Below are 230686 nucleotides of genomic sequence, written 5' to 3'. Positions count from 1 at the left end.
GCTCTCCCGAGACGGTGAAGGAGCGTTACAAGCTGCAGCTTGACTTGTACGCGAAAGCGGTCCAGCACATATGGAGAAAACCGGTCGTTCATAAATATTTATTTTTGTTTGACGGGGCTCATGTAGTGGAAGTGTAGCCGGTTTTCTAGCGAGAGATGAGCTTTTCTGCATCTAAATTTGGGTAAGGCACAAGAATCGGCAAGCAATGCGCACCCGACTCCACTCGGGACAGCGCGCTGACGAAGCGTGAACGGCGGCAGTCGATGGCTGCCGCTGAGTTCGATGAAAGAAACAATCCGATGATAAACAAATAGGCGCAATTTGTTGGCTTATTCACCACGATTACCATCAGCCGGAACGGATAATCCCAAAAAGTTGGATTATATTCGGACTGTTTTCGGAAAAACACTTTTGCCGCCATTTTAAAACAAGTAATTTGTATTATTATGGCTGAATGGGAGCTTTTTGCCGGTGATAAGCCAACCATTTGGGATTATTTCGACGCCTGGGGCGCATACAGGTACATACGGGTCCTCGGGGCAATGGCGAACCTCTTTGTTCCGTTTCGGATATAAGAGATGTCACTTTGTGCCGCCAAAACGGCTAATTTCAACAATTGCAGATAAAGCGAAAGGAGCTTGAGCCGATGCGCATTTTACATACGGCCGACTGGCATTTCGGCCGCACGCTCGAGGGGCGGAGCCGGCTTCCGGAGCAGGAGGCGTTCGTGGACGAGCTCGTCGCGATCGTCAGGGAACGGAAGGTCGATCTCGTGCTGATCGCCGGAGACGTCTATGACTCCGTCAATCCGCCGGCGTCGGCGGAGCAGCTCTTTTACGACAGCCTTGCGAGGCTTGCCGACTACGGGACGCGTCCGGTCGTCGTGATCGCTGGCAACCACGACCATCCGGACCGGCTTGCGGCGGCGGCACCGCTGGCGGCCCGGCACGGGGTGACGCTGGTCGGCCTGCCGGTAGCGCAGCTGCAGGAAGTCCGCGTGAAGCGGACGGACGAGCTGGCGCGCATCTTCGCGCTGCCGTATCCTTCGGAAGCGAGGCTGCGCGAGCTGCTGTCTCTGAGCTCGGACGAAGAGGCGCTGCGCAGCGCCTATTCCGACCGGGTGAAGCATATTGTCGCGCAGCAGGCGAAATATTTCGCTCCGGATTCGGTCAACTTGATTATGAGCCATCTGTACGTGCTGGGCGGTGCGGAAACCGATTCGGAGAGACCGATTCAAGTCGGCGGAGCGTACACGGTCGACACGACGGCTTTATGCGCGGGGGCGCAGTATGTGGCGCTCGGGCACCTGCACAGGCCGCAGACGATGAAAGCGGAGGTGCCGATCCGCTACAGCGGCTCGCCGCTCGCGTACAGCTTCTCCGAAGCGGGTCAGGCGAAGTCGGTTACGCTGCTTGAGGCGGAGCCGGGTAAACCTCCCGTGCTGGAGGAAATCTTTTTAGCGAGCGGAAGGCCGGTTGTCAAATGGACGGCGAAGCAGGGGCTCGCGGAAGTGCACCGCTGGCTTGACGAGGGGCGCGATAAACAGGCGTGGATCGATCTCGAGCTGCACGTGACGGAAGCGCTCGGCATGGAGCAAATACAGCGGCTGCGCACGGCGCACGACGGGCTCCTGAACATCCGGCCGGTGTATCCGGATATGGAGGTGGCGGCGACGGAGGCGGCTGCGGCCGGCAGCCTGCCGATCGACGAGCTGTTCCGGCGCTTTTACCGGCGTCAGACCGGCGGAGCGGAGCCTGAGCCTGAGCTCGTACAGCTGTTTTTGGAGCTGCTCGGTCAGGATGAGGCCGCCGGCGGGGAGGAGGATCGCCATTGAAACCGATATCGCTTCAAATCGCCGGGCTGCAAAGCTACAGGGAGCCGCAGGAGATCGATTTTACGAAGCTGTGCGAGGCCGGGGTGTTCGGCATTTTCGGACCGACGGGCAGCGGCAAGTCGTCGATTTTGGACGCGATGACGCTGGCTTTGTTCGGTGTGGTGGAAAGGGCCGCCGGGGGCACTCAGGGCATCATGAACCAGGCGGAAAATACGCTGTCCGTCTCGTTTTCATTTCAGCTCCAAAATGCTTCGGGCATAGATACATACCGGGTAGACCGCCAGTTTAAACGAACCGGAGAAGTATCCGTTACGGGTACGGTCAGCCGGCTCGTGCGTATGAAGGACGGCGAAACCGTCGTGCTGGCCGACAAAGCCAAGGACGTAACGGCTCAAATTCAAGATATACTGGGCTTGTCCATGCAGGATTTTACCCGCGCGGTCGTGCTGCCGCAAGGGAAGTTTGCGGAGTTTTTGACGTTGACCGGAAAAGACCGGCGGCTAATGCTGCAGCGGCTCTTTCATCTCGAAAGCTACGGGGACCAGCTGAGTGCCAAGGTCAGCGGCAAATTCAAGGAAACCGACGTGGCGATCAAGGAAATCGCCGCAACCCAGACAGGTCTCGGCGAAGCCTCCGATGAGGCTTTGCAGGCGGCGCAGGAACGGCTTCGCGAAGCCGAACTCCGTGCGAAGGAAATACGAGGCCAATTGGCCGCCCACGAGCAAAAGGTGGAAGAGATCAAGCAGCTGAAAACATGGCAAACGGATCGTGAGCTTACTACGGAGGCGCTGGAGCGATTGGAGGCGCGAACACCTCAGATTGAAGCGCTGAAGCGCCGTCTGGCCGAAGCGGAGCAGGCGGAACGGCTGCGCCCGTACCTGGAGCAGGCGGAATACGGCGAACGCCAGGTCGCTGCAGCGGAGCGAGAGGAGCAGCTCGCGACGCGGGATCATGCCGCGGCGGCGGAGCAGTACGCGCATGCGGAGACGGCTCACGTCAGTGCAGAGCAGCTGCTTCAAGCAAGCGAAGCGCCGCTGTCCGTGCGAATCAGCCAGCTGGAGCAGGCTTTGCAGGACGAGCGGGACATCGCTTCGCTGGAGGCGGCGATGCGTGAGCTGACGGTTCAAGCCGCGGCGGCGGACACGGAGCTGCAGCAGGCGAAAGAGCAGCTGCGCAAGGAATCGGAGCTGCGGGAAAAGGCGCTGAAGCGGCAGGCCGAGCTTAAGGAGGAGCTGAAGCTGGCCGAGGTGGGCGCCGAAACCCGGCTGCGGCTGCAGCAGGCGGCGCAGCAGCTGCAGGAGCTCGAGCGGCTGCAAACGCAGCTCGCCGAGCAGGACGCCGAGCTGGCGAAGCTCCGCAAGCAGCAAAGCGACGCTTCGCTGGCGGAGCGGGAGCTTGCCGCCGAAGCGGAGCGCGCAGCCCGCGGCAAGAGCGAGTGGCTAGGTGCGGCGCTTGCTGCGCATGCGCAAGCGGCTGCAGCGGCGGCGGGCTTGGAGCGGCTCGTGCAGGCGATGCCGCAGCTTGGCCGGCAGCTGCGCGAAGCGGGCCGCGAAGCCGAGCTGCGGCGCATGGCGGCCGAGCTCGCGGAGCGGCTGCGCCCGGGCGAGCCCTGCCCGGTATGCGGCTCGCGCGAGCACGCGATGCCGGCGGGGCCGCATGACGAGGGCGAGCCGGACGCGGCGCTGGACGCGCAGCGCGAGCTCGAGGCGAAGCAGCACGAAGTGCGCGAGCGGCTGACGGCGGCGCAGCAGCTGAGCTTTCGGCTGCGCGGTTTGCTGGGGCAGGCGGATGCCGCCGCCTCCGCCACCGATGCTGCCGTCGCGGGTGCGGCGGGAAGCGCATACTTGGAAGTCGCAGCGGCAGCGTCGCCGTCCGTTACCGCAGCGCTGGAAAACATCCTTCAGCAGCTCGTCGGTATTAGCCGGGAGCTTGCGGCGGCAGCGGAATGGGAAAAGAACGCCGCTTCGGAGGCGGCCTCGCTGGAACAGCGGCTTAAGGAGCTGCAGCGCGAGGAAGCCGCGCTGGACGGGCGCCTGCGCGAAGCGCGTGCGGCGCAGCAGCAGCTCGATGTATTTCTCGGCGGCCTCGCCGAGAAACGGAGCGCCGCCGAGCGGACTTATCAAGACAAGCTTCGCTCGTGGGAGATCAGCTTTCCCGGACTGAAGCGGGAGCAGCTCGAGCAGGATGTCGCCGGGCTGCAGCGCAAGGACGAGGCGGCGGAGGAGCTGAAGCAGCGCATCGAGAAAAGCGTGCCGTTCCTCGAGGAGCGCGAAGCCGCCATCCAGCGGCTGCAGCAGCAAAGCGCGGCGCTTGAGCTGGCGCTGGTCGAGCGTCGCACCAAGCTCGCCGCCGACGACGCGCGGCTGCGCGAGAAAGAGCGGCAGCTCGCCGCCCTCACCGGCGGCGAGCGCGCCGAAGCGCTGGTCGCGGCGGCGACCCGGCAGCTCGCCGAGCTGCGCGCCTCCGCCGCGGCGGCCAAAACCGCGCTCGAGCAGGCGCGCGAGCGGCTGCAGGCGGCCGCGCACCGCAAGGCGGCGGCGCAGCAGGCCCTCGCCTCGGCAGCGGAGCACGCCGCGAAGGCGCAGGGCGAGTGGCGGCAGGCGCTCGCCGCCACCGCCTTCGCGGACGGGCAGCAGGTGCGCAGCGCCCTGCTGCCCGCCGCGGACAAAGCCGCGTGGGCCCGCGAGGCGGAGGCCCACGACAGCGAGCTCGCGCAGCTGCGCGGAAAGCTGCGCGAGCTCGAAGCGAAGCTGCAGGGCCGCGTCGTCGCGGACGACGAATGGGCGGCCCTGCAGGAGCGGCTGGCGCAGCTGAAGCAGGCCGACGAGGAGGCGCTGCAAAGCCGCGCGAAGGCCGAGCGCGACCATGAGGAGCTGCTGGTGAAGCATGAGCAGTGGAAGCGGCTGGAGGAGGCAAGGCTAGGGCTGCAGACGCTGCTGGACCGGCTTTCCAAGCTGCAGTCGGTGCTGCGCGGCAACGCCTTCGTCGAATTCGTCGCCGAGGAGCAGCTGATGCAGGTGAGCCGCGCCGCCTCGGAACGGCTCGGCTCGCTGACGCGGGGCAAATACGCGATCGAGGTCGATTCGGGCGGCGGCTTCGTCATCCGCGACAACGCCGGGGGCGGCGTGCGCCGCCCGGTCACGACGCTGTCCGGCGGCGAGACGTTTTTGACCTCGCTCGCTTTGGCGCTGGCGCTTTCGGCGCAAATCCAACTGAAGGGCCAATATCCGCTCGAATTTTTCTTTCTCGACGAAGGATTCGGCACGCTCGATCAGGAGCTGCTCGAGACGGTGATCGCCGCGCTGGAGAAGCTGCATGTCGACCGGCTGACCGTCGGCGTCATCAGCCACGTGCCGGAGCTGAAAAACCGGCTGCCGCGCCGGCTTACGGTCGAACCGGCGGAGCCCGGCGGACGGGGCAGCAGGGTTAAAATCGAGACGTTCTAGCAGGCCGCGCCGCACGGCGCCGAAAACCAGAGGAGGGAAGCCGATGCAGCTGGAGCTGTTTCCGCTCGGCGACGTCCGGTTCATTCGCAAACGGAACACCGGCAAAGCGCGCTGCGAGCCGGGCTGGAACTGGTATCCGAAGCCTTTGCCGGATTATGATTTGTGGTATGCGGTGTCCGGCAAGGGCCGGATGATCGTCGCCGGGCAAACGTATCCGATCCGCAAAGGAAGCTGCTTTCTCGTTCGCCCCGGCGACCGGCCGGAGGCGGAGCAGGACCCGGACGACAGGTTGACCGTCATTTTCGCGCATTTTGACGCCGTTGATCGGAAGACGGGGGAGCCTATCGATCCGCAGCGGATGCCGGGCCGGTTTACGCAGGTGGAGGATACGTTTTTATTCGAGATGCTGCTGAACCGGATGCTGCAAATCGTCCATACCGGGGACGCGTGGCACGGCGAAGAATACGATTTGATCCTGAAGCAGGCGATGCTTCATTTGTTCCGTTTCCAGCACGAATCGCAGGCTGCTCCGGCGGGCAAACACAAGCTGCTGATAGACAGGGCGATCGGCAAAATCCGTGAGAATCCCGGCCGGCGCATCTCCCACCGGGAGCTTGCCGACGAGGTGCAGCTGTCGCCGGAGTATCTCAGCTTGCTTTTCAAAAAATATACCGGTACTTCGATCAAGGAGTATATTACGGACGTGCGCCTCGAACGGGCGGTGACGCTGCTCTCCGAAACGACGATGAACGTATCCCAGGTCGCGGAGGCTCTCGGTTACGGCAACATTTACTTGTTCAGCAAGCAGTTCAAAGGCCGCTACGGGGCGCCGCCCTCCGCATACAAAGGCAATGTGCCGCCATCCCTTCCGCACAAAGGGTAACGTTGCTCCCTCTTGCAGCAGCTGGCCGACATAACTGTCCGTTATCGGCTTAAGTATAAATAATATAAGATTGCCGCCATTGGATGAAAATCGCTTCCCGGCTACAATAAGCTTAGAAAAGCAAACTCATAAGCTTAAGAGCCGAAGGAGGCGCGATATGGGGAAAGTATATCAAAATCGCACGCTGCATTCGTACGATACCCCGGATGAAGTTCAGCTGGCGCAGACGATTGCGGACACCTTATACCGATACGATGCGATCGCGGAGGAGCGGATTTCCCGCATCGGGGATTTGAACGAAGAGCATGTAAAACAGTTTTGGGAACGCGGCTACTTGGTTGTCGACGAGGTGCTCGGCGAACAGGAGATCCGAACGTCCATCGAAGCGCTGATGGATATTTTATTCGACCGTTCGCTCGGCTCGAAGGTGCAGTTTGTGAAGCCGAAAGCCGAGCTCCATACCGATGAGGAAAAGGAGCTTGCCGCCCGCAAAATCTACGAATACGTCGACCACGAGCCCCGCCTGCGGGATATTGCGTATCATCCGTCCATTCTGAATGCGATGGAAAAACTGTTCGGAGAAAAGCCGAAGCTGGCCCAGGATCAGGCGATACTGAAGCCCCCCTCGGGCGGAGCGGAAAAACCTTGGCATCAGGACATGGCTTACGGAAATTTGGCCTACGACAAGTCGGTGATCGGCATTTGGATTGCGCTCGACCCGGCCGAGCTCGATAACGGCTGCATGCACGTCATTCCTTACTCTCACCGGGAAGGGGCGACTCCGCATTATGCGGTGCGGGACTGGCAGCTGTGCGATGTCAGCGTGAAGGTTGAGCACGACGTCGCCGTGCCGCTGAAGCCGGGCGGGGCGCTCATCTTCTCCGGGCTCTTGCATCACGGAACGCCGCCGAATTTCTCGACCAAACGCCGTCGTTCGCTGCAAATCCATTATGCGCCGGAATCGGCGTCCAAGCTGACTCCGCAAGCATACAAGCAAATGTTTACAAATGAAATGACCGGGGCAGAATGCTAATAGATAAGCTCCGTTCATGCAGGCCGGCAGGCGTACAATCGCTTGCCGGCTTTTTCTCGCGAGTCGGGGTCCCCTGGTCGGGGCCGTCGGCGTACAGTCAGGCAAACAACGCATTATCCCGCAGGCAGAAAAACGGAAGTTTCCCGGCTTGCCGATCCTTTACATCCCACCCCGCATGCTTTACTATCGGAGACAAGGCACTTATTTTACGAACGAAACGAGGAAACAACATGAGTCGCGAACCTAGGAAAAAATGGACGAAGCCGGCAATCAGCCTGCTGCTGACGCTGGCGCTCTGCGCAGGTTTATCCGAGCCGCAAACCGTGCGGGCGGATGCGATATGGGACCGCTGGCAGGCGGCCGATGCCGCCGTCAAATCGGGCAAACCGGCCGATGCGGTGCCGCATTGGAAGTTTTTGGTCGACTTTTATGCGTCAAAGGGCGATTGGGAAAACGCTGCGCTCTTTTGCGGACGTCTGGACGAATACTTTGACAGCATCAAGCAATATGACGAGGCGATCCGTTACTACGAGCTGGAAAATACATATTGGCTGAAAGCGGGCAAAGACTGGGGCGCTGTCAAAATGCAGCGAGCGGAGCAAATCCGCACGACGATCGAAGCTTATATGTCGGTCGCAGACGAGGATACGCTGCGGCGGGAAGCGGCTCCGGCCGGCGGCAAGCTGGCCAAATTCGAGCCCGAATACGGGCTGTACATCGGCATGTATTCCGAACAGGACCCGGAGATGCTGAACTATTTTACCCGCGCGGAAAAGGTGTACGGCAAGCCGCATGCGATTTTTTTGGCGTATTCGCAGGTCGGCAAAGAGTTTCCGAAGCAGCACGCGATGCGGGCCAAGGAGGCCGGCGCCGCTTTGCAGATCGGCTGGGAGCCGACGGGCGGCCTTGACACGGTCGCCGATAACGATTACCTGCGCAGGTGGGCGCGCGACGCGAAGGCGTCCGGCATTCCGATCTTTCTCCGCTACGCCAGCGAGATGAACGGAGACTGGGTTCCGTGGCACGGGGATCCGCAAAAATATATCGAAAAATTCCGTCTCGTCCACGACGTGATGGCCGAGGAAGCGCCAAACGTGGCGATGGTGTGGAGCCCGGGCGACGTTCCCGCTTATTCGATGCATGCGTATTATCCCGGGGACGATTACGTCGATTGGGTCGGCGTCAGCTTGTATACCGAGCCGTACGAGAACGGCGATCCGCAGCAGGCCAACATGCAGGGTACGAGCCCCGTGGAACGGTTGGATGAGCTGTACAGAACGTATGCCGACCGCAAGCCGCTGATGATTAGCGAAACGGCGGTTTCGCATTATGCGCACATTCCTGAGGAATCGTTTACGGATTGGGCGCTGATGAACATGGACCGCCTGTATAATGTGATGCCGCACAAATATCCGCGACTGAAAGCGATCACGTGGTATAACGTCGACTTGAAAGACAGGGAGTCGCGCAACAATTATTTGCTCAGCGCGAACCCGGAGCTGAAGGCGGCTTATGCGAAGCTCATCTCCAGCCCGTTTTATTTAAGCAAGGTGGAAAACGGGGCCAAACCGGCGGACGGCGTCGGCTTCGTCAAGCTGGGCGGGACCGCGGCGTTTGCCAAAAAAACGACGATCCACCCATTCGTCAAAATTCCCGACATTTACATCGGCAAGCTGGAATATTCGCTGAACGGAAAGGTGATCGCGACCCGGACGGAGGCGCCGTACGGCATCGAGCTGGAGGCCGGACAAGTGCCTGACGGCTCCGTATTCGAGATTGCGGTCTATAATAAAAACGGCGAGAAGGCGGGGAGCAGCACGTTCCCGATCCGCTCGCAGGTGTCCGTCGCCATCAACGGCGCCGATCAGAAGTACGAGCAGCCGCCGGTCATTATTTCGGGCAGCACGATGGCGCCGCTGCGGGCGATTTTCGAATCGTTCGGCGCCGCGATTACATGGGACGCGGCGACGCAAACCGCGACCGCGCGGAAGGGCGATGCGACCGTCGTGCTGAAAATCGGCGACAAACGGGCGACTGTCGGGGGCAAGACAGTCGAACTCGAGACGCCGGCGCAGCTCGTGAACGGCTTTACGATGGCGCCCGCCCGCTTCGTCGGCGAGGCGTTCGGCGGCACGGTGAGCTGGGACGGGGCGTCCCGCACCGTGCAAATCAAAGCGGCGGGCCTTTCGGCTGCCGCCGGCCAAAGCGGTGTCGCCCCGTCCCCGGGCGACAAGCTGAGCGCCGCCGCTCCGCAGGGCGGCGGCTCAACCGCTGCCGGGGCAGGCGGCCCCGCCTCCGCGGCTGCCGCGGTGGATGCGGCGCAGCCCGCCTCACCCGCCTCATCCGCCACAGCCGGCGCCCCCGGCGCAGAGCGAGCGCCCGGCATCAGCGTTCCGGGCCTGATCACCGGCCTCGCGAAGCTTGCGGCCGCCCTTTTCAAAACCGTACAAGCGCTCGTCACGCTATTGACATAAAAAGCTGCCGCGATGACATCAGCATCGCGGCAGCTTCGGGTAACCGGAGTGTTGTTCCTATACGTTCGAAAAAAGATATTTCACCATATCCCGCTGAGATTGTGTGATCGATGCAATGACCGCAAGTGTATACTGCTGAATGAGTTTATTTTGATCCAATTGCGCCGACACCTGAACCAAATCGACGTGCTGATATTTTTCGACGAGCGCGTTCAGTTCCGTCTGCTTGCTCTCCATGATGCTGGAACGTGAAGACAAAATAAACCCGTCGGTGCCGAAACCGGTTTGCGCATTCGTAAGCATGACGATCGCGTTTTGAATATTGGCGGCTGCGGTCGTGGCGGCATTTTTCGAGGAGATCGATCCGCTTGTGGATAACCCTAATCCTGATGCGGTCGTATTGGCTATTTTTAATTCGTAGGTTTGACCGGGTCCGGTTGCGATCATGAGTCCTGTTGCCGCATAGGTGCCGTCCAGCAGCTTTTGCGAGTTGAACGTCGCGTTATTTACGATTGGATCGAGTTCGGAGTAAAGCTTCTGATATTCCGTATTGTAGGTGTCCCTGTCGTTTTGATTCGAATTGGAGGCATTTTGCGCAAGCTCGAGCATTTTCTGCAAAAACGACAGCTGCCGGGATGCGGCGTCCGTGACGATCGACATGACTGTGTTGCCTTCGTCGATATTGCTTATATACGCACTATAGCCGGAAGCCTCGCGCTGAAACCGGGAAATGCGGGTGAACAGGGAAGGATTGTCGGCGGGGGAGGAAAACTTTTTCCCGGTCGTCAGTTGGCGCTGTAACACCTCGTTGGCCTTTTCCATCTGATTGTAATTGAAAGCGGCCCGCAAAATCGAACTGAACTGTAAACTCATCCTCTGCAGCCTCCTCTGAAAAACGCTATGGTTTCCGCAGCAATCCCTTCATAAGCTCGATCGCCTTCCGGTCGTTGCCTGCCGACAAATGAATCGAGCAGGCGAGGTAGATCATGATCAAATAATCGCAAATCTCCTCATCGGCTCCTTCCCTCAACTTCTCTTCCCTCATGCCCAGCGTCAAGTCATCTAATATGCGCAGCGCTTTCGTCTCCCAAGCGAACTTCTTCAATCCCTCCTGCTGCAAGGAAGCTTGATGGGCAAAATAAATCACTCTTTCGTGAAGTTTGACGGCGATGGTTTTCCAATCCATGGAGGAGCAATAAGCCTTCTGAAATTGCATTAACCTGTGTTGATATTCGGCAGGTTGCATCATATCCGTCACCTCTCGTACAGATCGCGGAATGCAGGATTCCTAATCTATCTGTATGAGGGTCGGGATAGCAACATGAACAAGCCGGATAAAAAGATTCGTAAGAAAAATTGATATTTTCCCCAAACAAGACAGGTTCTGTCTTGTTCTCCTGTTATTCTTATCTTCGAAGACAAATGGGAGAGGAGAAAAGGAATATGCGGAAAAACGAGGCTTTTTTAGCTTTTCGCCGGGCAATTGAAGAAGGGGAGGTTGCGGATTTTCTTTCCCTCGTATCCGAGGATTTTTATTTTACCGTTCCGCTACCGCTTGCGGAATGGAAGGGAGAACAGCGGGGCACGAGGCGCTTCGAAGAGTTGATCCGGTTCGAGCGCGAACATTTGGCGGTTCGGCTGACCCCGGTTATCGAATTGGAGGATGACCGCTGCGGGATCGTGGTGTTCCGTGCGGAAGGGACTTTGGATGGCGCACCCTACGGCAATGAACTGGCAATACTGTTTGAATTCGAAAAAGACCGGATTCGATCGTTCCGCGAATACGTAGGCTCAACCCAATATATGGCGGATAACAAAGGGAAGTCCGTTTCCTAGCCGCCTTCAATAACGAAGAAGACCTTGACGGATCTCCTGTCGAAAAAAGGAGACTTTCAAGGTCATCTCTACATTTGCCCTTTTTTTGAAAAGATGGGGTTACCTGGAGGCGATCGGCTGCCGCAGCTCCTCCAAAATCAGCTTCGCCGCCTGCCGGGCGCTGGAAAATGCGCGCTCCGCCAGCTCGCCTTTGCCTTCGCAGCCGTCGCCGCAGAAAACGAACGGCACGCTTTCTATACGAACCGGCAGCAGCTTGTTGTCCACGGTGTTTTTTACGCTGGAAACCATCGCTTTCTTCGAAACCCGTTTTACGGCTACATGGTCCCGCCAGCCCGGATAATAATGATCGAACAATTGTTCCATTTGCTCCGTCTTGCTGTCCAGATATGTTTTCCGCTCCGTTTCATCATCGAAGCTGTCCTTTAAATAGGCGATTCCTTGCAGCAGCTGCCCGCCTTCCGGCACAAGCGTATGGTCGGTCGCCGACACGTCGCTGATGAACAGCTTGTTGTCCATATCGCTGATGTAGCTGAACGGACGGGCGACGACTTTGGAGAGGCCGACATCGTACACCATAACCTCGGTTGCCGTGTTGTTTTCGTAAGGCGCTACGAACGGCTCCCACGCCGTGCCCTTGAGCAGCTTGACGACCTGCTGAACCGGCATGGCGAAAATGACTCGGTCGAAAGCGAGCTCGCGGTTTTTCGTCTTAAGGTAATACTGCCGGTCGGCATAGCGGATACCGTCCACGCCTTCCTGCAATGCGATCTCCCACCGATCCGACAATTCGATTTTTTGCCGCAGCTGGTTCGTGATGACGGCCCAGCTGCCGAGAATGTAATTGACGGGGCGGCTCGACAGAAACAGGTTCTGATAATATTCGCTGATGACCGGACCGGGCACTTTGCGCGCTTCCTCCGGAGTGATGAAGAAGTTCGAGCATACGAGATGCTCCCAAAGCTCCTTGACATCCTCGTCTGCATCCGATTCAGCCAAATAGTCGCCCAACGTCGCGTAATTTTTGACGTTATGGATGTGGGCGATGATCGCCGTGATCTCCCCGACAAAACGCACCTTTTGCATCGTGCTGAGCAATTCCGTTCGCATCAGATTGACGAAATCGAGCGGAGCGGGAGTGAGCTGCCCGTGTTTCGCATACATGACCTTGCGTTTATCGACTTGTTTGGAGCTGAAGGAAAGTCCGAGCTCCCGCTCCATGCCGGCGATGCTGTGGCGGTCGATGCCGTAGATGGCATGCGCTCCGTAGTTGAGCGTAAAGCCGGATTTTTCATAGGTAAAGGCACGGCCCCCCAACTGAGGACTGCGTTCGAACAAAACACCTTCTACGCCCGAATGCTCGGACAAATATGCGGCCGCGGTCAACCCGGCGAGACCGCCTCCAATGATCGCTACTCTCATGGTCGTTTCCTCCTTCGTTTTCGGTTCGAGCTGAATCGGCGCCACCGGCTGATCCGTGCGTATGCCGGACCACACTCTGGCGAGCCGTTCGCGAACCATTTCAACCAAATTTCCTTGTTCATCCGTACACCAGGTTAACAGCGTTCCCCAATAAACGGAAACTAACAGCTCCACTTTGCTTTGATCCGGAAGCCAATGCAGCAAACTGTTGTAGAGCAGCTGCTGATGGTCTTTTTCCGGATTCGCCAGCGGGCCGTTTTGCAGCGACATCGACAACAGGCTGCGGATCAGCTTCGGATGTTTGCGAATATTGTACGCCAAGTCTAAAAACAACCGGTTTATATGCGTTTCCAGGGACGGCACCTTGGATGTCGGTTCTTTCATCCATTTGCGGATGATGTCGTCCTGACGTTTGGGAACTTCGCGGATAATTTCGTCCTTGCTTTTGAAATAGTGGTAAAACGTCCCTTTGGACGTATTGGTGGCGGCGATAATATCGTCGACAGACACGTTTTCGAAGCCTTTTTCGATAAACATGCGGAGCGCGACGTCGATCATGTACTGCTTTTTTTTGCGCGTCGCGGCTCTCATCAAATCGGACAACGGAATCACCTCCCACGTTCGAAATTCCGGTTGTTTTAAGTATATGCCAAAAAACGTCGCCAGTCTACCGGATTATAGACTATCGGTCTAATTTTGCGCAGGAACCTATTCGATGTGGGCGAATATCCTGATTTTAAGTGATTGCCGATAGGGAGGGGCTTTGAAATTATGGATAAAACGGAAGTGGTCGCCTTTTGCAGGAGACATATGCACAAGTATGTAGTCATTAGCATGACGGATGGGAGCATGTACGACGGGATTGTAGAGCATGTGGACGAAGAACGCTTGTATTTGGCGGTACCGATCGGCGATATCGCCGAGATAGAGGCAAGAGCCTTTGATCCGTTCGGGTTTCCGCCGGCGTTTCCGTATACTTCCCCGTATTCGCACCCATACTCATATCCATTCCCATACACATATCCTTATATGTTCGGCTATCATCCGGATCCGCGCTTCCGCCGCTTGGTACTGCCGATTGCCGGTGTATTCTCTTTGTCCGTTTGGTCAACTTTTCAGAGATAACGACAAACCTTTAAACCCTGGCGCCTTAGGCGGGGGTTTTTGTTTTTGCCGGCTGCACCGTGGGAATTTGCTTGTTGTGACTTGGAGGCAGTCTGGATAAAGCGGACCGGATATGGAATATCCGCTGCTTATGGTAAGATAAGTTAAACGGAAATAATCCTTGATGGCATGCGCGTCATGTATACGGCAGGTTAACGGTCGCTGCCGAGCTTATTTGGCTCAAAAACGTCATTTTTAAACGGTAACGGTTGTGGAGGGTTTATTCATCAACTTATTTCCCTCCATACGATGAAAGTTCACAAATTGCCACTCCGGCAACCGTTTACCGTTCCGAAATCGCCCGTTCGGCCCCTAAAACGGAGGTTAAAATGCTGAGGTTGATTGCATTTCTTTTGGAGTTTTTAAGGTTCATATTTATTTTAATGATTCTCATTTACGTTTTGGGGACCGCTGAAATTTATATGTTGAATCAAACTATAGGTTGGAACCGCGATTTATCCTGGTGTTTTGCCGTTTCGAACCTGATCGTAGGGTTTGTTCTGTATCGGAATTATTTTCAATTCAAAGGCTGGTTCAAGTCGCCGAATAATAAAAGGTTAAATCATAAAACAATATACATACTGCTTGTTTTTTCTTTGGCGTTTTTGATGGCGCCCGTTATTTTTAAATAAACTTGCGTGCCCGAAACCCTTTTAAACGTGAAACTGCTGGCTTCGTTGTTCGTAATACTTATTGACGACTGGGCTTCATATTTATCATGCCCGGACAGAATTCATGAATTTAAAATTTAGCAGGAGGAAACGATGGACCCCGAACCGGAACGAGAAAATTGGATTGAACTGATCAAGAAAGGGAACAAGTCGTCCGCTTTGGCGATGGTCGGCAATGCCTTTATTGCCGCTGCCAAGGGGATAGGCGCCGCCATGAGCGGCAGCGGAGCGATGTTTGCTTCCGCGATGCATTCTTTGGCGGACAGCATTAACCAAGGGTTTGTGTTTGCAGGCAGCGTCCTGGCGGAGAAAAAGCCTACCCGCCAATTTCCCACAGGCTTCGGACGCGTAATTAACATCTTCTGTATGGTTGCCGTCATTGTCGTAAGCATCATGGCTTATGAAACTATTCGTGAAGGATGGCATCTGGTTCAACATCCGGTTCAGGCCGGCGGCGGATTTTGGCTAAACGTCGGCGCATTGCTGCTTAACCTTGTCGTCGATGGCGCGATCTTGGTCAAAGTCATGAAGGAGATCACAAAAGAGGCCAGAGTTCAGACCGCCGGATTAGGATTTATTTGGGCGTCTTTTAAACATGTGGGCCGTTCAGCGCCGCCTACCCGGCTGGTGTTTTACGAAGACCTGGTTGCCGTTACGGGCGCATTATTAGCCATGATAGCGGTTTTGATTACATCCCTGACAACGTTCGAAGCTCTTGACGGAGTCGTGACCATCGTCATAGGTTTGTTGATGATCGGGGTTGCGTTCCGGGTGGGCTATGATAATATGGTTGGCCTGATCGGCGTAGCCGCCCCGCGAGATGTGGCGGAAAAAGTTGCGATGATCATCCTTTCGGATAAGGATGTTACGGACATCAACCATTTCCGGATTATCCAGGAAGGGCGATATTATCACGTCGATGCCATGATTGAGCTGCGTAAAGGATTGACTTTAGCCGATGCGGACGATATCAAATTCCGCGTTCAAGATAAATTGATTTCCGATCCGGATATAACGGACGTTGTCATCGGCATCATTGAGGACAACGGCGTGAAAGACTGGACACCCGAATCGCTGAACGAGCTTGCCAAATAAACAAAGGCGGCGTATGCATAAATTGCGTACGTCGCCTTTTTGATTTATGTAGGCGGGGCGGGCAATCAAATAAGTAGAGCGTGTCCGCGGCAGGTTTTGCGGCAGCAAACCCACGGCGGGACAAACGCGGGCCTGAGGCACACGGTCACTCATCCGTCCCGCACCAGACGTAAAGCGTGTCCGCGGCAGGTTTTGCAGCAGCAAAACCACGGCAGGACAAACGCGGGCCTGAGGCACACGGTCACTCATCCGGCCCCGCACCAAACGTAAAGCGTGTCGATGGCAGTTTTGCGGAGCAAAACCATGGCAGGACAAACGCGGGAGCGAGGCACGCGGTCACTCATCCGGCCCCGCACCAAACGTAAAGCGTGTCCATGGCAGGTTTTGCGGAGCAAAACCACGGCAGGACAAACGCGGGCCCGAGGCACACGGTCACTCATCCGGCCCCGCACCAAACGTAAAGCGTGTCCATGGCAGGTTTGCGGAGCAAAACCATGGCAGGACAAACGCGGGAGCGAGGCACGCGGTCACTCATCCGGCCCCGCACCAAACGTAAAGCGTGTCCATGGCAGGTTTTGCGGCAGCAAAACCACGGCAGGACAAACGCGGGCCCGAGGCACACGGTCACTCATCCGGCCCCGCACCAAACGTAAAGCGTGTCGATGGCAGGTTTTGCGGAGCAAAACCATGGCAGGACAAACGCGGGCCTGAGGCACACGGTCACTCATCCGGCCCCGCACCAAATGTAAAGCGTGTCCGGCATCGGATTTTTTGCCTGAAAGCAAAAAAATCCATGCCGGACAAAACGCGAACTAGAAGCGAGCGGTTGCGCAAACCAGGCGGGTCCAGGGCGCCCGAGCGCCTGGGGTCCCCCCGGTGGGGGGATTTAGGGGGGCGGCACGGGGCATTCTCTCTTGACGTTTCCCCAAAAACTATTTATATTTTCATGTAAGAAAACATAACAAATTATAGCTCTTTAACTCTTTATGTGTAATAATATCTTACATATATAAAAAGGGTGGGGTGTCTATGAAACCATTATTTATCGTATTTTCGCAAAAGAAAGTGACGGATTTGCTCGGCCGGATGGCATCGGGGGATTTCAGCTCGGGAAGTCCGGCGGCGGAACGTTACAAACATCCGCTTGTTTTTATGGTGAAAAAAGCGATGGAAGGTCTTAAGGCGCTCATCCGCATCGTGGAAGGAAGTTCCCAGAAACTCCATAAGCATGTGGAAACGATGAGTGCCAAATCCCAGCTTGTCGCCGAGCAGGTCGACGGAGTTACGACGACGATCAAGGAAATCGCGGAAGGGATTCAGGATTCGGCCGAAAATACGCAGCAGGTCGCTGAGCAGATGAGCCGCATGCACTCGCTGCTGCAGGATGTGAACAAGATGAATGGGGCTGTAGTTGCGGACGCGGCAGCTTTTGTGGCGAAGATGCAGGAAGGCAAGCAGGAAATCTCCTCCGCCGCCCGGCAGATGGGCACCATTACGGAAGAGAGCCGGCGTGTCGGCGAGCGGATGGCGAGCCTGGAAGCGGCGCTGGAGATGATCTCCGAGACGACGAGACTGATCTCGGACATTTCCACGCAAACGCAGCTTCTCGCGCTGAATGCGAATATCGAAGCCGCGCGTGCGGGCGAGCATGGCAAAGGGTTTGCCGTCGTCGCGCAGGAAATCACGAAGCTTGCGGGCCAAACGAAGCAGGCGACCGAAGGTATTGCAGAGCATCTGGAGGCGCTGTCCTCACAAGCGGAGGAGCTGCGCGGCTCCATCGGACAAATGCAGGGAACCGTCGTCTCCGGCATGGGGATCATGCAAAAAGCATATACGAAATACGAAGATATGGAACGTTTTCTGGACGGTCTTGCCGGAAATATGAAGCAGGTGGAGACCAGTCTCGAAGGGGTGACCGGGAGTACCTCGGCCATCGCCGATTCGATCAATCACATCTCTTCCATGATACAGCAGGTGGCGGCGGGCAGCGAGGAAGTACTTGCCTCGGCAGAAGTGCAGCAAGGCCATATCGTCCAGATGAACGACGTTATACAGGAGGCGAGGCGCGCCAGCATGTCGCTTCGTTCGGCGGTTTCGCAATTCAAGCTGCCTGACAGCGGTCATATGCACCCGCTTCAAGCCGTCATGGACTCTTGGGTGGAGACGGCGCTTCATATTCGGCTGATCATGGTGAATCTGATCGAAGCGACGGAGGAGTCGAAAATCGCTTTTTGGAAGCAGGAGCTCGCGATGTGCGATGAGCGGATCGAGCGGTATTTTAATCGGCTTGAGTCAGGGCTGCGATCGGATCGCGACCGGGAGTGCTGCAGCCGGCTTGTGGCGAGCTGGAATCATTATAAGGAAGCGCGCGATCAAAATGTGACGTGGATGGAGCAAAAAGAATACGAACGAGCCAAGCAGGGGGTGCGTGAAACGGCTCGTTTACGATTCAAGCAGGCGGTCGATTTCGCATATGAATGGATGGAGCGCGCAGATTAACCCTTTTTGAAATCCGTTTTTTTTAAGGCAACGCTGTATAAAAAGCGATGCCGTTTTCTTTTTGCGGAAAAATTAGGTATGATAGAAGAAAAGCTTTTTAGTAAAGGAATAGTTACGGGAGGCGGCAAGCGAGGATGGACTGTATTTTTTGCAAAATCGTAGAGGGAACGATCCCTTCCAAGAAGGTGCTCGAAAACGAACATGTCGTTGCATTTCACGACATTCAGCCGGCCGCTCCGGTGCACGTGCTGGTCATTCCCAAGAAGCATATCGCTTCGATGAATGATGTAGGTCAGGACGATTGGGGACTGATGGGCGAGGTGCTCCGTGCCGCGCAGCAGGTCGCCCAAGAAACCGGAATCGCAGAATCGGGCTACCGCCTCGTCAACAACTGCGGCGCCGAAGGCGGGCAAGTCGTGTACCACCTGCATGTTCATGTCATGGGCGGCGAAAAATTAGGGCCGCTTAACAGTAAGTAAATGCACAGGTTGACACCCGGTTTCATTTTCACATATAATGAAATTTGAGTGATTTGTTTTTTTCGTCTTGGACGGTCTGTCGGAGGGAGGGAAAACTGGTGTCAGAAACTCGAGTTCGCAAGAATGAAACAATAGATGCTGCACTTCGTCGCTTTAAGCGCTCCATCGCCAAGGACGGCGTTCTAGCGGAAGTTAAAAAGCGCAAGCATTATGAGAAGCCTAGCGTAAAGCGCAAGAAAAAATCCGAGGCTGCTCGTAAGAGAAAGTTCTAGGAGGCTTTTGATCGATGAGCTTAAGCGAGAGATTGAACGAAGACATGAAGCAAGCGATGAAGAGTCAAGACAAGTTTAAACTCTCCGTAATCCGTATGGTTCGAGCCGCTATCAAAAACATTGAGATAGATCAGCGTAAAACCTTAGATGACAATGAAGTGCTTGACGTTCTGAATCGTGAGATCAAACAGCGAAGAGATTCCCTCCAAGAATTTGAGAAAGCCGGGCGTGCCGACTTGGCCGAGAATTTGCAGGCGGAACTCGCCATATTGTCCGAATACATGCCGCAGCAGTTAACTGACGAAGAAGTAAAAGCCATTGTAGAGCAGACCATCCAAGAAGTGGGAGCTTCTTCGAAAGCGGACATGGGCAAGGTCATGGGCGCACTGATGCCTAAGGTCAAGGGACGTGCTGACGGCAAGTTGGTTAACCAGCTTGTTCAGCAAAGCCTATCATAATGTGAATGAAAAAACACTCTCTATCCGGGAGTGTTTTTTTGCCGTTTAAGGCTGCAGTGCGAGGCGGATGCTGCGCACATTGCCGGGGCGTTTCCGGCATATTTGAAACAGTTGGCGGTTTGCTGCGTATTACACATTGCTGAGGTCAAATAGGATTCGACGAAAAGAGGCGAACCATGTGAATCCATCGGTAAAAAAGGTCGGCGTTATGCTGCTTATGTGGCTTCTGGCGCTGTCCGTCATCGGAGGGGCGGCGGTTGCGGCGGAGCCGCGGGCCGTTCCGCCGCCGGTTCATTCGGCAGCTTCCGCTCCTGTTGTTGTCGTTCCGGTACACCAAACGATCGAAACGGGGCTGGAAAAATTTTTGCAGCGGGCGTTTCGGGAGGCGGAGTTGTCGCGGGCGATGTATATCGTGCTCGACATCGATACGCTCGGCGGACGAGTCGATTCAGCCGAGGAAATCGGAGAGGCGGTCCGGTCGAGCCGGATTCCCGTCATCGCCTACGTTCATGGAAAGGCGGTATCCGCGGGGAGTTATATCGCGCTGAATGCCCATGCGATCGTGATGGAGCCGGGCAGTTCGATCGGGGCAGCCGCGGTTGTTGACGGAGCCGGCAAGGAGGTGGAGAGCGCCAAAGTCGTCGCACACTGGGCCAGCGAGATGCGCGCTGCGGCGGAACTGAGAGGGCGGGACCCGCGCATTGCCGAAGCGATGGTCGACAAAAACGCGGGCGTGGAGATGGCCGCGATTCACCGCACGGTGCAGAAAGGCGAGCTGGTCAGCCTAACGGCCGAAGAGGCGGTCGCCGTCGGTTACGCCGAAAAGATCGTCAAAGACTTGAACGAGGTGCTGCAGTACCTGAATGCGGCAGACCACCCGGTACAGACGATCGAACCGACGCCGGCCGAGAAGCTGGCGCGCTTTTTGACGAGTCCGTACGTGGCGGCACTGCTGCTGGTTATCGGGCTTGCCGGCATTGCGATCGAGCTGTTCGTACCCGGGTTCGGATTGCCCGGTATACTGGGATTGCTTGGTTTCGGGCTTTATTTTTTCGGCCACTATATGGCCGGTTTCGCCGGGATCGAGGACGTGGTGCTGTTTGCGATCGGTGCCGTTCTGCTTGTTATCGAAATTTTTGTGCCCAGCTTCGGCATACTCGGGATTATCGGCATTGCTTGTCTGTTCGGAAGCGTCGTCATGGCCGCATATAATACGAAGCAGGCGGCCATATCGCTGGGGATTGCGTTTCTGATCGCCGCAGTCGTCGTGGCTGTCGTCGTCAAGATTTTCAAACACCGCGGAATTTGGAACAGGTTTATTTTGCGGGAACGTTTGGACACCGACCAGGGGTTCGTAGCGAGCCCGCCGAAAACGCAATTGCTCGGGTCGTCCGGTGTGGCGGTTACTCCGCTTCGGCCGTCCGGAATCGCCGAAATCGGAGGGCGGCGCGTCGATGTCGTGACGAGCGGCGAGTTTATTCCGGTTCATACGGAGGTTGTGGTCATAGCAGTCGAAGGCCCCCGCGTCGTCGTTTCCGCCGTCAAACATTCGTAATGCGGCAGCTGCCGGATAAAAAAATATCAGGAGGTTACCTATGGATTCTCTCGTTTATATGCTTCTTCTCGGAGTGCTGGCGATTATCGCGTTATCCGTCTTTTTCAGCTTCGTTCCGGTAATGCTGTGGATTTCCGCGCTCGCTTCCGGAGTGTATGTGGGCATTTTTACGCTGGTGGCGATGAGACTGCGCCGCGTCGTTCCGAGTCGGATCGTCAATCCGCTCATTAAGGCGACGAAAGCCGGAATTACCCTGTCGATCAACCAGTTGGAAAGCCACTTTTTGGCGGGCGGCAATGTCGATCGCGTCGTCAACGCGCTGATTGCGGCCCACCGGGCCAATATCGAGCTGCCGTTCGAGCGCGCAGCCGCCATCGATCTCGCGGGACGCGACGTTTTGCAGGCGGTGCAGATGAGCGTCAACCCGCGCGTCATCGAGACGCCTACCGTTTCCGCCGTTGCCAAGGACGGCATCGAAGTGAAGGTCATTGCGCGCGTCACGGTACGCGCCAACATCGACCGTCTCGTCGGCGGTGCCGGCGAGGAAACGATCATTGCCCGCGTCGGGGAAGGGATTGTCACGACGGTAGGTTCTTCGGGATCGCATAAGGAAGTGCTGGAAAATCCGGATAAGATTTCGCGTACCGTGTTAGATAAAGGGCTCGATGCGGGGACGGCGTTCGAAATTTTGTCCATCGATATTGCCGATGTCGATGTCGGCAAAAACATCGGCGCCCACCTGCAGACGGAGCAGGCGGAGGCGGATAAACGCATCGCGCAGGCGAAAGCGGAGGAACGCCGGGCTATGGCGGTCGCGCAGGAGCAGGAAATGAACGCGCGCGTCGTCGAGATGAGGGCGAAGGTGGTCGAAGCCGAATCGCAGCTGCCGCTGGCGATGGCCGAAGCGCTTCGCGAAGGTAAAATGGGGGTCATGGACTACATGAATCTGAAAAACATCGACGCGGATACGCAAATGCGCGCTTCGCTCGGCAAAGCGGCCGATCCGAACAAAAATGAGAAGGAATGAGGCGGATGACCGCAAGCGGAAGCCGGTTTTCTTCAGCTAGGGGAGGGCGCCGATGAACCTGATTGAACTGCTGTTTAAACATTGGTATTTGCTGTTCATTGCCTATATCGTCTATACGATGATCCGCGCCAAACGCCAGGCGGCATCCGGCGGCGAGCCGAAGCCGCCGCGCGGGGCGATGCCGCCGTTTGGCGGCGGTGCGCCGCTTGGCCGGCCGGCGAAGCCCGCCGCCGCCAAGCCGCCGGCGCAGAGCGGCCGCGCGGCAGGACCGGCGGCTGCGCCCGGCACCGCTGCGCGCCCGGCCGCGAGCGCGCCCGCGCCGGCAGCCGCAACGGCAGAGCCGCGCGGCGCGGCGATGCCCCCGGTGCCGGCTTCGGCGCCGGAGCGGCGGCCGCCCGCTGCGGCGCCGAAAACTCGCGGCAGCGAGGCGGGCGAAGCTCTGCCGCCGCTGCTCGCGGAAGACGGCAGCGCCAAGCGGCAGCTGCTGCAGGGCGTGCTGTGGGCGGAAGTGCTCGGTCCGCCGCGCGCCAAAAAGCCTTTTAAACAACGAAATACCTAATCTTTAATAAGTGTGCCCCCGAAATTTCCGGGGGCGCACTTTTTTTACATAGGAAATTATGCATGGCTGATTTTTGCGGACAACCGTGGGCTCCCCAAAAGTACCAGGAATAGGCGGCAAGGTTCACTCTTGCTTTTGGGGGATTTGTTCTCGTTTAAAATGATCATCCTGGGATGTTTGACCCTCCCGGCTGCTCTTTTGCATAATATATTTATTTCCGCCCGGCAGTATGCTTGGCCAACGACAGCGCATGTTTGATCGCGGTCATCTTCGCCCGCCTTTTCCGTTCCGCCTCGCAGCCCGTGAGGAAGAAGGGCGTTTGCGCCAGCTCGAGCAGCGTATTTTCCGCCGCCGCGATCGCACTGCTTTCTTTCTGCAGCAAATAATGTGCGATTCGGTATATATAGACCTCATACTCTTTCAATACGGCTGCCACTTTGTGCGGGTCCATAGCGGAATCTCCTCGCGGCTTATTGGAAGGTCAAACCATAAACGTTCAGGTTGTTGACAATTTCCGCCGAATGCCGGTCGTTTTCCCGCAAACCGACGATTCCCTGATATACCGTGTTTCCCGAGGCGAGATCGACGACCGTCAAGAGGGGCGCGGAGTCGCCTTTTGGCTTGGAGCCGGTTACCACATACATAAAATGATCTTTCACGGCAATGGTCCACGGGTTGGTTACCGGAGAAAAAAGCTGCCCGGAGGATTGTCCGCTTTTGATGTTGTATCGGACCGTCCGGATTCCTTCATCCGTTCTCTTGACAAGAGTGAGCCATTCGCCCGCGAGCATCATGTCCATATAATTGCTGCGGCCGCCGCTTAGCAAATCGTCGATTTCTTTCGAGTTTATTTTCACTTCCTGTCCGTTCGTTATATTAAAGACAAGCAATCGTCCTCCCGTTTCTTCCGAGACGTAGCTGCCGCCCGATTTAACCGTCTTCGACAGCGAGACGTAGAGCAGAGAGTAGGGGGAAGGCTTTACGTCGTCGGACATATAATTCGTTTGCAAGGACGCTTCGCTCTCCGAAGGAACCGGAACATCGTACGTCAGCAGTTGGTCCGTCGGTTCTTTTCCGCTTTGCAAACCGAGCGTGTAAAGATGAAGCTCCGGCTCGCCGTGTGCAGCGTAATTGGCGGTCAGCACCTTCAGGTTCTCGTCCGCTGCCTGTACATCGTGAACAATGAGGACTCGGTATTGTTTACCGCCAGGCACGGCAGTTTTGTAAGTGACCGTTTGCTTCGTTGATTTATCCAATACGGAGACATCGAACGTATAGTCCGGAGAGTCCGCGGGACCTTCGCTATTCACGTCGACATAAGCGAGCCGTTTCTCATCCTCATAAAGAGAGCGAACGTTCAGCTTGCCCCGCATGAACCCGGGATAATCTTTGACCAGTTTACGCATTTCCGGGACGTACCAGCTGCGGGTCAGCTTTCCAAATAAAGTCGTATCTCTGCGATACTCACTCCCTTGGGCATCAATCGAGACACTTTCGGTGAACTCGGGGTTATTTCCGAAGTTGCCCTGCAGGACTACGTTCGAGGTTATGCCGCTGTCGCCCGATTGCCGCTGCAGCACGAACTCGGGCAAAGGATTCGCCGCCGCCTGAATATAATAGGAGCCGACCCCTGCCAAGATTAAAGGAACAAACAAGAAGGAAAACCAATATCGCTTCATTTCGGAAGCCTCCTAGACCGTTACTTTATTTTTAAGCAAATAAGCGCTTAGCGCGAGCGAACCACAGGCAATTAAGGTGCCGAGCGCCGCTTCCATCCAAACTATTTCCTGCGGGTAAAAGTGAGCCGGAAACAGTTCCTCCGCCATAAACACCGGCAAAATAAAGACGACTACCGCGATGGCGCCGTACGCGATGGCGCCGACCGCTCCTTTGATCCGAAAACATCGTTCGATAAGTATTGCCGTAAAAATGATAACAACGCCGGCGGCTCCCGCCGCATAATACACGATAAAGTCCACAAACCGGACCGGCATCACTATTTGCAAATAGGTATGCGAGGCCACGATGTCGGCCACCGTATTCGAATATCTGAGTTCGGAAGGAACGAGTGCGTTGAACGCGGCATTTTGCACCGGAACAACCAGCAGCTCGAACGCCACGAGCCCCAAAACCATAAGCAAAATCGCGCTCAGTTTGGCTAAGTACACGCTCATTCGGGATGCCGGGATCATGAGCAGCCGATAAATGAACATATTTTTGCCGAGCCAGTCCCGGTACCAGATCAGAAACACGTAAATGAGCAGTACCGAGGCCGCGAGCGCAATCGCTCCCGAAAACAAAGCGCTGTTCACCGTATAGCTGTAGAAGCTCGTCGGTCTGTATTTGGCGATGTACTGAGCCGCGCTGAGCGACTCTGCACGCATCGTTTCGCCGGCCATGGATAAATAAGAATGGGCATACAAATACATTCCCGCAAGCTGTAAAATCAAAATGACGGCGAACAAAGCGAGATAAATTTTCCGGACGCGAAACAACTCATAATGGAGCAGCTTGAAATAACGGCTCATCCCATATACACCTCTCTCATGACGTCTACGACGGATTTTCCTTCGGACAGGCGAAGGTCCTCCGTCTGGAATTCCTTCAGCACGCTTCCTTGATCCAACAGCACCGCCTTGTCGATCAAATGCTCGATATCCTGGATCTCGTGGGTCGTGATCAGCACGCCGCGGTCTTCGATGAGATGGCTTGTGAACACCTTGGCGATCTGCTCGCGGCTGAACATGTCAATGCCCGAGAACGGTTCGTCCATCAGCAAATAATCCACATCCATGGCGAGCCCGAGCAGCATGTTCGCTTTGGCGGCGTTCCCCTTCGACAGCTCCGAGATCCGATCGGTGCGGTTCAGCTTGAAAAAGGCGAGAAGCTCCTCGGCCCGTTTTTCGTTCCATTTGTCGTAAAAATCGCTCATAAAAAGAAGCGCTTCGCCTACCGTCATCTGCGGCGGCATCGTAATCGTATCCGGAATAAAGGCCACCTTTTCGTAAATGCGTTTGTCGACCGGTTGACCGTCGATCGAAATTTGACCGCCTTGTATCGGGGTAAGCCCCATGATCGCCTTCATGATCGTCGATTTGCCGACGCCGTTAATGCCGATCAGGCATGTTATTTGCCCTTTCTCCGCGGTAAAGCTGACGCCGTTCAGCACTTTTTTCCGCCCGTATTTTTTCGTCAATCCCGTTACTTGAATCATCATGGTTCCCCCTGTTCCTTGGCCCGCTCTGCCGTATAAGTTTCTTTCACTATTTGCAGCAGCTCGTCCAAAGGGACATCGATAGTTTTAACCTGCGAAACGAACGTATGGACCGCCTCCAAAATGAGCTCCTCACGGATCGAACTGAGCACGCTCCGGTCCGTCGTAATGCGGCTTGGGGAATTGCCTTCCGTACGAATCAATCCTTGTTCCTCCATTTCCTTGTAAGCCTTCTGCGCGGTATTCGGGTTAATTTCGAGAAGTCCCGCCAGCTCGCGCCGCGACGGGATCTCTTGGCCTGCCTGCAGCCTGCCGGTGGCGATTTCCTGCTTGAAATACCGGACCACCTGCAAATAAACCGGATCCCGGTTATTGAATATCACCTTCATCAGCCCATCTCCTAGGTCGCTGGATTGGCAAGTGTATGTACTACGTGGTTCATACACCTCATGGTGTGTACTATACGATTAGTACACTTCGATTGTCAACTCTTTTTTTGGAAAAAATGGCGCTTTGCTCGCTTGAGAAGCACAGTCTTCATAATTGCAGCCGCCGCCGCATATGGTGTAAATAGCCGGTATAGCAGGTATTTGACCGCCTTCAGGCCGCCGTTTTGCCCTATGTCAAAACGGCACGCCGTCAAATCCGTTCACTCAGGAGGGTTTACAGTTCATGCGCAGCTTGTCGAAGAAAATCAACAACTTTACCGCAAAACTGCTAGACCTGCCTCAGGACGTGGTCATGGATCTGCCGCGCATCACGATGGTAGGCAATGTGCAGGTATACATCGAAAACCATCGCGGCGTCCTTCATTTTTCCAGCGAGCATTTGAAGCTGGCGTTGTCCAAGGGTCAGCTCGAGGTGTTCGGGAAACAGCTTGCCATCCGGGCCATTTTAAGCGAGGAAGTGTTCATCGAGGGCGTCATCCACGATATTAAATATCATCCGTAAGAAGCGGGGGAGAAGCCGTGAAATCGTCGTTTTTTGCCAAGTGGAGAGGTTATGTGCTGGTTGAAATCAAGGGACGCCAGCTGGAGAGGCTCATCAATTTGATGGTGCAGAAAGGGTTTCAGCTTTGGGATATCCGATTTTCGGACGAGACCGCCGTGCGGCTGTACATCGGGCTGAAAGATTTTTTCCGGCTGCGCCCGCTGCTGAAGGAGACAGGCTCCCGCATCCGCACCAAGGAGCGGCACGGGTTTCCTTTCATGATGGACAAACTGTGGAAACGTAAATTTTTCGCCGCCGGGCTGATCGGTTTCGTCATCGGCATTTATGTGCTTTCTTCGATCATTTGGCGCGTTCAGGTGGAGGGCAACGATACGATCGAGACAAGCCGCATTCTCGAAGCGGCGAAGCAGCAAGGAATTTACGAGCTGCAGTGGAAATTCCGCCTGAAGGACCCGGAAATGCTGGCTCGCCAGCTGCAAACGGCTTTGCCCGGCACCGCCTGGGTCGGAGTCGAAGTCCGCGGCACGCACGTGGTCATCAAGGTGGTGGAGTCGAAGCTGCCGGAGCAAAAGCCGCTCAGCAGCCCGAGGCATATGGTGGCGAGCAAAAACGCGCTGGTGACGAGCATTTTCGCGGAGAAGGGGAAACCTCTCGTGAAAGCCAATACGTATGTCCGCAAAGGGGACATCCTTATTTCCGGCATTATTGGGGACGAGCAGCATCAGCAGACGGTGGTGGCGAGCGGGAAAGTGAAAGGAATCGTTTGGTATACGCCGAAGGTGGAGGTCCCTTTGACGCAGGAGTATAAAGTGTACACCGGGGACGTGAAGAAGCGGTTTTATCTCGTTTTCGGCTCCCGCGGCTTGCAGGTGACGGGCTACGGCAAAGTGCCCTTCGAGCGGTTCGAAACGGTACCCGAGCTTCACCAGCTGCAGTGGCGCAGCTGGACGCTGCCTATCGGCTGGATGAACGAACGCGTAATGGAAGTGAATATGATAGAGCAGCCGATCGATCCGCAGGAGGCGAAAAAAATCGGACTGGAGCAGGCCAGGTCGGAAATTGTCGCCGCCGCCGGGCCGGATGCGAAGGTCGTCAGCGAAAAAATTTTGCATGAAAAGGCGGAGAATGGTAAAGTTTATATGGAAGTACATCTGGAAGTCGAAGAGTACATCATGGAAGAGCTGCCTATCGTCCCGTGACCAGTGAGTGCGGCGAAAATTAGCGAAGTGGACGGAATCGTGCCGGAGTAGCCTAAGCAAAAGATAAGGAGAATGAGGCCTGTTGATCGACAATGCAAACATCGTGAAAATTGCGCTGAAAAATACGGCGGAAGGGCTCGCTTTGTTCGGGCCGCAGGATAAATTTCTTCATTTGATCGAAAATGAAATCAAGGCGCAAATCTTTACCCGCGAAGAGGAAATTGTCATTCAGGGCGATGCGGAGCAAGTATCCGCGCTGCAGCAATTATTCGAGGTTCTCCTTCAATTGATCCGAAACAATTATACCTTAAACGAACGGGACGTCCATTATGCGGTCGAATTGGCCAAGCAAATGAAGGCGGACCAGCTCCTCGACTTGTTCAAAGGGGAAATTACGACCACGTACAAAGGCAAGCCGATTCGCGTCAAAACGATCGGCCAGAAGCAATATATTACCGCTATCCGGAAAAAAGACATCGTGTTCGGGATCGGGCCGGCCGGCACCGGCAAGACGTATTTGGCCGTCGTTCTCGCCGTTGCGGCGCTTAAGGAAGGCAAGGTTAAGCGGATCGTGCTGACCCGGCCGGCCGTCGAAGCGGGCGAAAGCCTCGGATTTTTGCCCGGCGATTTGCAGGAGAAGGTTGACCCGTATTTGCGGCCGTTGTATGATGCACTTAATGATGTGCTCGGTCCCGAACATGTCGTCAAGTCTCTCGAGCGAGGCCTTATTGAAATAGCGCCGCTCGCCTATATGAGGGGCCGCACGCTTGACGACTCGTTCATTATTTTGGACGAGGCGCAAAATACGACGCCGGAGCAGATGAAGATGTTTTTGACGCGGCTCGGTTTCGGTTCGAAGATGGTTATTACCGGGGACGTGACGCAAATCGATTTGCCCCGGGGCAAATCGTCCGGCCTTGTGGAGGCCCGGCGCATTTTGCGCAATATCGAGGAGATCGGTTTCATTACATTTGCCGAGGAAGACGTCGTCAGACATTCGTTGGTTCAAAAGATCATTGTCGCTTATAATGAGGATAAGGAAAAATAGCTCGACAGGTTCCGTGGAAAGGGCTGGAAAGGGCTGAGTTTCATGATCAAGAACCAGGTTTCCATCCAAGGAAAATTTCAATACAGGCTAATTGGTTGGAAATACAGTGCAGGCATCCGTTTTCTGCTCTTTTTTGCGCTTACTCTGCTTTTATATTTCGCGTTGATGCATAAGGTCGTTCCGGAAACTTACGATATCCGGCTCGGCTCGATCAACGAAAAGGATATTTTGGCTCCGGGGCCGATTCCGGACGCGGTGGCGACCGAGAAGGCGAAGGAGGAAGCGGCCCAGAAGGTGCAGCCGGTGTACCAGATCGTGTCCTTGAAAAACGAAGGGCTGATCGAAGCGATATTCGAAAAGCTGACGCAGCTGAACGGGGACGCGGAAGTGACTCCTGCGGACAAGGTCAACATTTACCGCACCATTCTGCCGACGATCAAGACCGATTTTGAGGAAAAGCAGCTGAGATCGCTTGCCGGCAGCGGTCAGTATGCGGACGCACTGCTGCAGGAAATCCGCAAGAAGCTGCGGGAGCAGGAGTACCGCATTCCCGAGGAGGCTTTTTACAAGCTGCCCCGGCTTACCGCAGAGGATTTGGCGACGATGGAGCCGGTAGCCATCGACATTGTCAGACGGCTGATGAACGATCAACTGCTGGACGCACAAACGGCTTGGGCCAAAACGGCCGAGCTCGTCAACGCCTCGACGCTGACCAAAAGCGTGAACCGCGAGCTGGTGCAGGAAATCATCCGCTTTTCGATTACGCCGAACAAGTTTTTCGATCAGAAAGGAACGGACGAAGCGAAGGGACACGCCCGGGATAACGTCAAGCCTGTCATGATCGATAAAAACGAAGTGCTCGTCAAAAAAGGCGAGCCGATCACCGAAGAGCTGTACCAGAAGCTGAAATCTCTCGATTTGCTGAAGGAAGATTCCAATTACGCCCCTCAGATAGGGCTTTTGCTGCTTGTTTCGTTGTTTTCCGGCGCGCTGTACATGTTCGTCAGACAGAGTCGGCTGCCGATCAATCATAACAATTCGCAGTTGATCATGCTGCTGCTCATTTTTATTATCAACATCGCCGGAATGCGCATCATTACGCTCGGACAAAGCCTTGATTACCCGTACATCGGTTTTCTTGCACCGACGGCGCTCGGGGCGATGTTGATTACGATTTTGCTGGAAGAGAACATCGCTTTTATCTCTTCGGTCATTTTTAGCGCGCTTGCCAGCGTCATTTACAACGTCGACCACTCGCAGCTGTTCGATTACCGGTATGGGCTTGTGACGCTCGTCACTTCCTTGGCCGCGATGTTTTCGATCCAAAGAGCGAGCCAGCGGCTCACAATCCTGCGCGCCGGGATGATGGTTTCCTTGTTCGGGCTGCTGGCGATTGCCTCCTTGCTGCTGCTGGACGATCATTTTACGAAAAAAGACGCGATATTCGCGCTTTCCTTCGCGGTTGCCGGCGGAATCATCACCTCCGTATTCGTGATCGGACTGCTGCCGTTTTTCGAAATCGCCTTCGGCATCTTGTCGCCGCTCAAGCTCGTCGAGCTGTCGAATCCGAACCATCCGCTGCTGCGCAAGCTGCTGACCGAAACGCCGGGAACGTACCATCACAGCGTGATGGTGGGCAATCTGGCGGAAGCGGCGGCCGAGGCGATCGGCGCGGACGGGCTGCTGTGCCGCGTCGGCTCGTATTATCACGACATCGGCAAGACGAAGCGGCCGAACTATTTTATCGAAAATCAGACGAACATCGAAAATCCGCACGATCGGATCGACCCGGCGCTCAGCAAGTCGATTATCATCGCGCATGCCCGTGACGGCGTCGAGATGCTCAAGGAATACAACATGCCGAAATCGCTGCGGGACATTGCCGAGCAGCATCACGGAACGACGCTGCTGCAGTATTTTTATCATAAGGCGAAAAAGCAGGCGGAGGAAGCCGGAGAGGGCAAGGAAGTGCTGGAAGAGGATTTCCGCTATCCCGGCCCGAAGGCGCAGTCGAAGGAAGCCGCCATCGTCGGCATTGCCGACTGCATAGAAGCGGCCGTCCGCTCGCTGCGCAACCCGACGGTCGAGCAGATCGACTCGATGGTGCGCAAAATCATCAAAAACCGGCTGGATGACGGCCAGTTCAACGAATGCGACCTGACGCTCAAGGAGCTTGACCAGATCGCGAAAACGCTGAATGAAACGCTGCTCGGCATCTTCCACTCGCGGATCGAATACCCGAGCGAAGTGCCGCAGCAAAAAACAACCGCCAAGGGAGAACTTACATGAGCTTAACTTTGGAGTGGAACAATGAGCAGGACGCTCATGAAATCCCGGACACCCTGATCGTCCGGCTGAAGCAGCTGCTGCAGCTGGCGGGAGAAGCGGAAGGGATAGAGGATGGCGAGGTTGCTCTGACGCTTGTCGACGACGAGACGATTCACCAGTTGAACAAGGAATACCGCGGGATCGACAAGCCGACCGACGTGCTGTCGTTTGCGATGCAGGAGAAAGGAGAGGACGAGCTCGAAATCCTGTACGAAGAAGCGGAAGCTTTCGGCGGCGATGAGGGCGATGAGTCGGAAGCGCTTGAAGAGTTCGTCGAGCCGCTCGGAGATATTATCATTTCCGTACCCCGGGCGATCGCGCAAGCCGAAGAATACGGACACTCCTTCGAGAGAGAGCTCGGTTTTCTGTTCGTGCACGGGTTTCTCCATCTGATCGGGTACGACCATCAGGACGAGGAGCAGGAGAAAGAGATGTTCGGCAAGCAGGAAGCAATATTGGAAAAGGCGGGGCTGACGCGTTGAAACATCCGGAAAAATGGCGGCGAAGCTTTCGTTATGCGTACGAGGGGATCAAATACGCGCTTTCGACTCAGCGCAATTTGAAGTTTCACTTTTTCGCAGCGTTTGTCGTCCTTTTATCGGCATTATATTTTCGTCTCAGCAAGGTCGAGGTGCTGTTTATCCTGCTCGCCGTCACGATGATGATCGTCACGGAGCTTATCAACACGGCCATCGAGAAGGCGGTCGATCTGGCGATGCCGGACCGCCATCCGCTTGCCAAAATAGCAAAAGACGTCGCCGCAGCTTCCGTATTGGTTTCTGCGGTTTTTGCCGCTGTAGCGGGGATGATCGTATTTTACGAGCCGATAGACGGCTTGTTTCGGCAAGCCAAGCAGCTGCAGCATCAGCCCGTGACGGCGGGGACGATCTGGGTGCTGCTGTCGCTGGTCGCTTTGACCGTGATCGTCATTGAGACGCGGTTTTCGGACAAAGGGCGGCTCGTTCAGCCTAGCCTGCTGACTGCCGTGGCGTTTGCGGTATCGACCGTGATCGGCTTCATGTCGACGATCGCCTATGTCGTACTGCTTGCCTACAGTTTGTCGTTTTTGGTTATGCTTATTTTATATGATAAAAAAAGCCGATCTTTCCCGTCCCTTTTGCTTGGCGCCGTCATCGGCTCGGGGATTTCGCTGCTCGCCGGATTGCTGCTTCAATAGAGGGAGAGGGAAATTGTGGTGAAATTGACGCTGCGCTTCGGATCGTGCCTCCAATCGCTCTTGTTCGCAGATTTCTTGATTTAAACCACCTTCGGCGGTAGAAATCTGCTCACAAAGGCGACCGCTAACGCTTCTCCAGCACGATTCCGTCGACTCCGCTTTCTCACCACAATTCCAGGAAAGGGGAGTAAAAATGATTAAAGAAGAACTGATCGAAAAAGCGAAGGAAGCAAGGGAGAGGGCCTACGTGCCTTATTCCCGTTTTAAAGTCGGCGCGGCGCTGCTGGACCGGCACGGACGCATACATATGGGCTGCAATGTGGAAAATGCAGCTTACGGGCCGACCAACTGCGCGGAGCGTACCGCACTGTTCCGGGCGATTGCCGACGGGGAGCCGCGGCGGACGTTCCAGGCGATCGCCGTGGTCGGCGATACGAAGCGCCCGATCACCCCGTGCGGCGTATGCCGCCAAGTGCTGGTGGAGCTTTGTGCGCCCGATATGCCGGTGCTGCTGTCCAATCTGAACGGCAATGTGGAAGAAACGACCGTCGCCGCATTGCTGCCGGGCGCTTTTACCGAAAACGATTTGTAACGGGTGCAGGCCACCCGCCAATATGGAGGATATTGCATGACCAACAAAACCGCATTCAAATCGGGGTTCGTCGCCATCATCGGCAGACCGAACGTCGGCAAATCGACGCTGATGAATCAGGTGATCGGACAAAAAATCGCGATCATGTCGGACAAGCCGCAGACGACCCGCAATAAAATTCACGGCGTTTATACGACCGAAGGCGCACAGATCGTATTCCTCGATACGCCCGGCATCCATAAACCGACGTCGAAGCTGGGCGAGCATATGATGAAGGTCGCGCACAGCTCCTTAAACGAAGTTGACGTGATCATGTTTCTCGTCGATGTAGCGGAGGGGCTCGGCGGCGGCGACCGTTTTATTATCGAGCAGCTTAAAAAAGTAACAACGCCGGTTATTTTGGTGCTGAATAAAATCGACCAGGTACAGCCGGAGCAGCTTCTTCCGATCATTGTGCAGTATAAGGAGCTGTACGAGTTTGCGGAAATCGTGCCGATTTCTTCCAAGCTGGGCAACAATGTGAATACTTTGCTGGACCAGGTGATCAAATATTTAAGCGAAGGTCCGCAGTATTACCCGGCCGACCAGGTGACGGACCATCCGGAGCAGTTTGTTTGCGCCGAGCTGATCCGCGAGAAAATTTTGCATCTGACCCGGGAGGAGATCCCGCATTCCATTGCGGTTGCCATCGAGGACATGAAGGTTGCGGAAAACGGTGTTGTCCATATTTCCGCGGTCATTTATGTAGAGCGTGACTCCCAGAAAGGGATCATCATCGGCAAACAAGGCGCGCTGCTTAAGGAAGTGGGCAAAAGAGCACGTCACGATATCGAGGCGCTGCTCGGCTCCAAAACGTTTCTCGAGCTTTGGGTCAAGGTCAAAAAAGACTGGCGCAACCAGGAACGCGTCCTCAAGGATCTCGGCTTCCGCGAGGAATAACCGTCGTACCCGGAATAGGCGGCGAAGGTTCCCGTCACTTTTGGGGGTCTTATCCAGTTATTGCTTCGAATACTTCTCTCCTGCCCGTACATCCTAATAACTGTCACAGAAACAGTCATTATTCCCAGAGAGGATGATACTCATGAGAGATTTTTCGTGGAAGTATTTTACAATGACTGGAGATGTCGATGCGTACCTTTTGTACAGGCAAATCGCAGACGTGCGCTTGGAGGACGAGGAGCAGGAGGAAGAACCGGGGGAAGATTCCAGCGAACTCGTCATATAATTTTTAGTTGTCATACTTGAGGGAGTCTATAGGATGATTTATCGGGTAGAGGGGATTGTAATCCGCAGCATGGATTACGGCGAGGGGAACAAGATCATCACGCTTTTCAGCAAAGAGGTCGGCAAGGTGAGCGTGATGGCCCGCGGCGCCAAAAAGGTAAAGAGCCGCCATGCTGCGGCGGTTCAGCCTTTTACGCACGGCTATTATACGTTTTTCAAAGGCGGGTCGATGGGGACGCTGAACGATGCGGAAATCATCGATTCTTTCCATACGCTCCGGGAGGAGCTGAAGCTTGCGGCTTATTGCTCCTATTTGACGGAATTGACCGACCGGATGCTGGAGGATCAGGAGGCTCACGGCTTTTTGTTCGAGCAGCTGAAGGCGGCTTTCCAGTCGATGGCGGAAGGCAAGGACGCCGATATTCTCGTACATATTTATGAAATGAAAATGCTTGCGTTTGCCGGCTACTCGCCGGAGCTGATGCAATGCGTATCGTGCGGCGAACCATCCGGAGAGATGGTTTTTAGCGTTTCCATGGGCGGAATTTTATGCGGGCGCTGCAAAGCGAAAGATGCGAGAGCACATGTGCTTTCCGGGGGACTTCTCAAGCTGCTTCGTCTTTTTGAAAAGCTGGATATACGCCGGCTCGGGCAAACCGATGTCAAGGAGCAAACGAAGCTGCAGTTGAAAACGTTAATCCGCGCTTATTTGGATACCCATATCGGGCTTCAGCTCAAATCGCGAAACTTTCTGGAGCAAATGGAAAAGTACGGCATCTGAACCGGGGATTTCAAACATATACTACAGTATAGTCAACGAAGGGTGGTTAAACCGAAATTGACCAAGCGCAAGCTCGTTATTTTCGTAGCCTCCGATTCCGCAGGGGAAACGGGGGAAGCGGTCGTCAAGGCGGCCGCCATCCAGTTTTATCCAAACACGGTCGATATGCGCCGGATGGCTTACATCCACGACCGCAGCACGGTCGACCATCTGCTTAAATCTGCAGCCAGGGAAAACGGCATCGTCGTTTTCACGCTTGTCGTTCCCGATCTGCGCGACTATTTGATCGCTCAAGCAAGGCAGCTGCAAATCAAGACGATCGACCTGATGGGTCCGCTGCTGCAAACGCTGGAAGGAGCGTTCGGGCAGGAAGCGCGCCACCAGCCGGGCATGATTCATCCTCTGGACGAGGATTACTTCAAAAAGGTCGAAGCCGTCGAGTTTGCCGTCAAATATGACGATGGCCGCGATTTTACCGGCATTTTACAGGCGGACATCGTGCTGGTCGGCGTTTCCCGGACGTCCAAAACCCCGCTGTCGATGTACCTCGCCCACAAAAAATTCAAGGTCGCGAACGTCCCTCTTGTGCCGGAAATCCAGCCTCCGGACCAGCTGTTCACCGTAAGCAAAGACAAAATTATCGGCCTCACGATCAACCCCGTTAAGCTGAATATGATCCGGACCGAACGGCTGAAAATGCTCGGTCTTCCCGGCAATGCCAGCTATGCCAACGTCGATCGGATCTCTTACGAGCTCGAATTCGCCGGCAAAGTAATGTCCCGCATCGGCTGCACGATTATCGACGTATCGAATAAAGCCGTGGAGGAAACGGCGAGTCTTATTTTGGACCGTTTTCGCAGCAAATAACCGCACTTCTCCGCGTTCCTTCGTTTTTTCGTAACAGCAAGCAGGATTTTTTATTTCTCCAGCGTATATAATATTACGGTAGAACTGACTTCGTGGATCGGTGGGAAGTGATGAACCCGAAAATTATTGTCGATGCCGATGCCTGTCCCGTAAAAGCCGAAATTGTGCAAGCAGCCGCCATGTTTCATGTTCGCGTGATGATGGTGGCTTCTTTTGATCATCGGCTGACCGTGCCGGAAGAGGTGGAGGTTGTGCAGGTGGACCGCTCCGATCAGGCGGTGGACTTGTACATATCCAATCGAATCGCCGCAGGGGATATTCTTGTGACGCAGGATTTCGGCCTGGCGGCTATCGGGCTCGGGAAGAAGGCGACGGTGCTCTCTCCCAGAGGGCAAATTTTTTCCGATCGGACCATCGATTTTTTGCTGGACCGCCGGCACGAGCAGGCGAAGCGCCGCAGGGCCGGAAAGCATTCCAAAGGGCCGAAACCTTTTACTTCCGAGGATCGGGAGCGATTTCTACAAAGTTTGACAAAAGTTTTGTCGGACTTGCAGGAGAATGTAGGTCTTAAGGCGAATATGTAGTATGTGTGAAACGGAATGAAGGTGGATAGGATGAGTAACGGACGCATTCCTAACGAAGTGATCGAAGCTGTCCTCAAACACCATGACATCGTTGATGTGGTTGGTCGATATGTCCATCTTACGAAGCAAGGACATTACCTGAAAGGCCTTTGCCCGTTCCATTCGGAAAAGACGCCCTCGTTTACGGTTACGCCCGAGAAGCAAATTTTTCACTGCTTCGGCTGCGGTGCGGGAGGCAGCGCCATTCATTTTCTGATGGGCGTGGAAGGCTACAGCTTCGGTGAAGCGGTGCGCGAAATGGCCAAGGAAGCGGGCATCGTTCTCGGTATCGAGACGGAAACAACCGAGGAAGGCGTCAGGCAAAACAAAGAAAAAACGGCGCTGCTCCAAGCTTACGAGTTTACCGCCAAGCTGTATCAGTATATTTTGAAAAATACCGACGAAGGCAAGGCGGCGATGAACTACCTGAAGTCCCGCGGCATGACGGATAAGCTGATCGATACGTTTCAAATCGGCTACGCTCCTCCCAAGTGGGATACGCTCGCCCAGCTGCTGCAAAAACGCGAATACGATCTCGTTTTGATGGAGCGAGGTGGGCTGCTCAGCGCCAAACAGGACGGCAGCGGGTATGTCGACAAATTTCGCGACCGCATCATGTTTCCGATTTGCGACGCCAAAGGGCATGTGATCGCCTTCGGCGGGCGCGCGATGGGAGATGCGCAGCCGAAATATTTGAACAGCCCGGAGACGATGCTTTTTAACAAAAGCCGGAATTTGTACAATTTTCACATGGCCCGCCCACACATCCGCAAAGCTCAGCAGCTTGTCCTGCTGGAAGGATACATGGACGTGATCAAATCGTGGGAGGCCGGTATTGAAAACGGCGTCGCCACCATGGGGACGGCACTCACCGACGAGCATGCGAAGATCATCCGCAACAACGCCGAGCATGTGGTCGTCGCCTACGACGGGGACAGCGCAGGACAAAACGCCGCTTACAAAAGCATCGCGATTTTGGAAAAAGCCGGATGCCACGTCAAGGTAGCTCTGCTGCCGGATGGTCTGGACCCGGACGAATACGTCAAATTGCATGGTTCTGAACGATTTGCGCGGGAGATCATCGATGCTGCCGTGCCGTCGATCAAATATAAACTTCTTTATTTTCGCAAAAATTACAAGCTGCAGGAGGATGGGGAAAAGCTACGCTATATCCAGCATGCACTGAAGATCATCGCCGGCGTCGCATCGCCCGTTGATCGGGAGCATTATGTGAAGGAATTATCCTCGGAATTTCATTATACGTACGAAGCTCTTTGGCAGAACTTAAATGAAATCCGGCTTCAGATGGAAAAAAACAAAAATCATGGGGATAATAACGACAAACCGTGGAATAATGTTATGAATAATGGACCCGTGACGCAGCGGGCTCAAGCTTTATTCCCCGCTTACCATAATGCGGAGCAAAAATTGCTGGCCGTGATGATGCACGACCGGGAAGTGGCGCATTATGTGGAGCGGCATTTAGGCGGACAATTTCACGTGGAAGCTCATGCAGCGTTGGCTGCTTACTTATACTCGTATTATGCACAGGGTAACGAGCCGAATGTCAGCGCGTATATTTCTATGCTGCAGGATGACGGACTGGTAAGCACAGCGAGCTACATTGCCGATATCGGTGTAAGCCATGCCACCAGCGAAAAAGTCATCGACGATTACATCCGGCAAGTGAAAAACCACTATCTCCAGGAAGAAATGAAGCGAAAGAAAGAAGAGCAGATCCGGGCGGAACGTTCAGGAGATGTATTATTGGCCGCAAGAATTGGTTTAGAGATTATAACCCTAGGAAAACAGCTGAAATCGTCGTAAGACCAGGCCGCTTACGTAACTTTCTAGGGAGGAGGGAGCTAGGAAATGGCGAACGATCAGCGCACAGAAATAGAGACGGAATTGACCCTGGAGCAGGTCAAGGAGCAACTGATCGAGCAAGGAAAGAAGCGCTCGTCCCTGACATACAAAGACATCATGGAGAAATTGGCGCCGTTCGATCAGGATCCCGAACAAATTGATGAATTTTTCGAGCAGCTCTCGGAGCTCGGCATCGATGTGGGGAACGAATCCGATGACGAGGATCCTGTGCTCGGAGGCGATCAGGAGCACGACGAATTCAACTTCGACGATGATCTGTCGCTCCCGCCCGGCATTAAAATCAACGATCCTGTCCGCATGTATTTAAAGGAAATCGGCCGGGTTCCGCTGCTCTCCGCGGATGAGGAAATCGATTTGGCGAAGCGAATCGAAAAGGGGGACGAAGAGGCCAAACGCCGGCTGGCGGAGGCAAATCTTCGTTTGGTTGTCAGCATTGCAAAGAGATACGTAGGCCGGGGAATGCTGTTCCTCGATCTGATCCAGGAAGGTAACATGGGTCTGATCAAGGCGGTCGAGAAATTCGACCATATGAAGGGCTTCAAATTCAGTACGTACGCCACATGGTGGATTCGTCAGGCCATAACCCGCGCGATTGCCGACCAGGCAAGAACGATCCGGATTCCGGTACATATGGTGGAAACGATCAATAAGCTTATTCGCGTCTCCCGCCAGCTGCTGCAGGAGCTTGGACGCGAGCCGACGCCGGAAGAGATCGCCAAGGAAATGGACCTGAGCACGGACAAAGTCAGAGAGATCATGAAGATCGCGCAGGAGCCGGTTTCGCTCGAAACGCCGATCGGAGAAGAAGACGATTCGCATTTGGGGGATTTTATCGAGGACCAGGAGGCGCTCGCCCCTGCCGATGCGGCTGCCTATGAGCTGCTCAAGGAGCAGCTGGAGGATGTGCTCGATACGCTTACCGAACGTGAGGAAAACGTGCTGCGGCTTCGTTTTGGCCTTGATGACGGCCGTACGCGAACGCTGGAGGAAGTAGGCAAAGTGTTCGGGGTTACGCGCGAGCGGATTCGCCAGATCGAAGCGAAGGCGCTTCGAAAGCTTAGACATCCGAGCCGGAGCAAACGGCTGAAAGACTTTTTAGAATAAAAAAGCTTGTACTTCCGTGACCTTTCTGCGTTAATCTGCAGATAGGTCTAATTTTTTGTTTCACCGGGGCCGATAAACCTTATAAACTGGAAAATATATTTGCATTTCGACCTTGAGGTGAACCATAGAATGGATGAGAAAAGGAAAATTTTAATCCGGGAAATCGAGCACTGGCGAAGAAGCAAGCTGCTCCCCGAGCATTATTGCGATTTTTTGCTGAATTTGTATTTGGAGGACCGTTCGGAAAAGCCGATCGACGGCGGCATGTTCGGCATATCCCCAGCCTCCATCAAAAACAGTAACTGGAAAATATGGATGATTATTTTTGGATTAATGGCTGTTATTTCCTTTACTGCTCTCAATTTTAACTCTTTTGATTTTCCATTGCAAATGGGGATATCGATCGTTTTTCTTGTCGTATGTTATATTATAGGTGCGTTAAACCGCGAGAAAACACCGCTTATCGCATATGCGATGTTCGGCGTCGCCTCTTTGTTTCTGCTGTTTATCGGGTTATTTTTGCTTAAAGAACGAGGTTTGAACACTCCAACGATGACGGTTTTATATGTAACGTTTTGCAGCATCGTTTGGGTTGCTTCCGGTCTTGCCGCAAGACTTGCCATCTTCCAGCTTTGCGGCTGGGTCGGCCTTGTCTTCGCTTACGGCTGGCTGCTGCATCATCGGCTGGACGGGGCGGGCTGGGGCGCGCTCCAGCTGAGTTGGGTTCCGCTGAGCTTCCTCTTTGCGTGGATCGGCTGGCTCATTCAGCAAAAAAGCAAGCAGACGGGCATCGTATTTCTGCTCTTGAGCTGTATCGTCTGGTTCATGCCGGAATTATACGGTTTGATGTACCCGGCGGCTTTGGGGCAAGAATTGATACAGCTGTCGCTCATGGGTAAAATAATACTTGCGGGCATCTTATTGTTCTCGTTACGAAAAAAATGGACTGAGTGGGTTGTTTAATGATCAAATTGTCAAAGCGGCTGCAAACGATCGCCGATCTCGTCCCGCCGGGAAGCCGGATCGCGGATATCGGGTCGGATCATGCGCTGCTGCCAACTTATTTGGCCGAGCGGGGGATCATCGCGTTCGGCATAGCCGGCGAAGTAAACGAAGGCCCGTTTCATGCGGCAGACAAGCAAATCCATGAAGCGGGCGTAAGGCATGTTGTGGAGGCGCGCCTCGGCAACGGGCTGCAGGTCGTTAGCGAGGGCGAGGTCGGTGTGGTGACGATCGCCGGGATGGGCGGGAGCTTGATCGCCTCCATATTGGAAGCGGGCCGTTCCAAGTTATTTTCCGTTAATAGGCTGATTTTGCAGCCGAACGTTGGTGAGGATCAAGTCAGAGAATGGCTTATCGCCAACCATTGGTCCTTGACGGAAGAGCACATTCTGGAGGAAGACGGGAAAATTTACGAGATTTTATGCGCCGTTCCGGAAAAAGCCGCAGTCGTTTCGAACGATCGATTGTATGAGCCGAGAATGATTGGAGGCGTACGTTTGTCGCGGCGCAGGCTCGTGAAAATGGGGCCTTATCTGGTGGAACGCCCCGTGGACGTTTGGTTTAAAAAATGGGAGCTGGAACTGGACAAAATGGAGATGATTTGCCGGCAGCTCGGCAAATCGAATTTGCCGGCATCCCGCGAAAAAGAACATGAGCTGAGAGAAGAGATGAACGAAATCAGGGAGGTGCTCCGTTGTTTGCAAAAGGACAAACCGTTATTCAAATAATGGAGCGGCTCGCTCCGAAACATTATGCGGTACCGGACGATAAAATCGGGCTTCAGCTCGGTACGCTGCAAAAGGATATCAATAAGGTGCTGGTCGCCCTCGACGTGACGGAGGAAGTTGTGGACGAAGCGATTCGCGAGCAGGCGGGCCTGATCATCGCCCACCATGCGATCATCTTCCGGCCGCTTGCGCATCTGCAAACGGATACTCCCGCCGGCAAGCTGTACGAGAAGCTGATCAAACACGATATCGCGGTATACATCGCCCATACGAATCTGGACGTTGCGGACGGCGGAATCAATGACTTAATGGCCGAAGCTTTAGGTTTAAAAGGACTAACCCACCTCGAAGCCGTACATACGGAGAAGCTGAAAAAGCTGGTTGTGTTCGTTCCGGAGGATCATCACGAAAAGCTGCAGCAAGCTTTGTTTGCGTCCGGAGCCGGATGGATCGGACATTACAGCCACTGCAGTTTCAACATTGAAGGGACAGGAACGTTTTTGCCGCAGGAAGGAACGGATCCGTATATCGGCAAGCCGGGCAAGCTGGAAAAAGTGAACGAAGTCCGTTTGGAAACGGTCGTACCGTCCGGCATCGAGCGCAAAGTGGTTCAAGCGATGCTGAAGGCGCATCCGTATGAAGAAGTCGCCTACGACTTGTACCCCATGGACCTGAACGGCCGTACTTTCGGTCTGGGCCGCGTCGGCAAGCTGGGTGAGCCGGTCACTTTGCGCGAGCTGACGGAACGCGTCAAAGCCGCATTTGACGTCCCTGCCGCCCGAGTGGTCGGAGATTTGAACCGTCCGGTGAAAAAAGTCGCCGTATTGGGCGGTTCCGGCAGCCGCTATGTGCGGCATGCGCTGTTTGCCGGCGCTGATGTGCTTGTCACAGGCGATATCGATTATCATACCGCACACGATGCACTTGCTGCGGGACTTGCGCTGATCGATCCCGGCCACAATATTGAAAAAATCATGAAAGCCAGCGTTGCCGATTATTTACAGAAACAGCTCGCCGAGCAAAAGTACAAAACAGCGGTTATCCCGTCGCAGGTAAATACGGAACCGTTCCAGTTCTTGTAAAGGCAAGCGAGGAAGCATTTGCTGTTGTGTTTTGCCGCCAGTCCTGATATACTGGCTTTTGCGAATGAGAAGTTTGACAGACAATCGCTGGCGGGTGACACCGCGAGAGGAAAGTCCGGGCTCCATAGGGCAGGATGCTGGATAACGTCCAGTCAGCGCGAGCTGAAGGATAGTGCCACAGAAATGGACCGCCGATGGCGCTGCATGGCGTACAGGCAAGGGTGGAACCGTGGTGTAAGAGACCACGAGGAGGTATGGTGACATATGTCCTGGTAAACCCCATCTGGAGCAAGACCTAATGGAACGCAGCCGCATCAAGCGGCAGCCTCTGCCCGGGGCGCGTTCGGGTTGGTCGCTTGAGCGGATCAGCAATGGTTCGCCTAGATAGATGATTGTCGCTTCAACGGTGGGAGGGTGGTACCCGTTATGACCACTGGAAGTACAGAACCCGGCTTACGGCAAACTTCTCACAACCAAGCACTTTGTGCGTGTTTTAGAACACGCACCGAAAAAAGCCAACAACCTCTAATCGGTTGTTGGCTTTTTTCGGTGGTACCTCTTCCTCAAAGAGGAAGAGGTTAAGAGTGTCAAAGCCAAAGCTTCGAAAGAAACGAGGCCCCCGATAGACGCGAGCAAGAGGCATAGAGGAGCTCAACAAGCCATCGCACAAAGTTAAGCGTAGAGGAGCCGATGCTTCAATAGAAGCAAGGCTCCGACAGACGCGAGCAAGAGGCACACAGGAGCTCACTAGACCATGCAGAAAAGTTAAGCGTAGAGGAGCCAAAGCTTCGAAAGAAGCGAGGCCCCGACAAACGCGGACTAGAAGCGAGCGCTCCCTCCTGCGGGCGGGTCCAGGGCGCCCGAGCGCCTGGGGTCCCCCCGGTGGGGGAATTTAGGGGGAGCCCGCCGATTTAGGGGGTCCCCCCCGTATACCGGCCGATGATTTTCTCCAACAAACGCTGCGTTTGCTGCGGCCAGTTCGCCAGCGACGAGTTGTTCTGGCTCGCGCTTTCCAGCGCCTTAACGACATCGATCAGCCCATAACCGTAATACGTATCTTTGCCCTGCGGCCCGAGATCCTGGGCGGTTTGGCGCATAATGTCCATTACTTCCGTGTTTTTCAGCTGCGGATTCGCCGAACGGATCAGTGCCGCCAAGGCGGTCACGTGCGGACTTGCCATCGATGTACCGGACAGCGCGGCATATTGATTATGCGGGAACGTGCTGGCGATGCTGACGCCGGGTGCAGCGACATCGATGTAGTCTCCATAGTTGGAAAAGCTGGCTTTATTTTTTTGCGAATCGGTGGCGGCTACGGCAAATACTTCCGGATAAGCCGCCGGGTAACCCGGCCTGTCCGTATTATCGTTGCCGCTTGCCGCGATCAGCACCACATCGCGGTCAAACGCATAGCGGATCGCATCGTGCAGGAACTGTGCGTCGGCATAGTTGCCCAGGCTCATGTTGATCACCTTGGCTCCGTGGTCCGTTGCCCAAATGATGCCTTGTGCGACGGAATAGGTGCTTCCCGCGCCGCTGGAATCAAGCACTTTAACCGGCATAATGCGGTTGTACCAGCTCATGCCGGCTACGCCGAGATTGTTGTTAACAAGCGCCGAGATGACACCGGAAACGTGGGTTCCATGGCCTACGTCATCCTGCGGCGGCGAATCGGGAGAGACGACGTTGAGTCCCGATACAAGCTGGTCTTTCAAATCCGGGTGGTTCAAATCCACTCCGGTGTCCACCACGGCCACGACGACGTCCTGGGAACCCTTGGTCAAGGACCAGCCTTTTTCCGTTTCAATTAAAGGCAAATTCCATTGGTACCTGCTGTACAAAACATCGTTGGGCACAAAAACCGAATCGTCCGTATTGGCGGACGTCTGCGGCAAATCGTTGGTCAAATAAAGGAAATGCGGTTCGGCATAAACGACATCCCATTTGCGGAAATAGTCCATAAGCTGCTTCGCTTCCATATGGGCCGAATCGAAAACATACGTGTAGCCGAGCTTGCGGTGACCGCTCGCCCGGATTTCCGTCTGAATTTTCGTCAAATCCGCTTCCGATGGGGTATTTCGGAAACGGACGACGATTTCGTTCGCGTGGTAATGGCTAGCTCCTTCGTTGTCCTCCGGATGATCGACCTTAAGGTCGCGAAGCGTATCGGCATCCACCGATTTGACATTGAACCTGTTTTCCGATGGATAGGGGATGAGGCGCAAGTTTTTACGCTGATGTTCGGTTACTTCCTTCAAAATCGTCTGCTGCACAACCCCGACGATCGACGAGCCGTCACCGGTCGGTTCGCCGATGACAAAATAGGTGTGATCCAGCACGTTAACCGGCGGTGATTTGAAGCCCGTGCCTACATCGGCATTGTATTTGGCAGAGTCCATATACGGGCGCACCTTGGCGCTGACCGCTTCGTCCAGCTTTCCGACCGATATGCCTTTGTCCAGCGTCTGCCCGGCACGGGAATAAATCAGCTGCTGCATATGAGGATGCTCCTGCTGAAGCTGCTGCAGTGCGGACTTCACGTCCGCGTTCGCCTTGATATGCGACAGCGTATTTTGGAAGCTGAGGCTGCATTGGTTGCGGCACAATTCATCGGTTAAAGCCACGTCCTGCGATAATGTCGCTTCTTTCATCTTTAACTCCGCCGCAGGGGTTACGGTTTCGGGTTTCATCTGCTGCTCCCCCCGCGGAAAAAGAAGCACCCCTCCGGCAAGGACGGCAAGGAAAGTCCAAACATATTTGCTTTTATTCACAGGCTGAAGCCTCCTTCGGCAAAGCCGTAAATCGTTTACGGATAGAATCCCCTTTTTCGGCTGATGTTTATCGCCACACTTTTTTCCATGCATGTGTTTTACATGAAGGTCAAATGAATTCGTCGAAACATTCACAATCGTCTAATCTTTTTTACGGAGTTACTTTTGCTAATAATTTGTGGTAGGATGAAGGTAATAAAAAAAGTTTTTCAAGAGGCAGAGGAGGTCTTACCGACATGGCTGTGCATAACGTGAAAAACGTCTGCGAAACGACGAGAGCCAAGCTGAAAGAAGCCATTTCGAAAATGGAGCAGTTTTTGAACCAGCATTCGCTGCAAGAGTTGAACTCGGAAAACGATGGAGCGATGGAAGAATTTTATAAGGGTTATCTTTCGGATACGCGGCATTTGCTCGTATTCAGCGAGGTCGCTTATGAGAAACTGGGCGTCAGCCTGCGCCGCCCGACTTTCAATGTCGAGTATGCGGAAAAGGTGCTGTATGAGGTGTACCACAGCTGTGTGAACAATTTCTTTTATCCGAAAAACGAATGTTATTCCGAAGACGGCCGTTACGCTTATACCGGGCAGGATGCGATCCGCTTCCGCAAGAAGCCGGCCCGCGATGTGCGCAACCTGACTGTAGAACTTTCGAAAATTTTCGAAGAGCTTCGCGAAGACCTCTCTTATTATGAAACGGACTACATCACGCAAAAAAGAATGCAGGGCGAGAAAGTATAATCCTCTGTGCCCATGCCAACAATGATTAAAAAAGAGATGCTAAGCATAGGCGTCTCTTTTCATTTTTACGGGGTTATATTGAGGGGGCGGAATCATGAATCGTTTGCGGCAGTTGGTGGAGCGCAGCATTCAAATCATTAAGCTGAACCAGCATCCGAGCGGAAGTTATGTCGCGTGCCCGATGTTTTTGCACTATGGCTACTCCTGGCTGCGGGACGGCACGTTTATCGCTTATGCGATGGATTGCTCCGGTGAACACGACAGCGCCTTAAAGTTTTACGAATGGGTGGACCGGGTAGTCGGCGGGAAAAAGGAGCAAATCCGCACGCTTTTGCAAAGACACCGCGAACATCAGTTCATTCCGCAAAACGATTATTTGAACGCGAGGTATCATTTGGGCGGAGGAGAGGATTATTCCGAATGGGGCCATTTTCAGCTTGACGGTTACGGCACATGGCTTTGGGGGTTATCCGAACATGTCGGGCGTACCGGAAACGACCGATTGATTGAAAAATTCCGCGAAACGATCGAAGCGACGGCCGATTATTTGCAGGCTTTTTGGATGATGCCGAATTTCGACTGCTGGGAAGAACACGGCGACAGCCTGCATCCGTCAACGCTTGCTTGCATTTACGGAGGGCTTAAGGCAGCTGAAAAATGGCTCGGCCGGCCCGATCTCGGGCAAACATGCGAGGACATCAGGAAGCTGCTGCTCGCGCACGCGGTTCACGACGGGCATTTTGTGAAAAATTTTCGCCACGACGGGCAGGGCGGCTTCATGCAAGGCAATACCGGCGTCGATGCCAGCTTGCTTTGGCTTGCCGTGCCCTTTTCCATATTTGGTCCGGAAGAACCGGCGATGAAACGAACGATAGAAATGATAAAAGCGGAGCTGCAAGGGCCGGGAGGCGGCATCCGCAGGTACGCCGGAGATACCTATTACGGCGGCGGGGAGTGGCTGCTGCTCACCGCTTGGCACGGCTGGGTGCAGCTGAAAACCGGCAATACGGACGAAGCGGATAAGGCGCTCCACTGGATTGTGGACCAATCTGACGAACTGGGCCGACTGCCGGAGCAGGCTTCGCAATATGCCGATCAAGCAGCGTATGAGGGTTGGATGAAACGTTGGGGGCATCCGGCGATTCCGCTGCTGTGGTCCCATGCGATGTTTCTGGTGCTTTATCGCCAGCAGGTGGCAGAATAATCGCCCCCCTGATACGGGAACATTGTTAATGGGGTGATGAAGCATGGATAAGCCATTGGTGAAATGCAGTGTGGCCAACTGCGAATATTGGGCGCAGGGGAACCGCTGCGGCGCAGACCAGATCATGATCGAGATCGACCAGCATGCGGGATTTACAGAAGAATTCGCCGGGGAAGACTTTAACGATGTGCATCAGGATACGGCTTCCAGCTCTCGCGTTACCTGCTGCAAAACGTTTGAGCCGAAAAAACGCAAATGAGCCAAAACTTTTTGGACGAGCGTGATCCGGATCGGGAGAAAAGCGGGCCGCCGGCTTACCAAAGGGACCAAATCCGCAGGGAAGCGGGACTTGAACGGGAAGAGGATGCCGAATTTGCAGCTGAAGCGGCTCCGCCTCTTATCGTAAACCGCGTTCCGGTAACGACACAGGAAAACGTCGAACAGTCTTATGTTAGACCTGGCGGACGGGCGATGGGGTATTTCGCGCTTGTGCTCGCGCTGCTCTCATTGTTTTTCGCGCCGGCTTTACTCGGTTCCGCCGCAACGCTGCTCGGATTTTTCAGCTTCGTGCAGGGGAGCCGGGCGCTTGGCGTTTGGTCGATCGTGATCGGACTTATATCATTGGCAGGTTATTTTTTGCTTGTACCGCTATATGCTTAAAAAGAAAAGACCGTCGTCAAAATCGTGTTGACGGCGGTTTTTGCGTTATTTGCAAAGATAGGACTGGTTCTGTGCGGAAATAGAGTGTACAATAGCCATATACATACTTCTTGACTTAGGAGAACGATTCATGAACGTCGATCCAAGGATCATGAAAGAATTGCTGCAGCTCGAGCTGCTCGGTAAATCGAGTCTGTTGTCGGGCGGCGCCGCGGCGGGAGAGGAAGCGGAAACCTCCGATTTTGCCGGGATGCTGCAGGAGTTGATGGGAACTACGTCCACTTCCGGAGCGACCGGCGATACGGCTAAGGCTTCGTCCGCAGCAGCAAGAACCGCGTTTAAGCCGGGCATAAGTCCTTTTATGTTTGATGCGCAGGACGGTGCACAGGATGCCGGCAAATACGCGTCAGGCAAACGGGTGGATTACGAAGCGTATATTCAGCAAGCCAGCCGGCAGTACGGCGTCCCTTCCAGCCTCGTGAAAGCAGTGATCGAAGCGGAGTCGTCATTTAATCCGCGGGCCGTATCGCGAGCCGGCGCTAAAGGGCTGATGCAGCTGATGGACGGAACCGCGCAAGGATTCGGAGTGACCGATTCCTTCGACCCGCAGCAAAACATCAATGCCGGAACGCAATATTTGGCTAATTTGCTGGTGAAATATAACGGGAACGAAGGCATGGCGCTCGCTGCATACAACGCCGGTTCGGGCCGCGTTAACCGGCTTGGCGTCAGCAGCGATCGCGAGATGATGGACAAGCTTCACATGCTGCCGGAGGAGACGCGGCATTATGTTCGGCGGGTGCTCGGTTTGAAGCAAAACTACACAGCGGGCTTGTCTTGAGACCGTTTTTAAGCTTTAATGAAAAGAGGCTTATAACAGGTCTCTTTTCTTTTTGCAATTTACAGGCATTGTATCAGGGGGGAATCGCCGTTGATTTATTTCGATTATGCGGCCACGACGCCGCCCTATGAGGAAGTGGCCGATACGGTAGCGGAAGTGATGAAGCGGCATTACGGAAACCCTTCGTCGCTGCACCGGCTCGGCGTGGAAGCTGAAGCGCTGGTGGCCAGAGCCCGGGAGACGATAGCGCAGACGCTGGAGGTCAGCCCGCAGGAAATCGTTTTTACCGGAAGCGGCACGGAAAGCAATACGCTGGCTATTTTAGGAGCGGTACGGCGCTTTAAGCAGCGCGGCAACCATATCATTACGACGCAGATCGAGCATGCTTCCGTGTACGAAACCTATCGGAAGCTCGAGTCGGAAGGTTTTCGCGTCACGTATTTGCCGGTCGACGAAACGGGGCAGGTTCGTTTGGAAGAGCTGGAAAACAGCTTGACCCCGGAGACGATTTTGGTCAGCGTCATGTTCGTAAATAACGAGATGGGGCGGATCCAGCCGATCGAGCGGATCGGCAGGCTGCTGCAGCGTTATCCGAAAGCGCTTTTTCATGTGGACGGTGTGCAGGCCTACGGGAAGCTGGATGTAAAGCCGAAGCAGCTCGGCATCGACCTGATGGCCTGCTCGGCCCATAAATTTCGCGGTCCCAAAGGAGTCGGCTTCCTGTACTGCCGCTCGGGACTCGAGCTTGAACCGCTGCTGCTCGGAGGCGGACAGGAGCAGGGGCTGCGCTCGGGCACCGAAAATGTGCCCGCTCTTGTCGGCATGGCCAAGGCTGCCCGCTTATCGCACGAGAGGAGGCCGGCATTCTACGCAAACACGCGAGAGCTTAGAAGGCTTCTCGTGCAAGGGATAAAAGACATCCCCGAACTGGTCGTTAACGGTTCGGAAGAGGAAGAAGATATGGCTCCGCATATCGTTCATTTCTCATACCCGGGTATGAAGTCGGAAGTTGTGGTACATGCTTTAGAACAGCATGATATTTACATATCGACGCGGTCGGCATGCTCTTCGGGCGAGGCGGAACCAAGCCGTGTCCTTGTAGCGATGGACTGCCCGCGCGAGCGTTCGATCAGCGGGCTGCGCATCAGCTACGGCTTGGAGCATACGAAAAGCGATGCGGAAACGTTTTTGCGGGCGCTCCGGCAAGTCGTGAAGCAGCTTGCGCCAACAGCCACAAAACCGGGGCGGAGGTAGTCATGAAACCGGATCTTATTGTTGTGCGGTTGGGGGAGCTTACTTTAAAGGGGCGCAACCGCCACCGTTTTGAAAAAAAAGTAATCAGCCATATTCGGCGGGTGCTGAAGCCGTATCGAACCGTCAAACTCGAGTTGGAGTTCGGCCGCATATATATCGCGTTAAACGGGCAAACCTACGAGCCGGTGGCCGAAGAGCTGCGCAAAGTGTTCGGCCTCGGCTCGTTCAGCCCGGCTTTCAGTGTAGAACCGGAGATCGAAGAGATCCGTCAACTCGCGCTCGCCTTGTTCCGGCAGCAAACCCCGCCTCCGCAAACGTTCAAGGTAACGACGCGGCGGGCGGATAAATCGTTCCCTTACGACTCGCAGGAAATGAACAGGCTTGTCGGCGGGTACATATTGCAGTCGGTGCCGGGGCTCAGCGTCGATGTGCATCGTCCGGAAGCCGACATCCGCGTGGAAATTCGCGAGGGCCGGGCTTTCGTGTACTCACAGGTGACGCAGGGAACGGGCGGGTTTCCGCTCGGCTCGAACGGCAAGGCAATGCTGATGATTTCCGGCGGCATCGATAGCCCTGTGGCCGGCTGGCTCGCGATGAAGCAGGGGCTTGAAATCGAGGCGGTTCATTTTCACAGCTTTCCGTATACGAGCGAGCGGTCCCAGCAAAAAGTGCAGGATCTCGTCCGCAGGTTGGCCGACTACGGAGGCACGATCAAGCTGCACATGGTTCCTTTTACCGATATACAAACCCGGCTCGTCCAAGATTATAACGAAAACTTGCTGATTACGATCATGCGCAGAACGATGTTCAGGATCGCGGAGCAGCTTGCGGGTCTAAGCGGGGCGGACGCGCTTGTAACCGGTGAGAGCTTGGGGCAGGTTGCGAGCCAGACGATGGCCAGCCTTAAAGCGATCGGACAAGCGGTGGCGATCCCTGTGCTTCAGCCGCTGATTTTTCAAGATAAGCAGGATATTATCGATATTGCACAGCGAATCGGGACGTATCCGATTTCGATCTTGCCGCACGAAGACTGCTGTACGATCTTTCTCCCGCCGTCGCCGAGCACGAATCCGAGCCTGCGCGTCGTGGAAGGCATTGAGCGAAATTTGCCTTGGCTGCCGGAAATGATCGCCGAGACGGTGCGCAAAACCGAAGTAATTACGATCGGGGCAGAACTACCCGATCCTTATGAAAAATTATTTTAGTGAATTATGAAACCTTTGCCGCTTGTCCGCGTAGAAATGAGAATGAGCCTTTGGCAGCGTAAGGACACTTTTATAATTGAAGCTTTCGGGAGGAAGAGGATCACATGTTGGATTGGTTTTTGCTTTTTTTGCAAATCATGCTTATTAACATTGTGCTCAGCGGCGATAATGCCGTCGTCATCGCACTGGCAAGCAAAAATTTGCCCGCGCATCAGCGTACCAAGGCAGTATGGTGGGGGGCTTTCGGAGCGATCGCGCTTCGCCTGGTGCTGACGGTCATCGCGGTGTATATACTTAAGGTGCCGTTCATTCAGGCCGCAGGATCGCTGCTTCTCATTTGGATCGCGATCAAGCTGCTGATTGACGATGAAGGTCACGCAAACGTAAAGGAAGCGTCTACACTCGGCAAAGCGATCGGCACGATCATCATGGCCGACTTTGTGATGAGTCTGGACAACGTTCTCGCGATCGCCGCCAAGGCGAACAACAACTTGGCCGTCATTATTTTGGGTATAGGTCTCAGCATCCCGATCATTATTTGGGGCAGCACGATGGTGATGAAACTGCTGAACAAGTTCCCGATCCTCGTTTACATCGGAGCAGGGATCCTCGGTTATACCGCGGGAGAGATGTTTGTCAAGGATACGCCGGTCATGGACTTCCTCTTCCACAATTCCCATACCGTGCATTGGGTACTGCCGGTCATCACAACCGTCATCGTCATCGCTGCCGGACTGATCAAAAAATTCGCCTTCGGCAAACCTCCGAAGCATGCTTGAACGTAAACGACGCCTGTCCCGCTGAGGGACAGGCGTTTTTGATTGGCGTATCATCGACTGCCCTGCAAAAGTATAGCGTGTCGGGGCATAGGCTTTTTACCCGGAGGTAAAAAAGCCATGCTACTGCGGGCGGGTCCGGGGCTCTTGGGGCTTCACTCGAGGGCCCTCTCTGGCAATTTTTCGCATATTCGGATAAACTACTTGAAAAGGCCGTTGAAATTTCATTTTGTCCGAAAAGGGTGAGGAATGATGTCTAATAATCGGTATTCGCTCGGCATCGTGCTCGTCGCAATCGCCGTCATTTTACTGTTAGGAAAGCTCGGGGTCTTTCATTTTTTGGGCTGGCTGCTGTGGCCGCTGCTGATTTTTGCCGCGGGGGCGGCGCTGCATATGCTTTTTTTCGGCAAGGTGCTCCCGGCGCCCGTACTGATCCCGGGAGGCATCCTGGTCACTTATTCGGTTATCTTTTTTGTCTGCAATTTGTTCAGTTGGCATTTGATGGCATACTTGTGGCCCGGTTTTATTTTCGGCGTGGCCGTCGGTCTGTACGAGCTGCATTTGTATGACCGTTACGCTCCCCGGGGAGTACTGACCGCAGCGATGGTGCTGGCGATCGTTTCCGCCGCTTTGTTCTGCATGACCCTGCTGCTCAAGCTTGGCGTTTACTTTATCGCAATAGGGCTGCTGGCGGCCGGGATCGTACTGATCATGCGCCGTTCGGGCACGTGGTGACGTGTAAAATCGGCGTTAAATTTGGCTAAATTCCTTGCTTTTTGCGAAAAATGCACGTATAGTACGAAGGTGGAGTTAAATCATACAAAGGGGATACATCTGCAATGCATTCGAGAGATCATATACGAAATATCGCGATTATCGCGCACGTCGACCACGGGAAAACAACACTCGTGGATAAATTGCTTCAACAATCCGGCGCTTTCCGTGAAAACGAAGCGGTACAGGAGCGGGCTATGGACTCCAACGATTTGGAGCGGGAGCGCGGCATTACGATTTTGGCCAAAAATACGGCGATTCGATATAAAGATTATTTGATCAATATAGTCGATACGCCGGGGCACGCCGACTTCGGCGGCGAGGTCGAACGGATCATGAAAATGGTGGACGGCGTTTTGCTCGTCGTCGACGCGTTCGAAGGCACGATGCCGCAGACGAAGTTCGTACTGCGCAAAGCGCTCGAGCAAAACTTGACTCCGGTCGTCGTCGTAAATAAAATCGACCGCCCGAACGCTCGACCGGCGGAAGTGGTGGACGAGGTGCTCGACCTATTCATCGAGCTCGGCGCGAACGACGACCAGCTTGATTTTCCGGTCGTTTACGCATCGGCTCTCATGGGCACCTCCAGCCTTGATCCGGAGAAGCAGGATGCCAACATGGAGGCGATCTACGAAACGATCATCAGCCATATTCCGTCTCCGAAAGAAGATATGGAGCAGCCGCTGCAGTTCTTGGTGACTTTGATGGACTACAACGAATATTTGGGCCGCATCGGCATCGGCCGCGTGAATCGCGGCAAAATCCGTCAAGGCCAGCCTGTTGCCGTCATGACCCGAGAAGGCGGCATGAAGCAGGCGCGCATCGAGAAGCTGTTCGGCTTCCAGGGGCTGAAGCGCATCGAGATCGAAGAAGCCGGAGCGGGCGACATCATAGCGATTGCCGGCATTAAAGAAATCAACATCGGCGAAACGGTTGCTGATCCCGCGAATCCGGAAGCTCTGCCGGTGCTGAAAATCGACGAGCCGACGCTGCAGATGACGTTCCTTGTCAACAACAGCCCGTTTGCCGGCCGCGAGGGCAAATGGGTGACGTCGCGGAAGCTGCGCGAGCGACTTTACAAGGAGCTCGAAACCGACGTGTCTCTGCGCGTCGAAGATACCGACAGCCCGGATGCGTTTATCGTATCGGGCCGCGGCGAGCTGCATCTCGGCATCCTGATCGAAAATATGCGCCGGGAAGGCTTCGAGCTGCAAGTATCGAAGCCGGAGGTTATTATCCGCGTAATCGACGGGCAGAAGATGGAGCCGATCGAGCGGCTTATTATCGACGTCCCCGAAGACAGCATGGGCGCGGTGATGGAGAGCCTCGGTACGCGCAAAGCGGAAATGGTCAACATGATCAACAACGGGTCCGGCAACGTTCGCTTGGAGTTTTTGATTCCGGCGCGCGGCCTGATCGGCTACCGCACGCATTTCCTGACCTTGACCCGCGGCTACGGCGTCATGAACCACGCGTTCGACAGCTACGGCCCTTATGCGGGCAGCGGCGTAGGCGGACGCCACGAAGGCGTGCTCGTTTCCAGCGAAAACGGCACCTCCACGCTGTACGGCATTTTGTCGATCGAAGACCGCGGCATTCTGTTCTTGGAGCCGGGTACGGAAGTGTACGAAGGCATGATCGTCGGCGAACATAACCGCGATACCGACATCATCGTCAACATTTGCAAGGAAAAGCAGCTCACGAACATTCGCTCGGCGACCAAAGACGAGACGGTGCGCATGAAAACGCCGCGTATATTCTCTTTGGAGCAAGCGCTCGAATATTTGAACGACGACGAGTATTGCGAAATTACGCCAAAATCGGTCCGCTTGCGCAAGAAAATTTTGAACAAAAGCGAGCGGGAACGTGCGGAGAAGCACCGCAAGATGGCGGAAGCGAACGCATAATCGTTGGAATACATGCCCGTGCAAACGGACAATTTGACGCAAAATCGATAGATGAGGTGCCGGTTCGTGCCGGCGCTTCTTTTTTTTGCCCCTCGTTTGGTGTAAGATGAAAGCTGTATATGAAAAGAGAGGATGAATGGCGGTGTACGATTGGTTCGGAGAACATCCGTGGATTACGTTTATTCTTATTTATGTGCTGGTTACTTACGTGTACAATAAAGTGTTTCGCACGCGCAAGCTGCCGCTGCTCAAAGATTTGATCGTTTACATCATGCTCGGCGTCGGTTCGCTGCTGCTGCTCGTATTTCAAATCGACGCCAGGCTGCCGATCATTCCGAGCCTCGCCGTCGCCGTCGCGATGATGCTGATCGTCCGCATCCGCTACTGGATCGCAGGCCGTACGAATAAGCAGTAGGAGGGACGCGGCATGCCGGCATACTGGCTCACTCCGGTTCGAGCGACGTCCGCCGGGGTTTTATTCGGAAAAGAACGGACGGTGCTGGAGCCTTCCCGCGAGGCCGAGCTTTTTCGGCAGAAGCTGCATGAGGTTCACCCTCGGCTTCTCCCCATGTTTAAAGCGAATTTGCTGCTCAGCGACGAAGCCATCCTGCAATGTGGCGTCGATGAGCTGCCTTTCGAGCTGGGGAACGGCGAGGATATTTGTTTTGCCGAAGTGGAAGCGGCGCTTAAGCTGTCCCACTGTGCAGAAGCGTTTATGGACCGGCTGCTAGCCGCTTCGGAAGGGGAGATGTTATGCCGCCGGGCACTGGAACCGGACACTTGGGTAAACCCGCTTGGGGAATGGCTCGGTTTGATGCTCGGCTGGTTTGAAGCGGGGTTTCAGGTGATTTTGCTCAGAGAGGATGGGGGCTGAAAAATGAATTTGCAGGATGCGCTGTTTAACTGGCTGCAGATCAAGGTCGTTTCGGATGCACGCAAGGACGATAACGCAGCCAAGGAAACGCTCGATTTCTTCGAAACGATTTTGCGGGAGGACCATCATCTGAGCGAATTTGGCGTAGAGCGCGTGGACGAGACGATGTACCATGTGCGCTACGAGGCGGACGGCAAGCGCAAAACGCAGTTTTTCGACAGGGAGCTGGTGGACCAACTGCTCGCGGATATTAATTCAAATCCGAAATACAATGATTGACATAACTCGTTTCACCTGGCGATAAAATATAGATATATCAGGTGAAGGGAGTGTTCCTGCTTTTACAAGCCCAATTTACCGAGGTGTACATATTCGTCGGTAGCTGCTTGGCAGCATATGTGGTATACTTTAAGTAAGAACCGCCTATTTTCAAAACAACATGATGCAGCACACCGACTGCTTTGCGAAGCCGGTTTTCAGGAGGAGATTCAATGGCTGAAACAGTCACAGCTCTTTCGGAGCAATTATTTTCCGCGCTGCAAAAGGAACCTTTTGCGCTGCTCAGCACCATCGATCATGAAAGCGGAGCGCCCAGCGTGAACGCGATTTCCTGGCTGTTTGCCAAGGATCCGGGAACGGTTCGCTTTGCCATCGACCAGCGTTCCCGCATTGTGACGAATATTGCGCAAAATCGGCTTGTCACGCTGACGTTCATCGGCGAAGGCTCGGTTCATGCCATTTACGGCAATGCCCGGCAGGTTGCCGAAGCGCTGGAAGGCGTGCCATTCAAGCTGGCATGCTTCGACATCGATATCACCGCGGTACGCGATGCGATGTTTTACGGCTCGCGGATTTCCGTTGCGCCTGAATATGAAAAAACGTACGACAAGCGTGCGGCTGAAAAGCTCGACACGCAGGTGTTCGACGCGATGAAAAAAGCCTAGACTTTGCAGTCATAGGCTTTTTTTGTCACTTTTTGGTGTTTGGCGCGTCTCTTTTATAAACCCGGATCACCCATTTTCGGGTTTTGCGGGGCGTTTGGCACATCGCTTGGAACTTGCGGGACGATTCGGCCGATGATGACTCCGAGCTCTTGGGTGAACCCGCTGACGGGCTGTCCGTTCATCACCTTATCCCGTATATTTTTGATGCGCTGCCCGAGGTCCATATCTGCTGTTACGATTGCGTTTGCACCGTAAGGATCTTTGCGAAGCGCTTCCGCCACCGAATATTTGATCGTGCCTATTTGCGCACGGTCGACATCCGGAGCCACATTGATTCCGACGATGGCGGTATTGCCGAACACCACACAATTGGCGCTCTCCACTCTCGGCACATTCGTTGCAAGCTGCTCCAGATGATTTGCAACGGCCGTAGGGTCTGAAATTTGCTTCTTTTCGGGAGAGGTTTGCTGCACCTGAACCTGATTATTGTTCGGAGAGGGGGAAGCGCCCTGTTTCGCTGCTTGATTGCACCCCGCGAGTAATGCCAAAAGCAGAATAACGCACAAGATCATCCTCAACGCACATCGTTCCTTTCTATTCCTGAATTGCTTTGGTTAGTTTGTCCTGGGATATTGCAACATATGCAAGCACATAACCAAAACACTGGAAGGCCTATCTTACCGGAAAAGCGCGGCAGAAGCTTACGAGGCAAGCTTTCCTGTCCGGAAAGCTCATAGGAGGGGACTCATATGAAAAAAATTTATGTTCTGGATACCAATGTGCTTTTACAAGATCCGAACTCGATTTTTGCCTTTGAGGATAATGAAGTGATCATTCCTGCCATCGTGCTGGAGGAGATCGATTCGAAAAAAAGAAACGCCGACGAGCTCGGCCGCAACGCCAGGCAAATTTCCCGGACGCTCGACAGCCTGCGCGAGAGAGGGCGGCTTCATGACGGAATCCCGCTCGATAACGGCGGAACGCTCAAAATCGAATTGAACCACCGGAGCTTTACGAAGCTGCAGGATGTATTTGGGGAAATCACAAGCGATAACCGCATTTTGGCGGTTGCTTTAAATTATCATCTGGAGGAAAAGGAAAAACAGGAGCCGAAACCGGTCATCATCGTCAGCAAAGACACGCTCGTCCGCATCAAGGCCGACGTTCTCGGGCTTCCTGCACAGGATTATTTGACCGACCGCATTGTCAGCGGTACGGATATATATATGGGGTACTTGACTTTGCATGTGCACCCGTCGGTGATCGACGAGTTTTACACATACCGCTTTTTAGGTATCCATTCGTTAAATTTGGGATTTGCTTTGCACCCGCACGAATTCGTCATTTTGCGCGACGAGCTCGGCACCTCCAAATCGGCGCTGCTCAAGGTAAACGCGGAAGGGAAAAAACTCGAGCCGCTTTATCTGAGCAACGAGCCCGTCTGGGGTATCGCCGCCCGCAACGCTCAGCAGCGCATGGCGCTCGAGCTGCTGCTGAACGATGACATCCCGCTGGTCACGCTGACCGGCAAGGCCGGCACCGGAAAAACGCTGCTGACGCTTGCCGCGGGGCTTATGAAGGTCGAGGATGAGCGCAAATACAAGAAGCTGCTGATCGCAAGGCCGGTCGTGCCGATGGGCAAAGATATCGGATATCTTCCGGGTGAAAAAGAAGAAAAGCTGCGTCCGTGGATGCAGCCGATTTACGATAACCTGGAATTTTTATTTGATACGAAAAAAACGGGCGACATCGACAAAATATTGGCCGGTCTCGGCAGCATTCAGGTCGAGGCGCTCACATATATTCGCGGCCGCTCGATCCCCGGCCAGTTTATCATCATCGACGAGGCGCAAAACTTGTCCAAACACGAAGTCAAGACGATCGTCTCTCGCGTCGGGGAAGGCAGCAAAATCGTGCTGCTCGGCGACCCCGAGCAAATCGACCATCCGTACCTGGATGCATCGAGCAACGGGCTGACATACGTCGTTGAAAAGTTCAAGGAGCAGGGCGTCAGCGGCCATATTACGTTGGAGCGCGGGGAACGCTCGCATTTGGCGCAATTGGCGGCGGATCTCTTGTAGTTTCCCTCCCCTAAAGGAGTTCCCACCCCTAAAGAAATTCCCTCCCCTAAATCCCCTCCGGAGGAGGGGACCCCAGGGCTCCGCCCTGGACCCGGATTTAAGAGGGGGTGTTTCCTGCTAGTTCGCGTTTGCCAGACATGGATTTTTTGCTTGCAGGCAAAAAATCTCATGTCCGGCACGCTTTACGGTTGGCGTCAGGTGGACGGTGAGAGGGTGTGCCTCGTGAACGCGTAAGTGTCCGGCGCTCGCTGTGCTCTGCACAGCATGGCGCCGGACTACGCTTTTTTATGTCATAATCTGGTCAACTGGAAGAAAAGAGGGGCTCAAGCTCTCTAGACTAAAGAAGAGGCAATTTGTCTCGCGGGGCACGGGTGCGTGAAAGGTTATCCAAATACCTGGGGACATAAAGGAACTATAGTGCGCTAAAATAGCCATTTTAAGCGATTTGCCAAAATTAAAGGAACTCCAGTGCGTTATTTGCATGTTTTGCTGCTCTTCACGCCATTTTGCACCGATTTAGCGCATCTCAGTTCCTCTATTTTTCGGATTTGTTCATTTATTCGAAAATAGCGAACATCAGTTCCTTTATGATTGCAAATAGGGGGTTAAACCAACTGTTTCGTGCGACTGAGGAGTTACCCCGACAACATTAACTGATAACCTCCACACCGCAGCCGTAAGCCTTCGCGATTCCTTCCATCAGCTCAAGCAGATGCGTCTCCACGGCATATGCCGGGACGCCGTCGATTACGCAGCGGGCCAGCAAATGCTCGTCCATCTGCTGAAGCGCCTGCGCAGGTTCTCCTCCCGCGATTTCCACCAGACGAAACAATGCCGCTTGCTCTGCGTAAACGTAAATATGCTCCGCACGGCTGACGAAGCCGAAATCCGAGAAGGTCGGCGCCATCTCGGTGCCTGCCGGAAGCAAAAGCAGCTCTAACGTTTCATGTTCGATCTTGTACTGTTGCATAATGCCGATTGCCGCCTCACGATCCGGCTCCGCGGAGAAAATCAGCATCTCCTTGTCGCGGTCGAACAAAGGGGCTTTGTTGGCTAGCGCTTTTACGATTTGTGCGTAAAATCCGGGCAGCTTGTTATCCGGCATATTCATCAGCAACGCGTATTTGCGTTCCATTCCAATCATCTCCGACAAATTTTATGTATTTGGTTAAAATTTAAATTTCAGCTGGATGCTGAGCTTGCCTTCCTCCATTGTCATTTCCGTTACTTGCAAAAAGGCGGCAAGGTTTTGCGGATATATGCCAAGATCGAACTCCTTTTCCAAAGCGGCGATCGTCGTGGACGGAAGCTGGAAGGCGTTGAACTGGAGCTCATCGGTAACAAACCGAATCGTGTTGCTGTTTTTTTCAGGTTCGAACAAGTAATGACCTTTGATAGAGATGGCGACATCGTCGTGTTTTCCTTCCGCAACGACCTTACCTCCGGTAAACTTGAACGCCATATTTTCAAAAAGCGGATTTTTTTGCCGCAAAAACGTATTCAACTCCTGATCGGTCATTTGAAACGTATAATTTAATCCGTTCATGATCAGGTTGTTGTTTTTTCCTCCGTTTGCCGTTACAAGCTCGGGCAGCTGCTTCATGGCAGCGGCAAGCGCCTGAAAATACGTGCGAAAGAGCGGAACTCCTTTTTCCTGCCAGTCCTTCGTCAAATCCGCAATTTGTTTTTGCGCCTGTTTGGGTTCGGACAGCTTCGCCAGCTCCTGATCGAGCTCTTTTTGCAGCGCGAGCATTTGTTCCTTTTGGGTTATATAGTTCGATTTCGTTTGCGCCAGCGCAAGCTGCGACTGCAGCAAGCTGCCTTTCAATGCATTCAGCTCCTGGACCGCATCGGCAAAACGTTGAAGCGCAAGGCGGTCGTTGCCGACGATCATCAGCAAATAATCGAGCGTCGCCAGCGCATCGGACAATGAAGATATATGAAAAACAAGCAGCCATACCGCATCGCGGTCTCCCATATAATAAGCCCGCAAAACTTGCCCGGCATGTAGTCGGGTATGCTTGGCGGAAGCCTCCTGCTCACGGATACGCTGCTCGGTGTCGGCCAATTTTTGCTGCAGCTCCGCTTCCTGCTTCTGAATTCGGGCCAGTTCCTGATCGATCTCATACAGTGTAAGTCCTTTTTGTAAAACATTATTCGTTTCGGATGAGGCGGTCTCAATCGCCGCGTAAAGCGGGTGCGCGGCTACCAGAAAAATAAACAAATAAAAAACCGCAGCCCGGTATCGTAGTTTCATCCCCAAAGCTTCCCCCATGTCTTGTCCCATGCAAACAGGGACAAAAACTTATAATAAGCTTATCATATTCAGGGATAAAACATGACAGAAAAATGGGCTGCGTAATGATAAAACTTAGTGAACCAATTGTTCCCCTTCGTTAGCCGTTTCTTCGAAAATCGGAGCATGGTGAGGAACCTGTTTCTCTTCCGGTCGGCCCTCCAGTTCGGAAATCCAGGAATGGATGCATTCGTTCAGCAAGTCGGCCGATTTGGTCGGCAGATGATGCTTGCCGTCCTTTAAGAAATATAACGTGCTGTTCCGCAAGTTGTGATGAAGCAAACGGGCGTATTTATAAAAGACGGAATTTTTTTCGCCGTACAGCAGCAGTATCGGTTGTTCGATTTCGCGCAATCGGTTCGTACAGTTGTAAAAGCCGCTGTATTTATAATACTGGCCATGATTGCGGATATCACCTTTAATGGCCGATTCGTACAAATTGGTGTGCGTAAGCTGCATATCCGAGTTGGTCCACGTAACGGCTTTGGCTACAAGCTTGGACGCACCCAGCCGGGCAAGCTGTGTCGCAAGCCAGATACCGGTTTTATTGTACAAATCGCTCGTTTCCGACATGGCACTGATTAAAATTCCGCCGCGAAACCGGCCGGGATAGGCGAGCATTGCCTCAAGAGCGATCGAACCGCCCGCTGAGTAACCGCAGACGTAGGCTTGCCGGATGTCCAGAAAATCGAGCAGTTGCTTCATATCTTCGGCAATAAGCGGATATGTTAACGGCACTTCGGACGGGGCGCTCTCGCCGTGCCCGCGTATATCGAATATAATGGTTTTATACTCGGAAGAAAGCTGCACCTGCTGATAGGTAAAGGTTCGGCTGCTCAGCAGCGGAGGATGGATAAAAACGATCGGAATACCCGAACCTTTCACATGATAGTGCAGCCGGGTTCCGTTGACTTCGGCAAATGGCATCATTTTCACCTCGGGTTGTATGAATTACGGCGTACCGATAGTTTTCCCTCGGGGAATATGTCCATACGAAAAAAAACTTCCCATGCCGCATCGTGCAGCTTGGGAAGGGATGTTACTTTTTGCCGGGAGAAAGCAGCTTCAGGATGTCTTCAAACGGCTTCGCCTGAGCCGGAACCTGCTTTTGGAACGATGGCGGCTGATTCACTTCGGACACAAATTGCTCGAAGTCGATATGGTTGTCGGCTGTACCTTCGCCCGTTTTGACGGAAAAGGACAAGCTGATCTTTTGCTCGCGAATATACCCCTGGTTGTCCACGGCGAACGAAAGACGGCTTGGAGCATGCAATTCCAGCGTGTCCGCATTCAGCTTGGCATCGGGCCAGCCGTTCGTGCGGAGCAGGTCCATGATGCCCGGAACGGTTCCTTTCAGCGCTGCGGATAAGGTTTTCTCGTTTTTATCGGTCATCTCGACCGTATACAATTTGGCTGAAGTATTATCTTTCAAAACGACAGGATCTTTGGCCTGCTCTACATACTTGGCGTCGATGCCGTTCAGCAGTTGTTTGACGATGGATGCGGATAATACCCCGGCCTGCTGCAGATTTTTACCGTCGCCGCCTTTCAATTTGGCCATATCGATAACGAGAAATTCGTCTTTTTTCGTGATCGGCGGCATGCTGAAATACCATTTGCCGTCTTTGAGAATCGCCGGGATATCGAACGCGGCGGTAGAGCCTTGGGGCTGCACGGAAATATCCGCTTCCATCCGCGGCTCCGAGCTGGAAACACCTTTCCAGTTAATCCGGCTATTTTTCAGCATTGCGACGAAGGTGGCGGTCAGCGGGGCGGCGTCTTTAAGATCGGGCTGCAGCTTTAAATCCACGCTCCCTTCAAAGCGGTACGATTTCATATCCGGCTGCTTGGCGACGGCTTGAAGCAGGTCGTTTTTCAGCTGCTGATGATCCGTACATCCGGAAGCGACAGCGCCAAAGGCGATAACAACGGCGATAAGTGCCGATTTTTTAAACATGCGGGGAAGTCTCCTTGTACAAAAGATACGTTTCATTATAGCAAAAAGGTGGTTTTTCGAGAAGTGACGGATAACGGGAAAAAATTGACGGAATACCTTCGCCGTGAAATGATGAGCCGCCCCGAGCAGGCGATTTCCTTTCGCGATTACATGCAAATGTGCTTGTATCATCCGGAATTCGGATATTATACGGGCTCAAGGCCAAAGGTCGGGAAAAACGGTGATTTTTATACAAGCGCTTCGATCGGAGGTATCATGGGCGAGATGCTCGCCGCTTATATGGCGGACTGGCGCAAAGGGGCGGAGGATAAGCCTTGGACATTGGTCGAGTGGGGGGGAGGCAGCGGTGAACTGGCTGTACAAATATTAAGCAGCCTGCGCGAAAGCGCGCCGCAGCTGTACTTATCGCTTAGTTACGTATCGATCGAAGCGAGCGGGTATCACCGAGAGCTGCAGCGGCAGGCTTTAGCCGAACATCGGTCCAAGATGGCGTTTCAAACTGCGGAGGAGTGGCTCTCCGGAGGGCCGTATGCCCACTGCCTGGTGCTGTCCAACGAACTGCTTGACGCGTTTCCGGTTCACCGTTTGAAGGCGCGCGGCGGGGGATGGTTCGAAATTCATGTAAGCGTAAACCCGGAAACCGGACAATTTATTGAAAAAGAGTTTCCGCTCGGCGATGATCGGCTTCGTGCCTATATCGGGGAAGAAAGAATTTCCATGCGCGAAGGTCAGATCATCGAAGTCAATCTCGAGGCGGATCGTTGGATCCGCGAAGTCGCGTCCAGTCTTGCGGAGGGGAGTCGGATCGTCACGATCGACTATGGCGACGAGGGCGGCGAACTATATGCGGAACATCGGATGAACGGCACGCTGATGTGTTACCGCCTGCATCATGCGTTTGACGATCCGTACCGCTTTCCGGGCGAACAGGACATGACCGCGCATGTCAACTTCAGCGCCTGCATTCGGGCCGGCCGGGAAAACGGGCTGGAATCGCGCCTTATGACGCAAAAGCAGTTTCTGCTTGAATGCGGCATTTTGCAGCGTCTGCAAAATCATCCGGGCCTCGACCCGTTCAGCCCGGAAGCTCGCAAAAACCGCGCCATCCGCCAGCTTCTGCTGAGCGATCAAATGAGCGAGCTGTTCAAGGTGCTGGTGCAGACAAAACGAGCCGGTGACTGACCATGTCGGCCAATCAAAAAAGGTGACCGCAAAGGAGCGGATCACCTTTTTTAATCTAATCTGTGTCATTGCACCACACCGACAGCGTAAAGCGTGTCCGGCACAAATTCGGCGTCAGCCGAATCGTGCCGGACAAACGCGAGCCCGAGGCACGAACCGACTCCCGCGCGACAAGCTCCAAAAGTGCAGCGTGCCCCGGCATAGGCCGATTGCCTGAAAGCAATCGGCCATGCCGGGGCACACGCGACCTAGCAGCGAGCACTCCCTCCGACGGAGCGGGTCCAGGGCGCAAGCGCCTGGGGTCCCCCTTTTAGGGGGATTTAGGGGGTGCTCCCCTGATTCAGGGAAAGCACTTGGGGAGGCTCCCCGTTTAAATGGACATTTTAAAGAACGACCAGTACGTGAAGCCTGTGAAGGCCAAAATCATGTACCCCCAGAAAAGCAATATGTAGGTACGTTCGGTCAGCTTCATATAGCCGAGCAGAACAAATACGGCCGTTTGCGCGAAAAAGATTAACGCCATCGGGATCATATCGCCGGCGAGGCCCATAAGCCCGATTACAAGCGTCCAAAATCCAAGCACCCGGAACATGCGATCCATTGCGAGTCCCCCTCTCCTACCGCTGTCTTTCAAATTCCACTATGCTACATTATACCTCTCGCGTTTAGTAGTGTAAACGTCCAACTCGTGACGAATTTGAAACATTTTTCGGCTAAAAGGATTGTACAGCGGATGTAGCCTGACCATCCGTTCATATTGTTCCCGTTTGCCGACAAAACATGTATGAGTCAGCAAAAAAATGGAAATACCGTTTAGTAGAAAAAGATTCTATGAACTCTACCATGGGCATAGAGTTTAATAAACGGCACTCCAGCATATTTACTTTTCGTTAGGAGGATTGACTATATGTCGGCAATCAGACAAGACGCTTGGAGCGAGGAAGATGATTTAATATTGGCGGAGGTGACGCTGCGGCACATTCGTGAAGGCAGCACCCAACTGTCCGCTTTTGAAGAGGTTGGAGAAAAAATCGGGCGTACCGCAGCCGCTTGCGGGTTCCGGTGGAACAGCTTCGTCCGCAAAAAATATGAAGCGGCCATACAAATTGCCAAAGCACAGCGCCAAAAACGCAGTCAGCAAAAGAAACACCAGGGGGGAGCGGCGGTTACTTCAGCAGTAGCTACGCTCGAAGCCGGAGAATACAGCGGAAGCATGAGAGGCGACACATTTTCGGAGGAATCGATTTCCGTCGATGCGGTGATCCGTTTTTTACGGCAATGGAAAGGTTCCTATCAGGAGATGGGCCGCCAGCTGCGCATGCTCGAAAAGGAGCTGAACGAAAAGCAGCTCGAGCTTGACCGCCTTCGCGAGGAAAACGACCGCCTCAGCCGTCAGGTTAACGATGTGGAAACCGATTACCGGGTTGTCAACGACGACTATAAGGCGCTGATTCAAATTATGGATCGCGCCCGCAAGCTGGCCTTCCTTGTGGAAGAAGACGATGAAAACAAACCTCGTTTTAAAATGGATGCGAACGGAAATCTCGAGCGTATCGAATAGGGCGGCGGAATCATAGACTTCCAGCAGAAAAGACCACGGATCGAAAGAATCGATGCCGTCCGGTCTTTTTTCCGTTTAGCGGCTTGTGGTATATTTGGTAGTATCACTCCGCTATGAAAAGAGGGCGATTATGCGCATCCGCATTATTGGGGCCGGGGCGTTGGGAATGCTGCTTACGGCAAAGCTGGCCGGGGCCGGGGCTTGCGTCGAGCTGGTCGTCCGTTCCGCGGAGCAGGCAGAACGATTGGAAAAAGAAGGCGTCCGCATATCCGGGCATACCCAAACGGCCTTTGTCCGTCCGGTCATTATCCGGGGCGAGGACGCCGTTAAGACGCCGGACGGAGAAATCGACGCGATCATCGTCACCGTGAAGCAGCTGCACATAACGCCGCAGTTTGCAAGCTTCGTTAGCCGACAGTTGACCGGCGGCACCATCGTCGCCTGCTTCCAGAACGGCCTCGGCCATATCGATACGATGTCCGGGCATATCCCGCGCGAGCGGCTTTTGACGGCGGTCACGACGGAGGCGGCGCTGAAGCTTTCCGCATGCGAAGTCGAACATACCGGGGGCGGCACGACATGGCTCGGATTCGAGGAAGCGGGTCCGGCGGAAAATCGTTTCGAAGAAATGCAAAAAAAGCTGATCGGGCTTCTCCTCAAGGCAGGATTCCGCGCTTTGGCGTCGAACAACATTTTATACAACGTCTGGCATAAATTGATCGTCAACTCCGTCATCAATCCGCTGACGGCGATTTTGCGGGTCCGCAACGGAGAGCTTCTCGCCACGCCGCATTCGGAAGCATTGATGAGAACGCTGCTCAGAGAAGCATCGGAGCTGGCGTCCGCCAAAGGCATTGAGCCGCCGGGGCCGTCATGGGAGCAGCTTGCCGAGGTTTGCGTGAAAACGGCGGACAACCGTTCCTCCATGCTGCAGGACATCCTCGCCGGACGGCCGACGGAGATCGATCGCATAACCGGAAGCCTGCTTCGCGAAGCGCAGCTTCTCGGGATTCAACTGCCGGCGCATGAAACCGTATACGTTATGGTAAAAGCTTTGGAAGCTTTTCCGGTAGACGAGGTTTCGCAAATTTTATAGATTAAGTCGGGTGATCTGCCTTGAATCCGGTCGTTGAGTGGCTTTCGCAATTGTACGGGATGCTCTCGGTAATGCCGTTTGTTGTTTTTATTTTGTTGTGGGGAGTTTTATACGGAATTACCCGGGATACAAGGCGCGCGACGCGGACGGCCATGGATGTGACGGCTGTGCTGCTGATCGGCTCGGTGTCCCTCATGATCAACCAAATATTCGGCAGCTCCTTCGGGTTCTGGCTCATCCTTCTGCTGTTTTTGGTTGCCGCGGGACTGATCGGCAACCTTCAGAACAGAGTTCGGGGGACGGTCAATCCGGTCAAAATCGCCAAAGTGCTGCTCAGGCTCGGTTTTATGCTGCTGTCCGCATGTTATGTTCTGCTGCTGATGGTTGGCATCGGCAAATACATATATATGAGTTGAGGAGGATATCCGCGTGGCCGTACATAATTTGATGGAAGATATAGTGAAAGCTTGTTTGAAGGAATTGATGCACAATCAGCCGAATTTGCAAATCCTGGACGATCGCATGCAAAGCGACGTTATGGCCATAGCGCTCAACCGGCTGCCCGCCAAATACGTCGCGACCGCACCGGGGGAAGTGTTTGCGAAGACGCAGCTTCGCATGCAGGTGGAGACGGACGTATATCGGGAATTGACGAATGCGGTCGATAAAGTGCTGCATTCGGACCGTCCGTCGGATTTGATCGAGAAAAATGACTGATTTTGTATATGATTGACACAATCCGGAAGCCTTTATGGCTTCTTTCTTTTTCTACCCCATGTTGGAGTTGAGGAGGATGTCAATGAAATTCAGGCAACTGGTACTGCTCGGGACGATCATCGGCCTATTCGGAAGCGTGCTGCCCGGCTGCTCCGTCCGTCCGCCGCAAAACGATACAGACGACAAAATAAAGCTCCCTGCCCAGGAGCTCACGATCGCGATGTATGCGGAGCCGCCGGCTCTGGACAGCTCCACCGCGACGGCCAGCCCGGCGATTACGATATTGAATGCGATCGGCGAGGGGCTTTACCGTTTGAACAAGGACGGCAAACCCGAGCCGGGACTTGCCAAAGAGCTGCCGCATATTTCAGCGGACGGCCTGGTGTATACGATCCCGCTGCGCGAAGGGCTGATGTGGGCGGACGGCTCGCCGCTGAAGGCCGGCGATTTTGAGTTTGCCTACAAGCGGACGCTCGATCCGGCAACGAAGGCCAAGCTTGCGCCGATGCTCGTCTGGATCAAAGGGGGCAGCGAGCTGATGAAGGCGAAGCCGGAGGAGCTGGAAGCGAAAAAAGCGGCGCTCGGCGTCAAGGCTAAAGACGATAAGACACTCGAGATCACGCTCGAAAAACCGGTCGCCTTCTTTACCGATCAGCTGTCGATGCCGATTTTTTTCCCGCAAAAGCCGGATTTCGTGAAAGCTCAAGGCGACAAATACGGCTCGGAAGCGGGCGCGGTGCTCGGTGCAGGCCCGTTCAAATTGGAGCAGTGGGATCATCATCAGCTCATGCTGGTCAAAAACGATAAATATTGGGATGCGAAAAACGTCAAGCTGGGCAAGGTGAGCGTCAGGATAGTGAAGGATGCGGGAGAAGGCTTGAAGCTGTACGGGGAAGATCAGATCGGATTGGCGGAGCTGAAGGGCGAGCAGATTGCGGCGTACAAGGGCCGGCAGGATGTCGCCGTCAAGCGGGAATTTGTGACGGCGTATATCCTGATCAACCAAAATCCGCTTTATGCTCCTTTTCTGCAAAATGCGAAAATTCGCCGGGCTCTGGCGGCAAGCATCGATACAAAGCAGTTGGCTGACGGGCTGATGGGAGGGGTGTCCGTTCCGGCCGCCGGATTGGTGCCGCTGGGGATTGCCGACGGAGCGGGGCAGGAGTTCCGCAAAACGGCGGGCGAAACTATGTCCGGGTTCGATCCGGACAAGGCGAAGCAGCTGCTGGCCGAAGGCCTTGCGGAGATAGGCTTGACCGAGCTGCCGAAATTCAAGCTGTCGGCCGACGATACGGAGATCGCCAAAAAAACGGTCGAGTTCATACTGGCCCAGTGGAAGACGAACCTGGGCATCGAAGTGGAAGGCGATCCGATGCCGTACGCGCAGCGTGCGCAAAAAATGCAGGACGCCAAAGACTTTCAGGCTTTGATCGCTTTATGGGGAGCCGATTACAACGACCCGATGACATTTCTCGACCCGTGGCTTACGGATAACAAAAGCTTCAACTACATCACATACCGAAGCAAACCGTTCGACGACCTGGTCAAGGCAGCGGACAAAGAAGCGGATACGGCAAGACGAGCCCGGCTGCTCGTGGATGCGGAGAAACGGCTGATGGAAGATATGCCGCTGATCCCGCTTTATTTTCGGGCCCGACCTTTTGCCAAAAAGACGAACGTAGAGGGCCTGGTGCTTCCGGCGATAGCCAAAGAGTGGGAATTGAAGTGGACGTATATCAAATAGCCGCGTTTTGGACTATATATGATGTGATAGACGCCTTTTTGTGGGCGTCTTTCTTTTGACGACTGATGATTACATGTGTACAATCAAGATGTTGCTTGAAAAAAGGAAGCGGGGAGAGGGCCGATGAATATAAAAACGGTGCAATGGAAGTCCAGTCAGCCCTTGGCTGAAGACTATATCAGGCGCTTTGCGCATGTAGAACCGCTGTTTGAGTATAACCCGTGGCTGGAGGCGGAATGGAAACGCCGCGCAGCCTGGCTCGATGCCGAGCGTCCGGAAGGCGCGGAGCGGTCCGGGCTTGTCCGCGTGCTGGAGCGGTTTAACCGGGACATCGCGGCCGATGACGCCGCTTTGGCGTCCGTACATAAGCTGGCTGACAAAGAGACGCTGGCGGTCGTCGGCGGACAGCAGGCCGGGCTTTTTACCGGGCCTCTGCTCGTCATCTATAAGGCGCTCACGCTGCTGAAATCGGCCGAAGCCGCCTCACGGAAGCTGGGGAGGCCGGTCGTGCCGATATTTTGGATCGCCGGCGAAGACCACGATTTCGATGAAGTGAACCATATTTTCCAGTTGACGGGCGATATGCAGCTGGAGAAGCTGAAGCTCGAACCGCCCGGCGACAAACGGACGTCGGTCAGCCGGACGGCCATTTCGCCCGAGGCCTGGGAAGCTGCGCTGCTGCAGCTCGATGCCGGGCTCATGCAGACGGAATTTAAAGCCGGTTTGCTGGACAAATTGAAGGAAATCGCCGGACAGTCGCGGACGCTTGTCGATTATTTCGGCCGCATGATGGCATGGCTGTTCCGGGGAACCGGCCTCGCCTTCGTCGACTCCGACGATCCGGAGCTGCGGCGGCTCGAAGCGCCGATGTTCGCAAGGCTGATCGAGCGGCATGGCGATGTGCAGGCGGCGGTGCAGAGCGGGGCGGAGCGCGTGAGCGCGCTCGGATTTGCGCCGCAGGTCGACATTCAGGAGGGCAACGCCAACCTGTTCGTGTACGATCGGGAGGAGCGGGTGCTGCTGTACGCGGATGGAGACGGCTTCACCACCCGGCGGAAAGACCGCAGCTTCTCGAAGGCGCAGCTGCTCGACTGGGCGCATACTGCGCCGGAGCGTCTCAGCAACAACGTGATGACGCGGCCGCTCATGCAGGACTTCCTGTTTCCGGTGCTGGCCACCGTGCTCGGTCCGGGTGAAATCGCCTACTGGGGTTTGACCCGGGAAACGTTCCGGACGATGGGCATGCAGATGCCGCTCATCGTGCCGCGCCTCGAGTTCACGCTGCTCGAAGGAACGGTCGCCAAACATATGGGGAAATACGATCTCACGTTCGACGATGTCATTCACCGCTTTGAGGAAAAGAAGGAGGCGTGGCTCGCCTCGCAAGATAACCTTCATCTGGATGAACGTTTCGGTGAGGTCAAGCGGCAGTTCAAGGCGGGTTACGAGCCGCTGATCGAGCTTATTGCCGGCATCAACCCCGGACTGAAAAAGCTGGGCGAAACGAACATGAGCAAAATCGTCGAGCAGATCGATTACTTGGAGCAAAAAGCGGCCGATGCTCACCGCTCGCAATTCGACGCATCGCTCAGGCAAATAAGCCGCATCGGATGGTCGATTCTGCCCGGGGGCAAGCCGCAGGAACGCGTCTACAACGTCGTTTCTTACTTGAACCGGTACGGCGACCGCTGGCTTCGCGAATTATTGGACGCCGATTTGCAGGCGGATGGAGTTCATCGGATCGTCGAATTATGATATAATGGAAAATATTTTTGGATGGAGGTAAATAAATGAATACGAAGGACCGCAGTATTGTCAGAGATATGGCGCTTGCGCCGGAAGGGCACCTCAAAATCGATTGGGTCAACGCCCATATGCCGGTGCTTAACAAGATCCGCGAGCAGTTTGAAAAGGAAAAGCCGTTCAAAGGCTTGAAAGTGGCGATATCGCTTCACCTCGAGGCGAAAACCGCCTACCTCGCCAAGGTCGTGCAGGCCGGCGGCGCCGAAGTGGCGATTTGCGGCAGCAACCCTCTGTCCACGCAGGATGACGTTTGCGCGGCGCTGGTCGAAGACGGGATCACCGTTTTCGCAAAATACAATCCGGATCCGAAGGAGTATAAGGAACTGCTGATCAAAACGCTGGAAACCGAACCGGATCTTTTGATCGACGACGGCGGCGATCTTGTCTCCGCACTCCATTCCGAGCGCAGGGACTTGCTCAAAAACGTGCGCGGCGGCGCGGAAGAAACGACTACGGGCATTCTTCGCCTGAAGGCGATGGAGAAGGAAGGCAAGCTGGAATTCCCGATGGTTGCCGTCAACGACGCGTATTGCAAATATTTGTTCGATAACCGCTACGGCACGGGTCAATCGGTATGGGACGGCATCAACCGCACGACCAACCTGGTGGCTGCCGGCAAAACGGTCGTCGTCATCGGATACGGCTGGTGCGGCAAAGGCGTGGCGATGCGGGCCAAAGGACTTGGCGCGAACGTCATCGTCACGGAAATCGACGCGATCAAAGGCGTCGAAGCGTACATGGACGGCTTTGCGGTTATGCCGATGATCGAAGCTGCGAAGCTCGGCGACTATTTCGTCACCGTGACCGGCAACCGCGACGTGATCCGCGGCGAGCATTACGAGGTAATGAAGGACGGAGCGATTTTGTCCAACGCGGGCCACTTCGATGTGGAAGTGAACAAGCCGGAGCTGGAGGCGCTGTCCGTCTCGAAGCGCACCGTTCGCCGCAACATCGAGGAATACCAACTGAAGGACGGCCGCAAAATTTATTTGCTCGCCGAAGGGCGTCTCGTCAACCTTGCAGCAGGTGACGGCCATCCGGCGGAAATTATGGATATGACGTTCGCGCTGCAGGCGATGTCCTTGAAATACGTAAACGACAATTACAAGACGATCGGCAAAAAAGTCGTCAACGTGCCTTACGAGCTCGACGAGCAGGTGGCGCGTCTGAAGCTGAACGCGCTCGGCACCGGCATCGACCGGCTGACCGACGAACAGAAAGCATATTTGGACAGCTGGGCCGAGCATTAAGGCGAATGTAAGCAAATGGGTTGTAAAACGGAGTAACGACGAATCGGTTCCAAACGGTTCTTCGTCGCTCCGTTTTTGTTTTTTCGGACATGGGGGAAAGAAACGTTTTCCGATCGCTCCTGTTTCGCTTGACGATCATTACCGGTTTCTGCAACTTTTACCAGCCGGCATCCGTTTGGAAAGTAGATCCACGAAAAGAAATTAAGCGGCATCGCAATTTCCAAAGGGGGCTTGAAATGGAAAACAAAACAAATGCAAGGGACGAACGGAAACGATGGAGGTCGGCGATACCCGCGGCGCTTATGGTGTGGATGCTGCTGGCGTCGGCGCTCGCCGGCTGCGGCGCGGGCAGCGGCAAGTCGGCAGATCAGGCGGCGAACGGGGCGTCGGCGATACCGGAGGCGGCCGCTACATCGGCCGCGGCCAGGGATATGAACGTTGCGGACGGCAAAGCGAAAAAAGACGCGGAAGCGCTGCAGGTTCAGCCCGCAGGCGGCTCCGTAGAGAACAAGGCCGCCGCGGCTAGCCCGGGAACGGCCGACATCGGAGACGGGCTGAGCCGGAAAATCATGTACCGTGCAAATCTGGTCGTGCAGACGGACGACTACGCGCAGGCCCGCTCCAAGGTTCAGGATGTCGTCGCTTTGTCCGGCGGTTATATTTTGCAATTTAGCGAAAACACAACTTCCGGCGAAGTGGGCGGCACCTTCACGATCAAAGTGCCGGCAACCGGGTTTATTTCGCTGCTGGATCAATTGGAGAAAATTTCCCCGTCCAAACAACGAAGCGTCCAGGGGCAGGACGTATCGGAGGAATATGTCGATCTGCAGTCCCGGCTCAAAGCGAAGCAGGTGGTGGAGAGCCGTTTGCTCGCTTTTATGGAAAAGGCGACGAAAACCGACGAGCTGCTCGCATTTTCGAACGAGCTGGCCAAAGTGCAGGAGGAGATCGAGAAGATCAAAGGCCGCATGCGGTACATCGATCAAAACGTGGCGATGTCGACGATCGAGCTCCGGCTTTACCAAAAAGCCGAGGCGGGAGTAACCCTTACGCCCGCGGGACAAACGCCGTTTTCCAAAAGAATCGCGGCTGCGTTTCAGTTCGGCACTTCGGCGGTGAGCGCCGTCGCTCAAGCGCTGGCCGTGTTTGTCGCAGGCGCCGTGCCGATTGCGATCATTCTCGCAGTTGTCGGCATCCCGGTCTGGCTTTACTTGCGGCGGCGAAACCGGAGTCTGGCGCAAATCCGCAGCGAGCTGCGCAGGCAAACCCAGGCGGCTGAACCGCTTGATACGCCGGAAACTGAAAAATAATTTGCGGAGATCCTGCTATTTAGCAGGATTTTTTATTTACATAGCGAAATATTTATGTAATAGTGGTGGAAAGTGGGGTAAAGTGGTGGAAAAGGGGTGAACGCGGTATGTTTATGGGGGAATATCAGCACAGCATCGATGAAAAAGGCCGTATGATCGTTCCCGCCAAATTCCGCGAAGAGCTCGGACCCACCTTTGTCGTTACCCGCGGCCTCGACCAGTGTTTGTTCGTGTATCCGATGTCCGAATGGAAAGTGCTCGAACAGAAGCTGAAGGCTCTGCCGCTTATGAAAGCGGACGCCCGGGCATTTACCCGCTTCTTCTTCTCCGGTGCGACCGAATGCGAACTCGACAAGCAGGGCCGGATCAACATCCCCAACACATTGGTCGAACATGCCAAGCTGGAGAAGGATTGCGTCGTTATCGGCGTATCCAACCGGGTCGAGATTTGGAGCAAGCAAATATGGGAAAGCTACTCCCAGGCGTCGGAGGAATCTTTTAACGAAATTGCCGAAAAGTTGGTCGATTTCAACTTCGATCTGTAAACTACCCGGTCACGGACTTGATCTAGGAGGGCTAACCCTTTGTTTCATCACATCACAGTGCTCAAAGAAGAATCAGTAGACGGATTACATATAAAACCGGACGGCGTATACGTCGATTGCACACTCGGAGGCGCCGGACACAGCTCGCTCATCGCTTCGAAACTGAACGAATTCGGATTTTTGATCGCGTTCGACCAGGACGAGGTGGCGCTGGCGAACGCCGAAGAACAGTTGGCTCCATACCGCGACAAAGTGCAGCTCATCAAGAGCAACTTCCGCTATTTGGAACAGGAGCTGCACGGCGTGCCCAGAGCGATAAAAGGCGGCAAGCCGCAGGTCGACGGCATCCTGTTCGATCTCGGAGTATCGTCCCCGCAGTTGGATGAGGCTGACCGCGGTTTCAGCTATAACCATGACGCGGAGCTTGACATGCGGATGGATCGGGAATCGGAACTGACCGCAAAAGACATCGTCAACGGGTGGGACGAGCGGGAGATCGCGAAAATTTTGTTCGAATACGGCGAAGAGAAGTTTTCGCGGAAAATCGCCGCCGAAATCATCAAGGCACGCGCGGAAGCGCCGATCGAAACGACCGGCCAACTGGTCGAAATCATCAAAGCGGCGATTCCCGCCGCGGCGAGGCGAACCGGTCCGCATCCGGCCAAGCGCAGCTTTCAGGCGCTGCGCATCGCGGTGAACGACGAGCTCGGCGCCTTTGAGGAGGCATTGGAGCAAGCGATCCGCTGCCTGGCCCCGGGGGGCAGGGTGGCGGTCATCACGTTCCATTCTCTGGAGGACCGGATTTGCAAGCAAACGTTTGCGAAATATGTAGAACGTTGTACGTGTCCGCCCGATTTTCCTGTCTGCGTTTGTCAGAAAAAAGGGATTTTGAAACTGGTGCACAGAAAGCCGATCGAGGCGTCCGGGGAAGAGCTGGAAGCGAATCCGCGGGCCCGTTCGGCCAAGTTAAGAATAGCGGAGAAGTTATAATCAACCATTAACCGGGGGAAATGAAAGGAGTGTTTCACGATGGCGGCATATATTCACGGGAATTTGGCGGTCGAGCAAAAGTCCGGACAACGTGTGAAAATTAAAGAGACGAAAAAGGTCGTAACCCGCAACAAGACCCTTCCTGTTCAGGAAAAGCTGTTGTATTTGTTTACTGTTGTCGTTTGTGTGTTCGTTGCGGGCGTTATCATATGGAGATATGCGCAAATTTACGAAATGAACACGCGCATTCAGCAGATTGAGAACGAAATTCGCCAACTGGAGGCGGAAAACAGCGTGCTCAAGCATAAGGTCGAGGCGCTCTCCGATCCGCAGCGGATGCTTCAGAAAGCGAAAGAGCTGGGCCTCGAGCAGGCGGGCGACAAGCAGATCAGCCGCGTTCCGGCGAAGGCGCCGGCATCTGCATCCGCTCCTTCGGGCAGCAAGGTCGCTGCCAATACTACTCCGTAAACGAAAATGGCGTGAAGTCGATTCACTCGATCTTCGTTCGTCGACTGTCTCTATCATTTTCCATCTCCATTGAAAAGGTTGGGGAGCAATGACCAAGAAAGTAAAAGTTCGTTCGTTATTAATCGGGGGGTTCTTCACCCTCTTTTTTATTGCGCTGCTGGGCAGGATTTATTGGGTACAGGTCGTGCAGTCTTCCGAATTGCTCGCGAAAGCGGAGAAGAAGTGGGAAATGGACAAGGAAATTCCCCCGGTGCGCGGGCAAATTCTCGACGTCCACGGCAACGTGCTGGCGGAGGACGCGCCGGCGTATACGGTGGCGGTCAGTCCGCAAATCATTCAGCAGCTGGGCATCGCGGAGGACACAGCCAAAGGCCTTGCCGGCATTTTGAAGCTTTCCGACGATCCGGCGCAGCTTGCGGCGCTGGAAGATAAAATCCGGACTCTGCTGAACAAAAAAAAGGATGACGGCACGTTCGCCGCGCAGGTGGAAATCCGCAACGAAGGCTGGAAAATCGACGCGGAAGTGGCCGACAAGATCAAAAGTTTATCGGAACATTTGAAGGATGTCGCCCAAGGCAGAGACAAAAAAGGCACACGCCCGAAGAGTGTCGGCATTTATTTGCTGGAGGGCGAAAAGCGGTTTTATCCCGGCGGCAAGATGGCGGCGCATTTGATTGGCTATAACGATAAAGAAGGCAAACCGGTGATGGGGCTTGAGGCATTTTTCAATAAATATTTGCAAGGAACACCGGGCTACCTGAGCTACCAGAAGGACAAAAAAGGGGTCGAGCTTCCGGACGGGAAAAAGATTTACGAGCCTGCGGTAGACGGAAACAATATCCGGCTGACAATCGACAAAAATATTCAATTTTTCATAGAGAATGCTTTGGAGAAGGTTCAGGACAAATATCATCCGAAGGGGCTAATGGCTATCGCCGCCGATCCGAAAACGATGGAAATTTTAGGCATGGCGAGCTACCCGAATTTTAACCCTAATAAATATTGGGAAGTAAACAATCAGAGCGATTTCATCAATCATAACATCGCCTCGCAGTACGAACCCGGTTCGACCTTCAAGCTGGTCACGCTGGCGGCAGCGGTGGAGGAAGGCTTGTTCAATCCGAACGAAACGTATTTGTCGGGTTCGATTCAAGTGCCGGGCCGGCGTCTGCACGACCATAACGTTGTCGGTTGGGGCACAATCAGCTATCTGGAGGGCCTCAAGCGGTCGAGTAACGTCGCATTCGTCAAGCTGGGTTATGAGAAGCTGGGAAAAGACCGGCTGAAAAGCTACATCGAGAAGTTCGGCTTCGGGGATAAAACCGGCATCGATATGCCGGGCGAAGTGCCGGGCATCGTGAAATTGAACTATCCTTCCGAATTTGCGACGGCGACATACGGCCAAGGCCTTACGTCGACCGCAATCCAGGAAACGGCGGCATATGGGGCGATTGCCAACGGCGGCAAACTCATGTGGCCGCACGTCGTGAAAGAGATTATCGATCCGCAAACAAAAGAGGTTATCGAATCGTTTGAGCCCAAGGTGATCCGTCAGGTCGTATCGGAAAATACGGCCAAGCAGGTGTCCGAATATTTGGAGCAGGTCGTATCCGATCAGGCGATCGGCACCGGGCGCAGAGCCTACATCGACGGTTACCGCGTGGCGGGCAAAACGGGGACCGCCAACAAGGTGGAACCCGGGGAAAAAGGGTACGCCGAAGGCAAGTGGGTTATCTCGTTTATCGGCTATGCGCCGATCGAAGATCCGCGCATCCTGGTGACGATCATCGCGGACGAGCCTGATCTGGGCGGCGATTACCACCGCGGCGGCGATGTGGCGCCTCCCGCTTTCAAGGAGATCGTGTCGCAAACTCTGCATTATTTGGGAGTCCCTACATCTTCACAGCAGATGGAGGTAACGGACAAAGACAGCAAAATATCGGTGCCCGATATGAACGGCATGACGTACGAGCAGGCGAAGGCGTCCGTGAGCAAATACGGCGTGACGGTGGAAGCGCTCGGAAAAGGGCCCAAAGTGGTCGATCAATTTCCCGACAAAGGTACTGAAATCGGGGTTTCTCAACGAATCTATGTATTGATGCAGGAGGACGGCGATATTGCGGTACCGGATTTGACCGGAAAATCTGCCCGCGACGCTTTGGAGGTATGTTCCTTCCTCAAGGCGCAGTGCCAAACCGAAGGGGAAGGTTACGTTGCGTCGCAAAGCTTGAGCGGCGAAGGCGAGTCGGCGATGCTTACGCTTACGCTAAAGCCGTTCAACGAGCTGATGGCCATCCTTCCCGCGAAGACTGCCAGCAATAAAACAGTTACCACTCAGGCCAAGAAAAAAACGCCCCCCGGCTCCGTAAAAGCGCAAAGCGGCTCCAATACCGGTGCTGCGGCGTCAAATACAAAGAAGACAACGTCAAATGCGACGAAAAAAGAAACGGTCACTTCCCCGGACGATCCGAAAAAAGTTACGCAGCAAAACAGGTAAGCTTGTTCTAACCCCATCTTGTCCCGAATAGTCTGGATATGAAACGACAGCGATCATATCGGATTTTCGGGAAGGGGTACGAGCATTCATGAGGGCTTCCGGCGTCACGGTTCGCAGGCGGCTATACGCTGCACTCATCATAGGAACAGTGCTGTTTGCAGCCTTGATCATAAGGCTGGGGTACGTGCAAATGTGGATTGGCCCAGAACTATCCGACAGGGCGGAGCAATCGTGGCGGCGCAACATTCCGTTTGCCGCCCAGCGCGGGGAAATTCTCGACCGAAACGGGGTGCGGCTTGCATACAACATCAGCTCGCCGTCGGTCATGGCCATTCCCGCGCAAGTGAAGGATCCGCAAGGGACCGCACGCCAGCTGGCCGCTGCGCTGCAAACATCCGAACAGAACATATTTAACATGATTACGAAAAGACAGCTTATCGTGCGCATCCAGCCGGCCGGGCGAAAAATTACTCAAGAGAAAGCGCAGGAAATCCGCTCGCTTAATTTGCCCGGCATCGTCGTGGCGGAGGACAACAAACGGTTTTATCCGTTCGGCGGGCTTGCTGCGCATGTGCTCGGTTTTACCGGCATCGACAATCAGGGGCTTACCGGCGTGGAAGCCAAATACGATAAAGAATTGACAGGCCTGCCCGGCAGCATTTCGTTTCTGGCGGACGCCGCCGGCAGGGAGATGCCCGGCTCGTCCGACCAATACGTCAAGCCGCGTGACGGCCTTAATTTGCAGCTGACGATCGATAGCCATTTGCAGGCGGTGCTGGAGAGAGAACTCGATCAGACGATGCTGAAATATCAGCCGAAAGACGTGATTGCCATCATGATGGATCCGAATAACGGCGAAATTTTGGCGATGGGTTCGCGACCCGGCTACGAGCCTGCGAACTTCAAGGATTACCCGGTGGAAACGTACAACCGCAATCTGCCGATCTGGATGACCTACGAACCCGGATCGACGTTTAAAATCATCACGCTGGCGGCGGCGATCGAGGAAAAGAAAGTAAACCTGAACGAAGGGTTTCACGATCCCGGGTCGATTGAGGTGGCGGGGGCAAGGCTCCGCTGCTGGAAGCGCGGAGGCCACGGCAGCGAAACGTTTCGGCAGGTTGTGGAAAACTCATGCAACCCGGGTTTTGTCGTCATGGGCCAGCGGCTCGGCAAAGAAAAGCTGTTCGAATACATCTACAACTTCGGATTCGGCAAAAAAACCGGCATCGACCTCGGCGGCGAGGAAAACGGCATCATGTTCAAACCGTCGCGCGTCGGTCCGGTGGAGCTTGCGACCACTTCGTTCGGCCAAGGCGTGTCGGTGACGCCGATCCAGCAAATCACCGCCGTTTCGGCGGCGATTAACGGCGGCAAGCTGTATAAGCCGCATGTCGCCCGCGCCTGGTACAACGGCGAAACCGGCGACGTCGTCGATGTCGTGCAGCCGGAGCTGGTGCGGCAGGTCATATCGCCGGAGACGTCGAAGACGGTCCGCGAGACGCTGGAGAGCGTCGTCGCTAACGGTACGGGCCGCAATGCGTTTATCGACGGCTACCGGGTCGGCGGTAAAACCGGTACCGCGCAGAAGGTCGTGAACGGCCGATATTCTCCGGATGAACACATCGTGTCGTTCATCGGCTTCGCTCCGGCGGACGATCCGAAGGTGGTCGTCTATGCCGCCGTCGACGATCCGCAAGGGCTTCAATTTGGCGGACTTATCGCCGCCCCGCTGGTAAAAAACATCATGGAAGACGCGCTCAAATATTTGAACGTGCCGCCCCGCAAGGATCAGTTGGAGCGAAAGTACGTTTACGGGGATACGCCGATCGTCGAGGTGCCGAATTTGATCGGCGCAACGGTTCAGGACATCTATGAGGATTTGAATTCGAATTTTCTGATCGCCAAATCCGGTGAGGGGACTACGGTCGTCAATCAGGTGCCGAAGCCAGGCACCCGGGTGAGTCAAGGGTCGACGATCCGCGTCTATTTGTCCGACGCTCCGGCAGACGACGGGAAAACGCAGCAGGCGCCGGGCCCGCAATAATTCGCGTTTTACGCTTTGGAACGGCATTATTTTGTCTATACTGGAGAAATACGGCGTTTGGCCGGTTAAGCCATTCGCGTTTAACCGCTCGCGCCGTATCCTTTCTCAGCAGCGGTTTCCCCAGGCATAGCGGACATAAAGTTCGCTAAAATGGGGATTTCGTGATATATTCGGTTATTGGCGGAATGATGGTGCGTTATTGCTCTGATTGGCAAAAAAGCAACTCATGGGGGGAACCACCTATGAAACTTAAAGAATTGGCGGAGAAGCTTGCGATCTGCGAGCTTGTCGGCGACGGGGAGACGGAAATTGCCGGGATGCAGATGGATAACCGGAAAATTCGTCCGGGAGACTTGTTTTTCTGCGTCAAGGGCCGCACATTCGACGGGCATCGGTTCGCAGACCAAGCGGTTCGCTCGGGAGCCGTCGCGCTTGTTGTGGAGCATAAGGTGGATGTGGATGTCCCGCAGCTCGTCGTAAAAGACGTGAGGCGGGCGATGCCCGTGCTGGCGAGCCATTTTTTCGGATACCCGAGCAACGAGATGAAGGTGATCGGCATTACCGGCACCAACGGAAAGACGACATCCAGCTACATCATCGAGCATATATTAAGCGATGCGGGTTTTACGACCGGGCTGATGGGCAGCATCGAAACCAAAATCGCCGCGCAGCGCATTCCGAACACCGGAATCAACACGCAGGAATCGGTCGACTTGCAGCGGAGCCTGCGGCGAATGAAACATGCCGGCGTGGAATATTGCGTAATGGAAGCGACGTCGAACGGGCTCGAAGCAGGCCGTGTGATCGGATGCCGGTTCCGTACGGCACTATTTACGAATCTGACGCAGGATCATCTCGACGAGCACGGGACGATGGAAAACTACAAAGCGGCCAAAGGACTGCTGTTCTCCCGGCTCGGCAATTCGTTTGCAGGCGATCCGGCCCATACGCAGTTTGCCGTGCTCAACAGCGACGACGACGCGTCGGCTTACTATGCCAAGCTGACAACCGCGCAAGTCATCACCTACGGCATCCGTCATGATGCCGACGTTCGCGCCTCCGACATTCGCATAACGTCTCGGGGCACAACGTTCACATGCACGACTTACAAAGGGACGGCTTCCATCCGCATAAAGCTGGTCGGGCAGTTTAACGTGTATAACACGCTTGGGGCAATTGCCGTAACTTTGGCGGAGGGAGTTCCGCTTGAGCAAATTCGGCATAGCTTGGAAAAGATGAGCGTTGTCGAGGGACGGATGGAAATCGTCGAGGGGCCGCAAAATTTTCTCGTGTTGGTCGATTACGCCCACACGCCGGATGGTCTGGCTAATGCGCTGTCGACCATTAAAGAATTTGCACCCGGTAAAATCATCACCGTGTTCGGCTGCGGCGGGGACAGGGACCGCACGAAACGCCCGCTGATGGGCCAAGTGACGGCCGAATACAGCGATTATGTGTTGGTGACCTCGGATAATCCGCGCACGGAAGATCCGGAAGCCATTTTGCAGGACATCGTTCCCGGCGTGAAAACGGCGGGGTTGCCGGAAGACCGGTACGAGCTGATCGCGGACCGCCGTGCGGCGATACAAAAAGCCATTGATTTGGCAGGGCCTCACGATGTAGTATTGATAGCGGGAAAAGGCCATGAAACATATCAGGATATCATGGGCGTCAAACATGACTTCGACGACCGGCTGGTGGCCAAGGAAGCGATAAGGAGACGATACGAATGATCCGCAGAACATACGCACAAATCGCAAGCATGATTGCCGGCACGGCCGTCTCCGCTTCTTACGGAGACATTACGGTCGCCGGCGTTTCCAAGGATACCCGGACGATCGAGCCGGGCAACTTGTACATTCCGCTCGTCGGCGACCGTTTCGACGGGCACGATTTTGTGCTGGATGCATTCGGCAAGGGCGCTTCCGCATCGCTTTGGCAGCGAGGGCGCGAGGGTGCTCCGGAGGGCGTTCCGCTGATTTATGTGGACGATACGCTTGCCGCCCTGCAGCGGCTTGCCAAAACTTACGCGGAAGAGCTGAAGATCCGCGTCGTCGGCATCACCGGCAGCAACGGCAAGACGACAACCAAAGATATGGCTGCGGCGGTGCTCGGGACGTCTTACCGCGTGCATAAAACGATAGGCAATTATAATAATCATATAGGGTTGCCGCTGACGATGCTGCAGTTTTCGGAGGAGACGGAAGCGGCCGTGCTCGAAATGGGGATGAGCGGCCGCGGAGAAATCCGGTTTCTTTCCGAGCTTGCGCAGCCGGAAGCGGCTATCGTTACGAATATCGGAGAATCCCATTTGCTGCAGCTCGGCAGCCGGGAAGAAATCGCCCGGGCCAAAACGGAAATTTTGCACGGTCTTGCGCCCGGCGGATTGTTTGTCCATAACGGCGACGAGCCGCTGATTCCGCAGGCCGTTGCGGAAATGGAGCCGCTGCTCCCGTTTCGGTCCGTCCGCTTCGGGCTTGCCCCGGAAAACGATTATTTTCCGACGGGCATCGCCGCGAGCGGAGACGGCACGGAGTTCAAGGTGAACGCCATCCCCGGCGTCACGTTTTATATCCCGCTGCTAGGGCGGCATAACGTCGTTAACGCGCTGGCGGTTATCGCACTGGCGCAAAGCTGGGGGATCCCGGCCGAGCGGATCGCGGATGGGCTGCGCACGATGAAGCTGACGAGCATGCGCATCGAAGCGGTGAAGGCCGCTTCCGGTCTCACCATCCTGAACGACGCCTACAACGCGAGCCCGACTTCCATGCGCGCCGCCATCGCGCTGCTGCACGAGCTGGAAGGGTACGGCCGCAAATACGCGGTGCTCGGCGATATGCTGGAGCTTGGTCCACGCGAAGCGGAGTTTCACCGTGAAATCGGGACACTTCTGGACCCGGGGAAGATCGAAGCGGTGTACGTGTTCGGAACACTGGCGAAGCATATGGCGGAGGAAGCGGCCAAAACGTTCGGGGCGGACCGCGTGAAATGGTTTGAAGACAAAAATGAGCTGACAAAGGCTTTAGCTGCGCAAGCCGCGCCGGACGACGTCGTTTTGGTGAAAGGCTCGCGCGGGATGAAGCTGGAGCAGGTCGTTTTCGGCCTGCAGGGGGGTTAAATCAAGTGGAATTCAAAGTCGTCATGTTCACCATGGGTGCGGCTTTTTTGCTGGCCGTCATCATGGGGCCTTTATTCATACCCATATTGCGGAGGCTGAAATTCGGCCAGCAAATCCGCACGGACGGCCCGCAGGGGCACCTGAAAAAAGCCGGCACGCCGACGATGGGCGGCACGATCATCATGCTGGCCATGGCGCTGGCCGTGCTCCGCTTTGCGGATAAAACGACGGATACGATCATTTTGCTGATCGCCTCGCTCGGGTACGGGCTCGTCGGCTTTTTGGACGATTACATCAAAATTTTATTCAAGCGTTCGCTTGGTCTGACCGCAAAGCAGAAGCTGCTGGGACAGCTGCTCGTTTCCTTGATCGTCTGCGTGCTGCTGTACCAGTCCGGACACAGCACCGATGTGCGCATTCCCGTTATCGGCGTAGATGTTCCGCTTGGCTGGCTGTATTTTCCGTTCGTCGCCTTTTTGATGCTCGGCACGTCCAACGCCGTCAATTTCACCGACGGGCTCGACGGACTGCTTGCCGGCACGAGTGCGGTCGCTTTCGGCGCTTACTCGATCATCGCGATGAACAACACGCAGCCGGAGGTGGCGATTTTTTCCGCGGCTGCGGTCGGCGCAGTGCTCGGATTTCTCGTGTTCAACGCGCACCCGGCGAAAGTGTTTATGGGCGATACCGGTTCGCTCGGTCTTGGCGGCGGACTTGCAGCCATCGCGATTTTAACGAAGCAGGAAGTCCTTTTGGCCATTATCGGCGGGGTGTTCGTCATGGAGGTGCTATCGGTCATCATTCAGGTCGTCTCCTTCAAAACGAGAGGGAAGCGCGTGTTCAAAATGAGCCCGATCCACCACCATTTCGAGCTGTCCGGATGGTCCGAATGGCGCGTCGTCATCACGTTCTGGACGGCAGGTTTGCTGCTGGCCGGACTTGGATTATACATTAATGAGGTGTTGTAGCAGATGGAGCATCCGAGCAAGTATCGCGGCCGCGAGGTCGTTATTTTGGGCTTGGCGCGAAGCGGTGTCGCCGTAGCCAAGCTGTTTCACGAGATGGGAGCGAATGTCACCGTTAACGATAAAAAAGATCGTTCACAGTGTCCCGAAGCCGACGAACTTTCGGCTTTGGGTATTTCTGTTATTTGCGGCTCTCATCCGTCCGAGCTCATTCATAAAGGCGTCTCGCTGGTTGTGAAAAACCCGGGGATTCCTTACAAAATTGAACCGATCGTCAAAGCGCAGGAGCTGGGCATCGAAATCGTCACCGAAGTCGAAGTCGCTTATCACATCTGTGCGGCGCCGATCATCGGCATCACCGGCTCGAACGGCAAAACGACGACGACGACGTGGACCGGCCTGATTTTTGAGGCCGCCGGCATGAAGCCGATCGTCGCCGGCAATATCGGGCGTGCGCTGACCGAAGCGGCGCTGGAGGCTTCTGCGGACAACTGGATGGTCGTCGAGCTGAGCAGCTTTCAGCTCAAAGGGACCGTAGATTTTCGTCCCCGCATCGCGTGTTTGCTGAATATTTACGAAACGCATCTCGACTATCATGGAACGATGGAGGATTACGTAGCCTCCAAAGCGAAGCTGTTCGCGGGCCAGCAGCCCGGCGATATCGCCGTGCTGAATGCGGACGATGCGGTTTGCCGCAGCCTGATGCCGCAGCTGAAGGCGGATGTGATCCCGTTTTCCCGCAAAGAAGAGCTCGCTCATGGAGTCTATCTTAATTCGCAGCAAACGATCGTGTACCGCGATAAGCAGGGGCAGATTCATCCGGTCATTCCCGCGAAAGAGCTGGGCATCCCCGGCAGCCACAACGCGGAAAACGCCATGGCGGCTGTCGCGATCGCGATCGCCGCCGGCGCGCCTTTATCGGTGATCGCCACCGTGCTGCACGAATTCCACGGTGTCGAGCATCGGCTGGAGCTCGTGGGAAGCCGCGGCGAGGTGAAGTATTACAACGACGCCAAGGCAACCAATCCGTCGGCGACGATCAAAGCGATCAACGCGCTGGACCGCCCGATCATTTTGATCGCGGGCGGACTCGACCGCGGCTCCGATTATATGGAGCTGCTCCCGGTATTCAAGGAGCGGGTGAAAGGTGTCGTCGCGCTCGGCGAGACGAGGCACAAAATTCAGCGCGTAGCCGAGTTGGCAGGCTTAAGCCGCATTAAAACGGTCGATACTGCTAATGCACAGGACGCCATCCGGGAGGCGGTGCAAGCCGCCGCAGCGCTAGCGGAGCCGGGAGATATCGTGCTGCTCTCGCCGGCGTGCGCCAGCTGGGACATGTTTCCGTCTTACGAAGAAAGGGGACGCATGTTTAAGCAGTCCGTGCATAACCTTGTATAAGGGAGTGGGCAAGCCTAACAGGCGGCCTCCGGTTCTGCATGGGCTGAAGGCTGCGGCTCCACCCCTTAAACGTAAGGGTAGAGGTGTCGCGGTATGGGAAAAACTCGATCTGCACCGGATGCAGCCATCGTCTTTTGCACGCTGGCGCTGCTGACCATCGGCGTCGTCATGGTATACAGCGCGAGCGCCGTGCTGTCGTTTCATGAGCACGGAGACTATTTTTATTACTTGAAGCGCCAGCTGCTGTTTGCCGTGCTCGGCGTCATCGCGATGTTTTTTACGATGAACGTCGACTACTGGGTATGGAAAAAATACGCCAAAATCGGGCTCATCGTCTGCTTTATTTTGCTCGTGGCCGTGCTCATTCCGGGTATCGGCGTCGTCCGGGGCGGGGCGAGAAGCTGGCTCGGCATCGGCTCCTTCGGCATTCAGCCTTCGGAGTTTATGAAGCTGGGCATGATCGTTTTTTTATCCAAAATGCTGTCGGAAAACCAGGCGAAAATCACTCAATTCACGCAAGGCCTGCTGCCGCCTCTCGGTTTGGTCGGGGTCGCTTTCGGCATGATCATGCTGCAGCCGGATCTCGGGACCGGCGCCGTGCTGGTCGGCGCATCGCTGCTCATTATTTATACGGCCGGCGCGAGACTGCTCCACCTGTCGTATCTCGGGATGATCGGGGCCCTCGGCCTCGTCGGCCTCATTCTTGCGGCTCCGTACCGGCTGAAGCGCATCACCGCCTTTCTCGACCCGTGGCAGGACCCGCTCGGCGCCGGCTACCAGGCGATTCAATCGCTGTATGCGATTGGCCCTGGCGGCCTGGTCGGTCTCGGACTAGGCATGAGCCGGCAAAAATACAGCTACTTGCCCGAGCCGCAAACGGACTTTATTTTCTCCATCATCGCCGAGGAGCTCGGCTTTATCGGCGGCTCGCTCGTGCTTATGCTGTTCATGCTGCTTGTCTGGCGCGGCATGCGCACGGCCATCACGGCGCCGGATACGTTCGGCAGCCTGCTTGCCACCGGCATCGTCGGCATGATCGCCGTACAGGTGGTCATCAACATCGGCGTCGTGATCGGCATGTTTCCCGTTACGGGCATCACGCTTCCGCTGATCAGCGCAGGCGGATCGTCCCTGACACTCATACTCGCCTCTATCGGCGTGCTGCTCAACATATCCCGGTATTCGAGGTGACTTGTTCCGATGAAAAAAATCGTCTTCACCGGCGGCGGCTCAGCCGGCCACGTGACGCCCAATTTGGCGCTCATGGCCCGGCTTAAGCAGCTCGGTTGGGAGATGGAGTACATAGGCTCGAAGGATGGCATCGAGAAAGGGATCGTCGACCACGAGGGGATCCGCTTCCATCACATCGCTTCGGGCAAGCTGCGGCGCTATTTCGACTTGAAAAACTTCAAAGACCCGTTCCGCGTCATCCAGGGTGTCGGCCAGGCTTACCGGCTGCTGCGGCGGATCAAGCCGCACATCGTTTTTTCCAAGGGAGGGTTCGTCTCCGTGCCGGTCATTTTGGCCGCATGGCTGAACCGCATCCCCGTCATCATTCATGAATCGGACTTCACGCCCGGACTCGCGAATAAAATTTCGATGCCGTTCGCCACAAAAATTTGCGTGACGTTCCCGGAGACGCTCCGGCATATCAAAGGCGGCAAGGCGGTGTGCACCGGCTTGCCGATCCGCGAGCGCATACTGGAAGGCAAAGCGCTGAACGGCTACACGCTGTGCGATTTTCACAGGCAGAAGCCGGTGCTGTTCATCATGGGCGGCAGCCTGGGCGCGCAAGCGATCAACAATGCGGTGCGCGGTGCGCTGGATGCGCTGTTGGAGAGGTACCAGATCGTCCACATTTGCGGAAAAGGCAACGTAGACAAAGCGCTCGAGGGACGCAGAGGGTATAAGCAGTTCGAGTACGTGCAGGAGGAGCTGCCCGATTTGATGGCGATGGCGGACATCGTCGTCTCGCGGGCCGGCTCGACGTCGATTTTCGAGTTTTTGGCGCTGCAAAAGCCGATGCTGCTCATTCCGCTCACCCGGCAGGCGAGCCGGGGGGATCAAATTTTGAACGCCGAGTCGTTTCAAAAGATCGGCTACGCGCGGGTTCTCTACGAAGAGAAACTGACGCCGGAGACGCTGCTTTCGGAGCTGGCGGCTGCTTACGAGAACCGCGAGCTGACGAAGGCGCAAATGGCCGCCAGCCGGCACTCAAGCGGGACCGATACGATCGTCGATCTGATCGAAAAACACCGGCTAGGCCGCATTTGACGGACAACGGCCGGGCTTTCTCCACAAGATCAGCTTAATCTCCCGATATGAGCTTTCTCCGAAAGCTCAGTAACGCTTACGAAGCCGGCTTTCTTCGAAAGCCCAGCTTAATCTCCCGATGTGAGCTTTCTCCGAAAGCTCAGTAACGCTTACGAAGGCGGCTTTCTTCGAAAGCCCAGCTTATGCTTCCGATGTGAGCTTTCTCCGAAAGCTCTTAGGCATTTGTCACACTCTACTCCGACCCAACATAAAATACACCATAACCGTGACAGACGCCCGGTGTTTGCCCCCGGGTTCTGTGAAGGAGGTTTAACCCAATGCGGCAAGTCTTTAACGATTTGCAGGCGGGTGCTTACGGGGACGTTCGTTTCAACGAACCGCTGGCACCTTATACGACATGGAAAATAGGAGGGCCCGCCGATATTTTGCTGACTCCCCGAAGCAAGGATCAGCTGATCCGCGCCGTACGTTTTCTCCACGATCGCGGGATTCCGTGGACCGTTATCGGCCGAGGCTCCAACATGCTGGTCACCGATAAAGGCATCCGTGGGGTCGTCATCAAGCTGGGCGACACGCTGGAAACCGTCCGGTTCGAGGGGACGCTGGCAATAGCAGGCGGCGCGTATTCCTTTATCAAGCTTTCCGTGATGGCCGGCAAAGAAGGATTGACCGGTCTGGAGTTTGCCAGCGGAATTCCAGGCACCGTGGGTGGAGCCGTCTACATGAACGCAGGGGCGCACGGATCGGACGTGTCACGCATACTCAAGCAGGCTGAAGTCTTGTGGGAAACAGGTGAATTGGCAACGCTTCAAAGGGACGAACTGCAGTATGCTTACCGGCACTCCTTGCTTCAGACCAAACCCGGCATCGTTACGGAAGCCGTATTCCAGCTCGAATACGGCGAACGCAACGAAATTGCGGCGGAGATGGCCGCCAATAAGGAGCGCCGGCTGCGCACGCAGCCTTATACGCTCGCCTGCGCGGGCAGCGTGTTCCGCAATCCTCCGGGCCACCATGCCGCCAGGCTGATCGAAGATGCCGGGCTTAAAGGACTGCGGTCCGGAGGAGCCGAAGTTTCGACCCTGCACGCCAACTTCATCGTAAATACCGGCGAGGCGACAGCCGAGGACGTCGTCACCCTCATCGAAAAGGTCAAAGCGAAGGTGCTGGAAAAGTACGGCATCGAGCTGCATCCCGAAGTACTGGTGGTGGGTGAACGGTAAATCGGAGGTGGCACTTTGGAGAAGTTGGTTATCGAAGGCGGGAAGCCCCTATCGGGAACCATCAAAATTCACGGCGCCAAAAATGCGGCGCTGCCCATTTTGGCGGCCAGCATGATGGCACCGGGAACGGTTACCCTTGTCAACGTTCCGGATTTGTCGGATATACATGTCATGCTGGACATATTGCGCGCCCTCGGGTGCCAAGCGGAGCAAGGGACGGATACGGTCAGGCTGAACACGTCGACTGCGCATTCTTCTCACATTCCGGAAAGTTTGATGAGTCAGATGAGATCGTCGATATTTCTGATGGGGCCGCTTCTGGCCAGGTTTGGCAGAGTGCAAGTATATCAGCCCGGAGGCTGCGCGATCGGCGAACGCAAAATCGACCTCCATCTCAAAGGCCTGCAGGCGCTTGGAGCGGAGATCGAGGAGAGCGGCAATACGATCGTTTGCACTACGAATGGGCTTAAAGGAACGGAGATTGTACTCGACTATCCCAGTGTCGGAGCGACGGAAAACATCATGATGGCCGCCTGCATGGCCGAAGGGATGACAACGATCTCGAACGCGGCCCGGGAGCCGGAAATTCAAGACCTGCAAAATTTTCTGAACGTCATGGGGGCGGAAATCATCGGTGCCGGCACGGACACCATCACGATCAAGGGAGTAACGTCGCTTACTCCTTGCGTATACCGCGTTATTCCCGACCGAATCGTAGCGGGTACATTCATGGTAGCCGCCGCAGTCACCAAAGGAAACGTCACACTTGAAAACGTAAATCCATCCCATCTCACTTCCGTCATCCATGTACTCAAGCGGGCAGGTGTTCAAATCACCATTGACGGTGATATAATGAACGTAAGCTGCCTGACAAGACCTAGAGCGGTAGAACGCATCGTCACCTCGCCGCACCCGTCATTTCCAACCGATTTGCAATCCCAGATCATGGTTCTGCTCTCTCTCGCCGACGGCGTAAGTATTGTCAAGGAAACGGTTTTCGAAGGCCGGTTCAAGCACGTCGACGAACTTTCCCGCATGGGGGCGGACATTCGGACGGATATGAATTCCGCATTTATCAAGGGGGTTCACAGATTGTACGGGGCAACGGTAGAGGCGACCGATCTGCGGGCGGGAGCGGCCCTTGTGCTGGCCGGCCTTGCGGCACACGGCACGACGGTCGTAGAGCAAATACATCACATCGACCGGGGATACGAGCGCATCGAAAAGATGCTGACGCATTTGGGGGCGCAAATTCACAGATTTTCCCCTGTACCTACGGAATAGCACTCATTAATGATTATGAATATTGACGCTGAAATATCCCTTTCTTTTCGCAGGAGCAACGAAAAGATAAGGGATGTTCGGCGGTTTACATACCCAAGGAGCCAGCCCATGAAAGTACCTGCCATTAAAGAACCGAATAGACGGAATCGCAGCAGCCGGAAGCTTCTGGCTTTTCTTTTTATATTTTTCGTCACGCTTTTGGTCATTTTGTTTTTCCAGTCGTCTTTGAGCAAAATCACCACCGTGGAAGTGGCCGGCAACGAACTGCTTTCCGCGGATGAAGTGAAGCAAGCGATGCCCGTGAGGCCTGGCGACCATTTTTTTGCCATATCGTCACAGACGATCGAGCAGGTTTTGCAGCAAATGAAAATGGTCCAGTCCGCCAAGGTGACCAAACGGTTTCCGGGCGTCATTCATGTCGATATCCAGGAATATCAGAGAGTCGCTTTTCAAATCAACGAGGAAGGGAAAAAGGAAGTGCTGCTGGCCGACGGCAGCTCGGTCGTCATCGAGCAGCGCGGCGTTACGATTGACAAGCCTCTCTTAACCGGCTGGAGCAAGGACGATCCGAACAAAGTCAAGCTGTGCAAGGTGATGGCTGCAATTCCCCCTTCGTATTTTTCCGACGTGTCAGAGATCAAACCGGATCCTTCCGAATCGTATCCCGATAAAATCAAGCTGTACACCAGGTCGCAGTTCGAGGTGCAGACGACGATTTCCTACTTGCCGGACAAGCTTCCTTATTTGGATTTGTACATTACCAATTTGAAGGAAAACAACATCACGAACGGTATTTTAAAGCTGCTGGAAGCGGACAATCACATGCCTTACGAGCCGCCGGCCAAAGATGCCAAAGATCAAAATGCGGGAAAAGATGCAAGCAAAGATGCGGGCAAAGATACGGGAGCCAAGGATGCAAATAAAACGTCGCAAACGTCCGGAACGAATGCGCAAGGGGATTCCAAGAAACCGGTCAACAAGGAGCCTGTGAAAACAAACGAGAAAGAATCGGCGAGATGACGAGAAAAGACTACTCAACCCTATAAAATAATGCTAGAATTGAAATTATGGGTTTGTGATAAAAATATTGTTGAAAAAAGAGGGAAATCCCTTGTTGTGTTGAATAGATAACAGAAGGTATTGCTCGCCATAACCATTTATTCATTTACGTTACAGGAGGTGCCACGGGTTGAGCAGCAATGACATCATTGTTAGTTTGGACATCGGTACATCCAAAGTTCGCGCTATTATTGGGGAAGTTGTTAACGGAGCCATTAATATAATAGGAGTTGGATCTGCCGACTCGGAGGGAATTCGCAAAGGAGCAATCGTAGATATCGATCAAACCGTGCAGTCCATCCGTAATGCGATCGACCATGCCGAACGGATGGTCGGTATTCAAATATCCGAAGTGCATGTAGGAATTTCCGGAAATCATATAGCGCTGCAAACAAGCCACGGCGTGGTTGCAGTTTCGAACGAGGATCGCGAAATCGGCGATGAGGATATCGAACGGGTCATTCAAGCGGCCAGAGTCATCGCCTTGCCTCCGGAGCGGGAAATTATCGGAGTCGTTCCGAATCAATATTTGGTGGACGGACTGGAAGGCATCAACGACCCGAGAGGGATGATCGGCGTACGGCTTGAAGTGGAAGCGACGATTATTACCGGAGCGAAAACAGGAATACATAACTTGCTTCGCGTCGTTGAGAAGGCCGGCCTCAAGGTTGCCGGGCTCATTCTCATGTCGCTTGCATCGGGTCAGCTTGCGCTGTCCAAAGATGAGAAAATGGTAGGCACCGTGCTGGTGGACATCGGCGCGGGCGCCACGACGATCGCGGTATTTCAGGAAGGCAACATGGTGGCAACGTCGACGCTGCCGATCGGCGGCGAATTTGTAACGAACGATATCGCCATCGGGCTTCGGACGCAGATGGATATCGCGGAAAAAATCAAGCTGAAATTCGGTTGTGCCGTCGTAGACGACGCGGCATCCGACCAGGTTTTCAAGGTGAACCGGATCGGCAGCAATGTGGATAAGGAGTTTTCGCAGGTCGATCTGGCCAACATCATCGAACCTCGCGTGCAGGAAATTTTTCACCTGATCAGGGTCGAGGTGCAGCGGCTCGGGTATGCGGATGTGCCCGGGGGTTATGTGCTGACCGGCGGCTCCGTTTCCATGCCGGGCATGTTGACGGTTGCGCAGGCGGAGCTGCAAACTTCGGTGCGCATCGCGGTTCCGGACTATATCGGCGTGAGAGACCCGTCTTACACGAGCGGGGTAGGAATTATCCAATACGCATCGAAATATATAAAGGCAAGCAGCAAGCAAACGAGCTTCATCAAAAAAACGAGCGGCAACAAAAAGGTATCATCCTCTGCGGACTCCGCCAAATCCGGCTTGTTCGAACGTTTTAAAAATTGGTTGAGCGAATTTATTTAAATGCAGCAGCTTTTTTTCGTAAAAATTTTTAGGGGGATAATACCGCTATGTTTGAATTAGATCTGGACATGGACCAACTGGCGAAAATAAAAGTAATTGGCGTAGGCGGCGGCGGCAGCAACGCCGTCAACCGGATGATCGACAACGGCGTTCAAGGCGTCGAGTTTATTACCGTGAACACGGACGCTCAGGCGCTGCATTCGGCGAAAGCCGAACACCGGCTGCAAATCGGGGACAAGCTCACCCGCGGGCTTGGCGCCGGAGCGAATCCGGATGTCGGAAAAAAAGCGGCCGAAGAATCGCGTGAGTTGATTTTGAACACGCTGCGCGGAGCCGATATGGTGTTCGTGACCGCAGGCATGGGCGGCGGAACTGGTACCGGAGCCGCTCCGGTAATCGCGGAAATCGCCAAGGAGTGCGGCGCTTTGACGGTAGGCGTCGTAACCCGGCCGTTTACGTTCGAAGGCCGCAAACGCGCAATGCAGGCTGAGCAAGGCATCGCCGCATTGAAGGAAAAAGTGGACACGCTGATCGTCATTCCGAACGACCGCTTGCTTGAGATCGTCGACAAGAAGACGCCGATGCTCGAAGCGTTCATGCATGCGGACAACGTGCTCCGTCAAGGGGTGCAAGGCATCTCCGACCTGATTGCCGTACCGGGACTCATCAATCTCGACTTTGCCGACGTGAAAACGATTATGACCGAACGGGGCTCCGCACTGATGGGTATCGGCATTGCCACCGGCGAGAATCGCGCTGCCGAAGCGGCCAAGAAAGCGATCATGAGCCCGCTCCTCGAAACGTCCATCGACGGTGCGCGCGGCGTGCTGATGAACATTACCGGCGGCGCCAATTTGTCGCTGTACGAAGTGAACGAAGCGGCTGACATCGTCGCCACCGCTTCCGATCCGGAGGTCAATATGATTTTCGGTGCGGTCATCGACGAAAGATTGAAGGACGAAATTATGGTCACGGTCATCGCGACAGGTTTCGAGCATCGCGCCCAATCCGTCCCGAACCGCAAACCGGCCGGCGCCGCACAGTCTGAACCTCAGGACAACAGACTCGGCAATCTGCGTCCGTTCGGCAGCCAGCCGGCGTCGAACGACCAGCTCGACATCCCGACCTTCCTTCGCAATCGCAACCGCGGCGGCTTCAACGACAAGTAGCATTTAACGATATGAAAACTCCTCGCAGAGATATCTCTGCAGGGAGTTTTTTTAGTTTTCGCGTATAGAGGAACTGTAAAACGATCCGAAGATAACGCAATCATTTGGGGGGCGGAGCTACAGCTCGGCCACTTCGGAAATTTGAGTTATTGGGCCGACTCACTCCATAATTATCCGACCAAGTCACGGACCCCGTCTTGTATTCCAGTTTCAGACGTTACCCCCTCGTTATTTTTATTTTGTATGATTTTTCAAATACAATCATTGGGACTGACGCAAAAAGAAAATTTATATCTGATTTTTCATATTCATGTTTTGACTACATCGTCCCAAGGTATACATGTATATGATTTTTCGCACAAATTGGTCTGTTTTACGATCTTAGCATAATTTCTATACGATTTTTCATATAGAAGTACTCCCAGAATCCCGCCCGAGGCCAGAGTTACAGCGAAAAGTAAAGCGTGTCCGCCCGATGCTTCGAAGAAGCGAGGCCGGACAACCGCGGGCAAGAGGCACGCTTGAACCCTCCCCGCCAAGCACCACCCAAAGTGCAGCGTGTCGGACATAGGATTTTCGGCGAAGCCAAAAATCCATGGCAGAGAAACGCGAGCAAGAGGCACGCATGAACCCTCCCCGCCAAGCACCCAAAGTGCATCGTGTCGGGCATAGGATTTTTCGGCGAAGCCAAAAATCCATGGCAGAGAAACGCGAGCAAGAGGCACGCATGAACCCTCCCCGCCAAGCACCCAAAGTGCAGCGTGTCGGACATAGGATTTTTCGGCGAAGCCAAAAATCCATGGCAGACAACCGCGAATAAGAGGCACGTATGAACATATGCGCCCGGGTCCAGGGCAGAGCCCTGGGGTCCCCTCCTCCGGAGGGGATTTAGGGGTGGGAGCAAGCCTTAGGGGTGGAATTATTGGAGAAAAGTAGAATTTTAGCAGGGTTAAAAAAGATAGGGGCGGGCGGCGGGCAACCAGTAACAAAAACTGACAAAAATAGTTGCTCCCGGACGGCAAGTTTAGACAGACTTTGAAGGCGGATTTTTATATACTTGTCTCAGCCGACAGTTATACAGCTTTGGAAAAAGGCAGAAGGGAAAATAGCGATGATCGTCTACCTGGATCTTATTTTCCTGACAAACTTCCTGATCGACGGGGTGCTGCTGTACGCAACCGCCCGTGCCCGTAAAATCCGCTTTGCGTGGTGGAGGCTGCTGCTTGCCACCGGAATCGGCGCCTCTTACGTCGTTTTTATGTTTATTCCGGAGATGTCGTTTTTATTTACGTTTTTGCTGAAGTTTTGTTTTGCCCTCGGCATGCTTGCCGTCGCGTTCGGATTTCCGAGCCTGCAGCATTTTTTGCGTAATTTGGGGATGTTTTATGCCATTAACTTTGCGGTGGCGGGTGCGATACTGGGCATCAACTATTTTTTGGAGTCGTCAAGCGAAGTGCTGGATGGGATCGTTATCGGCCAGACCGGAGTGGATCATCATACAATTTCGTTCACGTTTACTGCGGTTGCCGTGCTGCTTTTGCCGGGATTATGGATTTTTCGCAACGTGTTTAAAAGCGCCAAGAAACGCGAGGAAGTAACGGCATTCATGGCCGAGGTACGGATTGAAATCGGTCAGGCGGAAACAAGCTGCACAGGGCTGATCGACACCGGCAACCAATTGTACGATCCGCTGACGCGCACTCCGGTTATGATCATGGAGGCTTCGCAATGGAAAGAGTATATTCCCGAGTCATGGATGAATCGGATTCGGGAAGCCGAGGTCGACCAAATCATTTCCGGCATCGGTTCCGAGGACAGCCAGGACACATTCGTATGGCAGGATCGCCTTCGTCTGGTCCCTTATCGGGGAATTAACAAGGCAACTCAATTTATGCTGGCGATCAAGCCGGACCGGGTGGTCATTACCCATAACGAAAAACAAATCGAGTCCCCCAAAGTATTAATCGGGCTGGACGGAGGCAAGCTGAGCTCCGACAATTCGTACCAGGCGATCATTCATCCGATGCTGATGCAATCTTAATTACACCAAGTGCAAGGAGGCACAACCGCTATGCTGTTAAAATGGAAGCTGCGCATGCAACTGGCCTACTATCGTCTGCTTATGGCGCTGGGGCTGAAAAGCGACGAGGTTTATTACATCGGGGGCAGCGAAGCGCTGCCGCCTCCGCTTTCCCGGGAAGAAGAAGAATATTTGCTGGAAAGGCTTCCATCCGGAGATGCCGCCATACGCGCCATGCTGATCGAGCGCAATTTGCGGCTTGTCGTATATATTGCCAGAAAGTTTGAAAACACCGGCATCAACATCGAAGATTTGGTGTCCATCGGAGCGATCGGGCTCATTAAGGCGGTAAACACGTTTGATCCCGAGAAAAAAATCAAGCTGGCTACGTACGCTTCCCGATGCATTGAAAACGAGATTCTCATGTACCTTAGAAGGAACAGCAAAATCCGCACGGAGGTATCGTTCGACGAGCCGCTCAATATCGACTGGGACGGCAACGAGCTGCTGCTTTCCGACGTGCTCGGAACGGAAAACGATACGATTTACCGCAACATCGAGGAGCAGGTCGACCGCAAGCTGCTGCACAAGGCGCTCGACAAGTTGTCGGAGCGGGAGCGCGTCATTATGGAGCTGCGCTTCGGCCTTCAGGACGGCGAGGAGAAGACGCAGAAGGACGTGGCGGATATGCTCGGCATTTCCCAATCTTACATATCCCGATTGGAGAAACGGATCATCAAGCGTCTGCGGAAAGAGTTTAACAAAATGGTGTAAAATCAAGAGTCCCGAGGCACGATCAACGGGGCTCTTGAATTTTTTTTCGCATGTTTGAAAGCGAAATCTTTCCTTCCCCGTTGCAGGTTGGAATCGTTTTCAGCGGGATTTTGACCCCGAGTCTGCGACGCATAAAAAAGGGGACCGAGGAGATAATTAACAGTAATGTTTCTCCTTGGGAGGTATCACGAGTGACCCGAAACAAAGTCGAAATCTGTGGAGTAGACACCTCGAAACTGCCTGTTCTGACTAATGCGGAAATGCGTGAATTATTCGTTCAGCTTCAAACGCAAAACGAACGATCTGCAAGAGAGAAATTGGTCAACGGAAACCTTCGGCTTGTGCTGAGCGTCATTCAGCGTTTTAACAACCGGGGGGAGTTTGTCGACGATTTGTTTCAGGTCGGCTGCATCGGTCTGATGAAGGCGATCGACAACTTCGATTTAAGCCAAAACGTCAAATTTTCCACCTATGCGGTGCCGATGATCATCGGCGAAATCCGCAGGTATTTAAGAGATAACAACCCGATCCGCGTATCCCGTTCGCTGCGCGACATCGCTTATAAAGCGCTGCAGGTGAGGGATAACCTCACGAACCAAAACTCGCGGGAGCCGACGATTTACGAAATATCCGAAGCGCTCAACGTGCCGAAGGAAGACGTCGTGTTCGCTTTGGATGCCATTCAGGATCCGGTATCGCTGTTCGAGCCGATTTACCATGACGGCGGCGATCCGATTTACGTGATGGATCAAATTAGCGACGATCGCAACAAAGATGTTTCCTGGATCGAAGGAATCGCCCTCCGCGAAGCGATGAGGAAGCTTGGAGACCGGGAGAAGATGATATTGTCGATGAGGTTTTTTGACGGCAAAACGCAGATGGAGGTTGCCGACGAGATCGGCATTTCCCAAGCGCAGGTATCCCGCCTCGAAAAATCGGCGATTTCGCAAATGCAGAAGCATGTGAAACAATAAGCTGTCAGTACGACCGCTTTCAGCCGCAACCCATGCCGGCATGCCGGCAAGTTTTCTCGCCATTGCCCGGCGGGTGCGGAGGAAGGCGGTTTTTTTGCTGCTTAGACCGATTTTCGATTCTTAAGGACATTTTGCTGGGCTCTTACATATAGTATTAATAATACAAATTGCGGGAAGCCGTGGTGAGCCGATCATGAAAATTTCCGATTTCCAATCCAAGGACGTCATCAATATTGTGGACGGAAAAAAACTCGGTCAAATCAGCGACCTTGAGCTCGATTTGCGCAACGGCCGAATCGACTCGATCGTCGTTCCGAATCAAAGCCGCTTTTTCGGTTTGTTCGGCGGCACAACCGACGTGATCATTCCGTGGAAAAATATCGTCAAAATCGGCATGGATGTCGTATTGGTCAAGCTCGACGATCTGCGCCCCACGTACCGGCAGGCTGAAGACGGGGAAACGTATGAGTATGACAACCGTCCTTACCGCGGAAACTGACGACGCACGGGCGACGCTTCGGTACAAAAAGTGCCGAAGCCCTTATGTTCGTGCGCCGTTTATTGTATAGTAAGCTTACGAAGATTGGATTGACCCGGGTGGGAAACAGGGAAGAGGAGCGGACAAGCATGGAACCGTTTATTTTAGAGAAAGCGCCTAATGGAGCAGAGCTTTTACATATAACGTCATGGGCGGCGCGCTTTCCGCAGATCAGCGCCGGTTTTACGACGCGGCGCGGCGGCGTAAGCGGGGAGCCTTTCACGTCGCTTAATTGCGGCTTGCATGTGTCGGACCGGCCTGGCGACGTGATCGCTAACCGCGAGAAGCTCGCCGAGGCGCTCGGCATCCCCGCCGGCCGCGCCACATATGCGGAGCAGGTGCACGGCTGCGACATCGCCGTGATCTCGCCCGCCGACGGCGGCAAAGGCGTTTATTCGCGCGAAGAGGCGATCCAGGCAAAGGACGGGTTCATAACGAACGAACCCGGCATTTTCCTGCATGCGCTTTTCGCGGACTGCGTGCCGCTTTACTTCTACGACCCCGTGCACCGGGCCGTAGGCCTCAGCCATGCAGGCTGGAAAGGCAGCGTGCTGCAAATCGCCCGCGAGACGGTGTCGGCGATGCAGCGCGCCTACGGCTCGCGGCCGTCCGAGCTAGTGGCGGCGATTGGCCCGTCCATCGGCGTATGCTGCTACGAGGTGGACGATGCGGTGATCGGCCGCGTTCGCGAAGCGCTCGAGCAGACGGGGCCAAGTGCAGCAGGTAACGAAGGGGAATTTTATATCTCCAAAGGTAACGGGAAGCATATGCTGAACTTGCAACATTTTAATCGACAAATTATGATAAAAGCAGGAATTTTGCCGTCGAACATCGAAGTATCTACGTTATGTACCAGTTGCCGTACGGACTTGTTTTTTTCCCACCGCAAGGAAGGCGGGAGGACGGGGCGGATGGCTGCGTGGATCGGCATTCGGCCGCTGTCTTGAAAGCGACAAGTGAGGTGACTTCGTTTTGGATATACAGAGCAGCATGTCTGCGTTGCAAGAGAGAATTGCCGAAGTGGAGCGGCGCATCGCCGCAGCCTGCGAACGAAGCGGGCGGGCCAGGAGCGACGTGAATGTCATTGCGGTTACGAAATATGTTTCTGCGGAAGCGACGGAACAGGTTTTGCAGGCAGGTCTTGCCGACATCGGCGAAAACCGCTGGCAGGATGCGCAGGAGAAATGGGAGCGGCTCGGCTCGCAGGGCACCTGGCATTTTATCGGGCATCTGCAAACCAACAAGGTAAAGGAAGTCGTCGGCCGCTTCGCCTACATTCATTCGTTGGACCGGCTGTCCCTGGCCAAGGAAATTGACAAAAAGGCGGCCCAGCTCGGGTTGGAGGCGAAGTGCTTCATTCAGTTAAACGTTTCCGGGGAAGAAACGAAATATGGCCTGCCACCGGAGCAGCTTCCAGATTTCGCGCAGCAGCTTAAGGCGTATCCGCACATTCGGATCGTCGGCCTGATGACGATGGCTCCGTTCGAAGCGGAGGCCGAAGCGACAAGACCGGTATTTCGCGGGCTGCGCGAGCTGAGGGACGGCCTGAATCGCTCGGGAGTGCTCGGATACGAGGTGCCTGGGCTCTCTATGGGGATGTCGAACGATTTTGAGGTTGCGATTGAAGAAGGTGCCACCTGGGTCCGGCTTGGAAGCATTTTGGTCGGGAAATAAATGTCGTTTTGAAAACCCGCGAATATTTTAGGAGGAGAGGTCCATGGGAGTTATGAATAAATTCATGAATTTTTTGGGACTGCAGGAAGAGGAAGAGATCGTAGAACGCGAACGGATCGTCGAGCAAGTGGAAGAACCTGAAACCAATCCGTTCGAGCAGCGTAGTAAAAGTAAGAACAACATCGTAAGCATTCATTCGCAGAAAAATGTAAAGGTCATTTTAAACGAGCCGAGATCGTATGAGGAAACCCAGGAAATCGCCGACCATTTGCGCTCCCGCCGTCCGGTGGTCGTCAATCTGCAGCGGGTCCGTCCCGACCAGGCGACGCGGATCGTGGATTTTCTGAGCGGCACCGTATATGCGCTGAACGGCTCCATTTCGAAGATCGGCCCGAACATTTTTCTGTGCACGCCGGATTCCGTTGAAATACACGGTTCGATTTCGGAAATAATGAATGAAGGTTAGCCATACAAATATACAGAGGTGAACGGCTTGCTAAACATTGACGGATACATCGCTACACTGATCGAAATTTATACATACATGATTATCGCTTACGTGCTGCTTTCGTGGCTGCCCGCGGCAAGGGACAGCTTTATCGGGGAAATTCTCGGCAAGCTGGTGGAGCCGTATTTATCGGTTTTCCGCAGGCTGATTCCGGCCATCGGCGGCATGATCGACATTTCTCCGATCATTGCGCTGATTGCCCTGCGTTTTATCGGGGAAGGCATCATTGCGATACTTCATTATCTGGTAAGGTGATCCGGTGGCATTCGATAACATTTACTCGCATTTTCATCCGGACGAGCACCGTTTTGTCGACAAGGCGGCGGAATGGGTGGAGCGGGCCGTGTATCAGCATACGGTAAAAAAGACGGACTTTCTCGATCCGAGACAAGCTTTCATTTTGCAAACGCTCGTGAACCGGGAGACGGACGTGCAGTTTCGTTTGGACGGCGGGTACGAACAGGCGGAAAGAAAACGCGCGATCGTAGCGCCAGGCTATCGGCATGTCGATGACGAAGACATGGGCATTGCCGTAGTGTCCGTCCGTTCCGACGACGAGAAGATCAAAGCGCTGAACCATGGAGACTATCTCGGTTCGGTGCTCGGGCTCGGCATCAAACGGGACAAAATCGGCGATATCCACGTTCACCCGAACGGGGCGCATCTGCTTGTCGCGTCGGAAATCGCCGAATATATTCATCTGAACCTGCAGCAAGTGCACCGGGTTCATGTGTTGACCGAGACGCTTCCGCTGGCGCAGCTTCAAGTCGCGGCGGAGCAGCTTGAGAGCATGAGCTTATCGGTGGCTTCTTTGCGTTTGGACGGCATTGCCGGGGATGTATACCGTCTAAGCCGGGCCAAAATCGTCATCCCGATCAAAGCCGGCCGCTGCAAGGTGAACTGGAAGCAGGAGGAGGATCCGAGCACGCCGCTTAAGCAAGGCGATGTCGTATCGCTCCAAGGGTTCGGCCGGTTTAAAGTATTGGAAGTCGAAGGGATGACGAAAAAGGGCAGAATTCGCGTCCATGTCGGAAAATATGTATAAAAGCGATGCAAAAATTAACTGCAGGCATGCAGGAATGTAGCTATTTCTGTCGAATATAGCAGTACACTATGCGCTTTTGCGGGTTTCTTTGGAAAACCCGGCGTATGCCGAATCGGAGCAGCGCGTTATCCCAACCGTCTCACTCTGCGCAAAACCATCGACGCTTACGAAGAACATTTTTGCTGGCGCAAAAATTGTTAGGAGGGTATACCATGCCTTTGACACCGCTGGACATACATAACAAGGAATTCAGCCGGTCTTTCCGCGGATACGACGAAGACGAGGTCAACGAATTTTTGGACCAGGTCATTAAGGATTACGAGTCGATCCTCCGGGAAAATAAAGATTTGCAAAACCAGATCGCCGCTCTGCAGGAGCGCCTCGATCATTTTGCCAATATCGAAGAAACGCTCAGCAAGACGATCATCGTCGCTCAGGAAGCGGCGGATGAGGTCAAGACGAACTCCAAGAAGGAAGCTCAGCTGATCATCAAGGAAGCGGAGAAAAACGCAGACCGCATCATCAACGAATCGATCGCCAAATCGCGGAAAATCGCGCTGGAAATCGAGGAGCTGAAGAAGCAGGCGACGATTTACCGCACCCGGTTCCGCACGCTGCTCGAGGCTCAGCTTGAGCTGCTCAGCAAGGAAGACTGGGCATCGTTGGAGCAAGTCGAGGTCGAACAGTCCTGATTTTTTGGACGGGTCTTGTCCGCTTGTTGACTATAGTCAATGAATTCGGTTATACTGCATGATAATATTGTATTAATTGCAAAGCGATGACTGGGACGAGTACGACGCGTTTGCGAAGCCAGCGAGTTAGGGGTTTGGTGGAAGCCTAATCTTACGCATGCGCCGGAAAATCACCCAGGAGCGTCTCTTGAATGCCGGAAGAAAACCGGGCGAGTAAAGAAGACCGGATGATCCCGTTACCGATCGCACGAGTGAAGATTTGTTTCGGCTTGTCGGCGTGATGCTGCGGCCGGCGAGTCTTAATGAGGGTGGTACCGCGAGACTTCTCGTCCCTTTGCAGGGATGGGCGGTCTTTTTTTTGTTGCCGCTGCAACGGAAGCACGATCCGGGACATGCAGCGGATCGTTTTCTCCAATCTTTTATGATCACGATACGCCAAGGAGTGAAATAACGATGGACTATGGAAAAACATTAAATCTGCTGCAGACCGAGTTTCCGATGCGCGGGAACTTGCCGCAGGCAGAGCCGAACATGCAAAAACATTGGGACGACATCGACATTTACGCGAAGGTGCTGGAAAGCCGCAAAGGAAAGCCGAAGTTCATTTTGCACGACGGGCCCCCGTATGCGAACGGCGACATTCATATCGGACACGCGCTGAACAAGGTGCTGAAAGATATTATCGTCCGTTTTAAAACGATGCAGGGCTACGACGCTCCGTTCGTTCCCGGCTGGGATACGCACGGCTTGCCGATCGAGCAGGCAATCGCCAACAGCGGCAAGGTCGACCGCAAAAAGATGAGCGTTCCGGAGTTCCGCGATTACTGTAAAGCTTACGCTTTGGAATGGGTCGAAAAGCAGAAGGCGCAGTTCAAGCGGCTTGGCGTCCGCGGCGATTGGAGCAATCCGTATATTACGCTCAATCCCGTTTACGAAGCGCAGCAAATCCGCGTGTTTGGCGAGATGGTGCGCAAAGGTTACATTTACAAAGGGCTGAAGCCGGTGTACTGGTCTCCGTCCTCGGAGAGCGCGCTGGCGGAAGCGGAAATCGAATATAAAGACAAAACGTCGACGTCCATCTATGTGGCGTTTCAAGTACAGGACGGCAAAGGCAAGCTGCCGGAAGACGCTTCGATCGTCATCTGGACGACGACGCCTTGGACGCTGCCGGCCAACCTCGGGATCAGCCTGCATCCGGATTTCGACTACGTCGTCGTAGAAGCCGGCGGCGGCAAATATGTGCTGGCGCAGGGGCTGCTGGAAGCCGCATCCAAAGAGATCGGCTGGACCGATGTCAAGGTGCTGTCCACCGTGAAAGGCAGCGAGCTGGAAGGGGTGCTGTGCCGCCATCCGTTCTATGACCGCACTTCTCTCGTTATGGTCGGCGAACACGTCACGCTCGAAGCGGGTACGGGCTGCGTCCATACGGCTCCGGGACACGGCGAAGATGACTTCGCGATCGGACAGCGCTATGGGCTCGGCGTACTTTGCCCAGTGGACGATCAAGGGCATTTTACCGCCGAAGCGCCGGGATTCGAAGGAGTGTTTTACGAAAAAGGCAACAAGATGGTCACCGACATGCTGGAGCAAGCCGGACGCCTGCTTAAAATGGGCACGATCCAGCACCAATACCCGCATGACTGGCGGACGAAGAAGCCGGTTATTTTCCGGGCGACCGAGCAGTGGTTCGCTTCGATCGATAAATTCCGCCAGGAGATGCTGGAGGAAATCAAGCAGTTGAACTGGACTCCGACGTGGGGCGAAATCCGCCTGCACAACATGATCGCCGAGCGCGGCGACTGGTGTATTTCCCGCCAGCGCGCCTGGGGCGTGCCGATCCCGATCTTTTACTGCCGCAGCTGCAATGAGCCGCTGGTCAACGAGCAAACGATCGAGCATGTGGCCGGCATTTTCGCCGAGGAAGGATCGAACGCCTGGTTCCTGAAGGACGAATCCGAGCTGCTGCCGCAAGGAACGGCTTGCCCGAAATGCGGACATGCGCATTTCCGCAAAGAAACCGACATCATGGACGTATGGTTCGATTCCGGCGCCAGCCACTCAGCCGTGCTGGAGACACGTCCGGAGCTGCGCTGGCCGGCCGACCTGTACCTGGAAGGATCCGACCAGTACCGTGGCTGGTTCAACTCTTCGCTCATTACGGGTGTTGCCGTCAAAGGCAAGGCACCGTATAAAGGGATCTTGAGCCACGGGTTTACGCTCGACGGGGAAGGACGCAAAATGTCCAAATCGCTCGGCAACACGATCGATCCGAATCAGGTGTGTGGCAAGCTTGGCGCCGATATTCTTCGGCTGTGGGTATCTTCGGTCGATTATCAGGCGGATCACCGCATTTCCGACAACATCCTGAACCAGATCACCGAAGGTTACCGGAAAATCCGCAATACGCTGCGCTTCCTGCTCGGTAATCTGTACGACTACAACCCGCAAAAAGACCGGGTGTCCGTAGAACAGCTCAGTGAGCTCGACCGCTACGCGCTCATCCGATTGAACCGGATGGCCGAACGCGTAATCGGCGCTTATGACAGATACGAGTTCCATACCGTGTATCAGTCGGTGCATCATTTCTGCGCGGTGGAGATGAGCGCATTTTATCTGGACATCATCAAGGACCGCATGTATGTAAACGAACCGAACCATCCGCTGCGCAAAGCGGCGCAAACCGTATTGTACGATACGTTAACGGTAATAACTAAACTGATTGCGCCGATTTTGCCGCATACGGCCGACGAAGTGTGGAAGTATATTCCTGGAGTGGATTTGATCAGCGTACAGCTGGCAGAGCTGCCTGAAGTAAATGCAACTTTGTACGACGAACAGCTTGAAGCCAAATGGGAAAAATTCATCAGCGTGCGCGACGATGTGCTGAAGGCGCTGGAAGAGGCGCGCAAAAGCAAGCTGATCGGCAACTCGCTCGGCGCTGCGGTTCATTTGTTTCCGGATGCGGAAACGGCTGAGCTGCTCTCCGGCTTCGGCGAGCTCGATCAATTGTTCATCGTTTCGGCCGTTCAGGTTCATACGCCTGGCGAAACGGCTCCGGCCGAAGTGATGGCGTTCAAGCATCTGGCCGTCCAGGTCGTTCCGGCAGAAGGCGAGAAATGCGAGCGCTGCTGGATTGTTACTCCGGAGGTGGGCCAAAGCCAGGAGCACCCGACTTTGTGCAAACGGTGCGCGTCCGTTATCGAAACGGTTACAGCGCAGTCGTAACAAAAATGAGCAGCCGGTCGGCCCTGAGGGGCGCCGGCGTGCTCGCATTTTTCCGTTATGGCCGGTAGTTATTCAAAACGGTCTTCGGCTTCCGCATCCGGTTCAAGCGCCGGATCGCCTTCGCCGCTGTGCATATATTCGCGGTATGCCTTGTTGCGGAGAACCATCACGTTGTTGCCGTAAATATCGGTAGCCAAGAAGCTTTCCATTTTCTCGACATAACCGTCGTTTTCGTCCGATTCGATGTACATGTCGTTGTACCCGTCGATGACGTTCGGATTTTCCTGCATCGCCGGCGTGTTCGACGTGCCCCAGCTTTCGACGATTTGCCACGCATCCTCGCCGTCGAATTGGTTTTGCTCCGGCAGCTCGTCCAGGCTCGTCCGCCCGTAGGGCGGCGCGAGCAGTCTCTCTTCGACCGGCCGGCGGTCGGAGGAATGCGGATCGGGTACGTGTTCGTAGCAGTAGAGAGTCGTCGGGATAGCTTTCAGCCGCTCGAAAGGAATCGGTTTGCCGCAGGTGACGCAGTTTCCGTAGTCGCCGGACTCGATATGGGAAAGAGCGAGATGAATATCGTCCAGCTGCTGCTCGGAGTTTTCGTTCAAAGCGTTGTCTTTGGCCCGCTCGAATACCTCCGACCCGAGATCGGCCGGATGGTTGTCGTAAGCGGACAGTTCGCCGGTTTGATCGCCAAGCGACTGGATCAGTCCGTAGGAACCGTTTTGGTCGAGCCGGCGCTCAAGGTCGTTTTTCTCCTGGAGCAGCTGCTGTTTCAGCTCGTTCAATTGCTGTGCGGATAGCGGACTCATAAAGTGCCTCCTTAAGAAAAAATCATAAGGCAAGATCTTGCGGTTAGTTTTTGCGAAAATTCCTCGTTTTAGAGAGGTAATTCCTTGCATTTCACGAAGGAGCATAAGATTACGAAGCATAAGGAGATGGAGCAGCTGAGATATTATATTTATGCCATTATCGTATTGCTTGTCGATCAGGCGACCAAGTGGCTTATCGTGCAGCGTCTCGCGATCGGCGACGAAGTGCCGGTGATCGGAGAATTTTTCCAAATTACGTCCCATCGGAACAAAGGCGCCGCTTTCGGCATTTTGCAAAATCAGCGGTGGTTTTTCATACTGATCACACTTATGGTCGTCGTAGGCGTCATCTGGTATTTGGAGAAAATGAGACGGGCCGGCCACAAGCTGATGCCTTTCGCTTTAAGCCTCCTGCTCGGAGGAGCGGTGGGCAACTTTATCGACCGTTTGCTGTTCGGACAAGTCGTCGACTTTTTAAAATTCCGTTTCCAGTTTAACTGGTTCGGGACGCCGGTCGATTATACGTACCCGATCTTCAATGTGGCCGATTCGGCCATTTGCGTCGGGGTGGCTTTGATTTTTGTCGATGCGCTCATCAATTGGAGAAAAGAACGGAGAGGCTAGAGCATATGGCGCATACGGAGCAGGAACAGCTGGAATGGACCGTAGAGGCGGCGGATGCCGGCGAGAGGATCGATAAATATATCGTCGAATCGCTGGAGGAGGACGTGTCGCGAACGCATGTTCAGCAGTGGATTAAAGACGGTCATGTCACCGTAAACGGCAAACCCGTCAAGCCGAATTACAAGCTGGCTGCGGAAGATGCGATTGCCGTCACCGTGCCGGAGCCGGAGGAGCTGAACATCCAGCCGGAGCCGATTCCGCTGGACGTGGTGTATGAAGACAGCGACGTGATCGTCGTCAATAAGCCGCGGGGGATGGTTGTCCATCCGGCGGCCGGGCATTATTCGGGAACGCTCGTCAACGCGCTGATGCACCATTGCAAAGATTTAAGCGGCATTAACGGAGTGATGCGGCCGGGTATCGTGCACCGCATCGATAAGGATACCTCCGGTCTTCTGATGGCCGCGAAAAACGATTTGGCGCACCAGCATTTGGCCGAGCAGCTGAAGGAGCACAGCGTCAGCCGCAAGTACATTGCTATCGTTCATGGAAACCTGGCGCACGACCACGGAACGATCGACGCCCCGATCGGCCGCGATCCTCACGATCGGATGTTGTACACGGTGACGGATAAAAACAGCAAGCATGCGGTGACGCATTTCGTTGTGCTCGAACGGCTTGGCGCTTACTCGGTAGTGGAGCTGAAGCTGGAGACAGGGCGTACGCATCAAATTCGCGTACATATGAAGTTTATCGGGCATCCGCTGGTCGGCGATCCGGCCTATGGTCGCAGCAAGGGCATTACGATGGAGGTCGAAGGGCAGGCGCTGCACGCGGCGGAGCTTGGTTTTACGCATCCGCGAAGCGGGGAGCGCATGCAATTTGAAGCACCGCTTCCGGCGGAGATGGAACGTCTGCTGGATGTGCTGCGCAAGCAGTAGCGGTCGGTTGCATAAGCATGGGAGGGGAACGCATGTCGTCGATGGAATCGTTAGTGAATCGGCAGGTGAAAGACATTCAAATATCGGGCATCCGGAAAATTTCGAATATGGTCGCTTCGATGGAGGATGTCGTTACGTTAACGATCGGGCAGCCGGATTTTCCGACGCCCGCTCATATTTTGGAAGCGGGGAAACGGGCTATTGACGCCGGAAAGACCGTGTATACGGTCAATCCCGGACTGATCGAGCTGCGCCGAGCCGCTGCGGCATTTCTGGAGCAAAAGTACGGATTGTCCTACGACCCGGACAAGGAGGTTATCGTCACGGCCGGCGCGAGCGAAGCGCTGGACATCACGCTGCGCACGGTGCTGGAGCCGGGCAGCGAGGTGATTTTGCCGGGGCCGATCTATCCCGGCTACGAGCCGCTCGTGCGGCTGTGCGGAGGCGTGCCGGTTTACGTCGACACGACGGAAACCGGCTTCAAGCTGACCGCGGAGCAGCTCGCGAAGGCGATTACGCCGCGCACGCGCTGCATCGTCATGTGTTACCCGTCGAACCCGACGGGGCGGGTGATGGGCGAGGCCGAACTGCAAGCGATGGCGAAGCTGCTGAAGGATCGGCAGATCTTCGTGATTTCGGACGAGATCTACAGTGAGCTCGTCTACGACGGACCGCACCGGTCGATCGCCTCACTGGAAGGGATGCGGGAGCGCACGGTCGTCATCAACGGCTTGTCCAAGTCGCATTCGATGACCGGGTGGCGCATCGGCTTCACCTTTGCGCCGGCTTACTTGTCGCAGCATATGGTGAAGGTGCACCAATACAATGTAACGTGCGCCAGCTCGGTCAGCCAGTATGCCGCGCTGGAGGCGCTCGCGAACGGGATCGACGACGCCGAGCCGATGAAAGAGGCTTACCGGGAAAGACGCGAGTTCGTGCATCGCCGTCTGGACGAAGTCGGGCTGCCGGTCGAAAAGCCGGAAGGCGCGTTTTATATGTTCCCTAGCATCGCCAAGTTCAGGCTCAGCTCAATGGATTTTACGATGAAGCTGCTGGAGCGGGAGCGGGTTGCCGTGGTCCCGGGAGACGCGTTCTCCTCGTACGGGGAAGGATTCATCCGCATTTCGTATGCGTATTCGATGGAATCGCTCGCCGAAGCGATGAACCGGCTGGAGCGGTTTGTCGGGGCGATTCGATAGATCGGAAAAGCGGCGCGATGTGAGTAAAACCGCGAATCGGTGCTTTATGAGCGCCGTATCGCGGTTTTTTTGTGTGGAAATCGTCAATCGGAAACAATAGCGGAATGTATATTTCCGTTACTCGGGAAAAACGGGCACAGGATAGGAAAACGGAGCGCTATCGAAAATTTTTGTTTTCGTTAGCGCTCCGTTTTTGCGTTTTCCGGGATAGAGAACAAAATAGTTACTTTTTAACGATCATACTCCTGTAAAATGCCGTGAATCAGCCTCACGAGATCGCGTACCCGGTTGGGCGCCCCGGAAGAATGGTTCAGCAACTCGCAGAGGCTGATCAAGTCGTTTAATTTGGCCAGAATCGGCCAACGTTCGGGCAGCTGCCCTCCGGCTTCCGTGTAGCTGCGAATGAAATGACGTTCAAACAGTGAACCGGGCGTTGGTGTTGCTAAAGCCCCCTCCCAGAGAAACGGCATATTCCAGGTCGGCAGAGAATGAGTAAAGCGGGGCCAGCATATGAGAAATTTGCTCCGGGGTCAGCGGAACGATAGGCTGAAGTCTTTCCCAGCCGGCCTTGATCATCGCTGCTCCGATTTCCAGCGCAGGTAACCCGTGATGAGCTCAATGGCCGGGTCGATCGCCTGATCGTTCGGCTCGATGCGGGCGTGGTGCAGCCCGTATGGTGTATCGACGCCGAGCCAAAACATGAAGCCGGGGATGCGATCGAGAAAATAGCCGAAATCTTCGCCGGTCATCGCTTCCTTGCATTCGATCACCTGCATGGAGCCATGGGCGCGGGCCCAGTCCATGAATTCGCCGGTGATCGCTTCGTTGTTGTACACCTGGTAGTAATTCGAGCCGTAATCGATGTCCGTCCTGCATTCGAAAGCGGCTTCCAGCCCTTTGGCCAGCGCTTCGATGCGCGATTTGATCTTTTTCATCGTATCGATCGACATCGTACGGATGGTGCCTTCCAGGCGGGCTTTTTCGGCGATGATGTTTTGCTTTGTGCCGCCTTCGATTTTGCCGATCGTGATGACGGCGGGATCAAGCGGGTTGATGTTGCGAGCGACGATCGTCTGCAGCTGGCCGACGAACTGCGAGGCGGCGACGACCATATCGTTAGCCAGGTGAGGGAATGCAGCGTGGCCGCCTTTGCCCGTCAGGTCGATAAACAGCTCGGACGTATTGGCGAACAAGATGCCCGGCTTCGTGGCGATCGTGCCGACCGGATATTCCGGAGCGATGTGCAGCGCCACCATCTGATCCGGCATCCAGTCGCGAAGCTCTTCGCTTTCCAGCATCGGCAGCGCACCACCCGGGCCTTCCTCGGCCGGTTGGAAGATCACGATCAAGTCATCCTTCATCGGTTTTGCGGCAAAAGAGCTCAATACTCCCATGCCGATAGCCATATGCAGATCGTGTCCGCAAGCATGCATAAAACCCGGATGCTGGGAGCGGAACGGGTACGATGTTTCCTCCGGGATCGGCAGCCCGTCCATGTCGGCGCGGTAGCCGAAGCGCCTCGTTGGGGCGGTTCCTTTGACGCGGACGATAATGCCGGTTTTCCAAGTGCGAACCTCGATATGCTCCTGAGGCAGCTTGGCGATGGTTTCAAGCAGCAGCGCTTGCGTTTTGAACTCCTGGAAGCCGGGTTCGGGAATTTGATGAAGCTCCCTGCGCAGCCGGACAAACGGACTCTCTGAGGCAACGGGTGTCATTGCAGTCCACAACCTTCCGAATATATAGTAGGGGCCGGAGGGGATCCTCCGGCCTTATAGGGGTGTTTTTATGTCGGGCTGCCTGCCGCTTACAGCTGGCGCAGCTCCTGCAAAATTTCCGTTTTGGACTTCGTTTTCTCGTCCACTTTCTTGATGACGCGCGCCGGTGCGCCGACGACGACGCTGTATTCCGGAACGTCCTGGGTGACGATGGCGCCTGCCGCAACGACGGAGCCTTTGCCGATTCGCACGCCTTCCAGCACAACTGCATTAGCTCCGATCAGCACGTCGTCTTCGATGACGACCGGTTGAGCGGACGGCGGTTCGATGACGCCGGCGAGCACGGAGCCTGCGCCGATGTGACACATGTTGCCGACCTGCACGCGGCCGCCGACGACCACGTTCATGTCGATCATCGTGCCGTCGCCGATCGAGGCGCCGATGTTGATCGCCGCACCCATCATGATAATCGCGTTGTTGCCGATGTGCACCTTATCGCGGATGATCGCGCCCGGCTCGATGCGCGCGTTGATTCCTTTCAGGTCGAGCAGCGGGATCGCCGAGTTGCGACGGTCGTTTTCCACAACATAATCTTCGATATTCGCTTTGTTTGCTTCCAGGATCGGCCCGATCTCGTTCCACTCGCCGAACAGCACGCCGGTGCCGCCGGAGATGAACGACTGCACATTGGCGCCGAAATCGATCGCGGACAGGTTGCCTTTTATGTATACTTTGACCGGTGTCTTTTTCACGCTGTTTTTAATAAAGTTGATAATTTCCATCGTGTTCATTTCGGACATGAAGGGATTCTCCTTTTTTCACATATCGTGTCGATTTTTAAAATGGTCATTAGTTATAGTACCAAAAAGCGTTCCGTTTTCCAAGCCGTTCTTGAATCCGCGCACAGGAAATCTTCAGCAAAATGGTGTTGACTTCTTTTGTCGAAAGTGGGATAATCCTTTTAGCTGAATAGAACCTTTAAAGACAGTCCCGTGAGGCTGGCAAGGTGTTCGAGAAGGAAATGACTGACTGCCCGGTGCAGCCGTGTCCGTGAAGGACCGCTGTACGCGAAGCGACGAAGGTCCTCCTCTGTTTGCGTACATGCAGTTAAGTGCGAACCTAACTCTTTGCCTACTCCGGCAAAGAGTTTTTTTGTTGCCGGAACAATGTTGTGCAGCTAAATATTTGCGGATTAAGCGGGGATGAGAATCGAACGCGTGATTCACATTACGGGAACCAGGTAGCAGGAGGGCGCATCATTATGACGCAGCAGCTCATCATCATGGACGAAACGGCCATCCGCCGGGCTTTGACCCGGATCGCCCATGAAATTTTGGAAAAAAACAAAGGCGTCGACAATTGCATGCTGGTCGGCATCCGCACGCGCGGCATTTATTTGGCCAGACGGCTTGCCCAGCGGATTCAGGAAATCGAAGCGGTGCCGATCCCCGTGGGGGAACTGGACATCACCTCGTACCGCGACGACCGGGTGAAGGCGCCTGCGGTGGAATCGCTGAAAACGGGCGAACCGCTGGCGATTCAGGACAAAAAAATCATTTTGTTCGACGATGTGCTGTATACGGGGCGAACGGTCAGGGCGGCGATGGATGCGCTGATCGACCTCGGTCGGCCGCAGATGATTCAGTTGGCGGTGCTGATTGACCGTGGACATCGCGAGCTGCCGATCCGGCCCGACTACGTCGGCAAAAACGTACCGACCTCCAAGATGGAACGCATCGAAGTATTGCTTGAAGAAGTCGACAAAAAGGACCAAGTCGTGATCATTCACCAAAGGGGGAAAACGGAGTGACGCTCGTGCAACTGAACAAGAATAAGCATCTGCTTGGACTTAAGGGAGTCGGCGCGGAAGAAATTCGCAGCATCCTGGATCGAGCCGCATATTGGGAACAATATCCCGTGAAGGTAACCGGCCAGCTTCAAGGCCGTTTTGTTGCGAATATGTTTTTTGAAAACAGCACGAGAACGCGGTTCTCTTTCGAGGTGGCGGAAAAACGGCTCGGCGCGGAGGTGCTGAACTTCTCGGCCGCCGTATCCAGCGTGCAAAAAGGGGAATCGATTTACGATACGGTCAAAACGCTGGAGTCGATGGGCATCGATGCCGGAGTCATCCGCCTCAAACCTACCGGCGTGCTGCAGGAGCTGGCGCAAAAGATCGGCATCCCGCTGATCAACGCGGGAGACGGAAACAACGAGCATCCGACGCAGGCGCTGCTCGATATGTATACGATGCGCAAGCATTTCGGCGAGATCAAGGGCCTCACCGTCTCGATCATCGGCGACATTTTGCACAGCCGGGTGGCGCGCTCGAACCTGTGGGGCTTAACGGCGATGGGCGCGAAAGTGAAGTTTTGCGCACCGGATAATATGAAGGCGCCGGAGCTTGCGGAATTCGCCGACTATGTCACAATGGAAGAGGCGCTGCAGTCGGACGTGGTGATGATGCTGCGTGTACAGCTGGAGCGTCATGAAAACGGCATGATCAAATCCGCCGAGGAGTACCGCGAGCAATACGGACTCACGGTCGAGCGGGCCAAGCGCATGCAGCCGCATGCGATCATCATGCACCCGGCGCCGATCAACCGCGACGTCGAGCTGGACGATGCGCTTGTGGAATGCGACAAGTCGAAGGTGTTTACGCAAATCGCGCACGGCGTGCCGATCCGGATGGCCGTAATCGAGCGGGCGCTCAGCTAAAGCTTACGAAGCAAGCTTTTTTCGAAAAAGCTAAAAAGCTCTCAGGAGGGAACCATGGGCATTTGGATCTTAAACGCTAACGTCATTAAATCCGGCAACGAGCTGGAAAAAAAGCATATTTTCATCGATGGCGATAAAATTGCCGGCATTGTGGACGCGGCGAGCGGCCATCCGGATACAGCAGGGCACGAAACGATCGACGCGGCGGGCAAGCTGGTCACGCCGGGGCTGATCGACATGCATGTTCACCTGCGTGAGCCCGGCTTCGAACATAAGGAGACGATCGCGACCGGCACCCGTTCTGCGGCGAAAGGCGGCTTCACCACTGTCGCCTGCATGCCGAACACGAGGCCGGTCATCGACACGGTGGAAACGGTGAAGTACGTGCTCGGCAAAGCCGAAACCGAAGGCGTCGTGCGTGTGCTGCCGTACGGCTGCATCACGAAAAACGAGCTCGGCCGCGAGCTGACCGATTTCGCTGCTCTTAAGGATGCGGGAGTGATCGGCTTCACCGACGACGGAGTGGGCGTGCAAAGCGCGCAGATGATGAAGGACGCGATGCGCGAGGCGGCGAAGCTCGGACTGCCGATCGTCGCGCACTGCGAGGACAATACGCTGGTCGAAGGCGCGGCGGTGTCCGAGGGCGCTTTTGCCCGAAAACATGGGCTGAAAGGCATTCCGAACGAATCCGAAGCGATTCACGTCGGGCGGGATATCCTGCTCGCGGAAGCGACGGGCGTGCACTACCATGTGTGCCACGTGAGCACGGAGCAGTCGGTGCGGCTCATTCGCCAGGCGAAGCAGATCGGCATCAACGTGACCGCGGAAGTGTGCCCGCACCACTTGGTGCTGTCGGACGAGGACATTCCGGACAGCATGGACGCGAATTGGAAGATGAACCCGCCGCTGCGCACGCCGAGGGACGTACAAGCCTGCATTGAAGGTGTGCTGGACGGCACGATCGATATCATCGTCACTGACCATGCACCGCACAGCGAAGAAGAGAAAGCACGCGGACTGCAGCTGGCGCCGTTCGGCATTCTCGGCTTCGAGACGGCGTTTCCGCTGATGTACTCGAAGTTCGTGGCGACGGGTCAGTGGACGCTGCAATTTTTGGTCGAGCGGATGACGCAAATTCCGGCCCAAGTGTTCGGCCTTCCATGGGGAACGCTGGAAAGCGGGAAAGCGGCGGATATTACGATCATCGATCTTGAGACGGAAAAAGCGGTCGACCCGGCCGAATTCGCTTCGAAAAGCCGCAATACGCCTTTTACCGGCTGGAAGCTTAAAGGCTGGCCCGTTCACACGATCGTTAACGGCGTGAGCGTTTATAGCGAACTAACGAAAGCTTGATACTGCGAAGGAGCTGATATAACGATGCAAGCGAGATTATTGCTGGAAGACGGCACTTTGTTTACGGGAAAATCGTTTGGTGCGGAAGGCGACTCGGTAGGCGAGGTCGTTTTTAATACAGGGATTACAGGGTATCAGGAAGTATTGTCCGATCCGTCCTATTGCGGACAAATCGTTACGATGACTTTCCCTCTGATCGGGAACTACGGCATTGCCCGCGACGACTTCGAATCCGTGCGCCCTTACATACACGGGTTTGTCGTCAGACGGCACGAGGAAGTGCCCAGCAACTGGAGGGCGGAATATTCGCTCGGCAATTTGCTGAAGGAATACGGCATCATCGGCATCAGCGAAATCGATACGCGTATGCTGACCCGTCGCATTCGCCACCACGGCGTAATGAAAGGAATTCTCACCACATCGAATAAATCCGTGGCGGAGCTGATGGAGCAAATGAAGGCAAGCCCGCTCATGACCGATCAGGTGCCGCGCGTGTCTACGAAGAGCGTATTCAGCTCGCCGGGCTTTAAAGAGCGCGTAGTGCTCGTCGACTTCGGCGCGAAAAGCGGCATCCTGCGCGACCTCGTGAAGCGCGGCTGCGATGTCGTGGTCGTGCCTCACGACACGACGGCGGAGCAAATCCGCCGTCTGGCTCCGGACGGTATCCTGCTGTCCAACGGCCCGGGGGACCCGAAAGATGTGCAGCATGCGGTCCAAATGATCCGCGAGCTGCTCGGCGAATTCCCGATCTTCGGCATCTGCCTCGGACATCAGCTGTTTGCGCTCGCTTGCGGAGCGGATACCGAGAAGCTGAAGTTCGGCCACCGCGGCGGCAACCATCCGGTGAAAGATTTGCTCAGCGGCCGCTGCTACATCACATCGCAAAACCACGGCTACACGGTGAAGGAAGATTCAATTGCCGGCACCGAGCTGGAAGTGACCCACATCAACAACAACGACCGGACCATCGAAGGCTTGCGCCATAAAAAATATTCGGCTTTCTCGGTGCAGTACCACCCGGAAGCCGCGCCGGGACCGTTCGATTCGAGTTATCTTTTCGACGACTTCCTGGAAAATATCCGCAAGTTCAAGCAGGATAACCCGAGTCTGCCCCGGCAGGCGCAGCTTTCCGCAGCAGCAAAATTTAACCCGGCTCCTGCCTTAGAGAAAGGAGAGCTTACTTATGCCAAAAAATAAAGACCTCAAGAAAATACTTGTTATTGGCTCCGGCCCGATCGTCATCGGGCAAGCGGCCGAGTTCGACTACGCGGGAACGCAAGCATGCCAGGCTCTCAAGGAAGAGGGCATGGAGGTCGTGCTGATCAACAGCAACCCGGCGACGATCATGACCGACACCAACATGGCGGATAAAGTATATATCGAACCGATTACGCTCGATTTTGTCACGCAGATCATTCGTCAGGAACGTCCGGACGGCCTTCTGCCGACGCTTGGCGGGCAAACCGGGCTCAACATGGCCGTGGAGCTTGCCCGCGCGGGAGTGCTCGAACGCGAGAACGTCAAGCTGCTCGGGACGCAGCTTACCGCCATCGAGCGCGCCGAAGACCGCGACCTGTTCCGCGAGCTGATGAGAGAGCTCGAGCAGCCGGTGCCGGAAAGCACGATTGTCACTACCGTGCAGCAGGCGGTTGATTTTGCAAATGAAATCGGCTACCCGATCATCGTTCGTCCGGCGTATACGCTTGGCGGTACGGGTGGCGGCATTTGCGCGAACGAGGAAGAGCTGCTCGAAACGGTTTCCTCCGGTATCCGCTACAGCCCGATCGGTCAATGCTTGATCGAAAAAAGCATCGCCGGCATGAAAGAAGTGGAATACGAAGTCATGCGCGATGCCAACGATAACTGTATCGTCGTGTGTAACATGGAAAACTTCGACCCGGTCGGCGTTCATACCGGCGACAGCATCGTTGTGGCGCCGAGCCAGACGTTGTCCGACCGCGAATACCAAATGCTGCGCTCCGCGGCGATCAAAATCATCCGCGCCTTGAATATCGAAGGCGGATGTAACGTACAGTTCGCGCTGGATCCGTTCAGCTATCAATATTACGTCATCGAAGTAAATCCGCGCGTCAGCCGCTCTTCGGCGCTCGCTTCCAAAGCAACGGGCTACCCGATTGCAAAAATGGCGGCGAAAATCGCGATCGGCTACACGCTTGACGAAATCGTCAATCCGGTAACGGGACAAACTTACGCTTGCTTCGAGCCGACGCTCGACTATATCGTTTCGAAAATTCCGCGCTGGCCGTTCGACAAATTTACGGCGGCAAACCGCAAGCTCGGCACGCAGATGAAAGCGACCGGCGAAGTGATGGCGATCGGCCGCACGTTCGAGGAATCGATCCACAAGGCGGTCCGTTCGCTGGAAATCGGCGTCCATCGCTTGTACCTGAAGGATGCGGAGAGCCTTGATAAAGAGGTGCTGGAAACCCGCCTGCAAAAGCCGGACGACGAGCGCATCTTCCTGATCGCCGAAGCGTTCCGCCGCGGCTACGAGCTTCAGCAAATCCAGGATTTGACCAAGGTCGACTGGTGGTTCCTGCACAAAATCGAAGGTTTGATCCAATTTGAAGATCAGCTGAAACAGCCGGAGCTGTCCGCCGAACTTCTGCTCGAAGCGAAACGCAAAGGGTTTACCGACCGTGCGATCGCCGAAATCCGCCGCACGGTGGAGGGGCTCAATTTTACCCAGGAAGCGGATATTCGCGCTTATCGGATCGGCCAAGGCATCAAGCCGGTATACAAAATGGTCGACACCTGCGCGGCCGAGTTCGAAGCGACGACACCTTACTACTATTCGACCTACGAGACGGAAGACGAAGTTCGCGAAACAAGCAAGCAAAAAGTGGTCGTGCTTGGCTCCGGTCCGATCCGTATCGGACAAGGCATCGAATTCGACTACTCGACGGTTCACGCCGTATGGGCGATTCAAGCTGCCGGATACGAAGCGGTTATTATCAACAACAACCCGGAAACGGTATCGACCGACTTTAATACTTCCGACCGTCTGTACTTCGAGCCTTTGTTCTTCGAAGACGTGATGAACGTGATTGAACATGAGAAGCCGATCGGCGTTATCGTGCAGTTCGGCGGCCAAACCGCAATCAACCTGGCGGCTCCGCTGGCCAAAGCCGGAGTGCGCATTCTCGGAACCGATCTGGAAAATATCGACGCAGCGGAAGACCGCAAAAAGTTCGAAGCGCTGCTGCGCCAGCTGGACATCGCGCAGCCGCCGGGCGGCACGGTTACCTCCGTGGACGATGCGGTGGCGACGGCTTCCAAGTTCGGTTATCCGGTGCTCGTTCGCCCGTCTTACGTGCTCGGCGGACGCGCGATGGAAATCGTTTATTCCGACGAGGAACTCTTGAGCTACATGGAATATGCGGTAAAAATCAATCCGGAGCATCCGGTTTTGATCGACCGCTACATGCTCGGCAAAGAAGTGGAAGTCGATGCGATTTGCGACAAGGAAACGGTGCTTATACCGGGCATCATGGAGCATATCGAAAGAGCGGGCGTGCACTCGGGCGACTCGATCGCCGTCTACCCGCCGCAAACGATTTCCGAAGAGATCAAGCAGCAAATTATCGATATCACGGTCAAAATCGCCCGCGGTCTGCAGGTGGTCGGCCTCGTTAATATCCAATTCGTTATCTTCCAGGATCAGGTGTACGTGATCGAGGTGAATCCGCGTTCCTCGAGAACGGTGCCTTTCCTCAGCAAAGTGACGAAAGTGCCGATGGCGAACGTCGCTACGAAGGTCATCATGGGTCAAACGCTGAAGGAGCTCGGTTACGAAACCGGCTTGTGGCCGGAGGACGATTACGTTTCGGTCAAGGTGCCGGTGTTCTCATTCGCCAAGCTGCGCCGCGTTGACACGACGCTCGGACCGGAGATGAAATCGACGGGCGAAGTCATGGGCCGCGACCAGCATTTTGCCAAAGCCCTGTATAAAGGCCTTATCGGATCCGGCATGAAAATTCCGCCGACGGGTGCGATCATCGCTACTGTAGCGGATAAAGATAAAGCGGAAGCGATCGAAATTTTGTCCGGCTTCGACAAGCTCGGCTACAAAATCGTCGCTACCGGCGGTACGGCCAAAGCGCTGGCGGAAGCCGGCCTTCGGGTGACAACCGTCAACAAGCTGAGCGAAGGCTCGCCGAACATTTTGGATTTGATCCGCAACGGAGAAGCGCATTTCGTCGTCAACACGCTCACGAAAGGCAAGACGCCGGAGCGCGACGGCTTCCGCATCCGCCGCGAAGCGGTGGAGAACGGCGTCGTTTGTATGACGTCGCTCGATACGGTACGTGCGCTGCTGCATATGCTCGAAGCGATCAATTTCCAATCGCGCCCGATGCCGGCATTCAACGCATAAATCGTCATGAAGTTAGCACAGCGCCGGCCTGCCCAAGGCGGATGGCTGTGCTAACCGCATGTTTGGAGGAGGAAACGGACTGATGGCAACGATTTCGAATGCTGCCGGCCGCATTATGGTCGCTTTGGATTACCCGACCGCGCAGGACGCGGAGCGGCTCATCGAGCAGCTGGAGGGAATTCCGTGCTGGATGAAGGTCGGCATGCAGCTGTTTTATGCAGCGGGGCCCGGTTTTGTCGAGAGGCTGAAAGCCCGGGGTTATAAGGTGTTTCTCGACGTGAAGATGCACGACATCCCGAACACGGTCAAAGGCGGCTCGGAAAGCGTAACGCGCCTCGGTGTCGACATGTTTAACGTGCATGCCGCAGGCGGCGCGCAGATGATGCAGGCGGCGCTGGAAGGCGTGGACAAGGGTCAAGCCTCCGGCTCCGCGAAGCCGATCGTCATCGCCGTAACGCAGCTGACGAGCACGAGCCGGCATGTGATGAACGACGAGATCGGCATCCCCGGCCCGGTCGATGAGGCGGTTATCCGCTACGCCCGCCTTGCACAAAGAGCCGGTCTGCACGGCGTCGTTGCTTCCCCGCTTGAGGTAACCGCGATCAAGGCCGCCTGCGGCAGCCCGTTTCTCACTGTGACACCGGGCATTCGGCCTGCCGGTGCGGATATCGGCGACCAGTCCCGCGTCATGACGCCGCCGGAGGCTTTTCGGCAGGGAACCGACTACGTCGTCATCGGCCGTCCCATTACCGCGGCGCCTGATCCGAGGGAAGCTATACAGGCGATCATCGATTCCATCGTTTGATAAAATTAGAGGAGGGTTCATCCCATGATCACATCCGAAACGACTGCCGAAAAAATCGCCGCCGCCCTGCTGCAAATCGAAGCGGTCGGCCTTCGCCCGCACCAGCCGTTCACTTGGACGTCGGGCCTCAAATCGCCGATCTATTGCGACAACCGGCTGACGATCTCTTACCCGGAAATCCGCGATATGATCGCGGAAGCTTTCGTCGCCGTCATCCGTGAAAAATATCCGGACGCCGAGGTCATTGCCGGAGCGGCGACAGGCGGCATTCCGCATGCCGCATGGGTCGCGCAAAAGCTCAATCTGCCGATGATTTACGTTCGTGACAAAGCCAAAGGACACGGCAAAGAAAACTTGATCGAAGGCGTCATCCGCCCCGGTCAAAAGGCGGTCGTGATCGAAGACTTGATCTCTACAGGCGGAAGCTCTCTCAAAGTCGCTTTGGCCGTAAACGACGCCGGAGCCAAGGCGCTCGGCGTTCACGCGATCTTCTCGTACGAATTCGACAAGGCGGCCGAGGCGTTCGGCGAGGCGGGTGTTCCGTTCGGCTCGCTGTCGAACTATTCGACGCTGCTTGACGTAGCGCTTTCTCTCGGCAAAATCAAAGAGGAAGATATGGCCTCTCTGCAATCGTGGCGACAAAATCCGTCCGCATACGGCAACCAAGCGTAGCAATACAAGTTGAACAAAACATATACATGGTGCATAGATCGGTTTCGGCTCATGCGGTAAACACGGGTGCATCGTATAACGGTTGCAGATGAGCTTATTGAGGCCAAATAGGTGATTTTAGAACGGTAACGGTTGCCAGCGCTGTTATTTGTAAACTTTCATCGTATGGAGAGGTACAAAATGAGAAATAAGCTCTGCCACAACCGTTACAAAGTAAAAATGACGTTTTTGAGCCAAATAAGCTCAGCAGCAACCGTTAGCCTGTCCATATATTTGGGGAGCCCCTTCGAACCAACCAAAAAACGCCCGTGGAATCCACCGATTCCTTCGGGCGTTTTTTGTTTGTCGCTTGAGTTTGTAGTTTCATGATTGTTATTTGTTTGCTGTGTTCCGGCACCAATTCGGAGTCAGCCGAACCGTGCCGAACTCATGCGATGCTCGTTGTTCAAAGTAGCCGGATCGCTGCTACAACAGTAAAGCGTGTCAGCCATAGATTTTGCGTCAGCAAAATCATGGCAGACAACCGCGAGGAAGAGGCACGTCCGGACTCCCAACGTCTGCGCTCCAAAAGTAAAGCGTGTCCGGCATAGGATTTATTGTCTAACTGCAATAAATCCATGCCGGACAAACGCGAACTAGAAGCGAGCACTCCCTCCCACGGGCGGGTCCAGGGCGCCCGAGCGCCTGGGGTCCCCCCGGCGGGGGGATTTAGGGGGGCACTTCTAAGTAAAAAACGAAATCGAAATATTTTTATCAAACGCAAAATTGGCCGCCCCCATCGCACCGCCGATATCTTTGAACATCGACGTTTTGACGGGAGTTCCTGCCGAAAGCGGACGCATGGCCCTCATCTTCATCACCTTCGTCGCCGTTTCCACAAAAAGCGGGCTCGAGCTTGGAATGGTGCCTCCCAAGACAACCGCTTCCGGGTTAAACGTATTAAGCAGGTTTGCCATTGCAATACCGAGGTAAGATGCCGCTTTTTTGACGACCCGGACGGCGAGCTCGTCCCCTTCCTCCGCCGCGGCGCAAACGTCCTGTACTTTCAGAGCGTGTAAATCTTCAATGCTGTCCGATATGAGCGGTTGATCGGCGGACCGCAGCAGTTTGCGGTACTCCTGCTCCATAGCGGGGCCTGCGGCGAGCATCTGCAGGCAGCCATGATTGCCGCACGGGCAGAGCGGTCCGTCCGGCTCAATCGTTGTATGCCCGATCTCCCCGGCGCCGCCGAGCGATCCGGAAAGCAGCTGCCGGTCGATGTACAGCCCGGCTGCAATCCCCATCCCGACCCCGATATAAATCATATTGCCGTATTGCTGGCCGGCGCCGTACCGGCATTCGGTCAGACCGCGCGCACGATGGCGGTTGACGACGACCGTCGGCCAGCCGATCTCCTTTTGCATGAGCTCCGCTACGTTGACATTATGCCAGCCTGATTCGGAAGCGCTGCGAATGATGCCGTGTCCCGCATCGACGAGTCCGGGCACCCCGAGTCCGAGAAGCGGAACCGGCTTTTTATCAAGCCCTTCGACAAATTTGGCGACTTCGGCTGCAAGCGTTTTAAAGGTGCCTTCCGGATCGAACGTATGGACCGGAATTTGTACCGTTTTAACGACATTGCCGAGCAGGTCGAAGGCGCCGAGCGTCCATGTTTTATTGTCCAGGTCCGCACCGACAATCAGCGTGGAATGGGGGACAAGCTCCAGCGTCGTTGCCGGCCGTCCTTTGGTGGTTAAACGGTTGTCCGTTTCGTAAACGAGGTTGCATTCGATCAGCTCGGCGATCGAAATCGAGATGGTAGCGCGGCTGAGGCCGGTTAGTCGCGTGAGCTCTATGCGCGACATGCTTCCGTGGACGCGCAGCGTCTGCAGAATGGCCAATTTGCTTCCTTTTTGATCTTTCAGTTCGATGGAGTTCGTCATAATCAAGCACCCTGTGTCGTAGAATTCGGGAAATTTGCCATTCGGTCCGAGTAAGTGAATATACCCATTATATCATAGATAACAATGCGATTAATCCGGTAAACATAATTTAAATATAAACGTAAGTTGGACAAGAGTCAAAAAAGTGCGGAACGGTTTGTTTTTTGCGAGTGAACCCTTTGTCATTTAAAAAAAAGCGCAATGGGCGCCGAGGCGATAAGGGCTATGCTGCTAAACAATTTGTATCCGCGAAACATAATTTAAATCTTGACGTAAGATTTAGGCGTGGTATAAGATGTGGATAAGAGGACTTTGTTTAAAACACGACAAAAGTAATTGTCTGCTAGGTAAGCGAGCATGAACTGCATCAAGAAAGATACGCCCGAGGAGAGGGGACTACATGAAATCTTATGATATATCGATAAAAGGGCTTACCCTGCACTTTTTGCCGGTAAAAACCCGTGTTCCTCTGAAGTTCGGTGCGGAGGTGTTGACGAACGTGACTTGCGCCCGCGTTTGCATCGTTACGGAAAACCGGCGGGGCGAATGCTCGGATGGATGGGGAGAAACGCCTTTGAGCGTGCAGTGGGTATGGCCCAGCTCGCTCGGGTATGAGGTGCGCGAGCAAGCTTTGCAAAAAATGTGCGAACTTATCGCAAACGACCTTTCCCAGTGGAAGGAGCAGGGACATGCGTTCGAGCTCGGCTACAAATTCCAGAAAGAGCGGCTGCCCGGTCTTGTCGACAGTTTTAACGCCGGTTCCGGATTGCCGGAGCCGCTCCCTTACTTGGCGGCGCTTGTCTGCTTTTCCCTTTTCGACATCGCACTTCATGACGCCTATGGAAGAACTAACCGGGTCCCCGTTTATGAAACGTACAACCGTCGTTATATGAATGCAGACCTGTCGGCCTATTTGCAGCCTGCCGAAGATGCCATCGTTCGTTTTGACGGTTTCTATCCGGAGCATTTTTTTCAAAAACCGCCGCAAAAGGAGCTGCTTGCCTGGCACCTGGTCGGGGGCAAAGATCTTTTGCACAGGCACGAGCTGACCGGGGAAGAAAAGGTTGACGGATATCCTTACACGCTGGAGGACTGGATTGAGCGGGACGGGCTGCAGTGCTTAAAAATCAAGCTGACAGGCAGCGATTCCGCCTGGGATTATAACCGGCTTGTCGAGGTGGGTGGCATTGCTTTGAGCCGGAACGTCGTTTGGCTGACTGCGGATTTTAACTGCCAAGTTACTGATAGCGCTTACGTAAACGATATTTTGGACCGTTTGATGAACGAGCATCCGGACATTTACAAAGCCATTTTGTATATCGAACAGCCGTTTCCGTACGATTTGGAAGCGAACCGGCTCGATGTCCGCAGCGTCAGCGCAAGAAAGCCGCTTTTTATGGACGAGAGCGCTCACGACTGGGAATTGATTAAACTGGGCAGGGAGCTCGGCTGGACCGGAGTGGCCTTGAAAACGTGCAAGACGCAGACCGGTGCACTGCTCAGCCTTTGCTGGGCGAAAGCGCACGGGATGACGCTGATGGTGCAGGATTTAACGAATCCGATGCTCGCACAAATCCCCCACGTGCTGCTGGCTTACCATGCCGGCACGATAATGGGCGTGGAAACGAACGGGATGCAGTTTTACCCGGAAGCCTCGTCGTATGAGGCCCTCGTTCACCCCGGATTATATCGCAGGCAGCAAGGCAAAGTGCGTTTTGATACGGTGCAGGGCTACGGGTTCGGCTACCGCGTGGAGGAAATGCAGAGGCCGCTCCCCGAGCCGGCGGTTCATTTTATGCTGTCGGAGAGGTGGTGAGGCCGGTGCAAGGAGACATTCAGATTGGGATTATCGGAATGGGGAATATGGGCAAGCTTTATCTGGAGCTGCTGGATGGTATGGACGGCTGCCGCGTCGTTTCGATCTGGAGCCAAAACGAAGAGAAGGTCAGGACGCTGTCTGCCGCTTACCAAATCCAAGGCTACACGGATGTGGACGCCATGCTGGATGCGGACGATCTCGATGCCGTCATTGTAGCCACGCCGCATTATCAGCATACGCAAATGTCGATCGAAGCGCTGCGGAGAAACATCCATGTTCTTGTGGAAAAGCCGGTGGCGGCGCACCTTAGCGACGCCATGCGAATGATCGCCGTCTACGAAAAACAGAAACGGATGAATCCCGGGCTTGTCTTCGCGGCGATTTATCAGCTAAGGACGGCAAGCCGCTGGAAAACGATCAAACAAACGATTCAGGAAGGCAAGCTCGGTAAAATTATGCGCTTTTCGTGGATAAATACGAACTGGTTTAGGCCGCAGGCGTATTTTAACGTCGGAAATTGGCGCGGCACCTGGCAGGGGGAAGGGGGAGGCGTTCTTCTCAACCAGTGCGCGCATAATATCGATTTGATGTGGTGGTTGTTCGGACGGCCGGAAGCGATTACGGCAACCGCCGCGTTCGGCAAATACCACGATATCGAAGTCGAGGACGAAGTCCACGCCATTTTGGAGTATTCGGGGGGCCTGGTTGGAACGTTTGTCGCTTCGACCTCCGAAAGCCCGGGAACGGACCGGCTCGAAATTGTCGGGGAATACGGCAAGTTGGTTTGCGAGGATAAAAAGATCCGCCTGTACCAAAATACGGAGTCGGCCCTCGAATATATATACTCCTCCAAGGAGGCGTTCGGCAAAGTTCAGCACCATATAAGCGAGATCGAGGCGGACGACGGGGCCGAATCGGGCCACAGGTTGATTTTGTCGGACTTCCTGCATGCCGTCGCAGAGCGGAAATCCCCGCTTGTTCCGGCGGAAGAAGGGCTTCATTCGCTCATGATGATCAACGGCATGGTGCTGTCCGCGCTCCAAGGGTGCAAGCTGCACGTGCCGATCGATGCCGAACAATACGAACAATCGCTTCGCAGACTGATCGAAAAATCAACGTATCGGAAGCCGGACGTCGACGGCAGCCTGATCGATGTCGACGTAAAAGCTTCCTTTCATTAGAGCTCATGGGAATTCGCGGTGCCGCCGGCTGCGGCGGCCTTGGCGGTTGAAACGGTAAGCGCTGTCATAAACCGCGTCAAATGTTGAAACAAGGGAGTGCGAAGCACAGTGACTATAAATGAGAAGCCGTTTTCTTATTCGCTTTTTGTCAAGCATTGGAAAGACCTGACGCCCGGCGAACTCGGACGTTTTGTCCGGGGAACGGGCTTTGACGGCATCGAACTTCCGATCCGCAGCGGCTTTTGGGTGGAACCTGAAACCGCTTTCCGGACGCTGCCAGAGCTCGCCAAGCAGCTCGGCGAACAGGGAGTCGGCATTCTCAGCGTCGCCGCCGAGATCGATGAAACGGTCTTCGCCGCGTGTGCGGAAGCCGGAGTGCCGCTCATCCGGATTATGGCCGGCATAGAACGGGAGGGTTACAAGGCAGCGGAGGAGAAGATGAAGCGGAAGCTCGAACAGCTTGTCCCGCTTTGTGAAAAATACGGCGTGAGAGTGGGCGTTCAGCAGCATTACGGAAACTTCATCAACGATTCGAACGGGCTCATGCGGTTGATGGAACATCTCGACCCTGTGCATGTAGGGGCCGTTTGGGACGCGGCGCATGATGCGTTTGCGGGACAGCAGCCCGAATACGGGCTGGATATCGTATGGTCCCATCTCGCCATGCTGAATTTGAAAAACGGCTTTTTCGTCCGCAGCAACGGTCCCGAAGCCGAAACAGCCGAATGGAAGCGCCACTTTACGACCGGTCGGCACGGAATGGCCCACTGGCCGCGCATCGCGAAATACGTGAAGGAGCGGGGGTACTCGGGCGTCGTTTGCTTAACCGCCGAGTATACGGATCTGGCGAACAAAGACAAATATATCGCGGAGGATCTTGCCTACGCGAAATCGCTTTTGGAAGCGGACAACTGAACAATGGAGAATTTGAAAGGCAGGTGCACTACGAATGGCTGCTCAAAGCGAAATAAGACTACGCAACGGCAATCTCGTGAAAACGGCGCAAAACAGCAGATGGAAATCGGTGCTGCACGGGTTGAGGAGGGATAAATTCCTTTATTTGCTCATAGCTCCCGGCGTCTTGTTTTTTCTTATCTTCAAATATGTTCCGATGTGGGGCATCGTTATCGCCTTCCAGGATTACTCGCCGTATATGGGCGTGATGGAAAGCCCGTGGGTCGGCTTCGAGCATTTTGCCCGCTTCTTTTCCAATCAGGACTTCTTTCTGCTGTTCCGCAACACGATGGCGATCAGCTTGCTGAACCTCATTTTCTTTTTCCCTTTGCCGATCGTACTATCCCTGCTTCTGAATGAGCTGCGAAGCGAAGTGTATAAAAAATGGATTCAGTCTATCGTCTACCTGCCGCACTTTTTATCATGGGTCATTATCGCAGGAATCACCTTTTTGCTGCTGTCGCAGTCCAAAGGGATCGTCAATCAGGCGTTGGTCAGCTTGGGGTATCCGAAATACGACTTTTTAACGAACGAAAATAATTTCTGGATGCTGCTGACGATACAAAACTCGTGGAAAGAAGCCGGCTGGGGTACGATCATTTTCCTCGCAGCGATCGCCGGCGTCGACCCTCAGCTCTATGAAGCGGCGAAAATGGACGGAGCAAGCCGCTTAAGGCAGGCATGGCACGTCACCTTGCCCGCGATCCGCAGCGTCATCGTCGTTTTGTTCATTTTGCGGCTCGGCCACATCATGGACGTCGGCTTCGAGCAGGTGTTTCTGATGATGAACGGTGCTGTTTCGAACGTAGCCGACGTTTTTGAAACCTACGTATACCGGCTGGGAATACAGCAGGGGCAGTTCAGCTTCAGCACCGCCGTCGGATTATTTAAGTCGGCCGTCGGTTTTATCCTGGTCATCGGTGCCAACAAGCTGGCCAAAAAGCTCGGAGAAGAAGGCGTATATTAACGCAATCCGCGAAACGGGGGGATCGTCATGAAACTGAGCCTGGGCGACCGCATATTCGATACGACGAATATCATCGTGCTCGGCATGATAGCCATCATCACTTTGTATCCGCTTTATTACGTTTTTGTCGTTTCGTTCACGGATCCGGCAGAATACATCCAGAAGCAGGGGTTCATCTTATTTCCGGAAAACTGGACACTGGCGTCCTACAAATATTTGCTGTCCACCTCCGCCTTTAAAAATGCCACGATGGTCAGCGTATTTCTTGCGACGGTGGGTACCGCATTAAGTTTGGTCGTCACGGCGGCCATGGCTTACGGGTTATCCCGCAAGAGGCTGCAGGGCCGAAGAATCATCATGCTGATGATTCTCATCACGCTTTTGTTCAGTCCCGGGCTGATCCCGCCGTATTTGCTGGTGCGTGATTTGGGCTTGATCAACAGCATCTGGTCGTTGATCATTCCGGTGCTCACCAGCGGATGGTACGTCATCCTGATGAAAAGTTTCTTTGACAGCATTCCCGTCGAGCTCGAGGAATCGGCGGTGATTGACGGCTCTACCGATATCGGAGTATTTTTCCGTATCGTTTTACCTTTGTCGCTTCCTGCGCTCGCCGCCTTCGGCTTGTTTTATGCGGTGGCTTACTGGAACACTTTCTTTCACGCGGTGCTTTACATCAACGATCATGCGAAGTGGCCGCTTCAGCTCGTCTTGCGCAACATGCTGATCGATTCGTCCACCCAGGCGGGAGGATCGGCGGCCGCCGAAATGATGTCGGAGCAAAATATTCCGGCCGAAACATTAAAAATGGCCGCCGTCGTGATCGCGACACTTCCGATCCTTTGTGTTTACCCGTTCCTGCAAAAGCATTTTGCCAAAGGCGTGATGCTGGGTTCGGTGAAAGGATAAACTTCATTTTCATTTCAAAATCAGGAGGGTTCGTATGAAAGAAAAAGAGAAGTTGCTCAAAAGCAAGTCGCTGCCTGCATCTCTTGCTCTCGTCATGGTCACTTCCGTCCTGTCGGCTTGTGCCGGCGGCACGACGCCAAGCCCGGGAGGCAGCAGCAAAGGCGCTGCAGCCGATAACGGCAAGCCGACGGAAATCAGCATCTTCACCGAGTTCAGTACGCCGGAACCGCCGGCCGCCGACAATCCGGTCACCAAGGAGTTCGAAAAGAGGACGAACACCAAGCTGAACATTACATGGGCTTCTCCCAATGCGTGGGAGGAAAAACAAAACGTGATGCTTGCCTCCGGCGACCTGCCCGACCTGATGAAGATCAAAGATATGAAGCAGACGCAAGCGATCAACATGATCAAGCAGGGCGCTTTCTGGGATTTGACCCCGTACCTGAAGGACTATAAAAACTTGTCCGCTTATCCGAAAGAAATTATGGACAGCGTGAAGGTAAACGGAAAGCAATACATTCTACCTTCGGTGCGCCCGCTTCACGGCAGCAGCTTTTTCAACATACGCCAGGATTGGCTCGATAACGTAGGACTTCCGATGCCGCACACGATGGACGAATTGTATACCGCACTCAAGGCTTTTGTGGAAAAGGATCCGGATAAAAATGGGAAAAACGATACGTACGGCTACAACGGGAAAAACTGGGAAAAGGTTATCGATATATTCAACCACAGCAACGGCAAATGGAAAGAGATGGATGGCAAAATCGTCGATACCGACCTGGAGCCGGGCACCAGGGAAGGACTTGTATATTTGAACAAAATGTACAAGGACAAAATATTGCCGGAAGATTTCGCCGTCATGAAAACGACCGATTTTGAAAACATGGCCAAAGCCGGCAAAGTCGGCGTGCAGATGGATACGACGGAAGGCGTTTTCCGTGCCACGGAAGGCGCGCGAAAGCTTGATCCGAAAGCCGATTTCGTAGCGATGACGTATTTGGAGAGCTCTGCCGGCAAAATGGTGCATACGGGCAGCGGCTTCGCCGGGTTGTACCTGATCCCGAAAAAAGTGCCTGAAGAGAAGATGAAGAAAATTTTGGCCTTGATGGATTACGGCGCTTCCGAGGAAGGCTTCGAGCTGGCCTGCTACGGCCTTCCGGACGTCCATTTCAAGGTGGTGGACGGCTTTAAAACCGCTACCGAGCAAGCGGTGAAGGATAGTGTGTCGCAAAGCTCGTTCGGTAAAATTTTCGCTCGCTACGACCCATATCTGTGGGCTTATCGCGTCGGCATGCCGAAGGCGATGTTCGAGCGCAACAAAAAAATCGTCGATGAACGCGGCAAATACGGGGTTGCCGATGTCTCGATCGGGCTGCTTTCCGATACCGATTTGAAGATGGGCCCGGATTATAAGAAAAAGATAGACGATCTGAAGGTGAAGATCATCATGGGCAAAGAACCGATCGAAGCATGGGACGCTATGGTAAAATCGTTAAAGGCCGATGCGAACTATATGAAGATGATCGACGAATTCAACAAGTCTTATCAAGATAAAAAAGCCGGCAAATAAGAAGAAGGCGGCCTTTTACGAGGAGGAAACTATACTTATGAAAATGAAAGCATTAGTGCTGTCACCCGAGTCGCGTTTGAAAGAGGTTTGTTCGGCTAAATGCCGGGCCCGGTTAAACGAATATTTCGACGTCACCTGGAATGAAACCGGTCGCGATTATACGAAGGAAGAGCTTGCCGGGATGGTCCATGACGCTGAAGTGATCGTGACAAGCTGGGGTTCGCCGAGCTTGACCGAGGAGGCGCTGGAGAAGGCGGGCAAGCTGCGCGCGGTCGGCCACGCGGCCGGTACGGTGAAAAACCTCGTTCCGAAGCGAATTTTTTCCCGCGGAGTACGCGTTTATTCTGCGGCGCCCCGCATCGCCCTCAGCGTCGGGGAATACTGCCTAGCGGCGCTGCTTGCGTCATTACGTTATTTGCCGACGCTGGACACATCGCTCCGTGCCGGGCAGTGGAGAGAGCTCGGCCTGAAGGGGAGGGAGCTGACCGGAAGCACGGTCGGCATCGTTTCCGCCAGCTCGACGGCACGGGCCTTTATCAAGCTGCTTGCGCCGTTCCATGCGAACATTCTGATCTATGACCCGTACTTATCCGATGAAGCGGCAGCGAACTTGAATGCGAAAAAGGCATCGCTGGAGGAAGTGATGAGCTGCCCGATTATTTCAGTGCACGTTCCGAAGCTGCCGGCAACCGAGAGAATGTTAAACCGCGAGTTGATCGCGCGCATTCCGGACGGAGCCATCTTCATCAACTCGTCCCGTGCGCAATGTCTTGACGAACAGGCGTTTATGGAGGCGCTGGAAAGCGGCCGGTTTTTCGCGGCGCTCGACGTGTTCGAGAAGGAGCCGCTTCCGGCGGACCATCCTGTTCGCAAGCTGCCGAACGTGCTGATCACTCCGCACGTAGCCGGTGCTACGGTGCAGGGGCATCTTGCGCTGATGGAGGAAGTCGTGGAAGATATTATCCGCGGTTTGCAAAATGAAAAGACGGTTTACGAAGTGAGCGAAAGAATGTGGGAAGTCATGGCGTAAACAGCCGGAGTCTTCAACGTTACATTTTAAATCCCGTCCATTGGGCGGGATTTTTGTTAGTGTTAGAACTTTTGCGCAGCCAATTTTGTGGAAAGGGGGATTTGATTTTGGCATCATTTTCGCATACTCGTTCTTTGCTCTGCCGATACTACTATTCATACAAAGTATGCACAACAAGGGAGGGCCTCATTTGCATCGCCGGAGTCTGATTTTGTCTTTATGCTTCGCATTGGCGGCTCAACTGCACGCCGGTTTGCTCGAAACGCCGGCCATTGCAGCCGCAGGCGAGCAGGTGGATCGCGTAGAGCAAACGGAAAGCGGCACATACGAAACTCAAGGCTACAGGTCGGGGCGTTCCACCTATTCCCCGTCCCGCGGCGGCACGACGACGGCCCCGCGTACAGGAGCGGGATATACGACGGGGCCGCGCAACCCGAATACGGTTGGTACCGGGAACCCGCGCAATACGGCTCCCGGCGGAGCGGCGGCAACTCCGGCCCGAACGGGGTTCGGAGGTTTTTTCGGCGGGCTTGCCGCAGGGACGCTGCTCGGCAGCCTGTTTCATCCGTTCGGCTGGTTCGGTGGAGGAGGTTACGGCTATCCGGTCAATACCGGTTTTTCTCTGCTCGGAATTGCCTTTTGGGCGGTTGTTATTTATTTCGTATACCGCTGGGTGCGGAGAAAAATGAAAGGAAATTATTAAAGCCTTCCAGGCGGGCAGTTCGCCCGCTTGAAAGGCTTTTTTTTAATACCCAAACTATTTGCCGTACGTTCGCTGCATCAAATCGGTCACGGTAACGAACTGGTAGCCTTGCTCCTTGAGCTTCGGCAAAATTTGCCTGAGCGATTCCACCGTCTGGCTGCAATCCCCTTCGAGGTCGTGAAACAAAATGATATCGCCGTTATGCACATTACTCAGCACGGTATCGACGATTTTGCGCACACCCGGCCGCCTCCAGTCTTTCGTATCCTGATACCAGGACCACATGACGACGGTAAAATGGTCCTCGCGCGCCAAATCGATCAGCGCATCGTCGTAAAATCCGCCGGGAGGCCGGAACACGTGAGGCATTTGCTCGGTGATGTCGAAAATGACCTCCTGCGTTTGGCGAATCTCCTCCTTCAGCTTGTCGGGAGATACGTTTTTCAAAAAATGGTGATCAAACGTATGATTGGCGATTTCGTGACCCTCGTTCACCTCGCGAATAGCGATTTGCGGGAACGACTGCACCCTTTTGCCCAATACGAAAAACGTCGCCTTGGCTCCATGTTCCTTCAGGAGGTCCAAAATTTGCGGGGTGTATACCGGGTTAGGGCCATCGTCGAACGTCAGTGCGATAAGCTTCTGATCCGTCTCGATATTAAAAACAACCTCGCTGCGCGGTCCCGCGACAGCCGGCGGTGCGCCGGTCAAGCAACCGCAGAGCAATAACACAGCCATCCGAAGTTTCCATGACTTCAAGGCTCCGCCCCCCTTTGTAAGCACATCTCGCCTTTGTATTATCTCATAGGGGAAAATGTCCTTATGCATGACAAAAAAAGCAAGAAAAAGCAGCCGCACGGGGATGCGGCCGCTTTTTCGAGCTTATTTCTTCAACACGTAAATTTTTACATTTTGAATACCAAACTCGGAAGCTTTTTTTTGTGTGCCGGGGACAAAAATGTCGATCCTGTTGCCTTTGATGGAGCCGCCCGTATCCAGCGCTCTGGCCATCATGCCACCCTGCGGAAGGCCGTCATAGCTATAGCCTTCAATATAGACGAGCGAGCCGAGAGGGATGACGTTAGGATCCACCGAAATGGTGCCGATCCGCAGAGGGTTGCCGAAATAATCGACTGCCGCTCTGCCTCCGTTTTCACTGGCAGCGCCGGTGTACGCCGTCGCTTTCGCCTCGACGATTTTATCGTACTTCGGGGCGTACCAGGCCGGAGCGTGATATTGGCCGTCCTCGTTCAAAATCGCGATCCGATTGTCCGGATCCCATTGTACCCGGATTCCCATCGTTTCGGAGATGAAGCGAAACGGAATATAGACGCGGCCGTTCAAAATGCGGGCCTGCGTGCCCAAGCTTACCTTGTTGCCGTCAACGACAGCGGTGGAATCTCCCGTCGTTAAAGCAATTGTTTTCTTTTTGCCGGCGATGGTTAATTTGATTTGTTCGCCCGTCTTTTGCCAATCGATCGAATAGCCGAGCTTGTCCGTCATCGTACGAACCGGAACTTGCAGCTTGCTGTTCTCGTCCACAAAAGGCTCCGCATCGGGAAATTGCACAAGCTCATCATTAACTTGCACCTTCACGTCATCTGCCAAAAGCGGTTCGGCCTTAGCCGGGGCAGGGGCGGACAAATGTAAAGAAACCATCGAGCAGACTAAAACCAATCCTGCTATCAGTTTGTTCAAAGCTTACCTCCTATTGCCTCCGAGGTTAGTTGACGGGTTCGGGAAGAGGTTTCCCTAGCTTGAATAATCTTGCATTCACCCCAATTGCGAAGCGTCCCCCGTACCAATACTTTCCGTATTGGATTCGACACTTTATAAAAAGTACCACAGTACCCGAATGGTTTCAATGTATAAAATGTGCCAATTGCTTCCTATAATCACCAATTCGTCTGAAGGCAGACATTTAACCCGGCTGCATTGTCTTTTATAGGCGGCTGCAAATGGAAAACAGCTCCCTTAAAGGCAGGAAGCTGTTTTCGAAAGGGATCGGTTATTATCCGCGGTTTTCGCCCGCCCTTCCCCGGTTGAACAAGCCCAGCAAGCCGAGCAGCCCAAGCCAGCCGACCCAATCGTAATTGGTCCGGTTATCCACAGAGGTGGCGGTGTAGCTGTTATCGCGATACGCGGTTCCGCGCTGGCCTCCGTACGTGATGCCGGTAACGGAGCCGTCGGCGGCATATCCGATCGAATTGGGCCGGATGTTATCCCCTCCTGCATACCCGGTCCCCTGCTGGGCGGCAAAATTGCGGACCGGCGTCGCATCGGTGCCGCGGTTGCCGAGACCGGCAGGCCCTGTTCCGTTATTGCCGAAAGTGCCCAAATGACCCGCCGTACCGAGCGAACCGTACGGCGTGTAATCGCTATTGTTCGTGACGACATTATTGCGGGTGGTTGAAGCGGAGGAAGCCGTATTTGCAGAAGCCGATTCCGCGGATATGACCGTCATCGGCAAACCTGCCATGAGCAGCACGGCGATAGCAACGCTTTTCAATGCGTTCATGAAAGTCGCTCCTTTATTAAGATTAGGTACACCTATATCTTTTTTCAGGAAGCGGCTGCTTATGCGAACGGGCGATGTTTAAAAAGCGAAGCTGAGCTGCACCGGTTTCTCTTCGGACGCTTCGTCTTCGTCGCCTTCCCGTCCCGAGTACGGTTCGTACGAGATGAATCCGTACTCTTCCAATAAGGTGTTGACGCGGGCGATTCCTTCTTTCCGGTAATCGGCGGGCAAATAAGGAGACGATGCGTAAAAACGAGCATACTCCTCCACCAGGTGTGGGTAGCCGGTACGCAAGGTCTGGAAAAACCAGACTTTGACATCCCGGGTATTCAGGCGTAAATACGACGGCATGACAAAGCGCGGCGCATAAGAGCGGGCTTCGCCGAGCAGCCGGCGCAGCTCGTCCTCCGTATCCATCAAAAGCGGCAAAATCGGAGCCATAAAAATTCCCGCTCGGATACCCATCTCTCCCAGCCGGCCGATCGTTTTCAGCCGTTCAAGCGGGGAAGGGGTGAACGGCTCGAAGTCCCGCCATATTTTAAGATTGAGCGTATTGAGGCTTATATTGACAGTAGCGTCCGGGATCGCTTGAAGCAAATCGATGTCGCGTAATATGAGCGGAGAGCGCGTCGTCACGCTGACCGGGACTCCGTAGCGGGCGAACAACTCCAGCGCTTGCCGGGTCAGCCGGGCTTTCGCCTCCACCGGCTGGTACGGGTCGGTCGCCGTGCCGACGGCGACTTTGCCGAACTTCTTTAACCCGCCGCGGCTTCTTGCCGCTTTCCGCAGCTGCTCTTCCAGCGCCTCGGGCACGTTTTCCTTGATAAAAATATGCTTTTGGAACGTATCGTCCGTCTCCATGCCGAGAAACGAATGGGTGGAGCGGGCATAGCAAAAGCTGCAGCCATGCTGGCAGCCGCGATACGGATTGAGCGACCAGGAAAAAGGCATGGAAGGGGCCGTTACTTGGTTCAAAGCGGTTTTCGAGCGGATATGTTCAAAGGTTACCGGTTTGCTCATCGTTTTCCACCTCATAATAGCGAATATATGTTCGTATTTAATGTATCTTATCCGAACGGTTTTATGCAAGTGGAAAAAACAGGACCTGCCGCATAAGCTTGCGGAAACAAGCAAAAAGTAAGGTGGTGTTCGGCAGGTCTTTTGCAAAAGGAGGTGCAACAGATGAACGCGACGACGCAATCCCCTCAGGCGCAAACGATTGGAGCCGTCAACTTGGCGACGCATGAGATTTTGGAGATGAGAGAGCTTTTGTCCAGCAAAAATGTTTGCCTGACCAAATCCGCAACGATGCAAGCGCTGGCTTCCGACCCGGAATTGAAAACATTGCTTCAACAGGATGTACAGCAATCCAAGCAAGCAATCCAGGAGCTTTCCGCAATTTTATCCAAAGTATGACATAACCAATGACGAACGGAGATGATCTTATGAATACGCTGCTGGAAAATATGACGGGGATGGGCAGCATGACCGATCAGGTGATCGCAAACGATTTGCTGATTGCCGCTAAAACGGGCATCAAGGATTGCGCGGTGGCCCTTACCGAGGCGACGACGCCGGAGGTTCGGCAAATTTTGAAAAAGCAGCTGGACCAAGCGATTTCTTCCCACGAAAAAATTTCGGCTTACATGATCCAAAAAGGACTGTATCACCCGACTCAGGTGAAACAGCAAATTCAGCTGGATTTGCAAAACGCCCAAACCGCGACAGGTTTGGCATAATTTGAATTTGAAGTCCCCGCGGCTCCCGGAAGGGGGCCATTATTTTTTTGTCAGGAAAAAATTTGAAACAAATGATGAAATCCTCTCGTTTGTTATTGGGGGGTGATGATCAATGAGAAAGTGGCTACTTATTATCGGTGTTTTTATGAGTGCGGCGGCGTGCAGTACAATTTCAACTCCGCCGGAGCCTGTTGCCGAAAATCGCGATAATCCGAACATCAAAGCGGGTGACTTTTCAATCCCTGCCTCTGAGCAGAAGCAATCTTTTTCGGCAAAAATATACGTCCCCGGACAGGTAAAAGCAAATGAAGAGTTCGTCGTTGAAGCCTCGCTGGAAAACTTGTCCGACAATGATTTCACAATGGCGCATGCGGCAAAAATTTTTTATTTCATTATAAAGGACAGCAGCGGCAAGACGGTGAATACTTTTGTTATGCCTGAGGTGGGAATTACCCGTCCGTTCCCGGCAAGGGCAAAATTTGCCGAAACGTATACATATAAACTTGAAAAACCGGGACATTACGAGGTAACGGCGACGGCCGAATTTGCGATTGAGGATAACCGGTTTCAAGTGAAAACGAACACAGCCGGTTTTGAGGTGACCAGATGATCCCTAACGGGTGAACAAAAAAAGCCGCATTAATTGCGGCTTTTTCGTGGGGACTGGGCGCCGGAGGCGCCTTAAGAGCTTTGCTCCGCAAAACCTCCGGAAGCTTGGGGTCTTCCGGAATGCGTCCTCGGGAGCGTTTCGCTTTGGGGCGGCAGGGATGCTCCCTGCAATAAATATTTCAGCTCGCGCACTTCTTTGCGCAGCTGCGCGATTTCGGACGCCGCATCCCCGGATCCCGGCTCATCTTCGCCATTGTCATCCGAAGGGATTTTTGCCGCGTTGTTGACGATTTCCCCGACGACAAGGTTCAGCACGACGAACACCGCGATCAAAATAAACGAAATGAAATAGAGCACCGAGATCGGATAAACTTCGGCAATTGACCGGTAAATATTCGCCCAATCGTCGAACGTGGCGATTTGGAACAGCGTCACCAGCGATGAAGATAAATCCCCGAAGTATTCCGGCGAAATTTCTCCGTAAAAGGTCGATCCGATAATGCCGTAAATATAAAAAATAATGAACATGAGCAGCGAAATGCTGCCGATCGTCGGAACGGCCATAAAAAGTGACGTTACGATGCGGCGCAGCGAAGGGATGGACGAAATCGTCCGAAGAATCCGCAGCACCCGCAGCATTCGCAATATGCTGATAAATTGGGACTGCATGAAGGCAAGGCTGCCCGCCACGATGAGGAAGTCGAACAGGTTCCAGCGGTCCCGGAAATAACGGCTTCGGTAAACGATGATCTTAAGTATGATTTCGACCGTAAAAATGCCGAGCAGTACCCCGTCGAGTATTTCGAACAAAGATTCGTAGGCTGCGTTAATGGAAGGATAAGATTGCAGCCCCATGATGATTGCATTAAAAAAGATGCAGAGCAAAATGAAATTGCCGAACCCCTTGCTGCCCACCAAAGCGTGTAAAGCCGTTGTTTCTTTGCTGCTCATAGGTAAAATGCTCCTTTATGATTGTTTAAACCAATGTAATAATAGACAATTTATGGTTAAATGACAAGGAGTAAAAGCGATTTCATCGGCACAAACGGCATTTCGGTTTCTAAAATTTTTTTAAAGCTGTAACCTTTCTCCAATTTGCCTCGTCTATAAATATGTCATACTTACATAATTTTGCTAGTTTACTAGGACAGAGCAGGAGGAAGAGAAAACATGGCATCATGGTTTCGCAAAAAACAAGAGCGCCGCGAACCCGATGACGCAGAAGGCACTTTGGAACACAGTAACGCTTCCGGATCCGAAGACGGGCAATCCGGCTTGCGGGAGACGCCGCCGGCACCGGCCAAGCCGCTGCTGACCGTCACGGATGTGGAGCGGTCGTTTCAGGTCGGCGGACAGCAGCTTCATGTGCTCAAAGGGATTAATTTGACGATGTATCCGGAGCGTCTCATCATGCTGAAGGGACGTTCCGGCTCGGGCAAAACGACGCTGATGAATCTGATGGGAGGACTCGACCAGCCGAACAAAGGCGAGATCATGTTCATGGATCATCCGTTTCACCGCTGCGGCGACGACGAGCGGACGCTTATCCGCAGGAGGCAGATCGGCTTTATTTTTCAGTCGTTCGCGCTGATGCCGCTGCTCTCCGCTTACGAAAACGTCGAGCTGTCGCTTCGCATGGCAGGAGTGCCGAAATCGCAGTGGAAGCAGCGCGTGACCCACTGCATGGAGCTTGTCGGCCTCGGCAAACGGATGCATCACCGGCCGTTCGAGCTGTCCGGCGGCGAGCAGCAGCGCGTGGCGATCGCCAAGGCGATTGCCCACAGGCCGTCGCTCATCCTGGCCGACGAGCCGACCGCGGAGCTCGATTCGCAGATGGGAGCGCAGATTATGGCGGTGTTTCGCGATATTATCGCAAACGAACATATCACGATCTGCATGACGACACACGATACGACGATAATGGAGGTTGCCGACCATGTCTACGAGATGGTGGATGGAAAATTTTTGGCCGGCTAAAAGAGCCGTTCGTCCGGTGATGCTCGTGTGCGTCGCAGCCGCGCTGGCTGTTTCGAGCGGCTGCTCGGTGCTCCCTAAGGAAGATGAAGAGGAGACGCTTCCCGCCATCAATCCGCCGAAGCTGTCCAAAAAACCCGAGTACACGGTCAAGACGGAAACGTTGGAAACGAAGGTGCGCGGCTCCGGTCGGCTGATGGCGACGAAGGAGGAAGAGCTTTATTTTACCGACGATACGAACAAGCGGCTTAAGGAGATGTATGTGAAAACCGGCGACAAAGTGGAGCAGGGCCAGTTGCTCGCCGAGCTTGATGTGACCGAACAGGAGACCCAGCTCAAGCAGAGGAAGCTGCAGCTGCGCAAGGACGAGCTGCAGATGATCGAAACGCTGCGCAAAGCCGACGAAATGAGCGCCGAGCAGCTCGAACAGGCCAAGATCGATTTCGAGCTGAAGCGCGAAGATGTGAACAAGCTTGAGCAGGATGTGGCCAGGGCGAAGCTGACCGCTCCTTTTTCCGGCACCGTCGTCTCCGTTTATTTGAAAAAAGGCGATACCGTGAAGGCTTACGACGCGGTCGCCGTGATTGCGGATCTGAATCAGCTCACCGTAGCGGCGACGATCGGCCCGGACGACCTGAAGAAAGTGGCGGTCGGCATGGAAGCGGTCGTCGATATCAACGGCGTGGGCCAGCAAAAAGGCAAGGTGCTGCAGCTGCCGAACCCGGATTCGACAAGCGGCGGCTCGCAGTCCGGTGGCGGCTTCCCCGGGCAATCGAACGGGCAGCAGCGCGTGCCGGATTCGATCGACAATTATTTGTTGATTCAATTGGACGAATTTCCGCCTAATTTAAACCGGGGGACGCCGCTGAGCGTGTCCATCATTACCCAGCGCAAGGAAAATGCGGTCACGATCCCGCTTGCGGCGCTGCGTTCGTATTCGGGGCGCAACTATGTGCAGGTGGTGGACGATAAAGGCAACAAGCGGGAAGTCGATGTGGAGATCGGCCAACAAACCTCAACCGACGTGGAAATCGTGAAGGGACTTACGCCGGGGCAGAAAGTAGTGGGTCGCTGATGGGCATGCCGATGCTGCGGTTTTTATACCGCAAAATGTGGAATACCCGATGGCTGACGGCCAGCACGTTGCTCGGACTGATCATGGCGGTCGCCTTTACGACGAGCATCCCGATGTACGCGGACGGTTCGCTGAAACGGGTCGTCGCCAAAACGCTGGAGGAGAAAAACAGCGGCTTTCCGGCCGGAGCGGTGCTGATCCGCTACCAGGCGGTGGGAAGCGACAGGGCGGACCTGGATGCGCTGGCCGATGTGGACGGATATATCCAAAGCGAGCTGCCGCAGGAAATCGGGTTTCCTTACGGCGCATATGTGCGAAGCTACTCGATCCGCGGCACGCAAATTACACCGGAAGACCCGTCGAAGGTGGATCCGAGCAAACGCCGGCAAATGACGATCGTCGGTCAAAACGATCTTGCCGACCACGTGGAGATGACAAACGGGCAGCTCCCTTCGGACAAGGTGGAAAACGGCGTCGTCGAGGCCGTTATTCACGAGGAGGCGATGTACCGGAACGACATTCACGTCGGCGACGTATTCAGCTACCCGATTGCCGGCGGACTCGGCATCGCGCCGCTCAAAGTGAAGGTCACCGGAACGTTCAAGCCGAAGCAGGACGGCGATCCTTACTGGTATCAAGGAATGGAAGGGATTTTAAGCCAGTTTTACGTAAGCGAAGCGATGTTTGGCGATTACATATTGAAGCAGAAAAAAATACCGCTGAATTTGGCGAATTGGTATTACGCGTTCGACCTGCGGGAAATCCAGACCAGCCAGATCGCAGCGCTTGAAAAAAAGCTGGAACGGCTCGATATCGTGCTGTTCCAGAAGCTGAAAGACACCCGCGTGGACGTTTCGTTTTTGCCGACGCTCGGCGAATTCAAGAAGATGAGCCTGCAGCTGCAAATATTGCTGTTCACGCTGGCGGCGCCGATGATCGCGATGGTGTTTTATTACATCGTGATGAATGCGCGCCAGTCGCTCGAGCGCCAGCGGAGCGTCATCGCCGTGCTGCGCAGCCGGGGAGGCAGCACGCGGCAAATCATCGGGGTATATTTGCTGGAAGGATTGATTCTCGGCGGCATCTCGCTTGTCATCGGACCGCTGCTCGGTTGGTTTATGGCCAAAAGCATCGGCTCCTCCAGCGGGTTTCTCACCTTCGTCGACCGGAAGGCGGTGCCTGTCGGCGTATCGGCGGAGGCGCTGCTGTACGGCGTCGCCGCAGTGGTGATCGCACTCTTCGCGAGCGTGATCCCGGCGATCCTGTACGCCAGAGCGTCGATCGTCGACTATAAGAAGCAGCTCGCCCGTTCGGACCGCGCTCCCGTATGGCAGCGCTGGTTTCTCGATCTCGCGCTGCTCGCGCTCGTCGGCTACGGCTACTACCTTTTCGACCAGCGCCAGATGCTGTCGCTGCAGACAGGGCTGACAAGCGACCAGCTGCAGGTGCATCCGCTGCTGTTCTTCGTGCCCGCGCTGTCGATCATTGCGCTCGGACTTTTTTTCCTGCGCGTATTCCCATGGCTGCTGCGTCTGGGCAATTGGCTCGGCAGAAGGTTTTTGCCGGTACCGGTGTATTTAACGCTGACGCAGCTGTCGCGTTCGTCCAAAGCGTATTACCCGCTCATGCTGCTGCTCATCCTGACGCTCGGGCTCGGCGTATACAACTCGTCCGCAGCCCGCACGATCGATCTGAACTCGACCGAACGGACGCTGTACAAATACGGCACGGACGTCATCATCCAGACGGTATGGGAAGGCTTCTCCGACGATTTGCCCGATCCGAACGCGGGCCAGCAGCAGGGTGGCGGCAGCCAGGCGGGAGGCGGCGGAGCGCAGGGAGCCGGAGGCGGTCAAGGATCCGGCCAAGGCGCTGGCGGAGTTCCGGGCGGCATGCCGGGAGGGCCCGGCGGGGAACCGCCTCCTTCGAAAGTGCGCTACGTGGAGCCGCCTTTCGAGGTGTTTCGCGAGCTGGACGGCGTCTCCGCCGCAGCGCGCGTGCTGAAGACGAAAGGGAATGTGGTTGTAGGCGGCAAGTCGGCCGGCCAAGGCATGGTGCTTGGCATCGACAATGTCGATTTCGCCAAGGTCGGCTGGTTCCGGCGCGACCTGTTCAAGGCGCACCCGAATCAATATTTGAACCTGCTCGGCACATACGAGCAGGCGGTGATCGTTCCGAGCGGCTTCGCCCAAAAGTACCAGATCAAGGAGGGCGATTTGATCACGATCTCGGTCGCGCAGCAGCAGCTCGAGTTCGTCGTCGTGGCGTCGCTTCCTTATTGGCCCGGGCAATATCCGGATCAGATGCCTTTTTTCATTACGAATCTGGAGTATATTTACGACCAGGCTTCGGTGATCCCGTACGAGGTATGGCTCAAGATGAACGACGGCGCCAAGGTCGCCCCGATTCTCGAGAAGCTCGCCGCCCAAAACATCCAGGTCGCAAGCGTCCAGGATGTGCGAAACGAGCTGATCACGCAAAAGAAACATCCGTCACGCGGCGGGGTGTTCGGCATTCTCAGCCTCGGCTTCCTCGTCTCGGTCATCGTGTCCTTGATCGGCTATGTGCTGTACTGGTTTTTCAACCTGTCGAGCCGGGTCGTGCAGTTCGGCGTCCTGAGGGCGATGGGGCTGTCGCGAAAACAGCTCACCGGCATGCTGCTGCTCGAGCAAATCTCCACCGCCGGACTGTCGATCGCACTCGGCATCGGCATCGGCAAACTGACGAGCTACCTGTTCCTGCCGTTTCTGCAGACGGCGGACAACGTCAAAACGCAGGTGCCGCCGTTCAGGGTTGTGTTTAACGCGCGCGATACCGATCAGCTGTACATGGTCGTCGCCTTCATGATGCTGACGGGGGCGACGCTGCTCCTGCTGCATATCCGGCGATTGCGCGTGCATCAGGCCGTCAAGCTGGGGGAGGAGAAATAAGCGATGATCACGTGCGAAGGGCTTGTGAAAATATACAAAACCGACGACATCGAGGTCGTCGCGCTGCAAGGACTCAACATCGCCGTTTCGCAAGGCGAAATGATGGCGATCATCGGCAACAGCGGAAGCGGGAAGTCGACGCTGCTTAACATTTTGGGCGGCCTCGACCGCCCGTCTGCAGGCCAGGTTCGCGTCGGCGAGTGGGATTTGCTGAAAATTACCGACGATCAGCTTGTACAGTACAAGCGGAAAACAGTCGGTTTCATTTGGCAAAACAACGCGCGCAACCTGATTTCCTATTTGACCGCGCTGGAAAACGTCGAAACGCCGATGATGCTGAGCGGCGAATACGATCGCAAATACGCTCTGCAGCTGCTTGAATGGGTCGGCCTCAAGGACCGGATCCACAACAAGCTGCACCAGCTGTCAGGCGGCGAACAGCAGCGCGTCGCGATTGCGATTTCGCTGGCCAACCGGCCGCAGCTGCTGCTCGCGGACGAACCGACCGGCTCCGTCGATACGCGGACGTCCGACATGATCATGGACATTTTCCGGCGATTGAACCGCGAGCTCGGCGTTACGATCGTCATCGTCACCCACGACTTGTCGCTTGCGAGCAAGGTGGACCGCGTCGTCGCGATCCGCGACGGGATGACCAGCACGGAATTTATTAAACGTAATCCGAATTTGGATACAGCCGGCCAGTCGATTCAGGAGGTGCACGAGGAATACGTCGTGCTTGACAAAGCCGGCCGCCTGCAAATACCGAAAGCATATTTGCAGGCGCTCAAAATAGACAATAAAGCTTCGATGGAGTTTGACGGCGAATCGATCATCATCCGGGCCCCGAAGCGCCTGAACGATTCGCCGACCAATACGCCGTAACGGTGAGAGAAAAGGGGAAACCACAATGAAAAAATGGATTCATCGAGCGGTTCCGCTCACGATCGCTGTCAGCATGATGGTACCGCTGCTGGCGGCCTGCAGCAAAGGGCAGGGAAATACCGATACGAAAACCGAACGCGTGCTGCGCATCGCGACGAGCATGGGATTCGGCGACGACGATTACTTCCGTCAGCAGTTCACGGAAGTATTCGAATTCGCGAACCCGAATATCAAGATCGAAATGGTGCAGACGATGGACGATAAATACCGCTACGGCTACGGGCGGATGGCTCCCGGAGAAAAAATGCCGGACCCGCTTGAGCAGCTGAAAAAAGCGATGGAAGGCGACAATCCGCCGGATGTCGTCATGGTGAACTACGAGCAGCTGAACGACCTGGTTTCGAGCAACCTGCTGACGCAGCTTGATCCGAAGATCGCCCAAGACAAATTCGACGTTTCGGACTACGTGCCTGCGGTGATCGACGGTATCAAGAAGCAAGGCGACGGCAAGCTGTACGCGCTGTCTCCGACGTTTTATTCGTCCGCCCTTATTTACAATAAAAAAATGTTCGACGAAGCGGGGGTCCCCTACCCGAAAGACGGCATGACATGGGACGAAACGTTCGACCTCGCCCGGCGCGTCGCCAAAGGAGAAGGGGATAACCGGAAATACGGCTTCGCCTTCAGCCCGTATTCCGGAGGAGATTTGTTCTATTCGATGGATATATATACGGCTCCTCTCCAGCTGCGTGTCTTTGACGACAAAGGCGAGAAAATGACGGTCGATTCCGATCAGTGGGAAAAAGTATGGAAGACGATGGTCCAGCTGAACAACGAAAAAATCATGCCGCCGGTGCAGGACCCGCGCCAAATGAAAGAACGCATGATGAGCACGAATCCGGAGGATTTCAATCCGTTCCAGCACGACGATTTCCTGTCGAGCCGCGTTGCGATGACGATTATCGGCTACGGGCAAATCGATCAGATCGTCAATGCGAACAAAAGCGCGGCCAACATCAAAGGGTTCACGCCGATCGACTGGAACGTCGTTTCGCTGCCGACCCATCAGGAGGCGCCGGGCGTGGGCGGGTACATCGGCATGAACGGTATTATGGGCATTAACGCCAAGGCGCAAAACCCGGACGATGCATGGAAATTCATCAAGTTCATTAACGGCGAAGACTGGGCGCGCCTCAAGTCGAAGAGCAACCAGCAGCTCGTTTCCCGCAAAAAATATTTGAAGCCGAAAGACGGACTCGACTTTAATATCGAAGCGTTCGCGAAGCTGGCTCCGGCAAACCGACAGGATGATTACAAGATTTACAGGGAAAAGCAAAACATTTATCAAGTACGCGATATAGGACGCAACGTGTTCCAGGAAGTGCTCCAAGGCAAAACCGGTGCGCGCGACGCCCTGAAGAAATGGCAGTCGCAAGGGGATGCGGCGCTGCAGCAGTTGAAGGATAACCCGAACGCGCAGATCGATATGGGAGCCGCTACAGCAGTGCCTATTGCGAAATAATTTTCGCCGAGGCGCAACTCGGTTTATCCTTACGATGCGAGTTTTGCTGACGCAAAACGGCAGATGCTTACGAAGCAAGTTCCGCCAGGGCGAAACTTAGCTTATCCTTACGATGCGAGTTTTGCTGACGCAAAACTCTTAGGAGGACCTCACCATGAAACGAACTTATAACAGGCTGACCGTGCTGCTGCTTGTCTGCGCCCTGATCTTCGGCAATGCTGTTACCGTCCTTGCGGACGGCGACGGCGGCGCTGAAGAAGGGGTGCCGACGCTCGGCAAAGTCAACATAACGGACAACAGCTTTTTCGAGCTGAAGGACGTATACATGCTGCCGGACCAAGGCTCCAAAAACGTCGCCTTCACAGTCACGATTCATAATAACGACTCGACCGACCTGATGTTTATCGACTATTGGGTTCACCTGCTGACGAAGTCCGGCAATCAAATATCGGTGAAAATTTTGCCCGAATTCAAGGATAAAAACCGCATTACGCCGAAATCGACGCAGGACATCGGGTTTTATGCGACGGTGAACGAGAAGACGGAGCTGTCAGACCTTGTGTTCCGGTTCATCAAATGGGACTTCAGCCAGCCGAACTTCGAAAGGAATCTCGGGGAGATCAGCGTCAGCGACAGCTACTCTGTCGTAACGCCGGCCGGCGGCTCACGCATCGTGAAGATGACCGGCATCCCGATGAAAACGAGCATCAAGAAGCTGCTGACGAGCAAAAACGAGAAAAATTACAACGCCACCGTCGTCTTTGTCATGCAAAACGTCGGTACCAAAAGCATCGCCGTTCCCGCCTATCAGTTCGCGATCCGTACGAGCGAAGGTTATATGTACCCGCTCGAAGCGAAAAACCTGAAGGATCTGACCATCGATCCGCAGGTCGACAAGGAACTCGAGTTGTCCGGTTCCTTGCCGGTCTCCGTTTCACCGGACGGGTGGCAGCTTGTCATCATCCAAAATATCGCCGATCTGAAGCTAAATCTGTCGGTCGCTTATTACGAGCTGCCGGCCGTAACGGAAACGGAGGGCGTGGATGTCGGCAAAGATTACACCTTCACGACGAAAAAAGGGCTGTATCACGCCAAAGTGACCGCCTTCAACCGTATGCCATGGGAAGATCAGGATATGCTGACGGCCAATCTCGTTTTGTCCAACCAGGGGGTCGATGCGCTGCCGATTCCCGATTTGACCGGTTACTTTTTTCTCGACGAAGCCGTCAAGATCGAGGCCAAGCTGATTCGCACCGACAATATTATCGGCCTTCCTGTCGGTTCGTCGATCAATTTTCAATTCATCGGAAAGCTGCCGTACACGTATAATTTTTCCAAGGTAAAGCTGGTGCTGCAGGAAAAAGAGAGCGATACGAAAACGAACGATTTGCTCGAATTCGTCAACAGCTCGGAAATGATGAATATTCCGTACAACAACGTCGGCGAAAAGTTCACCGTCCAGCACGTCGGACGGAATGCGAGCTACAAGGTGCGCAATGTGCATACCTTTTTGGGGGACGCGAACGATACGTTTATGGTGCAGCTTGAGGTCGAGAATCTGGAGAAACGCTCTGTCAATGGCACCAAATTGGTCGCCCAGTTTAAAACGCCCGACGGCACCGTTTATCCGGCCACGATCAACGAAGTCAAGAAAAAAATCAATCCCGGCGGCAAGGCGCTGTTATTCCTGTGGGCGAACGTACCGAAAGGATTCCCGGCTACGGGGCTGCATTTGCTGATCGGCGAGGCGATCACCGAAGGCAAGCTCACGGAAGGCGACGGCAAGCCGGACGGATACATCAACGGCTCCGCGTATTGGCTGCCGGAAGAAGACTTGACCGTGCAGAAAACACTGGATAAGCTCGTTTTGGCGCCGTACACGTTCACCATCAACCACATTTCCACTTGGCTGAATTCGCGGGAGCTGAGGCTGACATTCAACTACGAGCTGACGAGAGACCTGCTGCTCGAAACGAATACGGAAGGCCGCAAGCTGATCATCACGTTTGAGGATGAAAAAGGGGCTAAAACGTTCTCGCGGGAGTTCGATTTTAAAGATTTCGATGCAAGCGAGCCAAACGACGGAACGAAAGATACGAAAATCCGGCTCGGCAAAGTGGAAAAGTTCGAAATCAAGGAAACGGACGAGGAGCTTATCTATAAGCTGGAGACGCTTAAAACGTACCGGTTAAGCGTATACGACTCTTTCCAGGGACAGAAAAAGCTGATCGGTACGCAAGAGATCGCCTGGTTTTCCATAACTGACTAATTCTTTGTTTTGAATATTACACCGTGTTAAATCTCCGGATCGAGGGATGAGACACGGTGTTTTTTCGTTTTTCCTCCGTCTCGAGACGGAGATTTCGAACTGGAAAAATCAGACCGCAGCCGGGCGAAAGCAAATGGAAGATCAAGTAAAATTGACATCATAAAGCGGCATGCGGGTTACCCGGAATTTCATTGTTACGGCAGGTGGTGTGAGCGAATTGTTAAATTCATGAAAATGTTATTGACACTTTTTTATTGGCAAAGTATGTTATTATCGTTAACAACTTTCTAAACGATAATAATGTAAATACCGAGGAGACTACTATGAGTAATGCAGATTTTTCCTTCGCGGATTTGAAAAACGGCATCAGCAACCATATGTCGCTTATGTACGAAAACGAAGGATTCAGTCCGCTCGCCGGAAAAATATTGGCGCTCCTCCTCTTTGCTCCGGAGCCGGTCAGCCTTCAGGAAATGGCAGGGACGCTCGGCGTTACAAAAGCGGCGGTCAGCGTTCAGGTAAGGACGCTGGAGAAGCAATCGATGTGCAACAAGCTGCCGACCAGCAGCGACCGCAAAGACTACTATTACATAGCTCCCGATTTCAGCATGATTGTGATAGCTTCCGTTATACGCAAAATGAAAGACGTACTTAACCAAATCGATTCGGCCTTGCACAAGCTCGGCCAGCTCAGGGACATATCCGAAGAGGATGTGCCGTCGCACAATGCATTCAAGCGCCGGTTTATCGAAATGCAGGCGATGTATCAGCTGTTTATCGATAAGCTGACAGGTCTGGAGGACGATTGGCAGAAGCGGAGAGAGCAGTTGAACTTTAACGAAACGTTTTAAGATGTACTGAAGGGTTGTTACAGACGTATTGCGTCTTATCATATTGGCAATTGCATCCAAGGATGGGAGGATTCACAGAGAATGTTGAAGTTAACCGATTTTTCCATGAAGAACATTGCAGCGGTTATCATTTTGATCTTGCTGCTGTTCGTGGGGGGCGTATTTGCGTCAACCTCTTTGAAAGTGGAAAGCATGCCGGATATCACGTTTCCGGTCGTCGTCGTCTCGACGCAATATTTGGCACCGCCGAAGGATGTGCTTGAAGACGTCACGAAGCCGCTGGAGAAAGCGATAGCGAGCCTGGAAGGAATCAAAAGCCTCAAGTCGACTTCAAGCGACAACTTTTCGCAAATCGTCATCGAGCTGGAACAGGAGAAAAAACCGGACGATGTGAAAAAAGACGTGGAAAGTCTCATTTCCAACGTCAAGCTTCCGGAAAGCTCCGAGAAACCGAAGGTGCTCACCGTCGGGTTCGCTTCCGAGCCGGTTTACTACTTGTCCGCATATGCGAAAAACGGAATGAGTCAGGAGGAGCTCGATCGCGTCTATAAGGATGTCATCCTGCCGGGCTTCAACTCGATCAAAGGGATCGACCACGTCGATTCCATCGGCAATCAGGAAGCGGTGCTGAACATCAAGCTCGACATGTATGCGATGAACAACTACGGCCTTACGCCGGCTCAGTTGTCTCAATCCATCAAAGCGGCGCTCGTGTCGAGCCCGGCCGGTTCCGTCGATTTTAACGGGAACGAGCAGATGGTTCGCGTCAAAGGCGACGCCAACACGATTTTCGGTCTGGAAAACGTCAAAATCACAACGGCCAAAGGAGATACAGTGCTTCTGAAGCAGCTTGCCCGTGTCGAGGCGATTCAGGAATCCGAATTTCTGTCGCGACTCAGCGGTCAGCCTGCGATCGGCATTAACCTGTACAAAACCAAAAGCGCCAATGCGGTGGAGTTCGCCGCAGCGGCCGACAAGCTGATGGAAGGCTGGAAAAAGGATTACCCGAACATTACGTTCCACACGATCTACAACAGCGCCACGGACATAAAACAATCGATTCACGGCATGGTGCAGGAAGGCGGCATGGGAGCCGTGCTCGCATCGCTGATGATCCTGCTGTTCCTGCGCAACGTCCGGATGACAGTGATCGTGCTCGTCTCGATTCCGCTGTCCATCCTGATCACGCTGCTGATCATGGCACCGCTCGGCATCTCGCTTAACATTATGACGCTCGGCGGGCTCGCGATAGCGATCGGGCGTGTCGTCGACGATAGTATCGTCGTCATCGAAAATATTTTCAGCCAGCTGCAAAAAGCGCACGAACGCAACGAGTCGGTCATTCGACTCGCTACCGGGCAGGTCGCCTCGGCGATCACCTCGTCGACGATTACGACAGTCGGCGTGTTCGCCCCGATCGCCTTCGTCAGCGGGGTCGTCGGCGAAGTGTTCCGCCCGTTCGCAATTACGATCTGCTGCGCGCTGTTGTCCTCGCTTATCGTGGCGCTGACCGTCATTCCGATGATGGCCAAGTTGATGGTGCTGCGGTCGAAAAAACTGAAGCATCATGACGAAAACGAAGTCGGCAAAGTGGCGAAAAAATATAGAAGCGTACTGCTGTGGTCGCTCAAAAATCCGATCAAAACGTCGGTTATCGCATTCTTGCTGTTCATTGTGACACTCGTTGGCACCGTTCCGAACCTTCCGACATCTTTCATGCCGGAAAGCGAGACGGACAAATTGATGATGTTTACGATCAAAATGCCTCGCGAAACTACGATCGAAACGATGAATGAAAAGGTAAAAGAAATCGAAGCGATGATGAAGGAAGCGAAAGATCCGGCAGGGCAGCCGACCTTCAATTACTACGAATCGCTCATCGGCTACAATCAAAGTACGGACCGGGTCGCATACCGGACGATGTTTTTTGCGGAAGCGTCGAAAGCCTCGAATGCCAAACAGGTTGCCAAGGAATTCAAGGAAAAAATCGCTTATTTGCTGCCAAAGGGATCTGAAGCCGACGGTCAATTGCTCTCCGGAGGTCCGCCAAGCGGAGGAGCGGATTTCTCGTACGCGCTGATCGGCGACGACTTGAATTTGCTGAAGGTTGCTGCGGAGCGGGTCAGAGAGAAGATGAAAGAGTTTCCGGAGCTTACGGAAATCAAAGACTCTCTGGGAGAATCGAAAACGGAAGTGGAAATTACGGTCGACCAGAACAAAGCCCGTTTGTACGGACTGAGCTCCGCACAAATCATGGACAGCGTCCGCGTTTGGATTATGGAGGATAAAGTCGGGGATCTGCGTTTCGACAACGTCCTTTATAAAACAAAAATCGAGCTTGATCCGAAGTATAAAAACTCCATCGACAAGCTCGGCCAACTTACGATTAAAACCCCTGCAGGAACAGAAGTTGCTCTCAACGAGGTGGCGAAAGTGCGGCAGGTGGACGCTCCGGTTTCGATCAGCCGGGAAGCCCAGGAGCAGATCGTGAGCGTGACTGCCAATATCGACAGCAAAGACAAAGGCGGCGTCAGCCAAAAGGTGTCCCAGGCGCTCAAAACGGTCGACCTGCCGAGCGGTGTGCGGACCCAGGTCAAAGGGGTTACCGACGATATCGAAAAAAGTTTTAAAGAAATGTTTTTGGCTATGTTCGCTTCGATTTTCATCGTGTATCTCGTAATGGTTCTCGCCTTCGGCAACGCCAGCGCGCCGTTTGCGATTCTGTTCTCCCTCCCGCTTGCGGCGATCGGCGGCTTGCTGGGACTGGTTATTACCAAGGAATCGATCAACATCACTTCCCTGATCGGCTTCCTGATGTTGATCGGTGTCGTCGTTACCAACGCGATCGTGCTCGTCGACCGCGTGCAGCAGCTGCGCGAAGCAGGTTACGAAATTCGCGACGCGCTGGTCGAAGCAGGTATGACGCGTCTGCGTCCGATCATCATGACAGCCGGCGCAACGATTATTGCCCTGATGCCGCTCGCACTCGGTTTATCCAAGGGGACCATCATCTCCAAGGGACTCGCCGTCGTCGTTATCGGCGGGTTGACTACATCGACGCTGCTCACGCTTGTCATTGTTCCGATCGCTTACGAGCTGATCTATAAATTCAAAAAGAGAATGTCCCGCTTGTTCCACCGGAAAGCCAAATCAGGCGCTGCCGATTCGGCAACCGTACCGGCTAACTGAAACGGGACCTTAAGGTGAAGAGAAAGGGAGATCAACCGATGAAGATGCTGTTTGCCCATACCGTAAAACAAAGCACGAAAATTGCCGGCGTTGTTCTGCTGAGCACGGCCATTGTGGCCGGCTGCTCGGCAGGCGCCCCGGCGGCCCAGCCGGAGGAGAAGCCGGCGGAAGCGCAGCTGAAAACCGTAAAGGTTGCCAAGATCGAGAAACAAAAAATCGGAGACCCGATTGAGCAGGTGGCCGACGTGGCCTCCTCGATTCAAATGGATGTCGTGCTGAAAGCCGGCGGCGACATTCAGGATATTTTAAAGAAACGTGGAGATTACGTAGAGCAGGGAGATGTCATTCTTCGGCTGGATCCGACCGACGTGCTGCTCTCCCGCGACAAGGCTGCCGTTGCGTTAAGAAGCGCAGAGCTTCAGCTCACCAAATCGAAGGAAGACTTGGAAAACTCCAAGCAGGAGCTTAGGAACGGCATTGCCAAATTGGAAGCTTCGCTCAAGGAACAGGAAAAATCTTTCAACAAAATGAGAAACGATTACGATCAAGGGCTTGTCACTAAATTCCAACTTGATCAGATGGAGACGCAGGTGAATAATTTGCGGCTTGATCTGCAGGGTAACAAGGACAAGCTGAAGACACTCGAGAGCACGAACTCGCTGGCCGGTTTGGAGCAGCAGGCGCAGTCGTCCAACCTGAGCCTGAAGGAAGTGGAGCGCACGCTCGACAACCTCGAGGTGAAGGCGCCGACGAGCGGCGTCATCACCGATCTGCCTGTAGAGGTAGGAATGAGCGTGCAGGGCGGATTTAAGGTGGCACAGATGCAGAAGCTCGATCCGATCAAAATCAAGGCGGATCTGACTGAAGAAGCGGCTAAGCTTGTACGCGGCAAGAGCGAGCTGACCTTCTACGTACCTGGCAGCGGCGAGAAAACGAAAGGCAAAATAAGTTATCTTGCCGACGTCATGAGCGCCTCGAGCAAATCGTATCCACTCGAACTGGAAGTGTCCAATCCGGACAAAAAGCTGAAGCCGGGTATGAAGGTACAAATTCAATTGACTGAAGACAACGACCAGATCGTTGTAACGATACCGACCCTCGCCGTCGTTCGCGAAGGTGGGGAAACCTACGCTTTCGTGCTGAACGGCGATACGGTGGAACGCCGCAAAGTTACTCTCGGCCGTTTGAACGAAACGGTGCAGGAGGTCATTTCCGGGCTTAAGGAAGGCGAACAGCTCGTCATTTCCGGCCAGCATCAGCTCAAAGATAAAGAGAAAGTACAACTGGCGAAATAACACCCTAATTTTTGGAGGAGAAAACTGTGAACAAGAACTGGAAAAAGACCGTAACTTCCGTGGTGCTTACGATGGCGCTGACGACGGCCGGCGCGGCGGCATACGCCGCCGATGCTCCGGCTCAGAGTGCGGCGCCGGCAAGCAGCGCAAGCGAAGCGTATGCCAAATATAAGCTTACCGATCTGCTTGATGTCGAAATCAAAAGTGTGCTCAGCGAATATGTGACCGGAGGCACCCGCGTTGGGGTCGTCGTCCGCATGACCAATAAAGGCACGCAAATTACCCGCGTTCCCGATACGTACGAGCTGCGGATTAAAACGTCGGACGGCGTTGAATATACGCTCCAGCCGAGCGCGACGAATCCGCGCTCGATCCAGCCGAAAACGACGCAGGAGCTGAGCTATATGTCCGTGATTGACCGGACCGATACGTTCTCGCTGACCGAGGTCAACTGGACCGACGTGGACGTTTATGTGTATCCGAAGCTGGAAACGAGAATCCTTACCGTGCCTGTGACGGACCAAACCTGGAAAGGCAGCGATACGGAGATTACCGATAAATCGATGGTGAAAAAATGGGGAGAAACGTTTAAGGTGCTGCCTTTCATTTCTCCGCTTGAATATACGCCGGTCAATATCAACAAAGAGATTACGGATAAAGGAGCCAATTATACGGTTCAGCTTTTGGTCAAAAACCCTGGCAGCCAACGCGAAACGGTGCCGGATTTCAATATCGACGGAAAAACGGAGGTCAAGGTGTTCAGCGGCAAGCGTGCTGAACAGGAATCGATCGTGCTCGAGGCTCAGGAAGAGAAATACATTCATTACGTCATCAGCACAGAGCTGGATTCCGAGCTCACCAGCTTGAACGTACTCACTCCGGAGAAGTTCGCGCAATCCGGATCGAACTCGGTCGTCAGCTATAACGTTGGCCGCGTTAACATTATACTTCCATCCGATAAGTCCGCTGCCGCTTCTTCCTTCGAACCGTATGTTATGGGCAAGCCGATGCAGTTCGACCGGGTCAGCGATGTCATTCACCCGGATATGGAAGTGTCGATGGTCGAATTCCGGATGAGCGACAACGAAGACGAAGGCTCCAAAAACATGACCGCGAAGTTCAAGCTGACGAACAAAAGCGATCGGCCGATGGCAGTACCGGTATTCCAGGCCGACCTGCAAAGCGCGGACGGCTATTTGTACTCGGGCAACCGGCAAAACGTAACGACGACGCAAGTGCTGCCGAACTCCAGCCTCGTGATAGGATATTCGTTCACGCTGCCAGTTTCCGAGACCGGTCAAGGGCTCGCCATCAAGATTCAGGATGTGACAACCGCGGCACCTTACAAGTCCACGATTGCGGCTTATGGAGTTACGCTGCAGGAAGGGATGGACGACAAGCAGTTCACGCTTTATCCGTTTGACGTCAAGGTGGATTATTACACGGTACAGCCGCTGTTTAACCGTTTGGGCAATATGACATATTCGTACAAGCTGAGATTCGATTTGACGATCAATCGCGATCCTCAAGTGCAGGTGGATGCCGGATTCTCCAAGCTGCAGTTCGAAGCTTACGACACGCTTAACCGGCTCGTTGCCACGAAGCAGGCGAGCCTGATCGGAACCGGCAAGCTGGTTACCGGAGAAAACAACATTATGCTGGAAGGAACGACCGAGCAAATGGAACGCCCGATCACGGTGAAGCTGTACGAGGTGTTCACCACCCCGGCGGGAGAATCGAAGCGTCTGCTGGGCGTATACAAAAGCTAGGCGGTGTATCCGCGACAAAAAAGCCGTCCGACATTGTCGGACGGCTTTTTAATAGAGAAAGAAGGCTTTGTTGGAGTTTTGTTGCATGGATTGAGGAACGCACGTTTCCATAGACACGCGCTTTGGCGAGTTATCCGGGATGATCGATTTAGCCTTTAAGCTGAAATGTTTGATGAACCGTCCAGGCTTCGTTCTCCGTTTGGTATAACAAATGAAACCGGTCGATGTTCGCGGTGAGATCGAGCGGCGTTTTGCGCAGGCTGGCCAGCACGTCGTGCAGTTCGTCGCTTGACAGTTGTTGACCAATCGTAAGATGAGGGGTATAGCCGTAAGGCTTGCCCGGTTCCTTCCATAACCCGCTGCATATGTTATGATACAGCTTCACCAGCGGTTCCGGTTGCGATAAAGCCATATAAATCACGTTACCCACCGGATAAAAGGTGGAAAACCGGTTGAAATGAACGGTGAACGGAGCCGTTTGATCGGCGACCGACTGCAAGTGGGTAATTGCCTTGGCGAGCTGCTCGTCGTTCCATTCCTCTTTTTCCCTGACCGTTAAATGGGGCTGAATAAGATTGTAATGAGGGTCGAACCGTTTTCGATAGCTGTTGGCAACGTCCTGCACTTCTTTTGACGGAAAAATCGCTACTCCGTATAACATGAAGCATCCCCTCCCATACGAGTTTTCGCTTCCTCATATATATTATAAATCTACGTTCCCCCGATCACCACCTTTTCAAACATTTTTCGGCAGACGAAGTATGAACATGCTATAATGAAGCTGTTCCACAAACGTTCACAAAACATTCATGTGTGGGCATGGCCTGAGTATACTTGCATAGAGAAAGGACGATCCATATGAAGCGTCAAGTCCACAGTAACGAAGTGAAAGAAGCCGTCTTTCGTAAACTTGCCGAACGCGGAGTGGAGCTCGTCGATATTGCGCATATTGTCAGGGAGATGCAGCTCCCTTATAACCCGAACCTGACGTTGGAGGAATGCGTCGAATCGGTTAAAGCCGTCCTGCAAAAACGCGAGCTGCAGCACGCGATTTTGGTCGGAATCGAACTTGACGTGCTTGCGGAAAAAGGAATGCTGTCCGAACCGATCCAATCGATCATCGAATCCGACGAAGGGCTGTTCGGCTGCGACGAAACGCTGGCGCTCGGCTCGGTATTCGGTTACGGCAGCATAGCCGTAACGACGTTTGGGCATTTAGATAAACAGAAGACGGGCATTATTAAAAAGCTGGATACGAAAATCGGCAGCCGCGTGCATACGTTTTTGGACGATTTGGTCGCCAGCATAGCGGCTTCGGCCTCGAGCCGGATCGCGCACCATCAGAGAGATGTCGAAGAAAAAACGGCCGCCCAAAAAGATGGGCTCCTGGGGGAAAATGCCAGCTGATGCCGAATAGGCAAGAGAAGCTTCCTTAGAAATAAGGGAGCTTTTTTTGGGTTATGCTATAGCTGCACACTATAATCTCTTTCAGGAGTGATCAAGGTGAAATGGGTTTATTGGGTGAAGCTGTACGAAAGCAAATTCCAGGCCGGATGCCTTGCCAAACGGATGGAAGAAGACTGGTGGATTTACGGCTACGAATGCCCTCAGGAAGTGGAAGTGTTTCGTTCGAAAAAAGGACGCTTCGGCGTACGTTATATGATATAAGACCAAGATAACAGGCCCCGCATTTAGGCGGAGTTTTCATTGTGATAAGATGTTTTACGCCTTCGGCTTATAAATTCCGATTCTTCAAAGAAAAAAAGTATTGACTTCCACGTACGGATTGGTGTATAGTTATTTTTGTCGCTGTGAAAAGACGGTGAAAATTAACGCGGGGTGGAGCAGCCCGGTAGCTCGTCGGGCTCATAACCCGAAGGCCGCAGGTTCAAATCCTGCCCCCGCAACCAACCCTTTTGTTAGGGGCCCTTAGCTCAGTTGGTTAGAGCGGTCGGCTCATAACCGATTGGTCGGGGGTTCGAGTCCCTCAGGGCCCACCATGCAAAGGCAGCGTCGATGTCCGAAGCATGCCGGAGTGGCGGAATAGGCAGACGCACAGGACTTAAAATCCTGCGGTAGGTGACTACCGTACCGGTTCGAGTCCGGTCTTCGGCACTTTCCGAAATTTCAAGCTTAACAATCTATATTGGATTGCATTGTCTCGTGTAGTACATACATAATGTAACGGTTTGAAAATCCTCCTTTGCTTATCAGGATAAGGCAGAGGAGGATTTTTTTGCGTGATACTACTATTTATTTATGGAACATGTTTTACGTCGATCGATCTAGAGGGTGACCCGCCGGGCATCCTCTTCTTTATTTATCAAACATCAAACCGTTTCGTTAAAGGTTCCGTTACTTTCAATGTAAGCCGTTTCAGAAATAATTCATCAATCAAGGAGGAATTTTCGAAATGACAAAACGACATTCGTTTGCTGCGGCGCTGCTTTCAGGTGCGATGGTGCTTTCGGCTGCCGCGCCGTCACTTGCCGCCGATGCGCAGGCATCGCCCGGTGTTAAAACCGATGCGGAGGTTGCCGCAGATCTCGGCATTTTGCAGGGAGACGGAAACGGAGTAACAGCCGCCTACCTGGCGAAAACGACGACGCGCCTGCAAGCCGCCATTTTATTTTTGCGTTTGAAAGGACTGGAGCAAACCGCGCTCTCTTTTACCGGTACGGACAACTTCTCCGACGCATCGTCCGTCAGCGACAGCAACAAGGCGATTCTCGCCTATTTGAAAGCGAATCCGAGCCTTGGTTGGGCCGGAACGGGCAGCGGCAAGTTCGATCCGTCCGCGAGCATTACCGACCAGCAATATTACAAAGTGCTGCTTGAAGCGCTCGGATACAAGCAGGACAGCGATTTTACATACGACAACGTAATAGCCTTCGCCAAAGATCATGGGTTGTCGCAAATCGCGGGTACCGGAGGATTGCGCAACAGCCATATCGCCACAGCGACGGTAGAGGCTCTCGGCCTCAAAGTCAAGGGGGGCGGGAAAACGCTGGCCGACATGCTGGCCGATCAAAAGGTGGTCGACAAAGCGAAGGCGGTTCTTGTCCAAGCGGCCCGGATTAACGTGGCACAGACGCCGGAGCTTGGCAGCTTCCTGGTCGACGCTGCAGGAAAAACGCTGTATTACTACGCCAAAGATATGCCGGATATGAGCATGTGCAAAGATCAATGTGCGGTGAACTGGCCGATTTATTACGCGGAGAATATCCAGGTTTCGTCCGAGCTGAACGCTGCCGACTTCAAAACGATCGTGCGCGAAGACGGCAAAAAGCAGACGACGTACAAAGGGATGCCGCTTTATTATTTTGCCAAAGATGAAAAGGCGGGCGATGTAAAAGGGCAAGGCGTCAATAACGTGTGGTATGTTGTTCCTCATTCCGCCGTCATCGTCGCCAAGGACGACAAACTCGGTCCTTATTTGGCCGATTCCCGCGGCATGGCACTGTACTTGTACACCAAGGATACAACCAACAAAAGCGTCTGCTACGGCAACTGCGAAGTCGCATGGCCGGTCTTCTACTCGGAGCACATCACCTCCGGCGGAGATTTGAAGGCGGAGGATTTCGGTGTCATCGTTCGCGATGACGGCACAAAACAATCAACCTACAAGGGCTGGCCGCTTTATTATTACGTCAAAGACGAAAAGCCGGGAGACGTGAAAGGGCAGGATGTCGGCAAAGTATGGTACGTGATCGATCCGACTCCTTCCAAGCAGACGGAAGCGGCGAAGCCTGCTGCCAAAGCTTACGCAATGGACATCAAGAGCTTTAAGTTTGCGCAGCCGGAGATTACGATCGAAGCCGGATCGAGCATCACCTTCACAAATCGGGATCAGTTCAAACATAACGTCGTCTCCGATGAAATGAACGGGGATAAACCTTTGTTCGAGACGCCGCTGCTGGGCGAGGGCGAATCCGCAACGCTTACCTTTGACAAGCCGGGCGTATATACGTATTACTGCGCTCCGCATAAGGCATCGATGAAGGGCACCATCATCGTTAAATAAAACGCGCTTCGCAGCCCAATCAGGCCGATTTTCCGGGAATGGCTTCGTTCCTTTGGAAAATCGGTCTTTTTTTGTCAAACCGGTTGATGTTACAATAACATGGAGAAACCGAACGCCGTTGAACGCCGTTACCTATATTGAAGGTCGCAGCGACCTTGGGGAGAGCCCGGTATGCAACAATTTTCCGACGAACAATTGATGCAAAGGATTATGAACAAAGAAGGCGAAGCGCTGGAGATCTTGTATGATCGTTATTCCCGCTTGGTTTATTCCTTTGCGATGAAAACAAACAAGGACCCCCAATTTGCCAAAGAGATCGTTCAGCTTGTCTTTACCCGACTTTGGACGACGGAAAAGGGCTATGATCCGGCTAAAGGTCTATTCGTCAATTGGCTGATTACGATTACGCGGAATATTACGATCGATCAGCTGCGCAAATCCCGAAAGCAGGCGGCCCTCGTGCCGTACGAGCCCGGGGTTTGGGAACAGGCGCCGGAACTGGCGCTGCTTCGCCCGGAGGATATCGTATCGCGAAGATGGCTTAAGGAGCATATCGAGAAAGCGTATAAGCATTTGTCGGAAGCGCAAATAAGCCTGATCCGCTCGTTTTATTGGGAAGGTTATACGCTCAGCGAAATTGCCGAAAATAACCGCGAGCCGCTCGGTACGGTGAAAAGCAGGCTTCATCAGACGCTTAAAATACTTCGCAAACATCTGGCATCGCTTCGGGAGGAGGTTACAGAATGAAAAGCGAGATCCGTCCTTGCGATCAGCTCGTTTTATATATGGCAGGAGAGATGACGGAGGAAGAAAGAACCGATTTTGCCGATCATTTGTCCTCCTGCGCGGATTGCCGGGAAGAATACGAGGAGCTGCAGCAGGTTTGGCAGGTACTCCCTTACGAAATGGAAGAGATGGAGCCGCCTGCGGAATGGAAAGAGGAGCTGCTTGGCGGCATTATCGGCGCTGAATCGCAGGAAAACATCCGGACTGCAGGGTTTACGGTAACTAAAGAACCGGCTTGGAGAAGGTTCAGCCGTTATGCCGCGGCTACAGCCGCCGGATTGCTTGTGCTCGGAGCGGCAAGCTGGTGGGGGCTGACGCAAATGCAGAAGCAGGGAGATCCCCCAACCGCCCTTAAGCAGCAGGAAAAGGCGCCGTCGCAAATGCTTAAGCAGTATACGCTCAAATCGTTCGACAATTCGGCACCTGCCGCCAAAGGCCAGGCTTGGCTTACCAAGAAAGGCTCCAGCATGGAACTCGTACTGCAGACGAGCGGGCTGCCTGTTTTGGAAGGAGAGCAGGCGTACCAAGTTTGGGGCGTCAAGGACGGCAAACGTCAAAATTGCGGGACGTTTAAGGTTGATCCCGGAGGCAACGGCGTCCATACGTATATGATCACGGAGACCGAGCACGATTTCGATACGATCGGCATCACGCTGGAGCCGGATTCGAACGGCAACCAGCCGAGAGGCAAAAAGATGCTCGGGTCGTAACACATTAATTTGTATGGAAGGAGCAGCGTTATGCCATCATCCGTAAAGCTTGATTTAGGGGAGAACCGCGTCATTCGCGCCAGCGTGTTTCACGTGAATACGGAAGCACGTGGTACCTTGATTATAAGCCACGGCTTCAAGGGCTTTAAGGACTGGGGATTTTTCCCGTATGCCGCGGAACAACTTTCCGAATTTCTTGATGTGATCAGCTTCAATTTCTCACATAACGGTGTAGGCGATGATTTGCAGCAGTTTACCGAACTCGAAAAATTCGCGCAAAATACGTATTCCCTGGAGGTAGAGGATTTGGCTGCGGTAGTCCGCGCCGTCAAGTCCAAAGCGATAGGGGACGTTTCGGTGCACGGAAATCCGATTTTCCTGCTCGGACACAGCAAGGGAGCGGGAACGAGCCTGATATACGCGCTCGACCATCCCGGCGAAACCGCAGGTGTCATCAGTTGGAACGGTATCGCCGACGTCAATATTTTTTCGGCGGAAAATGTGGAGGAAATGCGGTCGCGCGGCCGCTCCTACACGCTCAATGGACGCACGAAGCAGCAAATGCCGCTGGATCGGGTCATTTTGGACGATATTGCGCAAAACCGCGAACGATTCGACCTATTGCGGCGCATCGGCACGATCGATGTTCCGGTCGCCCTGATCCAGGGTACAGAAGATCACGATCGGCTGCGCAAAGGTTCCGCCAAGCTGCTTGCGGCGAATCCGTCGATCCGGTATGTCGCCGTAGAAGGCGGGAATCATACGTTTAATGCGGTGCATCCTTTCGCCGGAACGACGGAATCGCTGGATCAAGCGATTGCCGAGACGAAGCGGTTTATTTTAACGGTACTGGACAAATAAGACCCCAAAAACCCGCTGAGTCTTTCGCAGCGGGTTTTGTCCATTCGAAAGAGTCGAAGCCTACGCCTTCAGCGAAACCGCAGCTTTGCTCAACGCATTAATCATCCCCATGTGAACGCCCTCGTGATATAAGCTGTAATTCAGCAGCTCGCCGATCGTTTCCATTTTGTAGCCAAGTCTTGAAAACGGCTTGACCGCCCGTTCATTGAGGCGCGGTCCGAGCTGCCGTATGATATGCCCGGTCTGCTCTTCAAGCTCGGCGAGCAGACGCTCCGTACCGGGAGGAGTCCCTTCCCAAAGCGACGGCCGCGATCCGTTGCCGAACCATTGCAGGTATTCGGGCGGAAGCCGGGGCTCAAGGCCGGCAAAATGCGCCGAAACCGTGTCCTGTACGATCAGGATGTGGCCCGCATTGCAGCGGATCGTATTGCTGTACCCGGGCGGCATCGTATCGAAGATAGCCGGATCGGTTTCGCGCAGCGTTTTCAACGTGATGGCACGTACGATTTGCACTTGATTAAGCAGCTTGTCCACCCGATGCAACCCTCCTTAACGATGAAGCTTACCTGATCATCATAGTCCGGACGGCGGCAGAAGGCAACCTAGGCTGACGCCGTGTCCGTGAGATGTGCCGCTGCATACCTATAAATGCGGCTATTTTTGGAGAACGGGGTGCATTCAAGCCATGAGCAAAGCTAAAAACAAGAAAAAAAATACGCCTCCCAGCAGCATAGACAAATCGCAGTTCAACATGAAGGTGGTCACTTCGGACGTGTGCAGTTCATGCCGCAAATGTGCGCGCGGCATCGCTTATTTGGATAAAATGTCTCTGCCTGGGGCAATAGGCAAAGGGGTCCCATGTATTCTGACCAGAGGACGGGCGTGACGTTTGTAAAAGCTTAGGCGGACGAATAAATCAGCCTTCATTTTTTCTTTTCACAATGCCTTTGAAAGTTCACAAATTCGGCATCTGCATTTAATGCTCGCTTAATAAATATAAACTACACTAGGATTAATGAAACAAACGAAATGGAGCTGTGAAACGTGTTAGTTTTCGATATTGTCGTCAACGGAGAAGTGAAGGAAACGGTCAAGCCGATGAGTCAGCGGATGAAAGATATTTACTTGCTGACGCAGGGAAAACTGAAGGAAGTTAAAGCGAAATACGGCAGCAACGTGCAGGTGCGCAAGCGCATTTTAACCGTATAACAAGCGTAAGTTTCAGCGGAAATACCCCCGATAAGGGAAAATTCGCCCGGACCCGTTCTCCCTAAGGACGGATCGGGTATTTGTTTGTTCCCATTTGCCTGTCTGCAGAGGACAGGTGCGCCATTTTATGGTACACTATTTCCGAATCGTGAGAAATCGCTGCGGAAAGGCAGGTACATCAGATGGCTGGAAAGAAAATTGAACACGTCGGTATCATGGTTAAGGATATCGAAGCGTCTATCGCATTTTACCGCGATATTGTCGGTCTCGAGCTCAAATATCGGATGCGGCATACGAATGGGGTCATTGAGCTCGCTTTTCTCGGATTTGCCAATGCGGAGGAGACGGAACTGGAGCTGGTTCAGGGGTACAACGACAAGCTGCCGCAAGAGGGCAAGGTCCATCATATCGCTTTTACGGTAGATGATGTCGAAGTCGAGTTTGTCCGGATCAAGACGCTTCCGGTACAGCTCATCGACCAGGAAATTACGACGCTGCCGAACGGCTCCAGGTACTTTTTCTTTTACGGACCGGACGGCGAGTGGATCGAATTTTTTCAAACGACCAGGTAGGGCGCGATGAAAAACGAACCGTCCGCTGTGCAGGGTAAAATTAATTGCTTCGGCTGCAAGCATTTTTACGTGACGTGGGATCCGTCTTTCCCGCGCGGCTGCCGGGCTTTCGGGTTTAAAACAAGCGAGATGCCTTCCGCACTGGTGTTGAAATCTTCCGGGCAGCCCTGTATGGAATATACAAAAAAAGGATAAAACATAGAGTGGATATTTTACGTGGCAAGTCTTGACTTCTCCCGCGAGCCCTGCTATTATATAAAAACCGACGCAAACGGCGGTCGGTTTGGAACTTGACTTGTTAGCTCAGCTGGGAGAGCACCATCTTGACAGGGTGGGGGTCGCAGGTTCGAGCCCTGCACAGGTCATATGACAACAGCTCCTTGATCCTTTTAAGGAGCTGTTATCTACTCGTACATTGCGCGTAATCGACTTCATAAATTTTTAAAAGAAGTCTTTACAACTGGAATTATTTATTTTATAATAGTAAACGCGTCGAAAATTATGTGTTGCTAATACGACTTGTTAGCTCAGCTGGGAGAGCACCATCTTGACAGGGTGGGGGTCAGTGGTTCGAGCCCACTACAGGTCATACCCAAGAGTCCTTGATTATCAAGGGCTTTATTTATTTTATACGGAATCAGGAGCGGTGGCGTACTAGGAGAAACAACCCCTAATTAGTTTATAGGGGTTGTTTTAGCGGTGGTTGTTTTTAAGCCGACAACAAGATTGGCTATTTTTTTCCCAAAGCGTACACCTATGGATTATTATAAAATGAAATAACTTACGATACAAAAAAGTATCGAAAAAATCCGTAAATAGTCCTTATTCAATACCTAATGTATCAAGTTTTTCGATTCAACCGATCCTGCTTTAACCTTGAGAAATCAAGGTTTATTTGTTGTGTTGAGAAATCTATGCGGGGGATTTAGAGGGCGCACGCTTTGTGCTATAATCTTGTTCAGAAACGACACAAGCCAAGCGAGCGAGGGATCGATGATGATTAAGAAGATGGACGAAAAACGGGATATTGTGGAAAGCTGGCAGGAAGAGGCGGAGCTGCACCGCTGGGAAGCGATGCAGCTTATTATCCACGCCCTGAACAAATCTCCTGAGCCGGTCGAAGCGGCGGTAGTCGGAACGGGATGTTGGGACGACGTGGATTGGACCGAAATAACCGCACGCGTATCCAATATTACGGTCTTCGATCTCGGGAGATCAGGAGGGCAGTCGGCTGTGCAAGGGCTTACGGGACCGCTCTCGCGTAAAGTAACCGTTCATACGAACGCCGATTTGATCGGTCTGGAGCAAGTCCGATTCCAGGAGCGGTTTCAGAGCCTGCTGGAGAGCGGGGCGGAGCCCGGGCAATTGATCGCATTTCTCGGCGAGACGGGCGAGCACGTGAAACAGGCGCGGCCATTGGAGCAGATCGGGCGGCAGTTTTCTTTGGTCGTTTCGTTGCCGGTATATACGCAATTGTTTTACATCGATGCGATGCTCATGCTCGCGCCGTATATGGAAAATTACGGGCCGGAGCAAACGGCGCAATTGACGCGACAAATCTCTTCCGTAAGGGATATTTGTGTGGAAGCGTACAACCGGGTGTTGTTTTCCATGCTCAAGCCGGGTGGGCGAATCGTCATCTGGTCGGATATGATGATCGTAAACGAACAAACACAGCAGGTAATGGATGAATTGTATATGGAGAGAACGGAAAAAGAGCGGGTTCGCCGCATATTTACGGCCTTTGGCCAATATGGAATGGAAGCGGCCATAGCCGGTATGAAGGGTGCGTTCGACCGGATGAATCCGGAACAAACTCATTTCACCACCTGGCTATGGCCGCTCGGCAGGGACAAGCAGTTTGTTGCCGCCGGCCTTGCGGGAAGCGGCATACAAGCTTAGAGCAGCTTGAATTGGGCAAGTTCTTCATCCGTGCAGAAGCTGCAGCTGGACAGCACGTTCACTTTGCGAAGCTTGATCGACAAGGCGTTCAGCATGCTGACCAGCGCGGATTCCTCCGGTTCATTTAAGGAGAATTTGGTCGAATACTCGTAAATCTGGGGTTTGACTTCTTTCACCCGCAGGAGCTGCCCAAGGATTTTGTATGGTTTGCCCAAAGCGGTAAATTTGACTTCAAACAGCACGTTCAGCTCTTCGCTGAAGTTGATGTCGGATACGAATCGCATGCCGCCTGCACTAATATCGTGAATGGCGATTTTCGCGGTTTTGACTTCGGCGTCATCCGGCAGCCCGATGATTTTGAGTTCCGCACAAAGCGGGTGAACGAAAGATAGTCGGAAAAAACTGCGTTTGTTTTCAGTATTCATGAGGACAGCACCTTTATCTAAGTAAGTTTCTTCATTAATCTTATATGATTATGGGGTAATCTGGCAATAAGCCGAAAGAAATAAAAGCCGATTCGCAATTTTTGTTGATTTGGTTGAGAGGTGCAGGAATGAAAAAAAGATTCAGCGAAATGACCCGTACTGAGCTGGAAGCGGAAATGGAGTCCATCTTGGGCGAAATAGAGAAAGCCGAATTTCCGAGCCAGAGGGAAATACTGCAAAGCAGGTATGATACGGCAAAGGCGTACACGCTGAACCCCGAGCAATTTACGCCCGGAACCTACAGGGTCCGGGGACGGAAAGAGCTTTTTCGCTTGGTGTATTTGAACGGGGTGATGGCTTGGGGGGAAACGGACAGCGAAAAGGAAGCGAGTTTCCTTATTTCCGTGCTGGAAAAAGCGGAATAACGCCTTTGCCATCATTTGGAGTAGACAGATACCCATTCATCCTCCCGGCCCATTGCGAATGATTTGTTGAAAAGGGGCGTTTTCCCCTTACCAGTCAGCCGGGAGGACGAATATGAAAAAGCGGATTACGATCATTTTAGTTGCGGCGGCAAGCGCCGCGTTAATCACGACGGCCTCGGCAGCAACCGGACTCGTTTCATTTGAAACTGTAGCGGCTCCGTTTCATTGGAAAGTCGGGGATAAGACGTATTCTTCCCAGGATGGCTACAGCGATGGAACTACGACGCTGCCCTCCAGCTTGAACTATAACGGCACCACCTATATACCGATTCGCCTGCTCGCGGAAACACTAGGCTTCAAGGTGGATTGGGACGGCAGCACCAATACGGCAACCATCGTTCCACCGGATAATGAGGACGATCCAATCAGCGATCTCCCCGGTCCGTTTGCGAACAAAAGCACGATATTGGATCTTGCCCCGGAAGTATCCGTATTGTCCGCGGCTTCCATCCGAACATCACCGGCGGACTCGCAAGGCGGCACATCGATTCCGGCCGGTACTAAGCTAAAAGTTCTAGGCGAGGACGGAAAGCTGATTAAGGTGCAAAATAACGGTGCGGAAGGTTATGTGGATATGGCGGCAACCGATTATGTTGCGGAAGCGGACAGGCCGTCCTGGGAACAAAAAGCTGACGCGATCATTCGCCTTGGCGGCACCTTCCTCGGAACGCCATACCAATTCGGTGCAGCGGCAGGGCAAACGAATACGTTTGACTGTTCGTCCTTTGTCGGCTACATATTTGGTAAGCAAGGAATCAAGCTGCCGCGGGATTCGCGGCAGCAGAGCCAGAAAGGAACTCCGGTCGATCTTGCCGAACTCCGCAAAGGCGATTTGATATTTTTCACGACTCCCCAAAGAAAAAATAAAACCGGCATCGATCACATTGGGCATGTGGCCGTCTATGCGGGAAACAACAAGCTGCTGCACACGTTTCGGGTCGGCATCGGCGTGACGGTGACGGAGCTGGATAAAAACTGGAAAAGTCGCATCGTTTCGGCCAAACGCGTTATTAACTGATTGCCCGTGTTTAGATTTAACAAATAGTTCTTCCCTCATCCGGCATTGACTTCGCATAGAAAACCGGCAATCTTCGGATTCTATACATGAGGTGATCGGATGAACAAGGCATTGATGACATCCCTAATCAGTATCGGGGCCACACAGCTGCTCAAGGTTCCCATCAAATTTGTCGGTACCGGACGGTGGGATTGGAAAACCGCCGTTCAGACCGGAGGGATGCCAAGCTCTCATTCGGCAGGGGTTTCATCACTTGCAACTTACGTTGCATTGAAAAAAGGAATTTCTTCCGTTCCGTTCGCGCTTGCCTCGCTTTTTGGACTTATCGTCATGTACGATGCCATGGGCATACGCCGCCGTGCCGGAGAAATTGCCATGGAAGTGAACCGCCTTGAGACGCAGGTTGAAAAACTGACGGAACAGCACCCTCAAATATATCACCGAAAAATGCAAAAGGAGCTGGAGGAGCGGCTTGGCCACATGCCCAGGGAAGTGCTTGGAGGCGCATTATTCGGAGTCGCGATTGGAACATTAAGTTATTTGACGGACCGCAATCGGCGAAAAAGATGGTTCTGAAGCGAAGTGCACACATGGACAAAAACCCTGACATTATGTCGGGGTTTTTTCTTGGACCGCAGCAGACTCGGCGAGCGGAAATGAAATGGTGAAAGTTGTGCCGGCGTGTTTGACGCTTTCGACTTCCAGCCTGCCTTTGTGATCCTGAATGATTTTATGGCAAATGGCGAGGCCCAGGCCGGTCCCGCTTTCCTTGGTTGTATAAAAAGGGGTGAAAATTTGCTCCAGCTCCTCCGGCGTCATCCCGTTTCCGTTGTCGCGTACTTCCATAACGGCCTGGTCCCGCTCCACACTGACGCGTATGAGTACAACACCTTCCGTGCTCATCGCTTCATATGCATTTTTCACAAGATTGAGCAGAAGCTGCAGTATTTTGTCCGGGTCCATCCACATATGCACCGGTTGTTCCGGAAGTTCGGTTCGGAGCTGGTGCCCGAGCCTTGCCGTCTCCGACTCCATCAAGGACAGCACTCTGGCGACACATTCCTGCAGCGTGTGAATTTGAAACTCTTTCGGATGAGGTTTGGAAAATTGCAAAAACTCCCCGGTCAGCATGCTCATGCGGTCGATTTCCATCATGATCAGCTCGTACCATTGCCGGACATTGTAACCGTTTGCTTTTGCCAGTTGGAGAAATCCTTTGACGGTCGTCAGCGGATTGCGAATTTCGTGAGCCATTCCGGAAGCGAGCTCTCCGACCACCTTCAGCTTTTCCGAACGGAGCATGTGTTCCTCCTGCTTTAACCATGCATCTCGTTTCATCATAAACAGTTTTTTTTCCGCGATCGAAATCAAATCGTCTTTGGTAGAGGCTTCATAAGGATAAGCGGCAATGCCGTAAGTAATTTGAATGCCGGTCAGCTTGGGAAATTCGGAGCCGAGCTTGCCTGAAATATGGGTGTACGTCTCTTCATGGTCGTCCATTTGGAGCGCCACCGCAAACTCGTCGCCGCCGTATCTGGCAGTAAATAATGCGTCGGGGAACATAATGCCGAGCAGTTGGGCGACTTGCTTGAGCAGCAGATTGACGCCTTGAAATCCGGTGCTGGAATTGAGCGATTTTAAATCCCGGCAATCGAGCAGCACAAAGATGATCGGACGTCCGTCATGGACCATTTTTTCAAGCTGACGGTGGCACTCTTCGAAGTTGATGAGTCCGGTCAACGAATCGTGAGTGATCAACCGTTCCTTTTCCCTGTTTAAGGTTACCGTTTGATGCTGGGAAGTGCGCATATATTTAAATAAAAACAAGGCAAGTATAAAGAAGGTCACGCTGTAGTAAAGAATGTGGAAAAGAATCGGCGTTTCCTGAACCGATTCCACCCGGTCATGCTCAAAGACGATCACTCCGTAGGCGAGAATAAACAAGGTCGATATAGATGCAGCTTGCCCATAAGAACGCATGTGGTTGAAAGATCGTCCGAGCTGCGCCATATATAAGGTTAAGCTCCAATCGGTGCCGCTGTACCAATGGATGGCGACGAGCAGCATAAATTGCAAATAACCGTTGGAAAATATTTTTTTTTCAATGGAATGGGAGACAACATATAGAAGACCCAGCAATATCAACAGCTGCGGTGATTCCGATTGGCGAAAAACGATCGAAGATACGATAACGGCTGCGGTGTAACCGGAAATAAGCCAGCGAAAGCTCATGGTATCACCTCGCAAGGATTCGAGAATAAGTGACCAAAATAGTAATTCTATGCCCGTAACTGAATCCCTGCAAAAGAAAATGTAAAATTATCCATGATCAGTCAGATGGAAAGCAAAAAAAACATACCTCCGCTATGAAATAACGGAGGCGTGCTTCCTCTAAAAGACGAATGTAAGTTATAACGGAAATTCATATAGTTGATGCTGCTCTAAAAAACGCATTCGGCCGGTTTTGCCGACGTATTGGTCTTTGTTGTCGTTATAATGCATGAGAAATACTTTTTCCTGAATTTCGTCCGGCAGCGTGAGCAGCTCGTCCAGGGTGGCATGTACGAGACCGGGCGAATTGAATTGGCATTCATGCAGAATATACTTGCATTTTCGATTTTCGTGCATTTCTTTAAGCAACGAAAAATCAAAAACCGTGTCCGCGCTGTAAAACACGTAATCGTTAAGGACAAAAGAATAGCTTGGCTTTTGCGGAATATGTTTCGTCCGAATCGCTTCAATGCTTAAGCCTTCAAACAGATCGGTCTTCGTATTATCCTCGATCGTGACGACGTCGAAATAATCTTCAAGCCTATTGATTCCATCAGCCGGATTTTCCAGTCCGCCTCTTAGCGATCGTTCCCATAAAGGGTCTGCGATTGAGGAGGGAACGAACAGTTTAATTTTGGTCCGTGCGCTGTACATCAGGTGAAAAGCGACTTCTTCAAGACCTCCGACATGGTCGGAATGGATATGTGATATCAAAATGCCGTCAATGGCATGGAGCGGAATTTGCAATTCGGAAAGCGAACGGGGGGCGGTGACGCCGCAGTCGATCATCAGCTTATATCCGTTTACATATACCAAGGCATTATTATTATAATATTTTTTTGTAAAGACTGTACCTGTTCCCAGCATTTGAACTTGCAGGTTCACAACATAACCTCCACTTCCGGGTGACAAAACACTGTGTATCTTTTTAAATCTATCATGCAACTCTTCGGTTTATCAAGCTATTTTCCGGTGCGTTGTCTAAAAATAGATTAAACTTTTCATTTCCCGGGCAACCGCAGAAGATTTGAAAATGTGCGGTATTGCGGGCGGAATCGACAGCTGTTCCTGTGCTTTCGACACTATATTTTGTGACAGGGTGACGAGGAGAATGTTGTATGCTACAAGATATAGTTTTTTTTATAAAAATACAAACGCTGCGCGCAACTCTTTTTCGCCTTGGGAGTATAATCATATAGATTAAAGCTTACGACATGATGGAGGGTTCATTTATGAAAGTTCGTCGGGCGCTTGTTCTGGCTTTTGCGCTATCGCTCTTGGGAACGGCATCGGTGACGGCAAGCTCGCTCTGGGGAGATTTCGAGGGCTTTAGCCGGGCGAAGCTGTACATCAACAATGTGGAGAAACAATTCAGCGACGGTGAGACTCCCGCCTTTTTGGTCAAAGGCAGCGCCGTATTACCGGTGAGAATGCTCGCCGACTCGCTTCAAGCGTTAGTTAAGTGGGACAATGCCAATAAGACGGTTAACGTTTTTAAACCTAATGTACATATGTTTGTGGCGAAGGAGGTCGGAAAAGATTATTCCGTCAAGCAGCCTTTCGGGAAAGTGAAGAAGGGCGATACGATTGATTTTGCCGTTTTTGCGCAAGTGGACAGTCTGGATACGAGCATCAGTTCGTTCAAGATTTCGATTGAAACGCCGAGCGGCGAACAAGCGGTTGCACCGCATGAGAAAGCCGTTGGCGGAGAGAAGGACAGCTTTTGGTATCCTTGGCCGTTTACTGTCACCTTCTCGGAAAGCGGCAACTATATCGTCAAGTTTTCAGTGAAATTGGACGATTCCAGCGATTACGTGGTTGTTTCCAAAAAAGTGATCGTTTCGGAATAATCGGTTCCTTTCGGCGTTGACCCGTCCAATCCGGCGTTCGTTGACCTCGCTATCCGAAAATGGTACGATACGGAAGGGTTCTTAATTTCACGAGAAATGAGGTCATTCGATGAGCGATCACAACCATCATGATGATTGCGGATGCGGACACGATCACGATCATGAGCATGATGAGGAAATTTTTATCGTAACGGATCAGGACGGCAAAGAGCATGAAATGGTCATGGTGTACACATTTGAAGTGAAGGAACAAGCTTATGCCGTATTGCTCGATCGAAACGAACCGGAAGCCGATGGAGTAATTTTCCGCATTGAGGAAGAAAACGACGAGGCGTTCCTTGCCAGCATCGAGGACGAGGCGGAATGGGATCGCGTTGTCAAAGTTTACGAGGAATTGATGGAGCAGGATCAACAATAAGATGATAAAACCCTTCTTGCGAAAGAAGGGTCAGCCTGTTGAAAAACCCAACAGGCTACTTTTTCGTTCAATATCTTTAACAAATTACCGCGTTAATATGTTATAATGTAAATATACTCTTAAGGCGGTGGATCCTATGCTTCGCTCTAATCCGAATGTCCAAAATGAATATGAATTGGTGTGTATCGAGGAACTGGTTCATCCAGATCATCCTCTTCGTAAAGTACATAAGCATATCGACTTTTCCTTTATTCTCGACTTAGTCCGTCCTTATTACTGCGAGGATAATGGACGTCCCTCGGCAGATCCCATCATGCTTTTCAAGATGCTATTGATCGGGTATCTTGACGGCATTCGCTCCGAACGACGGTTGGAAAGAGAGGTTTTCTCTAATAATGCTTATCGATGGTTTCTGGGGCTTGGGCTCAAGGATCGCGTGCCGGATCATAGCACCCTTAGCTACTTTCGTGAACGTCTTCAAGAAGGCGATGTACTTCAACAAATCTTCGACCGGGTCGTTCTGCTTGCTATTCAACATCGTCTCGTTGCCGGTCGGGTACTTATCACCGACTCAACTCATCTTAAGGCCAATGCGAATAAACGAAAGTTTGTTCAAGAGGAAGTAACCAAGAGTACGAAGGCCTACATGGAAGAACTGGACGAAGCAATTCGTGCCGATCGCGAGGCTCATGGAAAAAAGCTTTAAAGCCACGAGAGGAGGTGGAAGAAACCAAACTAACGAAGGTAAGCACAACCGATCCGGAGAGCGGTTATATGGTGCGGGACGGTAAGCCGGAAGGCTTTTTCTATCTCGATCATCGGACCGTCGACCACAAATACAACATCATCATGGATGTCCACGTCACTGCCGGCAATGTTCACGATTCTGTCCCTTACATAGAGCGTTTGGAACATATCATCAAGAAGTTTAAATTCGAAAAAACACTGGAAGCCGTCGCACTGGATGCAGGTTACTTCACGTCGCACATTTGCAAAAAGCTTCAAGACAAGAAAATATACGCGGTCATCGGAGGTAGAGCCTTTACCCCAGTTAAAGGATTAATGGCTAAGTGGCGATTTAAGTATGATGCGGAGAACAATGTGTATATATGTCCACAAAAACACGAATTGAAATATACGACAACGGATCGCGAAGGCTACAGACAGTATAAGTCGGATCCGAATCATTGTGCGAACTGCCCCATGCTCAAAGAATGTACCCGGTCCCGGAATCACCAAAAAGTCATCACCAGGCATGTATGGCAGGATAGTAAAGAGTGGGTAAAACAAAACGGTAGAAGCAAGTCCGGCAAATATCTCTACCGCTTACGATACCAGACGATTGAGCGAAGCTTCGCGGATGCCAAAGAGCTCCATGGGCTTCGCTACTGCCGGTTCCGCGGCCGAAACAAAGTGCAGCAGCAAGCATTACTGACTGCACTATGTCAAAACATTAAAAAGATCGCCAATATCCTGGCTAAAAGGGCCGGATAAGAGGCGATCTTCTATTTTTAGGGCTAAATTCAAAAAATGATCCTACAAAAGCCCCGAAAAACCGGGGCTTTGTCAACAATCTGACCCTTCTTGCGAAAGAAGGGTTTTTTCGTGGGCACTGCTTACTTGCGGGGATTGAAATACATGATTCTGCCGTTAAACAAATGAAGCTCCGCCTTCAGGTGGCGGCCCAAATATTTGCAAAATTCGTTGCCCTTGGCTTTATCTCCGTGCGTGCAGTCGTCCGGCAGGACGACCTGGACGTAATGCCGCAGCTGCTCTCCCTCTGTTTCGCTGCCGACGCCGAGAACGATGTATTTGTACAAGGGGGAGCTTCCCTTCAAATAAAACCATTTTCCTTCGCCTTCCGGCTTTGTTTCGATCGTGTAGGGGAAGCCGGCATCGGCGTATTCCCAGCCGAGTTGTTTGCCGGTTAAGGCAAGCTGCTCCTTATATTTCAGCAAATGCTCTTTCAATTCGTCCAGCGTCAAGGAGGATACGGCGGAGCCTTCCACAAATTTGATATAAGCGCTTTGTGCCATGAACGGATACACCTGCCTGAACATTTTCGTAATTTCAAGAATATTGGAATGATTTGCATATTCGCCATGATCATCATAGCATTACGGCTGCATTTTTACAATCGCTCAAAAATGCGGCGGAAGGGGAATGTCCATTGGATACACTCAAAGGCTGCTTGCTCGTAACGGATTTGGACGGTACGCTGCTGAACAAGGAAAAACGGATCAGCGAAGAAAACAAGGCGGCGATTCGGCGATTTGTCGATCAGGGAGGGCTGTTTACGCTTGCGACAGGCAGAATCGCCAGCTCTGCGCTAGTGTTTGCGGGTCAACTTCCGGTATGCGCTCCGGCGATTCTTTATAACGGTGCGATGATCTATGATTTTGCGGCAAACCGGGTTGTGTGGGAGCGAACGCTTCCCGACAGGGCGGCAGTTGTTGTGGAGAGGATTGCCGCAGCTTTTCCGGGCATCGGCATCGAGATCTACTCCGGGGGTAAGCCGCATTTTGTCAAGGAAAATGAAGTTACCGATAAACACCGTATGCTGGAGGGCTTTGCGGGAGGGTCTGCAGGTGATTGCCGTCAGGTTCCCAAGCCGTGGCATAAGGTGCTTCTCGCCTGGAATCCGGAATCGCTTGATGCGGTGGAAAAGGAAGTGGCTGGGTGGGAAATGGAGGATATCACTTTCGTCCGTTCCGATGCCAAATATTTCGAAATATTGCCGAAAGATGCGACCAAGGGCCATGCGCTCGAACGGCTGGTCGAAATGCTTGGAATCAACCCGTCGGCGAGCGTAGCGGTCGGCGACCATATGAACGATATGGAAATGATCCGCCGCGCCGGAACGGGCATCGCCGTCCTAAACGCGGAGCCTGCGCTTCATGAAGTGGCGAAGCGAAGCTGCAAGCACCACGACGAGCACGCTCTCGCCGATGTGATCGAGTGGATAGAGCGGAGCTGGCCGGATTTGGGGTAGCATGTCCGGCGTCTGCTTTGCATCAGCAAAGCGATGCCGGACAGCCGCAGGGATTAGCGGAAATGAACATCGGCACACCCCATTATCTCTTTTCGATTGGGGTGAACGGGTCCAGGGCAGAGCCATGGGGTCCCCCTCCTCCGGAGGGGGATTTAGGTGGCGGGGCTAGATTTTAGGGTGGGCAGGTGGGTAAAAAACCTTAGAAGATCGCCGGCGTCTCCACGATCACCTTGACCTGTTCGATGCTGCGGTCTTCCGGCCCCTTAACCGGGAGCCCCACCTCGATGTGCTCGGTGATATAGTCGATCAGCTCCTGCGTAATAACCTCGCCCGGGAGTAAAATCGGAATGCCTGGAGGATAAACATAGATGAATTCGGCGATGATCCGGTCGGCCGATTCTTTGAACGGGATGATTTCCGTATCCCCGTAAAAGGCGTCCCGCGGCGTCAATGTCAGCTGGGGGATCGACGGAATTTTAATGACCAGCTCGTTTTCCTCGCGAACGTTGTAGTTTTGTCTGGACAGCTCGCGCATCGCTTCCAGCAGCGTCTCCACGTTTTCCCTCGTATCTCCGGGAGTGACAAGACAGAGGATGTTATACATATCGCTCAGCTCGACTTCGATATTATAATGCTCGCGCAGCCAGTTTTCGACGTCGTACCCGGTGATGCCCAGCTTGCGCACATGTATGGTCACTTTGGTCGGATCGTAATCATACGTCGCTTCGGTACCTAAAATTTCTTCGCCGAAGCAGTACAGTCCCGGAATCGCATTGATTTCGCGGCGGGCGTAGCTTGCCAGCTCAAGCGCATGCTCGGCCATTTGCCGGCCGTTGATCGCCAGGTGGCGTCTTGCGGTATCAAGCGACCCGAGCAAAATATAGGATGTCGACGTAGTCGTCAGCATACTGATGACCGTCTTGACTCGGCGCGCATTAACGCGTCCTTCCCGCACGTTGAGCACCGAGCTTTGCGTCATGGAACCGCCGAGCTTGTGCACGCTGGTCGCAGCCATATCGGCCCCGGCCTGCATGGCGGACATCGGCAGCTTGTCGTGGAAATGGATCAGCACGCCATGCGCTTCATCCACAAGCACAGGGATGTTGTAGCTGTGAACCAGATCGACGATCTCCTTCAAATTGGTGCAAACGCCGTAATACGTAGGATTGATGACGAGCACCGCCTTGGCGTCCGGATGCCGCTCCAGCGCGCGTTGAACGGAACGCTTCGTGACGCCGTGATCGATGCCGAGGTTGGCGTCACGCACCGGGGATAAAAATACCGGCTTTGCTCCGGCGAAAATAATCGCGGCCATTACCGATTTGTGCACGTTGCGGGGGACGATAATTTTATCGCCTTGTCCGCATACGGTTAAAATCATCGTCATAATCGCGCCGCTTGTCCCCTGTACGGAGAAAAACGTATAATCGGCGCCGAAAGCATCCGCTGCCAGCAGCTGCGCCTCTTCGATGACGCCTGTGGGCTGGTGCAAATCGTCGAGCGGCGCTATATTGATAAGGTCGATGGATAAGGCGTTGTCGCCGATAAAGCGGCGAAACTCGGGGTCCATGCCGACGCCTTTTTTGTGACCGGGAATATGAAATTGAATGGGATTTCGTTCTGCATGGCGCTGAAGCGCCGTGAACAAAGGAGTACGCTGATGATCCAGCACGGACAACACGTCCCTTCCGACAAAATTAAACAAATTTGAGTATATCATTTTCCGGCATGGATGCAAGCGACAATTCTAAATCTTATGTTAAGTTTGCTGCAGCGGGAGCGTGACCATTCCATGTTCACGGAACGTTTATTTTATTCGGGAAAAAAGTTGTGATACGATAGAAAGGCATGTTTATTCATCTCCATTTACATATAAAGGCCAGGGAGGCTTTCCAACGTTATGAAAAAACAGCTTGCCGTCATCATGGTACTACTGATGACCATTTTTATCGGATTCGGCATCATTATTCCGGTTTTGCCTCAGGTGGTGACCGAATCGGGAGCGGATACGTTTCATCTGGGCATGCTGCTGTCCGTCTATTCGGCGGCATCGTTCCTTATGTCGCCGGTCTGGGGAGCGATATCGGACCGCTGGGGAAGGCGGCCGATCATCATGATCGGGCTGCTGGGCTTCAGCATCAGCTTTTTCATCTTTGGCATTTCGGGGGACAATCTGCTGCTGATGTACGTTTCGCGGGTACTCGGCGGCTTGTTTTCCGGGGCGGCTACCGCCTGCGCGGTCGCTTATGTGGCCGATATTACGTCGGAGGAAAACCGCACGAAAGGGATGGGACTTGTCGGCATGTCGATCGGTCTCGGCTTTATTTTCGGGCCTGCGTTCGGAGGAGTGCTGAGCCAGTGGGGGCATCATGTACCTTTCTTCGCATCGTCGCTGCTTGCGCTGGCGACGATGGCGTTTGCCTTCGTGATGCTGCCGGAATCGCTTGCCCCTGACAAGCGAGGCGTGAAAAAAGAAAAACAGTCACGCTGGTCGGCGTTCGTAGGTCCGCTGAAATATTTGTACGTGCTGTCGTTTTTCGTTTCGTTCTCGCTGGCAGGGCTGGAAGCGACGCTGCTGTTGTTCGAGCAGGATAAAATCGGAGCGACTCCGCTTCAGTTCGGCATTATTTTTGCCGTTAGCGGCGTAGTGGGGGCACTGATTCAGGGCGGTATTGTTCGGCGGTACATTAAAAAAGGCGACGAGCAAAAGGTGATCGCAGTCGGCTTGCTGCTGTCCGCCGCCGGCTTCGCGCTCATTTTGCTGTCGTCGAACGTCGTCACTGCGGCGATCTATTTGTCCGTGTTTGGGGCGGGCAACGCCTTGATCCGACCTTGTGTGACGTCGCTCATTTCGCAAAAGACGCCGGTCGGCCAAGGCGTCGCCTCCGGACTTAACTCGTCGATGGACAGTCTCGGCCGCATCACCGGCCCGCTGCTCGGCGCTGCGGTGTATGACTACAGCCACGCGACGCCGTTTTGGACCGGTGCGGCGCTCTCCATCGCCGCCCTGTACTTGCTTTACCGCTTCGTGACGCTGGACCGCGGCAGCAAACCGGCCAGCCGCGCGGCTTAAGTCTCGCGAATGGCTTTGCTCGGTGCAGATTGATGATCGCACTAGATCCTCGAGTTTACCTGCGCAGCGGTAAGCAAGAAGGCTGACCATTCCGAAAGGGGAGGTCAGCCTTCTTGCGCTGCAACGCCTTAGTACAGAACGCTCCGTCAAGGCAATAAGATCAGCAATTTCGGTTAATCAAGATGAATGCGTTTTTTTGGCAACTTCTAATTTACCTTCTAATTTACCTTCTTCTTTAGCGCTATAAATCAGGCTGTTTCTTTCAATTCGCGAGTTCTCCCGTATTTCATATAACTTAAGGTCTCCTCGTCGCTGCTTAGCCATTCCAAGCGTTCACGTTTCCCTTTGCAAATAAAGCAAAAACAGCCGCTTGGGGGAGGCGGCTGTTTTTGCTGGAAATATGTCGAATGGAAACGATGGGTTTGCATAGGTAAGTAAGTAATTTAATTTTGCGCAGAAGATTTGGCTTCGCGCTTGTGATCGACCATTTTTTCGATCATCGGAGTCATCTGCTCTTTGATTTTGGCGACCAGTTGGTCTTTGCTGATGCCCTTCGCTTCGGCGATTTCCGCCAAAGACTTTCCTGCTTTAAGCTCCGAGCTTAAGTCCTCTTTGCTCATTCCGAGAAGTTCCGCCACTTTGCCAAGGCTTTCCTTCATCATCGGATGTTCCTTCAAGGCTTGGCTTTTGCCAAGCAGATGGAGGCCTTTTTTGTTTACCATAAAGCTCAAATGTTTGGACATGCTTTCCTTCAGCTTCGCAGCTTTATCGGCGGTGATTTTGCCGGAGGCGACCGCTTCGTCGATTTTATTGCTGCGTTCGGTTTGAAGTTTGGCCACGAGATCGCTTTCTGTTATGCCCTTCTCCTTGGCGATGTCGGCCAAGCTTTTTTCCTTCAATGCCTCGGTTAACGCTTCTTTATCCATGCCTAATATGGCAGCGGCTTCTTCAACGATAGGAAAACGTTCTTCATCGCGCTTTTGCCCGGCCTGCCGGTTCGCGAGCCTCTGTTTGAATTCCTTAAGCTTGCTTTGCTTGTCGCCCGACTGGGTTTGCTGCTGGTCATTTTGCGTCTGATTCTCAGCAAGCGCCCGCCCGCCAGCTCCGTAAGCGAGGCTGCCGCCCAGCAAAATAGCGAGTGCCAGCGTGCTTACAATGAGCTTCCTGGAGTACGGTTTGTACAATAGTCGATACCACCTTTCCGCTTTAAAGTTCGGGAAGCGGTGCCGCCTGGCACCGTGCTTTCCCAACATCCTTAGGTTATACAACCAAACTTAATTCTACTTTAAGGAAAGCTTAGATTTACCTTAATTTTTTGCGGCATTTTTATGGCTGAACTTGCATCGCCAAGCGGTACAAGGGAGACAGCGTCTCGAAAACGGCCGCGATTTCCGCAGTCAGCTTCGGTCCGTCGGAGATCAGAGGTTCGTCCGCCATCATCACTTTGCCGATCAGCAGCTCGGTTTTCTTCACATCGCGAAATTTTTCCAGTGCGGCCTTGAGCTCCTTTTTGCTCAAATCGGCTGCGGAAACGGCGTCTTTTTTCATATGATCGAAGGATAGCATGTAGCTCCCGGGAATCGTTTGCCTTAGCTCGTCGATATGCTTCAGGTAAGTTTTGCCGATGTTCGTTTTCGCCGGCAGTTCGTAGATAAGTGCAAGCCAAATGAACAGCCGGTCGTCAAAGAGGCCCACTTGAAAATGAGGAAACTGCTTGTAGCCTCGTTTATTAGAAGCAAACGCCATCCACGTATCGACCGGCGGATTTACTTTGCGGCGCGCGTGTTTGGCGATGTGCAGGAACATCTCGTGGCCGGCCAGTGCGGAAACGGTAGCTCCCAGTTCCTCGCCAAGCTCCTTGAATTTAGGCTGGATGCGCTCCTGTATCGCTTTCATGCGCGGCTCCAATCCTTCGATGGAAAAGGTTGCGAAATCATGCGGCGAAAATCCGGAAAATGCCATAATGAGGTTCACCTCTCGGTTGATTGTTGAGCGTATGTATCTTCTAAATAGTAACATACTTGCCGCCGGATTGTGTAACCTAAAAAAAACACAAGTGCTGAAAAAGGCACTCCATTGTTCGTTCGACACGCTCCGTTTACGATATAACTAGAAAAACATAAGCTTCTGAAAGGAAGGAGAGCGTGCAAGCCGGATGAAACCGTACACGGAAAAACAGACAACTCGGGGGAGGGACAGACATGGCGACTAATATCCAAGCATCGGACCGCGCCGGTTTCCGGACGCAGACGAACAAAAGCCTCATTTCGTTTATGTGGAAATATAAAGCGCTTTATCTAATTTCCTTACCGGGCATTTTGTATTTCATCATCTTCAAATACGTGCCGCTGTTCGGCTCGGTCATCGCGTTTCAGGATTACAATATTTTTAACGGCATCGCCGGCAGCAAATGGGTCGGCTTGGAGCATTTCAGGCGCATGTTCGAGCATTACGACTTTTTGAAAATTATGAACAACACGATTTTGATCGGTTTGTACGATCTGATCTTTCAGTTTCCGGCGCCGATCATCCTGGCTCTGCTGCTTAACGAATTGAGGGTCGTTTTGTATAAAAGGGTGCTGCAAACGATCGTTTACATGCCGCACTTCTTGTCCTGGGTCATCGTCGGCGGCATCGCGGTCGGCATTTTGTCCCCGTCGACAGGGGCAGTCAATCAATTTCTTTCATGGCTAGGCTTCCAGCCGATTTATTTCCTCGGGGAGGAGTCGTACATCCGCTCGATCCTGGTCGGCTCCGGCATTTGGCGCGATTCCGGCTACGGGACGATCATTTACCTTGCGGCGCTGGCCGGCATCAACCCGGACCTGTATGAGGCCGCCGAGGTGGACGGGGCGAACCGCTGGAAGCAGACGATGGCGATTACGCTGCCTTCGCTTGTTCCGACGATCATGATTTTGTTCCTGCTGCACATCGGCAAGTTTCTCGACTTCGGCTTCGAGCGCGTGTTCGTGTTCCTGAATCCGCTGAACGTTAATAACGGCGAAATTTTGGACACGTACATTTATAAGCAGGGGCTTCTGGCCCAGCAGTACAGCTATACGACAGCAATCGGATTATTCAAATCGGTCGTCGGGCTTTTGCTCATCGTCATAGGCAACGTGCTCAGCAAAAAAACGACCGGCGAAAGCCTGTATTAAAGTGAGGTGGCTGCCATGAACACGAAACGCAGAGCAAGTGCCGGATGGCACATTTTTAACGCGGCTAACTTGACCTTTTTGACGATATTATCGCTGCTAATGTTTTTGCCTTTTCTGAACGTACTCGCCCAGTCGCTCAGCGATTCGAACGCGATCATCGCCGGAAAGGTGCTCTTTACGCCGGTTAATTTTACGTGGATTAATTATCAGTATGTATTCAGCGATGCGGCCATTTGGCGGTCGTTCGGGGTAACCGTTTATATCACGGTCGTCGGTACGGCGATCAACCTGATCGCAACGGCGTCGCTCGCTTATCCGGTTTCCCGCCAGGAGTATGTCGGCAGAAAATATGTCGTGATGATGGTGCTGATCACGGTCGTTTTCTCCGCGCCGCTCATCCCGAACTTTATTTTGATGAAGACGCTGCATTTGACCAACTCGCTGTGGGCGCTGCTGCTGCCGGGAGCGATCAGCTCGTTCAACTTTTTCGTGATGAGATCGTTTTTCATGCAAATTCCCGGCGAGATCATCGATTCCGGCCGGATCGACGGCTGCAGCGAAATGCGGATGATCTGGAGCATCGTTTTGCCGCTGTCCAAACCGGTGATGGCTTCGCTCGGCATTTTTTACGCAGTCGGCCATTGGAATACTTACATGCAGGCGCTTTATTACATCAACAAACCGGCGTTTTGGCCTTTGCAGGTAAAGCTCAACCAGCTCATTCAAAGCGACGACATCAGCATCGATCCGAGCGCCTCCCAGTTCAGCTCGCTTGCGCATATGAACCCGGAAGGCATCAAGATGGCGACGATTATCATCGCCACCTTGCCGATCATATTGGTTTATCCGTTTCTGCAGCGGCATTTTGTCAAAGGCATGATGATCGGTTCGATCAAAGCATAGACCTTAAGGCGGACCTAAAGAAAAGCCAAACGGATACAAAGTCTTTCCATTGTTGGCGGCAAGCCGTCAATTTACAATGAATCTAGGTTGCAAGCGCTGTTTTATTGCCACTTCCCAATAAACTCAACTTTAGAAAAGAGGGGTAACATGAAAAAATGGATCAAGGTGAGCGCTGCCTCTTTGCTCGCGATAAGCATGCTTGCGGGCTGTGCAGGCGGGGACAAGCCGTCAGATCAGGCTCAAGGCGCAGGCAAGCCTGGGGAAAAAGCGAAATTTTCGATTTCGCTCCGCACGCTCGCATTTAACTATGTGGAGAAATCGCCGAACATCAACGAGGACAAGTGGGTTAAAAAGCTCGAGGAGCTGACGAATACGGACCTCGACATTCAGCTTGTACCGCATAAGGAATACGAGCAAAAGATGATCCAAATGTTCGCGACAAACGATATTCCCGACGTCGTGCAAGGCTCCGGTGGGGTTAACGGCAAGGAAATGGCGGGTTCCGTTCCTGCCGGCGTGTTTATGCCTCTGGACGATCTGCTGAAGAAATACGGGCAAAACCTGTTGAAAAAAGTCCCTAAGGAAGCATGGGATAATGTCAGCTATCAGGGTAAAATAATGGCGATTCCGGAGTATTTGTCCAATCCTTCGCGCAGAGCGACGGTCATCCGCAAAGATTTGCTCGACAAAGCCGGCTTGCCGGTGCCGAAGACGGTGGACGAATATGTGAACGTGCTGCGCAAGTTTAAGGAATTGGGTGTCGAAAACCCGTATCAAGGCCGCGAAACGTTCAAGTATGCGGATACGTTCTTCGGGGCGTACGACGTATTCCCGTACCTTTCGATGTTCGAGAAGCAGGGCGACCAGATCGTTCCGAAATTTTTCGACTCCGAAAACATGATGAAAGCTCTGCAAACGTACAAAACGATGTATGACGAAGGTCTCATCAACAAAGAGTTTGCGACGATCAATCCGACCGTTTACAAAAACAACATTTTAGCCGGCAAAGCGGGCATTTGGTCGATGAACGCCAACGAGGTGCTTCAATGGGAGCAGCAGCTGAAAGCGAACGTGCCGACGGCGAAGCTGGAAGTCATTCCATCTCCGGTCGGACCGGACGGCAAAGGCGGTCATTATTTGTACGGCTCCGTGACTCGCGGCTACTTTATCAACAAGAATGTGAAAAATCCGGAAGCGATCGTCAAGTTTTTCGACTGGATGGTAAGCGACGAAGCCGAGAAGTTTTTCACCTTTGGCATCCAAGGCGATACGTACACCGAAGAAAACGGCAAAATCAACTACAAATCGCCGACCGATCCGCAAGGCGTCGACGAAGAGCGCTACAGACAGGCGTTCCTGTGGCTCGTGCAGGATACGACCTACAATAAAGGAACGCTCAGCTTGACCGAAGAAGGCAAGAAACTGATGAACATTTATGATACAATTTTAGCAAAAGAGGGCCGCGATGGCATTCAATTCGATCCTCGCCTCGATGCGCTCGTGAAAAATCCGGACATCGCTCCGAACTCGGATACCGCGCCGCCGCTGCTGCTGAATCACATGGTTAAAATGGTTTACGGCAAAGAGCCGATTTCCGATTGGCCGAAAGTGCTCGAAGAATGGAAATCCAAGGGCGGCAATGACGTCATCAAGGAAGCGACCGAGAAGTTCAACAAAAAAGACGGCAGCGTAACGATTTCCATGCCGCGCCGTTAATGAAAATAGCCCGTTTTTCGTCTCCTCACGTGATCTCCGCGTGGGGAGCTCTACTTCATGGCTCGATTTGACACTAAAAGAAAGGGGCGTTCCTTCATGTATCGCGTACTCATTGTAGACGACGAACCGATGATTCGCAAAGGACTGCAAAAGCTGGTCGAGCAATCGGGCCTGCCGATTTCGGAGGTTGCCGTAGCGGAGAACGGAGCGGACGCATTCGAGAAGATACGGGAGAAGCGCCCCGATTTTTTGTTCACCGATATCCGCATGCCGAAAATGGACGGGCTCGAATTGTGCCGCCTCGTGGCGGAGCATGACGGCGACATCCAGATTGTCATCGTGACCGGCTACAGCGACTTTGAGTACGCACAAAAATGCGTCTCCTACGGGGTCAAGGAGTATTTGCTGAAGCCGATGAACAAGAGGCTCGTTGAGGACGTCATCCGCAAGCTGGTGGCGAACGCCGAAAAGCAGCGGCCGAAAGCGTTCGTATCCGTAACGAAGCTGGATCAATGGGTGGAGGATACGGAGGAGGCGGTTTGGACGCTGCAGCAGGATAGGCTGGACCGCACGTTTGCCGAATGCCGCGCCGAATGCGAACGGCAGCAGCTTGCTTTGTCCCAGCTCACCGATCTGCTCGGCGAGTATTACGCGCTGCTTATCAAGAAGCTGAACACCCGCGATGTGTTCGCTTTCGCCTCCGGCCTGCATTTTCACGATGTGCTGTCGGCTGAAGAGGCGTGGCAGCGGTTTACGGGAGCTATTGCGGACATGTGCGGCACGCTGAAAAACAAGCGCAAAGGCAAGGTGAAGGACCCTGTCGAAGAAGCCAAGCTGTATATTGAGGAGCACTTGGCCAGAGAGGTTTCCCTGGAGGAAGTGGCGGATTATATCGGACTGAACGCCTCCTACTTCAGCCAGCTGTTCAAGCAAATGACGGGCGAGACGTTCGTGCAATACCGAATCCGGCGCCGGATGGAGAGAGCCAAAAAGTTGCTGGAAATTCCGCATTACCGGATTACGGACATTTCAAACGAAGTCGGCTACGCGGATCATCCGCATTTTACGAAAACATTCAAAAAATATACCGGCTTCCTGCCTTCGGAATATCGTCACATGATGGGGATCGAATAATGAAGCAGCGTACGCTTTCCGGGCAAATCTATGTTTATTTCATCATTGTGATCGTGCTCTCGCTGCTGTCGGTCAGCGTGTTTTCTTACTTCCAGTCGAGTCAGGCGCTCGACCGGCAGGTCGAAAAATATATGGCGCAGACGATCAACAACGCGCTGTACCAAACCGACATTTACCTGCAAAATTACGAGCTCGTCAGTAACTCGCTTATATCCAATCAGGATATCCGCGCCTTTTTGGAGATCGAGCCGACCGATTATTACGAATACTTTTATTATTCGGATCAAATCAAGCGTTACGCGCTGCAGCCGCTGTTCACGCTGTACCGGCAGCTGAATTTGATTTATGTGATCGGCGACAACGGGCGGTCGGTGTTTTACGACAACCAGAACGTCCGGATGCCGGACGACGCCAGCATTGAGCAGCAGTATAAGCTGCTGCAGAGCGTCACGCCGGTAAACGGAGACATGGCGATTTTGAATGTAAGCTCGCGCCCGGACGAAAAAAATTTGGTGATCACGCTGGCCCGGAAAATCCGCGGCAAATCGTCTTTCGATTTCAAAGGCGTGCTCGCGATCGAGTTCCGGGTGCAGGAGCTGTCCCGCATATGGGACGGTCTCGACCTCGGGAAAAACGATTACTTTTTCATCCTGGACGAAACCGGCCATTATATTTACCATCCGGATAAGGAGAAGCTCGGCACCGAGGTGCAGGGAAGCTTGGCCGAAAACGTCATGTCGGACGGCAAAGGCATGTTCGTCGATCGGGTCGGGCAGGAGGATAGACTGTTCGTTTCGCGAAAGTCGGCTTATTCCAAATGGACGCTCGTCGTTTCGATGCCGGTCAAAGAACTGCGGGCGCCGATTTCGACGATCCGCTCGACGACCTTGATCGTCGGGCTGCTGACCTTAATCGTCGCGCTGTGGCTCGCCTACCGGTTCGGGCAATCGATCGTCGCCCCGATTCGCGTGCTTAAGGAAGGGATGCGCGAGACGGAGAAGGGCAATTGGCAGTATATCGACGAATCGGGCCGCAGCGATGAAATCGGCGGACTCATCCACAGCTATAATCTGATGGTGACGAGGCTGCAGGAAATGATCAAAAAAGTATACGAAGTCGAGCTTGTAAGTCAAAAAACGGCGCTCGACATGCAAAGAATCGAGCTCGAACGGCAGACCGCCGAATTTCAGTCGCTGCAGCTGCAAATCAACCCGCATTTCATGTACAACACCTTGGAGACGGTCAACTGCTACGCGATCGTGAAAGACTCGCACGAAATTTCCGAAATCGTCGAAGCGCTCGCCTTCATGCTGCGTTATTCCGTGCAGACGAATCTCGAGGAAATTACGGTTGCCAACGAGCTTAACCATGTGCGCAACTACCTGATCATTCTCAAGCACCGGATCGGCCGCGAATTCGAAATCGACGTCGTTATTCCGCCATCCCTGTTGCTGGAAAAAATGGTGCGGCTGACGCTGCAGCCGATTGTGGAAAACATTTTCCAGCATGCGTTTCCCGAGGGGATTGAGGAGCGCCACTACATTCGCATCGATGCGAAAAAGGAAAAGGAGCTCTTTATGGTCATCGTGGAGGATAACGGCGCCGGAATCCCGCCGGAGCGGCTGGAGAATTTGCGAACGCAGTTGAGGGAAAACCGGCTGGCCGGCGAACCGGCCCAGTCCGGATACCGGAGGGGAGGCATCGGACTCATGAACGTGCACCGCCGCATCCAGATGGTGTTCGGCGAAGAGTACGGACTTTCCATTGAAAGCACGGTGGGTAAGGGCACTAAAATTACGCTGACCATGCCTTCCGACAAACGCATCGCGATAACGCATTAATTGCTTTCTGAGCAGGCTCTGCCATGTAAATGTTTTGTTCAACTTCGTTAGATCAATCTATGGGGAGAGGATCTTATGAAAATCGATTTGTCGGGCCAAATTGCGCCCATCACCTACTCCAATACGGAGCTCGGCCGCGCTGCCGCTGACGCACCGTATTCGGTCTCTTATTCGGCGGGCGAAACGATCGAAATCAACGGCGGGATGTATCAACGATGACGAGTATCAGGGAGAAGCTGGAGCAAACGTCGTGGTGTGCGCAGGCGGTCGCCGGTCTGCGCCAGGAACTTAATGAGCTGATCGATAGGGGCGTCCGCATTCCCGAAGAGCCGGGAGGGTGGTGGCATCAATATGTATGTCCCGAGCATCATGCGGAACTGCTGTTCGAGCCTTCGGAGGAAGACGCCCGTACCTTCCGGTGTCCGCACGGCTGCAGCATCGAAGGGGAAGAGTACCGTGCAGCGTGGCTCGTTTTCAAGCATCAGTCGCTCGCCCGGTATGCGCTCCAGGCGGCGGCTGTATATGCCGCGGAAAAGGATGCGCGGTACGCCGAGCTGGGACTTGCGATTTTGTCGCAATACGCGGCGCAATTTCCGCGTTACCCGGTGCATCCGGACGCGCAGCCGTGGATGCTGAAAGGGCGCGCTTTCCATCAGGCGCTGACGGAAGCGATCTGGTCGACGACGCTGATTCGCGCCTACCTGCTGCTGAAGGATGAAGGCGTTAACATGAGCGGAATGGATCGGGTATGGGCGAATTTTCTGGCTATGCTGGAAAGCAGCATGGTGGAATACCGGCGCATATTGATCCATGACCGCGGCAATCCCGAAAGCAACTATACGGCGTGGCTTAACGCTTCGCTGTCGTGCGTCTACGCGGCGCAGGGGGAACGCGGCAAGCTGGAGGAGCTGCTCCATGACCGAGGCGGCTTGCGGCACCACCTGTCGATCGGCGTGAAGCCGGACGGCTTTGAATTCGAAGGAAGCGCCTATTATCACGTGTTTGTGCTGCGCGCTTATTTGATCACGGCGGAAATGGCGGAGCGTTTCGGCATCGATATGTACGGCTTGCGCGGGGATGGCGGGCAATCTTTCGAGAGCATGTTTGACGTGCTGGCCGGCCTCGCGAACGAACGGGGCGAGCTGCCGGCGCTGCATGACGGGCCGTATAAGCGGATTCCGTACGCGCGGGAAATCGCCGAAATTATGGAAATCGGCTTCGCCCGGTACGGCAAACCCGATTATGCACCGGTGCTTGCCGAAGCATACCGCCAGCTCGGCGGTTCGCCGGTGCGAACCGGTCTGGAGGCCGTCATGTACGGCACAGGCGACGCGGATTTGACCCTGCCCCGCCCCGCCGCTTCTTCTTTACTTCTGCCCGATTCCGGCTTCGCGATCGGACGGCATGCGTTAAATCCGTTGTCGTTTCTGATCGACTTCGGTCCGCACGGCGGCTCGCACGGGCATTACGACAAGCTGCACGTGTCGATTGAGCACAGCAGCGGCGCCGTCTCGCCGGAGATGGGGATGGTGCCTTACGGATCGGCGCTGCGCAAGGAATGGTTTGCCGAAACGGCCAGCCACAACACGATCGCCGTCGGCGGCAGGTCGCAGCAGCCGCATGAGGGAGAGTGCGTGAAATTCATCAGCGGCCCCGATGCCTCGTACGTATGGGCTCGGTCGGCCGGAGCTTATGAAGGCTGCATATTGGATCGCCACGTGATGATAGTCGAACAGCTGGTGGTCGATTGGGCCCAAGCGAAGCTGGAAAAAGAGGACATCATCGACCTGTGGTTCCACTCGTTGTATCCTTTTACGGCGATGGACGGGACGAAACTGACCGACCCCTCCGCAACGTTTGGCAAAGAGGGCGGATATGCTCTCGTCAAGCCGCGGCATATGCTTCGCAGTACCGGCGATCAGTTTCGGCTTCTCACCGGCGGTACGGAAAATCGGCTGCACGTCACGGTTATTCCGCCGCGGCAAGCTTCCGTTTACTTGGCGGAAACGCCCGGGTGCTCGGTTGATCCGAGCCGGCCTGCCTATGCGCTGCTGCAGCGGGTTACGGGAGCGGATTCGAACTTTATCCAAATTTACTCAGCCGGCGAAGCCGCGGAAGCGGAGCTGTCTGGAGATACATTAACCGTCCGCTGCAGCGGCAAAACCTCTCGGTTTACGATGACGGATGAGGGGCTGCGGCACTAAGATTTGCCCGGCAAGCGGAACAAACATTCATTTTATCAAATCATCATTATTAGCGGGATGGAGTGAAGCAACGTGAGCAAACCGTTGTACGAGCCGCAAAGCGGCATTTTGACCGTGCAGTACGAACCGAACGAACAAACCCGGCTTCTTGAAAATCCGCCGCGGTTTACCTGGATACCGGCTAAACTCGAGCACGACAGATATGCGCTGCAAATATCGAAATCGGCCGATTTCTCCAGCGAAGACACGGTTACGATCGAGCCGATACCATATAATTTTTACACTCCGGATCGGGCCTTGCCGCCGGGTACGTATTACTGGCGCTACGCTTTGCTGGAGTCCGACACACCCGGCGGTGCCGGTTACGAACGTACCGCGTGGAGCCGGACACGCTCCTTTACCGTGCCCGAGGGTCTTACGGAAACGCCGCTTCCCGCGCGACCCGAAAGATACGGCGGCGTGAAGCTGACGCATCCGCGCCTGTGGCTGCAAGCGGATGAACTCGAAACGTTCAAGAGCAAGGTCAAGATGGACCCGGCCTACTGCGGCTGGGATGTCTTTTACGAGCGATCCGTAAAGCCGTGGATCGACCGGGAGCCAATAGCGGAACCGAAGCGTTACCCGGACAACAAACGGGTCGCCAAGCTGTGGCGGCAAATGTATATGGACTGTCAGGAGACGCTGTACGCAATCCGGCATCTTGCCGTCGCCGGCGTCGTGTTGGATGATGACAAGCTGATCGAGCGGGCCAAATCCTGGCTGCTCCATGTCCTTACTTGGGAAATCGACGGTACGACTTCCCGCGACTACAACGATGAAGCGGCGTTCCGCATCGCCGGCGCGTTAGCCTGGGGTTACGACTGGCTGTACGCGTATTTGACGGCGGAAGAGCGGGAGCAGGTGCGGGACAATCTTCTGAAGCGAACGGCGCAGGTTGCCTTTCACGTAATTGAACGTTCGAAAATTCACCAGGTACCGTTCGACAGCCACGCTGTCCGTTCGCTGTCGTCCGTGCTTGTGCCCTGCTGTATTGCGATGTTCGGGGAAGAGGAGAAGGCCAGGGAGTGGCTTGATTACACGCTGGAGTATTACGCTTGTCTGTACTCGCCATGGGGCGGCATCGACGGGGGCTGGGCGGAAGGCCCGATGTACTGGACGACGGGCATGGCGTTTGTGACCGAGGCGATGAACCTGCTGAAAAAATATACGGGCATCAACTTTTACGAGCGGCCGTTTTTCCAAAAAACCGGCGATTTTCCACTGTACTGCTTCAGTCCGGATACGATTCGCTGCAGCTTCGGCGACCAATCGACGCTTGGCGATCCGGTCAGCCTGAAAACCGGCTTCAACGTCCGCCAGTTTGCGGGAGTGACCGGGAACGGCTTGTATCAATGGTATTACGAGCGGGTGAAAGAGACGGACACCGATTCGGAGATGAAGTTTTACAACTACGGCTGGTGGGATTTCCGTTTCGACGATATGGTGTACCGCCACGATTACCCGGCTGTGGAGCCGGTAGCGCCGACTGCGATTGAGAAAGTCAAATGGTTCCGCGATATCGGCTGGGTCGCCTTCCATGCGAACATGGATCGGCCGCAGGACCATATTATGCTGTTGACCAAGAGCAGCTGGTACGGCTCCGTCAGCCACAGCCACGGCGATCAAAACGGCTTCCTGCTGCATGCGTTCGGCGAACCTCTCGCCATAGAGAGCGGCCATTATGTCGCTTTCGGCAGCACGATGCATATGAATTGGCGCCGGCAGACACGTTCGACCAACAACATATTGATCGACGGCAAGGGGCAGTATGCAGGCCGCGATAAAACGCTGCAAATGGCGGCCAAAGGCGTCGTCGAAGCGGTCGAATCGCACGCGCATTACAGCTATTCCCGCTGCAACGCGACCGAAGCCTACAAGGAAAATGTGCCTTATTTGGACCGCTATGTGCGGGAAATATATTTCTTCGACCAGTCGTACGCCGTCATCGTCGACCAGGTCGATTTGTCCCGGCCCGGACGTCTGGATTGGCTGTTCCATACTCCTCACCGGATGAATCTCGAAGGGCAAACGTTCCGCGTGGAGGGCCAAAAAGCCGATATGGACGGACGTTTCGTATACTGCTCCTCCGGCGACCTGGCGTTATCCCAGACGGACGAATTTGCCGATGCCGATCCGGGTGAAATCGAAGGATTGCCGCGCGAATGGCATTTGACCGCATCCGCCCGCGAAGCGCGCAGTCACCGGATCGCCACGCTGCTTGTGCCGATCCGTAAGGGCGACAGCAAATATGTGTCGTTTTTCCTGGACGATCAGGATCACGGCGTGCACATTTATTTTACCGAAAACGGCGTTACACGGAAGGTGGAGGTGCCAAAGGCGTATTAACCCGGGGCCGCCCCGGCAGGCCGGTAAAACGGAGCGTCCGCGCAGCCAATATGGGCCGCCGGCGCTCCTTTTTTTGCTGCTTGAGGACGATTTCTTTCTTCGGATGCGGGACAAAATGCGAAAAATGCCGTATCATGTAAGTAATTGAATTTGTAGATTTCTACTTACTTTCCAAGAAAGGATCGATCCGATGCGAAAACGGATATGGCGAATCGCAGCGCTCAGCTCGCTGCTCGCAACGACTTTTACGGCGGGCGTTTATGCGGAAGATATTTTGAGAAAAGTAGACGCGTATTTGCGTCCCGATTACAACATTGTGCTTGACGGCAAGCCGGTAAAGCTGGAGCATGACACGCTCATTTATGACGGGTCCAGTTATTTGCCAATCAAGGAACTGGGCAATCTGCTCGGCGCGAGTATTTTGTTTAAGGGCGAAACGAAAACGATCTACATCAACAGCCGAATGTATGAGGAGCAGCCCATAACGAATCCCGACTATGAAGAGATCGTCATGAGCAGCCCGAACGCCGGGTGGTATAACTACCTCGGTGCCGAATATCCCGCTCTGACCATATACAATGAAAAAGCTTCGTCCGGAACAAACAACAAATACTGGCGTCTGAAGGACGTGAAGCGGATGGGGATGGATTTAACCGGCCTTCCGATCGTGAAGGAGAAATATACGCAGGATCTGTATGTCAGCGAGCAGGAGCTTCGCAAAAAAAATAATGCGCCCGTTTCGTCGAACGGCAGAAATCGCGGGAGCTACGTGGTTACCGGCGAAACGAACCCGAACAAAATCGAAGCGATCCAGACGCATATCAAAAACACATTAAACGCCAAAATCAAAAATGTCAGCTTTTCCAATAGGCCGATTATCGTGGATGCTCTGCCTGAAGAAAATACATACGACTATTTGTTTTACCAAAACGGCTACTGGACCGACGGGACGAGGACCAATAACAGATTGATCCGCGTCCGTCTGTCGCTGCGCTTCGAAATGTACGATAAAGAGCAGTTCACCGTAAACGCAGGGGAACTGATCGACTTGCAGAGCCAGGCCGCTCTCCGCGAAAGCCAGTCCAAGACGGGCTCCGACTCCAATACGGATACCCAGCAATAATCCCATCCCCTGAACTGTGACCCATAAAGTGGACGATTGAAAAAGAACCTAAGCTGTCAAAAGATGACTTCTGAATTGATCGAGGCCACTGAAAAACTTATGTTTTATTCTCCAGGCGTCTCTTACTAGTTGCAAAAAAGACATCTACCCCATTGTTTTAGGGGGTGGATGTCTTTTTTGAGACTTTAAATCGGTCTAATCGCTGTGTTTTTCAATCTATCAGTTTCAATATTCGCTTAAGATTTACAGCAAATATGGTCATTGCACCTTGCATTTCCATGCCAAGTAGACCCGAGGATGTGGCAACATCATACCCGTGTCCATGTTTAAGTTCACTGTTCTTTGCTTCAATTTTGTACCGCTCCTTGGACTTCTCCTTGAAGTATTCCGTCTCTTGGAAGGCCATCTGCTCCAAATGTTCATTGGATTTAATGGTTACGGAATATGTCTTGCTTTTGGAGCCTTCTTTGTAGCAGCCTTCTTTGAGCGGACAACGCTTGCATAGCTCTACATCAAAATAATAGGTATTCGCCTGGTTTCGGTTGACACCTTTTTTGCCCTCACGAGCCTTTCGGATCGCCATATGACCAGCTGGGCATATGTACATGCCGGCATCTTTGTTGAACAGAAATTCGTCTTCCTTCTTTCGGCTGCCTTGCGTGATGAGCGGATTGAGTTTTGCTATGAGTTCAATTTCATTGCTCTTCGTGTACGAAATATTATCCTTTTCCGAATACGCGGTATCTCCAATGACAGTTTTGACCTGCATGCCGGCTGCTTTGCTTTTTTCGATGAGTGCCTGCAATTGTTTGCCATCATTCTTCTCGCCAGTTGTAATGATAGCCGCTGTAATAATGCGTTCCTCGGTCATGGCTAGATGTGTTTTGTATCCAAAGAAGGCGGAGTCTGCGCTCTTATGTCCCACACGCGCATCCGGATCCGCCGCCAGCCGAAGATGTTCGACGTCATCTTCCACCGTCTCCTTCAACAAGTTGAGCGGCTCCAGAATTTTCGGCACTTGTGCGATTCCGGATTCATTTTCGATGAAGGCGACGAGTTTTTGGCAATACTCAATTTCGTCTTCGAGTACGTTGCTCGTGTACTTTGCTGGCATCTTGGCTTTGGCCGATTCATCCATACTGTAAACGGCCTTTCGTAATTTCCGCGCACGATCTTGTAGAATTTCTTGAGGCGACTTCTGGTTGTAGCGTGCTGTCGAATGCGTAGCGTCAACGATAATCGAGTTACTTTTCAGGATATTCTGCTCGATGGCGAGGGCTACCGTCTTCCCGATAAGCATGTCCAACAATTTGATGTCCTTTAACCGTAGCTTGCGAAATTTCGTCAAGGAACTCGGGTCAATAACTGGATCCTCCGGTGCCATGCCTAGAAAATATTTGAACGACAGGTCATACTTAGAGCGCTCGACAATGTCGATATCAGATAGTTCAAAGATGGCTTTCAGTAGTAGATATTTAAACATGCGAATGGGGTCAATGGCGTTACGTCCATTATCCAAACAATATTTTGCTTCCAGTTCCTCATATATGAAAGTGAAGTCCACCAGTTCGTTGATTTGACGGAGCATATTGTCCTTTGGCACGACGATGTCATACAGTGCCGCGTAAGGACTCAGAACTAAAGTTTGTTGCTGCCGAATCATCTACTCTCACCCACTTTTCGTGATGAATTAATATTCGGCAAAAAAGGTACAGCCTCCTCTACCTTCTAGAAGGACTGTACCTTTTTCGTATGAATGAACTTTTTCAGTGGCCTCGAATTGATCAGGGGTCATCTTTTTTAATGTCCATTGGTACCGTTCGGAATTGTAAAAGTCGATATACTCTTGTACACGGTTCCGGAGCTCCTCCAAAGTGTTGCATTCTGCGAGATCAAGCTCGTCCTTCATATGACCGAAAAATGATTCCATAGATGCATTATCCCAGCAGTTTCCCTTTCGAGACATCGACTGCCGAAAGCCTGCCTCGCTCACCTTTACCCTAAATGTAGGGTGAGTGTAGTGGATACCTTGATCCGAATGAATCATGGCCTCTGGATGAATGTTACCATCTAAATGTTCTAGGAGTCTGTCAAAGGTTTGTATCGACAAAGAAACGTCTAGACTCGTGGAAAGGTAATGAGCAGGCACTTGGCGTGTTGAACCGTCCTTTATAACAGATAAGTAAGCAGTCTGACCGTTCCCATAGTTCAGGTAGGTGATATCGGTCAGGAATACTTTATCCGGCTCGCCTTGATCGAATTGACGTTCCAGCAGGTTCGGACATGTAGCGTGCTCTTGGGTAGCTTTGGCGATTTTACGGTACGGATTGGCTCTACGAATCGTGACCACGAGATTATATTTCTTCATAAGCCGTCGGATTTTCTTATGGTTCATGGTCACGTTACTACGCTGTTCCATCCGCATTTTGATCACAAGAGCACCGGCTTTACCGTGTAAGGCAACAAAGTGTTCTTTGATGAGATTAGCGTCTTGCTCGTCGCTATATTCGCGTTTCTGCCTTGTTTCTTCCGCGCTCAACCAGCGATAGTACCCGCTTGAGCTTACCGCTAGCAGCTTACAAAGATACCTTGTCATACGTTTTATGCCATGCAAACGGACCGTGGAATTAATCATTTGAAAGCGCTCGGAACACGTCAGGATTTCCGCTTCTGTCTTTCGAGCGCTTCGAGCTTTTTTAGGAGATCATTCTCTGCCTCTAAAAGCTCGATTCGAGCTTCTGCACGTTTTAACTGTTCCTCAATCGATAATGCCTTCTCTGACGGCCTTCCGGGGGACCCTTTCCCGCGGCGTTCCTCCAGTAAACCAGTTTCACCGTAATTGGCGTATGTTGCCCTCCAGCGCTTTAGGCATTGTTTAGGTTGCTCATTTCCAATCGTCTCAAGATGAAAACCCGCTTCTAAGAATATCTGTTGAGGCGTATTTCCTTCCAGATTAGCTAATACGGCAGCCAACTTAAACGACGGCTCATAGGTAATGGCTTTTTCCGATACATGACGGACATTTGGGTTCCTCTCTAATTGCCTCATTTCTAATTCCGTGAATATTTTTTTACTCATCCCGTTCCCTCACTTTCCTTATAACATGATTAAAACACAAAAGACCCGTAGAAGGGCACTTTTTTCAAAGTGTCCATCCTACGGGTCACAGTTCACCCCGGCACCCGCCGGGTTTTTTTGTTAGGCCGTCGAAGTTACAAATTTAGAGTCAATGTATGATGTACGCGGTGTTGTTGACGAGGCCAGGGTTTCACAAGTATTTCTTACACCTTCGAACAAGCAATGGCCAAATCCGCTTCAGCCCATACTTTCAGGCATTACCCGAACCATTGCCTCTCTATCGTCTTACACGATCGTAAAGCGAGTCCGGCATCGTTTCGGCGGCAACCGAAACGTGCCCGGGCAATCGCGGGCCCGAGGCACGCACCGCCTAACCCAGCCCAGTGCCGATAGTACAGCGTGTCAGGGCATAGGCTTTTTATCCGAAGGTAAAAAAGCCATGCCCTGACAAACGCGACCTAGAAGCGAGCAGCCGCGCAATTCGGGCGGGTCCAGGGCGCCCGAGCGCCTGGGGTCCCCCCGTTGGGGGGATTTAGGGGGGATCGGCAGTCAAAAAAGAGGCGATTTTTTTAATAAAAAGACAATAAACCAAGTTGCTAAATCATACTATTCATAATAAGATAGGAGTAAGGATAATTATCTGAAAATTCCATCAAATATTCAGTTGTCCAACCGGAATCATCGGCCGCGAAAGCCTGGCGGGAACACTACTTGGGAGGGGATTGCCGTGAGTAAAAGTCATGAAGTGGAGTACTGCAACCTAGAGCTGCGTTTCGATCGTCGGCTAATCCGTAACTTTATAAAAGCGCTGATCCAGGAAGGCTATTCCTTGTATTGGAACGAAAACGACCAGCAGTTCATCATCTCGATCCGCACCGGCCGCAAGCTTGTGAAGCTGAAGTTTCAACGCATCGGCGAGCGTTACAAAATCGTCGGCAACTACTCGTTTAAAGATGAAAAGCTGGCAGAGCTTATGGAGAAAATGATCGGCGATACCCGGGGCCACGCGGTTGTCAAACGGTTCAAGGACCGACAAATTCTCATTGAAAATATTATGTTCGGCGAAATCATCCGGATGGTTGAAATTTCGGGGGTGGAGCATAAGGTGCTGTTCCAAAAAGAACCGTTTGTTACCGTGGAGGAAATGATGCAGGCGTTTCGTTCCAAACGTCCGGATGAACGCATCCCGGTGCTCAGGCTGGAGCTTGATTACGAGCTTGCCACACTGAGCGATGCGCTGAAGGCTGGAGACTTGAAAGCGATTCAGGAGAGCAAGGAAAGGCTGAAGGAGCTGCGTCATGAAATGCTGCTGCTCGAAGTGTGAGGGGAGGAAAAGGAACAATTCCCCGAAAAGTGAAAGGAGCCCTGGCAGCCTATCCCTAGGGAGCTCTCGGTGATCCGCAAAAATTCAGCTGCGCATGATTTGCTAAACATAAATATAATGGCCTGCGCGATACGTGCGCAGGCCATTATTCTATTTTTGCGGGGCCATGACGATTTTTGCGAAAATGGTGAAAACCGTTGTTAACGTGTGCACTACTATGTTATGATGGACGCGAGGTGGTAGATTTGGTCACCATTAAAGATATTGCGAGGCTGGCAGGCGTATCGCACACAACGGTGTCGCGAGCGCTCAACGACAGCCCGCTTATCAATCCGGATACGAAGGAACGGATCAAGGCGCTTGCCGCCGGACTTAATTATTCGCCCAATTTCAGCGCAAGAAGTCTCGTGCTGGATCGATCATACAATATCGGGCTGTTTTTTTCAACGCTGCAAACGGGAACGTCTGCGGGTTTTTTCTATGAGGCCGTTCGCGGAGTGAACGACATCATCAAGTCGCAGTACAATCTCGTGGTCCGCGGAATTGACGATTATAAATCGTACGAGTCGATTACGCGGAAAAGCTTCGACGGCATTTTGGTCATGAGCCAAAGCGAAGCGGATCAGCCGTTCATCGAGCATGCTGCGGCCAAAGGCATTCCGCTTATCGTGATGAACCGCCCGGTGGAAAACGCCCAGGTGATGAACATGATTCCAGACGACCGCGGCGGCGCTTACCGCATCGTCGAATATTTGATCGAGCAGGGCCACAGGCGCATTGCGATTATTGAGGGAAAAGAAAGCTTCAAATCGACGCAGTCCCGTCGGGAAGGTTACTTCGATGCGCTGAAAAAGCATGGGCTGACCGTTGCGCTTGGATACCGGGTACAAGGGAACTATAACCTGGAGAGCGGTTATACCGCGATGAACAAGCTGCTCAAGCTTCCGGAGCGGGATAGGCCGACCGCAGTGTTTTGCTGCAACGACGAGATGGCGCTCGGCGCCATCAAAGCGATCCATGAGAAGGGGCTGAAGGTACCCGGCGACATGTCGGTTGTCGGTTTTGACGCCCAGCTGTTTTCCGGGTATACGTCGCCGGCTCTGACGACGGTCCGCCGGCCGATCGAGCAGATCGGCAGGGAAGGCGCGGCGCGGCTGCTCGAGGGCATCGAGAAAAAGCAGATTGCGAAGGAAACCATTTACTTTCACACGGAACTGGTTATCCGGGACTCCGTACAACACATATCGGGAGGCGCATAAGCGATGAGTATTTTGAGAAAAGTGCTGGAGGACATTCCGATTCCGCAAATGGTCCGCATCCGGCAAAAATTCGATGCGACCAAGCTGGACAATCCGGCGGAGGTGCTGAAGCAGGAGCTGCAGAAGCCCGGAGCGGTCGATACGCTGAAGCCGGGACAGCAGGTTGCCGTCGCCGTCGGCAGCCGCGGCGTCGCCAACATCGCGCTGTTCACGAAAACGACGATCGACGCGATCAAAGCGGTTGGCGCACATCCGTTCATCGTGCCCTGCATGGGCAGCCACGGCGGTGCCACCGCCGAAGGGCAGCGCGACGTGCTGCATCATCTTGGGGTGACGGAGGAAGCGATGGGCGCTCCGATCCGTTCGTCGATGGAAGTGATTCAGCTCGATCAGCTGCCGAACGGCCTGCCGGTCTACGTCGACAAGATCGCCTCGGAAGCTGACGCGATCGTCGTGATCAACCGCGTCAAGCCGCATACGGCGTTCCGCGGTCCGATCGAGAGCGGCATCATGAAGATGATCGCCATCGGCCTCGGCAAGCAGAAGGGCGCGGAAGCGTGTCACCAGCTCGGCTTTAAGTACATGGCCGAAAACGTGCCGGCAATGGCCCGCATCATGATCGACAAGCTGCCGATCAAATTCGGCGTTGCGCTTGTGGAGAACGCGTACGACGAAACGTGCCGCGTCGAAGTGCTGCCGGCTGCGCAAATCGAAGAGCGCGAGATCGAGCTGCTTAAGGAAGCGAAGGCGCGCCTGCCGAAAATTTTGTTCGACCAGATCGACGCGCTGGTGATCGACTACATCGGCAAAAACATCAGCGGCGACGGCATGGATCCGAACATCACCGGGCGTTATCCGACGCCTTATGCGCACGGCGGTCCGGACGTGTCCAAGATGGTCGTGCTCGATCTGACTCCGGAAACGAAGGGGAACGCCAACGGCGTCGGCACGGCCGACTTTACGACGCAGCGTCTCGTGGACAAGATGGACCGCGACGCCACGCAAGTCAACGGGCTGACTTCAACGGTATGCGCGCCGACCAAGATCGCTACGACGCTGGAAAACGACTATTACGCGATCAAGGCGGCCGTCAAGACGTGCAACATTCTCGATTACACCAAATGCCGTCTTGTCCGCATCAAAGATACGCTGCACCTCGGCGAAATCGAGATTTCCGTCAACATGCTGGAAGAAGCGCGCCGTCACCCCGACATCGAAATTATTTCCGAGCCTTACGATCTGCAATTTGACAGTGAAGGGAATTTGGTGAAATGAGTTCCACATCCGCAAACAAGCCTTACATCATCGCCGCCGATTTGGGAACGACCAGCGCGAAGACGCTTGTGATCGACCGTGACGGAAATGTGCTCGCCTCCCATTCGGTTGAATACCCGCTGTATACACCAAGGCCGGATATGGCCGAGCAGGACCCGGATGAAATATTCCGGGCGCTGCTCGGCGCCATTCAGGCTGTCGTCGTCAAGGCGGCCATCGCGCCGGAGCAGGTGCTCTGCGTGTCGTTCAGCTCGGCGATGCACAGTTTGATCGCGATCGACCGCGATCTGTATCCGCTCACGCAATGCATCACATGGGCCGACAACCGCAGTGCGGGATACGTAAGCAAGCTCAAAAACGAGCTGGACGGCCATCAAATTTATTTGAATACGGGGACGCCGATTCATCCGATGTCGCCGCTTCTCAAGCTGATGTGGATGAAGGACAACCGGCCGGATCTGCATCAAAATGCGTACAAGTTCATCGGCATTAAGGAGTACGTCTTCGCCAAGCTGTTCGGCGAGCTCGTGATCGACTACTCGATCGCCAGCGCAACAGGCATGTTCAACCTGCGCAATCTCGATTGGGACGAGCAGGCGCTGGCGACAACCGGCATCCGCCGCGACCAGTTATCCAGACCGGTGTCGACGACGTACAAGCTCGAAGGCATGAAAAGCGAATATGCTCAGGCGATGGGCCTTCGCACCGACACGCCGTTTGTCGTCGGCGCTTCCGACGGCGTGCTGGCTAATCTGGGCGTAGGCGCACTCGATAAGGGCGTCTATTCGGTAACGATCGGCACGAGCGGCGCGGTGCGCGGCGTCGTGCGCGAACCGATCACCGACCCGAAGGGCCGCTTGTTCTGCTATGCGCTGAACGAACATTTCTGGTGCGTCGGCGGCGCGATCAACAACGGCGGCATCATGTTCCGCTGGGTGCGCGACCAGCTTGCCACGCTGGAAGCGGAGGAAGGCCGGCGCCGCGGCATGGATCCTTACGATTACCTGACCGAGCTGGCGGCATCGGTGCCGGCCGGGTCGGACGGGCTGATTTTCCTGCCGCTGCTTGCCGGAGAGCGGGCTCCGTATTGGAACGCCAACGCCCGAGGCGTATTTTTCGGCTTGTCACTGTACCATCAGAAGACGCATATGATCCGTTCCGTGCTGGAGGGCGTCATGTACCGGATTCATTCTGTCGTGTCCGCACTGGAAGAAATGAACGGCAAAACGAAAGAAGTTCGTGCTTCCGGAGGTTTCGCGCGTTCGCCGTTCTGGCTGCAAATCATGGCGGATGTGCTCGATACGCACGTGGCGGTGCCGACTTCGATCGAAAGCTCCGGACTGGGAGCAGCGCAGCTTGGCATGCTGGCGATGGGCGAGATCAGCGACTTCTCGGGCGTCAACCACTGGCTCCATGTCAATCATCATCATGAGGCGAACCCGCAAAACGTGGAGATTTACCGCCGTCTGACGAAAATTTACAGCAACGTGTATCACCAGCTTCGCGGCGACTTCGACGCGATTGCCGAATTCCAGAAAGAGTTCACGAAGTAACGCATCGTTAATCTTCGGATAACGAAAATGAAGGAAGGTCTTCCCACCTGTTTTCAAGTGGATTATAATGAGACGAATGGAGGCAACACCGATGAATTTATTTGACTTGACGGGAAAAACAGCGGTTATTATCGGAGGCAACAGCACCTTGGGCGGTGCGATGGCCGTCGCTTTGGGCGGCCACGGCGCGGATGTCGCCGTTGTCGGACGCAACGCGGAGAAGTCGGAGGCGGTAGCCGCCCGCATACGCGAAGCAGGGGGCAACGCCAAAGTGTTCAGCGCCGATGCAACCAGCGCAGACGATTTGAAGCAGGTGCTTGCGGACGTGCTTGCCTGGACCGGACGCGTCGATGTGCTGATGAACGCCCCGGGCAAAAACAGTCCGACGCCGTTTTTCGACATCACGATGGAGGAATATGATTCCATCATGGAAGTTAACGTGAAAAGCGTCGTGTTAGCGTGTCAAATTTTTGGGAAACATATGGTGGATCAAGGCGAAGGCGGCAGCATCATCAACATCTCGTCCGCTTCTTCCGAAATTCCGCTTTCCCGCGTATTCACCTACTCGGCATCCAAGGCGGCCGTCAACAACATGACCAGGTTTTTGGCCCGCGAATTCGCTCCCGCCCGCGTTCGCGTCAATGCGATCGTTCCGGGTTTTTTCCCGGCTGAACAAAACCGCAAAATTTTGTCCCCGGACCGAGTCGAATCGATCATGCGCCATACGCCGATGAACCGTTTCGGCGAAGCCGAAGAGCTGCAAGGCGCAGCGGTGTTCCTGGCCTCCGAGAAAGCGTCGAGCTTCGTGACCGGCGCCCTCATTCGCGTGGACGGCGGCTTCGGAGCAATGACGATCTAAATATTTCAGATAGAGAGGATGAAAGAAACCATGTCCAAACAACAAATCGGCGTAATCGGCCTGGCGGTAATGGGCAAAAACCTCGCTCTCAACATCGAGAGCCGCGGGTTTACCGTTTCCGTGTACAACCGTTCCCGCGAAAAAACCGACGCTCTGCTGGAAGAAGCGAAGGGCAAAAACCTCGTAGGTACATACTCCATTGAGGAATTCGTCGCTTCACTCGAGACGCCGCGCAAAATTTTGATCATGGTCCAGGCGGGCAAAGGGACGGACGATACGATCAACTCGCTCATTCCGCATCTGGATAAAGGCGACATCGTCATCGACGGCGGCAACGCTTATTTCCCGGATACGCAGCGCCGCAACAAGGAGCTGGAAGCACACGGCATCCGCTTCATTGGCACGGGCGTTTCCGGCGGCGAAGAAGGTGCGCTTAAAGGACCTTCGATCATGCCGGGCGGCCAGAAGGACGCTTACGAGCTCGTCGAGCCGATCCTGACGGCGATTTCCGCGAAAGTGGGCGGCGACCCTTGCTGCACGTACATCGGACCGGATGGCGCAGGGCACTACGTCAAAATGGTGCACAACGGCATCGAATACGGCGACATGCAGCTTATTTGCGAAGCTTATCATCTGCTGAAAGACGTGCTCGGCGTCAACACCGACGAGCTGCACAGCATTTTTGCAGAATGGAATAAAGGCGAGCTCGACAGCTACCTGATCGAGATCACCACCGACATTTTCACGAAAAAAGATCCGGACACCGGCAAGCCGATGGTCGATGTGATCCTCGATTCCGCCGGCCAAAAAGGTACAGGCAAATGGACGAGCCAGGATGCGCTGAATCTCGGCATTCCGCTGTCGATCATCACGGAATCCGTGTTCTCGCGTTTCCTATCCGCCATGAAGCAGGAGCGCGTTGCTGCAAGCAAGGTGCTCAGCGGACCGGCTGCCGCTCCGTTCGACGGCGACCGCGCCGAGTTCGTCGAAGCGGTGCGCCAGGCTTTGTACGCGAGCAAAATTTGCTCCTATGCGCAAGGCTTCGCGCAAATGCGTGCGGCTTCGGAGGAATACAACTGGAACTTGGATTACGGCAGCATCGCAATGATCTTCCGCGGCGGCTGCATCATTCGCGCCCGTTTCCTGCAAAACATCAAGGACGCGTACGACCGCAATCCGGAATTGAAAAACCTGCTGCTGGACGACTACTTTAAAAACGTCGTGGAGAAATATCAGGCGGCATGGAGAAAAGTGATTTCGATCGCAGTCAGCCGCGGCATTCCGGTGCCGGCCTTCGCTTCCGCTTTGGCTTATTACGACAGCTACCGGACCGAGCGTTTGCCGGCTAACCTGCTGCAGGCACAAAGAGACTATTTCGGGGCGCATACGTTCCAGCGTCTCGACAAAGAAGGCACCTTCCACTTCAACTGGATGGAGTAACGGCTGGGGAGGTTGCGGGCTACCGGTTTCGTTCTTGCGGAATCAGCCCGTGGGAAGCTTCCGTGACCCATTTCTTCAAACGGTCGGCTTCTTGATCGAAGCCGTTGCGGCGCTGAATCAACATCAGCGCGACCTCGGCGAAATAACGGAAATTTTGCAGCAAACGTGGTTGGGGAAGGCTCAGCAAGTTCGGGTCTTCCTCAGCCACCTTTTTTTTGATATACTCCAAAATCCAAACGACTTCGTCCCGGCAAAGCGGAGTGGCCGGATCCATGATATGGTTCAGCTTTTGCTGGGTCGGGTTGGCAGCGGCAGCGGGAGGCTGCGGGCTGCGGCTCGGCTGGGCGGAATGCATGACGGTACATCTCTCCTTGATCAAAGATAGAGCACGGCTTGTATACATATAAGCATAACATCATAAAATGGAATTTATTCACAATCTATCATATGAAAAGAGACAAGATTGTATTCGTCAGGTTATCCTTCTGTGGTATGATATGAAAATGGCGAGATATTTGGATCAAGGGAATGCATAAAGAAGGGGCAAAAAATGATGGCAAAAAATATCGTGTTGATTGGCATGGCAGGCACCGGAAAGTCGACGGTTGGACAAGCGCTGGCCGCAGCACTCGGCTGGGAATGGGTTGATACGGATCAGGAAATCGAACGCGAGCAGGGGATGCCGATATCGCAAATTTTTGCGGAGCGGGGAGAGCCGGAATTCCGGGCGATCGAGACGGATATGATCCGGCGTATGCTGGACGGGGAAAAACGGGTTGTATCCACCGGCGGAGGGGCGGTCCTCGCCGAGGCGAACCGCCGCGCGATGACCGAGGGAGGCCTCGTCATCGCGCTGAAAGCTCCGGCTGAAGTGATCATCGAGCGGGTCCGCTCGGACAGCAGCCGCCCTCTGTTTCAAGGCAACGTCGAGGAGCGGGTGCGGACGCTAGCCGAGCAAAGAAAACATGCCTACGATTTCGCCCATGTAGCTGTCGATACATCCGCTTATACGGTCGAACAAATCGTCCGCCATATAAAAGATCGGCTGTAAGGGCGGTCAGATTTGCTCCCAGGCGAGCATGCCGCCGGTCATGTTGACCAGATTGTCGTAGCCATGATGCTGCAAAAATTCGATTGCGCGGCTGCTGCGGTTACCACTGCGGCAAATCATAATGGTCTCGCGGTCTTTCGGAATTTCGGCGAAACGATCCGGTATTTCTCCCAGCGGGATATGGACGGCGCCCGGAATCATGCCTTGTGCGACTTCCTCCGGCTCGCGGACGTCGATCAAAGTCAGACTTTCACCTTGCGCCAGCCGCTCTTTCAGTTGTTGTACGGTGATCGTTTTCATATCGGGAACCTGCTTTCTGTAAGATTGTGGAAAAATATGGTTTTGGCGAATAACTGCGGGCTTTGTTAGTTCCATAATATTGAAATGCCGGCAAAGAGTCAAACGGAGGGGATTCCCTTTGAGGATATTGTATATCGGCGCGGCCGGAGTGCTCGGAGCGCTCTCCAGGTACGGTTTGTCCATATTGTTCAATCCCGACCGGCTGACGGCGATGCCGATAGGAACGCTCATCTGCAACTATGCCGGGTGCTTCTTTCTCGGCTGGCTTGCAAACGCCAAAGGCTTGAGCGCGCGCCCGAACCTTAAAGCGGCGATAACGACCGGCTTTATCGGCTCGTTTACGACGTTTTCCGCATTCAGCGTCGAATCGGTCAAGCTGCTGCAGGCGGACCTGCCGGGTATGGCGGCCGCTTATTTTCTTTTCAGCCTATGGGGCGGCCTCGGGTTGGCCTGGCTCGGTTACGCGGCAGCGGGAAAGGGGGGAGGCGAAGCATGATCTGGAACGTCGTTCTGGTCGGTGCCGGCGGTTTTTTGGGAGCGATCGCCCGCTACGGCTTATCCGGGTTCATTGCAAAACGGTTTCCAAGAACGATTCCGTATGGTACACTGACTGTAAACGTGCTCGGTTCGTGGCTTCTTGGGTTTATGGCAGGCCATTCTGCGGATCCCCGGTTTGTGCTGCTGTGGGGCACCGGATTTATGGGGGCTTTTACGACGTTTTCCACCTTCAAGCTGGAAAATGTGAACCTGCTCAGGGGGGGCCGATGGGGCGCCTCGATTTTATACACGGGAATGAGCTACAGCCTCGGAATTTTGCTTGCATATGCGGGCTACATAAGTTGAACAGGAGAGATACATAACGATGAAAGCCATTGTCAAGCCAACCGGCCGGTTGGAAGGAACGATTAACGCCTTATCTTCGAAAAATTACACGACCCGTTATATGCTGATCGGCGCTTTGGCGGAAGGGACAAGCACCGTTTATTATCCGGCGCACAGCGAAGACAGCGATGCGATGCGCCGCTGCATCAAAGATTTGGGTGCCATCGTCGAAGAAGACGACGAGAAGATGACGATTACCGGATTCGGCCGGAAGCCGAAGGACGTGAAGGAGCTGAACGTCGGCAACGCCGGTGCGGTGCTGCGTTTTCTGATGTCCGTCGCTTCCTTCTGCCCTGAAGTTACGTTTATCAATGCCTATCCGAACTCGCTCGGCAAAAGGCCGCACGACGACTTGATCGTTGCGCTGCAGCAAATGGGCGTCGAGATCGAGCACCAGAACGGCAAGCTGCCGATAACAATCCGCGGAGGCCATCCGCGCGGCGGAAAGATCAGCGTATCCGGCAACGTCAGCTCGCAGTTTCTCAGCTCGCTGCTGTTCATGACGCCGCTGCTGGACGAGGACAGCGAAATCGAAGTGCTGCACGATCTGAAATCGAAGGTCATCGTTGGACAGACGCTTGAAGTTATCGAACAGGCCGGAGTACGCATCGAAGCATCGGCTGACCTGATGCGATACAAGGTGCCGGGCAAACAAAGGTACAGCCCGCAGAAATACGTCGTGCAGGGTGATTACCCCGGCTCTGCGGCGATTTTGGCGGCGGCGGCGGTCACGAACTCCGATGTGAAGGTGCTTCGTCTTGAGGAGAAAAGCCGCCAGGGCGAACGCGCCGTTGTTGATGTATTGCGTGCGATGAACGTCAACCTGACGCATGACAACGGGGTTGTTCATGTACAGGGCAATCAGCGGCTTACGGCCGGCGAATTCGACGGCGACCATTTCACGGATGCGGTGCTTGCCATGGTGGCGGCGGCTGTATTCGCGGAAGGCACGTCGCGGTTTTACAACGTCGAAAACCTGCGTTACAAGGAGTGCGACCGGATCACCGATTTCGTAACCGAGCTGCGCAAGGCGGGGGCAAACGTCGAGGAGCGGCAAAGCGAAATTATCGTTCACGGCCGTCCGGAAGGCGTACCCGGTGGAGTAGAGATCAATGCGCATTACGATCATCGCGTTATTATGGCGTTAACCGTCGTCGGCTTGCGTTCGGAAAAGGGGCTTACGATTCGCGACGCTCATCATGTCGCCAAGTCGTATCCGCAATATTTCGAACATCTGCTGTCGCTTGGCGCGAATATCGAATTGGTACAGGATTAATTCACCGGCATCCATAGATGATCAGGAGGGGTGTGGATGGTTAGAGTCCTGTGGGCAGGGATGAAAGTGACATTCGGCTTTTTTCTCATCGTCGGTCTCCTGTTTGCCAGCGGCGTCTTCACCCTTTTGCTGTATGCCAAATATACAGGCAAAGAGCTTTTCGCCGCTGAGCGGGAGGTTTCAGGATCAATTGCTTATGCCGAAACGGCTGCGGGCAGCAATCCTCCTACCGCCAAGGCCCAGACGGCTCCGGCAGCGCCCGACCCCGCGCCCAAGAAATCAAACATGATCGACGCTCCGCTCATCCGCCAAAAGCCGGAGCTGCCATCCGGGTGCGAAATTACGAGCCTCACGATGCTGCTGCAGTTTTACGGCGTAAAAAAAAGCAAAATGGAACTTTTGCCGGAAATGAAAGTCGATAAGACACCTCTCGTGAGAGGAAAGGACGGCTCGATCATATCGTGGGGCAATCCGAACCTCGGATTTGTCGGCGACGCTACAGGCCAATCGGGGAGAGGATTCGGCATCTACCATACGGCGCTGGCGGATTTGTTGAAAAAATACGTGCCGACGGCGGTGGACTTGACCAGGCAGCCGTTTGAGAAAGTGGAGCAGCAAATTTTAAACGGCATTCCTGTCGTTGCCTGGACAACGATCGATTATCGGGTGCCGAGCGAGTGGGTCATATGGGATACGCCGATAGGGCCGATTCAGACCACATTTATGGAGCATGCCGTGCTGGTGGTCGGAGTCGACGAAGAAGCGGTATATGTGAACGATCCGCTGAGCGAAAAAGCGAAGCAGCGCATCGACAAGGATCAATTTATCGCAACGTGGGAAGCTATGGGACGGCAGGCCCTTTCGTACAACAAATAAGGAGGTTGAGCAAAATGGCATTCGAAAATCCTTCCCGCGAACGGATCAAGGAAATACTGGCAGGTGCCGGCAACATTGCCGTTGTCGGGCTGTCCGACAATCCGGAACGGACTTCGCACATGGTCGCCGAGGCGATGCAAAAAAGAGGTTACCGGATCATTCCGGTCAATCCGAACGCGCAAACCATTTTAGGCGAAAAATGTTACGCATCCTTAACGGATATCCCGGAGCCGATCGATATCGTCAACGTGTTCCGCCGCAGCGAACATATTATGCCGGTTGCCGAAGAGGCTATTGCGATTAAAGCGAAGGTGCTCTGGCTGCAGCTGGGCATCGTCAACGAAGAAGCGGCTGCGCTGGCGCAGCAAAACGGGCTCGAAGTGATTATGGACCGCTGCATCAAGGTGGAGGACGCGATTTTAAACCCGCGCAACGCATAAACGCGAACGGTAAGGTGTGAATATGGTGCTTCGTCAACGAATCAGACAATATTTGCCGCTCTATCTGGTCATGGGTTTGGAAGGGAACGGCAGGCTGAGTGCAGTAGAAGTGGCCCGCGAAGCGTTGGAGGGCGGGGTTACTTTACTGCAGCTCAGGGAGAAAAACGAACCGATGCACAAGGTGCTCGAGCAAGGCCGACAAATCCGCGATCTGTGCCGCAAATATCACGTTCCTTTCATCGTTAACGACCGGATTGACGTCTCCCTCTTGCTGGATGCGGACGGCGTCCATGTCGGCCAGGACGACATTCCGGGCAGCGATGCGCGCAAGCTGCTCGGCCCGGGCAAAATCATCGGCATCTCCGCCGGCAATCTGGAAGAAGCCGAATACGCGATTGCGCAGGGGGCCGATTATTTGGGCGTCGGGGCGATCTATGCGACGATGTCCAAAAGCGATGCCGGCGATCCGGTAGGCACGGGCCTGTTGTGGCATATCCGGCAGCGTTGGAACGTACCGATGGTCGGCATCGGCGGCATCACGCACGAGAACGCTCATCATGTGATCAGCGGCGGCGCAGACGGCATCGCGGTCGTTTCGGCCATCACGAAGCAAATGTCGCCGCGCAGCAGCGCCAGCCTGCTGTATCAGACCGTCAAAGAAGCGCTGAGCAAATAAGCTTGCCATGTTCATTGGCAAGCTTTTTGTTTTCATTTTTTTGTATTTGCTTGGTATGGTAACTTTTTGATTGATTCGCTTACACGGTTCATTCAAAAGTAGAGCGTGCCTGCCATAGGTTTTGCGCAGCAAAACCATGGCAGGCAAATGCGGGATCGAGGCACTGAGAAGCTTAACCGGGCACCGCTCCAAAAGTGAAGCGTGTCCGGCATAGGATTTTTGCCTGAAAGCAAAAATCCATGCCGGACAAACGCGAATTAGAAGCGAGTACCTACTCTAAACGGGCGGGTCCAGGGCGCCCGAGCGCCTGGGGTCCCCCCAATGGGGGGACTTAGGGGGGAAGCAAGAGGTATTCCGTGGGCGGACTTTCCAGTTTCGAACATTCATAAAAATACAAGCCGCCTGAGAAAATAAGAAAGGCTTCGTAAATGGGAAACGACTTTTAAAGGTTCTCATTTGGAAGACTCAACTTAAAATCTCCAAGGAGGCTTTAACGAATGTATAACCAGTTCCAAAACAACGCATTTCAAGGTTCTTTCGGCAGCACCGGCTTTGTAGGTTCCCAATATCGCGGAAACACAGCTAAATACCAGCCGGTTGGTTTCGTTCAATCCCAATACGGCGGTGCTGCATCCAATGCGTTCGGCAGCCAGTTCCAGCCTTCTCAGCAGCAGCAATGGCAGCAAACGAATCCGCAAGCTTACCACACCGCTAACTACCGCGGAAACCAACAGGGACACGACCAATATTTGAGAGCGGACTCTGTACAGCCGGCCCAATCTCAATTTGGCATCGGGGCTTCCAGCTTTAACCAAGGCATCTCTTCGTTCGGAAGCAGCATCGGCTCCCAATGGGGTGCAGGCCAATCTTCCTATTCGAGCTATCAAACGAACCCGCAAGCGTACCATACGGCTAACTACCGCGGGAACCAGCAAGGTCATGACCAATACCTGAGAGCGGACTCCGTGCAGCCGGCTCAATCCCAGTACGGCATTGGCGCAAGCTCTTCCTTTAGCCAATTCCCGTCTTCGAGCTTCCAAAACCAAAGCCAATTCGGCGCCAGCAGCTTCGGCCGCCAATTTTAATCTGCTGTAAATTTAGCAATAAAACGATGCCGCGGCGGGCCTGTTCAGGGCCCGCCCATTTCTTGAAACGGGGGGAAACGCCATGCCGAATAATGCTCAAATGACAGCGGACCGGAATCTTTTTTCCGATAAAGAGCTGCATTATATCAAAGACTTCATGTCCTGGGAGCTGCTGGCGATGAAAAAATGCGCCGATGCCGCAAGCCGCTGCGAAGATCAGGAAATCCAGCAGTTGATTCAGGAAGCGGGGAAGAAACATATCCAGCATTTCGAAACGCTTTTAGCCCAGCTGCCATCTTAACATCATTGTAAAGGGGGACTTTCTTTGGCTGCGCAAATCGCTGTACCCCAAACCGGACAACTCCCGAAGGTAAAGGGCCCGGAAATCAATGACCGCGACCGGATCAACGATATTTTATCGTTTGAAAAATATTTGACCAACGGCTACAACACCGGCCTGAACGAAATGCAAAACCCTAAGCTGCGGCAAACGGTCTTTGACATTTTGAACGACATTCATCAGCTCCAGTTTAAAATTTTCGACACGATGTTCCAAAAAGGCTGGTATAAGATGAAAGCCGCCGACCAGCAGGAGATCGGCCAAATCCAGCAGCAATTCGCAAACTATAAAACGCAGTTCCCTCAGTTTTAACAATAACGAGGAGTACAGGCACTAGCCCGGTACTCCTTTGTTTTATCTTTTGTTTGTTTTGTTTAATTTTTATGTTTGGTCAGGGCAAGACAATCGCGAATTTGAGCACATAAGTACCTCGGGAGCACTTCGTGTCCCAAACGATTGGGGTTAAAGCGGGTCCAGGGCGCAGCGCCTGGGGTTCCCCTCTTGCGGAGGCGGATTTAGGGGGAGGCAATCGTTTTGAAAACTCCCTTTGGAAAAGAGCCGGGGCAATAAACTTTTGACAAAACGCCCGTATCGATTTACCATCGTAATAGTATGTTTTTAATAGGGAGGGACAACGTCCTTGAACTGGATGGGGAATTTGCAGCAGTTAGGCCGCTCCCTCATGCTTCCCACGATCGCCCTTCCGGTCGGGGCGATTTTGCTGCGGCTCGGGAATTTGCCCTGGGAAAGGGTTTCTTTGGAACGTTTGGGGGACATATTCACATTCGCCGGAGAAATCGTATTTACCTACCTGCCGATGATTTTTGCGGTCGGCGTAGCGCTGGGTCTCACGGAAAGCGCGGGAATCGCCGGCATGTCCGCCCTGATCAGCTACTACATGTTCACGCAAACGACCCAGCATTATTTGGGTCCGTCTTTTCAGCTCGGGGTGCCCGGAGGCATATTGATCGGGCTGCTTGCGGCCATCACGTATCACCGCTTCAAAAATATCCAGCTTCCCGAATACATCCAGTTTTTTGGCGGATCCCGCATCGTCCCGCTGGTGATGGGGATCGTCACTTTGCTGCTGTCATGGCTGATGGTGGAAATCGGCCCGTTTTTGGAGCGCTGCATGGAAAAGCTGTCTTGGGCGATATTGTCGCTCGGCGGTTTCGGGACGTTTCTGTACGGCGTCATTTACCGGCTCCTCGTACCCTCGGGACTGCACCATGTATTCAATAACTTTTTCTGGTTTCAGATCGGTGCTTACCAAACCCAGGGACGCATGGTGTACGGCGATTTGCCGCGTTTCTTTGCAGGGGATCCCACGGCAGGCATTTATATGGCCGGATTGTACCCGATCATGATGTTTGCACTGCCGGCCATCGCCTTTGCGATCATTCAGGAAGCGCGTGAAGACCTGAAGCCGAAAATCAAGGCGACGTTTCTGATCGCGGCGCTTTCTTCCTTTTTGACCGGGGTCACGGAGCCGATCGAATTCGCGTTTTTGTTCGTTGCGCCTTATTTGTTCGTCGTTCATGCGATTTTGTCCGGGTTGTCCATGTGGATCTCGTATTATTTCGACATCCATCACGGCTTCTCTTATTCGGCCGGAGCGATCGATTTCCTGATCAACCTGCATTTGGCGAAAAACGGCTGGCTCCTCATTCCGATCGGGGTAGCATACGGAGCCGTCTATTATGTGCTGTTCCGCTGGGCGATCCGCCGCTTTCGCATTCCGACCCCAGGGCGGGAAGAGGGCTCGCCGCTCGAAGAATGGGCCGGCGACATTCCGTACCGGTCTCCGCTTATTTTGCAGGCGCTGGGGGGCAAGGAGAACGTCCAAAAAATCGAAGCGTGCATCACCCGTCTTCGGTTGACGCTTGTCAACGACCGGTTGATGGATATCGCCGCGCTCAAACATCTGGGAGCGGCAGGAGTCATCCGACTGGGCGGCGGTAATGTGCAGGTCGTGTTCGGCACCTACTCCGAGCTGATCCGCGAGGAAATCAAAAAGGTGCTTGGCAAAGACATCCGACAGGTGCTGTTCAGCTCGCCGATGCAGGGACGTATGATTCCGCTCGAAGAAGTGCCGGATAAAATTTTTGCCGGAAAAATCGTCGGAAACGGCGTTGCTTTTATCCCGGAAAAAGGCGAGCTCGTGGCGCCCGTTGCCGGAACGGTCACGCTGCTGTACCCGACGCTGCACGCGCTGGGAATTAAAACCGAGGAAGGGCTGGAGGTGCTGCTTCATATCGGGATTGATACGGCCGCTTTACAGGGCAAATGGTTCACCGCTTTCGTCAAGGAAGGCGATGAGGTGGAGGTCGGCCAAACGTTGGTACGATTTAACCTGCAAAAGGTGAAGAAAAACTGCACCTCGCTGGCGACGCCTATGCTGATTACGAACGTAGACCAAGTGAAATCATGGAGCTTTGCGCCGTATAAAGCTGTAAAAAAAGGGCAGGCGTCCGTGATGTCCGTCGTACTGAAAACTGCAGCACGTGAGGAGGGGACTTCCTTTGGTTGAGGGGATAGGAGCATCACCGGGCATCGCAATGGGGAAAGCATTTGTCATTCCGGCGTGGGAGTGGGATTTTCCGGAGAAAATGATCGACGTGGCCGACTTGGCCTACGAGTTTGAACGGCTGTATGACGGCATCCGCTGCTCCAAGACGGAGATCGAACATATCAAGACGGAAATCGCTGCGCTGATCGGCGAAGAAGAATCGACGATTTTCGATGCGCATTTGGCGATACTGGAAGATCCGATTTTCATGAACGAAGTTCAAAGCATCATGCAGCGGCAGTACAAGGCGGCTGAGGTCGCCGTAAGAGAAGCCATCGACAAATTTGTCGGCATGTTCGATCTGCTGGACGACCAATACATGAAAGACCGTGCGCTTGACATCAAGGACGTTGGAAACCGCCTGCTCAAGCATCTGCTCGGCAAACTCGAGGAAACGGCGCTGCCACTTGACCAGCCGTATATTCTGGTTGCCAAGGAGCTTTCTCCATCGCATATGGCCCATCTCGATCTCAGCCAGGCGCTGGGCCTTGTGACGATGCTGGGCGGGAAAACGTCGCATGCGGCGATTATGGCGAGAGCGATGGGCATCCCTTACGTGCTCGGCCTTGAGGGCAAGCTGCAGCGGCCTATCCAGACCGGAGATTACATCATCATCGACGGCGAAGAGGGCGTTGTCCACATTAACCCGGATGCGAAGCTGGTGGAAGAGTATCGGCAGCGGAAGCAGAAATGGCTGCAGCTGCGCGAGAAGCTGCAGGAGCTTGCCGACGTTCCGGCTACGACGACCGACGGTTTTACCGTGCAGTTGGAAGCGAACATCAGCTCCGTCAAGGAGCTGGACCAGGTGATATTAAACGGGGCGTCCGGCGTCGGCCTGTTCCGCACCGAGTTTTTATATATGGATCGGGACAGCCTGCCGAAGGAAGAAGAGCAGTTTGAAGTGTACAGGCAGGTGGCCGTCCGCCTTGGGCAAAAACCGGTCATTATCCGTACGCTCGACATCGGCGGGGATAAAAATCTGGACTACATTTCCCTACCGGAGGAGGAAAATCCGTTCCTCGGCTACCGGGCAATCCGGATTTCGCTCGATCGCAAAGATTTGTTCAAAACGCAGCTGCGGGCGATACTGCGGGCAAGTCATTACGGAAACGTGAAGATCATGTATCCGATGATATCCTCGCTCATCGAAGTCCGGCAGGCGAATCAGATTTTGGAGCAGGCGAAGAACGAATTGGAGAACGAGCAGATTCCGTTTAACCGGAATATCGAGGTCGGCGTCATGATCGAGGTGCCGGCCGCGGCGATCGTCGCCGATCTGCTCGCGCAAGAGGTGAATTTCTTCAGCATCGGCACGAACGACCTGGTGCAGTACGTGCTGGCGGTCGACCGGATGAACGAATCGATCGCACACCTGTACGATCCGTATCATCCGGCCGTGCTGCGTCTGCTTAAGCATACTGTCGATGCGGCAAGGCGCCATCGGATTCCGGTGAGCGTTTGCGGAGAAATGGCAGGCGATCTCAGGGCGGTGCCCATCTGGCTTGGCCTCGGCATTACCGAGCTCAGCATGTCGATCCAGTCGATCCTGCGGATCAAGAACAGCATTTTGCAAAGCGGGCAAGCGGAATCCGCCGGCCTTATGGACGAATTGTTCGCCTGCAAAACAAGTGAGGCGATCGTGGAAATACTGAACCGTCATCTTCGTCAGGAGATGTTGGCCAAATCATGTACAGGAGGAGAACAACATGGAACTTAAAGGGCATAAAGTTTTAGCGGTTGTCGACGAAGAGTTTGAAGATTTGGAGATGTGGTATCCGGTGCTGCGTCTGCGTGAATCGGGAGCCGAGGTGCACGTGGCCGGACCGAAGGCAGGGCAAACGTATCACGGCAAATACGGCGTTCCGCTTACGGCGGAATATGCCTTCGATCAGGTGCGGTCCGAAGATTACATAGGGCTGTATGTACCGGGCGGGTGGGCGCCGGACAAGCTGCGCCGTTATGCCGACGTGCTGCGTCTGACGCGGGAGTTTCATGCGACGCAAAAGCCGATTGCGCAAATTTGCCATGCCGGCTGGGTGCTTATCTCCGCGAAAATCGTGAACGGTTTTACGATGACGTCAACTCCGGGCATCAAAGACGACCTGGAGAACGCCGGCGCGATCTGGGTGGATGAGGAGGTCGTGGTGGACCGCAATATCGTTTCGGGCCGCCGTCCGCCGGACCTGCCGGCATTTACAAAGGAGTATGTTCGCGTACTTGCCGAATACATCCGAAAGCAAGGATGAGCCGATGAAATATTTGCTGCGTTGTTCGCCCTCCGTCATTTGGATGGGCGTTATTTTTTACTTATCCTCCCGGACAGGGGACGATCTCGGAGGATGGCTGCCTTTCTTCCGGCAGTTTATTCCCGGGCTGGAAAGCTTCGATGTAGGCCATTTCTTTGCATATTTCATTCTGGCGATCACCTACGCTTGGGCATTCCCTCCGCACAAGCTGACATGGAAGGGGAAGCTGAGGGTTATCCTGCTTTGCCTGCTGTACGGGGTCACCGACGAATATCATCAGTCGTTTGTGCCCGGCCGCACCCCCGATTGGCACGACCTGCGCAACGACGGAATCGGCGCGCTTCTTGCAATGCTGTTCATTTCGATTCCGTTCGTGCGCAAACGGTTTAGCCTGTAAACATGCCATATTTTACTACAACTTCGCAAGCAGGAGTTTGCGCTGCAAAATCGAATATTTTGTACTAACGAAGTTTAAGACTGGCCGTTGTTGTCGCAGGTTGGGGGAGTGATGATGTGCAAAAAAATTGCAGGTGCGGAGGTACGATGACGATAAGGCTGCGCACCGTTATTTATCAAAACAAGGTGGAGATCGAAAACGTGCCGATTTTTTCATGCGATTCGTGCCACAAGAGCGAAGTGTTTGCCGAGGTGAAGCCGAACTTGACCGGGCTCATTGCCAAGCTGGGCGGCAAGCCGGAAAAACAGCAGCTTCATTTTGACGAGCATTGCGAGATCGCCCATCTGATGATGAAAGTGACGGAGAAGAGGCATTTGTCGGATCCTGTGGAAACGATTATTCAGGAAAGGATCAACGAATTGCTCGATTTGCTTCTGCTCGCCCAGTCCGTGCAGGACGAGGCGTGGATAGAGGACGTGCGCGGGCGTCTGTCCCAAATCAGCAAACATGCAATGTCCGTTAACGACCTCTCCTAATCTAGCATAGAGGCATAAAGCTTTGACTCGAAGCAAAATGGACGAACATATATCCGAGTTTTTAGCGGAAGCGAATCTCGCGGTAATGATGACATCAGTTCCGCTGACAGCTTCTAACTGATTATCGCCAAAAAAATTGTTGGCCGACTCGCGAGAGTTGGCTTTTTTGGCTTTTTTTTGCTACTATAAGTTTATGAAAACTGTTTTCATTGAAAATGTGAAAAAATTGTCGTATGATTAGAGCAATACGAAAAGCTTCCGAATCGAAGACTTTTCGAAGAAGATACATTCGTGTTTAGAGGAAGCTTTTCCTCCGTGCAGAAGTTTCATAGCGCTTTAGCGCATTAATGAACTTAAAATTGTGACACTCATGCAAAGCACATTAGTTTGCCTTTTATTTTATATGACATTGGAGAGAATGACCGTGACCGTGACCATTTACGATGTAGCCAGAGAAGCAGGAGTATCGATGGCAACCGTTTCTCGCGTTGTCAATAACAATCCGAACGTAAAACCGCAAACCCGCAAGAAGGTATTCGAAGCGATCGAACGGTTAGGCTATCGCCCCAACGCCGTAGCCCGCGGATTGGCCAGCAAAAAAACGACGACCGTCGGCGTTGTTATCCCGGACATTTCGAATTCGATTTTCTCCGAGGTGGCCCGCGGCATCGAAGATATCGCCAACATGTATCATTACAACATCATCTTGTGTAATGCCGACAAGAAAAAGGACAAGGAAATCCGCGTCATCAATACGCTGCTGGAAAAACAGGTCGACGGCCTGCTGTTTATGGGCGGCGCCGTGACGGACGAGCATATCCAGGCGTTCAAGACGTCTTCCGTGCCGATCGTGCTTTGCGCGACGGCCGATGAGAACAAAATGATTCCTTCGGTCGATATCGACCATGAAGGGGCCGCTTTTGACGGCGTGAACGTGCTCATTCAAAACGGCCACCGCGATATCGCGATGATCAGCGGCTCATTGCAGGATCCGGCCAACGGCTATGCGCGTTATCAAGGCTATAAGAGAGCTTTGGAAACGGCCGGCATTCCGGTGCGCGAGGATTACGTGCGAATCGGCAACTACCGCTATGAGTCCGGAGTGGAAGCGACGAAATATTTCCTCGGCTTACCGCAGCGCCCCAGCGCGATTTTTGCCGCAACGGACGAGATGGCGATCGGCGCGATCCATACGCTGCAGGATAACGGCTTGCGTGTGCCGGAAGATGTATCCGTCATCAGTGTAGACAACATTCGCATGGCTTCGATGGTGCGGCCGACGCTTACGACGGTGGCGCAGCCGATGTACGACATCGGCGCGGTTTCGATGCGCCTCTTGACCAAGCTGATGAACAAAGAGACGAAGGAAGGCGACTTGACGCAGGTTATTTTGCCTCATGAAGTCATTCACAGAAACTCGGTGGCTCATAAATAATGAGCCGCTTTTCTTTTGTCCGGCAGAGCCTTATCGTTTGAGGAGCAGCAGAAAGGGGAAAACGAACAGTGAGCTATAACAGGATCGGTTTAATCGGCGCGATGAATGAAGAGATCGAACGGTTCCATCAGCATATGGAGCAGGTGAAGGAAACCCGTAAAGCGGGGATTGTCTTCCGGGAAGGCGTCTTTTTCGGCAAAAACGTCGTCCTTTGCAGATCCGGGGTCGGCAAAGTGAACGCGGCGGTGACGACGCAAATTTTGATCGATACGTTTCGCGTGGATGCGATTATTTTCACCGGAGTGGCGGGAGCGCTCGATCCGGATTTGGACATCGGCGACATCGTGATTTCCGCGGAATGCATGCAGCACGACATGGATGTGACGGCCCTCGGCTTTCCGAAAGGAACGATCCCGTACGAGGAGCGTTCCGTATTTGCCGCAGATGCCAAACTGGCCGATCTCGCTGCGGAGTCGGCGGACCGGCTGCACGAGGGCAAGGTGAAGCGGGGAAGAGTGTTGTCCGGCGACCAGTTTATAGCAGACCGACAAACGGTACGCTCGCTGCACGAGGAGCTGTCCGGCACCTGCACCGAGATGGAAGGGGCGGCTGTAGCGCAGGCGTGCGCAATGAACGAAATTCCGTATGTCGTCATCCGTTCGATGTCCGACAAGGCGGACGGCTCCGCACATATCAACTTCGCCGAATTTACGGTAAAAGCGGCGGACAACTCGTATCGCATTGTCGAAGATATGGTGAAACGGCTGTAACCATGTCTCCCAAACGCGACGTGCCTTTAAAGCCTACTTCCGTTTGAGCGGCCAAGCCGCTTGCACCAGCTCTGCGACCCGCGAACGGGCATCGCGGATTTGCTTCGTCAAAAGTGTTGGTATTACTTTTTGGGAGAGTCCACGGTGTGCCGCTATCCGATATACATGAGCGCCAGTTCAAGCGTTTGCTTGTTTTTGGCGTTGATTTCCAGACGCCTGGGCATCGGCTCCCAGGCGTTTTTGTCGTCGAGCCAGGCGGGCGGCAGCTCCACCGGGCTTTCGCTCTGCCAGCGGTTGCGCCAGCTTTCCGGCAAATGCAGCTGCGGATGGCTCTTGAGGCTGCGCGCGATCTCATGATCGCTCATCTCGAGCCACAGCAGGCTCCAAGCCCGCGGAACGACACGCCATATGTCGTAGCCGCCGCCGCCCAAGGCGATCCACCGCCCGCCGCAATGCTCGTGCGCCAGCCGATGGATCGTTTCCGGCATCGCATGGTAGATGTCCATGCTGCAGTGGATGTGCGCGAGCGGATCGTAGGCGTGCGCATCGCAGCCGTGCTGAGATACGATGACGTCCGGCCGGAAATGCCGGACCGCTCGCTCCAGCACGGCATGAAAGCAGGCGAGCCACGACTCGTCCTCGGTATACGGCTCAACCGGCATGTTGATCGCCGTGCCGAACGCAGCGCCTTCTCCGCGCTCCGCGACGCCTCCCGTGCCTGGGAATAAATATTTGCCCGTCTCGTGGATGGAAAAAGTGCACACCGACGGATCGCTGTAAAACATCCACTGCACGCCGTCGCCGTGATGCACGTCCGTATCGACGTAAAGCACTTTGGCGCCGTATTTCATCTGAATGTAAGCGATCGCCGCCGCCGCGTCGTTGTATACGCAGAAGCCGGCCCCTTTGCCCGGCAGCGCGTGGTGCAATCCGCCGCCGAGATGCAGCGCATGGTCCGTTTCACCGGACATGACAGCTTCCGCGGCGGCAATGGAGCCGCCGACTACCCGAGCCGTAGCCTGGTGCATATTCGGAAAATACGGCGTATCCTCGGTGTCGAGGCCGTACGTGCCGGCCTTACGCACCCATTCGGGTGCCGGCAGCTTCTCGCTAAGCGCTTTCACCGCTTCGACGTAGGAGGAGGTGTGCACCCGCAAAATATGCTCGTCCTGCGCCATAGACGGCGGCCGGACGCTGGTCTTAGGAAGCGCGCCGGCCTGGCGCAGCAGATCGACCGTGAGCAGCAGACGTTTTTGATTGAACGGATGGTCGTCGTTAAACTTATATTCGGTTTCGTGTTCGTCGAAAAAGAACAACGGCTTTTTCATTTTGATTCCTCCCGGAGGCTTCCTAATACATGAACCGCTGTCTGAAGCGGACGCGGTCGAACTGCTCGACCGAAGACAGAGGCACGTTTTTCCCGATACGTACCATCAGGCAGTTGGCCGGATGCGAGCATATTTCCGGATCGTCGGTTGCAAACCAGACCATATCGACGCATTTCATCAGCTTTTCCATCATCTCGCGGTATTCCCAGACGTTCAGCCCGCTTTTTTCCAGGTCCCAGTGCCAGTAATACTCCGTTGTAAACACGATCATATTTTCCAGCTGTCCGTCTTCGAAGGCGAGTTTGATCATTTTTTTGCCAAGTCCGAGCCCTCGGAAATCGTCGGCTACCTCGATCGCTCCGAGCTCGATCAAATCGGACATACCGCCTTCGGACCACCGCTCGAGCTCGTCCGGGTAATGGAACGTGACGTAACCGACGATTTGCGTGCCGACTCGGGATAAAATAATGCGCCCCTCCGGAAGCTGCGCAATTTCAATTAGTGCCTCGAATTGATCCTTGGGCCGGCGGAATGCGTCCAAATCCGGGTGCATCGTCAAAGTTTGCAAAAACTCGGGAGAGACGGGGCCTTCCACCACGATCTCACTGTCTTGATAGGGTATATGTAAAGCATGGTAAATTTTGATATGCTCCATCAACAATTTCTCCTTCACGGCAGGCCTTATCTAACTTTATCAAATTATTCCTGGGCAGAAAAGACGATAGTCTAATAAAAAGGACTATGCTATAATAGCATTGCTGCCATAAATTAGACATATGATTATTTCGGATATGAAAGCGTTTTAATCGGCGGCAAAAACCTTATCATAAAGAAGCATGCCGGCTTCGTAAAACGATCGGGAGGTAGGAGAATGGATCACAACAATGTGGAAACCATTGCGCCAGTGTCTACGACAGGAAATATGAAAAGCTACGAGGAGGAGCGCGCGAATTTCGACTGGAAGGAAGTCGAGAAGGCGTTCAGCTGGTCATCGACAGGCAAACTCAATATGGCATATGAAGCGATCGACCGCCATGCCGAATCATCGCTTCGCGATAAAGTGGCCCTATATTACAGCGATAACGCACGTGATGAACAATATACGTTTCAGCAGATGAAGCAAGGGTCCAACCGTTTCGGCAACGTCCTGCGCAAGCTCGGTGTGGCGAAAGGCGACCGCGTGTTCATTTTTATGCCGAGAACACCGGAGCTTTATTTTGCGTTGCTCGGCACGATCAAGGTCGGCGCAATTGTCGGGCCTTTATTCGAGGCGTTCATGGAAACGGCGGTGCGCGACAGGCTGGAGGACAGCTCGGCCGTGGCGATCGTCACGACTCCGGCCTTGCTGCCGCGGGTGCCGGTTCAGGAATTGCCGAATTTGAAGCATATTATCATCGTTGGAGAAGATGTTCCGGCGGAAGAAGGGCTTGTTGACTTCCACAAAGAAATGGCTGCCGCTTCGGATGAGCTTGACATCGAGTGGGTAGACCGCGAAGACGGCCTGATTTTGCATTATACGTCGGGTTCTACAGGCAAGCCGAAGGGTGTATTCCACGTCCATAACGCGATGATCCAGCATTATTATACGGGCAAAATCGTGCTCGATTTAAAGGCTGACGATATTTACTGGTGTACCGCCGACCCGGGTTGGGTGACGGGAACGTCTTACGGCATTTTCGCCCCTTGGCTGAACGGAGCGACAAACGTGATTCGCGGCGGAAGATTCAGCCCGCAGGATTGGTACAATACGATTCAAAAGTATAAGGTGACCGTCTGGTACAGCGCGCCGACCGCTTTCCGGATGCTGATGGGCGCCGGCGACGACGTGGTGAAGCAGTTTGACCTGTCCAGCCTGCGTCACGTGCTGAGCGTCGGCGAACCGCTTAACCCGGAGGTTATCCGCTGGGGAATGAAGGTGTACGGACAGCGCATTCACGATACGTGGTGGATGACGGAAACCGGCGGCCACCTGATTTGCAATTATCCTTGCATGACGATTCGTCCCGGCTCGATGGGCAAGCCGATACCCGGCGTTGAAGCCGCTATTATCGACGATGCCGGCAACGTATTGCCGCCTTATCGGATGGGCAACTTGGCGATCAAAACGCCTTGGCCGTCCATGATGCGCAAAATTTGGAACAATCCGGCGAAGTATCAAGAGTATGTGCGTATTCCCGGCTGGTATGTGTCCGGCGACTCGGCTTATATGGACGAAGACGGATACTTCTGGTTCCAGGGCCGTGTGGACGATGTCATCAACACGGCGGGCGAGCGGGTAGGCCCGTTTGAGGTGGAAAGCAAGCTGGTCGAGCATCCGGCGGTAGCCGAGGCGGGCGTCATCGGCAAACCGGACCCGATGCGCGGCGAGATCATCAAGGCATTTATCGCGCTTCGCGAAGGTTATACGCCGTCCGAAGAGCTGAAGGCGGACATCGCCAAGTTCGTCAAAGAAGGATTGTCTGCCCACGCCGCTCCGCGGGAAATCGAATTCAAAGATAAGCTGCCGAAAACGCGCAGCGGCAAAATTATGCGCCGCGTGCTGAAAGCGTGGGAGCTGAACCTGCCGACCGGCGACTTGTCGACCATCGAGGATTGAGAATTTCTGCCCCCTAAGTCCCCCACGGGGACCCCAGGCGCTCGGGCGCCCTGGACCCGCCCGCAGGGAGGGACTGCTCGCTTCTAATTCGCGTTTTGTCCTTCATGGATTTTTTGCTTTCAGGCAAAAAATCCTATTTCGGACACGCTTTACTTTTGGAGCGGTGCCTTGGGAGGAAGCATGTGCCTCTTACCCGCGATTGCCCGGAACGGTTCGCCTGGCGCCGAAATGGTGCCAGGCTCGCTTTACGATTTGGGGCTATGCAGGGAGAGGAGGTACGTGCGTTGCGCTTACGAATTAGGGAAGAAACGAGTACCTCCCGTTAGTCCGGCCTCGCTTTGCTTGTGCAAAGCTTTGTCCAAACAACTGTTGAACCTTCTTTCCATCAAAAAAAGGACGTTCCGAATGGTATCCATTCGAAACGTCCTTTTACTTTTATTTACTTTTTGAACTGCACTGCTGTCGATGGCTTCGATTCGCCGGCGTCGTTGACGGCGGTGATCCGGTAAAAGCCGTCGTAGGAGACCGCATAGTAGTTGAATTCATTTCCGCCGTTCACAGAGCCGAGTTTAGTAAAGGTGCCGTTTTCTTTCTCGCTGAAATAGACGTTGTACGATTTTACTTTCTCCTTGGCGGCATTTTCGGTCCATTTGAACTGCAGACCGGCTCCGCTCGGTTTGACCGTTAACCCGCCGGGGGCGGAAGGAGCCTCCTTGACAGGAGCGCCGTCTTCTTTGGCCGGAGTGCTGCTCCCGCCGGCGGGCGGGCCTACCGAATTCGGTTTGGCGGTTTGGGACTGCGGGTCCCCCGGCGTCAGGAACAGCGGGTCGACCGAGCTGCCATCCGTATATGCCGCCTTGCTGGGGACGGATTCTTTACCCGCCACATCGACGGCGAGCAAATAATAACCGTAGACGCCGCCGCCGGGTTCTTTGTCGGTAAATTTCGTTTCGTGCCCGGCTTTGATGACATGCCCGTCGATACGCTGGAACGGCCCATGATTGACGGAGCGGTAGATGCGGTAACCGACGACGTCGGGACTGGCGCTTGCCTGAAACGTCAGCGTATTCGTATCTTCGCTTCGCGTCACGACGACAGTGGTCGGCGGAGCCGGCGGCTTGCCGTCGTCGGTGCGCGGGTCGGTTTCTGACGGCGCATCGTCGTCCCAATCGCTCGGCCGGTACGCATCCAGGGGCTGCCGACGGTCCGGAGGCACCTTTTGCAAAATCGACCCAATTTCTTTAAGAAGCTCGCTGATCGATTTTTCGCGCCGGATGACGAGTTTGCTTTCCACAAAATCGGCCGGAGTTTCCGGTTGGGCAATATAGTTGGCGCCATCGTATTCGATGATGGATTGCTGAACCATCACATTATCTTCTTCCGTCGGAATATCGTTTTTATTGAAAATGTCCGTCACGATATTGTTGGTTTTTCTCACCAGCTCGCTCGGGAGCTTTCCGGACAAGCTGGAGACGGTCATCTCGACGATGCCGTCGGGTCGCGCGAACGTTTTCGTCGGGAATTTCTCCGGCCGTTTGTCGATGGCCGCGTCCAGGGCGAGCGCAAAGATGTTTTTGGCGCGGCTTGTGCCGCCGGTTGTTTTGCTCAGCTTGTGCACGGGGGAATCGTAGCCGGCCCAGACGCCGAGCGTTATATCGGGAGTGAAGCCCTCGAACCACGCATCCGCGTCGTCCTGGGTCGATCCCGTTTTACCGACAATCGGAACTTTGCCGTAATGCTTGAATTTCGTTTTCAGATCGGTTGCGGTTCCGGCCGTCACGACCGTACGCATCATATCCGTCATGAGGTAGGCCGTTTGCTCCGAGAAGGCGTAGGTCGGATTCGGCGTGTGCTCATAGACGATCTTGCCGTTCGAATCTGTAATTTTGCGGATCAGGAACGGTTCGTTAAACATGCCTTTGTTTCCGATCGCGGCATAGGCTCCCGTAAGCTCTTTAACGGACACGCCGTACTTCAAACCGCCGATAACGCCGGTCTGAGCGACGTAATCATCCTTCGTGATCGAGGTGATCCCGAGTTTTTTGGCAAAATCCCATGCCTCGTTTATGCCGACGACGTTCAAAAACAGCTTGATCGCCGGAATATTGTACGATTGATTCAGCGCCCGCCTTGCCGTGATGAGACCGTGAAAGCCTTCGTCCCAGTTTTGCGGGATATGGTAGCCTTTGGAACCGTCTTTTAAAATGATCGGCACGTCGTCGATGACCGAAGCCGGCTGAATGGCGCCTTTTTCGATGGCCGGCAAATACGCCGCGATCGGCTTCATCGTAGAACCCGGCTGACGGTATGCCTGTGTCGCGTGATTGAGCTGCTGCTTGAAAAAATCTCTTCCTTCGATCATCCCGAGTATAGCGCCCGTGCTGTTTTCCATCATGACGGCGCCGATCTGCTCGACGCCTTTGGTCGGGTCGTCCGGCGAGAAATTGTCCTTGTTGGCGGCAATCTCCCGCATCGAATCGTAAATCGATTTGTCAATGGTGGTATAAACCTGGTAGCCGCCGCGCAATAGCTGGGATTGTATGTTTTTTAACGCTTCGTTGTAGGTTTCCGGACTTGCCTGCGGATTCAGCTTCGGCTGCTGCACTTTGAGCAGAGCTTTGGCCGCTTCTTTTTCCACTTCGATCATCAGATAAGGATATGTAGAATAAGCTTTTTGCTCGCGTTCGGCGAGCGAGCCTTTCAGATCGAAATTAAGCGCCTCCTGGTATTGCTGCTCGTTGATCTTGCCTTCCTCGAGCATACGGCGAAGTACGAGCTGCTGCCTGCCCGCCGCGCGTTTGAATGCGGCTCCGTCGAATTCGCCCTTGCTCGTAAACGCAGAGTAGTTGCTCGGCTGCTGCGGCAAACCGGCCAAATAGGCGGCTTGAGCGACATTCAATTCCTTCAGGTCGTCCATGCCGAAAATTCCTTTGGCGGCCGCCTTAATACCGTATAAATTATAGCCGGATGCCCCGTTGCCATAAGGAATTTTGTTCAAATAGGCGAGCAATATTTCGTCTTTGGACATGAGCCGCTCCATGCGCAGCGCCAAAAACAGCTCCTTCGCTTTGCGGCTGTCTTCCTTGTCGAGCGTTAAAAAGACGCGCCGGGCGAGCTGTTGGGTGATCGTGCTTCCGCCGGTTTGGATCGGTTTATGGGTCAGCTTCTGGTACACCGCGCGCAGCGTTGCCTTGAAGTCGATGCCGTGGTGCGTGTAAAAGTCGTTATCTTCGATCGCGAACACCGCATCCAGCACGACTTGCGGAATATCCTGAAGATCGGCAAGACGCCGGTCTTCTTCGGTGCGAAACTGTCCGATCACGGTATCGTCATTGAAATAAGCAAAGCCGGTAATGGCGTTTTCCTGGATTTTGGCGATCATTTCCTCTTTGGTGCGGACCGGCTCATCCTTGACCATGGAGGCGACGTATCCGACAGCCGCACCGCCGGCTATCACGCCGCAAACGACGAAGACGAGCATCATCCATTTGAGGGTAACCCATGTATACTTTAGTATTTGCCGGGCGATCCGTTTACCCGATTGCGTTTCGTTTTGCATAAAAAAAGGTTCCTCCCATCCGTTACCATTATACCATAAAGGCTAAATGATGGACACATGCGTTCGAATTCGCGGTCCGGGGCCAAGGTTTGACAATGCTGCGGCATTTATGTTATAAACAATTTTAAAATGTATATGACGAATGCGTTGATGGACATCAGTAGCGTAAAAGACGATGGCTCAGAGAGCCGGCGGCAGGTGCGAGCCGGTGCATGCTTTTAGCAGCGAATTACCGTCCGGAGCAGGAAAAGCGAACGGTCGATGCGATTGCGGCGATTCAGTAGCTTTTTGCCGGGAGCATCCCGTTATCCGATCAGAGTGAAAACTTGTCTGCGTGAGTCGGTCCGATTCCGTTACGCAGCGGTTTTAATTAGGGTGGTACCGCGAGCCAGAAGCCTTCTCGTCCCTTAGGATGATAAGGCTTTTTTTATTTTTTACCAGGGAGGAAAATAAAAAGATGGACATTTTAAAGGATTTGGAGTACCGCGGCCTGATCAATCAGGTAACGGATCGCGAAGGACTGACGAAAAAACTGGCGGAAGAGCGCGTAACGCTGTACGTAGGTTTCGATCCGACGGCGGACAGCCTGCATATCGGCAGCCTGCTTCCGATTTTGTGCTTGAAACGGTTTCAGCAGGCCGGCCATATTCCGGTTGCTCTTGTCGGGGGCGGCACCGGACTGATCGGCGATCCGAGCGGCAAAGCGAACGAACGCACGCTCAACTCCAAGGAGATCGTCGATGAGTGGACGGAGAAGCTGAGAAGGCAGCTTTCCCAATTTATCGATTTCGATGCCAAGGATAACCCGGCGAAGACCGTCAACAACTACGACTGGATCGGGCCGTTGAACGTGATCGATTTTCTGCGCGATATCGGGAAAAACTTTTCCGTCAACTACATGCTGGCCAAAGATTCGGTCGATTCCCGGCTGGAGAAAGGCATTTCGTTTACGGAATTCAGCTACATGATTTTGCAGGCGTACGACTTTTACAAGCTGAATCAGGATATCGGCTGCACGCTGCAAATCGGCGGAAGCGATCAATGGGGCAACATCACGGCGGGTCTCGAGCTGATCGGCAAAACGAGCGGCGCCAAAGTATTCGGGTTAACGATACCGCTTGTTACGAAAAGCGACGGCACAAAGTTCGGCAAAACCGAGTCGGGAACAATCTGGCTTGATGCGGGCAAAACGTCGCCTTACCAGTTTTACCAGTTTTGGATTAATACCGACGACAACGATGTTGTGAAATTTTTGAAATACTTTACTTTCCTGAACGCCGAGGAGATCGCGGAGCTGGAAGAGCTGCTCAAGACGCAGCCGGAAAAACGCGACGCGCAGCGCAGGCTCGCGAAGGAAGTGACCGAGCTCGTCCACGGCACGGAGGCCAGAATCAGTGCGGAGAAAATTACTGCGGCGCTGTTCAGCGGTGATGTGAGCGGGTTATCGCAGCAGGAGATCGAAGAAGCGTTCCAGGATGTGCCGTCCACGGAAATTCAAGGGGCAGAAATTGCACTGATCGATCTGCTGATCGAAGTGAAGGCGGCGCCATCCAAACGCCAGGCCCGTCAGGATATCGAAAGCGGAGCCGTGTATATTAACGGAGTCCGTACGACGGAGCTCGATAAAACGTTAACGGCAGCCGACAGGATGCACGGCAAATATATCATCGTGCGCCGCGGCAAGAAAAACTACTATCTCGCCAAATTTCAATAAGGCAGGCTCACCCCCAAAAGTGAAATCAGGATCGAAGTCTGCTCCGGTACTTTTGGGGAGGCCCTCCGGCTATCTACAAAAATTAGCTGCGGAAAATTTTCCTAAACGACAAAAAAGCCTTGGCCGACGTATTCGTCGGGCCAAGGCTTTTGCATTGCAATGCCAAGGATTAACGGCTGTAAAACTCGACGATTTGCTTCTCGTCGATTTCTTGAGGAAGCTCGGAACGTTCCGGCAAACGAACGAATCTGCCTTCCATTGCGCCGTCATTGAACTCCAGGTATGCCGGCAAGTAGTTGCGGTTAGCCAAAGCTTCTTTGACGGATGCCTGGTTGCGGCTTCTTTCGCGCAAGCCGATAACATCGCCGGTGCTGACGAGGTAGGAAGGGATGTCCACTTTTTTGCCGTTAACCGTAACGTGCCCGTGAGCTACGAGCTGGCGTGCGCCTGCGCGGGAGTTCGCAAGACCGAGACGGTAAACGAGATTGTCCAGGCGGCTTTCCAGCAAAATCATGAAGTTTTCACCGGAAATACCTTGCATTTTGGAAGCTTTATCAAACAGGTTGCGGAATTGCTTTTCGTTCAAGCCGTACATATGACGCAGCTTTTGCTTCTCTTGAAGCTGTACGCCGTAGCCGCTGAGCTTCTTGCGTTGACCCGGGCCGTGTTGTCCCGGAGGGAAAGGGCGCTTCAATTCTTTGCCGGTACCGCTCAGGGAAATGCCGAGGCGGCGGCTTAATTTAAACTTGGGACCTGTATAGCGTGCCATGTAAAAGATTGCTCCTTTGTGAAATGAAATTTGAAGTTGAAAATATTCGGGTGAAGCATGTGCCAGGTTCGATCGATTCGTTTGTTGCGAATGCGCCGGAGAAGTTCAGCCGCAGCCCCGCCGCTGATCGAAACTGTGAGGGTAACACCTGCTTTCCACCAAAAAACGCACCGCTGCTCTATGGAACAGGGACGTTTATTCTCGACTACTAATTTTATAAGATTGCTAAGCCGGTTGTCAAGCAAAAACAAATCGAATGAAATAAACTATGAAAATGAAAGCAAATTTCTGGTGCAACTTTTCTGGAATCATAGTATCATTATTAGCAAATAAATGAAAGTTTCGGAGAGGGGCGCCGTATGAGCGAACTTGATCATGATGATTTCGGGCCGCGTATGAATCGGGCAGCCGGTTTTCATGCTGCGGCGCCCATGGATATGCGGGAAGACGAGGCGGAAACGGATGCGGTGGTAGAAGCTTTCCGGCTGTGTGTGAGCCGGCTTGCGGGCCCGCTGGTGGCCCGTTACGATGTCCTTGCGCTTTGCGATGCGTCCGGCAGACAGCTTGCTTCGCATGGAAATGCGGGCTCGTTTCGGATGCCGGACCATTGGGCTGCCGCGGAGATCGGGAGAAATGCGGCGGCGGTTTGCCTTGCGACGCGCAGCGAGGCGACCGTTTCTTTTCGGGAGCACGATTCGGCATGGCTGCAGGAAGTGCAAACGGCGGCAGCTCCGCTGATCACGGAGGAAGGACTGCTATACGGCGCCCTGCTGCTCGCGGCTCATGAAGATAATGATGGCGGGAACGGCCTGGCTATAGAATTGCAGCATATTAAAACGGTATACGAGTGCTGCCGGCAAATAGCCGCGGAACGAAGCCGCAGCAGGGAGCTTGCCGTTTTGCAGGACATGAGCAGCAATATGGCGCATAAGCGGGAGCTGCTGTTTCAAGCGGCAAAAAAGCTGAATGCGCTCATTGACGTCGATCGGGTGCTGGCGGAGATGATCGATTATGTGAAAAAATTGTACCCCGCCGTGGAAGCCGACTTGTTATTGACGCAGGATTACGACAGCTCCAGCCTCCCGGTAAAGCCGCTTGTTTTTGCAGGCGGCAGGGATGATATTTGCGTGCGGGCTTTTATGGAAGGGCAGCCTGTCTACGAAATTTCCGAACCGGGTACGGCCAAGGAAAACCCGCCGGGCAGCGCGTCTGACTGTGCGACGATCGCAGTTCCGCTTTCCGGAAAGCAGGGGGTGTACGGCGTGCTGAGGCTGCGGCTAATTAACGGCTTGTTCGATTCGGCGGACGTTCAGTTTATCTCGATGCTGGCCGACTGCGCGGGAATTGCTTTCGAAAATGCGATTTTGTACAGGCAGTCCAATCTGCTGATCGGCGAGCTCCGCCTCATCAACGAATTGACGAAACGGCTCAGCCAAAGCTTGCGGCTAAGCGATATTTTTACGTTTACGATGACCGAGATGCTGCATATTTTCGGAGCGGACTTCTGTTGTATATTGCAGTTGGACAAGGAAAAAGACAAGCTCGTTGTCCGGGCAAGCAATTTGCCCGTGCTGTCCAACGAGAACTTCGAGATGGATTACGGATTTTCCGGCATCGTCTCGACCTCCAAGGAACCGGTCATCATTTCCGACTATTGGAGCAGCCCGCAGGTCAAGTCGAAGCTGATGGAAATAACGAATTCCCGTTCCTTGATCGCATCGCCGATTTTGGCGAACGGGGAGGTAATCGGCGTTATTTTGCTTGCGGGCCGGAAACCGCATTATTTCACTTACGACAACTACAAGCTGCTCCAGGCGCTGTCCGGACATGTCGGGGTAGCCATGACGAACGCCGCTCTTCATGCCGAAGTGCGTCGTATGGTGAATACAGACCGCTTAACCGGCATGTATGTCCGGCATTACTTGGACGAGCAGGTGCATTTGTTTCAAAAAAAGGACTTTTGCGGCTCGCTGATCCTCGTCGATATAGATCATTTCAAAAAAGTGAACGATACGTTCGGCCACCAGATCGGCGATGCGATTTTGATCCAGGTCAGTCATATTATGAGAACATGTATTCGTGAAAGCGATATCGCTGCCAGATGGGGCGGAGAGGAGCTGGCCGTCTATTTGCCGCAAGTGACGATCGAGCAAACCGTGCGGGTGGCCGAACGGATCCGCACCCGCGTCCATTCCGAAACGAACCCTCAGGTCACCGTTTCCTGCGGGGTGTCCGATTGGAGCTGGCAGGACGATAAAATCAGCGTCGAATCGTTGTTTTACAAAGCCGATATGGCGCTTTACGAAGCGAAAAACAACGGCCGCAACCAGGTCCGCATGGGGTGAAGGACGCTATTTTGCATAACATCCGCCTCCCGGGAAACGCTATGGAAGGGAAAGGCAGGGGACGATGCATGGATTTGCTGCGTTATGCAAAAATGTGGCCTGTTTTGCTGGCAGCTTGGCTATGTGCAGCTTGCGCTTCGCCGGGCGGCGGACAAAACGCCGGCGAGCTGCTTCAATCGTCGATAGCGGCCTTATCCGGCAAGGAAAACTTCGCGTTCGACGGAGTTGCGGAAGTCAGCTCGCAAGGGGTCCCGCTGCGCATGCCGACAGCCTTCGAAGGACTGCTGGCCGGCCGCAATCAGCTGTACATCCGGCAGCTGGCCGCGGGCAAAGCGGAGGGCAGCACGGCGGCCGCCGCCGAAAGCGATACGAAGGGCGTGCTGTACAGCCGCACGAACGACCGCTGGATCGAGGCCCAAAGCGGCGCCGGCCTGGAATCGGCCCTGCTTAAGGCGTGGAATCCCGTTAGCAAGCTGGAGCAGCTCGCCGATATGAAAAAGACGGTGAGCAAAGATACGTCGGAGCAAGCTCCAGCCGGCGAAACGGTGCTCCGCATCGAGGTGGATCCGGCGGATATGCAAAAGGCCGTGATCGCCGATTTGCGCGCGCAGCAGAGCAAAGTCAGCGAGGACGCGCAGGCGAAGGCGGCTGCGCTGCAGAAGCGGCTGAACGAAGCCGACCAGGCCCGGCTGAAGCAGGAGCTGCAGCAGGCGGAGGGCGAATCGCTCACCCGGTTCGAGCAGATGGCCGGTACTCTCCGCGCAACCGGCACCTATATGCTGTGGGTGAGCCGCAGCACGAAGCTGCCCAGCAAGCTCACGATCGAAACCGGGCTGAATTACGAGCTGGAGGGGGCCGGCAAAGCGGAAACCGTCCGGGCGACGTATCAGTTTAAAGATTACGATAAGCCTCTCGCCATCCCTCAGCAATGAGGGATGTTTGCTTGCAAAGCGATCCATGCGAAGCCATTTTTGCGGATCATCGGGAGAACTGCGAGAGCAACAGAAATAAGCTTCGGGGGATCGCTTCCCTTTTCGGGGACTTTTGTTCTACAATAAGGGGGTGCAGGCAGGGAGGGGAGTCATTGATTTCTTTTTTCAAACATAAATCTGTAAAAGCGGGTTTGTACATATTGGCGGCTCTGCTCATCGGGTTTGCGGTGTACGAGCTGTTTTACACGCGCCACGGCGTCAGGCTGACCCACATGAACATTCAGCATCTGAGCGATGTTCTGAAGGACATGGGCACGGTCGGCAAGGCGCTTGGAATCGCACTTGTCTATGTGCAGACCGTCGTTCCGTTTGTGCCGTTTGTCGTCGTAGCCGGCGCCAACGTCATCCTGTTCGGCTTGTGGGAAGGTTTTCTCATCAACTGGGTAATGTCTTGTCTTGGAGCGATCACCGCCTTCTT

General features: G+C 53.9%; 211 protein-coding genes, 5 tRNA genes, 1 other RNA gene, 1 pseudogene, 1 riboswitch and 2 other annotated features (2 of these 221 cut by a window edge). Of the genes and pseudogenes, 176 read left to right on the top strand and 42 right to left on the bottom strand.

Translation table 11 applies throughout. The annotated features are described in order from the left end of the window. The 6 genes from addA to MYS68_RS15310 form a co-directional block, all read left to right on the top strand. Window positions 1-137 carry the 3' portion of a helicase-exonuclease AddAB subunit AddA gene (gene addA, locus MYS68_RS15335; protein WP_248926679.1) on the top strand. It extends 3946 nt beyond the left edge of the window, so the window shows 137 of its 4083 coding nt (coding positions 3947-4083); its start codon lies beyond the left edge, outside the window; the stop codon is at window positions 135-137. Window positions 138-646: 509 nt separating this feature from the next. Further along, window positions 647-1834 carry an exonuclease SbcCD subunit D gene (locus MYS68_RS15330; RefSeq protein WP_248926678.1) on the top strand — a complete coding sequence of 396 codons (1188 nt, stop codon included), beginning with the start codon at window positions 647-649 and terminating at the stop codon, window positions 1832-1834. Further along, entirely contained in the window at window positions 1831-5280 is a 3450-nt protein-coding gene (locus MYS68_RS15325; protein ID WP_248926677.1) for an AAA family ATPase, read from the top strand. Before MYS68_RS15330 ends, MYS68_RS15325 begins: the two co-directional genes overlap by 4 nt. Before the next feature lie 43 nt (window positions 5281-5323). Then, a complete protein-coding gene (locus MYS68_RS15320; protein ID WP_248926676.1) occupies window positions 5324-6163 on the top strand; it encodes an AraC family transcriptional regulator in 840 nt (279 codons plus the stop codon). Between the two features lie 157 nt (window positions 6164-6320). Then, window positions 6321-7196: a phytanoyl-CoA dioxygenase family protein gene (locus MYS68_RS15315; protein WP_248926675.1), complete on the top strand. Its 876-nt coding sequence runs from the start codon at window positions 6321-6323 to the stop codon at window positions 7194-7196. A gap of 230 nt (window positions 7197-7426) precedes the next feature. Further along, window positions 7427-9670, top strand: coding sequence for a stalk domain-containing protein (locus MYS68_RS15310; RefSeq protein WP_248926674.1), 2244 nt, complete (start codon window positions 7427-7429; stop codon window positions 9668-9670). 57 nt (window positions 9671-9727) lie between these two features. On the opposite strand, the gene MYS68_RS15305 is transcribed toward MYS68_RS15310, so the two are convergent. Both MYS68_RS15305 and MYS68_RS15300 read right to left on the bottom strand, forming a co-directional pair. Beyond that, complete coding sequence (locus MYS68_RS15305; protein WP_248926673.1) at window positions 9728-10543, bottom strand: flagellin; 816 nt, start codon at window positions 10541-10543, stop codon at window positions 9728-9730. Between the two features lie 25 nt (window positions 10544-10568). Further along, a complete protein-coding gene (locus tag MYS68_RS15300; RefSeq protein ID WP_248926672.1) occupies window positions 10569-10856 on the bottom strand; it encodes a hypothetical protein in 288 nt (95 codons plus the stop codon). A gap of 257 nt (window positions 10857-11113) precedes the next feature. Between MYS68_RS15300 and MYS68_RS15295 the strand changes: the two genes are divergently transcribed. After that, the gene (locus tag MYS68_RS15295) at window positions 11114-11506 is read left to right on the top strand and encodes a nuclear transport factor 2 family protein (protein ID WP_248926671.1); all 393 of its coding nucleotides are present in this window, start codon (window positions 11114-11116) and stop codon (window positions 11504-11506) included. 99 nt (window positions 11507-11605) lie between these two features. Here MYS68_RS15295 and MYS68_RS15290 read toward each other — a convergent pair whose 3' ends face one another. Beyond that, on the bottom strand, window positions 11606-13537 hold the full coding sequence (locus MYS68_RS15290; RefSeq protein WP_420852121.1) for an FAD-dependent oxidoreductase: 1932 nt from the start codon (window positions 13535-13537) through the stop codon (window positions 11606-11608). A 159-nt stretch (window positions 13538-13696) separates the two neighbouring features. On the opposite strand from MYS68_RS15290, the gene MYS68_RS15285 reads away from it, so the two are divergent. The 9 genes from MYS68_RS15285 to MYS68_RS15245 all read left to right on the top strand — a co-directional run bounded on the left by MYS68_RS15285 (window position 13697) and on the right by MYS68_RS15245 (window position 22704). Next, window positions 13697-14050, top strand: a complete 354-nt coding sequence (locus tag MYS68_RS15285; protein ID WP_248926669.1) for a hypothetical protein — start codon at window positions 13697-13699, stop codon at window positions 14048-14050. An 803-nt stretch (window positions 14051-14853) separates the two neighbouring features. Beyond that, a complete protein-coding gene (locus MYS68_RS15280; protein WP_248926668.1) occupies window positions 14854-15855 on the top strand; it encodes a cation diffusion facilitator family transporter in 1002 nt (333 codons plus the stop codon). A 1029-nt stretch (window positions 15856-16884) separates the two neighbouring features. Beyond that, window positions 16885-18354, top strand: a complete 1470-nt coding sequence (locus tag MYS68_RS15275) for a methyl-accepting chemotaxis protein (RefSeq protein ID WP_248926667.1) — start codon at window positions 16885-16887, stop codon at window positions 18352-18354. Window positions 18355-18488: 134 nt separating this feature from the next. Continuing rightward, window positions 18489-18833 carry a histidine triad nucleotide-binding protein gene (locus MYS68_RS15270; protein WP_248926666.1) on the top strand — a complete coding sequence of 115 codons (345 nt, stop codon included), beginning with the start codon at window positions 18489-18491 and terminating at the stop codon, window positions 18831-18833. Between the two features lie 98 nt (window positions 18834-18931). Next, entirely contained in the window at window positions 18932-19105 is a 174-nt protein-coding gene (gene rpsU / locus MYS68_RS15265; protein WP_010491812.1) for a 30S ribosomal protein S21, read from the top strand. Window positions 19106-19119: 14 nt separating this feature from the next. After that, the gene (locus tag MYS68_RS15260) at window positions 19120-19563 is read left to right on the top strand and encodes a GatB/YqeY domain-containing protein (RefSeq protein WP_248926665.1); all 444 of its coding nucleotides are present in this window, start codon (window positions 19120-19122) and stop codon (window positions 19561-19563) included. A gap of 178 nt (window positions 19564-19741) precedes the next feature. Beyond that, on the top strand, window positions 19742-21118 hold the full coding sequence (locus MYS68_RS15255; RefSeq protein WP_248926664.1) for an NfeD family protein: 1377 nt from the start codon (window positions 19742-19744) through the stop codon (window positions 21116-21118). 40 nt (window positions 21119-21158) lie between these two features. Then, window positions 21159-22145: a flotillin-like protein FloA gene (floA, locus tag MYS68_RS15250; protein WP_248926663.1), complete on the top strand. Its 987-nt coding sequence runs from the start codon at window positions 21159-21161 to the stop codon at window positions 22143-22145. A gap of 52 nt (window positions 22146-22197) precedes the next feature. Beyond that, window positions 22198-22704, top strand: a complete 507-nt coding sequence (locus MYS68_RS15245) for a hypothetical protein (protein WP_248926662.1) — start codon at window positions 22198-22200, stop codon at window positions 22702-22704. A 211-nt stretch (window positions 22705-22915) separates the two neighbouring features. On the opposite strand, the gene MYS68_RS15240 is transcribed toward MYS68_RS15245, so the two are convergent. The 5 genes from MYS68_RS15240 to MYS68_RS15220 are packed head-to-tail and all read right to left on the bottom strand — an operon-like array spanning window position 22916 to window position 26307. Further along, complete coding sequence (locus tag MYS68_RS15240) at window positions 22916-23155, bottom strand: hypothetical protein (RefSeq protein ID WP_248926661.1); 240 nt, start codon at window positions 23153-23155, stop codon at window positions 22916-22918. 19 nt (window positions 23156-23174) lie between these two features. Next, window positions 23175-24383, bottom strand: a complete 1209-nt coding sequence (locus MYS68_RS15235) for a hypothetical protein (protein ID WP_248926660.1) — start codon at window positions 24381-24383, stop codon at window positions 23175-23177. A gap of 12 nt (window positions 24384-24395) precedes the next feature. Then, complete coding sequence (locus MYS68_RS15230) at window positions 24396-25232, bottom strand: hypothetical protein (RefSeq protein ID WP_248926659.1); 837 nt, start codon at window positions 25230-25232, stop codon at window positions 24396-24398. After that, window positions 25229-25918: an ABC transporter ATP-binding protein gene (locus tag MYS68_RS15225; protein ID WP_248930918.1), complete on the bottom strand. Its 690-nt coding sequence runs from the start codon at window positions 25916-25918 to the stop codon at window positions 25229-25231. The genes MYS68_RS15230 and MYS68_RS15225 overlap by 4 nt, the downstream gene beginning before the upstream one ends. Next, window positions 25918-26307, bottom strand: a complete 390-nt coding sequence (locus MYS68_RS15220; protein WP_248926658.1) for a GntR family transcriptional regulator — start codon at window positions 26305-26307, stop codon at window positions 25918-25920. Before MYS68_RS15220 ends, MYS68_RS15225 begins: the two co-directional genes overlap by 1 nt. A 283-nt stretch (window positions 26308-26590) precedes the next feature. Between MYS68_RS15220 and yqfC the strand changes: the two genes are divergently transcribed. The 18 genes from yqfC (at window position 26591) to rnpB (ending at window position 42982) form a co-directional block, all read left to right on the top strand. Next, entirely contained in the window at window positions 26591-26869 is a 279-nt protein-coding gene (gene yqfC, locus MYS68_RS15215) for a sporulation protein YqfC (RefSeq protein WP_248926657.1), read from the top strand. A 17-nt stretch (window positions 26870-26886) separates the two neighbouring features. Continuing rightward, window positions 26887-28068: a sporulation protein YqfD gene (gene yqfD / locus MYS68_RS15210; protein WP_248926656.1), complete on the top strand. Its 1182-nt coding sequence runs from the start codon at window positions 26887-26889 to the stop codon at window positions 28066-28068. Between the two features lie 85 nt (window positions 28069-28153). Then, window positions 28154-29116 carry a PhoH family protein gene (locus tag MYS68_RS15205; RefSeq protein ID WP_248930917.1) on the top strand — a complete coding sequence of 321 codons (963 nt, stop codon included), beginning with the start codon at window positions 28154-28156 and terminating at the stop codon, window positions 29114-29116. Between the two features lie 42 nt (window positions 29117-29158). Then, entirely contained in the window at window positions 29159-31405 is a 2247-nt protein-coding gene (locus tag MYS68_RS15200; protein WP_248926655.1) for an HD family phosphohydrolase, read from the top strand. Beyond that, window positions 31402-31926, top strand: coding sequence for an rRNA maturation RNase YbeY (gene ybeY, locus MYS68_RS15195; protein ID WP_248926654.1), 525 nt, complete (start codon window positions 31402-31404; stop codon window positions 31924-31926). The genes MYS68_RS15200 and ybeY overlap by 4 nt, the downstream gene beginning before the upstream one ends. Then, on the top strand, window positions 31923-32621 hold the full coding sequence (locus MYS68_RS15190; RefSeq protein WP_248926653.1) for a diacylglycerol kinase: 699 nt from the start codon (window positions 31923-31925) through the stop codon (window positions 32619-32621). The genes ybeY and MYS68_RS15190 overlap by 4 nt, the downstream gene beginning before the upstream one ends. Before the next feature lie 103 nt (window positions 32622-32724). After that, window positions 32725-33213 carry a cytidine deaminase gene (locus tag MYS68_RS15185; protein WP_420852225.1) on the top strand — a complete coding sequence of 163 codons (489 nt, stop codon included), beginning with the start codon at window positions 32725-32727 and terminating at the stop codon, window positions 33211-33213. 36 nt (window positions 33214-33249) lie between these two features. Continuing rightward, window positions 33250-34152 (top strand): GTPase Era, encoded by a 903-nt coding sequence (gene era, locus MYS68_RS15180; protein ID WP_248926652.1) that lies wholly within the window; start codon window positions 33250-33252, stop codon window positions 34150-34152. Between the two features lie 142 nt (window positions 34153-34294). Further along, window positions 34295-34438, top strand: a complete 144-nt coding sequence (locus tag MYS68_RS15175) for a YqzL family protein (protein ID WP_248926651.1) — start codon at window positions 34295-34297, stop codon at window positions 34436-34438. 33 nt (window positions 34439-34471) lie between these two features. After that, window positions 34472-35218: a DNA repair protein RecO gene (gene recO, locus MYS68_RS15170; RefSeq protein ID WP_248926650.1), complete on the top strand. Its 747-nt coding sequence runs from the start codon at window positions 34472-34474 to the stop codon at window positions 35216-35218. Between the two features lie 57 nt (window positions 35219-35275). Then, window positions 35276-36085 carry a pyruvate, water dikinase regulatory protein gene (locus tag MYS68_RS15165; RefSeq protein ID WP_248926649.1) on the top strand — a complete coding sequence of 270 codons (810 nt, stop codon included), beginning with the start codon at window positions 35276-35278 and terminating at the stop codon, window positions 36083-36085. A 110-nt stretch (window positions 36086-36195) separates the two neighbouring features. Beyond that, window positions 36196-36669 (top strand): YaiI/YqxD family protein, encoded by a 474-nt coding sequence (locus tag MYS68_RS15160; protein WP_248926648.1) that lies wholly within the window; start codon window positions 36196-36198, stop codon window positions 36667-36669. A gap of 30 nt (window positions 36670-36699) precedes the next feature. Continuing rightward, on the top strand, window positions 36700-38535 hold the full coding sequence (gene dnaG, locus MYS68_RS15155) for a DNA primase (protein ID WP_248926647.1): 1836 nt from the start codon (window positions 36700-36702) through the stop codon (window positions 38533-38535). 45 nt (window positions 38536-38580) lie between these two features. After that, window positions 38581-39699, top strand: a complete 1119-nt coding sequence (gene rpoD, locus MYS68_RS15150) for an RNA polymerase sigma factor RpoD (RefSeq protein WP_248926646.1) — start codon at window positions 38581-38583, stop codon at window positions 39697-39699. 129 nt (window positions 39700-39828) lie between these two features. Next, window positions 39829-40662, top strand: coding sequence for a hypothetical protein (locus MYS68_RS15145; protein ID WP_248926645.1), 834 nt, complete (start codon window positions 39829-39831; stop codon window positions 40660-40662). Beyond that, the gene (locus MYS68_RS15140) at window positions 40662-41429 is read left to right on the top strand and encodes a tRNA (adenine(22)-N(1))-methyltransferase (protein ID WP_248926644.1); all 768 of its coding nucleotides are present in this window, start codon (window positions 40662-40664) and stop codon (window positions 41427-41429) included. Before MYS68_RS15145 ends, MYS68_RS15140 begins: the two co-directional genes overlap by 1 nt. Further along, complete coding sequence (locus MYS68_RS15135; RefSeq protein WP_248926643.1) at window positions 41396-42511, top strand: Nif3-like dinuclear metal center hexameric protein; 1116 nt, start codon at window positions 41396-41398, stop codon at window positions 42509-42511. The genes MYS68_RS15140 and MYS68_RS15135 overlap by 34 nt, the downstream gene beginning before the upstream one ends. Window positions 42512-42579: 68 nt before the next feature. Beyond that, an RNA gene (gene rnpB, locus MYS68_RS15130) (RNase P RNA component class A) lies at window positions 42580-42982 on the top strand. 440 nt (window positions 42983-43422) lie between these two features. Here the strand turns inward: rnpB and MYS68_RS38845 are convergent. Then, window positions 43423-45282 carry a S8 family peptidase gene (locus MYS68_RS38845; protein WP_248926642.1) on the bottom strand — a complete coding sequence of 620 codons (1860 nt, stop codon included), beginning with the start codon at window positions 45280-45282 and terminating at the stop codon, window positions 43423-43425. Window positions 45283-45518: 236 nt separating this feature from the next. On the opposite strand from MYS68_RS38845, the gene MYS68_RS15120 reads away from it, so the two are divergent. The 14 genes from MYS68_RS15120 (at window position 45519) to MYS68_RS15055 (ending at window position 56458) form a co-directional block, all read left to right on the top strand. Continuing rightward, window positions 45519-46019 carry a YpuI family protein gene (locus tag MYS68_RS15120; protein WP_248926641.1) on the top strand — a complete coding sequence of 167 codons (501 nt, stop codon included), beginning with the start codon at window positions 45519-45521 and terminating at the stop codon, window positions 46017-46019. Window positions 46020-46113: 94 nt separating this feature from the next. Further along, the gene (locus MYS68_RS15115; RefSeq protein WP_248926640.1) at window positions 46114-47223 is read left to right on the top strand and encodes a glycoside hydrolase family 15 protein; all 1110 of its coding nucleotides are present in this window, start codon (window positions 46114-46116) and stop codon (window positions 47221-47223) included. Between the two features lie 43 nt (window positions 47224-47266). Continuing rightward, window positions 47267-47482, top strand: a complete 216-nt coding sequence (locus MYS68_RS15110; RefSeq protein WP_248926639.1) for a DUF1540 domain-containing protein — start codon at window positions 47267-47269, stop codon at window positions 47480-47482. An 11-nt stretch (window positions 47483-47493) separates the two neighbouring features. Then, window positions 47494-47883, top strand: coding sequence for a hypothetical protein (locus MYS68_RS15105; RefSeq protein ID WP_248926638.1), 390 nt, complete (start codon window positions 47494-47496; stop codon window positions 47881-47883). 130 nt (window positions 47884-48013) lie between these two features. Next, window positions 48014-48724, top strand: a complete 711-nt coding sequence (locus MYS68_RS15100) for a lytic transglycosylase domain-containing protein (RefSeq protein ID WP_248926637.1) — start codon at window positions 48014-48016, stop codon at window positions 48722-48724. Between the two features lie 90 nt (window positions 48725-48814). Further along, window positions 48815-49978, top strand: coding sequence for a cysteine desulfurase family protein (locus MYS68_RS15095; protein ID WP_248926636.1), 1164 nt, complete (start codon window positions 48815-48817; stop codon window positions 49976-49978). 2 nt (window positions 49979-49980) lie between these two features. After that, on the top strand, window positions 49981-51183 hold the full coding sequence (gene thiI, locus MYS68_RS15090) for a tRNA uracil 4-sulfurtransferase ThiI (protein WP_248926635.1): 1203 nt from the start codon (window positions 49981-49983) through the stop codon (window positions 51181-51183). A 104-nt stretch (window positions 51184-51287) separates the two neighbouring features. Continuing rightward, window positions 51288-51962, top strand: a complete 675-nt coding sequence (locus MYS68_RS15085; protein WP_248926634.1) for a TerC family protein — start codon at window positions 51288-51290, stop codon at window positions 51960-51962. A gap of 246 nt (window positions 51963-52208) precedes the next feature. Further along, window positions 52209-52694, top strand: a complete 486-nt coding sequence (locus MYS68_RS15080) for a hypothetical protein (protein ID WP_248926633.1) — start codon at window positions 52209-52211, stop codon at window positions 52692-52694. A gap of 104 nt (window positions 52695-52798) precedes the next feature. Next, window positions 52799-54640 (top strand): translational GTPase TypA, encoded by a 1842-nt coding sequence (typA, locus tag MYS68_RS15075; protein ID WP_248926632.1) that lies wholly within the window; start codon window positions 52799-52801, stop codon window positions 54638-54640. A gap of 142 nt (window positions 54641-54782) precedes the next feature. After that, complete coding sequence (locus tag MYS68_RS15070) at window positions 54783-55055, top strand: YlaH-like family protein (RefSeq protein WP_248926631.1); 273 nt, start codon at window positions 54783-54785, stop codon at window positions 55053-55055. A gap of 12 nt (window positions 55056-55067) precedes the next feature. After that, window positions 55068-55514 (top strand): hypothetical protein, encoded by a 447-nt coding sequence (locus MYS68_RS15065; protein ID WP_248926630.1) that lies wholly within the window; start codon window positions 55068-55070, stop codon window positions 55512-55514. A gap of 3 nt (window positions 55515-55517) precedes the next feature. Continuing rightward, window positions 55518-55793: a hypothetical protein gene (locus MYS68_RS15060; RefSeq protein ID WP_248926629.1), complete on the top strand. Its 276-nt coding sequence runs from the start codon at window positions 55518-55520 to the stop codon at window positions 55791-55793. Between the two features lie 212 nt (window positions 55794-56005). Then, entirely contained in the window at window positions 56006-56458 is a 453-nt protein-coding gene (locus MYS68_RS15055) for a pyridoxamine 5'-phosphate oxidase family protein (protein ID WP_248926628.1), read from the top strand. Between the two features lie 53 nt (window positions 56459-56511). Here the strand turns inward: MYS68_RS15055 and MYS68_RS15050 are convergent, their stop codons facing one another. Continuing rightward, window positions 56512-57030 (bottom strand): YhcN/YlaJ family sporulation lipoprotein, encoded by a 519-nt coding sequence (locus tag MYS68_RS15050; RefSeq protein WP_248930916.1) that lies wholly within the window; start codon window positions 57028-57030, stop codon window positions 56512-56514. A 177-nt stretch (window positions 57031-57207) separates the two neighbouring features. Between MYS68_RS15050 and MYS68_RS15045 the strand changes: the two genes are divergently transcribed. Next, a complete protein-coding gene (locus MYS68_RS15045) occupies window positions 57208-58539 on the top strand; it encodes a PhoH family protein (protein WP_248926627.1) in 1332 nt (443 codons plus the stop codon). A gap of 649 nt (window positions 58540-59188) precedes the next feature. Here the strand turns inward: MYS68_RS15045 and MYS68_RS15040 are convergent. From MYS68_RS15040 to MYS68_RS15025, 4 genes are all read right to left on the bottom strand, one after another. Further along, window positions 59189-59674: a hypothetical protein gene (locus MYS68_RS15040; RefSeq protein WP_248926626.1), complete on the bottom strand. Its 486-nt coding sequence runs from the start codon at window positions 59672-59674 to the stop codon at window positions 59189-59191. A 33-nt stretch (window positions 59675-59707) separates the two neighbouring features. Continuing rightward, a complete protein-coding gene (locus MYS68_RS15035) occupies window positions 59708-60796 on the bottom strand; it encodes a hypothetical protein (RefSeq protein WP_248926625.1) in 1089 nt (362 codons plus the stop codon). Window positions 60797-60910: 114 nt separating this feature from the next. Then, window positions 60911-61765, bottom strand: a complete 855-nt coding sequence (locus tag MYS68_RS15030; RefSeq protein ID WP_248926624.1) for an alpha/beta fold hydrolase — start codon at window positions 61763-61765, stop codon at window positions 60911-60913. A gap of 109 nt (window positions 61766-61874) precedes the next feature. Next, complete coding sequence (locus MYS68_RS15025; protein WP_248926623.1) at window positions 61875-62792, bottom strand: hypothetical protein; 918 nt, start codon at window positions 62790-62792, stop codon at window positions 61875-61877. Between the two features lie 63 nt (window positions 62793-62855). Between MYS68_RS15025 and MYS68_RS15020 the strand changes: the two genes are divergently transcribed. Continuing rightward, entirely contained in the window at window positions 62856-63974 is a 1119-nt protein-coding gene (locus tag MYS68_RS15020) for a class I SAM-dependent methyltransferase (protein ID WP_248926622.1), read from the top strand. 370 nt (window positions 63975-64344) lie between these two features. On the opposite strand, the gene MYS68_RS15015 is transcribed toward MYS68_RS15020, so the two are convergent. Further along, window positions 64345-64575 (bottom strand): DUF2626 domain-containing protein, encoded by a 231-nt coding sequence (locus tag MYS68_RS15015; protein WP_248926621.1) that lies wholly within the window; start codon window positions 64573-64575, stop codon window positions 64345-64347. 306 nt (window positions 64576-64881) lie between these two features. On the opposite strand from MYS68_RS15015, the gene MYS68_RS15010 reads away from it, so the two are divergent. The 35 genes from MYS68_RS15010 to ileS all read left to right on the top strand — a co-directional run bounded on the left by MYS68_RS15010 (window position 64882) and on the right by ileS (window position 105326). Further along, window positions 64882-65535, top strand: a complete 654-nt coding sequence (locus tag MYS68_RS15010; RefSeq protein WP_248926620.1) for an RsfA family transcriptional regulator — start codon at window positions 64882-64884, stop codon at window positions 65533-65535. 130 nt (window positions 65536-65665) lie between these two features. Then, entirely contained in the window at window positions 65666-66631 is a 966-nt protein-coding gene (locus tag MYS68_RS15005) for a ketopantoate reductase family protein (RefSeq protein ID WP_248926619.1), read from the top strand. A 20-nt stretch (window positions 66632-66651) separates the two neighbouring features. After that, the gene (locus MYS68_RS15000) at window positions 66652-67047 is read left to right on the top strand and encodes a DUF3397 domain-containing protein (protein WP_248926618.1); all 396 of its coding nucleotides are present in this window, start codon (window positions 66652-66654) and stop codon (window positions 67045-67047) included. A gap of 13 nt (window positions 67048-67060) precedes the next feature. Beyond that, a complete protein-coding gene (locus tag MYS68_RS14995; protein ID WP_248926617.1) occupies window positions 67061-67348 on the top strand; it encodes a late competence development ComFB family protein in 288 nt (95 codons plus the stop codon). An 82-nt stretch (window positions 67349-67430) separates the two neighbouring features. After that, window positions 67431-69092, top strand: coding sequence for a peptide ABC transporter substrate-binding protein (locus tag MYS68_RS14990; protein WP_248926616.1), 1662 nt, complete (start codon window positions 67431-67433; stop codon window positions 69090-69092). A 123-nt stretch (window positions 69093-69215) separates the two neighbouring features. Beyond that, a complete protein-coding gene (gene bshC / locus MYS68_RS14985; RefSeq protein WP_248926615.1) occupies window positions 69216-70847 on the top strand; it encodes a bacillithiol biosynthesis cysteine-adding enzyme BshC in 1632 nt (543 codons plus the stop codon). A gap of 35 nt (window positions 70848-70882) precedes the next feature. Then, entirely contained in the window at window positions 70883-72145 is a 1263-nt protein-coding gene (locus MYS68_RS14980) for an adenosylhomocysteinase (protein ID WP_248926614.1), read from the top strand. Between the two features lie 236 nt (window positions 72146-72381). After that, the gene (locus tag MYS68_RS14975) at window positions 72382-73455 is read left to right on the top strand and encodes a DUF4349 domain-containing protein (protein WP_248926613.1); all 1074 of its coding nucleotides are present in this window, start codon (window positions 72382-72384) and stop codon (window positions 73453-73455) included. 107 nt (window positions 73456-73562) lie between these two features. Then, a complete protein-coding gene (gene mraZ, locus MYS68_RS14970) occupies window positions 73563-74000 on the top strand; it encodes a division/cell wall cluster transcriptional repressor MraZ (protein ID WP_248926612.1) in 438 nt (145 codons plus the stop codon). Between the two features lie 39 nt (window positions 74001-74039). Beyond that, complete coding sequence (gene rsmH, locus MYS68_RS14965) at window positions 74040-74990, top strand: 16S rRNA (cytosine(1402)-N(4))-methyltransferase RsmH (protein WP_248926611.1); 951 nt, start codon at window positions 74040-74042, stop codon at window positions 74988-74990. Between the two features lie 39 nt (window positions 74991-75029). Continuing rightward, window positions 75030-75458, top strand: a complete 429-nt coding sequence (ftsL, locus tag MYS68_RS14960; protein ID WP_248926610.1) for a cell division protein FtsL — start codon at window positions 75030-75032, stop codon at window positions 75456-75458. 88 nt (window positions 75459-75546) lie between these two features. Continuing rightward, window positions 75547-77955 (top strand): penicillin-binding transpeptidase domain-containing protein, encoded by a 2409-nt coding sequence (locus MYS68_RS14955; protein ID WP_248926609.1) that lies wholly within the window; start codon window positions 75547-75549, stop codon window positions 77953-77955. Between the two features lie 88 nt (window positions 77956-78043). Then, window positions 78044-80002: a stage V sporulation protein D gene (locus MYS68_RS14950; protein ID WP_248926608.1), complete on the top strand. Its 1959-nt coding sequence runs from the start codon at window positions 78044-78046 to the stop codon at window positions 80000-80002. A gap of 242 nt (window positions 80003-80244) precedes the next feature. Next, window positions 80245-81735 carry a UDP-N-acetylmuramoyl-L-alanyl-D-glutamate--2,6-diaminopimelate ligase gene (locus MYS68_RS14945; RefSeq protein ID WP_248926607.1) on the top strand — a complete coding sequence of 497 codons (1491 nt, stop codon included), beginning with the start codon at window positions 80245-80247 and terminating at the stop codon, window positions 81733-81735. Beyond that, entirely contained in the window at window positions 81732-83120 is a 1389-nt protein-coding gene (locus MYS68_RS14940) for a UDP-N-acetylmuramoyl-tripeptide--D-alanyl-D-alanine ligase (RefSeq protein ID WP_248926606.1), read from the top strand. Before MYS68_RS14945 ends, MYS68_RS14940 begins: the two co-directional genes overlap by 4 nt. A gap of 5 nt (window positions 83121-83125) precedes the next feature. Next, window positions 83126-84088, top strand: coding sequence for a phospho-N-acetylmuramoyl-pentapeptide-transferase (mraY, locus tag MYS68_RS14935; protein WP_248926605.1), 963 nt, complete (start codon window positions 83126-83128; stop codon window positions 84086-84088). A 3-nt stretch (window positions 84089-84091) separates the two neighbouring features. Beyond that, window positions 84092-85483 carry a UDP-N-acetylmuramoyl-L-alanine--D-glutamate ligase gene (gene murD, locus MYS68_RS14930; protein ID WP_248926604.1) on the top strand — a complete coding sequence of 464 codons (1392 nt, stop codon included), beginning with the start codon at window positions 84092-84094 and terminating at the stop codon, window positions 85481-85483. Window positions 85484-85576: 93 nt separating this feature from the next. Continuing rightward, on the top strand, window positions 85577-86674 hold the full coding sequence (gene spoVE / locus MYS68_RS14925; RefSeq protein ID WP_248926603.1) for a stage V sporulation protein E: 1098 nt from the start codon (window positions 85577-85579) through the stop codon (window positions 86672-86674). 9 nt (window positions 86675-86683) lie between these two features. Then, window positions 86684-87757, top strand: a complete 1074-nt coding sequence (locus MYS68_RS14920) for an undecaprenyldiphospho-muramoylpentapeptide beta-N-acetylglucosaminyltransferase (RefSeq protein ID WP_248926602.1) — start codon at window positions 86684-86686, stop codon at window positions 87755-87757. Between the two features lie 317 nt (window positions 87758-88074). Then, window positions 88075-88980 (top strand): UDP-N-acetylmuramate dehydrogenase, encoded by a 906-nt coding sequence (gene murB, locus MYS68_RS14915; RefSeq protein WP_248926601.1) that lies wholly within the window; start codon window positions 88075-88077, stop codon window positions 88978-88980. 15 nt (window positions 88981-88995) lie between these two features. After that, the gene (gene murA, locus MYS68_RS14910) at window positions 88996-90264 is read left to right on the top strand and encodes a UDP-N-acetylglucosamine 1-carboxyvinyltransferase (protein WP_248926600.1); all 1269 of its coding nucleotides are present in this window, start codon (window positions 88996-88998) and stop codon (window positions 90262-90264) included. Between the two features lie 108 nt (window positions 90265-90372). Then, a complete protein-coding gene (locus MYS68_RS14905; RefSeq protein WP_248926599.1) occupies window positions 90373-91284 on the top strand; it encodes a cell division protein FtsQ/DivIB in 912 nt (303 codons plus the stop codon). A gap of 169 nt (window positions 91285-91453) precedes the next feature. Continuing rightward, entirely contained in the window at window positions 91454-92707 is a 1254-nt protein-coding gene (gene ftsA / locus MYS68_RS14900) for a cell division protein FtsA (protein WP_248926598.1), read from the top strand. A 47-nt stretch (window positions 92708-92754) separates the two neighbouring features. Beyond that, the gene (gene ftsZ, locus MYS68_RS14895) at window positions 92755-93876 is read left to right on the top strand and encodes a cell division protein FtsZ (RefSeq protein ID WP_248926597.1); all 1122 of its coding nucleotides are present in this window, start codon (window positions 92755-92757) and stop codon (window positions 93874-93876) included. 1111 nt (window positions 93877-94987) lie between these two features. Next, window positions 94988-95917 carry a sigma-E processing peptidase SpoIIGA gene (gene spoIIGA / locus MYS68_RS14890; protein ID WP_248926596.1) on the top strand — a complete coding sequence of 310 codons (930 nt, stop codon included), beginning with the start codon at window positions 94988-94990 and terminating at the stop codon, window positions 95915-95917. Window positions 95918-95947: 30 nt separating this feature from the next. Then, window positions 95948-96670, top strand: a complete 723-nt coding sequence (gene sigE / locus MYS68_RS14885; RefSeq protein WP_248926595.1) for an RNA polymerase sporulation sigma factor SigE — start codon at window positions 95948-95950, stop codon at window positions 96668-96670. 191 nt (window positions 96671-96861) lie between these two features. After that, window positions 96862-97644 (top strand): RNA polymerase sporulation sigma factor SigG, encoded by a 783-nt coding sequence (gene sigG / locus MYS68_RS14880; RefSeq protein WP_248926594.1) that lies wholly within the window; start codon window positions 96862-96864, stop codon window positions 97642-97644. Window positions 97645-97837: 193 nt separating this feature from the next. Next, complete coding sequence (locus MYS68_RS14875) at window positions 97838-98143, top strand: YlmC/YmxH family sporulation protein (protein WP_248926593.1); 306 nt, start codon at window positions 97838-97840, stop codon at window positions 98141-98143. A gap of 128 nt (window positions 98144-98271) precedes the next feature. Beyond that, the gene (pgeF, locus tag MYS68_RS14870) at window positions 98272-99129 is read left to right on the top strand and encodes a peptidoglycan editing factor PgeF (RefSeq protein WP_248926592.1); all 858 of its coding nucleotides are present in this window, start codon (window positions 98272-98274) and stop codon (window positions 99127-99129) included. A gap of 43 nt (window positions 99130-99172) precedes the next feature. Next, window positions 99173-99856 carry a YggS family pyridoxal phosphate-dependent enzyme gene (locus MYS68_RS14865; RefSeq protein WP_248926591.1) on the top strand — a complete coding sequence of 228 codons (684 nt, stop codon included), beginning with the start codon at window positions 99173-99175 and terminating at the stop codon, window positions 99854-99856. Window positions 99857-99899: 43 nt separating this feature from the next. Then, window positions 99900-100322: a cell division protein SepF gene (locus MYS68_RS14860; RefSeq protein WP_248926590.1), complete on the top strand. Its 423-nt coding sequence runs from the start codon at window positions 99900-99902 to the stop codon at window positions 100320-100322. A gap of 36 nt (window positions 100323-100358) precedes the next feature. Continuing rightward, a complete protein-coding gene (locus MYS68_RS14855; RefSeq protein ID WP_420852224.1) occupies window positions 100359-100619 on the top strand; it encodes a YggT family protein in 261 nt (86 codons plus the stop codon). A gap of 4 nt (window positions 100620-100623) precedes the next feature. Further along, a complete protein-coding gene (locus MYS68_RS14850) occupies window positions 100624-101409 on the top strand; it encodes a YlmH family RNA-binding protein (protein WP_248926589.1) in 786 nt (261 codons plus the stop codon). A gap of 212 nt (window positions 101410-101621) precedes the next feature. Next, a complete protein-coding gene (locus MYS68_RS14845) occupies window positions 101622-102101 on the top strand; it encodes a DivIVA domain-containing protein (protein WP_248926588.1) in 480 nt (159 codons plus the stop codon). 77 nt (window positions 102102-102178) lie between these two features. Beyond that, window positions 102179-102438 (top strand) — a binding site (T-box leader). Between the two features lie 116 nt (window positions 102439-102554). Further along, window positions 102555-105326: an isoleucine--tRNA ligase gene (gene ileS, locus MYS68_RS14840; protein ID WP_248926587.1), complete on the top strand. Its 2772-nt coding sequence runs from the start codon at window positions 102555-102557 to the stop codon at window positions 105324-105326. 68 nt (window positions 105327-105394) lie between these two features. Here ileS and MYS68_RS14835 read toward each other — a convergent pair whose 3' ends face one another. Next, window positions 105395-106135 carry a TraR/DksA C4-type zinc finger protein gene (locus MYS68_RS14835; RefSeq protein WP_248926586.1) on the bottom strand — a complete coding sequence of 247 codons (741 nt, stop codon included), beginning with the start codon at window positions 106133-106135 and terminating at the stop codon, window positions 105395-105397. A 135-nt stretch (window positions 106136-106270) separates the two neighbouring features. On the opposite strand from MYS68_RS14835, the gene lspA reads away from it, so the two are divergent. Genes lspA through MYS68_RS14820 form a run of 3 tightly spaced genes read left to right on the top strand, consistent with a single transcriptional unit; the run spans window position 106271 to window position 108899 of the window. After that, complete coding sequence (gene lspA / locus MYS68_RS14830; RefSeq protein WP_248930914.1) at window positions 106271-106759, top strand: signal peptidase II; 489 nt, start codon at window positions 106271-106273, stop codon at window positions 106757-106759. 5 nt (window positions 106760-106764) lie between these two features. Further along, entirely contained in the window at window positions 106765-107700 is a 936-nt protein-coding gene (locus MYS68_RS14825; RefSeq protein WP_248926585.1) for an RluA family pseudouridine synthase, read from the top strand. 41 nt (window positions 107701-107741) lie between these two features. Continuing rightward, window positions 107742-108899, top strand: coding sequence for an aminotransferase A (locus MYS68_RS14820; RefSeq protein ID WP_248930913.1), 1158 nt, complete (start codon window positions 107742-107744; stop codon window positions 108897-108899). Window positions 108900-109129: 230 nt separating this feature from the next. On the opposite strand, the gene MYS68_RS14815 is transcribed toward MYS68_RS14820, so the two are convergent. The 3 genes from MYS68_RS14815 to dapD form a co-directional block, all read right to left on the bottom strand. Continuing rightward, on the bottom strand, window positions 109130-109369 hold the full coding sequence (locus MYS68_RS14815; protein ID WP_248926584.1) for a hypothetical protein: 240 nt from the start codon (window positions 109367-109369) through the stop codon (window positions 109130-109132). A gap of 102 nt (window positions 109370-109471) precedes the next feature. Further along, entirely contained in the window at window positions 109472-110614 is a 1143-nt protein-coding gene (locus MYS68_RS14810; RefSeq protein WP_248926583.1) for an N-acetyldiaminopimelate deacetylase, read from the bottom strand. Window positions 110615-110703: 89 nt separating this feature from the next. Further along, on the bottom strand, window positions 110704-111414 hold the full coding sequence (gene dapD, locus MYS68_RS14805) for a 2,3,4,5-tetrahydropyridine-2,6-dicarboxylate N-acetyltransferase (protein WP_248926582.1): 711 nt from the start codon (window positions 111412-111414) through the stop codon (window positions 110704-110706). A 461-nt stretch (window positions 111415-111875) separates the two neighbouring features. On the opposite strand from dapD, the gene pyrR reads away from it, so the two are divergent. The 7 genes from pyrR to pyrE all read left to right on the top strand — a co-directional run bounded on the left by pyrR (window position 111876) and on the right by pyrE (window position 120555). Then, on the top strand, window positions 111876-112424 hold the full coding sequence (gene pyrR / locus MYS68_RS14800) for a bifunctional pyr operon transcriptional regulator/uracil phosphoribosyltransferase PyrR (protein WP_248926581.1): 549 nt from the start codon (window positions 111876-111878) through the stop codon (window positions 112422-112424). Next, a complete protein-coding gene (locus tag MYS68_RS14795) occupies window positions 112421-113329 on the top strand; it encodes an aspartate carbamoyltransferase catalytic subunit (RefSeq protein ID WP_248926580.1) in 909 nt (302 codons plus the stop codon). Before pyrR ends, MYS68_RS14795 begins: the two co-directional genes overlap by 4 nt. A 54-nt stretch (window positions 113330-113383) precedes the next feature. Next, complete coding sequence (locus tag MYS68_RS14790; protein ID WP_248926579.1) at window positions 113384-114682, top strand: dihydroorotase; 1299 nt, start codon at window positions 113384-113386, stop codon at window positions 114680-114682. A gap of 24 nt (window positions 114683-114706) precedes the next feature. After that, window positions 114707-115879, top strand: coding sequence for a glutamine-hydrolyzing carbamoyl-phosphate synthase small subunit (gene carA / locus MYS68_RS14785; RefSeq protein WP_248926578.1), 1173 nt, complete (start codon window positions 114707-114709; stop codon window positions 115877-115879). Beyond that, window positions 115866-119078, top strand: a complete 3213-nt coding sequence (carB, locus tag MYS68_RS14780) for a carbamoyl-phosphate synthase large subunit (protein ID WP_248926577.1) — start codon at window positions 115866-115868, stop codon at window positions 119076-119078. The genes carA and carB overlap by 14 nt, the downstream gene beginning before the upstream one ends. A gap of 82 nt (window positions 119079-119160) precedes the next feature. Continuing rightward, window positions 119161-119883, top strand: a complete 723-nt coding sequence (gene pyrF, locus MYS68_RS14775; protein WP_248926576.1) for an orotidine-5'-phosphate decarboxylase — start codon at window positions 119161-119163, stop codon at window positions 119881-119883. 24 nt (window positions 119884-119907) lie between these two features. Beyond that, on the top strand, window positions 119908-120555 hold the full coding sequence (pyrE, locus tag MYS68_RS14770; RefSeq protein ID WP_248926575.1) for an orotate phosphoribosyltransferase: 648 nt from the start codon (window positions 119908-119910) through the stop codon (window positions 120553-120555). 722 nt (window positions 120556-121277) lie between these two features. Here the strand turns inward: pyrE and MYS68_RS14765 are convergent. After that, a complete protein-coding gene (locus tag MYS68_RS14765) occupies window positions 121278-122477 on the bottom strand; it encodes an ROK family protein (protein WP_248926574.1) in 1200 nt (399 codons plus the stop codon). 400 nt (window positions 122478-122877) lie between these two features. On the opposite strand from MYS68_RS14765, the gene MYS68_RS14760 reads away from it, so the two are divergent. From MYS68_RS14760 to MYS68_RS14725, 8 genes are all read left to right on the top strand, one after another. After that, a complete protein-coding gene (locus tag MYS68_RS14760) occupies window positions 122878-124293 on the top strand; it encodes an enolase-like domain-containing protein (protein WP_248926573.1) in 1416 nt (471 codons plus the stop codon). A gap of 5 nt (window positions 124294-124298) precedes the next feature. Continuing rightward, window positions 124299-125477: a Gfo/Idh/MocA family protein gene (locus tag MYS68_RS14755; protein ID WP_248926572.1), complete on the top strand. Its 1179-nt coding sequence runs from the start codon at window positions 124299-124301 to the stop codon at window positions 125475-125477. Window positions 125478-125585: 108 nt separating this feature from the next. Continuing rightward, the gene (locus MYS68_RS14750; RefSeq protein ID WP_248926571.1) at window positions 125586-126392 is read left to right on the top strand and encodes a sugar phosphate isomerase/epimerase family protein; all 807 of its coding nucleotides are present in this window, start codon (window positions 125586-125588) and stop codon (window positions 126390-126392) included. Between the two features lie 34 nt (window positions 126393-126426). Then, on the top strand, window positions 126427-127398 hold the full coding sequence (locus MYS68_RS14745; RefSeq protein WP_248926570.1) for an ABC transporter permease: 972 nt from the start codon (window positions 126427-126429) through the stop codon (window positions 127396-127398). A 27-nt stretch (window positions 127399-127425) separates the two neighbouring features. Beyond that, complete coding sequence (locus MYS68_RS14740) at window positions 127426-128307, top strand: carbohydrate ABC transporter permease (protein ID WP_248926569.1); 882 nt, start codon at window positions 127426-127428, stop codon at window positions 128305-128307. 34 nt (window positions 128308-128341) lie between these two features. Then, window positions 128342-129880: an extracellular solute-binding protein gene (locus tag MYS68_RS14735; RefSeq protein WP_248926568.1), complete on the top strand. Its 1539-nt coding sequence runs from the start codon at window positions 128342-128344 to the stop codon at window positions 129878-129880. A gap of 37 nt (window positions 129881-129917) precedes the next feature. Further along, entirely contained in the window at window positions 129918-130910 is a 993-nt protein-coding gene (locus MYS68_RS14730) for a hydroxyacid dehydrogenase (protein ID WP_248926567.1), read from the top strand. 190 nt (window positions 130911-131100) lie between these two features. Continuing rightward, entirely contained in the window at window positions 131101-131613 is a 513-nt protein-coding gene (locus MYS68_RS14725) for a hypothetical protein (RefSeq protein WP_248926566.1), read from the top strand. Between the two features lie 54 nt (window positions 131614-131667). On the opposite strand, the gene MYS68_RS14720 is transcribed toward MYS68_RS14725, so the two are convergent. The 4 genes from MYS68_RS14720 to MYS68_RS14705 all read right to left on the bottom strand — a co-directional run bounded on the left by MYS68_RS14720 (window position 131668) and on the right by MYS68_RS14705 (window position 135151). Further along, window positions 131668-132372 carry a polysaccharide deacetylase family protein gene (locus MYS68_RS14720; RefSeq protein ID WP_248926565.1) on the bottom strand — a complete coding sequence of 235 codons (705 nt, stop codon included), beginning with the start codon at window positions 132370-132372 and terminating at the stop codon, window positions 131668-131670. A gap of 123 nt (window positions 132373-132495) precedes the next feature. Beyond that, window positions 132496-133311, bottom strand: coding sequence for a stalk domain-containing protein (locus MYS68_RS14715; protein WP_248926564.1), 816 nt, complete (start codon window positions 133309-133311; stop codon window positions 132496-132498). Next, a riboswitch (cyclic di-AMP (ydaO/yuaA leader) is annotated at window positions 133311-133451 on the bottom strand. It overlaps the preceding gene by 1 nt. 173 nt (window positions 133452-133624) lie before the next feature. After that, the gene (locus tag MYS68_RS14710; RefSeq protein WP_248926563.1) at window positions 133625-134131 is read right to left on the bottom strand and encodes a hypothetical protein; all 507 of its coding nucleotides are present in this window, start codon (window positions 134129-134131) and stop codon (window positions 133625-133627) included. A gap of 78 nt (window positions 134132-134209) precedes the next feature. Then, entirely contained in the window at window positions 134210-135151 is a 942-nt protein-coding gene (locus tag MYS68_RS14705) for an SPL family radical SAM protein (RefSeq protein ID WP_248926562.1), read from the bottom strand. A 162-nt stretch (window positions 135152-135313) separates the two neighbouring features. Between MYS68_RS14705 and MYS68_RS14700 the strand changes: the two genes are divergently transcribed. The 3 genes from MYS68_RS14700 (at window position 135314) to MYS68_RS14690 (ending at window position 136480) form a co-directional block, all read left to right on the top strand. Beyond that, entirely contained in the window at window positions 135314-135547 is a 234-nt protein-coding gene (locus tag MYS68_RS14700) for a hypothetical protein (protein WP_248926561.1), read from the top strand. A 29-nt stretch (window positions 135548-135576) separates the two neighbouring features. After that, window positions 135577-135870 carry a spore coat protein gene (locus MYS68_RS14695; RefSeq protein ID WP_248926560.1) on the top strand — a complete coding sequence of 98 codons (294 nt, stop codon included), beginning with the start codon at window positions 135577-135579 and terminating at the stop codon, window positions 135868-135870. Between the two features lie 112 nt (window positions 135871-135982). After that, window positions 135983-136480, top strand: coding sequence for a hypothetical protein (locus tag MYS68_RS14690; protein ID WP_248926559.1), 498 nt, complete (start codon window positions 135983-135985; stop codon window positions 136478-136480). A gap of 71 nt (window positions 136481-136551) precedes the next feature. Here the strand turns inward: MYS68_RS14690 and MYS68_RS14685 are convergent, their stop codons facing one another. Then, entirely contained in the window at window positions 136552-137430 is an 879-nt protein-coding gene (locus MYS68_RS14685; RefSeq protein ID WP_248926558.1) for an ion transporter, read from the bottom strand. Window positions 137431-137649: 219 nt separating this feature from the next. Between MYS68_RS14685 and MYS68_RS14680 the strand changes: the two genes are divergently transcribed. The 10 genes from MYS68_RS14680 to MYS68_RS14635 all read left to right on the top strand — a co-directional run bounded on the left by MYS68_RS14680 (window position 137650) and on the right by MYS68_RS14635 (window position 154238). Next, window positions 137650-138456 (top strand): ABC transporter ATP-binding protein, encoded by an 807-nt coding sequence (locus tag MYS68_RS14680; protein WP_248926557.1) that lies wholly within the window; start codon window positions 137650-137652, stop codon window positions 138454-138456. Next, window positions 138434-139528 carry an efflux RND transporter periplasmic adaptor subunit gene (locus tag MYS68_RS14675; protein ID WP_420852223.1) on the top strand — a complete coding sequence of 365 codons (1095 nt, stop codon included), beginning with the start codon at window positions 138434-138436 and terminating at the stop codon, window positions 139526-139528. Before MYS68_RS14680 ends, MYS68_RS14675 begins: the two co-directional genes overlap by 23 nt. 5 nt (window positions 139529-139533) lie before the next feature. Continuing rightward, a complete protein-coding gene (locus MYS68_RS14670) occupies window positions 139534-142458 on the top strand; it encodes an ABC transporter permease (protein WP_248930912.1) in 2925 nt (974 codons plus the stop codon). 3 nt (window positions 142459-142461) lie between these two features. After that, entirely contained in the window at window positions 142462-143343 is an 882-nt protein-coding gene (locus MYS68_RS14665; protein WP_248926555.1) for an ABC transporter ATP-binding protein, read from the top strand. 25 nt (window positions 143344-143368) lie between these two features. Then, complete coding sequence (locus MYS68_RS14660) at window positions 143369-144865, top strand: ABC transporter substrate-binding protein (protein WP_248926554.1); 1497 nt, start codon at window positions 143369-143371, stop codon at window positions 144863-144865. Window positions 144866-145019: 154 nt separating this feature from the next. Further along, the gene (locus MYS68_RS14655; RefSeq protein WP_248926553.1) at window positions 145020-147134 is read left to right on the top strand and encodes a hypothetical protein; all 2115 of its coding nucleotides are present in this window, start codon (window positions 145020-145022) and stop codon (window positions 147132-147134) included. A gap of 323 nt (window positions 147135-147457) precedes the next feature. After that, complete coding sequence (locus tag MYS68_RS14650; protein WP_248926552.1) at window positions 147458-147985, top strand: GbsR/MarR family transcriptional regulator; 528 nt, start codon at window positions 147458-147460, stop codon at window positions 147983-147985. A gap of 81 nt (window positions 147986-148066) precedes the next feature. After that, on the top strand, window positions 148067-151174 hold the full coding sequence (locus tag MYS68_RS14645) for an efflux RND transporter permease subunit (protein WP_248926551.1): 3108 nt from the start codon (window positions 148067-148069) through the stop codon (window positions 151172-151174). 38 nt (window positions 151175-151212) lie between these two features. Then, the gene (locus tag MYS68_RS14640) at window positions 151213-152469 is read left to right on the top strand and encodes an efflux RND transporter periplasmic adaptor subunit (protein ID WP_248926550.1); all 1257 of its coding nucleotides are present in this window, start codon (window positions 151213-151215) and stop codon (window positions 152467-152469) included. Window positions 152470-152495: 26 nt separating this feature from the next. Continuing rightward, complete coding sequence (locus MYS68_RS14635; RefSeq protein ID WP_248926549.1) at window positions 152496-154238, top strand: hypothetical protein; 1743 nt, start codon at window positions 152496-152498, stop codon at window positions 154236-154238. Window positions 154239-154386: 148 nt separating this feature from the next. Here the strand turns inward: MYS68_RS14635 and MYS68_RS14630 are convergent, their stop codons facing one another. After that, the gene (locus MYS68_RS14630; protein WP_248926548.1) at window positions 154387-154899 is read right to left on the bottom strand and encodes a 2'-5' RNA ligase family protein; all 513 of its coding nucleotides are present in this window, start codon (window positions 154897-154899) and stop codon (window positions 154387-154389) included. Between the two features lie 197 nt (window positions 154900-155096). Between MYS68_RS14630 and MYS68_RS14625 the strand changes: the two genes are divergently transcribed. From MYS68_RS14625 to MYS68_RS14585, 9 genes are all read left to right on the top strand, one after another. Then, window positions 155097-155645 (top strand): phosphatidylglycerophosphatase A family protein, encoded by a 549-nt coding sequence (locus tag MYS68_RS14625; protein ID WP_248926547.1) that lies wholly within the window; start codon window positions 155097-155099, stop codon window positions 155643-155645. Between the two features lie 96 nt (window positions 155646-155741). Further along, window positions 155742-155906: a hypothetical protein gene (locus MYS68_RS14620; RefSeq protein ID WP_248926546.1), complete on the top strand. Its 165-nt coding sequence runs from the start codon at window positions 155742-155744 to the stop codon at window positions 155904-155906. A gap of 165 nt (window positions 155907-156071) precedes the next feature. After that, a tRNA-Met gene (locus MYS68_RS14615) sits at window positions 156072-156148 on the top strand. Window positions 156149-156161: 13 nt separating this feature from the next. Then, window positions 156162-156238: transfer RNA gene (locus MYS68_RS14610), tRNA-Ile, on the top strand. A 29-nt stretch (window positions 156239-156267) separates the two neighbouring features. Then, window positions 156268-156353 (top strand) — tRNA-Leu (locus tag MYS68_RS14605). A gap of 298 nt (window positions 156354-156651) precedes the next feature. Next, window positions 156652-158262: a plastocyanin/azurin family copper-binding protein gene (locus MYS68_RS14600; protein ID WP_248926545.1), complete on the top strand. Its 1611-nt coding sequence runs from the start codon at window positions 156652-156654 to the stop codon at window positions 158260-158262. Between the two features lie 171 nt (window positions 158263-158433). Continuing rightward, window positions 158434-159009 (top strand): RNA polymerase sigma factor, encoded by a 576-nt coding sequence (locus MYS68_RS14595; RefSeq protein ID WP_248926544.1) that lies wholly within the window; start codon window positions 158434-158436, stop codon window positions 159007-159009. Then, on the top strand, window positions 159006-159758 hold the full coding sequence (locus MYS68_RS14590; RefSeq protein WP_248926543.1) for an anti-sigma factor: 753 nt from the start codon (window positions 159006-159008) through the stop codon (window positions 159756-159758). Before MYS68_RS14595 ends, MYS68_RS14590 begins: the two co-directional genes overlap by 4 nt. A gap of 30 nt (window positions 159759-159788) precedes the next feature. Further along, window positions 159789-160619: an alpha/beta hydrolase family protein gene (locus tag MYS68_RS14585; RefSeq protein ID WP_248926542.1), complete on the top strand. Its 831-nt coding sequence runs from the start codon at window positions 159789-159791 to the stop codon at window positions 160617-160619. A 60-nt stretch (window positions 160620-160679) separates the two neighbouring features. Here MYS68_RS14585 and MYS68_RS14580 read toward each other — a convergent pair whose 3' ends face one another. Then, complete coding sequence (locus MYS68_RS14580) at window positions 160680-161153, bottom strand: DinB family protein (RefSeq protein ID WP_248926541.1); 474 nt, start codon at window positions 161151-161153, stop codon at window positions 160680-160682. Window positions 161154-161304: 151 nt separating this feature from the next. On the opposite strand from MYS68_RS14580, the gene MYS68_RS14575 reads away from it, so the two are divergent. The 6 genes from MYS68_RS14575 to MYS68_RS14545 all read left to right on the top strand — a co-directional run bounded on the left by MYS68_RS14575 (window position 161305) and on the right by MYS68_RS14545 (window position 164302). After that, the gene (locus tag MYS68_RS14575) at window positions 161305-161505 is read left to right on the top strand and encodes a hypothetical protein (RefSeq protein WP_248926540.1); all 201 of its coding nucleotides are present in this window, start codon (window positions 161305-161307) and stop codon (window positions 161503-161505) included. Window positions 161506-161663: 158 nt separating this feature from the next. Then, window positions 161664-161828, top strand: a complete 165-nt coding sequence (locus MYS68_RS14570; RefSeq protein ID WP_248926539.1) for a mechanosensitive ion channel protein MscL — start codon at window positions 161664-161666, stop codon at window positions 161826-161828. Window positions 161829-162010: 182 nt separating this feature from the next. Continuing rightward, complete coding sequence (locus MYS68_RS14565; RefSeq protein WP_248926538.1) at window positions 162011-162400, top strand: VOC family protein; 390 nt, start codon at window positions 162011-162013, stop codon at window positions 162398-162400. A gap of 292 nt (window positions 162401-162692) precedes the next feature. Next, window positions 162693-162765, top strand: a tRNA-Val gene (locus MYS68_RS14555). Window positions 162766-162916: 151 nt separating this feature from the next. Further along, window positions 162917-162989: transfer RNA gene (locus MYS68_RS14550), tRNA-Val, on the top strand. A 404-nt stretch (window positions 162990-163393) separates the two neighbouring features. Beyond that, window positions 163394-164302, top strand: coding sequence for a hypothetical protein (locus MYS68_RS14545; RefSeq protein WP_248926536.1), 909 nt, complete (start codon window positions 163394-163396; stop codon window positions 164300-164302). Here the strand turns inward: MYS68_RS14545 and MYS68_RS14540 are convergent. Beyond that, window positions 164299-164727 (bottom strand): PilZ domain-containing protein, encoded by a 429-nt coding sequence (locus MYS68_RS14540; RefSeq protein ID WP_248926535.1) that lies wholly within the window; start codon window positions 164725-164727, stop codon window positions 164299-164301. The two genes, MYS68_RS14545 and MYS68_RS14540, sit on opposite strands and share 4 nt — an antisense overlap. Window positions 164728-164855: 128 nt before the next feature. On the opposite strand from MYS68_RS14540, the gene MYS68_RS14535 reads away from it, so the two are divergent. From MYS68_RS14535 to MYS68_RS14525, 3 genes are all read left to right on the top strand, one after another. Then, window positions 164856-165152, top strand: a complete 297-nt coding sequence (locus MYS68_RS14535; protein WP_248926534.1) for a DUF1811 family protein — start codon at window positions 164856-164858, stop codon at window positions 165150-165152. A 112-nt stretch (window positions 165153-165264) separates the two neighbouring features. Next, window positions 165265-166230, top strand: coding sequence for a C40 family peptidase (locus tag MYS68_RS14530; protein ID WP_248926533.1), 966 nt, complete (start codon window positions 165265-165267; stop codon window positions 166228-166230). Window positions 166231-166329: 99 nt separating this feature from the next. Then, on the top strand, window positions 166330-166806 hold the full coding sequence (locus tag MYS68_RS14525) for a divergent PAP2 family protein (protein ID WP_248926532.1): 477 nt from the start codon (window positions 166330-166332) through the stop codon (window positions 166804-166806). A 33-nt stretch (window positions 166807-166839) separates the two neighbouring features. Here the strand turns inward: MYS68_RS14525 and MYS68_RS14520 are convergent, their stop codons facing one another. Together MYS68_RS14520 and MYS68_RS14515 are read right to left on the bottom strand one after the other, a co-directional pair. After that, window positions 166840-168462: an ATP-binding protein gene (locus MYS68_RS14520; RefSeq protein ID WP_248926531.1), complete on the bottom strand. Its 1623-nt coding sequence runs from the start codon at window positions 168460-168462 to the stop codon at window positions 166840-166842. Window positions 168463-168639: 177 nt separating this feature from the next. Next, a complete protein-coding gene (locus MYS68_RS14515; RefSeq protein ID WP_248926530.1) occupies window positions 168640-169386 on the bottom strand; it encodes an MBL fold metallo-hydrolase in 747 nt (248 codons plus the stop codon). Window positions 169387-169733: 347 nt separating this feature from the next. Between MYS68_RS14515 and MYS68_RS14510 the strand changes: the two genes are divergently transcribed. From MYS68_RS14510 to MYS68_RS14500, 3 genes are all read left to right on the top strand, one after another. Then, window positions 169734-170351, top strand: coding sequence for a stalk domain-containing protein (locus MYS68_RS14510; protein WP_248926529.1), 618 nt, complete (start codon window positions 169734-169736; stop codon window positions 170349-170351). Between the two features lie 109 nt (window positions 170352-170460). Then, entirely contained in the window at window positions 170461-170769 is a 309-nt protein-coding gene (locus MYS68_RS14505) for a DUF1292 domain-containing protein (protein WP_248926528.1), read from the top strand. 136 nt (window positions 170770-170905) lie between these two features. After that, a protein-coding gene (locus MYS68_RS14500) for an IS1182 family transposase (protein WP_248924449.1) occupies window positions 170906-172263 on the top strand; the annotation gives its coding sequence in 2 pieces (ribosomal slippage) (window positions 170906-171470 and window positions 171470-172263; 1359 coding nt in all). 122 nt (window positions 172264-172385) lie between these two features. Here the strand turns inward: MYS68_RS14500 and MYS68_RS14495 are convergent. Further along, entirely contained in the window at window positions 172386-172805 is a 420-nt protein-coding gene (locus tag MYS68_RS14495) for a DUF1885 family protein (RefSeq protein ID WP_248926527.1), read from the bottom strand. A gap of 134 nt (window positions 172806-172939) precedes the next feature. On the opposite strand from MYS68_RS14495, the gene MYS68_RS14490 reads away from it, so the two are divergent. Continuing rightward, complete coding sequence (locus MYS68_RS14490; protein ID WP_248926526.1) at window positions 172940-173761, top strand: Cof-type HAD-IIB family hydrolase; 822 nt, start codon at window positions 172940-172942, stop codon at window positions 173759-173761. A gap of 199 nt (window positions 173762-173960) precedes the next feature. Here the strand turns inward: MYS68_RS14490 and MYS68_RS14485 are convergent, their stop codons facing one another. Beyond that, window positions 173961-175430 (bottom strand): aminotransferase class I/II-fold pyridoxal phosphate-dependent enzyme, encoded by a 1470-nt coding sequence (locus tag MYS68_RS14485; RefSeq protein WP_248930911.1) that lies wholly within the window; start codon window positions 175428-175430, stop codon window positions 173961-173963. A gap of 231 nt (window positions 175431-175661) precedes the next feature. Here MYS68_RS14485 and MYS68_RS14480 point away from each other — a divergent pair, with 231 nt between their 5' ends. Next, complete coding sequence (locus MYS68_RS14480; protein WP_248926525.1) at window positions 175662-176834, top strand: MFS transporter; 1173 nt, start codon at window positions 175662-175664, stop codon at window positions 176832-176834. A 443-nt stretch (window positions 176835-177277) separates the two neighbouring features. Here the strand turns inward: MYS68_RS14480 and MYS68_RS14475 are convergent, their stop codons facing one another. Then, window positions 177278-178018, bottom strand: a complete 741-nt coding sequence (locus tag MYS68_RS14475) for a hypothetical protein (protein WP_248926524.1) — start codon at window positions 178016-178018, stop codon at window positions 177278-177280. 142 nt (window positions 178019-178160) lie between these two features. Continuing rightward, complete coding sequence (locus MYS68_RS14470; protein WP_248926523.1) at window positions 178161-178796, bottom strand: YktB family protein; 636 nt, start codon at window positions 178794-178796, stop codon at window positions 178161-178163. A gap of 239 nt (window positions 178797-179035) precedes the next feature. On the opposite strand from MYS68_RS14470, the gene MYS68_RS14465 reads away from it, so the two are divergent. From MYS68_RS14465 to MYS68_RS14425, 9 genes are all read left to right on the top strand, one after another. Continuing rightward, window positions 179036-179992, top strand: a complete 957-nt coding sequence (locus tag MYS68_RS14465; RefSeq protein ID WP_248926522.1) for an ABC transporter permease — start codon at window positions 179036-179038, stop codon at window positions 179990-179992. Window positions 179993-180007: 15 nt separating this feature from the next. Further along, complete coding sequence (locus MYS68_RS14460; protein ID WP_248926521.1) at window positions 180008-180895, top strand: carbohydrate ABC transporter permease; 888 nt, start codon at window positions 180008-180010, stop codon at window positions 180893-180895. A gap of 147 nt (window positions 180896-181042) precedes the next feature. Next, the gene (locus tag MYS68_RS14455; RefSeq protein WP_248926520.1) at window positions 181043-182611 is read left to right on the top strand and encodes an extracellular solute-binding protein; all 1569 of its coding nucleotides are present in this window, start codon (window positions 181043-181045) and stop codon (window positions 182609-182611) included. 96 nt (window positions 182612-182707) lie between these two features. After that, on the top strand, window positions 182708-183745 hold the full coding sequence (locus tag MYS68_RS14450; RefSeq protein ID WP_248926519.1) for a response regulator transcription factor: 1038 nt from the start codon (window positions 182708-182710) through the stop codon (window positions 183743-183745). Next, window positions 183745-185586: a cache domain-containing sensor histidine kinase gene (locus MYS68_RS14445; protein WP_248926518.1), complete on the top strand. Its 1842-nt coding sequence runs from the start codon at window positions 183745-183747 to the stop codon at window positions 185584-185586. Before MYS68_RS14450 ends, MYS68_RS14445 begins: the two co-directional genes overlap by 1 nt. Before the next feature lie 75 nt (window positions 185587-185661). Next, window positions 185662-185805 (top strand): hypothetical protein, encoded by a 144-nt coding sequence (locus MYS68_RS14440; RefSeq protein WP_248926517.1) that lies wholly within the window; start codon window positions 185662-185664, stop codon window positions 185803-185805. Further along, a complete protein-coding gene (locus MYS68_RS14435; RefSeq protein WP_248926516.1) occupies window positions 185802-187790 on the top strand; it encodes a heparinase II/III domain-containing protein in 1989 nt (662 codons plus the stop codon). The genes MYS68_RS14440 and MYS68_RS14435 overlap by 4 nt, the downstream gene beginning before the upstream one ends. A 72-nt stretch (window positions 187791-187862) precedes the next feature. Beyond that, on the top strand, window positions 187863-190175 hold the full coding sequence (locus MYS68_RS14430; RefSeq protein ID WP_248926515.1) for a DUF4962 domain-containing protein: 2313 nt from the start codon (window positions 187863-187865) through the stop codon (window positions 190173-190175). Between the two features lie 190 nt (window positions 190176-190365). Beyond that, window positions 190366-191298 (top strand): copper amine oxidase N-terminal domain-containing protein, encoded by a 933-nt coding sequence (locus tag MYS68_RS14425; protein ID WP_248926514.1) that lies wholly within the window; start codon window positions 190366-190368, stop codon window positions 191296-191298. 211 nt (window positions 191299-191509) lie between these two features. Here MYS68_RS14425 and MYS68_RS14420 read toward each other — a convergent pair whose 3' ends face one another. Together MYS68_RS14420 and MYS68_RS14415 are read right to left on the bottom strand one after the other, a co-directional pair. Beyond that, the gene (locus MYS68_RS14420; protein ID WP_248926513.1) at window positions 191510-192961 is read right to left on the bottom strand and encodes an IS1182 family transposase; all 1452 of its coding nucleotides are present in this window, start codon (window positions 192959-192961) and stop codon (window positions 191510-191512) included. 108 nt (window positions 192962-193069) lie between these two features. Next, window positions 193070-194376 (bottom strand): annotated as a pseudogene (locus MYS68_RS14415) (IS3 family transposase); the annotation flags it as partial. Between the two features lie 727 nt (window positions 194377-195103). Here MYS68_RS14415 and MYS68_RS14410 point away from each other — a divergent pair. The 6 genes from MYS68_RS14410 to gndA all read left to right on the top strand — a co-directional run bounded on the left by MYS68_RS14410 (window position 195104) and on the right by gndA (window position 202086). Then, window positions 195104-195700 carry a hypothetical protein gene (locus MYS68_RS14410; protein ID WP_248926512.1) on the top strand — a complete coding sequence of 199 codons (597 nt, stop codon included), beginning with the start codon at window positions 195104-195106 and terminating at the stop codon, window positions 195698-195700. A 245-nt stretch (window positions 195701-195945) separates the two neighbouring features. Further along, a complete protein-coding gene (locus MYS68_RS14405; RefSeq protein ID WP_248926511.1) occupies window positions 195946-196959 on the top strand; it encodes a LacI family DNA-binding transcriptional regulator in 1014 nt (337 codons plus the stop codon). A 3-nt stretch (window positions 196960-196962) separates the two neighbouring features. Further along, a complete protein-coding gene (locus tag MYS68_RS14400; protein ID WP_248926510.1) occupies window positions 196963-198234 on the top strand; it encodes a nickel pincer cofactor-dependent isomerase, group 22 in 1272 nt (423 codons plus the stop codon). Continuing rightward, window positions 198231-199787 (top strand): gluconokinase, encoded by a 1557-nt coding sequence (gntK, locus tag MYS68_RS14395; RefSeq protein ID WP_248926509.1) that lies wholly within the window; start codon window positions 198231-198233, stop codon window positions 199785-199787. The genes MYS68_RS14400 and gntK overlap by 4 nt, the downstream gene beginning before the upstream one ends. A gap of 91 nt (window positions 199788-199878) precedes the next feature. Then, window positions 199879-200646, top strand: a complete 768-nt coding sequence (locus MYS68_RS14390) for an SDR family oxidoreductase (RefSeq protein ID WP_248926508.1) — start codon at window positions 199879-199881, stop codon at window positions 200644-200646. Window positions 200647-200676: 30 nt separating this feature from the next. Then, on the top strand, window positions 200677-202086 hold the full coding sequence (gene gndA / locus MYS68_RS14385; protein WP_248926507.1) for an NADP-dependent phosphogluconate dehydrogenase: 1410 nt from the start codon (window positions 200677-200679) through the stop codon (window positions 202084-202086). Between the two features lie 19 nt (window positions 202087-202105). Here the strand turns inward: gndA and MYS68_RS14380 are convergent, their stop codons facing one another. Beyond that, the gene (locus tag MYS68_RS14380; RefSeq protein WP_248926506.1) at window positions 202106-202441 is read right to left on the bottom strand and encodes a hypothetical protein; all 336 of its coding nucleotides are present in this window, start codon (window positions 202439-202441) and stop codon (window positions 202106-202108) included. A gap of 195 nt (window positions 202442-202636) precedes the next feature. Between MYS68_RS14380 and MYS68_RS14375 the strand changes: the two genes are divergently transcribed. Further along, a complete protein-coding gene (locus MYS68_RS14375; RefSeq protein WP_248926505.1) occupies window positions 202637-203137 on the top strand; it encodes a shikimate kinase in 501 nt (166 codons plus the stop codon). A 6-nt stretch (window positions 203138-203143) separates the two neighbouring features. On the opposite strand, the gene MYS68_RS14370 is transcribed toward MYS68_RS14375, so the two are convergent. Then, window positions 203144-203437, bottom strand: coding sequence for a rhodanese-like domain-containing protein (locus MYS68_RS14370; RefSeq protein ID WP_248926504.1), 294 nt, complete (start codon window positions 203435-203437; stop codon window positions 203144-203146). Between the two features lie 118 nt (window positions 203438-203555). Between MYS68_RS14370 and crcB (MYS68_RS14365) the strand changes: the two genes are divergently transcribed. The 16 genes from crcB (MYS68_RS14365) to MYS68_RS14290 all read left to right on the top strand — a co-directional run bounded on the left by crcB (MYS68_RS14365) (window position 203556) and on the right by MYS68_RS14290 (window position 216965). Next, the gene (crcB, locus tag MYS68_RS14365) at window positions 203556-203933 is read left to right on the top strand and encodes a fluoride efflux transporter CrcB (protein ID WP_248926503.1); all 378 of its coding nucleotides are present in this window, start codon (window positions 203556-203558) and stop codon (window positions 203931-203933) included. Continuing rightward, a complete protein-coding gene (crcB, locus tag MYS68_RS14360) occupies window positions 203930-204280 on the top strand; it encodes a fluoride efflux transporter CrcB (RefSeq protein WP_248926502.1) in 351 nt (116 codons plus the stop codon). The genes crcB (MYS68_RS14365) and crcB (MYS68_RS14360) overlap by 4 nt, the downstream gene beginning before the upstream one ends. A gap of 19 nt (window positions 204281-204299) precedes the next feature. Continuing rightward, a complete protein-coding gene (aroA, locus tag MYS68_RS14355) occupies window positions 204300-205595 on the top strand; it encodes a 3-phosphoshikimate 1-carboxyvinyltransferase (RefSeq protein WP_248926501.1) in 1296 nt (431 codons plus the stop codon). A 36-nt stretch (window positions 205596-205631) separates the two neighbouring features. Further along, window positions 205632-206471 (top strand): C39 family peptidase, encoded by an 840-nt coding sequence (locus MYS68_RS14350; protein WP_248926500.1) that lies wholly within the window; start codon window positions 205632-205634, stop codon window positions 206469-206471. Between the two features lie 14 nt (window positions 206472-206485). Beyond that, complete coding sequence (locus tag MYS68_RS14345) at window positions 206486-206911, top strand: CoA-binding protein (protein ID WP_248926499.1); 426 nt, start codon at window positions 206486-206488, stop codon at window positions 206909-206911. A gap of 25 nt (window positions 206912-206936) precedes the next feature. Beyond that, window positions 206937-207587, top strand: coding sequence for a thiamine phosphate synthase (thiE, locus tag MYS68_RS14340; protein WP_248926498.1), 651 nt, complete (start codon window positions 206937-206939; stop codon window positions 207585-207587). A 497-nt stretch (window positions 207588-208084) separates the two neighbouring features. Next, window positions 208085-208672, top strand: a complete 588-nt coding sequence (locus MYS68_RS14335; protein ID WP_248926497.1) for a hypothetical protein — start codon at window positions 208085-208087, stop codon at window positions 208670-208672. An 82-nt stretch (window positions 208673-208754) separates the two neighbouring features. Further along, window positions 208755-208973 carry a hypothetical protein gene (locus MYS68_RS14330; RefSeq protein WP_248926496.1) on the top strand — a complete coding sequence of 73 codons (219 nt, stop codon included), beginning with the start codon at window positions 208755-208757 and terminating at the stop codon, window positions 208971-208973. 24 nt (window positions 208974-208997) lie between these two features. Beyond that, window positions 208998-209324: a spore coat protein gene (locus tag MYS68_RS14325; RefSeq protein ID WP_248926495.1), complete on the top strand. Its 327-nt coding sequence runs from the start codon at window positions 208998-209000 to the stop codon at window positions 209322-209324. Between the two features lie 328 nt (window positions 209325-209652). Further along, the gene (locus tag MYS68_RS14320; protein WP_248926494.1) at window positions 209653-211542 is read left to right on the top strand and encodes a glucose PTS transporter subunit IIA; all 1890 of its coding nucleotides are present in this window, start codon (window positions 209653-209655) and stop codon (window positions 211540-211542) included. Next, a complete protein-coding gene (gene ptsP / locus MYS68_RS14315; protein WP_248926493.1) occupies window positions 211535-213298 on the top strand; it encodes a phosphoenolpyruvate--protein phosphotransferase in 1764 nt (587 codons plus the stop codon). Before MYS68_RS14320 ends, ptsP begins: the two co-directional genes overlap by 8 nt. Continuing rightward, window positions 213288-213827: a type 1 glutamine amidotransferase domain-containing protein gene (locus MYS68_RS14310; RefSeq protein WP_248926492.1), complete on the top strand. Its 540-nt coding sequence runs from the start codon at window positions 213288-213290 to the stop codon at window positions 213825-213827. Before ptsP ends, MYS68_RS14310 begins: the two co-directional genes overlap by 11 nt. Further along, the gene (locus tag MYS68_RS14305; protein ID WP_338043574.1) at window positions 213799-214224 is read left to right on the top strand and encodes a VanZ family protein; all 426 of its coding nucleotides are present in this window, start codon (window positions 213799-213801) and stop codon (window positions 214222-214224) included. Before MYS68_RS14310 ends, MYS68_RS14305 begins: the two co-directional genes overlap by 29 nt. Before the next feature lie 116 nt (window positions 214225-214340). Further along, complete coding sequence (locus MYS68_RS14300; RefSeq protein WP_248926491.1) at window positions 214341-214760, top strand: hypothetical protein; 420 nt, start codon at window positions 214341-214343, stop codon at window positions 214758-214760. Between the two features lie 418 nt (window positions 214761-215178). After that, window positions 215179-216195: a catabolite control protein A gene (gene ccpA / locus MYS68_RS14295; RefSeq protein ID WP_248926490.1), complete on the top strand. Its 1017-nt coding sequence runs from the start codon at window positions 215179-215181 to the stop codon at window positions 216193-216195. A gap of 68 nt (window positions 216196-216263) precedes the next feature. After that, window positions 216264-216965 (top strand): 5'-methylthioadenosine/adenosylhomocysteine nucleosidase, encoded by a 702-nt coding sequence (locus tag MYS68_RS14290; RefSeq protein WP_248926489.1) that lies wholly within the window; start codon window positions 216264-216266, stop codon window positions 216963-216965. A gap of 152 nt (window positions 216966-217117) precedes the next feature. On the opposite strand, the gene MYS68_RS14285 is transcribed toward MYS68_RS14290, so the two are convergent. Both MYS68_RS14285 and MYS68_RS14280 read right to left on the bottom strand, forming a co-directional pair. Next, window positions 217118-218293 carry an acetoin utilization protein AcuC gene (locus MYS68_RS14285; protein WP_248926488.1) on the bottom strand — a complete coding sequence of 392 codons (1176 nt, stop codon included), beginning with the start codon at window positions 218291-218293 and terminating at the stop codon, window positions 217118-217120. A gap of 22 nt (window positions 218294-218315) precedes the next feature. After that, window positions 218316-218948, bottom strand: a complete 633-nt coding sequence (locus MYS68_RS14280; protein WP_248926487.1) for a GNAT family N-acetyltransferase — start codon at window positions 218946-218948, stop codon at window positions 218316-218318. A gap of 216 nt (window positions 218949-219164) precedes the next feature. Here MYS68_RS14280 and acsA point away from each other — a divergent pair, with 216 nt between their 5' ends. Continuing rightward, window positions 219165-220889 carry an acetate--CoA ligase gene (gene acsA, locus MYS68_RS14275; RefSeq protein WP_248926486.1) on the top strand — a complete coding sequence of 575 codons (1725 nt, stop codon included), beginning with the start codon at window positions 219165-219167 and terminating at the stop codon, window positions 220887-220889. 439 nt (window positions 220890-221328) lie between these two features. Here the strand turns inward: acsA and MYS68_RS14270 are convergent, their stop codons facing one another. Continuing rightward, window positions 221329-224448 (bottom strand): transglycosylase domain-containing protein, encoded by a 3120-nt coding sequence (locus MYS68_RS14270; protein WP_248926485.1) that lies wholly within the window; start codon window positions 224446-224448, stop codon window positions 221329-221331. A gap of 138 nt (window positions 224449-224586) precedes the next feature. Beyond that, window positions 224587-224859: a binding site (T-box leader), on the top strand. A 46-nt stretch (window positions 224860-224905) separates the two neighbouring features. On the opposite strand from MYS68_RS14270, the gene tyrS reads away from it, so the two are divergent. After that, window positions 224906-226162 (top strand): tyrosine--tRNA ligase, encoded by a 1257-nt coding sequence (gene tyrS, locus MYS68_RS14265; RefSeq protein WP_248926484.1) that lies wholly within the window; start codon window positions 224906-224908, stop codon window positions 226160-226162. A gap of 169 nt (window positions 226163-226331) precedes the next feature. Here tyrS and rpsD read toward each other — a convergent pair whose 3' ends face one another. Then, window positions 226332-226931, bottom strand: coding sequence for a 30S ribosomal protein S4 (gene rpsD / locus MYS68_RS14260; RefSeq protein ID WP_248926483.1), 600 nt, complete (start codon window positions 226929-226931; stop codon window positions 226332-226334). A gap of 359 nt (window positions 226932-227290) precedes the next feature. Here rpsD and MYS68_RS14255 point away from each other — a divergent pair, with 359 nt between their 5' ends. The 3 genes from MYS68_RS14255 to MYS68_RS14245 all read left to right on the top strand — a co-directional run. After that, entirely contained in the window at window positions 227291-229276 is a 1986-nt protein-coding gene (locus MYS68_RS14255; protein ID WP_248926482.1) for a diguanylate cyclase, read from the top strand. 68 nt (window positions 229277-229344) lie between these two features. Beyond that, a complete protein-coding gene (locus MYS68_RS14250; RefSeq protein ID WP_248926481.1) occupies window positions 229345-230208 on the top strand; it encodes a hypothetical protein in 864 nt (287 codons plus the stop codon). A 152-nt stretch (window positions 230209-230360) separates the two neighbouring features. Beyond that, on the top strand, window positions 230361-230686 hold the beginning of the coding sequence (locus MYS68_RS14245) for a TVP38/TMEM64 family protein (RefSeq protein ID WP_248926480.1). It continues 364 nt past the right edge of the window; only the first 326 of its 690 coding nucleotides appear in the window; its start codon is at window positions 230361-230363; the stop codon falls past the right edge of the window.

It is taken from the genome of Paenibacillus hamazuiensis (assembly GCF_023276405.1).
Lineage (GTDB): Bacteria > Bacillota > Bacilli > Paenibacillales > NBRC-103111 > Paenibacillus_AF > Paenibacillus_AF hamazuiensis.
This window is presented reverse-complemented; position numbering and strand designations above follow the sequence as displayed.

Bases quoted from the DNA above. Each gene is read 5' to 3' on its own strand.
- MYS68_RS15330 (WP_248926678.1), top strand. From the start codon at position 647: ATGCGCATTTTACATACGGCCGACTGGCATTTCGGCCGCACGCTCGAG.
- MYS68_RS15320 (WP_248926676.1), top strand. From the start codon at position 5,324: ATGCAGCTGGAGCTGTTTCCGCTCGGCGACGTCCGGTTCATTCGCAAA.
- MYS68_RS15315 (WP_248926675.1), top strand. From the start codon at position 6,321: ATGGGGAAAGTATATCAAAATCGCACGCTGCATTCGTACGATACCCCG.
- MYS68_RS15310 (WP_248926674.1), top strand. From the start codon at position 7,427: ATGAGTCGCGAACCTAGGAAAAAATGGACGAAGCCGGCAATCAGCCTG.
- MYS68_RS15305 (WP_248926673.1), bottom strand. From the start codon at position 10,543: ATGAGTTTACAGTTCAGTTCGATTTTGCGGGCCGCTTTCAATTACAAT.
- MYS68_RS15300 (WP_248926672.1), bottom strand. From the start codon at position 10,856: ATGGATTGGAAAACCATCGCCGTCAAACTTCACGAAAGAGTGATTTAT.
- MYS68_RS15295 (WP_248926671.1), top strand. From the start codon at position 11,114: ATGCGGAAAAACGAGGCTTTTTTAGCTTTTCGCCGGGCAATTGAAGAA.
- MYS68_RS15285 (WP_248926669.1), top strand. From the start codon at position 13,697: ATGGATAAAACGGAAGTGGTCGCCTTTTGCAGGAGACATATGCACAAG.
- MYS68_RS15280 (WP_248926668.1), top strand. From the start codon at position 14,854: ATGGACCCCGAACCGGAACGAGAAAATTGGATTGAACTGATCAAGAAA.
- MYS68_RS15275 (WP_248926667.1), top strand. From the start codon at position 16,885: ATGAAACCATTATTTATCGTATTTTCGCAAAAGAAAGTGACGGATTTG.
- MYS68_RS15270 (WP_248926666.1), top strand. From the start codon at position 18,489: ATGGACTGTATTTTTTGCAAAATCGTAGAGGGAACGATCCCTTCCAAG.
- MYS68_RS15260 (WP_248926665.1), top strand. From the start codon at position 19,120: ATGAGCTTAAGCGAGAGATTGAACGAAGACATGAAGCAAGCGATGAAG.
- floA (WP_248926663.1), top strand. From the start codon at position 21,159: ATGGATTCTCTCGTTTATATGCTTCTTCTCGGAGTGCTGGCGATTATC.
- MYS68_RS15245 (WP_248926662.1), top strand. From the start codon at position 22,198: ATGAACCTGATTGAACTGCTGTTTAAACATTGGTATTTGCTGTTCATT.
- MYS68_RS15240 (WP_248926661.1), bottom strand. From the start codon at position 23,155: ATGGACCCGCACAAAGTGGCAGCCGTATTGAAAGAGTATGAGGTCTAT.
- MYS68_RS15235 (WP_248926660.1), bottom strand. From the start codon at position 24,383: ATGAAGCGATATTGGTTTTCCTTCTTGTTTGTTCCTTTAATCTTGGCA.
- MYS68_RS15230 (WP_248926659.1), bottom strand. From the start codon at position 25,232: ATGAGCCGTTATTTCAAGCTGCTCCATTATGAGTTGTTTCGCGTCCGG.
- MYS68_RS15225 (WP_248930918.1), bottom strand. From the start codon at position 25,918: ATGATTCAAGTAACGGGATTGACGAAAAAATACGGGCGGAAAAAAGTG.
- MYS68_RS15220 (WP_248926658.1), bottom strand. From the start codon at position 26,307: ATGAAGGTGATATTCAATAACCGGGATCCGGTTTATTTGCAGGTGGTC.
- yqfC (WP_248926657.1), top strand. From the start codon at position 26,591: ATGCGCAGCTTGTCGAAGAAAATCAACAACTTTACCGCAAAACTGCTA.
- MYS68_RS15200 (WP_248926655.1), top strand. From the start codon at position 29,159: ATGATCAAGAACCAGGTTTCCATCCAAGGAAAATTTCAATACAGGCTA.
- ybeY (WP_248926654.1), top strand. From the start codon at position 31,402: ATGAGCTTAACTTTGGAGTGGAACAATGAGCAGGACGCTCATGAAATC.
- era (WP_248926652.1), top strand. From the start codon at position 33,250: ATGACCAACAAAACCGCATTCAAATCGGGGTTCGTCGCCATCATCGGC.
- MYS68_RS15175 (WP_248926651.1), top strand. From the start codon at position 34,295: ATGAGAGATTTTTCGTGGAAGTATTTTACAATGACTGGAGATGTCGAT.
- recO (WP_248926650.1), top strand. From the start codon at position 34,472: ATGATTTATCGGGTAGAGGGGATTGTAATCCGCAGCATGGATTACGGC.
- MYS68_RS15160 (WP_248926648.1), top strand. From the start codon at position 36,196: ATGAACCCGAAAATTATTGTCGATGCCGATGCCTGTCCCGTAAAAGCC.
- dnaG (WP_248926647.1), top strand. From the start codon at position 36,700: ATGAGTAACGGACGCATTCCTAACGAAGTGATCGAAGCTGTCCTCAAA.
- rpoD (WP_248926646.1), top strand. From the start codon at position 38,581: ATGGCGAACGATCAGCGCACAGAAATAGAGACGGAATTGACCCTGGAG.
- MYS68_RS15145 (WP_248926645.1), top strand. From the start codon at position 39,829: ATGGATGAGAAAAGGAAAATTTTAATCCGGGAAATCGAGCACTGGCGA.
- MYS68_RS15140 (WP_248926644.1), top strand. From the start codon at position 40,662: ATGATCAAATTGTCAAAGCGGCTGCAAACGATCGCCGATCTCGTCCCG.
- MYS68_RS15120 (WP_248926641.1), top strand. From the start codon at position 45,519: ATGGCTGTGCATAACGTGAAAAACGTCTGCGAAACGACGAGAGCCAAG.
- MYS68_RS15115 (WP_248926640.1), top strand. From the start codon at position 46,114: ATGAATCGTTTGCGGCAGTTGGTGGAGCGCAGCATTCAAATCATTAAG.
- MYS68_RS15110 (WP_248926639.1), top strand. From the start codon at position 47,267: ATGGATAAGCCATTGGTGAAATGCAGTGTGGCCAACTGCGAATATTGG.
- MYS68_RS15100 (WP_248926637.1), top strand. From the start codon at position 48,014: ATGAACGTCGATCCAAGGATCATGAAAGAATTGCTGCAGCTCGAGCTG.
- thiI (WP_248926635.1), top strand. From the start codon at position 49,981: ATGAAACCGGATCTTATTGTTGTGCGGTTGGGGGAGCTTACTTTAAAG.
- MYS68_RS15085 (WP_248926634.1), top strand. From the start codon at position 51,288: ATGTTGGATTGGTTTTTGCTTTTTTTGCAAATCATGCTTATTAACATT.
- MYS68_RS15080 (WP_248926633.1), top strand. From the start codon at position 52,209: ATGATGTCTAATAATCGGTATTCGCTCGGCATCGTGCTCGTCGCAATC.
- typA (WP_248926632.1), top strand. From the start codon at position 52,799: ATGCATTCGAGAGATCATATACGAAATATCGCGATTATCGCGCACGTC.
- MYS68_RS15065 (WP_248926630.1), top strand. From the start codon at position 55,068: ATGCCGGCATACTGGCTCACTCCGGTTCGAGCGACGTCCGCCGGGGTT.
- MYS68_RS15060 (WP_248926629.1), top strand. From the start codon at position 55,518: ATGAATTTGCAGGATGCGCTGTTTAACTGGCTGCAGATCAAGGTCGTT.
- MYS68_RS15055 (WP_248926628.1), top strand. From the start codon at position 56,006: ATGGCTGAAACAGTCACAGCTCTTTCGGAGCAATTATTTTCCGCGCTG.
- MYS68_RS15050 (WP_248930916.1), bottom strand. From the start codon at position 57,030: ATGATCTTGTGCGTTATTCTGCTTTTGGCATTACTCGCGGGGTGCAAT.
- MYS68_RS15045 (WP_248926627.1), top strand. From the start codon at position 57,208: ATGAAAAAAATTTATGTTCTGGATACCAATGTGCTTTTACAAGATCCG.
- MYS68_RS15040 (WP_248926626.1), bottom strand. From the start codon at position 59,674: ATGGAACGCAAATACGCGTTGCTGATGAATATGCCGGATAACAAGCTG.
- MYS68_RS15035 (WP_248926625.1), bottom strand. From the start codon at position 60,796: ATGAAACTACGATACCGGGCTGCGGTTTTTTATTTGTTTATTTTTCTG.
- MYS68_RS15030 (WP_248926624.1), bottom strand. From the start codon at position 61,765: ATGATGCCATTTGCCGAAGTCAACGGAACCCGGCTGCACTATCATGTG.
- MYS68_RS15025 (WP_248926623.1), bottom strand. From the start codon at position 62,792: ATGTTTAAAAAATCGGCACTTATCGCCGTTGTTATCGCCTTTGGCGCT.
- MYS68_RS15015 (WP_248926621.1), bottom strand. From the start codon at position 64,575: ATGGATCGCATGTTCCGGGTGCTTGGATTTTGGACGCTTGTAATCGGG.
- MYS68_RS15010 (WP_248926620.1), top strand. From the start codon at position 64,882: ATGTCGGCAATCAGACAAGACGCTTGGAGCGAGGAAGATGATTTAATA.
- MYS68_RS15005 (WP_248926619.1), top strand. From the start codon at position 65,666: ATGCGCATCCGCATTATTGGGGCCGGGGCGTTGGGAATGCTGCTTACG.
- MYS68_RS14990 (WP_248926616.1), top strand. From the start codon at position 67,431: ATGAAATTCAGGCAACTGGTACTGCTCGGGACGATCATCGGCCTATTC.
- bshC (WP_248926615.1), top strand. From the start codon at position 69,216: ATGAATATAAAAACGGTGCAATGGAAGTCCAGTCAGCCCTTGGCTGAA.
- MYS68_RS14980 (WP_248926614.1), top strand. From the start codon at position 70,883: ATGAATACGAAGGACCGCAGTATTGTCAGAGATATGGCGCTTGCGCCG.
- MYS68_RS14975 (WP_248926613.1), top strand. From the start codon at position 72,382: ATGGAAAACAAAACAAATGCAAGGGACGAACGGAAACGATGGAGGTCG.
- mraZ (WP_248926612.1), top strand. From the start codon at position 73,563: ATGTTTATGGGGGAATATCAGCACAGCATCGATGAAAAAGGCCGTATG.
- ftsL (WP_248926610.1), top strand. From the start codon at position 75,030: ATGGCGGCATATATTCACGGGAATTTGGCGGTCGAGCAAAAGTCCGGA.
- MYS68_RS14955 (WP_248926609.1), top strand. From the start codon at position 75,547: ATGACCAAGAAAGTAAAAGTTCGTTCGTTATTAATCGGGGGGTTCTTC.
- MYS68_RS14950 (WP_248926608.1), top strand. From the start codon at position 78,044: ATGAGGGCTTCCGGCGTCACGGTTCGCAGGCGGCTATACGCTGCACTC.
- MYS68_RS14945 (WP_248926607.1), top strand. From the start codon at position 80,245: ATGAAACTTAAAGAATTGGCGGAGAAGCTTGCGATCTGCGAGCTTGTC.
- MYS68_RS14940 (WP_248926606.1), top strand. From the start codon at position 81,732: ATGATCCGCAGAACATACGCACAAATCGCAAGCATGATTGCCGGCACG.
- murD (WP_248926604.1), top strand. From the start codon at position 84,092: ATGGAGCATCCGAGCAAGTATCGCGGCCGCGAGGTCGTTATTTTGGGC.
- spoVE (WP_248926603.1), top strand. From the start codon at position 85,577: ATGGGAAAAACTCGATCTGCACCGGATGCAGCCATCGTCTTTTGCACG.
- MYS68_RS14920 (WP_248926602.1), top strand. From the start codon at position 86,684: ATGAAAAAAATCGTCTTCACCGGCGGCGGCTCAGCCGGCCACGTGACG.
- murB (WP_248926601.1), top strand. From the start codon at position 88,075: ATGCGGCAAGTCTTTAACGATTTGCAGGCGGGTGCTTACGGGGACGTT.
- MYS68_RS14905 (WP_248926599.1), top strand. From the start codon at position 90,373: ATGAAAGTACCTGCCATTAAAGAACCGAATAGACGGAATCGCAGCAGC.
- ftsZ (WP_248926597.1), top strand. From the start codon at position 92,755: ATGTTTGAATTAGATCTGGACATGGACCAACTGGCGAAAATAAAAGTA.
- spoIIGA (WP_248926596.1), top strand. From the start codon at position 94,988: ATGATCGTCTACCTGGATCTTATTTTCCTGACAAACTTCCTGATCGAC.
- sigE (WP_248926595.1), top strand. From the start codon at position 95,948: ATGCTGTTAAAATGGAAGCTGCGCATGCAACTGGCCTACTATCGTCTG.
- MYS68_RS14875 (WP_248926593.1), top strand. From the start codon at position 97,838: ATGAAAATTTCCGATTTCCAATCCAAGGACGTCATCAATATTGTGGAC.
- pgeF (WP_248926592.1), top strand. From the start codon at position 98,272: ATGGAACCGTTTATTTTAGAGAAAGCGCCTAATGGAGCAGAGCTTTTA.
- MYS68_RS14865 (WP_248926591.1), top strand. From the start codon at position 99,173: ATGTCTGCGTTGCAAGAGAGAATTGCCGAAGTGGAGCGGCGCATCGCC.
- MYS68_RS14860 (WP_248926590.1), top strand. From the start codon at position 99,900: ATGGGAGTTATGAATAAATTCATGAATTTTTTGGGACTGCAGGAAGAG.
- MYS68_RS14845 (WP_248926588.1), top strand. From the start codon at position 101,622: ATGCCTTTGACACCGCTGGACATACATAACAAGGAATTCAGCCGGTCT.
- ileS (WP_248926587.1), top strand. From the start codon at position 102,555: ATGGACTATGGAAAAACATTAAATCTGCTGCAGACCGAGTTTCCGATG.
- MYS68_RS14835 (WP_248926586.1), bottom strand. From the start codon at position 106,135: ATGAGTCCGCTATCCGCACAGCAATTGAACGAGCTGAAACAGCAGCTG.
- MYS68_RS14825 (WP_248926585.1), top strand. From the start codon at position 106,765: ATGGCGCATACGGAGCAGGAACAGCTGGAATGGACCGTAGAGGCGGCG.
- MYS68_RS14820 (WP_248930913.1), top strand. From the start codon at position 107,742: ATGGAATCGTTAGTGAATCGGCAGGTGAAAGACATTCAAATATCGGGC.
- MYS68_RS14815 (WP_248926584.1), bottom strand. From the start codon at position 109,369: ATGCCGTTTCTCTGGGAGGGGGCTTTAGCAACACCAACGCCCGGTTCA.
- MYS68_RS14810 (WP_248926583.1), bottom strand. From the start codon at position 110,614: ATGACACCCGTTGCCTCAGAGAGTCCGTTTGTCCGGCTGCGCAGGGAG.
- dapD (WP_248926582.1), bottom strand. From the start codon at position 111,414: ATGTCCGAAATGAACACGATGGAAATTATCAACTTTATTAAAAACAGC.
- pyrR (WP_248926581.1), top strand. From the start codon at position 111,876: ATGACGCAGCAGCTCATCATCATGGACGAAACGGCCATCCGCCGGGCT.
- MYS68_RS14790 (WP_248926579.1), top strand. From the start codon at position 113,384: ATGGGCATTTGGATCTTAAACGCTAACGTCATTAAATCCGGCAACGAG.
- carA (WP_248926578.1), top strand. From the start codon at position 114,707: ATGCAAGCGAGATTATTGCTGGAAGACGGCACTTTGTTTACGGGAAAA.
- carB (WP_248926577.1), top strand. From the start codon at position 115,866: ATGCCAAAAAATAAAGACCTCAAGAAAATACTTGTTATTGGCTCCGGC.
- pyrF (WP_248926576.1), top strand. From the start codon at position 119,161: ATGGCAACGATTTCGAATGCTGCCGGCCGCATTATGGTCGCTTTGGAT.
- pyrE (WP_248926575.1), top strand. From the start codon at position 119,908: ATGATCACATCCGAAACGACTGCCGAAAAAATCGCCGCCGCCCTGCTG.
- MYS68_RS14765 (WP_248926574.1), bottom strand. From the start codon at position 122,477: ATGACGAACTCCATCGAACTGAAAGATCAAAAAGGAAGCAAATTGGCC.
- MYS68_RS14760 (WP_248926573.1), top strand. From the start codon at position 122,878: ATGAAATCTTATGATATATCGATAAAAGGGCTTACCCTGCACTTTTTG.
- MYS68_RS14745 (WP_248926570.1), top strand. From the start codon at position 126,427: ATGGCTGCTCAAAGCGAAATAAGACTACGCAACGGCAATCTCGTGAAA.
- MYS68_RS14740 (WP_248926569.1), top strand. From the start codon at position 127,426: ATGAAACTGAGCCTGGGCGACCGCATATTCGATACGACGAATATCATC.
- MYS68_RS14735 (WP_248926568.1), top strand. From the start codon at position 128,342: ATGAAAGAAAAAGAGAAGTTGCTCAAAAGCAAGTCGCTGCCTGCATCT.
- MYS68_RS14730 (WP_248926567.1), top strand. From the start codon at position 129,918: ATGAAAATGAAAGCATTAGTGCTGTCACCCGAGTCGCGTTTGAAAGAG.
- MYS68_RS14710 (WP_248926563.1), bottom strand. From the start codon at position 134,131: ATGAACGCATTGAAAAGCGTTGCTATCGCCGTGCTGCTCATGGCAGGT.
- MYS68_RS14705 (WP_248926562.1), bottom strand. From the start codon at position 135,151: ATGAGCAAACCGGTAACCTTTGAACATATCCGCTCGAAAACCGCTTTG.
- MYS68_RS14700 (WP_248926561.1), top strand. From the start codon at position 135,314: ATGAACGCGACGACGCAATCCCCTCAGGCGCAAACGATTGGAGCCGTC.
- MYS68_RS14695 (WP_248926560.1), top strand. From the start codon at position 135,577: ATGAATACGCTGCTGGAAAATATGACGGGGATGGGCAGCATGACCGAT.
- MYS68_RS14690 (WP_248926559.1), top strand. From the start codon at position 135,983: ATGAGAAAGTGGCTACTTATTATCGGTGTTTTTATGAGTGCGGCGGCG.
- MYS68_RS14685 (WP_248926558.1), bottom strand. From the start codon at position 137,430: ATGAGCAGCAAAGAAACAACGGCTTTACACGCTTTGGTGGGCAGCAAG.
- MYS68_RS14680 (WP_248926557.1), top strand. From the start codon at position 137,650: ATGGCATCATGGTTTCGCAAAAAACAAGAGCGCCGCGAACCCGATGAC.
- MYS68_RS14675 (WP_420852223.1), top strand. From the start codon at position 138,434: ATGGAAAATTTTTGGCCGGCTAAAAGAGCCGTTCGTCCGGTGATGCTC.
- MYS68_RS14670 (WP_248930912.1), top strand. From the start codon at position 139,534: ATGCCGATGCTGCGGTTTTTATACCGCAAAATGTGGAATACCCGATGG.
- MYS68_RS14665 (WP_248926555.1), top strand. From the start codon at position 142,462: ATGATCACGTGCGAAGGGCTTGTGAAAATATACAAAACCGACGACATC.
- MYS68_RS14660 (WP_248926554.1), top strand. From the start codon at position 143,369: ATGAAAAAATGGATTCATCGAGCGGTTCCGCTCACGATCGCTGTCAGC.
- MYS68_RS14655 (WP_248926553.1), top strand. From the start codon at position 145,020: ATGAAACGAACTTATAACAGGCTGACCGTGCTGCTGCTTGTCTGCGCC.
- MYS68_RS14650 (WP_248926552.1), top strand. From the start codon at position 147,458: ATGAGTAATGCAGATTTTTCCTTCGCGGATTTGAAAAACGGCATCAGC.
- MYS68_RS14645 (WP_248926551.1), top strand. From the start codon at position 148,067: ATGTTGAAGTTAACCGATTTTTCCATGAAGAACATTGCAGCGGTTATC.
- MYS68_RS14640 (WP_248926550.1), top strand. From the start codon at position 151,213: ATGAAGATGCTGTTTGCCCATACCGTAAAACAAAGCACGAAAATTGCC.
- MYS68_RS14630 (WP_248926548.1), bottom strand. From the start codon at position 154,899: ATGTTATACGGAGTAGCGATTTTTCCGTCAAAAGAAGTGCAGGACGTT.
- MYS68_RS14625 (WP_248926547.1), top strand. From the start codon at position 155,097: ATGAAGCGTCAAGTCCACAGTAACGAAGTGAAAGAAGCCGTCTTTCGT.
- MYS68_RS14600 (WP_248926545.1), top strand. From the start codon at position 156,652: ATGACAAAACGACATTCGTTTGCTGCGGCGCTGCTTTCAGGTGCGATG.
- MYS68_RS14595 (WP_248926544.1), top strand. From the start codon at position 158,434: ATGCAACAATTTTCCGACGAACAATTGATGCAAAGGATTATGAACAAA.
- MYS68_RS14590 (WP_248926543.1), top strand. From the start codon at position 159,006: ATGAAAAGCGAGATCCGTCCTTGCGATCAGCTCGTTTTATATATGGCA.
- MYS68_RS14585 (WP_248926542.1), top strand. From the start codon at position 159,789: ATGCCATCATCCGTAAAGCTTGATTTAGGGGAGAACCGCGTCATTCGC.
- MYS68_RS14575 (WP_248926540.1), top strand. From the start codon at position 161,305: ATGAGCAAAGCTAAAAACAAGAAAAAAAATACGCCTCCCAGCAGCATA.
- MYS68_RS14565 (WP_248926538.1), top strand. From the start codon at position 162,011: ATGGCTGGAAAGAAAATTGAACACGTCGGTATCATGGTTAAGGATATC.
- MYS68_RS14545 (WP_248926536.1), top strand. From the start codon at position 163,394: ATGATGATTAAGAAGATGGACGAAAAACGGGATATTGTGGAAAGCTGG.
- MYS68_RS14540 (WP_248926535.1), bottom strand. From the start codon at position 164,727: ATGAATACTGAAAACAAACGCAGTTTTTTCCGACTATCTTTCGTTCAC.
- MYS68_RS14535 (WP_248926534.1), top strand. From the start codon at position 164,856: ATGAAAAAAAGATTCAGCGAAATGACCCGTACTGAGCTGGAAGCGGAA.
- MYS68_RS14530 (WP_248926533.1), top strand. From the start codon at position 165,265: ATGAAAAAGCGGATTACGATCATTTTAGTTGCGGCGGCAAGCGCCGCG.
- MYS68_RS14525 (WP_248926532.1), top strand. From the start codon at position 166,330: ATGAACAAGGCATTGATGACATCCCTAATCAGTATCGGGGCCACACAG.
- MYS68_RS14520 (WP_248926531.1), bottom strand. From the start codon at position 168,462: ATGAGCTTTCGCTGGCTTATTTCCGGTTACACCGCAGCCGTTATCGTA.
- MYS68_RS14510 (WP_248926529.1), top strand. From the start codon at position 169,734: ATGAAAGTTCGTCGGGCGCTTGTTCTGGCTTTTGCGCTATCGCTCTTG.
- MYS68_RS14505 (WP_248926528.1), top strand. From the start codon at position 170,461: ATGAGCGATCACAACCATCATGATGATTGCGGATGCGGACACGATCAC.
- MYS68_RS14495 (WP_248926527.1), bottom strand. From the start codon at position 172,805: ATGGCACAAAGCGCTTATATCAAATTTGTGGAAGGCTCCGCCGTATCC.
- MYS68_RS14480 (WP_248926525.1), top strand. From the start codon at position 175,662: ATGAAAAAACAGCTTGCCGTCATCATGGTACTACTGATGACCATTTTT.
- MYS68_RS14470 (WP_248926523.1), bottom strand. From the start codon at position 178,796: ATGGCATTTTCCGGATTTTCGCCGCATGATTTCGCAACCTTTTCCATC.
- MYS68_RS14465 (WP_248926522.1), top strand. From the start codon at position 179,036: ATGGCGACTAATATCCAAGCATCGGACCGCGCCGGTTTCCGGACGCAG.
- MYS68_RS14460 (WP_248926521.1), top strand. From the start codon at position 180,008: ATGAACACGAAACGCAGAGCAAGTGCCGGATGGCACATTTTTAACGCG.
- MYS68_RS14455 (WP_248926520.1), top strand. From the start codon at position 181,043: ATGAAAAAATGGATCAAGGTGAGCGCTGCCTCTTTGCTCGCGATAAGC.
- MYS68_RS14450 (WP_248926519.1), top strand. From the start codon at position 182,708: ATGTATCGCGTACTCATTGTAGACGACGAACCGATGATTCGCAAAGGA.
- MYS68_RS14445 (WP_248926518.1), top strand. From the start codon at position 183,745: ATGAAGCAGCGTACGCTTTCCGGGCAAATCTATGTTTATTTCATCATT.
- MYS68_RS14440 (WP_248926517.1), top strand. From the start codon at position 185,662: ATGAAAATCGATTTGTCGGGCCAAATTGCGCCCATCACCTACTCCAAT.
- MYS68_RS14435 (WP_248926516.1), top strand. From the start codon at position 185,802: ATGACGAGTATCAGGGAGAAGCTGGAGCAAACGTCGTGGTGTGCGCAG.
- MYS68_RS14425 (WP_248926514.1), top strand. From the start codon at position 190,366: ATGCGAAAACGGATATGGCGAATCGCAGCGCTCAGCTCGCTGCTCGCA.
- MYS68_RS14420 (WP_248926513.1), bottom strand. From the start codon at position 192,961: ATGATTCGGCAGCAACAAACTTTAGTTCTGAGTCCTTACGCGGCACTG.
- MYS68_RS14400 (WP_248926510.1), top strand. From the start codon at position 196,963: ATGAGTATTTTGAGAAAAGTGCTGGAGGACATTCCGATTCCGCAAATG.
- gntK (WP_248926509.1), top strand. From the start codon at position 198,231: ATGAGTTCCACATCCGCAAACAAGCCTTACATCATCGCCGCCGATTTG.
- MYS68_RS14390 (WP_248926508.1), top strand. From the start codon at position 199,879: ATGAATTTATTTGACTTGACGGGAAAAACAGCGGTTATTATCGGAGGC.
- gndA (WP_248926507.1), top strand. From the start codon at position 200,677: ATGTCCAAACAACAAATCGGCGTAATCGGCCTGGCGGTAATGGGCAAA.
- MYS68_RS14380 (WP_248926506.1), bottom strand. From the start codon at position 202,441: ATGCATTCCGCCCAGCCGAGCCGCAGCCCGCAGCCTCCCGCTGCCGCT.
- MYS68_RS14375 (WP_248926505.1), top strand. From the start codon at position 202,637: ATGATGGCAAAAAATATCGTGTTGATTGGCATGGCAGGCACCGGAAAG.
- MYS68_RS14370 (WP_248926504.1), bottom strand. From the start codon at position 203,437: ATGAAAACGATCACCGTACAACAACTGAAAGAGCGGCTGGCGCAAGGT.
- crcB (WP_248926502.1), top strand. From the start codon at position 203,930: ATGATCTGGAACGTCGTTCTGGTCGGTGCCGGCGGTTTTTTGGGAGCG.
- aroA (WP_248926501.1), top strand. From the start codon at position 204,300: ATGAAAGCCATTGTCAAGCCAACCGGCCGGTTGGAAGGAACGATTAAC.
- MYS68_RS14350 (WP_248926500.1), top strand. From the start codon at position 205,632: ATGGTTAGAGTCCTGTGGGCAGGGATGAAAGTGACATTCGGCTTTTTT.
- MYS68_RS14345 (WP_248926499.1), top strand. From the start codon at position 206,486: ATGGCATTCGAAAATCCTTCCCGCGAACGGATCAAGGAAATACTGGCA.
- MYS68_RS14335 (WP_248926497.1), top strand. From the start codon at position 208,085: ATGTATAACCAGTTCCAAAACAACGCATTTCAAGGTTCTTTCGGCAGC.
- MYS68_RS14330 (WP_248926496.1), top strand. From the start codon at position 208,755: ATGCCGAATAATGCTCAAATGACAGCGGACCGGAATCTTTTTTCCGAT.
- MYS68_RS14310 (WP_248926492.1), top strand. From the start codon at position 213,288: ATGGAACTTAAAGGGCATAAAGTTTTAGCGGTTGTCGACGAAGAGTTT.
- ccpA (WP_248926490.1), top strand. From the start codon at position 215,179: ATGACCGTGACCGTGACCATTTACGATGTAGCCAGAGAAGCAGGAGTA.
- MYS68_RS14285 (WP_248926488.1), bottom strand. From the start codon at position 218,293: ATGAAAAAGCCGTTGTTCTTTTTCGACGAACACGAAACCGAATATAAG.
- MYS68_RS14280 (WP_248926487.1), bottom strand. From the start codon at position 218,948: ATGGAGCATATCAAAATTTACCATGCTTTACATATACCCTATCAAGAC.
- acsA (WP_248926486.1), top strand. From the start codon at position 219,165: ATGGATCACAACAATGTGGAAACCATTGCGCCAGTGTCTACGACAGGA.
- MYS68_RS14270 (WP_248926485.1), bottom strand. From the start codon at position 224,448: ATGCAAAACGAAACGCAATCGGGTAAACGGATCGCCCGGCAAATACTA.
- tyrS (WP_248926484.1), top strand. From the start codon at position 224,906: ATGGACATTTTAAAGGATTTGGAGTACCGCGGCCTGATCAATCAGGTA.
- rpsD (WP_248926483.1), bottom strand. From the start codon at position 226,931: ATGGCACGCTATACAGGTCCCAAGTTTAAATTAAGCCGCCGCCTCGGC.
- MYS68_RS14255 (WP_248926482.1), top strand. From the start codon at position 227,291: ATGAGCGAACTTGATCATGATGATTTCGGGCCGCGTATGAATCGGGCA.
- MYS68_RS14250 (WP_248926481.1), top strand. From the start codon at position 229,345: ATGGATTTGCTGCGTTATGCAAAAATGTGGCCTGTTTTGCTGGCAGCT.